The organism is Desulfovibrio biadhensis (genome assembly GCF_055388615.1).
The window spans coordinates 3,043,186-3,273,871 of sequence record NZ_AP042477.1 but is presented as its reverse complement, the minus strand read 5'-3'; the positions used below and the strand labels follow the sequence as shown (position 1 = coordinate 3,273,871).

Here is a 230,686-nt window from a genome sequence, read left to right as displayed (position 1 = left end):
TTCTGCACGTCTATAAGGGTAATGTCCTCTGCGCCGAAGCGATGCGCTTCAGTGGCGACATCACACCCCACGTTACCCGCGCCGATGATCACGACGCGCTTGCCGACCTTGGCCTCTTCCGCCTTGGCCTGCTGCAGAAAAGTAAGCGCGGGGATCAGGCGTTCCTTGCCAGGAATGGGCAGCACGCGCGGCTTGTTCGCACCGGCTGCAATGACCACAAAGTCATAATCGGCCTGCAGCTGCTCGAACTGATCCCTGCTCATCTTCTGCTGCATATGCACCAGAGGCAGTACCTCACGCACGCGTTTGAGTTCGGTATCGAGAACCTCTTTAGGGATACGGCTCTCGGGGATGGCGGTGGACATCTTGCCGCCAAGCTCCGCAACCATGTCGTAAATCACAGCCTCGTGCCCCTTGCGGCGTAATTGCCAGGCCAGGGAGATACCGGCAGGGCCACCGCCGATGACGGCGACGCGCCCTCCAGTAATGGGCGGCAATTCAGGCGCCTTGCTGGAAGTACCGGCCTTGCCTATGCCCTTGATGTCGATGGGCGTCAGGTGAGAAATGGACCGGGTGCACCCCTGCATGCAAAGGTTCGGACACAGGTAGCCGCAAACAGAGGCCGGAAACGGCGTATAGGCCAGGGCCAGATCGACCGCCTCATCAATGAGGCCGGCGCGCACCAGCCGCCAGCGCTCTTGCACGGGCATTCCCGTGGGGCAGCTGGCCTGACAGGGCGCCATGTATTTGCGGTTTTCCCACACAGGCACATAGCGCCGCATCTCGCCGCGCACGATCAGGGGGATGGGGCTACGGTCCAGGTCGGTAAGATCGCCGATCAAACCGCCCCTGCCGAGTTCTGCGTCCCAGACGTCATTGCGGAATTCAGACATCGAGCGCCGGCCCTTGCCCTTACGTTCATAGGGGCTGCGCGCAATGATGAGCTGCCATTGCTCGCGCACCGCCAGGGTATCGAACAGATCATCCTTGCCCAAAGCGGCCAGGAATTCCTTCAGGTGTTCTTCCAGCCAGGCCCATGCTGCGTCGTCAATGGGTTCCTGTTTGGCGTCGGATTGGGAAAAGCCCTGGTGCGGCCCGCGAACGAAGATGCGCCCGCCAACCATACCAACACAGGGGCGATACCCCAGCACATTTTCGGGGTCCTGTGCTTCATGGCCGCAGACGACAGCAGTGCCGCCGGCCATGAATTCGGCAAAATAGTCACCAACGCCGCCCAATATCCAAAGCTCGGGCGGATCAAAACGGGGGTTGGTTTTGGTCATGGTCATGCCACGGGCGCCGATATTACCGCCAATGAAGACCTTGCCCTGCGCCATGGCGTTGCAAGCGCCGTTGGAGGCGTTGCCATGCACCACAATCTCGGCGCCGGCATTGAGCCAGCCCACATCGTCGGAAGCCGGTCCCATGACTTCGATTCTGGTGTTGGGAAAGCCCATGGACCCAATACGCTGTCCCGGAGAGCCGGTCAGCTTGATATTGATGGGCTCATCCTTGGAAATCCAAAGCCTGCCGCCCAGCCCATGCTGGCCGTATGCTTCGATCTCCAGATTCCGTGCGCCTTCGGTCACCGCGTCCTGGATCATCTTTTCCAGAACCCGCGACTCAAGGCGTACATGATTCTCTGAACCGCTTATTTGCGTTATCGTATCCTTCTGCATCGTCTATTGCTCCACACTTCTCTGCGCCTTTGCGCAGGGATTGGCGTCTATGATTCTGCTCCAGCCCTCGGCTACACCACGTATTTGATGCCCAGCCTTTCGGCTGCGTTGTAGTCGCTGATGCCCAGCGCGTCGGACATGCCCACGGGGAGCGAAGTCGAGCGGCCCAGAGGCGCGACTATCTTTTTCAATTCCGTGTCGAAGCTGAGGTAGGCGTCCACAAGACGTTCGGCCACCTTTTCCGGATCAAGCCGGCGGTAAAGCCTGGGGTCCTGGGAGGTGATACCCTTGGGGCAGACGCCGATGTTGCAGACGTTGCAGCGATCTCCTTCTGAGCCGAGACAGCCGGCCGCGGCCTGCATGATGTACTTGCCGCTTTGGACCATGCTGGCGCCCATCATAATCAATGCTGCAGCGTTGGCGGCCAGATTGCCGTTTTTACCAATGCCGCCGCCTGCAATGAGCGGGATTTCGTTCTGCCTGCCGACCTTGACCAGATTCAGGTAGCAGTCGCGCAGATTGCTTGCGATGGGGTGCCCCATGCTGTTCATGGACACGTTGTAGGCAGCGCCCGTACCGCCATCTTCACCGTCGATGGCCAAGCCGGCTGCGTACTTGTTGCGCACCAGGTTGTTGAGCACGGCCAGAGACGTGGAAGTGGCCGAAATCTTGGGGTAGACAGGCACACGGAAGCCCCACGCCATGCTCATGGACTGGATCATTTTGGCCACGGCTTCTTCGATGGAGTATTTAGTCTGGTGCGTCGGGGGGCTAGGCAGGCTGACGCCCGTAGGCACACCGCGGATGGCCGCGATGAGCTTGTTGACCTTGTACCACATGAGCAGGCCGCCATCGCCGGGCTTGGCTCCCTGACCGTACTTGATCTCCACTGCACAGGGGTCTTCCTTCATATCAGGAATGGCGTGGATGATCTCGTCCCAACCAAAGTAACCGCTGGCAATCTGCAGAATGACGTACTTCATGAAGCGAGAGCGCAGCAATCTCGGGGGGCACCCCCCCTCACCGGTGCACATGCGCACAGGCATGTTCAGCTCTTCGTTCAAGTACGCCACACCCATCTGCAAGCCTTCCCACATATTCGGGGAAAGCGCGCCAAAGCTCATGCTGCCGATGACAAGCGGATAAATCTCGCGCAGAGGCGGCATCCATGCGCCTTCAGTCTCGGCCTTCAAGGCGTCTTCAGGCGGCAGAACGCGCCCCAGCAGGGTGCGCAGTTCAAACTCATGACGTCCGGCATCCAATGCCGGGTCGGTGAGCATGGAAATGCGAATGAACTTGATCTGATCCAACAGGCTGCCCGTATCATTGCGACGGCCGCCACGGGTGCGCGCCTGGCCGCCACGGTTGTTATGAAACTTCAGCGTTGTGGACGTATCGTGCTCGCTCTCAGGCCTGATGGCATTGTTGGGGCAAACCATGTTGCACATGCTGCAGCCAATGCAGGAATATGCCGGATCAGTGCGCTGGCGAATGCCGTAATAGATGGAATACTCGTTACGGGCCTTGGTTCTCAAGGCCTGGGGGGTTACGATTTCACGTTTGCGGAATACGCCCATTTCAATGGCGTTCACGGGGCACACGGAGGTGCAACGGCCGCAAAGCGTGCAGGTATTAATATCCCATTTGATCTGCCAAGGCAGATCCTTCACACTCAGTGTAGATGGGGTAATGGTTGATTCTGTCGGCATATAGCGACCTCCTGGCACTCCGGGCCCACCACGGCGGTATCCAGGTGCATGGGTTGAAAATCTTTACTCTTGTCACGGTCGGGGATGGCGGCGTTAAGGCCGCAAATCTCCGAGGAGAACGCGAAGATGCCAGGCTTGCCCCCGACAACGCCGGGTCTGAGCTTCTTGCGGTCCTGAACCATGACCATGCTTTCATCAGGCAGGCAGCCGATGATGCAGTTCGGGCCGTCGATGATCATCTTGCGGCAGGAATTCTTGAGCGTGGTCAGGTAATGTTTATCAGGGTGCGACTCGAGTTCTTCGCTGGTAAGCGGCGTGATGATGTGCTTGTAGGCAGCAAGAGGAAGCCCAAGCTGCTTCAAGGTGTAGTGCATGATATGCGTAAAAACTTCCGAGTCGGACTGGTAGCCCATGTAACCCGGCACATTACGCGAGCTCAAGTACTCGCGGATGGGCACGAAAGCGGTGTTTTCACCGTTGGTCATGGTGCAGATGCCCTGAATGAAGAACGGGTGGCAGGCATACAGATTGATGGCGTAGTTGGTGTTCTGACGCCCCTGAGCAAGTATGCGTCTGGCGGAGAGTTCCTCACGCCCCAGATCGAGGTATTCGGCAATGGTGATGGGGTCGCCCACTTCCTTCAGCATGATGGTATCGGGCCAGAAGCTGAAGACCATCATATCGTTCTGGGCCTGCCCCAGTTCGCGCAATTCAACGCGCATTTTGACCAGCCTGATATCGCGTTCCAACTGGGGCAGATCAGCCCAGTCGGCGGGCATGTCATACGCCCGAGCGAGATACGTGCCCCGCACAGGCGTTCCTGCCGGCGGTTCGGTGGAAGGCGTCATGGCCATAGTGTATTTGGAAACAAACCCAGCTGCAGACATGTAGTCGTCGAGGCGGGTCATGCCTTTCTCGGTGAAAATTCCAGAAAGGATAGGGCGGTCTTTCAGCTCGGCAAAAGGCCCACCCAGGCCGTTGAGGTAAACCCCAACACCCGAGCCGTCATGCCCTTCCTTCATAACATTCAGGGCTTCGACGGCCAGCATGGGCGAAACGGGATCACGGCTGGCGATGGCAAACAAACGACACATGCTTTCTCCCTCTTGCTTTTTGATGTGTATTGCGGCCCTTCTCCATAATGACCAAAGGGGCGATTCGTCAAACAGTTCTCACTTTTCTTTTAATTTTAGAATGTTAAAAACACAGCAATCTTTCGAATCTTTGCTTTCAGACCATGGTGAAGGCACTTTTCACTTGACTAAACACCAATGATTACAAAATATTGACAAAAATGAACCACTCCCTTACCCCATTTTTGTTGAAAACGTGTTTTTTTCGACTAACCGTCAGATTGCAAGCACAAAATTGTCCCTGTGCGACATGTTTTCGTAACACAGTATCCGTATAAACTGGCGCATATATTTCCTTTAGGAGGATGCGCCATGACACAGTTCCATGAAATCAAAGAACATCTTGAAGCTCAGCTGTTCGCCCTGGAAAGCTACCCCTTGGATTTGGACGTCAGCACCTGCGCCGACGCCAACGAATTCGCCTCTCTTGTCAGCGATGCCCACATCAAGGCGTCTATCCACGCCAGAAACAGTGAACTGATTAGGGAAATTCGTGCTGCACTCAAAAAAATGACCTATGAAGGATACGGTTATTGCGAAGAATGTGGCGAGCCCATCGGCTTTGCCCGTCTGAAAGCCAAACCGACGGCCACTCTTTGTGTGGAGTGCCAGAACGCTCTCGAATCCGTACGCTGAGCCTGTTCACTATCTGCATATAGCGCCCCTCCGCGTCTTCACGTCGGGGGGGCCTTTACATACTGCTGGTGCGGTTCCCAGCTTGAATGACGCCGCTGCCTTGTGGCATAGTGGTATTTGGAACATATCGCCCTTGCGTGAATGCACGCAAAAGTATAGCTCCGAATGCCGTCGGGATATTTTTCCCGAATGAACTGCTACTAAAGAGAACCGTACGTGCCACACTCTTTTAAAGAGCCTGTCAGCCTGTTGCTCGTTGAAGACGATCCAGTCACGGTCAGTGACCTGAAGCCCCTTCTGGAGCGCTGCAACATCAGCCTTGCCGGTTGTGTGAGCGATGGAGAGGCCGCACTTGCTGCTGCGGCGACAACTCCGTGCGACATAGTGCTCATGGACCTCATGCCCACCAGTCGGATGGACGGCTTTACGACCTGCCGCCTGCTCGTAGAGCGCCACATGCTGCCTGTGGTGCTGATGACCAGTTCCGGGGCTGAAACTGTCGCCCCCCAGCTTGAAACTTCAGGCGCCGCCGCCTTTATCAACAAGCCCGTGAGGCTTGGGGAGCTGCTGGTCAATCTGCGCTTGGCCCTGCGGCAAAATCGCTACAAACGAGAACTGGAAATGCAGCGCACCCGCTATCGCCACTTCTTTGACAACGCCATGGTGGGGCTCTTCCGAGGTACGGAAGAGAACCGCTTTGCCGTTGTCAACAAGACTCTGGCCACAATGTTGGGGTACGCCTCCCCGGAAGAATTTTCTCTTGTCGTGGCTGAACATCCTGACCTTTTCTACGTCGAAGACGACACCCCCGCCCTGCTCAAGGAGAAGCTGCAACAGCAGGGCGAAGTAAAGGACTTTGAATACCAGGCTTATGGCAAGGACGGCGACATACTATGGCTGCATGAAAGCCTCCGCGTTCTGGATGAAAACGGAGAAGTCATGCTTGCCGGCGCAATCCAGGAAGTGACCGCCCGTATCCATGCAGAACAAGAAGCTGCCACGCGTCTCGATCTTTTGCAAATGACCATCAACGCTGTCAGCGACCTCATTTTTCTCACCGACCTCAATCTGGACGTAATTCTGTGCAACGATGCGTTCTGTGCACAGTTGGGACTGCCCCGGGAACAAATACTGGGGCGCAATTGTCAGGAAATATTTGCAGAATTCAAGGAATTCACTGCAGAACCACCCCGCCTGCCCCCCCCATCATCTGGTGGCAAAAAACGCAACGGCACCCCGCCCGTACATTTCAAACACGAGAACAAACATTTCCACATGTCCATGTCTCCCTTTCACAATCCAGGAGAAGATGCGCACGAAGTCATCGGCGCTGTGTATGTCTGCCGCCCCCTTGCCTGAATAAAGCTCCAACTATCATTGCAATAGAATTATCCTTCGGATATGTACGTATAACATGTCCGACTTTTCTCAACTCTCCAAAGCGCTGGGCAGCGCCCTTTTGAGCGCAGTACGTGATCTTCTGCCCATTGTGGCGGTGATAGCACTGTTCCAGGGTGTAATCCTGCAGCAACCAGTCCCCGAATTGCTGACCACCCTTGCAGGGTTGGGGCTCGTCATTCTTGGTCTTGGTTTTTTCGTAGTTGGCCTGGATACGGGACTCTTTCCCCTTGGCGAAGCGCTTGCTGAAGAGTTTGCGCAAAAAGGCAGCCTGTTCTGGCTGTTGCTGTTTGCCGTAGCCCTCGGCTTTGGCACCACCATAGCAGAACCGTCGCTTATTGCCGTTGCCCGGGAGGGCGCAATAGCTGCCGCCGAAGCAGGGATGATAGGCAACAACGAAGCCGACCTGGCCAGCTATGCGCTCCATATCCGCGTCACTGTAGCCATTTCCGTAGGCGCCGCCATCGTATTGGGCGTCCTGCGCATTCTCAAAGGGTGGCCTTTGCCGCGGCTTATCGTCAGTGGCTACGTGCTGGTAATGCTTTTGACCATCTTCGCACCAGACCAGATAATCGGCCTGGCGTATGATTCCGGTGGCGTCACCACGTCCACGGTCACGGTGCCGCTGGTCACCGCACTGGGCGTTGGGCTGGCGCGGACCATCCGCGGCAGGGACCCGCTCATCGATGGTTTCGGGCTCATTGCCCTTGCCACACTGATGCCCATGATATTTGTCCTCAGCTACGGCATCTTTGCATTTTGAGGAGACAATATGGACCTGCTCTTCAATCCCTTAAAGCTCCTTCTGGCCACTGCACAAGATGTGGTGCCCGTTCTTGCGCTTCTCGTCTTTTTCCAGATGGCAGTGCTCAAACGCCCTCTTCCGCGGCCTGGACGCCTGATTTTCGGCTTTGTTCTGGTCCTCGTAGGCATGACATGCTTTCTGGCTGGCCTGGATCTGGCGCTTTTTCCCTTGGGCCGCAATATGGCGCTGCAACTTGTAAACGCCGCGCAGGCCTCGGGCACCGGCTCCTGGGGGGATTACCTCTGGATTTACTGTTTTGCCTTTTTACTTGGATTTTCCACCACCATTGCAGAGCCTTCACTTATCGCCGTGGCGCACAAGGCCAACGAAGCATCAGGGGGGGCGATTTCCTCCCTGGGACTGCGCATTGCCGTGGCTCTCGGCGTTGCCGTGGGCATTGCATTGGGCACATTCCGCATCGTTTCGGGCACCCCTCTTTACGTCTACATTCTGGCGGGTTACATCGTGGTTTCTGTCCAGACTTTTTTTGCGCCCAAGATGATCGTGCCCCTTGCTTATGACTCCGGCGGGGTCACGACATCAACCGTTACCGTGCCTCTTGTGGCGGCGTTGGGCCTGGGGCTCGCTTCCACATTACCGGGGCGCAGCCCTGTACTGGACGGGTTCGGGCTGATCGCATTCGCCAATATCTTTGCTATCATGGCGGTGCTTACCTATTCCCAGCTGGCCCAATTCGCCACGTACAGGCGAAAAAAGGCCATACAAAGAAAAGAACAGCGTTTATAATGATTGTTCTACTGGACCAGACTGAAGACTACGCACTCTTTTGGGGAGGATTCCTATGGCGTTCAAATGCATAGTGGCGATGGTCAAGCCCAACCTCACCGACAAGGTCGTAGACGCAGCCAAGGACGTCGGTTCTTCAGGCGCAACCATCATTTCGGCGTCGGGCACGGGCAAACGCGAAGCCAAAAGTTTTTTTGGTTTGAGCATTGACGTTCGGACAGACATCATCCTGTTCATCGTACAGGATGAAAAAGTGCAAGAGGTGCTTTCCGCCATTGAAAAAAGCGGACGCTTTTGCGAACCGGGAACGGGTATAGCATTTGTTATGCCCGTGGAACAGGCTGTGGGTATGCAAAGCCAGCTTGCGACACAAGGCAAATAGCCGGAGATACAAACGCGCCACTTGATCATGACTGCACCAGACAGTACAGTATTGTAGCTTTTCCGAAAAAATTACGCTCAATTACTTTTGGAGAACGGAATGCCTTTGTCGACGCTCACCTCTTCTTGCCACCGCGCTGTGCGCCTTTTTCCGCTGCTTGCCCTTGTCCTGTTTCTGCAGGCGTGCGCTGTGGCACCCTATACGGGGCGCAGTCAGATCATGCTCGTTTCGCCTCAAGAGGAAGTCGCGCTCGGCAACCAGGCAGCCCAGGAAGTAATGCAGAAAGAGCGCGTGCTGCAGTCGGGCAGACAGGTGAACATGGTCCGCGACATTGGGCGCCGCATCATTCAGGTATCTGGCAACACCGGCTATCAATGGGAATTTTATGTTGTGGACGACCCGAATACGGTCAATGCCTTTGCCCTTCCTGGCGGCAAGGTATTTGTCTATACCGGTCTGCTCAATGCAGCCCAAAATGTGGATCAGGTGGCGGCAGTGGTCGCCCATGAAATCGGCCACGTCCTTGCGCGTCACGGAGGCGAACGCCTCAGCACCATACTGCTGACTCAGGTGGGGCAACAGGCGGCCCTGGTAGCTCTGGGAGAAATGTCCCCCACCGCCACACAGGCTTTCAACGTTGCATTCGGACTGGGTGCGCAATACGGCGTGGTCCTGCCCTTCAGCAGACAGCAGGAATACGAAGCCGACTACATCGGTCTTATCACCATGGCGAAGGCTGGGTATGACCCCCGTGAAGCCGTGGCGTTCTGGCAAATGATGATGCAACGCAACCGGAATCAGCCCATGGAATATCTTTCCACCCACCCGTCGAATGAAAACCGCATTGCCGCCCTGCAATCCTACATGCAGGAAGCCATGTCCTATTACCCAGGAGGATGAAGCTGACCAGCCTGCCTGGACCGCTTCCGAAACCAACCTGAAGAGGTACGCATATGACACCCCTGATCACCGGACCGACCTTCGCTGAAATGCTCGATCCCTCCCTCATTGAGCCAGAAACCCGAGCCCAGGCGTTGAAAGCGGCAATGGCTGATCCACTGGACCCCTTGAACCTCTTCAACATTTCCTGGAAAGATCATGAAGGGCACATTCGCTTCATGTTGCTGCCCCCTGAACTTACCGGGGTGGAAGCCCCCATCGCAGTGCTCTACGCCAAGGATTTTCCCACCGGCAGCCACAAGGTGGGCGCAACGTATTCCGTGCTCATTGAAAAGGCCATTGTCGGCGAAGTGGACCCGTCTACGCATACCATAGTCTGGCCCTCCACAGGCAACTATGGCATCGGCGGCGCCTGGGTCGGCTGCCGCATGAACTTTGACTCGGTGGTCATCCTGCCAGAGGAAATGAGCGAAGAGCGTTTCAAGATTGTGGAAAGCTATGGCGCGCGTCTGGTCAAAACGCCTGGTTGCGAATCCAATGTCAAAGAAATCTTTGACAAATGCCATGAACTCACCAAAGGCAATCCGGACAACGTACGGATAATGAACCAGTTTTCGGAAATGGCCAACTACCGCTTTCACTACCATGTCACGGGCAACACCATTGTTGAGTTGGCGCGGCTCCTTGGCGAACACGGAGTAGGCAACGGCTCCTGCGCCGCCTTTGTCTCCGCCATGGGTTCAGCCGGCACCATTGCGGCGGGGGACCGCATAAAACAAATCTGGCCCGACCATCGCATCGTGGGTTTGGAGCCTATCCAGTGCCCCACCCTGTATTGCAACGGATATGGCGGTCACGACATTCAGGGAATCGGGGACAAGCACGTCACCTGGATTCACAATGTAAACAACATGGATGCAGTCATGTGCATCGATGACATGGAGTGCAAGCTGGGGCTTCAGGTGCTGGTGGACGAAGTGGGACAGGAGGCCATGCAGGAAATGGGCGTGCCTGCCGATCTTACCAAGCAACTGGCGACCATTTTCGGCATTTCCGGCGTGTGCAACGTGTTGGGCGCCATCAAGACGGCCAAGCTCTACAACATGGGGCCCAGAGACCTGATCGTCACCGTCTGTACAGACGCCATAGACCGCTATCACTCTGTCATGGACAACCTTACGAAATCCCACGGACAGTTGGATCGTTGCCGGGCATTGGCGCGTCTGGACTGCATTTTCCATCGCCAGAAGACCGACTGGATCATGGAAGGCGATCGCCTCAATCGTGCTCGTTGGCACAACCTCAAATACTACACCTGGGTGGAGCAACAAGGCAAAAGCGTTGAGGAACTGGATTCCCAGAAATCCCAGGCATGGTGGGAGGAGGAACAGGCCATGGTCGAAGAGACCGACAGGCGTATCAAGGAATACCGCAAGGAATAAGCTGCACTACCTCGTGCTACAAAGGTATTCCGCCCGCTACTTGTTATGGAAGCGTGGCCCCGCCATGGGTGGAGCCACGCTTTTTTATTGGTAACCTTGAGTGCTGCCCGTAAAAGCGCATTTGCGCCTGGGGGGCTGTGCCCGCCCAGTGCTGCATCTCCCGACTACTGTAAGGACGCGCCCCTAGCTGTAGAGCACGCGGGGGGTTTTCTGCTCCAGCATGTGACGCAAGGCGTGGGCAGGCTGCTCCACACGCGAAAGCAGCATCATGGCAGCGATGACGAAGGGTTTCCAACTCGCTTCCTTGTATGTCTCTATCCGGTACTTCTCGAAAACGTCGGCAGTAACTTCGCCCTGCTTGCAACTCACGCCACTGATGTCTGCGGGCAGGCAGTGCATGTACAGCGCTTCGCCTCCTTTGGTCAGGGCCATACGTTCCTTGTTGCATTCCCAATCGATGTGGCTTGCGTTGTTTTCCAGGCAACGCTTCTCCAAAGCTTTGAGCCCTTCGTCGTCCCTTGCTTCAAGGAGTTTGGTGCGTTCCTGCATGACGGTGAAGGGCGCCCAGCTTTTTGGATAAACAACGTCAGCGTCCTTGAAAGCCTGGTCCATGGAATTGCAGACAGAGAAACTGCCCCCCGTTTCCGCAGCCTGGCGAGAGGCTAGTTCTTCTATTTCCGGCAGTACGTTGTACCCTTCAGGATAGGCCAGGGAAACATCCATCCCAAAGCGGGTGAAAAGCCCCACCACGCCTTGAGCAACGGACAAGGGCTTGCCATAGGACGGCGAATAGGCCCAGGTCATGGCCAGCTTCTTGCCGCGCAGATTTTCCAGCCCGCCAAAATGCTGCACCAGATGCATGGCGTCCGCCATTGTCTGGGTGGGGTGGTCCAGGTCCGACTGCAGGTTCACCACTGTCGGGCGCTGCGGCAGGACACCCTGTGCATAGCTCTCGCTCACGGCTTCGGCCACTTCCTGCATATAGGTGTGCCCTCTGCCTAAAAAGATGTCATCGCGAATACCTATGACCTCCGTCATAAATGAGACCATGCTGGCGGTTTCGCGAACGGTTTCACCATGGGCGATCTGCGACTTTTCCTCGTCCAGATCCACCACCTCGAGTCCGAGGAGATTGCATGCCTTGTTGAAGCTGAAACGCGTACGGGTGGAGTTGTCGCGGAATACGGAAACACCGAGGCCCGAATCATAGATGCGGGTGGAGACATTGCGCTCTCGCAGGCTGCGCAGCGCCATAGCTGTATCAAGGACAGCCGACAATGCAGCCGGATTCTTATCCCAGGTAAGCAGAAAGTCGTTGCCATAAAGACCGGAACCTTCGCGTGATTCCAGTTGGTCCAATACCTTGCTGATGTTTATTCCATCCATTAGCTCGGGCTCCTGTACCGGCCTGGGGCCGAATATGAGGTTCCGCCTCGTCCGTCTCAGTCGGTGGCGTGGGAGTCATGCGCAGGAAGCAGTAGCACGATAGCCCTGCCCTTGGCAAAAGAGTTCATGCAGAAACAGGCGCTGCAAACAAAGAAGGCCGGCACAGAAGTATCCCTGTACCGGCCGTAATAGCTGTAGATGCCAACTGCTAATCGCGCTCGTTGCGCTCCACTTTCATAAGCCTGTTCTGGTCGTTGAAAATAAGGGCCAGTACGTTATACCAGCGTATCTTGCCTTCATCGTACCAGAGGTACATTCTGGAGCCATCCGAGAGATCTTCAAAACCTTCCGGGTCTCCGTAATCATCAATCGCCTGTTCCAGCGTGTAGGTGCCGATACGGGTATCCCAGTCGATATGTTTACCACCACACCCTGCAAGCAGGGTTGCGCACAAAACAAAAGCACACATGCAAAGCACCAGTCGGGAGACCAGTTTTCCGGTGCATCCCGAGCCAACTGCGGTCATTGGCATTTTATAGCCCCTTCTACGCCGTTTCAGGCGAGTCTTTTGGTCATTTACCCACGCTGGCGGCACGCGGGAAATCATTGGTGCCCATTCTGTAACAAAGCCGGCTCACGCAGTCCAGCAGGAAGAAAACATCGTCATTTCCGTATTTATGTATGCTGCTGCCACTACATACTGTCTTTGCCATCTTTTCTGCCCCTGCGGATTGACAACCTGACCGCCCCAGCCTTAGAGAGTGCTTGCGGCGTATGCCCTTCGATATCCAGAACCGGGCTTTTTTCTTTTGCCGCATAGCCATTTCAATCCGCATGCCATGCTCGGCGCCCTTTTTGAGCGCCCTATGTGTGGAGCATGCACTTCCAAAAGAGTGAGAAGATGTTTTTTCGGCGGAAACGATCCAAAAAAGCAACGCGCCCCTATGATAAGGTGCGTTGTTTCAGCGCGGCCTTCGATGCCGCACAAGTACACGTGGCCGAGGGTCCCGCAGTGGTGCACGCCGTTCTGGACCTTGCGCCCGAACCCCTCATCTACGCGTGGTGCGAAGTGGACGACCAGGTCTTCGACTACACCTTGAACAAGACCGCGACACCCAGGGAGTTCTTCTACCAGGCCAACAACGTTGTAGAGACCGGGGTCAAATGCTACACGCTTCAGGAATACCGGGCGCTGCTGCTGAAAAACAGCGGCTTTGGCCCATTTGACCGCCTCTTTTTCCAAAACGTCATCGCAGACCTGAAAGGGGCGCTGTAGCCGCCTTAATGCCCCGTGCATCAGGTGAAGACAGCTTTTCGTCCAGACAAGACTTCAGGAGATCAGACAATGCAGGTAGCCCAAGGTTCCATAGGCCGCGTATTCGTCCTCAGACTTGAAGACGGTGATCGGATTCCCGACTGCATCGAAGCATTTGCGCGGGAACAAAACATGGAAGGCGGACTTTGCGCACTTTTGGGCGGCATTGGCAAGGGCTCCCTGGTTGTGGGGCCGGAAGACGGCGCTGCCGAGAAAATCACCGTCATGACCCAGGCCATTGAAGCCGTGCACGAGGCCGCCGCTGTGGGCACCCTGTTCCCGGATTCAAAAGGGGACATGAAATTGCACATGCACAGCGCCATGGGGCGCGGGGACAGCACCCTAACCGGGTGCGTACGCCTCGGGCTTGACGTCTGGAAGGTGGCCGAGGTTGTCATCATCGAAATCACAGGCACGGGCCTTTCACGCAAGCTCGACCCGAGCATGGGGCTGGAGCTTCTTTCGCGCTGACCCCCGGCTGACTTTTCTCCACCGCACTGCCTTTTTCCTCTCCCCTATGACATCCAACGGGATGCTTTCGCAGCACTTTGCGATTCCCGCAGCGTATTTTCATGCACGTGCGTTAACGCAAAAGGCGCGCCCCTGAGCGGAGCGCGCCTTTTTAGCGGTCAATACTATTTGGAAAAGAATCCGGGGAGCAAACGCCCCGGATCATTATCGGCAAATGCTCTATTACAGCTTCTTGGCGCGCTGCGCCTCCAGAGCCTTCTGTTGTTCTTCAAAGGATGCAAAACCGGCCTGATGCATGGCGTCTTCCACGGTGCCGCTCCAATCCCAGTTGGCGTAGATAACGGGCTTGTGGAACACACGGCGAAAACGCGACATCTCGGCGCGGTAGAAGCTTTCCTTCTCGGCTTCCAGGTTGTCACGCAGTTGCTCATGCAGGCGCGCCAGTTCGCCCTCGTACCATTCCATCAAATCAGATGCGCTTTCGTATTTCTTAAGAATGTGCTCGTAGCTGTGTTCCTTGAGCAGGCCTTTGAGGCGTGTCAGAAACTGCTCGGAGAGCCACTCGCCCAGCTTTAAGATCGGAATGTTATGGCTTTCCACTTCGGCCATATCATGCTTGGTCTGTGCATAGGTATCTGGCACCACCGAAGCGGAAACAATGCCCGCAATGGCCACCAGCCCACGCAAGACAACGCTATTGGACACGCCCTGGCCGCAAAAGCCGACTTTCTTGCCGTACTTCTGCCCCGTAAAGATGGTCACCAGGATGGCCCAGATAACGCCGGGGTCTTCCTCATCATAGATGTGGCTGAGGCGAGAGTTGTCGCGGTCCGTGGCCAGCACCATCTGTGTCATGTCGTTGGAGCCGATGGAGAAGCCATCGAACTCTTCGATGAAGTGCTTGGCCAGAATGGCGTTGTTGGGAATCTCTGACATCAGGATAAGCTTCAGGCCATCCTGCCCGCTCTTCAGCTTGTGCACCTGCTCCAGGTAGCGTTTCATGCTGCGCGCTTCTTCCAAAGTGCGCACAAAGGGCAGCATCATCTGCAGGTTCTTGCCGCCAAAAATGCCGCGGGCCTGCTTGAAGGCTTCCACTTCCCAGTCATGGATATTGCGGGAGACGCCGCGGTATCCCAGCATGGGGTTGTCCTCATGGGCCTCGAACAAAGAGCCGCCCAGGAGATTGCGGTACTCGTTGGATTTGAAGTCGGTGGTACGGTAGATGATGTCCTTGCCGTAAAAGGCCATGGCAAAGAGAGCCAGCCCCTGAGCCAGGGTCTGGGTGTAGTGCTCACGCCCGGTACGATGGCCGCGGGACTTGATAAGCTCGGCGATACGCTCGGGTACTTCCTGCACGCCTTCGATCTCGGCCTTGATGCCCGATGCCTGTGCGGCTTCGTCGCGCATTGCCTTGATCTTGGAAAGGGTTTCCTGGACCACGGCGTTGTCCCGCAGGGATTCGGCCTGCGCCTTGATTTTTTCTTCCAGCTCACGCTTGCGGTTAAGCGTCTCCGGAGCGCTGCCCATAAGGGAATCCAGCTCGTCCTTATAGCCCATAATCACACTGATGTGCTCTTCCAGGCTCAGGGAGGACTTGAGCGTGGCCAGACGCCGGCTGGCGATGTTTACATGTTCATCCAGCTTGTGGTCCATGTCGCGCATTTCGCGATGAATGGCCAGCACTTCGTCAGTGCTCTTGGAGGACTCACGTTCGGCAAGAGTTTCGAGCTTGGGCAGCAGGCCTGTGATTTCACCCACATAGTTACGCAGACGAAAATCAAGGGTAATGGCGCCCGAAGCGAGCTGGTCCGTGACAAGCTTGGTCAGCTTCGCCTCCAGCTCCTCAACCTTGTCATCCACCACCTTTTTCAGATGCCCGTTGTCGTAGGCCTCAAGCGCAAGGGGGTGAACCCCGATGTTGCCCAACATGAATTCGGCGCGCAGCAGCCCCACTTCGAAATCGGCAACTTCGCGAAGCCGGGAAAGAATCATGGCCTGCCCCACATCGGCCAGAATCAGACCGACCTTTGTGCGGGTTTCAGGCAGTTCGGAAACATCTATTTCACCGCCTACTTCCTGCAGGGGCAGCAAGCCTCGGTAGGCGCGGCCACGGGATCCGTCAACCGTGATTTCCTGGCCTTCAAGGGCGCGCAGGACTTCGAGACGCTGGATGCCGATGATGGCCGGAATGCCCAGCTCGCGAGAGGTAATGGCGGCGTGGCTTGTGTCGCCGCCAACATCGGCAAGGATGGCCGACGCGATGCGCATGCCGGGGACCATGTCAGGGTCGGTGCGTTCAGCGGCGAGCACGTCGCCCTTGTTGATTTTGTTCAGCTCCAGGGCCGAGCGCAAAAACTTGACCACACCCTGCCCGGCGCCGCGGGAAGCGCCATTGCCTTCGACAACGATATCCACACCCTGCAGGGCCTTGGGATCCACTTCGAGGCGGCGCATGAAAATGGTATGCGGATGCTTTTCGAATTCCTCGTTCCAGCGGGTTTCAGGGCGGGCCTGAACGAACCAGAGCCGCTCCTCGCTGTCGATGCAAAATTCGGTATCCATGATCATACCGCCGTAGGCAGTACTGATGGCGCGCACACCATGGGCGACTTCTTCGGCCTGGGCCAGGGATAGCGACCACTGATAGGCCTCGTGCTCAGGCACGTCTACCCGCTCAGTGCCGCCATCGCGACGGTAGGCGATCTTCTTGTCCTTGTACCCCATGTTGCGGATAACGACCTCAGTTCCGTCATCGCGCTTGAAAACGTAAAACTTGTCAGGGGTGACCATACCGCCGACAACAGCTTCGCCAAGTCCATAGCTTGCATCGATGGAAACCAGGTCGTTTCGCTTGGTGCCGCGGCACCCTGTGGCAGTGTCTGCGCTGAAAGCGGTGCCCGAAATCACGGGATTGATCATGCGCATCACGCAGACCGACAGCGAGGTATTTTCAATGGACCATTCGACCTTGGCCTTCTGGGCAATGGAATCGTCGCCGGTTGTTTCGGCACGGGAAATGGCGTCCAGAATGGCCTCGCGGCGATACGTCATGGAGCGCAGGTTGTAGGCAGAGGCACAATCCCAATGGTAGGCTTCGGCGCACTGATTTTCACCCACCACGTTCAGGTAGGTGTCCTGCAGGCCTGCAAAAGCCTTTTTGCGGCTGTCCTCGCCCGCTGCAGAAGACCGGACAGCCACGGGGACGTCTTCCACGCCGGCTTCCTTGCAAATGCTGCGGTAGCCGCCACGTACTTCCCTGTCCACATCGGTGGGCAAATCAACGGAAAGAATAGCCACCTGCACCAGCACGGAGCGCTTGCGCAACTGGTCGATACCCTCTGGTGAAGTGGCAAAGCCTTCAACCACGTTGTTGATGAAGGTACGCAGTTTGACCGGGCTGCCAGAAGAACGTTTACCGGTCTCCTCTTTCACCTCCTTGCCCAAACGCCGGACAAACTTCTGGAGGTACTCGGAGTCCTTGTTGATCTCGGCATCGCCCCAGTCGATCTTGTTGTATTCCTTGTCTACTACAGAACGGATCAGAGTGGCGTTCACCTTGCTTTCATCCAGCAGAATATGGAACGCCTTCGAGGAGATCGCCCGAAACTGGGGCGCCCGAATACCTTCCACCTGGCTGATAAGCGCAGTGTTGTAGTTTTTTCCGCCAACCAGCAGCTCAGCTTCTTCGCCTATGGCAACGATGTCTGCGCCATTGAGCACATACTGCTCCTTGATCTTCTTCAATTCGGCGGCCTTAGTTTCGTTTTCCTGTACCGCCTGCTCGGGCGCAGCTTCTTGCTCTTTTTCCACTGGCTTGTCAGCCTCTTTTTTTGCGGACTCGGCCTTGGAATTGCGCGTTTTCGCCATCGTCTCTCCTCCTTGCTCGTTCAGACACGTTCGGACGGACCCTGCCTGGTCCTTGTGCGATCGGCGTATACCGGTGTCAGATGTAGTCTCTACCCATTCCCGTCGAGCATGCACCATACCAGTTAGTCACGCCTGATGCCAATGCGCCTGGCCGTAACTGCCGTGAATGTTTCCACCTCGAAGGGGGCGGGCAGGTATTTTTCTTCCTAGCGTATACCTTGGGGCTCCAAACTTCGTCAATGAAAACCCCGCCAGTGTGTCAAACGGGGAATGAAAGAGCCCCCGGTTTCTTCCCGGGGGCTCTTTTTGGCTCGTTCAAAACATCAGCATCTAGGATGCGCACGTACACTGAACTTCTTTACCACAGAAAGGACAGAAACTGCAGTCATCGATCGTAATCGGTCGGTTGCAGCCAGAGCAAGTATTGGGCACGGGACCCAATTCTACTAGCAGTTCCCCCTCCTTCACCGGCACCATTTTTCGGTCCTCGTTGAAGTTGGCGGTTTTCAATACACGCACAACTATGCCGTCCATTGGCGAGACAACGGCTTTTTCCTGCTTCATGATGGAGATGTTGAACAGCTCCTCACCTTTACTTACCACATCACCAGGGTGCACATACATCACCCACAGATCGCCACTGCTGGGCGAAGCAATATGGTACTGGTTGTTGGGATCGGCCTGTTCCGTCGCGCCAGGACCGCTTGCCTGCGGCAAGGCGACCTGAACATCATGGCGCATGATTTCGGAGTCCAGTGAGTAACGCACCATGGCCTTGCCCCTTCTGTCAGGGCGGGAGATACGCAGAATCTCCATCTGGTGCGGTTTACCCTGGCCATCTACAAAATCAAGCGTCTGCCCGGGCTCTACCCCCTCGAACCAAACATCCAGAGGCAGACGGTTGGGATCACCATACTTTTCAACAAAGTTGATGGTCTTCAGCGCATCTGCAGGGTGGTTCAGATACAGCACAAACTCTTCGTCAGTCGGTTCACGCTTCAGATGCTTGCACAGCGCCTCACGCTCGGCGTCCAGATCGAGGTCGGGCAAAACATCCAGGGGGGAGGTGTCGGCGCGCTCTTCCAAAGCCTCTTTCCAACACGTCCCAAAAGCACTCTGGTAGACCCAATCCGGCGGAAAGCCCAAAGGCAGGCGGCCGAACTTCCCAAGCAGCAGGTCACGGAAGGCGTCGTTGCTGTTTTGGTACAGCATGAGTCGGGCTTCCTTGATCTGCTCTGGCAGATTTTCCTCGGGGTGCTTGTTCACGTTGTCCAACACCTCGAGCATATATTGCACCTCGTTCTCACCACCCCGCTTGTATGCGGAGGTCACGGCCAGAAACGCGGTGTTCCAGGTTATCTGTGAGCCAGGGGTCACATCGTGATACCGTACGATTTTGCGCGTCCCGGAAAGGAACTTGAGCATGTAGGGCAGCAGATGGATATACCCCTGCTTCAATGCGCCCTCCTGCGAGGAAGACGTCGCCCCACCGGGCATGCCGTGTTCCACGACATCGTAATCAATGCCCTGGAAGAAGGGGGCGGTGTAACGATCGTAATAAGGCATGATCTGCTTGAGCACGAAGTTGGTGGTGCGGATCATTTCCCAATCGAGGTTGTGTTGCAGGCCGAGTTCGCCCTTGATGTAGGCGGCCGTGGCCATGACATCGCCCTGTCCGTACCAGCGTACGGAAGAGCCGATGGCGGTATCAACTATATGTGCGCCCGCTTTGGCGGCAGCTCCCACCGAAGGCACGAACAATCCGTCCGTGTAGTGGCGATGGTAGTGCAGCACCAGTTCCGGGTACTTCTTGCGAAGCGCGGCGATCAACTCGCTGATGAAACGCGGCGGACACACACCGCCCATATCCTTCAGGCCAAGAATAATCTTTTTGGCCGCCGTATTGACGCCCGTGCCGTCCACCTTGGCCACCATGGACAGAATGTCCTCGGTCACTCCAAGGTAGTGCTCCACATCAAAGCCTTTGGCCCAGGACAAGGATATGGCCGGCTCGAAGATATTCCGTTCGGAAGCCAGCGCCACCTCAGCAAATGGGCGCATATTTTCGATGTGGTTCAGAAAGTCGAAACAACGGATCACATCATAGTGCTGGCTGATCATCTCACCCGTCAAGCGCATCTGGTTCCGCGGCTGGGGTTTGTAACCCAGCACGTTGGTGGAGCGGATGAGAATCTGCTTACACGTTTTAGGGGCGAACTTGTTCCACTCTTCAGCTTCGGAAAAGGGGTATGTCATGTTCGCCAGCATGGCGACATGAAAATGCGCGCCGCCGCCATTTTCCAAAGAAAAGAAACCGCAGTTATCCAGGTAGGGGCCGATCAGTTCATCCTCGGCCAGGCGGAAGCGGTTGCCACTGTTCGACTGGGTTATGTCGCGGGCTGTCGTGTCAGTAAAATGCACGTAGTCGCTATCTCGCAGCATATCCAGAATGGCCTTGCGGTCACCACGGGGATAAACTGCGCCTTTTGACTTGTCATTGATCTCCGGCAGAATGGGGCGAAACGCCTCGGGCCGCACTTTGGGGGTTTCGCGAGTGCGGTAGTTCCCCAACTGCACGTAAGAGTTGTACCCCTGGGCAGAGATTTCAGCGACGAGCCGTGAAAGACGCACGCTTTCACATTCAGCGTCGTGGTAGTGCATCAACGCCGGAGTCTTGTCGATGAACTTGGTATCGCAATCCCCTGCACGAAAGGCGGGATGCTTCACCACAACCCTGTGGAAAGGCAGCGTGGTCTTCACACCGCCGATGACATATTCGGCCAGGGCGCGGTCCATGATGCTCAGAGTCTTGTCCCAATCATACCCGTAGGCAATGAGCAATGATCCGGCGGAATCATACTGCGAGGGGAAGTCGTAGCCCGCACTGATGCAGGAATCCAACCGCACACCGGGACCGCCCGTGGAAATGTAACGGGTGATGAGTCCGGAGTTTGGCGAAAACTGATCCTGCGGATCCTCGAAGTTGATGCGCACCTGTATGGCGTGGTGCATCGGCTTCATGTTGTACGGAGTAAAGCGCAATTCGCCATCAAAGGCGACGTTCATCTGCTCTTCCACCAGATCGATGCCGTAGCGGCATTCGGTGATGCCGTGCTCCACCTGCAGACGCGTATTGGCCTCGATGAGGTACGGGCGCCCTGCATCGTCAACAAGGAATTCAACTGTGGCCAGTGAGAAATAATCCACCGCGCGTACGAGCTTGCGGGAATACTCCTTGAGCTCTTCGCGAAGCTTCTGGGTCATTCCTTTCCAGGGCGAAGGCGTGATCTCGATGAGCTTTTGGTGATTGCGCTGCACCGAACAGTCGCGTTCGTCAAAGGCGAAAACATTGCCGTGCTTGTCCGCAATGACCTGAATTTCGATGTGGCGCACATTGGTGAGCAGCTTTTCCACATAGAGCCGCGGGTTGCCGAAAGAGGCCTTGGCCATGGTGGAGGCTTTTTCAAAAGCCTTTTCAAGCTGCCCTTCATTGTAAATTTCGTAAATGCCGCGACCGCCACCGCCACCTTCAGCTTTGAGCATGATGGGGAAGCCGATCTCATTGGCCACACGCCTGGCTTCAGGGATGTCCACCGAGCCTTCGGAACCCGGCACAACGGGAACGCCCTCTTTGAGGGCAAGACGCCTGAGTTCAACCTTGTTGCCCATCAAACGCATGGATTCGGCATTGGAGCCAATGAACGTGATGCCGGCAGCTTCGCACTTGGCGGGGAAGCTTTCATCCTCGGAGGCAAACCCCCAGCCAGGGTGGATACCGACAACGCCCCTGCTCTTGGCTTTTTTGATGACCAGATCCACATCCAGATACGAACGTGGGTCGGGGCCAAGCAGCAACAGCTCACGCGCACCGGAAGTGGCGGGAGAAGACTTGTCCACCTCTGTGGCGGTAAGAATGGGAATCCCCTGGAACCGTTCAGCGATGGTCCGTAAAATTCTGCGCGCGGGAATCCCGCGGTTGGCAACGAGAATCGGCTTGCCTTTGATCTCCTGAATAACCTGCTCGAAGGATTTCTTCGTCATAGTTCCTCTTCGCTTTGCACGCTACAGGCGTGCAGGGTGGAAACGTTACGGCGCGTACATGATTCAAACTGTACGGGTGCGCGGCGGTTTGTTACATGACCATCGCCGCAGGCGTCAGCCATGTTTTTCACTCCAGTCGTTGCCCGAGTCGAAGGCCGGGTATCGGCCAGATGCGTGGGTAAAGCCCTTAACAAACGCGTCAATCACAGTTGCGCCAGAACGATGCTGCCGCTGCGCAGGCGAATCTCTTTACCGGAGGATGCGAGACGCAGCGCGCCATCGACAGCGATTCCTACAACCACGCCCCCCGGCTTGTCAAAACCTGATGACGAATTTGTTACGCCCTTTTCGTGCACCAGGACATGCCGACCTTTCCAGGCCAGCACGCTTTCAACCAATTCCACAATAGTGTCAGGAGCTTCGTAAGGCATGCCGGATTCCAGTACTGTGTACATGCCTTTTACAACCGACTCCCAAATTTGCAGCGGGCCCTTTTTTCGAAGAGCCTGGCCAGCCTCCCCGAAATATCCCACTGGCGGTGCGCCAGGCTCTCGCTCCAGACCGGCAATGTCAGGCGGTGCAACAACATTCAGCCCGATACCGGCCACAAGAACGCCCGCGCGTTCTTCAAGCAAAACTCCTCCGACTTTGCGCCCATCCATTAATATGTCATTGGGCCATTTCAGCCGCAAAGAGTCTGCCGCTGCATCGCTGCCCAGTGCGCTCTCCACGCCTCGCAAAAGCGCATATCCAGCGATCAGGGGCGCCAGATCACCGGCGCGCAGAAGAGCTTCCGGCAATCGCAAAGCGGCATGGATATTCCCAAGCGGCGAGCGCCATGGCCGACGTAACTGACCTCTGCCGGAACGCTGCTCAGTGGCGAGTACAGTGGTCCAGGGAGGCAGCCCTCCCTGCTGCTGCAGTTGCCAGGCAATATCCAGGCTTGAAGTGCACGCACCGCATACCAGGACCGCAGCCGCTTCCGGCAGGAAAGGCGCATCTTCGCTCGCCCCTCTCCAACAGGGAAAATACGTCTCGGGGATATCCACGCATGTATCTGCACAAGCGTCTTTCCGTGTGGGGAAAAACGTCCAGGGGGAGTATCGTGCGACGTCTTCCTGCAGCAAGGGGTGCGCCACCGCCAGCAACTCGGGAGAGATGCCTTCACATTCAGGCGGCGAGAAGATCACCATTCCACTCTTCATGTACCCTTATTATCCAATTTTGTTTAAAAGTCCAGAGAAAAGGCCAACTTGTGCATTCTTTCACGCACTGCGACATCCTTGCCACCCTTCCCCTCTTGACGTATTCACCCTGCCTTGCAGTCATTTCCACATTTTTCGCATAAGGCGCCTATGTCAGAGCAAAACAAACCTACCAGCATTCTCCAGCGATTTGCCCACCTGCTCTCCGCGCAATGGCTCAGAGAGTTGCTGAATACTGTCTTCCTCATCGCGCTCGCAAGAACTTCCTCTGAATTTTACGGCCAATACATGGTCGCCTTCGAGTTGGGGTACATCGTTCTTTTCGTGGGGGAATTCGGACTGAACCAGGCGCTTGTCACGGACCTGGGCAAACCTTCCACAAACAAAGGCGACGTACTGGCCCGCTATACCCTCATCAAGGGTCTGCTGGTCTCGCTGGGGTGGAGCGGCGCCGTCGCGTTCAGCTTGTGGCAAGAATACGACGCCGGCCTGTTGCTCATGGTGCTCATCCTAGGGGCAGGCATGGCGGGAGAAGCTCTGGCCAGCAGTTTTTTCGTCTCCTGTCGCGTACGGGGGCGCCAGGACCTCGAAGCACGCACACGCATGGTAGCAGCCGTGGCCGGATACGGTTTCGGCCTTATTACGCTTTTTCTCGGCGCCCCCGCATTTGTGGTGGCGTCATTCAAACTTATTGAAAATACAATAAATCTTATCGGTGGCGTACTGGTCAGCCTCACCCACCGGGAAATGCGAAACCTGCGCCTGCGGCGCAAACCCATGGCCAGAACATGGCGCACAGCCAGAGGGGGCATGGTCTTTGTCGGCCTTTCCCTTTGTGCGATTCTTTACAACAAGGCCAATATCTTTTTTTTGCAGCGCGTTTCCGGACCGGATGCCGTGGCCCAGTACGCCATTGCCTGGGGAGTTGTGGAAAGTTTCGTTGCGCTGGGCGTGAACATCATGCTGCGCAATGTGCTCTACCCCCATTTTGTGGAACTCTGGCACCGCGACAAGGAAGAATACGCCAGGCTGGCCCGCACAGCCGTTCGCTGGCTGACCTGCATCGCCATCCCCGTGGCCCTTTTTCTGGCCTTGGAGGCAGACCGAATCATCCCCATTATCTACGGATCACAGTATGAAGACGCCATCGGTCTGCAGCACTGGCTGGCGCCCCTTGTGCTGGTCGCCTTCCTCCACAACCTGGCTGCCTATTTAATGATGAGCAGGGGAAATCAGCGTGTGCTTCTGGTTATCTACTCGGGCGGCGTCATCCTGAATCTGGCGCTCTGCGCTGGCCTCATACCGGTCATTCCACTTCTCGGTACGGCGCTGGCCATCATTATCACCCGGCTGGCAGTCGGCGCCTGCACAACGTTCTTTTGTCACAAAGAAATGGGGCTTTTCAGCTTCAAAGACTTACGGCCATTCTTTTTGGTGGGGGCATTGGCCCTTGTGCTTTGGGCGCTCATCCGCCCCCTGGGCGTCAGGGAACTGTCTGAACTGGCGCTCATCGCCCCTTTTCTTGTATTGGGGTGGCGCTGGTGGCAGCAGGCGCGGCTGCAAAAACGGTCGCTCCTGGCCTGATCACCCCCCTATGTGGGCTTCCAGAAAACGCCGGACGCCCTGGGTATAGAGCTCGCCGGACTCGAGAAAACCATTGTTGTGGCTGCCGTGAATCTCCAGAAACTCTTTCGGGTCGGCGGCGTTCTCAAAAATTGTGCGCCCCATGGCATAAGGGATGACCTCGTCGTCCGGGCTATGAACAATCAGGACAGGTGACTTTACACCCGCGACAGAGGCTACGGTGTCGTACTTGTAGCGGCAGAGCAGCTTCACGGGGAGGAAGGGGTAGCTCTTCTTGCCCACGTCCGGCACCGAGGTAAAGGCCGACTCCACCACAAGTGCGGCCGGTGCATCTTTCCCTTGCAGTTCGGCGGCCAGCCAAGCCGCCACGGCGCCCCCCAGAGAATGCCCCCAGATGACGATACGCTCCGGCGCAACCCGTTCTTTCAGGTGCTGCCAGACAGCCCTGGCGTCTTCATAGGTGCCCTGCTCGCTCGTCTCTCCCAGGCTTCGCCCGTAGCCGCGGTAATCGTAGATGCAAACACCCATGCCCAGGTCGTGCAGCAAGCGAATGGTATCCATCCGGTGGGAAATGTTACCTGCATTGCCGTGAGAAAAATGCACCCACAAGGGCTCTTGCGCCTGCACCCCGTCAAGGGGAGGTGTTTCCGGCGGCGGTATCAGCCAGCCATGCACGCTGACCCTGCCTTCGAGCTTGAGAAAAAACTCTTCGAACTCCAGACCAAAATCCTTTGGCGTAGCGGTAATCGTCCTGTTGCCGGGCGACCAGACCATCTGCCCCTGGAGGGCATAGATAAGCAGCGCAACGAGCATATAGGCCCCGAACAGGGCCAAAATCCAGGTGACCATTCTCTTTCCTGTTTTTTTCGCTTTTTTTATCGGGAGACATTACTTTTGGCGGCATGTCCTGTCACACATGCTGTTCACAAAATGTCATAAACGTACTACATGTAGCAATACTTTGCTTTTGCGAAGAATATCTGGGCGAAAAAAACACGCCTCGGCGTTATTTTTTCAAGGCGCCCCAGTTTTCAGCATGGTCGCAAGTGTGATACAGATGAGGCTATTAACTGAGCCGCGCACCACTGGCAAGACGCGGCAACGCACCTGCAGGAGGGGGAAAATGAGGTTGTTGACACGGTCCGATTTCGACGGACTGATCTGCGCCGTGCTGCTGCAAGAAGCCGGGGTCATGGAAGACTGGAAATTCGTGCACCCCAAGGATATTCAGGACGGTTCCATCAAGGTGACCGCCAACGACATTCTTGCCAACGTTCCCTATGCTTCCGGTTGCGGTATGTGGTTTGATCACCACTCCAGCGAAACCAAGCGCAAGGCCCACGGCGAGGACTTCAAGGGACTTTCCAAACCCGCGCCCAGCGCAGCCCGCGTCATCTGGGATTATTACGGGGGGCACGATACTTTTCCCGAATCCTTCGATGACATGATGCACTTTGTGGACAAGGTGGACAGCGCGGACCTGACGGAAGAAGAAATCAAAAACCCCACCGGCTGGGTGCTTTTGGGCTTCATCATGGACCCCCGCACCGGACTGGGGCGGTATCGCGACTACTCCATCAGCAACTATCAACTCATGGAAGAGCTCATCGGCTTCTGCCGGACCCTGCCCATCGAGAAAATACTGGAGCTTCCAGATGTGAAAGAGCGTGTGGATCGCTATTTCCAACAGCAGGAGCTCTTTGACCACATGCTCAACAAATGCGCTACCGTGCATGACAATGTGGTTGTCATCGATCTGAGGGATCAGGAAGAAATCTTCACAGGCAACCGCTTTTACATCTACACCCTTTTCCCCCAATGTAACGTAAGCATGCGTATCATCTGGGGGCTGAAAAAGCAGAATACGGTCGTAACCGTGGGGCACAGCATCATCAACAGAACCTGCAAAGCCAATGTAGGCGAACTGATGCTGCGCTACGGAGGCGGGGGGCACGACGCTGTCGGTACATGCCAAATCCCCCATAATAAATCTGAAAAATCCATCAAAGAGATCATCGACGCCCTGCGCGAAAACTGCTGACCCTGCCAAGAACCACTCCCAACCGGGGGCGCGCGGCAATGCCGTGCATCCCCGGTTTGACTTTGCAGCCGATCCTCGACTACACAATCCGGGCAAACGGAACAGCTTCCAAAAACAAATCAATCCGCGGCCTGCTGGCCGTGCATACGGATACTGAAATGCAACTTTACAATACAATGACGCGTAAAAAGGAAACCTTCACCCCCAGGCAAGAAGGCCGCGTCCGCATGTACGCTTGCGGCATCACAGCTTACGATTTCTGCCATATAGGCCACGCCCGCTCCGCTGTTGTTTTCGATGTGCTGGTCCGCCAGCTCCGTAGCAAAGGGTACGATGTCACGTTTGTGCGCAACTTTACCGACGTGGATGACAAGATCATCAAACGCGCAAACGAAGAAGGCATCTCCAGCGATGAAGTTGCCGAAAAAAACATCCAGTACTTTTATGAAGACATGGACCGGTTGGGCGTGCTCCGCGCCAACCTGGAGCCCCGCTGCACCGAGCATATTCCGCAGATGATCGAACTGACGCAGGAGCTAATCGACAAAGGGTTCGCTTACCCCTCACTGAATGGAGACGTTTATTTCCGCGTGCGCAACTTCGATGGGTACGGCAAACTCTCAGGCCGCGACATAGAAGAACTGCGCGCCGGCTCCCGTATTGTTCCTGGCGAAGAAAAGGAAGATCCCCTTGATTTCGCCCTGTGGAAGGCAGCCAAGCCGGACGAACCCTTCTGGCCCAGCCCTTGGGGCAATGGACGTCCTGGCTGGCACCTTGAGTGCTCGGCCATGAGCGAAGAGCACCTCGGCCTGCCCATGGACATTCACGGCGGGGGGCAGGATCTCATATTCCCCCACCACGAAAACGAAATCGCTCAATCAGAGGCCGCCACAGGAAAACCCCTGGCCAATTACTGGGTGCACAACGGGTTCGTGCAGATCGACCAGGAAAAGATGTCCAAATCTTTGGGCAACTTCAAAACCATCCGCGACATATTGGCGGAATACCTGCCCGAGGTGTTGCGGTATTTTCTGCTGACCAAGCACTACCGCAGCCCCATCGACTTCTCCACTGAAGCCATGGAGGAAGCCGAGAAGAACCTGAAGCGCATTTACACGGCAATACAACAGCTCCAGGTGGAACTCGAGCGTTCGAAATGGTCCAAGAGTCCCCTGCCCGAAGAGTATGAAAAAGAACTTGCCGAACACGAGGCTGCCTTTGCCGAAAGCATGGACGACGACTGCAACACTGCAGGAGCCCTGGGGCATGTCTTCGGCGTGATCAGGCTGGTCAACCGCCTGGCGGAGGACAAGACCCTGCGCAAGGCCGAAGCTGCCAAGGCGCTGTTTGAGCGCGTTCTTGCCGACTTCGAAGCCTGGGGGCAGGTGCTTGGCGTTTTCACCCAACCTGCGGAAGAATTCCTGGCCTCCCTCAAGGAAATCAAGCTGCGTCGCGCCGGCGTCGATGTCGCCAAGGTCGAGGAACTGGTTCAGAAACGTCACGATGCCAAAAAGAACAAGGACTTCGCCAGCGCCGACAGCCTGCGGGAAGAATTGACCAACATGGGCGTGGAAGTTCGCGACACTCCGCAAGGCCCTATGTGGGATGCGCTTTAGGCCGTTTTCTGACGCTCCCCTCTTACGGGCCCCTTAAGCCGCGCCGGCAGGAGATGGCTTGCAAAAGAGCCGGAATGATTTATTCTACGTGCAAACCAAACCCGTTTTTGACGGGTTTGGCTTGACGTAAAATGAACCCTGTCCTGTGACTTTTTACGGTGCAACACATCGTATTCCGGGCGCGCCATATTGGTGCGCGCTTCAATGCAATTTCAAGGCTGCGTATCCATTGAAGTTGCGCAGGTCTACGTGACCCTCCTGTGGAGGTGGCTATGCTTCGTCGCAAGCTGTCTGCTAAGACGTACACATATATGCCCTTTCTTCGCCCTTTATTGCTCAAAGGCCTGACCTTGCTGCTCTGCTGCAGTATGGTGTTGACACCTGCCATGGTCAGTGCCGACGGCATCCTGAACTTTGGAAATTTCGATCTGACGGATGAAATCGAACTTGGCCGCAAGTTCAACATCATGGTCCGCTCTCAGTTACCGCTCATTGAGGACCCTGAGATCGTGAACTATGTTCGTGGCTTGGTGAACAACATCACGAAAACCATGCCGCCGCAGTTCTTCGAGATCAAAACCAGTGTGGTCGCCAACCCGGCCATCAACGCCTTTGCGGCGCCAGCTGGTTATGTTTTCGTTTTCTCAGGGCTGATACTCAATTTTGAAAATGAAGCTGAAGTGGCCGGCGTCATCGCCCACGAACTTGCCCACGTTTCCCAGCGCCATATTGCCCACCGCATCGAGCAAATGCAGGTGGTGTCCCTGCTCAGCATGTTGGGTGTGCTTGCGGGCGCCTTTCTTGGCGGTGAACACGCCCAGGCCATCATGACCGGTTCCGCCGCAGCCGGACAGGCCGCCATGCTGAACTACAGCCGAGAAAACGAACGTGAGGCGGACCAGGTGGGCATGAATTTTCTCGTGGCTGCAGGGTATCCCCCAAGTGGTCTGCCTGACGCCTTTGCCCACATCCTGCGCAATCAATGGCTTGGTGGCGGCGGCAGTATTCCCACCTATTTGAGCACGCACCCCGGCATCAAAGAACGCATCGGCTATCTGGAACAGCGTGTTAAGCGACTCCCCGCGGATGTCCGCAACCGCACAATCGATAACTCCCGCTTCCTGCGCGTACGCATGCTGCTCAGAGCGCGCTATACCGATGCAAAAATCGCTCTGCAATACTTCACCAGCAACAAGGATGGCGATCCTTTTCTTCGCGAACTGGGGCTCGGCATAGTCTATGACCGCCTGAACAGGGTTTCGGATGCGGCTGAATCTTTTAAAAAGGCCGAACACATCAACCCCGACGACCCGCTGCTGCTCAGGGAGAAGGGGATCTTTTATTTCCAGCACGGGGATTTCGACGCTGCCGGGCAATACCTGCAACGCGCCCTCTTTGAAGCGCCCAAAGACCTCATGGCCCTCTTTTATTACGCCCGCATGCAGGCGGAAATGGGCAATCCGTCACAAGCAGTCGAGTACTTTGATCGCATTCAAAAACAGGTTCCCGAAGACGCCGAAGTCCACTACTACCAGGGGCGCGCTCTTGGTGAAGACAGGCAATTCTTCAAGGCGCACCTGCACCTGGCATACAGCGCCCTTTATTCGCAAAATTTGAAGCAACTTAGATTCCACATGGATAAAGCCAAAGGGCTTGCATCCTCCACCGAACAGAACAAGGAATTTGAAGAGCTGGAAAAAAAAGTCGAGGAACGCAGGGAATTTTGGTAATTTACACACAACAAGCACGCAGTGGCGCGCCTGGTACAATAACTGTTCGCATGCAGCAGGAATTGCCAATGCCATGTTGCCGCACCAGCCAGACACCCGAACCAGCCCGGGGACGCATATGAACAATGGATTGCATTGGATCATTGCAAAGGGGCGGCTGGAATTGGTTCAGGGGGACCTGACCAAGGCCAATGTCGATGCAATCGTGAATGCCGCCAATTCAAGGTTGGCAGGAGGCGGCGGTGTGGACGGCGCCATCCATCGTGCTGCGGGGCCGGAGTTACTCGAAGCCTGTATGGAAATTGTCGCCCGCCAGGGACATCTCGAACCAGGTGGGGCTGTCATTACCCCCGGCTTCAACCTTCCGGCGCGATTCGTAATCCATACCGTAGGCCCAATCTGGCGGGGCGGGGGCAACAATGAAGAACGCACCCTGCGTAATGCCTACGCCAATTCTCTGGCCCGCGGCGCAGAAGCAGGTGCAGCCAGCATGGCCTTTCCGGCCATCAGTTGCGGCGTTTACGGCTACCCTGTTGAACAGGCCGCGCGCATAGCCCTGACAACATTGCGCAACGGGATAGAGCAAGGCGCCGCAAAAAAAATTGCGATGTATCTTTTTAGTGAAAAAAGTTTCAACATCTGGGCGGCAGCCGCGTCAGAAATACTTGGCCCCCCTGCCTGAAAGCCTTTTTGAACCCATCTGTCACACAATGGACAGTGAAGCACACAGAGAGAATCCAATGGAACTCCGAGGAACCACAATTCTGGCAGTGCTGGACGAAAACGGCGCTGCACTTGCCGGAGACGGACAAGTCACACTGGGACAAAGCGTAGCCATCAAACACGGCGCCCGCAAAGTGCGTCGTATATATAAGGATCGGGTTATTGCTGGATTTGCCGGCGCCACTGCCGACGCCTTTACCCTTTTCGAACGTTTTGAAGGCAAGCTCGAGGAGTACAACGGCAACCTGGTCCGCGCCAGTGTCGAACTGGCCAAGGAATGGCGTAAGGATAAATACCTGCGCCGGCTCGAGGCCATGCTCGTAGTTGCCGACGCCACAAACATTTTAATCATCAGCGGCACGGGCGACGTGATCGAACCGGATGACGGCATGATAGGCATCGGCTCCGGAGGCTCGTATGCGCTTGCCGCTGCACGGGCGTTGCGGCGTCATACAACCCTTTCCGCAGATGAAATCGTCCGGGAGTCCATGCGCATAGCCTCTGAGATTTGTGTCTTCACCAATGATTCCATAATAGTAGAACGCATAGACAAATGAACAGCGAAAGCGCCCCTGCCGTGATCATGCACCCCGGCTGCAAGGTAAACCTTTTCCTGCATATCCTCTCACGCCGGGACGATGGCTACCATGAGCTGGACACACTGTTCCTTTTTTTGCCGGAACCAACAGATGTGCTCTCCATCACCCGTACATCTGGCAACGAGTTGAGTTTCAGTTGCTCTAACCCGGCTCTGGAAGGCGAGGGGAATCTGGTCGTTAAGGCGTGGAAAAGCTTCACAAAAACTTCTGGTTTTACACCGGGATTGAACGTCAGGCTTGAAAAACGCGCCCCTATTGGCGCCGGTATCGGCGGGGGCAGTGCGGACGCAGCAGCCATGCTTCTGGCACTGGAAGAAATGGCGCAGCAGGATGGCAAGGGGTTGGGCATGGAGCGTTTGTCTGCGCTCGCATGCGCCCTTGGCGCCGACGTTCCTTTCTTCTTGCGCAAAAATCCCTGTCTGGCCACTGGTGTAGGGGAAAAACTTCGCGAAGTTCCAGAGCTTCTTGATGCCATGCGCGGTTTGCACCTCGTGCTTTGCACCCCGCCGCTGCATGTTTCCACTTCCTGGGCGTATGGGGCGTGGGATGCGGCGAATGGCTACCTTGGAAACGAGGCTGCAACCGCGCAAAAGACAGAAAGACCAAAAAAAGCTCCTGCAAGAGGACCTGCCCCTGCAAATCCTGGGTTGACAGACCAAAAGAGCGCGGGTATAGGTCCTTTTTGCCTTGAGGGCCTTGAACTTTGCAACAGCTTTGAGGCGGTCGTATTCAAGGCACATGGCTCTTTGCGTTCCCTGTATGAAGAACTCTTGCGCGCAGGCGCTGCAGGCGCTCTTCTTAGTGGCAGCGGATCGAGTCTGTTCGGGATTTTCCGGGATGCGCAAAAGGCCCGAGCAGCAGTTGAGCGTTTACAGACGCTCGGTGCTACGGCCCACATGCACAATTTTTGACGCTGGGGTGTCGCCAAGTTGGTAAGGCAACGGGTTTTGGTCCCGTCATGCGAGGGTTCGAATCCTTCCACCCCAGCCAATCAACTATTCAGCGCCAAAGGCGCGAAGGTCTTCTGCCCGTAGCCGCCTGGCCAAAGGCGGAAGCAGCCTCAACTTCAGCACCGCAGGAACGACCAGTCAAATGCACCGCGACCTTCAGATCGTTACAGGTTCTGCGAATCCTGAGCTCGCCCAGGCTATTTGCGACCATCTCGGCTGCCGTCTCACACCGGCCGTTGTCGAAACGTTTTCAGACGGCGAAATCCGCATCGAAATCGGCGCCAATGTTCGTGGCGATGACGTTTTCGTTGTCCAACCCACCTGCCATCCGGTGAATGAAAACCTGATGCAGCTCGCCCTTATACTGGATGCGCTGAAGCGTGCCAGTGTAGGACGCGTAACCGCTGTAGTGCCCTATTACGGTTATGCGCGGCAGGACAGAAAGGTGGTGCCCCGCGCGCCCATCAGTGCGAAAATGGTGGCGGATTTCCTTACGGTTGCCGGTATGTCGCGCATGATCACCATTGATCTGCACGCCGGGCAAATTCAGGGATTTTTCGATCTCCCTGTGGACAACCTCTATGCCCTGCCAGTTTTCATGGAGTACATGCGGCAGTTCGATGACGACATCGTTGTGGTTTCGCCCGACGCCGGTGGTACAGAGCGCGCCCGCTCTTACGCCAAGCGTTTCGGCGCCAGCCTTGCGATCATCGACAAGCGGCGTGATGAGCCGAACAAGGCCAAGGCCATGAACCTGATAGGTGACGTGAAGAACAAGATCGCCGTGGTTGTCGACGACATGATCGACACAGCCGGTACAATGTGTTCTGCAGCTGAAATCATCCTTGAAAAAGGCGCCAAGGACGTCATGGCTTGCGCCACGCACCCGGTGCTTTCCGGCCCTGCCATCGACCGCTTGTGCGATTCAAAATTTTCAAAGGTGGTGGTGACAAACACCATCCCGCTGGGCGAAAAACACATGAATTGCCCCAAGCTTCATGTGCTGTCCGTGGCCGGTTTGCTGGCCAAGTCCATACACAACATTCACACGGACTCTTCTGTAAGCGTCCTGTTCGTCTGACCACGCGGCGGCGCAAAGCGAATCGTCCCAGCGTGAGCGATATTCCTTAAGGAGAACATCAATGAGCAAGCATCTGAAACTAACCGTCGAGAAGCGCGAACTTTCGGGCAAGGGCCCCAACCGCCGCTTGCGCGATGAAGGTCTCGTTCCCGGCGTTTTCTACAACGGCAAGGGCGAAAACTTCATGGTTCAATGCCAGTACACCCCTTTGGAGAAGGCTTACGAAAAGCTGGGCTCCAACCAGGTCTTTGATCTGGAAGTGAAGGGTGAAAAAGGCGTGATTCCAGCCCTCATCTGGAAAATCGAACGCAACCCTGTCAAGGGCTTCCTGCGCCATGTAGACTTTTACGGCGTTGACATGAGCCACGCCATGCGCTTGTCCGTACCTCTGGAAGTCGTGGGTGAACCCATCGGCGTGAAACAGGAAGGCGGCCTCCTCGAAATCTTCCGTGATTCCATTGAAGTCGAGTGTATGCCGAACGACATCCCTGAAAGCATCACCATTGATGTGAGCGAACTGCATGTAGGCGACAACATTCACGTCGAAGACCTGAAGGTGCCTTCAACCGTAAAACTGGTCTATGAAGAGCACTTCTCCGTTGCCGGCGTTGTTGCCAAAGCAGCTGAAGAAGATCTTGAAGGCGGGGCTCAAGAAGCTGAAGTTGAAGCCGAAGCGCCTGAAGAAGAATAGCACTTTCCCGCAGCTAACGGGCCCTGCCCTATGGTGCAGGGCCCGCGCTGTGTCTATCTTTGGACACAGCATCACTTTTCTCGACACCACACAATGGACCTAAAAGGCTGCATTATCGGTCTGGGTAATCCGGGTGAACGCTATGCCCAGACCCGACACAACTTCGGTTTCTTGCTGGCGGATGCTCTGCTTGAACAGTGCCGCCGGCTCGCCCCCCATAGCTGCTCAAGACTGAACTTGAGCAAAGCAGACGGTGAATTGTATCGTCTTCAGATTCCCGGCTGTTCTGGCGAATGGCTGCTGCTCAAACCCATGACGTTTATGAACGAAAGCGGCAGAAGCGCAGGGGCCGTAGCAAATTTCTATAAGCTTTCCGCTGAACAACTTCTGGTCTTGCATGACGAACTTGATCTGCCTCTGGGCCGCATGAAGTTGAAGCAAGGCGGCGGGGCTGCCGGTCATAATGGCCTGAAGTCTATTGCACAGCATATGGGTGGAAACAATTTTTTCAGATTACGCCTGGGTATCGGCAAACGAATTTCGAACGAAAACAGAAATTTTGTTCTCAGTGTTTTCAGCGCCGATGAACGCCCCTTGCTGGATGATGTTTTACGCCATGCAGTGGAAGGGGTGGAGATGTACGCCCGGGAAGGTTTTGTGCCGGCACAGCAATATATTAATGGCTTTGCCCCGCCTGAACCAGATACGCCGGAATAGCCGCCCGTCCCGGCATGTGCGGAGGTTGCCGTGATTCCCTCCAGCCATCCGGACACGGGCATGGACATGGTTGTCGCTTTCAGGTATCAAGTATTTACTCGTGGCGAATCGGCCACACACTCGCATTTCCCCAAGGAGCCGGTAGTGTTTGCCCCCGATCAACTGGTCGTCTATCCTGCACAGGGCGTGGGAAAAGTCGAACGTATAGAAACACAGGAAATAGGCGGTGCCACCGCTGAATTCTATATCGTGCGTATTCTTTCCAACAACGTAACGTTGATGGTTCCTGTGAAAAATGCACAAAATGTAGGCCTTCGCCCTGTATGTGATGCAGAGGTTGGCAAGAGCATTCTGGATTCGCTCGACGACCGCTCAGATTTTACCGGGTATTCCGGCCAAAACTGGAATCGCCGCTATCGTGAGTATTCAGAAAAACTCAAAAGCGGCGATCTGGCCGATGTTGCCTATGTGCTCAAAGAACTTTTGCTGATTGGCAAGGACAAGGAATTGTCTTTTGGTGAACGTCGCCTGCTGGAGCAGGCCATGAGCTTGATAACCATGGAGTTGTCACACGCCATAGGCGCCGATCAGGACGATATCAAGGAACGCATAGAAACGCTGTTCGCAGATGTATTACAGCAACCCGACGAGGAAAAGTAGCATAAAGACCTTGCAAATGGCTCGGGGATGAGATAAGGCATCACCCTAGCAAATCACTTCTGCAGACACATCCCTATTTTCTATCCATATTGTACTCTTAACCAACCGGGAATGTGTCTCTGGTTTTCGCTTCTTGACCCGTAATGTTTGGTTTTCTAAATGCGCAGCTGCAGCTTGCAACCGCAGCGTTTGAACTTATCTTTTTTGTGCAAGATATTGCAACGCATTATTTGCCTTCTGCACACCAATAGTTCATCACTTGATATTTGAACACGTTATTTTCCAAGATACGGCTTGCAAAGCCTCTTCTTTTCTTTTGTTCATGCTGCACATCGACATAATGCGATGTGACACTTCTTCAATCGCCTGGCGTTCCCTGTAGCGGCAGAGTCAGGCTTGTCTTCAACGCCACGAGGAATTGGATTTATGCGTCAAGGCAAAGGATCGAGACAGAATCAGAATCAGAATCATGGCCAGAATCAGCCTCAGAATCAGGATAACATCATGAACCTATCTGAGCTCAAGACCAAAAGCATGTCAGAGCTCATGGGTCTTGCTAAAGAATACAATATCGACAACCCAAGCGGGTTGCGCAAGCAAGAGCTCATCTTCACCCTTCTGCAAAGTTGCGCGTCCCAAAACGGCGCCATTTTTGGCGAAGGTGTCCTCGAAATCCTGCCTGACGGTTTCGGTTTTCTGCGCTCTCCCATGTACAGCTACATGCCTGGCCCGGATGACATCTACGTATCTCCTTCGCAGATCAGACGTTTTGGACTGCGCAAAGGTGACGTGGTTTCCGGCCAGATACGCCCCCCAAAAGAGGGCGAACGCTATTTTGCGCTCTTGCGTGTCAATGAAATCGGCTTCTTGAGCCCTGAGAACTCCAAGCAACTGGTTCTCTTTGACAACCTGACCCCCATATATCCTGACAAACGCTTTGCCATGGAGAACGGGCCAACCAATTATTCTTCTCGCGTCATCGATCTGTTGTCGCCTATTGGTTGTGGCCAGCGTGGCCTCATCGTCGCCCCGCCGCGTACCGGTAAGACAATGCTGCTCCAGACGATCGCCAACTCCATCAACGCAAACCATCCCGACGTCTACCTTATTGTCCTGCTCATTGATGAGCGCCCTGAAGAAGTCACCGACATGGAGCGTACGGTCAACGCCGAAGTCATCAGCTCCACATTTGATGAGCCGCCACAGCGCCATGTGCAGGTTGTTGAGATGGTGCTCGAAAAGGCCAAACGTCTTGTTGAGCGCAAGCGCGATGTTGTCATCCTGCTGGATAGCATCACGCGCCTTGGCCGCGCCTACAACGCGGTGACGCCTTCTTCCGGTCGTGTGCTTTCCGGTGGTCTGGACGCCAATGCCCTGCAACGTCCCAAACGCTTTTTCGGTGCAGCCCGCAACATCGAAGAAGGCGGCAGCCTGACCATCATCGCCACTGCCCTTATAGATACCGGCTCCCGCATGGATGAAGTCATCTTTGAGGAGTTCAAGGGGACGGGCAACATGGAAATCTACCTGGATCGCCATCTCTCTGAAAAGCGTGTCTTCCCTGCCATTGATATCAACCGTTCCGGTACCCGTAAGGAAGAATTGCTTCTTCCTGAGGATGTGCTGAATAAGGTCTGGATTCTGCGCAAAGTGCTTTCTCCCATGAACTCAATTGATTCCATGGAGTTCCTGCTGGACAAGATGAAGGGTACAAAGGGCAACGAAGAGTTTTTGCTCACCATGAACAAATAAATCTCTAAATTCGCTAGACAAAACTGAAAACGCCGCGGCAATGCCGCGGCGTTTCAGAATGCTGACAAATCCTCGCCAATCGGCGAGGGTTTTCTTATACTATCTTCATGCTAAAGCCGCCCAAAAATCAGCAGGTGAAAATGGAGTTTGTTTCGATCAACGAACTTGTCCCCATGAATCATCTGCTTCGCAAAATTGCCAAGGTTATTGATTTCTCCTTTATTCATGAGCTCACCAAGGATTTGTATTGCGAGGGCAATGGCCGTCCGGCCATTGAACCGGTGGTGCTCTTCAAAATGCTATTCATCGGCTATCTGTTTGGCATCCGCAGCGAGCGTCAGCTTGTCAAGGAAATCCAGGTCAATGTTGCCTATCGCTGGTTCCTTGGCCTGGGATTGCAGGACAAAGTGCCCGATGCCAGCACCATCAGCCAAAACCGGCGGCGCAGATTTAACGACACCAGCGTTGCCCAGGACATTTTTGACGGTATAGTGTTCCAGGCCATGAAAAAGAGGCTTGTCGGCGGACACACGCTTTACACCGATTCCACCCACCTGAAAGCCAACGCCAACAAGCATAAATTTACGGAAAAGCTCGTTGCCCAAAGCACGAAGTCATACTTGGGCGAACTTGAAGACGCCGTGGAGGAAGACAGGCGCAGGCATGGAAAGAAACCGCTGAAGCAGGACAACCGCGAAGCGGGGTCCAAGCGGATCAAGCAGAGCACAACCGATCCGGACAGCGGGTACATGGTACGCGAGGGCAAGCCTAAGGGCTTCTTTTACTTGGATCATCGCACTGTGGACAGCCGACACAACATTATCACCGACAGTTACGTAACTCCGGCCTCGGTGCATGACAGCATGCCCTATCTCGATCGGCTGGACCGACAAATCAACCGCTTCGGCTTTGCTGTGAAGCACGTCGGCCTCGATGCAGGATATTTCACCTCACACATTTGCAAGACGCTGGAAGAAAAGCATATTTATGGTGTCATTGGCTATCGTCGTCCCACTCGTCGCAAAGGGATGCTCCCCAAACGCGCCTTTGAATACCTGCCGGACAAGGACTGCTATCTTTGCCCCGAAGGCCAGGAGCTTCACTACTCCACCACCAACCGCGAAGGATATCGTCTCTATGACTCGTTACCAAAGGTTTGCCGCCGCTGTCCGTTACTGAAAGAGTGCACAACAAACCGGAATTGCAAGAAAACAGTGACACGCCATGTGTGGCGGGAATACGTGGATACGGTGGATGCGCACCGGCTCACGGAATTCGGAAAAAGAATCTATGCTCGCCGGAAAGAGACCGTAGAGCGCAGCTTTGCCGACGCCAAACAACTGCACGGGCATCGCTATGCTCGGTTCTGCGGCCTGGCTAAGGTCCAGGTTCAAAGCCTGCTTTCCGCCACATGTCAAAACATGAAGAAAATGGCCTTGCTGCTGGCCCCTTTGGGGCTGTCATACAAATATTTGCAGCCCAAATGCCTGTACTTTCTTCCTCAGTCTCTCTGTCTCGTTCGATTGGGGCCGATCGAGCCAACATCCCAGCTGGCAGCGGCCTGAAAAGAAATCGGTTCATAAAAACAAACCCCACTTTGCAAAAAGCGGGGTTTGTCAATGAGCTGAAACGCCGCGGCAATGCCGCGGCGTTTTTTTATTATCTACTATTTTAGTCTTCATACATTCAACTTTTAGCAATCGTTATTTTTTCAATATAATAATCTTGACTACATTGCCAAATCACATGTAATAATTTTATTTCAAAATTTATGATGTTTACATGAAAACAATTCTCATTTTTTTCATGTGCACTTGAAAGGTGTTTAAGCCTTTTTATTGACGTTTTGTTGTTTTTGGACGCTTCGTCTTTTTTAAGAACATTTTGAATATAGTTTTTTCACTGATCACTATTCGCAACAACACAAAATGAGGAGCCCGCCATGAATTTCTTGCACAACATAAGTATCAGCAAACGGTTGGCATACGGTTTTTCCATTATGCTGGTCTTTCTTGTGTTGACCGGACTTACAGGCGTGATTGGCTCAAGCCGCATTCAAAACAATCTTGACATTGTCTTCACGCGGGAACTTCCCGCAATCGACTATCTTATCGAGGCTGACCGCGACCTGCAGCAGTTGCTTGTGGCACAGCGCTCCCTGTTCCTTGCCGACCCCAAGGGCGAATGGTTCGGGGAACTCGTCAAAGAGTACGAAACCAATCTTCAGCAAGCTCTTGAGCGGTGGAACAACTTCAAAGCGATTGTGGAAAACCAAGAGCAAACAAAGCTCTTTTCCCGGTTCGATGCCGGCTACAAGGAGTGGCAGGCTGTTTCTCAAAAAATCATGGACGGCCTCAAGTCCGGCACCCCTGAAGCCAAAACGGCAGCACTTGAGCTTGGCAGAAAAGTTGAGCCGCAACTCTTCGAATCTATGCGAGACGTCATTAATGAACTTACCGAATTGAGTCTTGCCCAAGCCAAGGTACATCATGCTCAAGGGAAAAACGCATTCAATACGATTATCGCCATCATTGCGGTCATCACATTGGGATCGCTTATCATCGGCGTTACGCTTGCCACCGCAATTACACGTTCCGTTGTGCGCCCCCTTGGTCAAATAGTAGACGTTTCAGAGTCAATCGCTTCCGGTAACCTGGAAAAGAAAATAACCTACACCGGGCCCAACGAAGTCGGTCAACTTGCCGACAGTCTGCGCTCCATGCTTTCCGGTGTCATCGGTGAAGGACGTTCCATCAAATTTGGCATCAGCGTTCCCATGTTCATTACCAACCAGGATGGAGTGATCACCTATATGAACGACGAGGCCAAACCCACCTGCAGCCACCCTGCAGATCAGATTTTAAACAAACTCCCAGTTGATAAGGCGTTTGTTTCCAAAAACAATGGCCTTGCCGACCAGGTGCGTGAATGCCTGCGTACCGGAAAGCAAACCAGGGGTGAGCAGCAAATGGAGATCGGTGGCGATACTTATCATCTTATCACCACCATTGCTCCTTTGCGTGACCTTGATGGACATGTCACTGGCAGCATGGCTCTTGGTGTAGATATTACGGAATCAAAAAATCAGCTCAAACAAATTGAAATCCAACAGACAAACATGCAGGACGTTGCTGAGCAGGCCGAAACCATTGCAGAGCGCCTTTCTTCTGCAACTGATGAGCTTGCCGCCCAGTCTGAGCTTATCAGCCGTAGTGCCATGACGCAGAGTGATCGCACGGGAGAAACGGCAACCAGCATGGAGCAGATGAACGTAACCGTTCTGGAAGTTGCGCGTAACGCAAGCGACGCTGCAGAAAACGCCGATCTGGCCCGCAAAAAGGCAGACGATGGCGCCCAAATAGTCAAAAACGTCATAGAGGCCATCGACGACGTATCTCAAAAATCCCAACGTATGCGCGCAAGCCTCAACGACCTTGGCGCCAGCGCCGAAAACATCGGCAACATCATGAACGTGATCACCGACATTGCCGACCAGACCAACCTTCTGGCGCTCAATGCTGCCATCGAGGCGGCCCGGGCAGGCGAAGCGGGACGCGGCTTTGCCGTTGTTGCCGACGAGGTCCGCAAACTTGCGGAAAAGACCATGAGCGCGACAAAGGAAGTCGGCGCCGCAGTCAGTTCCATTCAGGATGGAACGAAAATCAATATTCGTGAGATGGAAGAAGCTGGCACTGCAGTCAATCGCAGTACCGAACTTGCGGGCAAGGCAGGCGAAGCGCTTCGGGAAATCGTCGACATTGTCATAACCACCACAGACCGTGTGCGCTCCATTGCAACAGCCTCTGAAGAGCAATCTGCTGCAAGCGAAGAAATCAACCGTGCTCTAGAAGACGTGGCACGTCTGGCCACTGAGACGGCAGATGGTATCGCGGAAACAGACAGAGCCGTGTCCGAGCTTTCGCAGATCGCCAATGAACTGAACCAGACCATCCAGTTTCTGCGCAAAGCATAACCAGTCCCCCGCTTTCACGACACCTAAACGCCCTCTCCGGCAAATATTCAAATTCCGGAGAGGGCGTTTTTTATTGCAGATCGCCGCCCTTTCTCTGACAGTCCTGATTTCCTAGCCTTAAAAATCTTATTTTTTATCTTTTTTTTCCTTGCCAAATTTTCACAACTCCATGCCAACAAAGAAAATCAGAGTGAAACAGGATGAAATACCCTCCTTTTCATATACGGTGGTTACCGGCCTGCGGATTGACTAAGCTTACATTCTGCTCCATATAATTATTCATTGCATCGCTAAAAGGATAAGACCATGCCGGTCACCCCTGGTTTGCATCCAGGCAATCCGGCGCAAGCATACGCTAAGGAGCGTGACATGCTCGAAATCAATGACCTGCACGTGAACATTGGGGAACGCGAGGTGCTCAAGGGCATCGATCTTTCCATAGATGAGGGCGAGACCTTCATTCTTTTTGGCCCCAACGGTTCCGGCAAAACCACCCTGCTGATGACCTTGATGGGCTTTGGCAACTACACCATCACCAAGGGCAGTATAGTCTTCAAAGGGCACGACATTACCAATGCGCCTATTTATGAGCGAGCCCGGCTCGGCATAGGCATGTCTTTCCAACGCCCGCCGACCATACATGGGCTCAAGACACGCCACCTGGTAGAACTTTGCGGTCAAGGCAACAGTGTCGGTGTTGAAGAACTGGCGGACAAGGTAAACATGACAAGCTTCCTGGAGCGCGATATCAACTCCGGTTTTTCCGGGGGCGAAATCAAGCGTTCGGAGCTTTTGCAACTCATGGCGCAAAATCCGAGTCTGGTGCTTTTCGATGAGCCGGAATCCGGCGTTGACCTCGAAAATATGCACCTCATCGGTGAAACGGTGCGCAACCTGCTCTCCAACGGTATCCAGCCGCGCCCTGACAAAAGCATGCTGGAGCAAAAAGAGCAGCGCCGCACTTCCGGCCTGATCATTACCCACACCGGGTACATCCTGGATTACGTCAACGCTGACCGCGGCCAGGTGCTTTATGACGGACACCTCTGCTGTGTGGCCAACGCTCGGGAAATCCTCGACCACATTGGCAAATACGGCTACCAGGAATGCGTCCGCTGCCTGCAGTGACACCCTGAAACTTCGTGGAGGCTCGAATGAGCGACCTCAATCTGAATGATTATACATTTACCGGCGCAGAAAGCGCTGCCATCGAAGACCTGCGGACCCTTTCCGACGAAGACAAGCAACAGCTTCTTATGGCTGGCGTTGACGTGGAAGAACGGAATCGCTCCGCATCCTTCCTGCACATGAACCACGCGGGCGCGCACTGCAAAAACAGCGACCCCGGCGTGGAAGTGATGGACATCAAACAGGCATTGCAATTGTACGACGGCCTGCCCGAATACTGGTGGAAACTCGTTGACCCTGAAAAGGACCAGTACACCAAGGCTGCGCGCGACAACCTGCATGGCGGGTATTTCATTCGCTCCAAAAAAGGGGCGAAAATCGAAGAGCCTGTCCAGTCCTGCCTGTTCATCAAAGGTGACAAGGTCGGACAGAACGTGCACAACGTGGTCGTGGTGGAAGAAAATTCCGAGATGCACATCATCACTGGTTGCGCCGTATCCCACGGCTCCCACGGAGCCGCACACATGGGTATCTCTGAATTCTACATCAAAAAAGGCGGCAAGCTCACCTTCACCATGATTCACAACTGGAGTGAGGATACTGCCGTACGCCCTCGCTCTGCCGGCGTCATCGAAGAAGGCGGCGTGTTTTTGAACAACTACGTGTTGCTCAAACCCGTGAAGGACCTGCAGATGTATCCTTCTCTGACCTTGAATGGAGAAGGCGCGGTTGCACGCTTCAATTCCGTGATCGTTGCGCCTGAGGGCTCCCATGTGGATACAGGCAACAGGATCCTGCTCAATGCGCCCAACACCAAGGGTGAGATCATAGCCCGCACATTGACCACAGGCGGCAAGATCATCAACCGCGGCCATATTGCCGGTAATGCCGTCCCTGCTCGCGGTCACCTGGAATGTAAAGGGCTGATCCTGAACGACGGGATCATCCATGCCATTCCGGAACTCGAGGGAACACTCCCCGGGGTGGAACTCTCCCACGAAGCAGCGGTGGGAAAAATCGCCCAGGAAGAGATCGAATACCTCATGGCGCGCGGTCTGGACGAGGACGAAGCTACCTCCACCATTGTCCGCGGCTTCCTGAATGTCGACATCATGGGTCTGCCCAGAGAGCTGCAGGAAGTAGTGGAAAAGACGATCAAGGACTCTGAAAAGGACATGTTCTAGCACACGCGGCTACAGACACGCCTTGGTCAAGCGAAGAGCAGGACCAATAAAATAACAACGGGAGCGAAAAATTTTTCGCTCCCGTTTTTTTTGGTTTACCGCCCTGCCCTTATGACAGGATTACGCTTATTTCGAGTTGAATTTGGAAATTTTCTCGAAATAACGGAACAACATAACCGAGCCGACAAGAATAAGGCCCGTCACGATGTAAGGGAAGACCATACGTGTCTCCGTTTTTTGCGTTACTGATGTGTGCATTTTCTCCGACGCAGTACACGGATCAATGCGAAAGCCGCAACCAGGTTCACAAGTGAAGGCCAATTATACCCGCCATTGCGGGTTGTCAACACCAAAGTTGCATCTTTTTTCCATTGCACTGGCACAAAAAAAACTGCAACACCGAGCATACTTGTTCAATATGTGTCCGTTTTACATTTTGCATAGCAAGCATGTGAAGAACAAAAAACAAAATTGTCAAAAAACTACATAAAATGCGTGCTCATTCTTGGACTTTCATATCGAGCAACTGCAGGAATGACATTATTGTAGATACATTGACTCAAGAACCAGGAGGGCATGTCTTCTCTGGAAGACCGCGCGCTTTTGAGGTAAAATAATAAAAAGGGAGGACATAATGAGCCAAACAAAAAAGCCCGCGCACTACCAACATCTCCGTGATTTGTATCCCGAAGTCATCAAGCAAGTTGAGGATCTGGGAAAAACACTGCACGAAGCAGGCCCCCTTGATGAAAAAAGCGTACTTCTGGTCCAGCTTGGCGCGGCTGCTGCGTCTTTTTCAGAGGGATCGGCGCGCAGTCATACACGTCGCCTGCTCGCCGCAGGAGTCACACCAGAAGAGATTCGGCATGCGCTGATTTCTCTGACCAGCACGATTGGCTTTCCCACGGTAGCCGCCGCTTTGCTATGGGTTGAGCGCGAGTTCTGACAGCATGTCACTTGTTTGCAGCATAAAACGCGTTCTTCACAGGGCAGCACACCTTCTTCTCATTTTTGGGGCGCTGCTTTTTTGCATCTTTCTGCAGGCGTGCCCGCAAAATGAAAAACAGAAAAAAAACACCCACGACAGCTCGCCCGGCGTTACTGACAAGGAAATCCTCATTGGATCGTCCCTTGCGCTTACAGGCCATGCTGGATACCTGGGCACGCAAACCCTCATGGGAGCGCTTTCCTATATCAACCACATCAATTCTCTGGGGGGCATTCACGGGCGCAAAATCAGAGTCATCACCATGGATGACAGATATGAACCGCCCCTGTGTCTGGCGAATACGCAGCAGCTCATTGTCGAAGAAAAGGTTTTCTGCCTGTTTTGCTATGTGGGAACCCCAACCACTGTAAAAATCATCCCCTTGGTGGAGAAAGCCGACATCCCGCTCATCGGCATGTTCACAGGGGCCAATGCGCTACGTGAACCATTCCACCCTAATATCATCAATGTACGCGCGTCCTACTACCAGGAGACGCGCGCTGCCGTTACGCATTTGGTGGAAGATCTGGGACTGAACAAGATTGCCGTCTTTTACCAGTACGACGCTTACGGCCTCGACGGGCTGCGCGGTTCGGAAATGGCGCTGAAGAAATTCGGTCTGGCTCCTGTAGCGAAAAGCTCGTACATCAGGGGCACCCTTGATGTTGAAGCCGGCCTCGACAAAATCATGCATTCAGAAGCGCAAGCCGTGGTCATGATCGGCACTTACAAGCCCTGCGCAAAGTTCATCAGACTGGCGCAAAAAAGAGGCTCCACCATGCTCTTTTACAACGTTTCCTTTGTAGGTGTGGAAGAGCTGGCAAGACTTTTGGGGCGTAATGGCGAAAATGTCATTGTCAGCCAGGTGGTGCCGCCGCCTGAACTGAAAGAGACGCGCAAGATGCTGCCAAGCGTGGGAGAGTATCTCCAACTGCTGAAAACCTGGTATCCTGAAGCCACACCCAACTCCGTAAGTCTGGAAGGATATTACAACGCCCAGGTACTGGTGGAAGGGCTGCGCAGGGCGGGGAGAGACCTCACCCGCAACGGGCTTGTCGATGCGATTAAAAGCATACATGACATGCCGCTTGGCAAAGATACATCTTTGCATTTCAGTTCCTCGGACCACCAAGGCATGGACCGCGTCTACTTTACCCGCATCCAGGACGGTCATCTCAGTCTCATAACAGACTGGCGTCAGCTGGCAAAACAGTTGGACCTGAAGGTGGCCACCCCCATTATTTCCGGTGGTCCTGCGCCATTGAAGCCTTGAGATAGCCGCCATGTTTTTAGAACGTTATTTCAAACTCAATCTTAAAAACAAAATCCTGTTTTCCTCGCTTGCCGTGGTTTTGCTGGTGAGCATCTTCATTGCCTTGCTGGCGCGCTATATTCTCATCAGCAGTCTGACGCGAGAACTTGAAATCCGCGGTCTGGGGATTGCGCACTCCCTGGCAGACCGCAGCACCGGCCTGATTCTCACTCAGGACAAACCCAACCTCATCAACATGGTCTTTGAGGAAGCGCAGGTCGGTGAACGCCGCACACTGGTCTCCTACATTTTTATTCTGGATACAGACCAGAATGTGCTGGCCAGCACCTTCATCCGCCCTTTTCCAGATAGCTTGCGCTTCGACAATATTTTAACGACCGGACAAAAGAACAGCATCAAGCTCATTGAATATGAAGACTATTCAGCATACGACGTAGCCATGCCAGTAATGGAGGGTATTTACGATGTCGGCAGCGTCCACGTGGGTCTCTCGAAAGAGCACATCGACAGTGTGGTGGGCAAGCTGCGCATGGCGTTTCTCTCTTTCATCGCGTTCATCATTCTGATCATGACCTTCATCACGGACAAGCTGTCCCGCAACATCACCCGCCCCATTTCACAGCTTATCAAGATGTCGGAGGAAATCAGTCGCGATAACCTGAATTTCACAATTGACATCAAGGCGCGACCTGGCGACGAGGTGGTGCAGCTCGCCGATTCGTTCAATCACATGGTCAAACACATCAAAGAATATCGCGACGAGCTGAAGAAATCGCAACAGAAGTACCGCTCTTTGTTCCACAGCGGTCCAGACCCTATTTTTGTTCTGGATATCCACACGCAGCGCATTCTGGATGCCAATCCCATGGCAGCCGAGGTCTATGAATACTCCCGTAACGAGTTGACCGAAATTTGTTTTCAGGATCTAGCAAAAGAGTTTGCCGATGAAGTGCTTGATGCTTTTCAGGATGGCGATGAGGAAAGCCTGGCGCGCTGCGTCTTTTACCCCAGGGCCATCCACTATAAAAAAAGCGGCGAGGCCTTCAACGTCAACGTCCATGCGTGTGGCACCATATATCAGGACCTGCCGGCCATCATCGTTTCCACCAACGATATTACCGACCTGGTAGAAAAGGATGCACAGCTCATCCAGGCCAGCAAAATGAAAACCTTGGGTGAAATGAGCGCAGGCATTGCTCACGAGGTCAATCAGCCGCTCAACGCCATCAAGCTGGGCAGCGAGTATTTGGCCATGCTCATAGAGCGAGGTGAAGACCCGCCCCCTGAACAATTGCTCAAGGTTTCGCGTCAAATCAGCGCCCAGGTCGACCGCGCTTCCGAAATCATCACCACACTGCGAGAATTTGGACGCAAGGCTGACCTGACCAAGGACAAGTTCGACATCAGCCTGCCGCTCAAGGGCGTACTGAGCTTGCTCAATCAACAGTTCAAGTTGGACAACATAGAGCTTTCCTTGGATTTTCAAAAAGGGCTGCCACGTTTATTGGCGCACAAAAACCGGCTTGAGCAGGTGATTTTCAACTTGATGACCAATGCCCGCGACGCCATCCTCAGCCGGGAAGAAACAGAGGGACAAAGTTTCAAGCGTCTGATTTCCATAAAAACATTCACCATTGATGGCCGCCCTGCCATGAGCATCACCGACAGCGGCATAGGCATACCTGAATCCAAGCTGGATAAAATTTTCGAACCATTCTACACAACAAAAGAGATCGGCAAGGGCATGGGACTGGGCTTAGCCATTTCGTATGGCATTATAAAGGAATACCACGGTGATATTACCGTAACCAGCAAACCCGGAAACGGTACTACATTCCAACTCAGCTTCCCTAGCGCCGATTAGAGGACAAGGAGCGCCCCGTATGTCAAAAATCCTGATAATAGACGACGAACGCCCTACCCTGGATATGCTCAGCCTGTTTCTTGGCGCGTATGGGCATGAAGCGCTGACAGCAGAAACCGGCGAAGAGGGCATCGAGGTTTTCAATTCCGAAAACCCGGACATAGTCATGACCGACATCAAGATGCCCGGCATGGACGGCATTGAAGTTCTCAAGAAAATCAAAGCAATCGATCCTTCCACAGAAGTCATTGTGGTTACGGGCCACGGAGACATGGACCTGGCCATCCAGGCCTTGAATCTTTCAGCCACGGACTTCATCAACAAGCCGGTGCAGAAGGAGGCCCTGGAAGCGGCGCTCAAACGCGCAGAAGAGCGCTTGGCAGCCTCCAAAAAGACCGTTTGCAATGAGATATCCATCCGCAACATAGAGAGCGTCTTTGTGTTGGACATCCATGGAAACGTCACCTCCAATTCCGAACCGTTCCTTTTGGATGCCTGCAATCGCCTTGTGGAGCAGGAAGCCAATCAACTGGTGCTGCATTTCGACGAAAACGCCACCATCAATGGCGCCGGCATCACCCTGCTCACACAATTGGTTCTCGAGAGCTCCCAAAAGGGGCGCAAGATCGCCATCACTGGTGTATCCGACAACTTCAAAAAGGTTTTTGACATCGTCGGCATCAGCAAATTCGCCACTCTGGCCGACAATGAAGACGAGGCCGTGGCAATGGTCACGAGCTAAAAGAACACACACTGCTCAAAAGTAAAAAGCCGGCGCTCTTCCCGAACGCCGGCTTTTTTTCGTTGTGTGCAGCAGTCAGTTATTTGTCCAGCATTTCGCGCTTGCCCAGTTCGATGAACAGGGTTTCGCCCGTGCTGTCATCCACACCGTCATTGTCCGTTACACAGAATACGCGACCGTCCTTGGTAACGGCAAAGCCTTCCACCTTGTCCGGCACAAAGCCTTTGTATGCAGCCAGTTCTGGCAGCACGTCCACAACCAGCTTTTTGTGCAGCACCGGCATTGCTTCACCGGCGGGAACTGCTTTCACACCTTCCAGGGAGACCACATACACACGCTTGATGCGTGCATCCTCACCGCCTTTATTGTCACGCTCAACAATGGCAAACCTGTCGCCACCAAGGCTGGTGATCTCGCTCAGGCCGACCCACCCCTTGGCGGGGGACTCGGGAGCATCAAGGGGATAATGCATGAATGCCCAGCTTTTATCCTTGGGGCTGTAAACGCCGATACGCACCATGCCCTGGGGATCGTCGTTCCACTCACGCTGAAAAGCAACATAAACCAACTCGTTGTCGCCCTCTCCTACCGATGTGACACCCTCAAAACCAAAGCGCTTGGCCTGGGCATTCACACTTTCAGGCAGGGTGATTTCTTCCAACACCTTGCCATCAGGTGCAACCTTCAGCAGCAGATTGGTCTTTTCTTTTTTGGGGTTACCTTCGCTGACCAGCCAGAAACCACCGCCAGCAGCCAGGCTGATGCCTTCCAGATCGTAGCTGGCCTGCTTGCCGTCCTTCATCAGCGCAACGGCACCACTGATGATGGCCGGCGAAGTGGAAGCGTCAATAGTAAGAATACGCGAGTCCTTGTAAAAGCTGTCAGGCACCGCGTAAATCAGATTGGGGTCGTCGGCGGATGCGGCCAGGCCGGACAGGGCGCCAAAAGGAATCGGCAGGCCATTTTTTTCGGCAGACTGAATTGTGGGGTATTTGGGAGCACCCTCACCATAGGCGTACAGCATGACAGTGGCGCGAACGTGATCTTCTTCGCTGTCTTCCTCGTTTGCAACCACCAACAGTTTGCGCTCAGGAATGTAGGCTACGCCCTCAGGCTTGACGCCGGTGGACAAAAACTGACGGAATACAGGCTCCTTGCCCGGTCCGGCATCTTCGAAAACAGCCACAAAGTTGGCGCGCTCAGCGCCGATGAAAAACATGGGAGTGCCATCTACCATGGCGGCAGCCGCACCTTCTGGTTCTATGCCTTTTTTGCCGGAACGCTTCTCAGGATACTGCCCCATGGAAACTGCCAGGTGCGCCAGGGATGAATTGCTTTCGTATTCTACCTTGCCATCCTTAGTAAAGATGGTGAAACCGCGGCTCCCGCCCTTGTAATCACCCTCATTGGCAATGACGAAACGGTCATTGTCCAGCCAGGCAACTGCATCAGGCTCGCGGAGGGCGCCCTTGATGCTTTGGGTCTGTGAAATAACCCCGTCCTTTTCGGTATCCACGTTTTCCAGGTCCACTGCACCGGCAGAGAAATGGGAAACCACCTTGCCGGACGCCAAATCCACGACAGCCAGGTGATTGTTTTCCTGCAAGGTAACGACAACCTGATTGGCATCGTTGATGGAAACGAATTCTGGTTCGGGGTCTTCAGGCGCGACTGCAGCAAGACCTGTCAACTCCACAAAACGAGCCTTGTCAGCCGGCATTCCCTTACCATCAAGGTCAAGTATCGCCAGATGACCAGCAGGCATTTGCGGAATAACGCCTTCCTCAAATTCTTCATCGCGCTCGTTTTCTATGGCGATGGCGACATACTTGCCATCCGGGCTCACAGCCACAGAGTCGGGCTGGCCACCCACATCAACTTTTTTGACAATGGACTTGGAGTCGAGGTCCACCACTGCCACATGGCCGGAAGGCTTCTTGTAGCTCTCGGAGGTATTCACCCCCACATATCCATACCCGCCAAGTACTCCGACAGAAGTAGGCTCGCCACCGAGGTCAATACGTCCGCCAGCCTTGGGAGCATCCGGCGCGCTGATGTCCAGAAAACCAAGGGCCTCGCCCGGGCTGTCCGTGTACACGACCATCTGTCCATCCAGGGCGGGGACGATTATTTCAGCAGCCGTTTCAGTTGCCTTGTCCACCCCATCGGGGAGGTTGTTATAGACAAACCAGGTGCTGACGCGATTGAATGATGCGGCACTGGCAGGGGCGGCGCCCAAAACCAAAACCGTGACCAAGGCAAGAAAACATAGTGGAATGCACTGTTTAGTGTGCGATGAGATCATTAGCTCCTCCGTTCAAGTGGGTTAGGTAAGGTCTTTAGAAAATTATCTGACCCTACCTCCCCTGTGTTTCATATACTTTACAAAGAAGCGTCAGTTTGCACCAAACCGTGCAATATAAACAAATAAAACTAGACAGTTATAATATGTCCTTTGAGACAAGTGCATACTGCAACCTGTGTTTCTCCCAATTCTGCAAACAGCCTTCTTCCCAAAAAAGAGACGCAACACCTGAAATATGGTTATCCACTTCAGGGCACACTACGCAGGGGAGTAACATACCACTTGCAGAAAACGGCCGTTGGAAAATCCACACAAATAGTAAAGGGGGTGGCGAACCACCCCCTTATAGGTATTGTAAAAGGCTCTTGCGCCCTCCTGGTGTCATCCAAAAGGATTCACAAAATACACACTGTTCATATTTCTTTAAGCAGCAGATTCTCCCTGCATTTCCTTGATGAGGTCACGCAAGACGCGTGTTTGCTCTTCCAGGCCAGAGAGGGACTGTTCCGTCATGGACAACGACTGGGCCATTTCATCGGAAATACGGTTCACGTCCATCACGTTATGGTTGATTTCTTCAGTCGCGCTGGATTGTTCCTCTGAAGCCGTTGCAATGGAGCGCACCTGGTCAGTGGTTCTATCTACAAGCCCGACTATGGATGTGAGCGCCTCGCCGGATTTGCCTGCCAATGTGGTGGCTTCATCAATGCTTTGTACGGCATGATCAACATTATCCACATTCTTTCGCGTTCCCTGCTGCACTCCGGCAATGGCATCCCCAACTTCTTTGGTGGCGACCATGGTTTTTTCGGCCAGTTTGCGCACTTCATCCGCCACTACAGCAAATCCCCGCCCTGCCTCGCCTGCCCGGGCAGCTTCAATGGCAGCATTCAGGGCCAACAAGTTCGTCTGATCTGCAATGTCGGAAATAACATTCATGATCTGGCCGATCCCTAAAACCTGTTCGCCAAGCTGGGTCATGTCCTCCTTGAGCTGCAAGGCCATTTGTTGTGTCCTGCTTATGCTTTCTACTGCTTTGGACACAATCTCGGAACCATCGTTGGCATTGATGCGGGCGTTGTCTGCCATATCCGCAGCAACAGCCGCGCTTTTGGCCACCTCAATAACGGTTGCATTCATCTCTTCCATTGCGGTCGCCGTCTCTGCCATCCGCTCAGACTGACGCCCCGCGCCCTGGCTCGAGTGTTCTATCTGTCTGGCAATGCTCGCAGCGGCTTCGGCTACAGCGGCGACAACATCCTCCAACCGTCCTGCAGCATGCAACATGCCCTCTTTTCGCGCGCTTTCAGCTTTTTGCCTTGCCAGTCTGGCTTCTTCCATAGCCTCATTGGCTTTTTCGGTTTCCTCTTTGGCCAAGCGCCCCTGCTCTTCGGCTTCGCCAATTTTATCCTTGAGATTCCCCAACATCTCTTGGATGGATGTCTGTAAAAGTCCTATCTCATCCTTGCGGTCCACGCTGACTTCTGTATTCAGATCGCCGTCAGAAATACTCTTTGCAGATTTCACAAGAGAGCCGATCGGGCGCAATACATTGAAAGACAATATTAACCATATCCCTACAATCAAAAGAAGCACCACGCCTGCCGACATTGCTACAATGATCCACCCCAGAGAGCGGGCGTCTGCAAAAGCTGCATCCTTCACTGTAGCCATAACAACAACCCATCCAGTGCTCTGGTTTTTTTCAAAGGTCATCAGTTTTTCACTGCCACGCGACAAATAGTCCAGAGTCCCGCTTGGATTGTTGGCGATTTGAGGCCCATATTCCATCTCAGTAAAAACATTCAGCTTGCCAACAAGGCTTGCATCCGGATGCGCCAGCATCACACCATCCGGGGCAAGAATAAAAGGATACCCTTCTTCACTGGAAAGAGGATCAACAAAAGCTTTTGTAAAACTTTTAATCTTGACTCCTGCTGACAGCACACCAACAGTCTTTCCATCATGCTGAATTGGTGATGCAATCACAAACACATATTCGTCTAGAGCATCTGAAAACACAGGAGATGAGACAAAATCCTGGCCTGACATCCCTTTTTTGAAATATTCCCTAGTGGAGATATCGATCCCAAGCACTTTTTCATTTGTAGAAATTTCTACTACACCAGAGGTATTGCTAATCAGTATACTATCGACGGCGCTATGACGTGAGACACTATCTTGCAAGAATGCAATTGCACTTTCTCTGTCATTATTTTGTGAGTCAGAAATGGAAGCAATTACCTCTTCAGCTTTAGACAGTGTAATAATTTCATTCAGATTTCCATCAACCCAAATGCCAATTGCAGCGTTGAGAGCCCTCACATTCATCTCTGCTTCTTCGACTGCTTTTTTTGACAAGCTCTCTGTACTGCGTTGATAAGTAACCCATGTCATAATCGACATACCCAGCACAACCAACAAAAATGTAGGAATCAAAAATTTTGTTTTTAAAGTCATCTCCAGTGCCCCTCATTTGTTTTGGAAAATTAAAATAAGTAAAAAAATTTAATAGATCAAAATATTCACACAAATCAATAGATATTTTTCTTTTCTTGCACCAAAATATAAACACGAAGTAAAAGACAATGATGTGCATACCCACACAAACTCTTTTTCTACAATGAAACAAATAATATAGGGCATGGTAAAACAATACCGCTGCAATTCACACTTGATAGTGCATTTACAATACGTCTTCTTAGGCACAATTTTAAAGAGAGCAACTGTCTTATAAAAGTCTCAAAAAGTAACAGGCCGAAGCTCTTGCGAGCTCCGGCCTGTCGATGGAGGATACGAAAACGGGATGATCCCGTTACGTGAGGATACGTTTTACGGGTTTGCCGAACTTGGCAAACATCTGCTTACGATTCATCAAAGGCGGCTGCGCGCTAGCCACCGCGTATTCATAATACAGCGCAGGATCATATGGGAAAAGGAAGATGACCCGCACGTCATCCGGATCGCCAAGAATGGCGCCAGGATGCTTTGCCTTAACAGCTTCAAGGCGTTCCTTGGCCATTGCTTTCATATCTTCCAGGTCACCGAAGTTCATGGCGCCAGTGGGGCAACTTTTCACGCAGGCAGGCTGCAACCCATTGGAGATACGGTCGATGCACATGGTGCATTTGGACCAGATGCCACTTTCTTCGTTCTTCCTGGGGATATTATAAGGGCACATTTCAGAACCATCACTGAAGTCAGTAAGCGCCTTGGTCTTATCCGTGAAGATAACCGCCCCAGTTGCTTCGTCCTGGATTATGGCCTCTTCGTCATAGATGTCTGCTGTCATCTTGCATGGAGGCTCGATGCAATGGCGGCACTGTTCGGGGAAGAACAGCCACTTCAGGTCCCCGTCCACCACTTGCTCTTCAAAGTGCACCAGTTTGTAGGTGCTGAAGTTAAGGTCCTTGGGATTTTGATGCGATCCCCAGTTCTCGGTCTCCGTTGCGGGCAGCTTGTTCCACTGCTTGCAGGCGACCTGGCAACCGCGGCATGCGGTACATTTCGTTACGTCGATAAAGAAGCCTTTGGACATGTGGTCGCCCTCCTTTAGGCCTTGGTCACGTTAACCATAAAGGCTTTGGTCTCCGGGATACCCGTGTTCGGGTCGCCAACCGATGGAGTCAGCAGGTTCGCGGAGTCCCCGCCGTTCTTCGGAGTGATCCAGCCGTAGTGCCAGGGAATACCCACCTGGTGGACCGTTTGCCCCATGACATCGAAAGGCTTCAGGCGTTTTGTGACAATGGCTTTGGCCCAGAGCTTGCCGCGGACGCTTTCAACCCAGACCTTGTCGCCGTTGGCAATGCCGCGCAGTTTGGCCAGTTCTTCGCTCATTTCGCAGAACATCTGCGGTTCGGCCTCGATCAGCCACCCCTGGTAGCGGGTCATAAGGCCCGTCTGCCAGTGTTCGGTTACGCGATAGGTGGAGCAGACAAACGGGTATCTCGGATCGCACACAGCTTTCTCTTCTGCAGCGAACTGCAAGGCAGTCGGGTTGTGCAGCTGCTTGGAGAAGGGGTGCGCATCCACAGGGCATTCCAGAGGCTCGTAGTACTCGGGGAAGGGGCCGTCTGCACGGCCAGGGCCGAATACGTGCGAGAATCCGGAAGGCTTCATGATGAAGGCATGCTTGGTGCCGGGGGCCCAGCCGCCATCGGGCACGTCGCCAGCCCACTTTTCACCAGTCCACTCGATAACGGGCTTCTCAGGTGCGTAGGGTACGCCCTTCAAATCAACGGAAGCGCGGTTGTAAATGATCCGGCGGTTGACAGGCCAGCACCAGGACCAGTTCGGGTACAAGCCGATGTTTGCCTGCATGTCGGTCTGCGACTTGTCGCGACGCGCAGACATGTTGCCCTTCTCGGTGTAGGAGTTGCAGTACAGCCAGTTACCCGAGCAGGTGGAGCCGTCTGCTTGCAGGAAAGCAAAGCTGGGAACGAGTTCGCCCTTCTTGTAGTCCTTGCCCTTGATGGTCATGTCCTTCATGAAGTAGCCGTTGATCAGCTTTGCAATCTTGTGCGCGTTGTAGCCGTGGTCGTCTTTCCACATGTCCACGCTCAGGTTCAAGACAGGCTCGGGCAGCTTGCCGGGCTCTTTCTTGTACTTGGCCTGGAGCTTTTCCATCAGCTCAACGATGATATGACCATCGGAGCGGGTCTCGCCCATGGGCTCGGGCCCCTGATAGCGCCACTGCATCCAGCGACCGGAGTTGGTGATGGAGCCTTCCTTCTCGATAAACGCGCAGCAAGGCAGAAAGAAAACTTCCGTCTTGATGGACTTGGGATCCATATCCGGACCGCGCCAGAAGGAACCTGTCTCGTTGTCGAAGAGGTTGACGTTGACCAGCCAGTCCAGCTTGCCAAAGGCTTCGCGGTTCTTGTTGGCGTTGGCGCCACCGCAGGCGGGGTTCTGCCCCCAGGAGAAGAAGCCCTTAAAGGTGCCCTTCGCCATTTCTTCGAACATATACAGCCAGGTATAGTTCTTGCCGTCTTCACCCTTGGGCAGCCAGTTGTAGCTGTCTTTGGGATCAGCGTCAGGCCACATGGCTTTCAGCAGGCTCGCAGAATACTTGGGGAAGTTACTCCACCAGTTGGCGCTCTCGGGGTCGTTTGTGGTGGGGGTCTTCTTCTTGTTGTACTCGTCGAAGGTGGTCAAGGAAGCCGTGGGGGTTCCCAGGTAGCCAGGCAGAATGTGCACCAGCAGGCAATGGTCAGTGGAGCCCTGTACGTTGGATTCACCGCGCAGCGCGTTAACGCCGCCACCGGCTACGCCGATGTTGCCCAAAAGCAGCTGGTTGATGGCCATGGCGCGGATGTTCTGCACGCCCACTGTGTGCTGGGTCCAGCCCATGGCGTACATGATGGTGCCGCTCTTGTCCTTTTTGCCCGTGGCTGCATAGGTCTTGTAGACCTCTTCGATCTTATCCTTGGGCGTACCGCTGATCTCGGCAACCTTGTCCAGGGTATACCGCTCGTAATGCTTCCTGAGTATCTGGTATACGCAACGGGGGTCCGAAAGCGTTTCGTCACGCTTGGGGATGCCGTTTTCGTCCAGAACAAAGCTCCAGGAACTCTTGTCGTACTTGCCCGTTTTGGGATCGTAGCCAGAGAAGAGGCCTTCCTCGAAATTGAATTTCTCATCCAGGATAAAGGCCGCATTGGTGTAATTGACAACGTAATCCTTCTGAATGAGGTCGTTGTCCATGATGTACTTGCCCATGCCTGCCAGAAACGCGATATCCGCGCCGGAGCGGAGTGGTGCGTAAAGGTCTGCCTTGGCGGATGTGCGTGTGAAACGAGGATCCACGTGGATCAGCGTTGCGCCCTTTTCCTGGGCCTTAGTCACCCACTTAAAGGAAATGGGGTGGTTTTCTGCAGCGTTGCTGCCCATTATCAGAATACAGTCACTGTTCTTGATGTCGATCCAGTGATTGGTCATCGCGCCGCGTCCGAACGACTCTGCCAGAGCCGCAACAGTAGCGCTGTGTCAGATACGGGCCTGGTGCTCTATATAGAAGAGGCCCAGGCTGCGGAGCATAGACTGGTAAATCCAGCATTCTTCGTTGTCCATTGCAGCGGAACCGACAGAAGCGATGCCGTCGCAGCGGTTGACCAGCTGTCCCTTTTCGTTCTTCAGGGTCAGGGTCTCTTCCCTGGTTTTGTAGATACGGTCAGCGATCGTATCCAGCATCCAGTCCCAGGATTTTTCTTCCCACTTATCGGAATTCGGGGCGCGGTACAAAGGCTTCAACGTACGGTCGGAGTCTTCTACCAGCTGCCAGGAGGCAGCGCCCTTTGCGCAGAGGGCGCCTTCGTTGACCGGATGGTCAGGATCACCTTCCACGTTGATGGAACGTTTAGTGTTTTTGTCCGTGTGAACAATAAGTCCGCAACCCACTGCACAGTAGCAGCAGACAGAAGTTGTTTCCATTGCCTCTTTGGTTTTCAACGCATACTCAGCCGCTTTTGCCGCGGTAGGCTTCAAATCGAAGCCCAGGCCGCCAAAAGCAGTGGCCGCAGTCGTCACGGCCGTCAGCTTGAGAAAACCTCGCCTGTCCAGTTTCATGCCGTTTCCTCGCTTTGTTTCAAATGTGTGTTCACCCTGCACGAACTTCCCTGCCCAGCATGACGTGCAGAGCATAACCGTACACGGGTACAGCAGACGACTCCCACTCCACCTTCTTCTCAAGAACAAAAACCGGCTCAAGCGTCAGCAACGCAGTGAATTGCAACGCTTCAGCCAGATCGAACCCGAGACCGGCAAAGGGCAGCCCCTGCAGCAAGGCCCCATCCGTCTGGTCATAATGTATTGGTTTGTACATTGCCCCTGCCTGTGATGCTTTCGCCTTGGGTGTATTCCCAGGCTGGCCTATTCATGTCATGCCCTATTCTGTTGGTCAAAACATAATGACCCGTCTTACGCAAGGTCTGGCACAAAGCTACAGAGGTAACGGCAGACGATTTCGAAGATATCATCATTACGATGATTGTAGCGAAACTCCATCTCTTTGAGATACAAGGGAAACCATTGAGACGACAGGCCGCGGCTACGCCGCATGCGTTCCTTGAGAAAGGACCAGAACCCCTGTTTCTGGTCTACGTAAACGCCCCCACTTTTTGACAGCGCCCCCCCGAAAAAAGGCTCCAAAAAGACCGTATCACTTACACAAAATACCAAGGTATCATAGTGGCGATAACGATCTGTATAAATGACGCGCCCTTGCCTGGACATGCGCAGATGAAAACTGTTGCGGAAGTGCGCCACTGCGCCAATATCGATATCCTGCATAATATCCACAAAGGCCCAGTTTCGCCTTTCGAGCAGACCAAACACAGGGGGGTTGTCGGCAGATGCGCCCTTGAGCAGTCCAAGTTCCAACAATTGGGGCGCATCCAGGGCATGATTGGAAATTGCCTGCCGCACAGTGAGCAAGGCCTTGTTCACTGTGTTCCGGCTCAGTCCAAGCTGAATGGCAATTGTTGCAGGAGGTGTCTCAAGCTCGTAGAATTTAACAATCCAAAGCCATTGCAGACATGTCAGTTGCCCTATGTTGATAAAGCGGCGGCTGAAATCATGAAACGTATACCCGCACTTCGCGCAACGACGACGCCCTTCTTTCAGGGCGTACAGTTTGCGGTTCCGGCAACGTGGGCATGATCGTTGATGATTTTTCCAACAAAATCCCAACAAAAATTTCCGCGCCGCAGATTCACTATGAATCAGTTGAGAAAAGGTATTAACATCCATAAGAGGATACTAATTCAGTGCCAGATCGTTGTCGATGTTTTTTGAAACATTTTCTTTTTGATCGACTGTATTATATTTCTCTATGCCGTTCCGTATCCTTGCCTGCCCGCACCCCTTTTGGTACCTGTCAGAATCAAGACTCCCATCAAAGACTGCCGAAAACACTGCCGACTGCGAGAAATCCAACATGCGCCCCCCAACCCTTCTTGGTATTTTGCTGCTGCTCACACTCTTATGGAGTCCCCTTCCAGCAAATGCCCTGCGAGAAGCCGTACCGGAAATAAATGAATACGGCTGGAAATTTCTGAACTGGGGAATGGCCATGGGGGAGGTCCGGGCCCTGCTCCAGGCGAGAGGGTACACACTCGCACCACCCCCCTTTGCACCGCAACACATGCTGGCGGGATTTGATAAAGGGTGGCGCCCCCAAGAACTCGCCGCCTCCGAGTTCAGCACGCAAAAAGGGGGCGATATGCTCGCGACCAATTTCCATGATGCGCTCTTGCTGTTTGAGCAAGGCCGGCTTGTTGGCGTCTATATGGAACGCTCCTCCCCTTTGCACATGCAGGACAGCCTTTTCAACGCCATGCGCCATCGCTATCCCCAAGGGCGCGCCTTGTACCAGGACCAGGGGCGCCATCTTTTCCAACACGAAATAGGCGACAGGCGCATCGTATGGAGCGCCCGCCCCACAGGATTCACCCTGGCCTTTTGGGACCCTGCTCTCCTTCAAAAACATGGTGCCTTGATGCCTGGAAATACGGATGATTTTGCAGATTCCTATGCCATGTCTGCTGCGCCAGGAGCTCTTGTACGAGAAGATGCTCCCGCCTCTGAAGAGACCACTGCTGCCATGCCTCCCCTCGGGACGCGCTGGAGCGAACCCGTTACAGGAATGGAATTCGTCTTTTTACCGGGTGGATGCTTTCAAAGCGAAGCCCCCTCCCTTAAAGAAAGTGGAGGGCGGGTTTGCGTTGCCCCCTTCTGGATAGCCGCCCAGGAAATGACCCGAGCGCAATTCGCAGCTTTGGGGGTGCCATGGGTCGCAAGTAACAGGGGCGCTGCAGCCGCCCCCACTCTGCCAGCCACAGGCATGGCAATGGTGGACGCTCTGGATGCCACAGACAGCCTGCGCCGCGGCAATGCAGCCACTCTAGGCGGTCTGGAATTCAGCATCCCAACCGAGGCGCAATGGGAATACGCGGCGCGGGCGGGCACCCCTTATACCATGCCATGGAAATCGCCTGACGAAGCCTGCGGCATTGCAAATCTGGCGGATCAATCCCTGCTGGCCCAGCCTGTTGAAAACGCCCCTGTAGAAGAATACTTTCCATGTAGTGACACCTACTCCACCAGTGCTCCGGGGGGCAGCTTTCCACCCAATACCTGGGGGTTACTTGATATGCTTGGTAACACCTGGGAATGGTGCCTGAGCGGTCCTCAAACTCCGGTTGCAGATCGAGTCGCAGCCTGCGGGGGCAGTTGGTTAACCGGTCCGGAACAGGCCGGTTACGCTGCCCGCCTCCCCGAAAATCAGGAAACAATGCAAGGCCGCGCCGATATGGGTCTGCGCCCGGTTCTGCGTCATGTACCTGGCCTTTCTGATGCAAACCAGACGCCACCCCCTGCTGCTACGACCTCTCAGGAGAATGGGGCGTCCCAACAGGACGACTCTTCCCCATCCGGCAGAGATGTGCGTCGGCGCGCTGTGGAAGACCTGATGTAACGCCACTTGCTAAGGCACCTGTAAACAAGTAGAGACCTCGGATGCTAGATAAAGCAATTGCAGATTTCTGGTTATATTTTGCGACCATAGACCCTTTTGGCACGCTCATCATGTTCACAGGGCTGACGGCCGGCATGGGTGCTAAGAGCCGTACCAAGACCGCGTTCAAGGCTGTATTCATCGCCACGGTAATCCTGCTAATTTCCCTGGCTCTGGGGCAGATCATGCTGGAGGGACTCAACGTCCGCCTGAGTGCTTTCCAGATTGCTGGCGGTGTTGTGCTGTTCATTTTCGGCCTGCAGATGCTCTTCAAACCAAATGAAGACAATCACGATAAGCAGAGCAAAAGTTCAGGCGCCCGAGACATAGCTGTCTTTCCCTTGGCGTTGCCATCCATCGCCAGCCCGGGGGCCATCCTGGCCGTAATTCTAGCCACGGAAAACAGCAAAAACACAGCATCCATGCAGCTTGCATCGGCGCTATCCATGCTTGTCGTCCTGGGCATGACCCTGCTCCTTATGCTGCTTGCAGACCCCATCAACAAGCTTATCGGCCGTACCGGCGAGCAAGTGCTCATCCGCATAAGTGGCCTCATCCTCGCATCTGTAGCCTGCGAATTCTGCATTGAAGCTTTTGAAACGCTGCTCGGGTGATTGCTTTTTTGCTTTCCCGCTTTTCCTTGCACTGACCTGCATATCACCGTACGCTACTATAATTAGTCCCTTCATTAACCGTATTTAAAGTGGGCCCACCATAACAGGGCGGGCTGGAGACTTCATGAGAAACGTTCGAGTATTCGTTGATTTCTGGAATTTTACCCTTACAATAAACCGCTTGACCGGCATGGGTTTTCAAACAGATTGGCGTGAGCTTCCCCTGGTGCTGACCAGAGGCGCCATGCATATTATTTCACCGGGCGAAGACTGGGTATTCAAGGGGATGAACGTCTATGGTTCTTACGATCCCAATAGCCCGAAGGACCAGGACATGTACCGCTGGGCCACGCAAACCGTGGCGCGGTTTCCAGGAGTACAGACCTATTTCGCCCCAAGACAGGTAATGCGCAGCGGCCCCAGTTGCCCGTCCTGCCACCACAACATAGAGACATGCCCCCAATGCGGTGATTCCATGCTTGGCACAGAGGAAAAAAGCGTGGATGTGCACATGGCCACCGACATGGTCCGGCTGGCCTGGGAAGGCAACTATGAAGTTGCCATTCTGGTGACCTCGGATAACGACTTCCTGCCTGTCGTCGATTTTCTGCAGACCAAAGGCTACACCATAGTGCACGGAGCGTTCCCCCCACAGGGAGCGGAACTTTCCCAGCGTTGCTGGGCCAGTATCGACATTCCCAGGTTCAAGGAAGAATTCAGGCGTTAGATGCTCCCTCCACGACCTTGAAAAGCAACAAAAAACGCGCAGGCGGAATCTTTCCCGCTTGCGCGTTTTCTTATAAAAAAAGTAAAAGCCCAGCGCTCTTTAGGAACGACTATTTGCCTGGCACGACCTTGATCTCTTTATTCACCAGGGGGTGGTAGAGTTCCGGCCGGCGGTCGCGGAAAAGTCCCCAGGAACGTCGCAGTTCATGGACGGCATCCAAATCCAGGTCTGCAAGCAGCAAGGCTTCGCCGCTTTCTGCCGCGTGTTCGATAAAGTCCCCGTCTGGTCCTGCGATGAATGATGCCCCATAAAACGTGATGGCGCAGCTGCCTCCCTGCTCCAGACCAACACGGTTGGCGGCAGCCAGATAAGTAAGGTTCGCCCCTGCATGCCCCTGCATCACGCGCTGCCAATGCGGCCGCGTGTGCAGGTCCGGCTCCTCGGGTTCGGAACCTATCGCAGTGGGATAAAGCAACAGCTCGGCTCCTTGCAAACACATGGAGCGAGCAGCTTCTGGAAACCACTGATCCCAGCAGATACCAACGCCTATGCGCCCCGCCCGTGTCTGCCAGACCTTGAAATCCCCGTCTCCAGGCGTAAAATAGAACTTTTCCCAATAGCCGGGTCCATCCGGAATGTGGGCCTTACGGTACACCCCCAGCAATTCGCCGCCATCGAACATGGCCATGGAATTGAAAAAACGGGGTGTAGCATCAGGGGCGCCTGCAGCAGCTCGTTCAAAGAAACTGACCGGCAAGACAACCCCAAGCTCGGCCGCCAAAGCCCCCATTCGCTGCAAAATCCGGGAATCGCCGGCAGGCTGCGCAAGGGCAAAATGTTGCTGCGATTTATCCTTGCAGAAGTACGGCCCTGCAAAGAGCTCAGGCAGCAACACCAGATCGGCGCCGGCAGCCGCTGCTTTGCGAACCAACCGCTCGGCAGTGTCCAGATTGCCCGCGAGCTCCTGCCCACAAGCCATTTGCACTACGCCCAAACGCATGGCGCGCCCTCCCTGCCGTCTCTATTTTTTGTTGCGGGTCGCCATGGAGTACTTCTTGGCGTCCAGGCCGTATTTCTTCACCTTGTAGTTCACAATGCGGTAACTTACCCGAAGATCGCGCGCGGCTTGCAGCATGTTGCCGCGGGCCTTTTTCAGGGCATCGACCAGGAGCTCCTGTTCGAACTTGGCCACCGCATCGCAAAAGGACAGGTTGGTGTCCGTGGCCGAACTTTCTGCTGTCTGCAAGGAAGGCGGCAGGTGGTACGTGCGGATGACCTCATCATCACAGATGAGCACAGCGCGCTCTATGCAGTTCTTCAGCTCACGCACGTTTCCCGGCCAATGGTACTGGTTCAACAGGTCTATGGCAGGTGTGGAAATGCGTTTGATCTCGCGGTTGTACTCCTCACTGTATTGCTCCAGAAAATGCTCGGCAAGGGGGAGGATATCCTCGCGCCGCTCATGCAGAATCGGGATGAAGATCGGAAATACATTGATGCGGTAGTACAGGTCTTCACGGAACATGCCCCGCTCGACCAGTTCTTCCAGAGGCTGGTGTGTGGCAGCGATAAGCCGCACATCGACAGTCACGGTCTGCTCACTGCCCAGTCGCTGGATTTCCTGCTCCTGAATGGCGCGCAACACCTTGGCCTGGGCATTGAGCGACAACTCGCCGATCTCATCCAGGAACAGCGTTCCGCGGTTTGCCAGCTCAAACAGACCTTTTTTCGCCTGCACCGCACCAGTAAAAGCGCCCTTCTGATGTCCAAAGAGCTCGCTTTCCACCAATTCCGAAGGCAGGGCGGCGCAGTTCAACTTGACCAGGGACATCTCACTGCGCGGTGAAGATGCGTGGATGGCTTCGGCAAAAAGCTCTTTTCCCGTTCCAGATTCGCCACGCAACAGCACCGTAGCCCGGCTGGGGCCAACCTGAGCCACCTGGTTCAGCACAAGGCGCATGCTTTTGGAGGCGGCAACGATATTGCCGGCCCTGAAGCCCACGTCGGTATTGGCGACCAGTCCTTGGGCCATGAGGTGCTTCTGCCGCGCCATTTCTTCCTGAAGATAGGCAGCCTGGTTGGCGATCATGCCGGCAACGATTTCCAGAAAGCGGCACTGCGCCTCAAGGATTTCCGTATTGCCGGAAGGGGCATCCACACTGAGCGTCCCCAGGATCTCATATCCTTCATTTTCAGCCTTTGGAGACAACACAGGCACACAAATGAATCCGAGCTCCTTGAGTTCCACTTCCGTACGGCCAAAAGCCTTGTTCAGAAAATCGGGATGCTCGCTCATGCGCGGCACAATTACGGGTTGGCCAGTGGTGAAAACCTGGCCGGTAATGCCCTGCCCAGGCTCGTAGGTAGCCTGGGCATTCTTTGCAGCGCCATGGGTAAGACTCAACTTGAGCGTCTTGGTTTCGGGATCAAAGATCACGAGATGTGGACGCAAAAAACCGTGGTTTTGCGAAAGCGTGGACAACACGGCTTTGAGTGTCGGTTGAAAGGGACGTTGCGGTCCCATCTCGGTCACTACCTGCCGCAGTGTCCCCAGATATGGTTCCATTTCAGCGGCGAGAGATCCGTTATGCATGTGGCTACCTTTGATTAGGCGATTATACCTAGGCCACGGCTGCGACGCCGAGCTCCAAGGCCTTGAGGTTAACATCCAACAGGGCCGGTTTCATGTTCCGGCGTAGGGTCTGCTCCAGGGCGTCCGGACCAAAGGGAAGCGCACCAAGAGAGCACAGCGCCCCCATAAGGGCGATGTTGCCGCTCTGCACGGCGCCAGCTTGTTGCCCCAGGCTGCGGCAAGGCAGAAAACGGTGCATGCTCGTCCAGTTTTCCACGCGCTCCCGGATCATATCCATAGAGGGGTATTCAGCTTTCCCCATGGCAACCGCCACAGGGGAAATGGCTTCGCTATTGGAGACTGCCACCCCGCTCTTGCGCAGATAATGCAGGCCGCGCAGCGTTTCCAGAGGTTCAAAACCGAGCAGAATATCAGCTTCTCCCGGTCCGATTTTGGGGCTTTTCCAGCCACCGAGCAAGATGGTGGATTCCACGACCCCACCGCGTTGGGCCATGCCGTGAATCTCGCCAGAGGTCACCTCCACGCCCTGCTCCATGGCGGTCTTGGCTAGAAGCGTAGTGGCGGTAAGGGTTCCCTGGCCACCTACGCCGGTGAGGAAGATGCGCACTCTGTCCATCAGGCACTCCTTTTGCGGGCCTTGACGTCCTTGGTCACCTGCAGACAGACCATGCAGCCCGAACACTGGTTTTCGTCGATCGCGACGCCATTTTCATCACGGTAAAAAGCCGGGCAAGCAAGTTGCTCGACACAGGATTCGGCACCTTCACCCTGGGTAGCGACATAGGCGGTCTGCCCAGGCTTCTTGCGAAGGGTCCGGCGTGCAAAAAGTACACAGGCTTCCTCTGCAATGAGGACCCGGACACCTGAAAGTCCTTTGAATTCTTCCAGAGCCTTGAATGTCGCTTTCAGGTTGTAGGGGCTCACGCGCCTTACGTGCTCTACGCCGCAGCCCTTGACAATGGTCTCGATATCCACGCGATTTTCATTCGGCCCCTGTGCAGTATCTTCCACACCAGGGTGAGGTTGGTGGCCGGTCATGGCAGTGGTCTTGTTGTCAAGAACAACCAGCAGCAGTTCGTGGTTGTTGAACACTGCGTTCACCAGGCCGGTAATGCCCGAGTGGAAAAAGGTGGAGTCGCCGATAAAACCGATAACCGTCTTGCCGGATGCGGTTGCAAATCCGCTCCCCGCGGAAACGCTCGACCCCATGCAAAGCAAAAAGTCGGCAGTGCTCAAGGGAGGCAGGATGCCCAGTGTATAGCAACCGATATCCGAAGAGTAGACGGCATTGTCACCAAATGTCTGCCGCACGGCATAGTAGAGGCCGCGGTGTGAACAACCAGCGCACAGGTTCGGGGGGCGAATGGGCAAAGTTTGATCCAGCGGACTGATTTCAGGCTCGATATACACCTCGCCCAAGGCGGCCAAAAGGGCCTTGCGCACACTGGCAACGGAATATTCGCCCTGCTGCGGCAAATGGGCGGCAACGCTCTGAGCCATCACGTCCTTGACCGGCATTTTGCCGAAGATCGTGAGTTCCAGCCCCTGACGCTGCACAAGGGCGCGCATGTCTTCCTCGACGAGGGGTTCCAGCTCTTCCAGAACCAGCACGGCCTGCAACCCGTCGAAGAACTCCAGCATTTTCTTTTCCGGCAAAGGATAGCTCATACCCAGGTCGAAAACCTTTACCCTGTCCTGCAAGCCGTTTTCATACAAAACATCCTGCAGATAGGCGCGGGGAATACCGCAGGCAACCACGCCCAGTGTTCCCTCTCCCGTAACCGTATTCCAGGAGCTTTTTTCCGCCACCGCACGCAGTTGTTCCATTTTTTCGAGCAACGCCGCGCGCAAGGGCCGTGCGTTGGCTGGAACGGAGACAAACCGACGCGGGTTCTTTGCAAAGGGAACGATTTCGGCCATGGGGGCCTTGTCGCCGCACGTCACAGCCCCACGCACGTGGTTGACACGGGTGGTGGTGCGCAGCAGAACAGGATGCTCGTACTCCCGGGACAGGAGCAAGGCGTCCTTGGTCATGTCCTTGCACTCTTGGGCAGTGGCCGGCTCAAACACAGGCATGTTACCCAGCCGGGCGTAGTAGCGGTTGTCCTGCTCGTTCTGACTGGAATGGGAATGGGGGTCGTCTGCAGAAAGCAATACAAACCCACCAGGGGCGCCGATGTAAGTCAAGGTCATCAGCGGGTCGGCAGCCACGTTCACACCAACGTGCTTCATGGTCACCAGGCTCAACGCGCCCCCGAGAGAGGCGCCGCCGGCAACTTCCAGGGCGACTTTCTCGTTAACCGAATATTCGAAGTGGTATGTCGCTTCCGGATCTGCAGAAAGACGAAAAAAGGTATCAGGCACTTCAGACGAAGGCGTGCCGGGGTAACACGTCACGCAACGGACCCCTGCTTCCAGGGCGCCGCGGACAATGGCTTCGTTGCCCAACAGCAACAGCTTGTCGCCTTCTTTGGACTGCAAGAGAGGATTGGTCATTGGCTCGCTCACTTTCCTTTTAATGAAGATATGCCCCCGGCAAGGGTGGTTCCCTTGCCAGGGACGTCATGACAGGAATCAGCTATTGTTCGACTGCTGCTCCAGATTTGAAATCTTGTAACGGTAGAAGGCCTTGATCTGCTCAGGCGCATTTTCAGCTTCAAGCATGCTGCGATAGGCTTCGACGGCAACATCGAATTTACCCAGCTTTTCAGCCAGTTCAGCAATGCGGCGCTGTATTTCACCCTTATAGGCCTCTGGCGCTGCAGGCAAAAAGGCCTGCAGGGCGCTGAGGGCGTCCTCATTCTTACCGCTATCCTCCAGCACATTGGCCATTCCCAACTTGACAGCGGCCTTCATATTGTCTGGCACGTCGCTTTCCAGCTGCCGCCAAACTTTCAAAGCGTCATCGTAACGCTCTTCGGCCTGCAATGCAGCTGCCAACTCAAAGCGGGCAGTGAGTACGAGGGATTCAGGAGCCTGCTGCACAAAAGCCTCAAGCTCGGACACCCTGTCGGCGCCCTGCTTGCTGACCAATATCTGCCCCAGTTCCATGCTGGAAGATTGCGTGTTCTTTTTCTGGACGTATTCAAAAATGCCAAAGCCGCCCACGATCAGCACAATTGCGCCAGCCACGATAGCGATGTACTTGACATTGTCCACGATCTTCTGGAGGGCCGGATGCATGCCATCCCCCAACTCTGCTTGGGGCAGATCGTGTGCTTCTGTTTTTTTCTGCGCCTCTTCCGCGCTCATGCAGACTCCTTTGCTGAATCGGATACGGCAATCGCACCAATGCGACGCCGGATTTGCGTGCCTGCGCCATCAAAACAGCCACTTGCGCCGGCTCTGGTTTCAGGGCAACATATGGGGTTATGTTGCCGCGGCTGAAAGGGCCTTGTATCACAGCTTACAGAAATGTCAAAAGGCTTTCAGCCTTTTTCCCAATTTACCGCTGCCAAAGGAATTCTTCAGCCGCTTCAGCAACTTCCGACATATCGTGGAAAATTATTCCACGACACTTTTGTATTCCTTAAGGAGCGGAAGAGCACCCTTACCGCTCCCGCGCCAAGAGAGCAAGTCATCCAGAATGGCCTAATTTCTTGAACGCGATAATCTGTCCAACAGGAGGAACGATGAGCATCGAGCAACAGGTCCTGGAAATCGGTAAGAACGCCAAACAAGCTGCGCGGGCGCTGGTCAAGGCCACCCCGGCCCAAAAGGAGCAGGCGCTTCTGAAACTTGCAGAGCTGCTCGACTCGCGCAGGAACGACATTGAAGCCGCCAACAAAATAGACTTGGACGCGGCAGAAGCTAATGGGCTGGATGCCCCACGCATGGACCGCCTGCGTCTGACGCCGGCTGTTTTGGATGAGATGGCGCGCGCATGTCGTGAAGTAGCCGCCATGCCAGACCCTGTTGGCGCCATCGAAACCATGTGGCAACGCCCCAACGCATTACAAGTAGGGCGCATGCGGATCCCCCTCGGCGTCATCGCAATGATTTTCGAATCCCGTCCCAATGTGACTGTGGATGCTGCCATTCTTTGCCTGAAAGCCGGCAATGCCGTGGTCTTGAGAGGTGGTTCAGAGGCCATCAACTCCAACCTGGCCCTTGGGAAACTGCTACACGAAGCGCTTGAAGAAGCGGGATTGCCCGCTGCCGGCGTACAGGTGCTGCCCATGACGGACCGCGCCGCCGTGCAAGCCATGCTCAAGCTGGACGAATACATCGACGTGATCATCCCCCGCGGCGGGGAGAACCTGATCCGGGCCGTGGTTGCCGATGCGACCATGCCTGTTCTCAAACATTACAAAGGCGTTTGCCACGCATATATTGATAAGGATGCAGACCTGGACCAGGCATTGGAGATCGTTTTCAACGCCAAGGTGCAACGCCCCGGCGTGTGTAACGCACTGGAAGGCCTTTTGGTGCACGAAAAGGAAGCCGAGGCTTTTCTCCCCAAAGTCGCCGCAAAGCTCGGCGCCGCCGGAGTCAGCTTTCGCGCATGCCCCCGCTCCTTGCCGCTTTTGGGGGATGCCGCCCAGGCAGCCACACAAGAGGACCAGGGCATGGAATTCCATGACCTCATCCTCTACGTCCAGGTTGTCAAGGATCAGGACGAGGCCCAGGACTACATCGCCGCCAACGGCTCCAACCACACGGAACTCATCTGCACCAGGGACCACGACGCCGCCATGCGTTTTCTGCGCGAAGTGGACGCCTCCATGGTGGGCGTGAACACTTCATCCCGCTTCAACGATGGCAGCCAGCTCGGATTGGGGGCGGAAATCGGCATCAGCACCTCAAAGCTGCACTCCTACGGCCCCATGGGCGTTACGGAACTGACGACCACCAAGTTCGTGGTGCTCGGGCAGGGGCAAGTACGGGGCTGAGTGGGGGTAACTGAAAATGCGCGCCATCGGATTGCTCGGGGGCAGTTTCAACCCCTTTCACATAGGGCACCTGCGTCTGGCCATTGAGGTGCTGGAGCGCCTGAAGCTGACGCGGGTGGACATCACCCCCTGCAGTGTGCCGCCTCACAAGGCGACTTCCGATCTATTGCCTTTTGAATTGCGCGCCCAGTGTATTTCCCGCAGCATTGGAAGTGAAGCCGGAGAACACAATGTGCCGGGCCTCGCGCTCAACACCATGGAGCGCGAGCGCCCCGGCCCTTCATATACCTGTGACACCTTGGCGGAATATGCCCAGCGGGAGCCTGACGCCAGAGTCCATTTTGTGCTGGGAGCTGGGGACATATTGACACTGCCTTCCTGGAAACAGGGGCTGCAACTACCTGATCTGGCTTCGCTGGTGATCGTTCCCAGGCAAAAACGCGACCTTGCCGACGTGTCCGGCTTTGTTGAAGAGCACTGGCCCGAAGCCACGCCAGTTACGCCCCCACAAGGCGTAACCGCATGGAATTTTCCACAGGGTACGCAGCTCATATACCTGCCGCTCCCCCGCATAGACATCAGTGGAGAAATGATCCGTGAACGCTGGCGGGAGGGGCGCAGTCTGCCTGGCCTGATCCCCGGCGCCGCCCTTTCCCTGCTGTTGCGTGAAGCAGAAACCGTGGCTCAATTCTGGGGCAAAAACGGCGTGGCCAGCTGAGCCGCCTTGTCCGGTTCGGCTCGTTGCAAAGTAAAAATAAAGGAACTGCCCATACCAACGGTGCTTTCCACCAATATCTCGCCGCCATGCTGCTCCACAATGGAACGACAGATGGTCAGCCCCAGGCCCGTGCCCTTAGGCTTGTCGGTGAGGGTATCCCCCAATTGGCTGAACTGGTTGAAAATATGTTCCTGGTCGTCCGTTGAAATGCCTTTTCCCGTATCGCTGACACCAACCCGGACCGTGTCGCCATCCCGTTCTGCCCACAACCTAACCTGCCCCTCTGTTGGGGTGAACTTCAGTGCATTATCCAACAGTTGCCGCAGCACATCCAGAACCAGCTCCTTGTCGCACATTGCCAACAATCCGCCAGGGGGCTCCTGCAGTGAAAAATTCGTTCCCTGCTTTTCAAAAATCAATGCCATTTCACCATGAGCCTGCCGGAGAATGGGGGCCATGGGTTCGGGCCGCAACTCAATTTGCTTCTGTCCCGATTCCAGCTTTGCCAAGTCAATGACATCATTAATGAGCTTTGATAGCAGTTCCGCGTCTATCATCAACATTTCAAAGCTGTTCCGGACCTGCTCTTTCGTGCGCTGCGCCCGCGCATCTTTCTTTGGCAGATAAGGAAAGATTCCGTTTTCCAGTTTTTTGCGCAGCATCTTGCTGAATCCCAAAACCGAGGTCAGCGGCGTCCGCAACTCGTGGGTGACAGTCGTGATGAAATCGGATTTGAGACGGCTGGCGCTTTCCGCCTCGGCCTTGGCGTGCCGCAACTGTTCTTCAGCCTTCTTGCGCTCCGTAATATCTTCCAGAACGCCATCCAAAAACAACGGTGCGCCATGCTCGTCCCTGGTCAACTGCACATTCATGGAGCCAAAAAACAGCGTGCCGTCGTTTCGCTTGAAAAGAGCTTCATAGGTGGCAACGCCTTGCCTTGATTGCAAATCATCAAGAATTTCCTGCCGTCGATGTGGCGTTGCGTACACGTCGCTATTTAGACTGTTCCCCTTTTCCGCGAATTCCTTGCTCTCGTAGCCGAACATCCTACGCAAGGAAGGGCTCACCATAACGACCTTGCCATCCAGGGTAGTGCGAAAAATACCCAAGACGGCATTCTCAAAAATACTACGGTAGCGCTCCTTGGCCTCGTGCAGTTCATGCTCCATGATCTTGCGTTCTGAAATGTCCATGATGGCACTGACCACACCGGCCGGCTTTCCGGCAACATCATAAAAAGGCGCTTTGGAAATGATGACATCTTTTACCAATCCAGACGCCAAAGTCATCGGGCGTTCATAGGCCACATGCTGCCCATTGGCCAAAATGCGCGCATTCACTTCTTCGCAATGGGTCGCGAAATCTTCGCTATAAAATTTCCGTGCCCGCGCACCAATTATTTCTTCCTTGGAAAGGCCTATCAATTCTTCGAAGGCCTTGTTGCACCCAAGATTGACGCCGGCAACATCGCTGTAATGAATCGGCAAGGGGGTTGTTTCAAGCAAGGACTGCAAAAAGTGAAGCTGCTCCTCATAGGCGACTTCGCTCTTCTTGTAGTCTGTAAAATCTTCAAACAGCTCAATGACAGAGGAAACTTTTCCGTGATTATCATGTAAAGGGCATGAGATGATGCGCATCATCCTGTTCTCGCCCTTCACCTCTAGTTCCACAACGGCCCTGTGCACACGACCCTCTGCAAAGGCGCGACGTGTCGGACAGAACCACGCGACACCATCTTGTTCAGCGTGTTTGAAAACATTGTAGCACAGAGGTTTTACCCCCTCGCCAATGTGTACATCCGGAAACCATTCACGCATTGTCGCATTCATGCTCAACACGCTGTATTTTGCATCCAGATGCAAAAGCCCCAGTGGAATGTTATCCACCACTCCCTGGTATTGCATATTGGATTCCTGCAACTTCTGCTGTAGTTTTCTATGTTTTACAAACAACAGGAAAAAAGCTGCAAGACTAACAAAAAGCAAAGCACCGAGCACGATAAGAGAAATGCCTTCTCCTTCAAGAGGTCTTTTTTCCTGTGCGCCTGCTGGCAAAGCAAACGCGAAAAGCAAAGTAGAGCACATGAGAAATGAGACAGCAGGCAACAAAACGCCAACAGCATGCTTTTTCAACAAAGCGAATGCAGCATATACCTGTTTGCTGCCATGCGTACTATACTTGCTGACCATGCCTTACCCGTTACCCGTACCTGTCTGAATAAAATGCGTCGTTCCAGTTATCACAATTTTTCTACGTAATTCATTAGCATATTGAAGCACATTACAACAAACAACTACCCAACCGCCATCCTTCAAAAACATCTTTTGGAGCCCATGCAGCCGCATTTGCCATGTTTAAAGAACAGAAAGCGGATGTAAAATCGGACGAAGCCGTTCAAGCAACTCTTCCACATCGTTTTTTGTGGTCAAACGCCCCCATGAAAATCGTATAGCCCCTGCTGCATATTCCTCTGGCACGCGCATGGCCTCCAAAACGTGGCTGATGCTCACCGTATCGCCGCCTGAGGCATCCGCATGGCAGGCTGCCCCCGCCGATGCGGCTATGTCTTGTCCCACCATGCCGGACAAAATATCGCCAGCGCGCAAGCCCTTGAAGCCGACGCTCAGCGTATTGGGCAGTCGGGGGGCGTTTCTGCCATGCAGACTCACCTCTATACCAAGTTTGCCCAATCCCTCGTAAAGATAGCCACAAAGCGCTTCCTGCCGTCCCATCTCCTCTTCCAGTCCTTCCAGAGCCAACGCACAGGCCTCACCCAAAGCCACAATGTAAGGCACATTCTCCGTTCCCGGGCGCAGCCCCCCCTCCTGTCCACCGCCGTAGGTGGAAGGCGCAAAAGAGATCACGGGATTCACATACAGGGCCCCTATCCCCTTGGGCGCATACAACTTGTGTCCGGCCACGGTAAGGAAATCCACGCCCAGCTCCTGCACGTTCACCGGAATCTTGCCCACTGCCTGTGCAGCGTCCGTATGCACCAGAAAACCATACTCACGCGCCTTTGCTGCAGCCTCGGCAACCGGTTGCAACACGCCGGTCTCGTTGTTTGCCAACATCAACGACAGCAAGCGAGGGCCGCCATCTAGCGGCGCTTCCGCCAGAGCGTCCTCAAGAAAATTCAAATCCAACACACCGCGGTCATCCACGGGCACCTGCACCACATGCACGCTATGCCGTGCCAACTCCCGTGCCGGCTCCAGTATGGCGGGGTGCTCGATCTGACTGGTGACCAGGCAACCGCCGGTGGCGTTTTCAAAGACACCGTGCAGCACCATGTTATTGCTTTCCGTGGCGCAGGAGGTGAAGACAATAGCTTCCGGGCCGCAGCCCAAAAGTCGGGCGACCTTGTCACGTGCCTCGTCGATTGCCTGCCTGGCGACAACACCAAATTCATGGCCGCACCCGGGATTCCCGAAATGCTCCATAAAATAAGGGCGCATGGCATTGAAAACCCTGGGTAGCACAGGCGTGGTGGCGTTATAATCAAAATAGAGCGGACGCATACGTTTTCTCCTTTCACGTTATGGACGCGGTGGTCCACATCTTTGCACCATGCGCATCACGATAGCGGGCCGGCGGCTTCGATTACTCCCCGCATCACAATATCAGGGGTTATGCCTTCGAGGCATTCATGCTTTTTGTTGCAGGCTTTTTTACCATGCAACGAGCAAGGGCGGCAGCCCAGATCGCGCTCCAGCACTACATGCTTTCCCCGCCTGGTGGCGCCCTGCGGAAAAAAGCCCCAGGCACGCGTTGTCGGACCAAAAAGCGCGACAACCGGCGTTCCCACGGCAGTAGCCAGGTGCATGGGACCGGAATCCCCCGTGATAAGCACATCAGCACAAGCCAGCAATGCAGCGCTTTGCCGGGGCGACGTCTGCCGCGTCAAGTCCGACGTATAGTGTGCCTGCTCTCCTTTGAGGGGCGCAAGCCCTTCATGTGTAGCAGCACTTCCTACAATAAATACACTCCACCCTGCATCTAGCAACATACGCCGCAATTCCCGCCAATGCGTTACAGGCCAGCGTTTGCTTTCATGAGCGGCAAAAGGGTGCAGGGCCGCGACCCGTGTCTGCCCGGCAAAGGGCAAGTGGTCTGCCAACATTTCCCTGGCTGCTGCCAATTCTTCCTGTTGCAACCAGATATGAGGCGCCAGCTCCCTGGAAGGAGGTGCCGCTTCTTCCAGAGCCAGGGCATAGCGTTGGGGAACGGTAAGACGTTCCAGTTTTTCGAGCAACGACGGCCAGCGGGTGAGTCCGGCTGCCCGCCGCAGCATTGCCATTTTAGGGTAGCGCCGCACCTCTCCCTTCCAAAGCAAAGAGACCATCCGCGAACGTGTCGTGCCGTGCAGGTCCAAAAGGCCGTGATCCGACAGGCGCGCAGCAAGTTCACGGGCGGTGGCAATGAAACTTTTTGTCCGGAGCGCCTCGGAATCCAACTCCAGCACATCCTCCACAGCAGGGTGCCCATGCAAGAGCTCCCCCCAGGGGTGTTTGGTCAACACGCTGAAACGCAAGCCCCGCGTTCTGCGCCAGTAGTCCATTACACCTGTGGTCAGAAGCACGTCGCCCATGGCGCCCAACCGCATGACCAACCATTGCGAAGGCTGGCCCGTACTCATACCGCCCCCTTTTGTCGCGGGGCGTATAACCGCTCCTGTACAGCCGGCCAGACGGTATCAACACGGATGTCCGCCAGACAACGGTGGTGTCCTTCCTTGCAACGAACGCTGCCATGTTTTCCGCAAGGGCGGCAATCCAGGTCGGTTTCCAGCACCAATGCACTGCTCCCCCTGGGGTAAAAACCCAGTTCCCTCGTGGTGGGGCCGAAAAGGGCCACCAAAGGCGTCCTTTGCGGCCAAGCCAGGTGCATCGGGCCGGAATCATTACATACGTAGCAATCCACTGCCCCCAAAAAGGCGGACAGAGCGGACAGGTTCAAACGGCCTGAAAGATCGTATAAGCGGTTTTGCCTGTCAGGAGCAGCGGCCTTGGCTGCGCCGAGCAGTTCCTGGGCAAGTTCCTCCTCGCCAGGGCCGGCAAACACCAAGACCTTGGCGCCCTCTTTCGTTGCTAACGCGGCAATCTGGCCAAAACGTTCGGCCGGCCAGCGCTTGGTAGGCCATACAGAACCGGGATGCAGCCCCAGCAGGGGCGCCCCTTCAGGATTGTTCTCCCGTTGCCAGTGAGCGACCTGCTCTTTTGCTTCTGCGGCGAGGGTCAACTCCGGCCAGGAAAAAACCTGGGCAATCCCCAGGGGTCGGAGCAACCCGAGTAAACGCTCTATTTCGTCAAGTTCACGAAACCGGCGCTGTACGCGGTATTTGAAGGCAAAACGGGAAAGTGCCCCATTTTCATACCCTACCCGAACAGGAATACCCGACGCAATGGCAGCCAAGGCACTGCGCTGGCTGGTGTGGGCGCAGACCAGCACGTCATACCGCCCTTGCCGTAATTGTTGGACAAGACGCAAAAGGCCTGCTGGGCCGGCATCGCCCCCGCGCTTTGCAACGGGCACAACACGCGAAAATTCGGGCTGTGCGTGAAAGAGCGACTCCAGACCACCGCGAACCCAAAAATCAAGGGCCGCCTCCGGCCATGCCCTGTGCAGGGCGGCAGCCAGTGGCAAAGTAAGCACGGCATCTCCCAAAAAGGCAGTGTTCCACAGGCATATGCGGTGCGGCGGCTTCTGGATCAAGGGCGTTTCATTCATGGTATGCAGGGGTGAGCATCGGAAAGATGCGTTGTGGCGAAGCATCTATTAATACCAACTGGAAACGGTAAAGGCAATTGTTGGGATTGAAGCGCGGCCTTGCACGCGCCGCTCGTATCGGCGGTGTGGAGCAAGGCCCTTGCCGCGGTCCTGACATCGCGCAGCGAAGCCGGACCGGGGCGCGCCCCGTAGTGGAAACAAAGCAGCCCGCCCCGCAGCAGGGAGGCGAATGCCCCTCATTGGGGATTGCATTTTCCCTTGGAACAACGTATGAGCGGTTTCACGTATGGACCCTGACCCGCAACTTTACCATCACATAATCACCCGCTCTTCTTGCATTGTTGCAGTGGGAAATATTGGCATGCCCGGCCATGTTTGAACTGATCCTGTCAGCCGGCCTGGCCATTTTTATTTCTGCGCTTTGCTCGATTACAGAAGCAGCGCTCTATGCTGTTCCCATCAGCCACATCGAGCATTTGCGTCGCCAGGGAAAAAAATCCGGCCACATTCTTTTCAAGCTGCGCACTAATGTAGAGCGCCCCATCTCTGCTGTGCTCACGTTGAACACCATAGCCAATACAGCGGGCGCTTCCATTGCCGGCGCAGCCGCCATCAAGGTTTTCGGCTCAGAAAGCATGGGCCTTTTTGTGGCGGCCTTTACGGCTGCTATTCTTGTATTTTCCGAAATTCTGCCCAAAACCATCGGCGTTGCATACGCCAAGCAGCTGATGCCTGTTCTGGCCAAGCCGCTTGAAGTACTTGTCCTGATTTTTCTCCCCGTCATCTGGATCACAGGCTATTTGGGACGCAAAGTCCGTCCTACCAGCGAGATAAAAACCACCGAAGATGACATTACCGCGGTGGTCAGCCTGACCCGTAAGAGTGGCGTCATCCAACCTTACGAAGAAATGACCATCCGCAATATTCTTTCGCTGGACAAAAAAACGGTGAGCGACATCATGACGCCCCGCACCGTAGTCTTTTCGCTGCCTGCCCAAATCAGCGTCATCGATGCGCGCAACATCAAAAACTTGTGGCATTACTCGCGTATTCCCGTTTACGAAAACGATGATCCTGAAGAAATCGTAGGGATTGTGCTGCGACGCGCGGTCCTGGAAACCGTTGCAGACGATCGCTACGACACGCGCATCAATGAAATTATGCGGCCTGTCCGCTTTGTGGTCGAGACACTGACCCTTGACCGCCTGCTGGTGAAATTTCTTGAGTCGCGGATGCACCTGTTTGTTGTTCTTGATGAATATGGCGGCGTTGCAGGCGTTGTGAGCCTGGAGGATGTGCTTGAAGAAATCCTGGGCAAGGAAATTGTCGACGAGACGGACCAGGTTGAAGACATGCGTGAGTTGGCCAGACGCCAACGTCAACGGTTGACGAAAACAAAATAATTCATAATTCTTGGTGTACGTACCGCCTGGATGATGCTAATATCCATGCACGGTCAATGGTCAGCACAGTCATGGAGGAGATAAATGGCTAAGAAGTCTAACAAGAACGTGTACATCGCCGCGTTCGCGCTCTTGCTGGGGGCCTTGGGTTTCCTGCTCTTTTCCGGCCTTTCGCAAAACAGCGTCTATTTTGTCGAGGTTTCAGAGGCACTGGCCATGGAACCCGGCAAGTTGGGTTCAGCCCGGCTTTTCGGCACTGTTGACGGCGAGAGCATTCAGACCATGGAGACACGCTCTGGCGTCACCTTCCGCTTGCTGGACAGTCAGGACAAGGGAAAAGCCATTTGGGTCAAATACGCCGGTGTTGTCCCTGACACGTTCAAGGATGGCGCCGAAGTTATAGTGGAAGGCGCCCTGCCGAATGGACATCAGACCTTTGACGCCAATGTGCTGATGACCAAGTGCCCTTCAAAGTATCAAAAGGAAAACCGCGAAGGATAATCCCCCCACGCATATTTCTGTTCCCACGACGGCGCTCCAGACCATGGGGCGCCGTTTTTTTCATAGCGATATGCGCCTGCCCCTGCAGAAAATACTCGCTCCTCTAGAACAAGTTCCCGGCTGTTTTTCCCTGCCTTTCACGCACGGTGCGAAATGACAGCAAACTACGTATCCACTTATCAAAATACGCCAGAACTATAACACAGTCACAAAATAATGCACGTGTCCCATTGCATGCACAACACCGCATGCAATTAAAGCATTGGCAGCACTGTGCGACATTCTTCAATTGCTGCACGCAAGCAAATACACCCTAAACAGGCATTTATTCTTGTAAAATAGATTCTGGAGCGGAAGCGATACTGCGCATGACGAAACGGATACTTTCGTCATATAGGGTAGGAACATCATAGGGAGAAATGAAACGGGTACGTACAGCTCCAACGATATTGGCATATATCGCAAAAGCTATCTCTTTTGGCGGAAGATCTTTGATAGTACCGTCTGCAATCCCCCGTTCCACATGCTGCTGCAATTCTGCTATCAATGCAGTGAAAGAATCCGTGATGCGTTGCCTGTCCAGGTCAAGCCGGACATCACTGAACGGAGAGCAGCGCAACAGAATGGGAAACGTGGAGCGATGCTCCAGAGTGAAATCGAGATAACGTCTGATGAACGCATGGACGGCCTGTACACCTGTAGCAGCATTGGACGCCACATGGCGCACGGCATCAAGCATCCGGAGAACCATATCGTCTCCAGCAGCTATGAACAGTGACTCCTTACTGCCATAATAGTGCGCTACTAGACCAAAAGCGACATCAGCCTTTTCTGCAACCATTTTCACGGTCGTGGCACTATAGCCATGAAGGCCAAACAGCTCCTGTGCAGCTACAAGTATTCGTTCTTTTTTTGTCATGAGAATTGATTGATTCGTCAATCGACGTTCATTGAACCATAGTTGATTGAGAAATCAATGTCAATACTGTTCTGTCTTGTTATGCAACAGATACAAATTGTGTTGTATTGAAAGGTCTTCTCTGAAAAGTACGGTCATTATGCTTCAGATCGTTTGCAATTCAGTATGTTTTTGACTACAAAGAAATGACTACATGGCAGTGCACGTGTGCTAAATAAACATCGTGCGGAGCACCACAGGGTCTGGCAGGACCCAGTATGCGTGCTTCACAGGTGGCAAGGACAGGCAGGGAACCGGTCCTGACAAGCATTGCACAACGCGTTCACGCCATGCCCTCATGAAACGTCCTATCATGAGCGTCGTCTGATGCTTACGGCGCTGCAGTATGAGTGTTTGGAGCCCCTCGGGCTTTGGAGCTCCCCTTTCTGGCAGAAGGGACTGTTGCGTCTGTGGAGGCGTGTACAACAATCATTCATCGCAAGGAGAGAAAAGGCATGCTCAAGAAACAGTTTGTGATGGCCCTGGCTGCAGCAATGATTTTAGTTTTTGCCAGTTCTGCATTTGCTGCCGACCCCATCGTCATCAAATTCTCCCATGTTGTTGCTGAAAACACCCCAAAGGGGCAAATGGCCAACAAATTCCGCGATCTGGTAGCAGAAAAGATGGGGGGCAAGGTTGTTGTTGAAGTATACCCCAGCTCCCAGTTATTTGGCGATGACAAGGTTCTGGAAGCAATGCTTCTAGGCGACGTACAGCTTGGCGCCCCTGCTCTCTCCAAGTTTGAATCCTATACGAAAGTGCTCCAGGTATTCGACCTCCCCTTCCTGTTCAAGGACATGGAAGCTGTTGAAAAATTTCAGAAAAGCGACGTAGGACAAAAGCTGCTGCACTCCATGGAAGACAAGGGCATCCTCGGCCTGGGGTACCTGCACAACGGCTTGAAGCAACTGTCCGCGCATGAGCCTCTGCGCGTCCCCGAAGACGCTCATGGCAAAAAATTCCGCATCATGGCCTCCGACGTTCTGGCCGCCCAGTTCCAGGCTGTTGACGGTGTTCCTCTGAAAAAGCCCTTCTCTGAAGTCTTCACCCTGCTGCAAACCAAGGCCATCGACGGTCAGGAAAACACGTACAGCAATATCTACTCCCAAAAATTCTACGAAGTGCAGCCTTACATCACCGAGTCCAACCATGGCCTTCTCGACTATCTGTTGGTCACTTCCTCCGAATTCTGGAGCAGCATGCCTGACGACATCCGCACTGAAGTCGCCGCCCTGCTCGAAGAAGCCCGCATTTACGGCAACAAGATATCAGAAGAAAAGAACCTGGAAGCCAAGCAGAAGATCGTCGACTCCGGCCGCAGTGAGATCATCATGCTGACCGCTGACGAACGCGCCAAGTGGGTTGAAGCAATGAAGCCCGTATGGGCTGAGTTCGAAGGTCAGATCGGCAAGGACGTCATCGACGCCGCTGCCTCCGCATCCAAATAAGGACTCTGAACCCCAATGATACGATCGTTCATCGACCAGCTGGAGGAAGGAATTATTTCCTTCCTCCTTGCTGCAATGACCCTATTGGTATTTATGGAGGTCGTACTGCGCTTCGGCTTCAACACAGGGCTGATGTGGGCACAGGAGTTGACGCTGCACCTTTCAGCCTGGATGGTTCTTTTCGGCGCTTCCTACGGCTTGAAAGTCGGCTCGCATCTGGGCGTAGACGCCCTGGTGCGTTCCATGAAACCTGGTTTACGGCGGATAGTCACCATCATCGCCGTGTTTGCGAGCCTTGCTTACTGCGGCCTCTTCATCAAGGGGTCGTATGTCTACCTCAGCAAAATGTACATGATCGGCATCCACTTGGAAGATTTACCCGTTCCAAAGTGGGCCGCCCACAGCATCCTGCTGATTGGATTCGTAATGCTGGCATACAGGCTCCTCCAACTCCTCTGGCAGCTCTTCACAGGCAAAGCCGACGGCTTCACCATGGTTGACGAAGCCCAGGAAAGCATGAAATTGGCCGAAGAAGCCAAAAAACTCGCAGAATCAGAGGGTGACGCCACATGACAACCGCCGCCCTGTTTATAATCCTGTTCATTTGCATGTTCTCGGGTATGCCCATCGCCATCGCCCTGGGCCTCTCGAGCATTACCACAATCCTGCTGTTTTCAAACGACTCCCTGGCCTCCATCGCACTCAAGCTATTTGAGGCGGAAAGCGCCCACTATACGCTTTTGGCCATTCCCTTTTTCATTGTCTCCGCCCAATTTCTTTCTACAGGCGGCGTGGCAAACAGGCTCATCCGCTTTGCCATTGATTGCGTCGGCCACATCAGAGGCGGCATGGCCATGGCTTCCGTTCTTGCATGCATGCTCTTTGCTGCCGTTTCCGGCTCTTCTCCGGCAACTGTCGCAGCTATCGGCAGCATCGTCATCGCCGGAATGGTCAGAGCCGGCTACCCGGAATCCCTGGCGGCAGGCGTCATCACCAACGCGGGCACCCTGGGCATCCTCATTCCGCCTTCCATCGTCATGCTGGTATATGCCGCTGCAACCGAAGAATCCGCGGCCAGGCTGTTCATGGCCGGATTCATCCCGGGTGTCATGATGGGCACCATGCTGATGCTGGTCATCTACCTGGTGGCACGTATCAAAAAGCTGCCTGCACAACCATGGCCCGGCTTTTTGCAACTCTTTCGCTCCGCCATTACGGCATCGGGCGGCCTGTTCCTCATCGTCATCGTCCTGGGCTCTATCTATGGCGGTATTGCCAGCCCCACGGAAGCGGCAGCCGTCTCAGCCGTCTACGCATACATCATCGCCGTATTCGTGTATCGAGACATGGGCCCGCTCAAAGGCGTAAAGTGGGTGAAAAGTGGCGAAAACTGGGGTGTGGCTGCAAGCCGCAACATCGCGCTCATGCTTTGGGCTCTGCCACGCTCAATCGTTCACCCCGAAGTGCGCAAGGTTGTACTCGATGCCTCCAAGGTCAGCATCATGTTGCTGTTCATCATCGGCAACGCCATGCTTTTTGCTCACGTGCTGACAACGGAACGCATCCCCCACGACATTGCCGCACTGATCACAGGCTGGGGGCTGCCTGCCTGGGGATTTCTCATCGTGGTCAACATCCTTCTGTTGATGGCAGGCAACTTCATGGAGCCATCGGCCATCCTGTTGATCATGGCACCGATCCTCTTCCCCATCGCAGTACAGTTGGGTATCGACCCCATCCACCTGGGCGTTATCATGGTCGTCAACATGGAAATCGGCATGATTACACCACCAGTGGGGCTCAACCTCTTTGTTACAGCCGGTATTACAGGGCACAGTCTAACCTGGGTTCTGCGGGCAACCATGCCATGGCTGGCCATTCTGTTGGTGTTCCTTATTCTCATCACCTACATCCCGCAGATTTCCTTGTTCTTGCCGGAGTTCATCGACCAACTGAAGGGGTACAATTGATCTCGCTCCTCTAGCTGAAACAAATAAACAGGAACGCCCCCAGGTCATAAAACGCCAGGGGGCGTTTTTCATGAGAGCCGCAACCTCTTGCTCCTTTATCTTTAGGGACGTATTATCTAAAATGTTTTAGATCTTCTGCTCAAACCGATTCCAGCCTGTTCCGGGAATGCGCGGCATGCATACCGGTAAGAAAGGAGGCCCGATCGATGCGCATACTGTGTCTGTATGGCAGCCCGCGCCCTGCAGGAAACAGCGCCGTCCTTGCATACAGCTTCTGTGATGCCGCCGAAGCGCTGGGCGCCCAGGTATCTCGAGTCCAGCTTAACGACCTGGACTACAAAGGCTGCCAGGGGTGTCTTGCCTGCAAGAAAAAAGCGACGTCCTGTGTCTATAAAGACGACCTTCTCCCCGTGCTCGATCTCGCCAGCAAGGCTGACTGCTTGGCCATGGCGACCCCGGTGTATTTCGGTGAAGTGTCCGCGCAGCTGAAAGGGTTTATTGACCGCACGTTCTCTTTCCTCACCCCTGAATACGCCCACAACAAGGAAAAACGATCCCGGCTCAGTCCCGGAAGGCATTTCGTCATGCTCATCGCCCAGGGGCACCCCCTTGAGGATCGTTTCGACGACATCTACCCCCGCTATCACCGTTTCTTTAAATGGCAGGGCTTTGACATACCACATCTGGTGCGCGCTTGCGGGGTCTACCACATTGGAGACATGCAGCAAAAAAGCGAAATGCTCGAAGCAGCACGGACAACCGCCGCAGTGGTCTGCGGCAAGGAGGAGGCATGATTTTTCGTTTTCCTGCGCGTCTTGTGTTGCTCTTGCTGTTGGCGCAATTCCTGCTTCCTTGCGTAGCACAAGCAGTAACCGATCAAGAAGAAAAGAAAAATGATGACGACAAACTTGTTGTAGCCATCCTCGAGTTCGATGCTGTGAACGAAGAGGCCAAACAAGGCAACAAGGGGCGCATTATCTCAGAAATTTTCACCACAGCAGCCGTCAAAAACGGTCTCGAGGTGGTGGAACGCCACATGATCCGTAAGGTCATGGATGAAATGGAATTCGGCGAATCAAGTTTCTCTGGGACCGACGCCATGAAAATCGGTGTCATGCTTGGCGCAAAGGCCGTGCTCACGGGTTCAGTCAGCGAATTTCTCGGAGCCCTGCGCATTGACGCCCGGCTAATCAACGTCACGGACGGCAAGATTCTTCTGGCCGACGGCGCCCAGGCTGAGCTCAATCTGCAAAGCATCACCACGGCAGTGCAGGGACTGATGGCCAAAATGGTGCGCGTTCTCGAACCGGGGCAGGCGCCGCAACAGCCCGTCCAGCAGGCACAGCAGCCTGCGCCTGCCATGTCCCCGCAACCGGCGCCGCAGCCAATCCAGCAGCCAGCCACCACGCCTGCTCCTGCCAGCAACGGCATAGGTGGCGGCGCCATCGCCAACTCCACGGGGCAACCCTCACAGCAACAAACGCCCCCCCAGGCTGGGCAGATATGGACAGAGCCGACTACGGGCCTGGTCTTCGCCTTTCTCCCTGGCGGATGCTACACAATGGGTAGCCCGACCAATGAATCCGGACGCGACAAGGACGAACGCCAACACCAGGTATGCCTCGACCCATTCTGGATGGGACTGCATGAGGTGCCCCGAAAAGCTTTCGCGCATTTTGTCTCCCAGACCGGGTACGTCACGGACGCGGAGCGCGAAGGCTTCTCATGGATATACCTGGGCAAGACCTCACGCGCCAAAGGGCACAACTGGCGCAATGTGCGCTTCCAGCAAAGCGACAGCGATCCGGTGGTCAATGTCTCATGGAACGACGCCCAGGCTTTTGTCCGTTGGCTCAGTTCCACAACAGGGTATCGCTTTCGGCTGCCCTCCGAGGAAGAATGGGAGTACGCCTGCCGCGCCGGTACCAACGGCCGCTGGTACTGGGGGGAGAACAGTCACAACGCCTGCCAGTATGCAAATGTGCACGACGCCACCTCTCGCAGGATGAACGGCTACGACTGGAACGGGTTCGACTGTGACGACGGGTTCGCTCAAACAGCACCGGTCGGCTCTAAAATGCCAAACCCCTTCGGCCTCTTTGATATGCTGGGCAATGTCTGGGAGTGGACACAGAACCCTGACCCAGCCTCCGGCAAATACATAGCTCGTGGCGGCAGCTGGGACGACCATTTCAAGTATGTCCGCTGCGCCAACAGGGACCTGATCCGCCCCCATTATCGTATCTACAGTTTAGGCTTCAGAGTGGTACTGGTACAATGAACAGGAGCATTCTGACACTTCTCGCTCTAGGCGGGCTATTGCTCTGCTGCGCGCATGCCGCATTTGCCCTGGAGATGCAGATGGGGCTCAATGAGAATGCGCCCCCTTCCGTTCTCCCGCAGGACAGCCGCCAACTCATTCTTGTCACCACTGCAGGCTGGGATATCAATCAGGGAACCTTACAACGGTACCAACGGGACGCGGCCGATACGCCGTGGCAGCCAGTTGGCGCCGCACTTCCCATTGGTGTTGGCCACAGCGGCCTTGCCTGGGGGGTGGGGCTGCACCCCAAGGCAACCACAACGACAGACCCCGTAAAATATGAGGGCGACGGACGTGCGCCTGCCGGAATATTCGAGCTGCCTTTCGCTTTTGCCAGGGCTCCGGAGGAAGTACCAGACGCAAAAATGCCCGTTGTGCACACCAACTACGAACTTGTTTGCGTGGATGATGCCGCCTCTGCCAACTACAACCGGGTCATCACCCCGGAGCAGGCTGGCGGCAAGGACTGGAAAAGCGCTGAAAACATGCTGCGCAAAGACGAACTGTATCGGTGGGGCGTGGTTGTGGCCCACAACTACGAAACCCCAGTTCCCAAAAGAGGCTCCTGCATTTTTCTGCATGTGCGTACAAAGCCGCAAGGCGTAACCAATGGCTGCACCGCCATGGCTCCTAAAGACATGGTCGAGCTGCTGACCTGGCTGACCCCACAAGCCCATCCAGTGCTGGTGCAGTTGCCAGCGGCCGAGTACCAGCGCTTGCAAAAGGAATGGGGGCTGCCATGATGGCAAGGGGCGCCCTTGCCCTGCTCTGTTTCTGGCTGATTGCGGCGCCTTGTTGTTTTGCACAGGGCCCGGACCTTGCCGGCCACCCGGTCCGCTCACTTGCCTGGTGGCGCGAACGTCCCATGTCCCGCCCCCTTGAGTCGCGGGTTGCCCCTGCCTCTCATGAGATCATCGATTATCTGCGTCAGGACTATACCCAATGGGGGGCGAACCCTGCAGAAACCACCGCCATTCAGCCCTTTACCACGCCGGAAGTCGAATCCCTTGTCAAAGCATCCCTCACATCCATTGTCGCCGCGCTGCCTCCACACTTGCAAAAAGTGCTGCAGGAGCGCCTGCTGGGCGTGTTCATTGCTCAGGAGTTGGGCTCTTCCGGATATACGGAGAGTGTTTATGCTACAGGTGGCGATGCAGCACACGCCTTCATCGTGCTGGACGGCGCACTGCTCGGACAACGCCGCGCCAATGCATGGGCAAGTTATCGTGAGTCGAGCTTCTTTGCGCCAGAGGAAAACGGCCCCACCATTACCATGCGCATTGCCGCAGATAAACAGGACAACAGCTTCGAAGCCGTCCGCTATATTCTGCTCCATGAGCTGGGGCATTGTCTCGGTATCATGACAGGGGCGCACCCTGACTGGAATGCCCCTCCTGACCAGACCGTCACCTCTTTCCCTTTTGTGGATGCGTCCTGGCTCCTTGATACATCTGGAGATGCCGCGCGGTATGTAAGCCGTTTTGCGAAAAGCTTCCCTTGGCGCTCCAAGCTGCGCATTTATTCTTTTGCAAACGCCCCCCTTGTAATAACCCAGGCTCCAGAAGTGTATTCCGCCCTCATCCGGAGCACCAACTACCCTTCCTTGTATGCGGCGGTGAATCCTTACGAAGACTTTGCTGAAAGCTTTGCCGTATACCAGCACGCCATCCAAGAGGGGCGCCCCTGGCAAGTCATTGTCTCAGGTGCGCCGGGAAATAAATCCCAAAAGCTCACCACCTGCTTTCGCAACAACCTTTGTCCGCAAAAACAACAATTCATGGAGCGCTGGTTTAACAGACCATAGCGATCCACCGTTTTTTCATTCGTATCAACTTCATCAGAAAAATTTAGCAAAATTACATTGAAATCTTTACGCGCATCGTTGTTTTTTCCCACCATAATCATTAGCGTATCCAGTTGTGATACGTTTTATCGAAATCCACCCTGGATCAAATAAAACGCTTTATTGCAAGCACATACACAAAAAGGAGGCTTGGAAGCATGATATCACGCATGGCGTCTCGAATGGCGTCTGAAAAACGATCCATCTTCGTCTTAAGCACACTGGCAATCTTTTTCTGCACAGTATTGGCGCTGGCTGGCAATGGTAATGCCTGCACCCGCATCACCCTGAAAGGCGAAGACGGCACCGTCGTTACCGGTCGCACCATGGAATGGGGCGCTTTCGACATAGAACCGGACTCGGTTGTCATCCCCAGAGGAATCTCTCTTACCGCAACCGAAATGCCTGATGGGAAAAAGGGCGCCACCTGGAAAACGAAATACGGCGTCGTGGCCGTGACCATGTTGCATAAAGACGCCTACGCCGACGCCTTGAACGAAAAGGGGCTTTCGGCTTCCGCGCTGTATATGCCTGGATTTGCAAAATATGAAGACTACGATCCGGCCATGGCAGACAAATCCATCGGCCCCTTGGATGTTGTCGCCTGGATCACCACACAGTTTGATACGATTGATCAGGTGCGCAAAGCCATTGATGCCATCAAGGTGGCGCCGACGGTGGAACAATCTCTGGGGTTCTCCCCACCGATGCATTACATTGTGACTGATTCCACGGGTGCCTCGATCGTCATAGAATACCTTGAAGGCGCGTTGAAAATCTATGACGCCCCCTTGGGCGTGATGACCAACTCCCCCTCCTATGACTGGCACATGACCAACCTGCGCAATTACATGAACCTGCGCGCTGTCGGCTGGCCTGAAGTGTCAAACAGCCAGATTGACCTGACGCCCATTGGTTCAGGGTCCGGCATGCTGGGTTTGCCAGGGGACTTCACCCCCCCATCACGGTTTGTCCGCGCTGTGGCCTTGTCGCAAACAGCCAGGAAGACCACGGGCGGTTTTGATACGGTGCGGGAAGTTTTTCAAATCATGGACAGCTTCAATGTACCGCTGCCGCTGGCTGATAATGAAATAGGCAAGGGCCTGTCCCCTGCCTGCTGCAGCGACACACAGTACACCGTGGTTGCGGATACGAAAAATATGATTCTCTACTACCATACCGACACAGCCAGAATAGTACGCAAAATCGATCTGAAGCAGATTGATTTCAGCGCTGGCGACGGCAAGGTAAAGAAGCAGGCGTTGCGTATAGGTGAAGAAGACGCAATCAAGGACGTTACGCCCAAACTCTAGGTTCAAGCCAGCCTTGCGTTATGGGCGCGATGACAAAAAAACGGCCGCTGTGGGAACACCCCATGGCGGCCGTTCATTGTATCTAGAATGGATCAGCTTGCAGCGCCGGAGGGCAGCTCGCCCTTGGCCATCTGCAGATAACGATAATATTCGTCAAAGGCCTTGAGGGCCATACCAAACAACTCGTGCCCTCTGTCCAGGTCGTGGATATTGAAATACGTGTTGATGGCCCTGCGAAAGGCGATTTGCGGATCCAGACTCTGGGCATTGTCACCAATCAGAATGACATTGATGGTTCTGCGCTTGACGCCGGGCCATGATGCCAGTTCTGCAAGTATGGCCTGATACTTTTTGGAATCTTCCACAAGCAGAACATGGTAATCGTTGAGCCGCAGCTTCATGACAGCTTCACGAACATCTGAAGCGCGGCTTTCATAATAGCCCATTTCCGAAAAGTAGCCCTGAGCCGCCTCAATCCAGCGCTTGGAGTCCAGGGCCATGAAGACGATGCGCGCACCTGGCGGAAAAATTTCCGGCTCCACCTGCATGCTGGACTCACGCGCGGCGTCCTGCTCCTCCGCTTCATGCGTCAAATCCGGCGCCATGGCCATGCCCTGGTTTTCGCCATAGGGAGAATTCTTGTCGAGCACGACACGCTCCTGGCAATGGGGGCACTTTACCTTGAATCGTGGGGTGCTGGGCAGCTTGTTGTCCGGAATGCCGATTTCCTTGTGGCATGAAGAACAGATGAAGCGCATGTTTTTTCCTCGTATGTCCAATGCCCTCCCAAGGGGATGGCGTTCTGGCGTCTATCTCGCTGGTCTCCGGTCGGAAAATTCCAAATCAGCCGCCGTATTCCTCATCAATGGTCAGGCCTTCAATGTCGGTAACCTTTTCACCGCGCGATGCCTTGAGCTTATCAACCATCTGCCCCAGCTTTGATTTATCCGTGGCGGCAAGCATGGCGGTATCTTCGGTGATCAGTCCATCCTCAAAAAGTTTGAAAATGTACTGGTCAAACGTGATCATGCCGTAGGTTTCGCTGGTGGAGATGACGTTGTAGAACGTCTTGTCTTCGCGCTCACCATTGACGATGAGGTCTGTAACGCGCAGATTTTTGCGCATCACTTCAAAAGCGGCCACGCGCCCTCCCCCGACTTTTGCCAGTAGACGTTGCGAAACAACAAATTTGAGGGTTTCCGCCAACCGGATGCGGATAAGGCGCTCCTCAGCCAGCTCGAACATACCGATGATACGGTTGATAGTCTGCCCAGCGTCTGAAGTATGCAGGGTTCCCAGCACAAGATGGCCGGTTTCTGCAGCTGACATGGCGATCTCAATGGTTTCCCTGTCGCGGATTTCACCCACCAGAATGACTTTTGGCGCCTGGCGCAACGCCGCACGCAGCCCACTGGCAAAGGCGTCGAAATCCTGCCCAAGCTCGCGCTGGTTGACGGTCGCCTGTTTATGCGGGTGCACATATTCCACAGGGTCTTCCAGGGTAACGATGTGGACATTGAGCGAAGAATTTATCTTGTCGATGAGTGCGGCCAAGGAGGTGGACTTACCTGAACCTGTGGCGCCCGTCACAAGAATAAGGCCGAATTTTTCATGGGACATGTCATTGAATATTTCAGGCAGGCCCAATTGTTCGATGGTCGGCACCTTGGTGGAAAGCTGGCGCATGACAATGGACAAGGAACCCCGTTGGCTGAAGATATTCACGCGGAACCGCGCACGGCCTGGCAATTGGTAGGCCAGGTCGCAGGAGCCCCGCTCCACAAGATCGCGAAAAGTGCGCACATGTGGCCCCATCAAGGCCATGGCCACCGCCTCTGTCTGAAAAGGCGCCAGCTTGCCCAGGTCCGGCTTCAGGGGCACGGTTATGAGCTTGCCATGGACCTCGGCCTGCAGACTCTTTTCTGCAGTGAACAGAATATCAGAGGTTTGCGGGGCATAGTCCAGAACCTGCCCGATGATATGATCGAGTTGCGAGCGCAGCATGGTCTATTGCTCCGTAAAGTCCTCGGGGGGCTTGGTCAGGTATTGCAGAAAGCGTTTCTTATCCACACACTTGCTATACGCGTCATTGGGGTCGATCATATTCTTTTCCAGGAGCTTGCGGATTTCATCATCCAGCGTTTGCATGCCCTTGTTCTTGCTCGTCTCAATGACGGAATTAAGCTGATATGTCTTGTTGTCACGGATCAGGTTGCGCACCGAAGGAATACCCAGGAGCATCTCCAACGCCGCCACACGTCCGGGCTTGTCTATGCGTCTGAAAAGGGTCTGGGCTATGACCGCGCGTAATGACTCCGCCAAAGCGTTGCGCACCTGTTCCTGCAGGTCGCCTGGAAAGACCTCGATGATACGGTCGATGGTTTTAGGTGCGGATATGGTGTGCAGGGTGGAAAACACCAGGTGACCGGTTTCTGCCGCTTCCAGAGCCAGTTGTATGGTTTCCAGGTCGCGCATTTCACCGACCAGGATGATATCCGGGTCTTCACGCAGGGCGCCGCGCAGGGCGGCCTTGAAGGATTTGGTGTCACGCCCCACTTCACGTTGGTTTATCAAGCAGCTCTGGGGCTGGTGCACAAACTCGATGGGGTCTTCGATTGAAAGGATGTGGTCCTTGCGTGTCTTGTTGGCGTGATCCAGAATAGCTGCCAGGGTAGTGGACTTACCCGAGCCCGTGGGGCCGGTGACCAGCACCAGGCCTTTTGGCAGGGAAGCAAGCTGTTTCAAAAGCGCCGGCAAGCCCAGCTGTTCAATGGTCAGAATCTTTTCCGGAATTTCACGGAAAGCAGCCGCAATACCGCGACTCTGCATGAAATAGTTCACACGGTAACGGGCCAAGTTCGGCACTTCATAGCCAAAGTCCACGTCACCAGTTTCTTCAAACTCCTTGATCTTCTCTTCAGGAGTTATCTCGTAGAGCAATTGTTTAAGTTCATCGTGGGTAAGCATCTTATACTTGACGCGTTGCAGTTCCCCACGGATACGAACCACCGGTTGCGAACCACTGGACAAATGCAAGTCCGAACCGCCGTTTTCATGCAGCATTTTGAAAAAAGCATCTATTTGAGCCATGCGCTGTCGCTCCTGCCAGGTGTCTCGACCAGAACGTCCCTCTATCGTAGTGATCTGGAATGCCTGAAAACAGCCCCCCTGCCTGATCAGGGCGCAGGGCTCTCGGTGTAAACACCGCTATACAGTTACAGCATGTCTCATTCTGTACAAACCTTTCCCAATGCAGTCAATTGAGCTAATCGTCGTGCAAAAACGCAAAAAGGGCCCGCCTTGCAATGAAAAGCAATGCGGGCCCTGAAAAGTAAAACGATAGAACAGGGAATGTTACATCAAGGTGGCTACATCCACACATTCGTAACCAAGACTTTCACCCACTGCTGCACAGGTGACCTTGCCTTCGTAAACGTTGACGCCCTTGGCCAGCGCGGCGTCCTCCATGACGGCTTTTTTCAAACCCTTTTTGGCTATGGCCAGTGCATAGGGCATGGTCACGTTGGTCAAGGCATAGGTAGAGGTGCAGGCAACCTCGCCGGGGATGTTGGCTACGCAGTAGTGCACAACATCATCAACAACATAGACGGGATCCTGGTGCGAAGTGGGGTGACTGGTCTCGAAGCAACCGCCCTGGTCAATGGCGACGTCCACCACAACGGAACCGGGGCGCATGGTCTTGATCATTTCCCGGCTTACCAGCCAGGGAGCGCGAGCGCCGGGGATCAGCACGGAGCCAATGACCAGATCGGAATCGGCCACCAGAGAAGCGATGTTCTCACGGTTGGACATCACAGTGTTGATACTGTTGCCGAAGATGTCATCCAAATAGGCCAGCCGCGCCTGGTTGATATCCAACAGATAAACCTGAGCGCCCAGGCCAACCGCGATTTTGGCGGCATTCACGCCAACAACGCCGCCGCCGATGATGGTGACGACGCCACGACGCACACCGGGCACGCCGCCCAGCAGCACGCCGCGCCCTCCATGGCTTTTGCCAAGGTAGGTGGCGCCCACCTGAGCAGCCATCCGGCCGGCGACTTCACTCATGGGCGTGAGCAGCGGCAATGAGCGGTCAGGAAGTTGAATGGTCTCGTACGCCACACCAATGACTTCACGCTCGAGCAAGGCCTTGGTTTGTTCGGCATCGGGGGCCAGGTGCAGGTAGGTGAACAGAATCTGCCCCTTGTGCATCATGGGGAATTCAGGGGCCAAAGGCTCCTTGACCTTTATAATCATCTCGGCACGTTTCCAGACCTCGGCGGCAGTATCCACAATAGTGGCTCCTGCCTGTACGTAGGCTTCATCGGTCACGCCGGAGCCGAGACCGGCGCCTTTCTCGATAAGCACTTCGTTACCAGCTGCACTGAGAGCCTGCACGCCAGCAGGCACCAGACCCACCCTGTTTTCACTGTTTTTGATTTCCTTTGGCGTACCGATGATCATTGCTCACTCCATTAAGATTGATTTGTGCTGAGAAAACGGGCGCGCAGGCCCTGGGGCAAAAGGGTCCATTTCCGCTTGCCCTTCATGACCACGAACGATTCACTGGAACTGATGCCCCCTATCTGGGGTAAATCCTCGTGTAAAAACCTGTAAAGATCGGCGATGTCGTCTGTCAGCGCCACCTCGACCATGATGTCATAGCGTCCGGTAACCACAGCTGCCCAAGTCACGTTTTCCAGCTCCCCAATCTGCTCGAGCTTTGCGTCGAGCTGGTCGTGGCTCTGTAGCGTCAGGCAGACCATGGCGAGGGTTAGCCCCTTGATACGAAACGGATCAACCAGGGCGCCAAGGCGCATGACTTTATCGCCAATAAGATTGCGCAGTCTGGCGCGCACAGTGGGAGCAGTAACGCCAAGACGCTCTGCGCACTGCGCCACGGAAAGCTGACCGTCTTCGGTGAGGACGGCGGCCAATCTCTTATCCTGTGTGTCCAGCGTGCGTGATTCCTGCATACTCAGAATTTCCTCTTTGAAATGTTCAGAAACTGTTTTTTTCATATTGGTAAATTTTGTCAAGATTAAAATCCTTTTTAGATAAAATCTACAATGATTTTTTACTGAAGCCTTCATCAACACACGGCATGCTCCCTATATATGCAGGTAATTATAATTGCGCATACAAAAATATTTGAGAAACTACACACAATTGCCACTTTGATCATCAGTTTTCGTTCACAAAGCCGCCAATCGGAGGGCGTATGTTCAAAAACGTATCTCTTGCCAAGAAACTGGTTTTCGGTTTCGGCATAATCTTACTCATGCTACTTGCCATGGGAATCATTGGCTTTTTTACCATTTCAACATTGAAGGAAGGGGTCGGGCATTACCGTGGTTTTGCCGTGGACACCAACCTGATGAGCCGTGTGCAGGCCAGTCTTTTGTCTTTACGTGTGAGTGTGAACAAATACCTTCAGACCGGGGAGGAGCAACACCTGGCAAACTTCCTGACCGGGCAGGAACAAACTGAAGGTTTTATGGACGAGGCATTACAGGCGATTCAAAATCCGGAACGCCGCCCCCTGGTGGTAAAGGCGGATGAAGAATTGCGGGCCTATGATACTGCTTTTGATCAGGTCAAAGAATTGATGGATAAACGGGCCCAGTTGTTTTCAGATGTCCTCGATGTCAACGGCCCCAAAATGGAAGTGCTCTTCACCGAAGTCCTTAGAAACACGGAACGACAAGGCGATACCAGTGGGAGTTACAGTGCCTCACTCGGCATGCGCTCCCTGCTTCTTGCCAGGCTATACGTGATGAAGTTCTCATCCACCTTCAATCAGGTCGACGCGGATCGTGTTGAAAAGGAAATGAAAGACTTGGAAGCATATATGGAGGAGCTCGACAGCAATCTTGCCAACCAGGAAAGGCGACAGCGGATTGCTACCCTTCGAGAACTTATGACAGATTACCTTGCCGCCTTCCGAGAGCTGGTGACCACACTGTATGCACGCAATCGCATCATCGATACCCAGCTCGATGTGAAAGGAGTGGAAATTACCGAGGCTCTAGAACAAGCGAAAAATTCTGTACAAGAAGATCAAAATACCTTGGGTCCCAAACTCGAGGCGTCTGCTGCAAGCGGAAATTTGATAATTTCCATTGTCAGCATCGCAGCAATCATCTTTGGCGTCCTTGTAGCCACGGTCATAATCCGCTCCGTGCTCGCGCAACTTGGGGGCGATCCCCGACTGATAGCAGACATTGCAGGCAGCATCGCCAAAGGCAACCTGAACATTTCCTTTTCGAAAAACACCCGTGGCGTATACCAGGATATGGAAAACATGGTCGGACGCCTCAGCCAGGTTGTGCGTGAAGTGCAATCCGCTTCCGACAACGTGGCCTCCGGCAGCGAGCAGCTATCCGCTTCCGGCCAGAGCATGAGTAACGGCGCAACGGAACAGGCCGCCAGTGTCGAGGAAATATCCTCCTCCATGGAAGAAATGAGCTCGGCCATCAAGCTCAATGCGCAAAACGCTGAGCAGACTGACAGCATTGCTCGCAAACTGTCCGAGGACGCACAGGAAAGCGGCAAGGCAATGCTGCAGACTGTCGACGCCATGAAAGATATTGCCGAAAAGATCTCGATAATTGAAGAGATTGCGCGGCAAACAAACCTTCTCGCCCTCAACGCTGCAATCGAAGCCGCACGAGCTGGCGAACACGGAAAAGGATTTGCAGTGGTGGCCGCGGAAGTACGCAAACTGGCGGAACGCTCCGGCGCAGCCGCCAATGAGATCAGCGAACTGTCCACAAAAAGTGTTTCTGTTGCGGAGCGCGCTGGCGAAATGCTGCAAAACATCCTGCCCGAAATTCAAAAAACAGCTGAGCTGGTTCAGGAAATATCAGCTTCCAGCAACGAGCAAAACACAGGCGCGGAGCAGATCAACAAAGCAATCCAGCAGCTGGATCAAATCGTGCAGCAAAACGCCTCGGCCGCCGAGGAGATGGCGTCCACTGCAGAAGAGCTTTCCAGTCAGGCAGAACAGTTACAGAGCTCCATGACCTTCTTCTCATTGTCGGATAATGACACGTATCCTGCCGCGCGGAGCAAACAACGCCCTTTGCCCCAGCTGCAGCAGGGGGAGAAAAGCAAGCCCGCCGTCAAAGGGGTAACGCTGCAGTTATCCGACTCGGATTACAACGACGACGAATTCGAGCGTTTCTAGCCATCGTCGAAAGCAAGAAAAAACTCCCGCTCTCAATCAAAGGGCGGGAGTCTTCATTTCAAGAGAGGCAACCTGTTGCCCCAGGTCAGCCTTTGGCTTGTTTTGCAGCCATATCGCGCTTTTCCTGCTCGCACTCCATCAACTGGCGCTGCAGATTATCCACGGTATTATTGCAGGACTCAAGGCGGCCAAGAAGTTTCTTGTTTTCTTTTTCCTGCAGCCGTAACGCCTTTTCATAATGGCCTATGCGGGAACTGATACCTTCAACGACTCTCTGGTGGAGAAACAACGCGACAATAACCACAGCAAAGAGTGACGCAACAAATAAAAAAATGGCCATGCATCCTTCTCCAATAAATAAATCTCCGCGCTGGTCAGGAAGAGACAACGCGACGGCTTCGGAGGGAGGCATCTTTACCTAAATGGGAAGGAGAATCAAGCTTTTGGCTAAGCGCCTTGAGGTATTCTGACAGTAAAGGTGCTTCCTTTACCAGGGAGGGATTTTACACTGATATCACCCCCGTAGTGGGTAACGATTTGTTTGCAGATGGCAAGGCCAAGCCCTGAACCGCCGGCCCTGGTGCGTACAGTATCGCCTATTCTTGCCTGATGAAACTTATCGAAGATGCTTTGCACCTGGTCAGTGGCGATCCCAGGCCCGCTATCGCTGACGCGGATAAGCACCATGCCTGCGTCTGCCGCGGCTTCAAGCCGTACGTTCCCTTTGTCCGTAAATTTCAAGGCATTGTCCAACAAGTTCAGCAACACCTGAAAAAGTCTGTCTTCATCCACAACCAAAAGGGGTAATCCGGAAGGAACCTTCTGCTCAAGAGAGACTTCCGGCTTGCTCTCCAGCAACGCACTCACGCTCCGGAAGGCCCTGCCGACGATTTCTGAAAGATTGACAGGCTTGTCATCCCATTCCATGCGCCCTGCTTCGATTTTACTCAGGTCCAGAAAATCGCTTACCAGACGCGTCAACCTGCTGCTTTCAAAAAGGATTATGTCAAGATTTTCAGATATTCTACGTGCTTTTTTGGAAAGCAGCGGATCATCCAGAGCATTGACCAGAAAATATTTTACAAAATCCCGGTTTATCAGTTTTGAAAACCCCTGAATGGATGTCAAAGGCGTGCGGATGTCATGGGAAACGGTTGAAAGAAAAGAATCTTTCAACATATCGAGTTCCAAAAGCCGCTTGTTGACCTCTTCCAACTGCTCGGTTTTCTCGCTCAATGCCTGTGTGCGCGCCGCCACCAGCTCTTCCAGGTCGCTATTGAGACGCTCAAGCTCGGTTTCGGCATTTTTCAGAACAGTCACGTCCTGTAAGGCGGCAATCCGATCAGTCGTGCCAGGAATCAGCGAAACCCGCAGACGAATGTTTTTCTTGTTTCCCTCCCTGTCCAAGAAAACAAACCCATATTCCCGCGGGAGGGAGGTATCGCGTTCCAGGCGCAGCGCATGGAACTCACGCATCCGCTCCTGGTCCTCCATGGCTACAAATTCTGTCCAGTGCTTGCGGCCTTCCACGTCCCCCCTCTTGAATCCAGAAAGCAATGTAAACTCGCGATTACAACGAGTTATGATGCCAGATTCTGAGAATATGCAGGTCGCGGTTCCGTTGCTTTCGAACAAACTGCGGTAGTGGCGTTCGCTTTCCTCCAAGCGGTTTTCGGTGGCGCGAATTTCCGTCATATCCAGGGCTATGCCGCGCAACCCCATGGGGACGCCGTGGCGTTTGATGATATGTGTATAGACCCGGATCGGAAAGCTGTCTCCATTACGTTTGCAGGCAATGTAATCCTCTCCCGGCAAGCTCACCCCCGACATGAGGGCGCGAAGATTGGCCATGGCAATTTCCTGATCTTCCTGTGAAATGACATCATTGATCCCCACGGAACCAGCAGCCATTTCTTCTGCGGTATACCCTAACAACTCCACCCCCGCTTTATTGGAGAACAAAAAACGCCCTTTCATATCCATTTCAAAAATCATCTGCGGAAGATTTTCCACAAGATCCCTGTAGCGCTGATCCGATTCAGCCAATTCCATGACCGTGCGCCGGTATTCCGTGGTCACGCGGAAGAAAACGGCAATATTGCCGTCGCAAGGGAAAACGCGGACTTCGTACCAGTTCTCGTAAGGCTCCACCCCAAAGTAAACGGTAAAGTCGATACGTTTCTGCGTTTGTAGTGCAAGGGTGTACTTTTCTTCGAAAATGGAATTTTTTGCTTGAGGAAAGGCCTCGATCAGCGTTTTACCCAGCACGTCGTCGTGCCTTCTGAGAAACCGGGCGGCCGCGCTGTTGAACATGAGAAAGCGCAAGTCCTGGTCAAGGATATAAAAGCCATCGCTGGTATGCTCAAGAAGTTCAAAAGCCTTGAGCCCATCCAGGTTGGCAAGCAGTTTTTTACCAGCATCTGGCATCGATGCAGACGCCTCCAGGAGCGCTTTTTATTCAGCTTTGTTGCAAGCAACTACCGCACCTAGTAATACGTATTTAAAATATAATAACATACCCGTAGTGTAAGGAAAAGGGATCAGAGACTTTTTTTTGAACTACACATACCTGATCTTCAAATCTTGACGCTTGCTTCAAAGCCGCGCAAGGTACCATCGCACAGCACTCCTGGCTCAGGCAGGTAAGAAGCTGACGAAGACCACAACATTTTTTGGCATCAATACTATCCAGGGAGAATCCAGATGGAGCGCCCCACCCCCCCTATTGAACGTCTCATCTTTTTTCGCAACGAATTGAACATCTCTTCTGAAGAACTGGATATTCTGCAACCGTACGCCCGACAAATGGCGGAACGGGGGGCGCAGATGGCCAAGGAACTCTACAAGAGAATGGGGAAAATGGCCCAAACAAAAATCATTCTGGATCATCAGACATCCCCCAAGCGTCTCCAGTCAAACTGGATGGGGTGGTATACCATGCTCTGGGAGCGCCCCTGCGATGATGCCATGCTGGCAACCCTTTGGCACAGCGGATTGCAGCATGTGACCCATGGTGTGGACCATCGCTTCATCACGCTCGCCTATTCCCAGGTGCGCCGGTACAGTCATCAAGCCATTACAGACATAGTAGCGCCAGAGGATAGCGAAACACTGCACATTCTGGCCGACAAACTGTTCGATCTGTGCATCCTCGTCGAATCCGACGCCTACATCACGGCGCAGACCCACTGTAATAACGATGTCATGATGGGGATAGCACACCAGATACGCAACCCGCTGACCATCATAGGCGGTATGGCCTCCAGGCTGTTGCGGCTCGATGAGAAGGGCGGCCCCATGCATACGTCCCTCGAAGCCATGCTTGGCGAGGCAGGCCGCATGGAGCGCATGCTCCAGGATCTTGTCGAATATATCAAAGTGCTGCGCAGCGAGCCATCTTTTGCAACCGTATCGGTAAGCAAGGCAATTGAAGAATCTTTGGAACAGCTCGAAGGCAAGGGGCTGCTCAAGGGAGGCAGGCCAGAGATAAAGCTGGACCCGGCGCATGACATGGTGCAGGCGGATGCCGCAATGATCCGCGATGCGTTTTTTCACCTGCTGGACAACGCCCTGGAAGCCAATAACGAAGGGGGCGACGCCCCCCCTGTTGTTCTGATCAGTCGGCAGGCCTCTCCGTTGCAAGAGCCCGTAGCAACGGGCAAGGACCCTTCCAAGCACTTCATTACGGTGGAGCTTTGCAATGTGGGCGAGCTCCCCGAGACTACCGACCTTGAAGGACTGTTCCAGCCTTTTCACTCTACCAAACCTTACGGCACAGGCTTGGGTTTGAGCATCGCCAGGCTGGCGGTGCAAAAGAACTTCGGGACGGTGCAGCTCACCAGACCTTCAGATGACGAGGGCGCCTCCTCCACGAACAATGAAGACGACAACACGTCTCGCCAGCTTCGCTGTCTTGTGACGTTGGTCAAGCCAGGGCATGTGCATGATTCCGGCCTGTTTTTCTCTGACCCCGAAACCCAGGAGAAGCAGGAGTGACGCTGCTCCCACCGGCAGCCTGAAGCTTTGCCAGTGGCAACAACCTGAAGAGACATGCCCGAAATATTGGCTGTTTTATGCTTTGACAGTGGGCACGAAGGCCATATCCATGCCCTTGATGTGCAGCACCAGCCAATCATAGAGAAAACGTAGCAGGTCCTTGGCGGCCTGGGCGCTGTCGTTTTTGACTTCTTTTTCAATGTCATCAATGCGCTGGACAAACTCCCGATGCGCTTGAGCGTGCTCGTCAACTTTCGGGAATCCGCTTTGTCGCATGAGTTCTTCCTCATCAGTGAAATGAAAAGCAGCATAGGTTTTGAGGCCTTGCAACGCATCATAGGCAGCCTGACGCTCCTCTCCCATGCCTACTTGTTCAACCAATTCCTCAATCATGCCAAAAAGCAGTTCATGCTGTTCATCCACGCTTGAAATTCCGGTTTTCATCGAGGCGTCCAGGACGAATTTCATACGCCCTCCTCTTGCTATTTCTGGCAGCATGCTATTTGTTATTTTTTATACGCACAGCAAAACACTATGCAATCCAGCCCGGCAGAGACCCAAATTCTACGGGCAAATAGAGACTCTTTTTCTCCGCTACGGCTTATGGTAAATGACCAATATGAACGATATACCCTCCCATAGTGCAGCCACGTCCTCATCGCAACCCGGTGATTTTGCAGAGGAGGCAAACAGCTCGCCTTTTATGGCGTACAGCAATTTACCAGTACCGGTCTATATTCTCGACCAATGGCTGCAATGCATTCATGCCAATGAAGCCGCGTGCGATTTTCTGGGCAAACCGGAGGCAAGCCTGACAGGGCAGGGCATCACTGTTCTTTTCCCGTGCAACGACATCAGCCAGATCAAGGCCGACGACATTCAGGCCTTTGAGTCTCCCCCTCCCCAAAAGGGCCCCTCCACGGAAGTCTCGCTGGTCATCCAGGGCAAGCAAAAATTCGTGCGTTTCATCAGGCAAATTGCTGATGACGCAAGCGGGAATCCGTGCCTCATCGTCATTCTTCAGGACGCAAGCAATGAAATCCATGCCACCGCACGTATTCATTCCTTGGAAAACGCCATTTCCGTCAGCAGGGAAGGCATCGCGATTCTCAACCAGCAGTACCGCTTCGAATTCGTCAACCAAGCCTTATGTAAAGCGTATGGCATCGAAAGATCCAAGCTGATCGGCCGCTCGCTTGGCGAAATGGTGGGTACAGACACATTGCAGACGCAGCTCCAGCCAAGGCTCAACCGCTGCCTGGCCGGGGAGCACATTCATTTCAGTATATGGATGCACCTCCTGGACAAAGGCCAGCGGCTCATGGACATCAGCTATACGCCCATGCGTGACCTGGAAACTGGCCAGCGCAAAGTAATCGCGAGCTGTAAGGACATCACCCCACAGGAGAACACTCCGTCCATCGAAGGATTAACGCCCCCTGCGTCCGTGCAGGAGGAAGGCGCTGTCCTGTTCGATTCTCTCCACAAGGCCAGGCTGCGAATAACCCCTGAGGGGCGCGTGAGCTCGTTTACCCAAGAGGCGCTTGCCCTGCTGGGCACGACAGCGGAGAAAATAAAAGAAGCAGACTTCATACACGATTTCAGCCTGCACACAGGAATGTTCAAGGTCTTTCTGCAGCGTTTTCTTGCCACTGGCGAAACCGTTGTAGAAGCTATTCCCCTGCGGCGCGGGGATGGCGAGATAGTGACCTGCCTGTGCTCCTTACGCGCCACAGAAGCGGGCCAATGTGAGCTGTGCATCGAAACGCCCCATATCGCGTTGCCTGAAGGGGGCAATACAGACCACGCCCTCCTCGAACGCAAGGTACTGTTGCGCACAAGCGAACTTACCAGAACCAACAAGCTTCTGCTCAAGAATATCCACGAATTCGAAAGGAGCAAACGCGAGTTGCTCGAATATCGTACCCGCATGCGGCGGCTGGCCCTGGAACTCTCCATGGCGGAACAACGCGAGCGCTGCCGTCTGGCCCTGGAGCTGCACGACGGCATCAGTCAGGACCTGGCCCTGGCCCGTATCAGCCTCTCGTCCCTGCGCCAAAACCTGGCCGAGGCCGGTCAGGCGGATAAATGCGACGAGCTTCTGGAGCTCATCAAAAAAATGATCGGCCAAAGCAGAGGGCTCATCTGGGAAATGGGCGCCCCTGACCTTTATGACACCACATTCGAAGCCGCCTTGGGAGAATTGGCCGAAGAATTTCAGAGCAGATACGGTATCGAGACCAGCTGTGAAACCTTATGCGCATCTCCCCTCGATCTGAACCAGGAACTTCAGATCATGCTTTTTCAGATGGCCAGGGAACTGCTCGTCAATGCCATCAAGCACGCCAATGCAACCTCGGTGGTTATCACCCTGGATCAGGACGAACAAAACATCAGAATCAAGGTTGAAGACAATGGCAAAGGGATGCCGCATTCTTCCCTGCAGCCATCCATCTCCAAAGAATCCGGATTTGGTTTATCCAGTATCAGGGAGCGCCTGGACCTCATTGGCGGGGCCCTGCAAATTCTACCTCCTAAAACATCCGGCGCATGTATAGTTCTTGTCACCCCCAGGCTTTCTTCCATGCAGGCGGAGTCTGCAGAATGATGCCAGGCGAACATGATATTCAATGCACGGTGCTGTTGGCTGACGATCACGCCATTTTGCGGCAGGGACTCACAGCCATGATCGAACAGCAACCAGGCATGCGCGTGGTGGCCGAAGCATCTGACGGAATCGAGGCATAGAGCTTGCCCAGGAGCATTTACCGGATGTGGTTATCATGGACATTCACATGCCCAGATGTTCTGGGGTGGAAGCTGCCAAAAAAATTCGAGAACTTGGCATAGATTCGCATATCATCGCCCTCTCCATGTTCCCCAAAAAGCGTTTTGTGATTGAAATGCTCGAAGCAGGCGCAAAGGGATATATTCTCAAAGACTGCGCATTTGAGGAGCTCGTCAAAGCCATCTGCCAGGTTATGGAAGGAAAACTTTTTTTGAGTCAGGATGTTTCAATGCTGGTGGTTGAGGATTACCTGGAAAAAAAGGAAGCCCCCCTCCAGAAATCCAGACTCGACTCCCTGACCCCCAGAGAGCGCGAAGTACTCAAAAGAATTGCTGAGGGGCAAAGCAGCCGCACCATCGGGCAGGAATTGAACTGCAGCCCGAAAACCGTAGACGTTCACAGATTTCGCATCATGCAAAAGCTTGAACTCGGCAGTGTGGCCGAACTGGTCAAATACGCCCTCAGTAAAGGCCTGACGTCCATTTAATAGGAATAACCCCTTCTTTATTTGAGAGACAGGTGAGCATGCCGCAGCAGCCCTCCAAAAAATCGCCACTACGGATCGCACTCACATATTTTCTCGTGGCATTGCTTTGGATATTTTATTCCGAAGATCTGCTGATTCTGCTGGCGCCCAATGAAATCACCGCCCTGATGTGGCAAGAGCATAAAATCTGGCTCTTTGTCTGCATCTCGGCCGTACTGGTCTACTGGCTCGTTAAGGACACCACCACCCGCTTCCACAAATCTTTGGAGCAGAAGCAGGAAACACTCAGACAGCTCCGCCAGATCATGGAACATTCACAAGCAGCGGGTTTCGTATACACCCCTGATACCCGTGAACTGGAGATATTGCCGCACAACGCTCCATTTGCAGCGTTTCAGGATTCGCAAAGAGCCAGCATAGACAAATGCATCCATCCGCAGGACCTGCCTGTTTTTGAAGAGCAGATAGCACACAGCTTTGAGCGCCCCAACGAGCATTTTTCCTGCGAAATACGCATCGCCCCCCCTGAGCAAAATGATTCTGATGACAAGAACTGGCATTGGGTACTGCTACAGGGCAGTTCTCACCATCCTGTGGAGAATGGCGCTACAGCACGCCCTCGCTGTACAGGGTCCCTGCTCGAAATCGAAGCGCGCCGGAACATCGAAGAAAAACTCCGTACGGCAAACCGGGCCATGCAGCTTATTGCCGCGTGCAACGAATCCCGGAACATGGCGACGACAGAAATTGAGCTTCTGTCCATGGTTTGCAGACACTTGGTTGAGGAGGGTGGCTACAAATTCGCCTGGGTGGGGGCGCCCACCACGGAAACGGCATCTGGCGTTGCAATAGCAACCAGCCATGGTAAACCTGCCGCCTGGGCCCAACAACTCCCTGCGATACTGAAAAGCAATACAAATCATGTCACTCTGGCGACCCTTTCCAGTTTGAATATCTCCGTTGAGCGAGACATGCCGGCCTCGATTCCATCCGGCCCCTTGCGTGATCTTGCCATTGCCAGCGGCTTCCATGCTGCTATCGCCCTCCCTTTGGTAGACAATGGTGAAGCAATCGGCGCACTGACCCTTTATACAGGGCAGAAAACCTCCTTTCCGTCAGAAGAACTGGATACGCTTGCAAAGGTTGCCGACGACCTCACGGACAGCCTGCTGTCACTGCGTCGCAAGGCTGCAGACAGCAAGATGCTTGCCGCGCTTGAAGAAAGCGAAGAGCGCTTTCGTGCAACCTTTGAGCAGGCCGCCGTGGGCATCTGCCACCTTTCGCTGAAGGGCATGTTCGCCAACGTCAATGCAACCATGTGTCGCTTGGCTGGATACAACCGGCAAAGTCTGCGCACCAAAAAGCTGTCCGACCTGTTTTTTCCTGAGGCCCGGCAAGAGCTGGATTCGGGAATGCACTCTCTTCTCAATGGAGCTGCCAAGCAATTCTCCATTGAGCAACGCCTGCAACGCAACGAAGAAGAATACTTCTGGTGTCTGACCACAATTTCTCTTGCCCATAACAAATGGGGCGCTCCAGCATATTTCATCGTTGTGGTCGAAGACATTACCTCCCGTAAACGCATAGAACAAAACATAGAAGCAGGGCGCCGTGAACTCGCCCTGCTCGCAGACGCCATACCTGACTATATCGCCCGTTTCGATAGGGAATTACGACACATCTTTGTCAACCAGGCTTTAAGCCGGGCCATAGGCATCCCCCGTGAAGACTTTTTGGGCAAAACCCTTGCGGAGATGGAACTGGCGCCGGAAACAACCTCCGTATTGAGCAACGCCATACTGGAAGTTTTTCAGACTGGTGAAGAGTGCAATATCCAATTCGGCCTTCATAACAGAGGGACAAGCCTGGTAATGCACTCGCGCCTCGCACCCGATCGTGACGAACAGGGGCGCATACGCAGCGTCATCTGCGTCACCAGGGACATAAGCGAGCTGGAAAACGCACACCTGGCGCTCCAGGCCAGCGAAAAAAGACTCACCGATGCCCAACGCATCGCGCGAATGGCAAGTTATGAACGTGATCTAGTCAGCGGCAGAGGGTACTGGTCCGATGAACTTTACAGGCTGCTGGGGTATGCACCCGGCGAAGTTCCCAACTCCCTTGAACAATTCCTGAGTCACATTCACCAGGACGACAGGGAGCGAATCCGCAACATGTTCGAAGAGGCAAAGCAGAGACGCAACGATTTTGCTGCCGAATTTCGATATGTCCGCACCAACAAACAGATCCGCTACGGCTTTGTTACTGGCAACATAACACGCGATGCTTCAGGCCGCGCAGTACATTACCAGGGTATTTTGCAGGACATTACGGAGCGCAAACGCGCTGCGGAAGAGTATTCGCTGCTGGTAACCGCCATCGAACAAGCCAGTGAAGCCATCTCCATCACCACCCCGGAAGGCGTATACCAATATGTGAACCCGGCCTTCGAAAGCACTACAGGCTACTCCCGTTCAGAAGTGCTCGGCCGGACGCCACGGGTCCTGTCTTCCGGGCATCATGATCAAACCTTTCATGAAGCCCTCTGGAGAACCATCAAAAATGGTCAAGTCTGGCAGGGGCGCTTTATCAACAGACATCGCGATGGAAACCTGTACGAGGCCGAGTCGACCATCTCCCCCGTACGGGACGCCACCGGCGCCATTATCAATTTTGTGGCGTTGATGCGAGACGTGACCGAAAAGAACCGGCTGGAAACACAACTGCGTCAGGCCCAAAAAATGGAAGCCATAGGCACCCTGGCCGGGGGCATTGCCCACGACTTCAACAACATTCTTGCCGCCATCATGGGGTTTGCAGAAATAGCCCTCATGGAAATCCCCGAAGAACAGGTCTCGGTGCGTGACAGTCTGCAGGACATCATCACCGGCAGCCATCGTGGCGCCGAACTTGTGCACAACATCCTCACCTTCAGCCGCCAGACTCCCCAGGATAGAAATCCCATAGAGGTCCAACCCCTGGTCAAGGAATCGCTCAAACTGCTCCGCTCCACCTTACCGTCATACATTGTCATCGAATCCAACCTGAGTATTGACCCGATGTTTGTTGTGGCCGCCCCTTCTGAATTGCAACAACTCGTGCTCAATCTCTGCACCAATGCCGGACAAGCCATGGGGCAAAACGGAGGCGTGCTGCACATTGATCTCACCCGGGATGCGCCCACCGGCGCCGAACGCGCCAAGTACCCTACCCTGGAGAATAAAGAGTATTTACGTCTCAGCGTCAGCGATACGGGCAGCGGTATTCCCCGGGAATACACGGAACGCGTTTTCGAGCCCTTTTTCACCACCAAGGCCCCTGGTGAGGGAACAGGTTTGGGGTTGTCCATTGTTCACGGCGTAGTCCAGGATCTGAAAGGCACAATGGACTTGGAAAGCTCTCCAGGCGAGGGCACTACAGTGACGATATTGCTCCCCCTGGCCAAACAACTTCAGGAGGAAATCCCCGAAGCAGACAGCAAAAAACGGATAATCCCCGGTCAGGGGCGCATTCTTCTTGTCGAAGATGACGATGTGGTTGCCAGAAGCCTGACACGGATGCTCAAGGTCCTTGGCTATGAGAGCACCCACACCACGGACGGCCTGAAGGCGCTGCAACTGTTCGAGACATCCCCGGATGCTTTCGATCTGCTGTTGACCGACCAGATAATGCCGGGTTTGCGTGGCCTGGAACTGGCCAAGGCCCTGCACACGATCCGTCCCGACCTGCCTGTGCTGCTTATCTCCGGGTATGCTGAAAGCCTTGATCAAAAAGAAACAGAGCGTGCCGGTATTCGCGCTATTTTGCCCAAGCCCTTGCAACTGGAGGACTTCTCACGCGAATTGTATGCAGCTCTTGTCCCCCTGGGACAATAATGAGGTACAGCGGATGGCCCATATCCTGATCGTGGACGACGACGCCCTTTTCAATAAGATGCTTAAGACCGCTGTAGCCATGAAAGGCTACAACGTTCTTCAGGCGCATACCCTGACTCAGGGGCTGGAACTGGCCGAGGAACAGGAAATGGATGTCATCTTCCTGGACGTGCGTCTCCCGGATGGTAATGGGCTCAAGGCCATCCCCCAATTCATGGAGAGTCCTGGGCACCCGGAAATCATCATCGTAACCGGCGAGGGAGATGCGGACGGAGCGGAACTGGCAATCAACAGCGGCGCATGGGACTATATCCAGAAGCCCAGCTCCCTGGACAAGATTACCCTGCCGCTGCTGCGGGCTCTGGACTACAGGGAACAGAAAAAGCTTTCCCCCCCTGCCAGAATGCCTGCCGCCAACATCATTGGCAGCAGTGAAGCCTTGCAGCAATGCCTGCGCCGCACCGCCATGGCGGCGGACAGCGACGCCGCTGTGCTCATTGAAGGCGAAACCGGTACAGGCAAGGAACTGATAGCACGGGCCATACATGACGGGAGTTCCCGCGCGAACCAGCCGTTTGTGGTTGTGGATTGCGGCGCCCTGCCTGAAAACCTGCTCGAAGCCGAACTCTTTGGCCACGCCAAGGGCGCCTTTACTGGCGCGAATATGGCGCGTGAGGGCCTTGTATCACTGGCGGACAAGGGCACGCTGTTCCTGGATGAAGTGGGCGAACTGCCCCTTTCGCAACAGCGCTCTTTTTTACGCGTGCTGCAGGAAAAAAGCTTCCGCCCCTTAGGGGGGGGCAAAGAGCAAACCAGCGATTTCAGGCTGCTGGCGGCAACAAACAAAAACCTGGATGCCATGTCCGCAGCAGGCGGATTTCGTGAAGACTTACTTTTCCGTCTCCGCACCATCTCCATCAACCTCCCCCCGTTGCGGGATCGCAAGGAGGACATCGTTGCCCTTGCCACATTCCAAATGGAATGCCTGTGCGCGCGATACTCTCTGCCGTCAAAACAACTGACTGAAGACTTTATAGAGACCCTTGAAGCCTACAACTGGCCGGGCAACGTGCGCGAACTGTTCAGTTCGGTGGAGCGCGCCATGCTTGCCGGCAAGCATGAAGCTTCACTGTATGCCACCCATTTGCCGGCGCACTTGCGTGTTGCCAAGGTGCAGGGGTCCCTCCCAAACACACAAACGCATACCCCGCCCACAAACTCCACGGTCTTATACCATGCACCCCATTTTGCCGCTGACGGCTCACTTCTCCCCTGGCGCGATGTTCGTGAACAGGGTCTGGAGCACTTGGAAAACGTCTACCTCCAGGACCTTATGAAAACCTGCGAGGGCAACGTCACCCGGGCTGCAGGCGTATCGGGCCTTTCGCGGCAACGTCTGCATGAGTTGTTGCGCAAGCACGGCATTGTGCGCAATGATTTCTGACCCAGCAACAAACGAACATCGCCACTTGAAGAGTACGCTTTCTGCCCCATTGCCGCGCCCCCTTTTCATGTCCTGAAGTGTAAGCCAGCCGGCTAATCCCCGCCTTTTTTACCGTGCTTATCCGGTTTTGCAGACAACAGGTGTAATCTCCCAGTTTACACTGTCTGTTTTGGCATGACGCTTTTCACCTCGCATTATCTGCGACATGGCGTGAACACCTTGAAATGATATGCACTCCATTCTCTAGAGTTTTGGCACCAATATTGTAATCAGATTTGTAAGCAAACAAATGGAGGCTGCAATGCGCATTTTGATTGTTGATGACGATCAGAACATCAGGAAGATGCTCGTGCGCGGTCTCGGACTACTGGGTCATGAAACCCACGAGGCCGAAAACGGCAAGCAAGCTCTTGAGGCTATAGAAAATATCCAGGCGGACATCGTTTTGACCGACGTGTTCATGCCTGTCATGGATGGTTTTGAATTCCTGTGCGAACTCAGGCGTCGCGGCAAGGAAATCCCCGCCATAGCTCTTTCCGGAGGGGGGAAGAGCCTGCATGGTGATCTGTTCCTCCGCGTCGCTGAAAAACTGGGGGTCTGCTGCTCTTTGCAAAAGCCCTTTTCCATAACTGAGGTTTGTCTGGCCCTGGATGCTTGTGCATACAAACAACCGAACGGGTTCAACACTGAACAGGCGGAAGCCAACTAGCGACTGTGTTCCTTTCAATCGTTGGCAGGGCAACGTAAAACAACAATTTTTCAACCTTTGTCTTGACGCAACGCGACATACGCCGCCCCTGGTATGCAATAGGATACGGGGGGATGCGGGTCCTCAGGGGCGGCGGCGTTGCATTTGCTACACTGCTCTGTATCCTTGCATAACGCTCTGGAAATCAAGGAAGCAAAACCAAAGTGCGACCAATTGCCTTTGTCATAGACGAAGACGAACTCGTCATGAAGATGCTTTTCAAGGCGTTGTCCCTGTTGGGGTACAGCACCTTTTGTGCGCAAAAGATAAGCAATGCCCCGCAGGACATCACGCCTGACGCAGTTGTCCTGGATCCATTCATTTCCGGGGGGAACTGGCTGGAGCAGGTACCTACCGCAAAGAAACTCTTTCCCCGTGCGTGCATTGTGGTTTTGGCAGGAAGAATCCCTAATGGCGCTGAACCCCTCTCCGATGGACACTTCAAACGACTAGGCGCAGACGTCGTATTGCGCAAACCCGTCCAGATAGAGAAGCTCAAGGAAGCCTTGACGGGCATCTGCACCATAGAAAACAACCATTTTTCGCAAGGTTTTTGAGGAAAGCCCCGATGCTTATTCTTATAGTTGAAGATTGCCCCGTGAATCGTTTTTTCTTGGAAAAAGCGCTGCAAAAGCTTGGGCATGAAATAAGATGCGCCGCAAATGGCGTGGAGGCCTTGGATTATTTGCGGCATGAACTTGCCGACCTGGTGCTCATGGATCTAAAAATGCCTGTCATGGATGGTTTGGAAGCAACCCGCTCCATTCTCCATGATGCATCCAGTCCTTTGTCCGAAGCCCCGATCATCGCAGTGACCGCCTGCGTCACGGATGCAGAGCGCACACTCTGCTATGAAGCGGGCATGGCCGATATTCTCAGCAAACCCATCATCATCGAAGATTTGAAGCACACCATAGAACGCTACGCCGCCAGCCAACCGACCGCATAGATTTATCATTTTTTTCAGAATATTAGACACTGCCCAAAGGAACTATTGTCTTCTTTTGTCTTGTTTACCATGCTCTATTCGGTTTACCTTCGGCCCATACTGCGCTAAGAGATTTATTGACTGCTGTTTTCGGGAGGTGTAGCACGTCACCGCCTGACAGCTGTACGCCTGCGGCCACTGCGTCACGGCCGGGGGCGCTGCTTCGAGCAATATGGGACTGGTTTTTCGTGCTCGCAGCAATTTCGTCCGAGGGTCACGAGCTGGGGATGCTCATGTCAACGACGTCAATACGAGCCGTAACGAGGTGATAATCATGGAGAATTCTCTTACAAAAGGATTCAAGCTCGAACCTAAACTCTGCAAAACCGCTTTTTTGTGGGGTGTAGTGTTGCTTGTCGTCTTCGTACTCCTTCGCGGACAGCCCACCGAAGATATTTACCATCTCTTCGTCAACATTTCTGATTTCGTAACCAGCAGCATCAGTTTCATCGAGGCATCTCTGGATATTGCCGGCTATGTCTTGTTGCTTCTGCTTCTCGCAGCCCTTGCATATGCACTGGGCAGCGTCTATCGCGCCTGGGGGCAACGCCGCCGCCAGCAGCGCAGTTTCTGCTAGCTCCGCCCTTGAGCAGCCAGGCAAACGACCGTTTCCCTGGCTGCTTTTTTTCCAGCCGCGTTCCTGCCCCTTATTTCATACCGGAAATCATGCCGGTCTTTCCCTAGTGCGCCCGTGATGGCGCTCTTTTTTTTATTTTTCCCCTTTGCCTGCGACAACTCAATCTGTTGGATAGCATCAGATCGACACCCGCCATTGAACAAAATGTAACACGGAGAACGTAAAGAGGAGCACCTCATGTCCACTCTAGTGGCGTTCAAAAATATCGAATCGAAGGAGCATCTCAATGTTCAGCCAGTTTTTCGGCAACTACCTGCTCAAGCGAGGTCTGCTCAACGCCTCCCAACTCCGTGAAGTCCTCGCGCTGCAAAATGCTGTGCGCGTTAAATTAGGCATCCTGGCCATCGACGCAGGATTCATGACAGCAGAACAGGTTGAGCGCACAAATGCGCTCCAGGCGCAAGTAGACAAGCGTTTTGGCGAGATCGCCATCGACGAGGGCTACCTCAACGAGGAGCAGCTTACCTCGTTGCTCGGCCAACAGAACAAGCGCCACCTGCTCATCAGCCAGGCCATGGTGGACAAAGAATTCATGTCCTTTGAACAGATCGAGGTCGTGCTGGATGAATACCGCCGGGATTCAGGATTCAGCGACACGGAATTCGAAGCACTCAAGGCCAATGACATAGACACCGTGGCAAAAGCCATCGTGAAACTGCCGGAACTGGGTGACGAGAATGTTTACGGAGACTACTTTTCCCTGTTCGTGCGCAATCTCGTACGTTTCATCGATGACGGCATTTTGCTGCAGCCTGCAGAACTGGTGAAGCAGGAATCGCTGAACGCCCTTGTTCACCAGGAAATGTTCGGTCGCTTCAAGATTTTCACAGGGCTTTCAGGGTCGAAATACGGCATGACGGAATTCGCACGCCGTTTTGCCAAAATGGACATCTCCACATTCGATGAACTTGCCATCGATGCCCTTGGAGAATTCATGAACACCCAGAACGGGCTGTTTCTTTCCAAGCTTTCCAACGACTGGGTGGAGCTTGAGCTGTCGCCTTCTGAAAGCAAGACCGACTGCATACTCAAATCCATTGGTGTCGTTTATAAGGTGCCATTCACCCTTCCCTTCGGCAATTTCGATTTCTTTATCGGGCTCGGATCGCCTGTATTCAAGTAGCGCAAAGCTTCGAGGAGAACGCCATGCCAAACATACTGATCGTCGACGATTCCATTGTCGCACGCAACAACCTCAAGGAAATTCTGCTCAATGCAGGGCACCAGGTCGCCGGTGAGGCCACCAACGGTGAAGAAGGGTTGTCCAAATACGCCGAGCTCAAGCCGGACATGGTCACCATGGACATCACCATGCCCAAGCTCAACGGCCTGGAGTGTCTTAAAAAGATCATCGAACAGGATCCCGAAGCACGGATCATGATGGTCAGCGCCCTTGGCCAGGGAGCAAAAGTTCTGGAAGCCCTCAATGCAGGGGCCAAACACTATGTGACCAAGCCTTTCGAGGCAGATAAGGTGCTCGAGGCCATTCAGGACGTAATGAATTCCTGATCGGCCGTTTTTGGTAGCCGTAAGCGCACGTTTCAAAGGAGGTTTCCGTGGAGACGCCCTCGCACGCAGATGCATCAGCAGAATCGACCATAACCGAGCTTGCGGAGCTGTATAACGCAGCCGACAAGTCCTTAGCGAACGGCTCCAGGGAAGAAGACAACATCCGGAAACTCGTGGAAGCCACCCACACCTTTCTGCCGAATACGCCAGGAGGAGAGCTGCATGACTTCTTCGAGGGGCACCCCACGGCGGAGGGTGTTGTCATCGTGGACGCTGCACAGTCTCCCCTCGGCCTGGTAATGCGCAATGAGTACTACCAAAAGCTTGGAAGCCTCTACGGGCGCGACCTCTTTTTGAAACGGCCGGTAAAGCTGGTCATGAATGCCCACCCCCTTGTTGTGGACGTTTCCGTCGACATTGCGACCATCTCCATGATCGCCATGAATCGTAACCAGAAAGAACTTTACGACATGGTTGTGATTACGGAGGACGAACGCTTCATGGGGGTGGTGAGCATCAAACGCTTCATGATCGAGCTTTCTCGCAACAGGGAAAAAGAGATCGAGCTGCTCAAGCAACAGAAAGAGATTCTGCGCCTTGCCAACGAAACCGAAACCAAACACCGCAAGCAAATCGAAGACAAGAACAATGCTCTGCGGGATAAAAACGACTCCATTAAAAACCTTTTGGACAACGCGGGGCAGGGATTTCTTTCCTTTGGCCCCGATCTCCTGGTTTCGGAGGAATACAGTCTGGAGTGCGTGAACATCTTCCGCGGCCCCATAGGCAAACGCCACTTTGTAGAGCTGATGCAACGCCATGTAAAGGAAGACACCGCCAGCATGTTGCAACAGGTTCTCGCTAATGTTTTCGACGCATCAAAAGAACTGCAGCAAAAAGTCTACCTCTCGCTCTTGCCGAGTGAATTCTCAATATACAACAAATCCGTCCACATCGAGTTCAAGGTCATTACCCACATGGGGGAAAAACGTCTGATGCTGGTGCTCACCGACATAACGGAGAAAAAAGAACTCGAGCAGAAAATGGCGCGGGAGCGCAGCAACCTGCGCATGGTGGTCAAGGCGCTGGCAGAACAATCCGACGTCAACGCAGCCATCGAAAGCTTCAAAGACTTTGTGAATGAAGAGGCAAAAGCCATCATAGAGGGCGCTGCAACACCAGCAATTGCATTGAATGAGCTTTTCCGCATGGTGCACACCTTCAAGGGGGATTTCGCCCAACTCGGCATGCACAACACCGCATCAAGACTGCATGACCTCGAAGACATGCTGGGAGATCTGTGCGCCGATCAAAAGCAGGGCAAAAGCTGCTCCGCAGAACAACTCCTGAACATCAGCCGCGAATGGGACGCAGAGGCCATCATGGCCGAAGACAAGTCCATCATCGTAGAGGCGCTGGGGCGCAGCTTTTTCGAAACCGAGGAGCGTTTTCTCATCAGTCGCGAACAATTGATGGAAGTGGAGCAACGTATCTCCGGCCTGCTCGGGGAACCTGAACGCCAGCAAGTCCTTCCCATGCTCAGGCGCATGCGCAGTCACAACGTCAATGAAATCCTCAAGGGCTATGACGACTACCTTGCAGGGCTGGCCGGGCGCCTGGAAAAGCAAATCGAACCCATCATCGTGTCGGGAGACGACTGCTACGTGGACAAGCAGCGCTACCTGCGTTTCTTCAAGTCCCTGGTCCACATCTTCCGGAACATGATCGACCACGGCATAGAATCTCCAGAGGAGCGGCTCGAGTCCGGCAAGCGGGAATACGGAAAAATTCTATGCAATATCGAAGACAAAGGCGACGGCATCTTCAAAATCAATATTGCGGATGACGGTCGCGGCATAGACATCGAAAAAGTCAAGAAAGCAGCCGTGGCCAAAGGCATTGTCAACGAAGATGAAGCCGCAGCCATGGGGCGCGAACAAGGATTTGCCCTACTCTTTGAGGATTCTTTTTCCACAAGAAGCGAAGTGACCGCACTCTCCGGACGCGGTGTCGGACTTTCAGCCGTGCTTGCCGAAACCCAAGCCCTTGGCGGACGTATCGAGGTGAGTTCCAAACGGGGGCAAGGCAGCACGTTCTCATTCTATCTGCCTTTGGAAACGGCCTGATACCCGGTCGGCGCATCAGCCGTCGCTTTTCACGCCAACCCTGTCCTTGCTGCGACGATTAATCCAAGTGGCAAGGGTTTCCACCCCGTCCTTTGCAACGTCTTGCCACACAAGCCCGCCAGCGGAATCCCTGACGCCTGCCTGCAAGAAATGCATGCCCACATCCACGCGGGAGCGCTCAAGTTCCGTGCGACGGGCTATCCTTGAATAGAGCAGGAATCTATGCCCTTTTTCCCGCGCCAATTCAGGCAGCGCCAGCCAGACCAGGATACGCCGCTCCCCCTGCAGATAACTGGCCGCCTTGCGGTTACGGTCGCCTTTGAAGGAAATGCGCGCCCCGCCTGCTGAAAGGTTGTGCAGCAACACATTGCCCAGACGATCCGGGGCAATCTCCAATACAGGGCTGCCCAATGCGCCAAGGTCGATGCCATCCACACTTGCTTGCGCGTTAAGAAGCCAGACCCGAAGCGAAGGCATGTAGCGTTCCGGCACGCAGATACGCACGTTGTTGCGCTGGCTGACCTCATCCAGGCGTTTCGGCACCTCCAGCACAAGGGTTGGCCTGCGCTCTCCGGCGCGTATGTCCAGCATCTCGGAGTTGAAAACATAGCACTCGCCTTGCGGGCAAGCGCTGGTGCGCAGGATGAAACGCACCCAGACCTGCTTCCCGCACCAGGACGTGGTAATGCGTGACCGGCCGTCGGCAGCGTAATGAAGCTGCCCCGTCACGACGTTTCTCAGGGAAAGTCGCGTTGCAGGGGGGCCTTTTGGCGGCCAATGGATGAACAGGTCAAAATGCGCGCGTTGGTCAGCTGCGATCTGCAATGTCTCGAGAGCAAGCCTGGCCCGGGCACCGTCGTTGCCGAACAGCTTGTAAACAAGAGAAAGTGGCACTCCTCTCCATCCTTACCCCCACTTAATGTCGGAAAGACTCCCATACCAATCCAGGTGGCCCTTGCTGCCTGCCCAGGCAAAGCGGCAGTCACAACAGACCCAGAGCCCTGATAATACCTGTGGATTGTGACGTTTGGAAGAAGTCTTTTGCGCCGTTTTCCATTATATGGAGGCGCCTTTGCGCAGATTGTGCCTGCTGCAAAGCAACTGCACATTGTCCAGGCTCCAGGAGCAGCCACCCTTGCTGAACGGGATAATGTGGTCGAAGTGCAGATCTTCGGTCGCCCCACATATGACACACCGCCCTTGATCCCGTTTCCAGACTGCGCGGCGGACTGCAGGGGGGATGGTGCGGGTTCTTTCCACTTGCGGGGCAGACTCCTGCCGCTCCGGCTCGAGACGAAAGCGAAACACATGGCGTACGCCGTCATGGTCTCGCCAGCCGTCCACCAGCAAATATCTTCCCAGCCAGCACCAGATGCCGCGAGCAAGCTTCTGGTAAACCCGCACCTGCTCAGGCGGCATGAGACCGGCCTTTGTAAGCTCAACCGCCTTGAGGAATGAGCCATTTTGCGTCAGTTGCCCGGAAGCGGTGCATCTTGGCTGGTCTTCGCGTTTTGGATCACGGGTGTAGAAGCTGCGAGGCGCATCGTGCCCCTGATAAATGATGGCGGCCCCCTTTTCCACGTGCCGGTCTTCATAGGGGGCTCCACGTTTCGCACACAGCAGCATCACGCTATGGCTTCCACCAAGGCGATAATGCATGCCTTGCTGCAACCGCGCGCCTTCTCTGGCGCAGAGCTCTTCATAGCCAATCACTTCACGCAGCACGCTTATCCCCTTTATGATGTGTCTACTCGTTTACAGATACACCGCCGTGCAGCGCATCGCAAGCGCCGCATGGAACCAGAAATGCAGACGATACTATTTTTTTAGATTTTTTAACTAAAGTTAAGTCTGCAGTTGGACGATAAGAATGGCGAGTGAGGAGAGGTTTAAGCTTGGCCGGCAGGACCGCGGATCCTCCGGCCTTAGACCCCTCAACGGCAAGGAAGCCACATTCAATTCAAGGAGGAATGGCCATGTCTCTCGTTATCAACCATAACTTGATGGCCTCGAACGCGGCCCGCAATCTGAGAACGTCTTACAACAACCTTGGCACATCAGTATCCCGGCTCTCTTCGGGACTGCGTGTCGTCTCTTCTGCAGACGACGCCGCCGGTCTGGCTGTTCGCGAGCTTATGCGTGCAGACATTTCGTCTCTCAACCAGGGCGTTCGCAACGCGAACGACGCCATCTCGCTGATTCAAACGGCGGACGGCGCCCTGGGCGTTATCGACGAAAAGTTGATCCGTATGAAGGAACTGGCCGAACAGGCTTCAACGGGTACCTACACCTCTGACCAGCGCCTGATCATCGACTCCGAATATCAGGCAATGGCATCGGAAATCACCCGTATCGCCAACGCCACGGACTTCAACGGCATCTACCTGCTCAACGGTAACCTCTCCAACGGCACCCACAACGGTTCAACCCTGAACTCGACTGGTAAGCTGAAGATTCACTTCGGTACCGCCAACGACTCGGCAGAGGACTACTACTACATCCAGATCGACACGGCTACGGCTTCTGCCATGGGGCTGGGACTTGCCGCAGGCAACTCCATCTCCACGCAGCAGCTGGCCCAGGAATCCCTGGATAAGATCCAGAACGCGATCATCTCCAAGGATAAAATCCGCGCCAACCTGGGTTCCATCCAGAACCGTCTGGAAAACACCATCACGAACCTGGAAATCCAGTCCGAGAACCTGCAGGCTGCGGAATCCCGCATCTCCGACGTCGACGTCTCTCTGGAGATGACCGAATTCGTACGTCAGCAGATTCTTACCCAGTCAGCAGTTGCCATGCTTTCCCAGGCGAACAGCCTGCCCCGCATGGCGTTGAACCTGCTCGGCGGCTAGTAACAAAACGTAGCGGCATTCGGGATAGTAGCGCGCCAGCCCCGAATACCGCACACACCCCCTCACTCATAACCGCACAAACGCAAGGCTCCGGGAACAACCCCGGGGCCTTGCGTTTTGTTTAAGAGCAGTAAGGCAGTATACAACTGCCTGCAGATCAATGCGTTTGGGAGGTGACTCTGGCGGCTTCGAGAACTGGCCCCAGGGAGCGCAGCTTTTCGAGCGCCTTGTATAGCGTGGAGGCGTTATTCACCTGCACGGTGAAGTGTATTTCCGTGAGCCCGTCCACTGTGGAGTGGAAGTTGCCCGCGTCGATGTTCACGCCCTCTTCGGCCAGCAACACGGCGATCTCGCCAAGAGCGCCGGGCACATTGCGCGAATTGATACGGATCTTGGCCGGCAAAGGTGTATTTTCCTGCCCTGCCCAGGAGACATCGAGAAAACGTTCCGGCTCCATGGTATGCAGGTTCGGGCAGTCGGTTGTATGCACAGTGACCCCACGACCGTGGCTGATGTACCCCACAATAGGGTCGCCCGGCAGCGGGTTGCAGCATTTGGCAAAGCGAAGCAATACATCGTCCACGCCTTTGATGACGACACTGTCCGGCGATTGGCTGCGGGCGGTTTCTTCGCGTTGATCCCGTTGTTCGCGCTGTTCGTCGCGCTCCTCGCGAATCTCCTCCGGTTTTTCCTCGGGCTTTGGCAGCAACCTGCGCAACACCTTCTGGGGGGTTATGCGCGCATACCCCACTGCAGAAAGCAAATCGTCCACGCTCTTGAAGGAAAATTCCTTGGCCAGGGGCTCGAACTGGTGCGCCTTCATGGCCTTGGCCACGTTGATGCCCATCTTGCGGCCTTCCTTTTCCAGCATTTCCTTGGCCAGGGCAATGCTGCGGGAGCGCTCCTCCGTACGGATGTAATGGTTGACGCGGGTTCTGGCCTTGGCAGTCTTGACGAACTTCAGCCAGTCCCGGCTCGGGTGGCGGTGGCCGTCAGTGATGATTTCCACCGTATCGCCGTTCTTCAGCGCTGTGGAAAGCGGCACCAGCTTACCGTTGACCTTGGCCCCGGCGCAATGATTGCCCACCTCAGTATGGATGAAATACGCAAAGTCCACAGGTGTGGCGCCTTCCGGCAATTCCTTTACCTCACCAGCGGGGGTGAAAACATAGACTTCGTCCTTGAACAGGTCGAACCTGAGGGAGCGCATGAATTCACGGGAATCGCTCTCTTCCTTCTGCCAATCCAGAATTTGCCTGAGCCAGCTGAAGTTGCCGACGTCTCTGCCCTTGAGCTTGCCACCGTCCTTATAGAGCCAGTGCGCGGCAACGCCGTATTCGGCGAAGCGGTGCATTTCTTCGGTACGAATTTGAATCTCTATGCGCTCGCCATCCGGCCCGATGACCGTGGTGTGCAGGCTCTGGTACATGTTGGCCTTGGGCATGGAGATGTAGTCCTTGAAGCGCCCCGGCACGGGTTTCCAGGCTGCATGCACAAGTCCGAGCACGGCGTAACAATCCTTGATGCTGTTGACCATCACCCGAAATGCAATGAGGTCGTAAACCTGGTCCAGGGTCAGATTTTGGACCATCATCTTGTGGTAGATGCTGTGCAGATGCTTCATGCGACCGTTTACGCGGCCCCTGATTCCGTTCTCATTGAGCATCTGCTCGATGATATCCACAACCTTTTCTACGTATTCCTTGCCAACGGTCTGGCGCTTGCGCACCCCCTCGTAAAGCTGACTGTAGACATCGGGCTTTGTATAGCGCAGCCCCAAATCTTCAAGCTCTATCTTCACCCTGTGCAACCCCAGCCTGTTGGCCAGGGGGGCATAGATATCCAGCGTTTCATAGCTGATCAGCTTCTGCTTGTGCTCAGGCATGAACTCCAGGGTGCGCATGTTGTGCAGCCTGTCGGCAAGCTTCACAATGAGCACCCTGATGTCTTCGGCCATGGCCAGAATCATCTTCCGGATATTTTCGGCCTGGGCGTGTTCCTTGCTGTCAAAGGTAATCTGGCTGATCTTGGTAACGCCGTCCACGATGTCAGCGACTTCTTCACCAAAATCAATATCCAGCTCTTCAATGGTGGCCTTGGTGTCCTCCACCGTGTCATGCAGCAGACCGGCGGTAACGACAGCCTCATCCATGCGCATTTCAGCAAGGATATTGGCCACCTCCAACGGATGGGAAAGATACGGCTCCCCCGAACGCCTGGTTTGCCCTTCGTGGGCTTTGGCCGAAAAGATGTATGCTTTCTGGATCAAGGCAATGCCGGCTGCCGGCATATAGTTCTGCACCTTGTCCAGGATTTCATTGATCCGAATCATTGTGTTTTTGAATACCCCTGTTGCGCTTTGGGAACCCACCAATCAGTGAAGTTATAGGTAATGCCGCTGGGTGCCGGCACTATGCCGTGGAAGCGTCCATTGACGATGGGCAGGGAGTAGGCGACGTACAAAAAGCAGTAGGGCTGGTCCTGGTGAAAAATGACCTGCAGCTTGTCGTATATCTCCTTGCGCCGTGTACGATCAATGGTGGTGCGCCCCTGCTCCAGCAGGCGGTCGACTTCCTGGTTTTTGTAGTGGATATGATTGAGGCCGCCATTGCCGGCTTTGCTGGAGTGCCACACGTCATAGATATCTGGATCCTGCAGTATGTTCCATCCTAATATCATTGCATCGAATCGCCCTTTGTCAATGAATTCCTTGACAAAGGCGGCCCACTCCACAGTCCTGATGTCAACTTTGATGCCAATATCGCTCAAACGTTCCTGGATAATGGTGGCCGTCTTGATGCGCAAGTCGTTGCCCTGGTTCGTGAGAATGGTAAAAGCAAAAGGCTCTCCATCCTTGTCCAGGATGCCGTCCCCGTCGGAATCTGTCCAGCCGGCTTCTGCTAGCATGGCCTTGGCTTTGTCGGGGTCATAGCCATAGGGTACGATCTGATCGTTGTACACCCAGGTCCCTGGCTTATAGGGGCCAATGGTGGGTACGCCCTGCCCCAACAATACGCCTTTGACGATTTCTTCCTTGTTGATGGCGTATGTCAACGCCTGGCGCACCTTCACATCCTTGAACATGGGCTTTTCCAGATTGTACCCCAGATAGGTATAGCCGAAAGCCAGGAATTTGAATTTTTGCCATTTTTCCCAGGAAGCGCCCTTGGTCTGGTAAAGGTACTGTTGCGGCGTCAGACTCATGATGTCCAGGTTGCCGGCCTTGAGCTCCAAAAACATGGTCGCCATATCGGGAATGACCCTGTAGATGACCTGATCAATTTTGGGACGCCCTTCAAAGTACTCGTCACGGGACTCCAACACCAGCCGTTGTCCTGGCACCCACTCTGCCAGACGGTAGGGACCGCTGGCCAGGGGCTGCCTGCTAAGCGGCGTATCCAAAAGATTCTGCCCCTCAAGGGCGTGCTTGGGCAAAATGGCGTGCATCCAGGTAATCAGCGAACGGGCAAAAGGCTTATCGTAACGCACTTCAAAGGTATAGCGATCCAGGGCCTTGATCTCGGAAACCTGCCTGTAGTCTTCTGCGTAGGCCGTAGGGGTTTTGGGATCAACCATCAGGTTGTAGGTAAAAAGAACATCGTCGGTTGTCAGCTCCACGCCATCATCCCACTTTATGCCCTTACGCAGGGTGATGCGCAGAAGACGCCCCTCTTCCAAAACCTCATACTGCTCAGCCGCCTCGGTGGTGATATTGAGGTCCTTGTCATATTTGAGGGGTGCGGTATAGATAAGGTCCGCGACTTCGTGGGAGGCGCTATCCGTAGCAAGGGGTGGAATCAGGTTCGACGGCTCACCTATTGTCCCCATTATGATGCGTCCGCCATAGACGGGAGATTCCGGCGCAGCAGCGCTTTCCTTTTTGGTGTCGTTTTGCGGCGCAGCCTGAGTTTGCTCGGCAGCAGGCTTTTCCTCTTCAGTGCTTTGACCGCAACCAGCCAAGAAAAAGCACATCACGGCTGTGCAAAGCAGAACACGTGCAAAAACGCTAAACGGTCTAACCATGAAATAATCCTTTGTCGGTTGCGAATTTTTTCAAATCACGTATCATTCTTTAATAGGTACCAAGAACCATTGTGTCTGGAGTATGAATCAGAGCGGAGAAAAAGCCAAGCCCCTCTTGAAAAGGCTTATCTATTTGCGTATGGTTTCGGACTGCACAGAGGGCGCAAAGGGTCTTATGAGAATAGTGCGCCTGCTGCCGCAGTCCTGGGGGCGACTGCAGCAGTGGCAGGTTTGCGTATTCCGCCTGCTCCGTCGCCAAGAAGTATTCGAATTCCCAGGAGTAAAGCATACATCATGGAAACAAATGAAGAGAGCAGGGTAAAAGCCCGGCTCCAGGAGTTCATCAAAGACTCCATCCCCGAATACATCCTCGAGGGCTCGCAGTATATCGTCACCAATGGAGGCGTGCAAAAGCTCGGCCTCAAAAAAGGCGAGAACATCTGGGAGATCGAGGCCAGTATCCAAGGTGAGGATTTTCAGGTCTATTCACCTGAAATTCTGATAAACCTCAAAGATACCAATGTTTCGTACAATTGCAATTGTGCGGACTATTTCAGTGGTGTTTGCCGCCATGTCGGCGCCGCTGCGCTGAAGCTGCTTTCATCCCTGGAGACGGGCAACAAGGAGGAAGCGCCGGCGCTACCGAAAACGGAATGGCGCCAGACGTTCCGCTCCTTTTTCGCCACCGAGCCGGAACCCGAACCCGGCCGCCACTACCTGGTCTTTCATTTTCACCCCGAGGCCGGGCGCCTACAGGTCTCCTTTTTCCGCGCACGCCAAAATAAATCCGGCCTGTCCACCGTGCAAAATCCGTTGACCCTGGAACAGATTATTCGCAACCCTGATTGGAGCGAACTGTCGCCCTACCTGCCCATGGTTTCAAAACAGGTGGAGCAATATATTGGCTACGAAGGACACCGGGTAGAGATTCCTGACGGACTCATGACCTGGTTCTTCCGCTCCATCGGGAATGAATATTACCTTTTCTGGCGTGATTCCGACTCTCCTGTCCGGATTGAAAACAAGACCATGCGGCTCATGCTCAAACCCAGACTCACGGAAGACGGTCTCGGCTTTGACGTCATGCTTGGCCGCGAAGGAAAGCCCCCCTTCTCCATTCTGGGGCATGAAATTTATTTCTATGGGCACATGCCTCTGTGGGTATGCTGGAACAAAAGCTTCTACCCGGTGCAGACGGGGCTCGCGCCTTCCTTGATTCAGGAACTGGTGGAGCAACAGCCCGTTATTCCGCATGCGGATATAGCCGAGTTCCTTGATCGCGTCTGGACCCGGCTGCCAGCTTCCGACCTGCACGAGCAGGACGAATTCCTCGAGCACATGAAGCCCATCTTCGTGCCGGCGAGTTATAATCCCAAGTTGTTTCTGGATGAAGAAGGCAGCCTGCTGACCCTCCAAATCCAAAACACCTATGACACGGAGTACGGGGAGATACCTCTTCCCGGCCCCAATTCCGACCTGCAGACCGGCAGCTTTCAGTACCAGAGCAAGGGATTTTTGCTCATGCGCGACCAGACTGCAGAAGCCGAACTCACGCAGCAACTGATGGATATGAATTTCCAGGCGCGCAGCAATTCCATCTGGTTTCTGGAGCCTGAAGAAGCCATCACCTTTCTTTTGGACCACTACCCGCAAATGGTGGAGAAGTACCGCATCTACGGCGAAAAGAACCTTACTCGCTACAAGGTCCGCCTGTCGCAGCCCACCATTGTGGCCAAGCTTGAAAGCAAGGAAGAAGACAAGTGGTTCAACCTGGACCTTGCCGTGGAGTACGACGACCAGAAGGTCCCCATCGAGAAGATTTGGAAGGCCTGGACGCAGAAAAAACGCTACGTGCAGCTCAAGGACGGCTCATATACCAGCCTGCCCGAAAGCTGGTTGAAGCAGATCGCGCATAAGCTCAAGGCCTTGGGGTACGATCCCGAAAAGCCGCCGCAAAAGCAGTTCAAACAGTTCGAAGCGCCCGTTCTGGACAAGCTTTTGGAAGACCTGCCCGAGGTCACTACAGATTCCTTCTGGAACAAGCTGCGCACCAACATCCACAACTTTCAAAAAGTTGCGCATGTACCGCAGCCCAAGGGATTGCAGGCCGAACTGCGTCCCTACCAGAATCAGGGGCTGAACTACCTCAACTTCCTCCGCGAGTACGGCTTCGGCGGTATTCTTGCCGACGAAATGGGCCTGGGCAAGACCATCCAGACCCTCTCCTTTATCCAGTACCTGAAGGAAAAAGGCGCAAAAGGCCCCAACCTCATCGTGGTGCCCACTTCCGTGCTGCCCAACTGGGAGCGTGAGGCGGAAAAGTTCGTACCAGAGCTGGGGCGGCTGATCATTTACGGTACCCGCCGCGAAGGGATGTTCGTCAAGATCAAGGACGCAGACCTTGTCATCACCACCTACGCGCTGTTACGCCGCGACCTGGAGGAACTGCAAAAATACGAGTTCAACTCCATCATTCTTGACGAAGCGCAGAACATCAAGAATCCAAACACGATAACCGCGCGCTCCGTACGCAAGCTGGCTTCCAAGCTGCGCATCTGCCTTTCGGGTACGCCCATCGAGAACAACCTCTTTGAGCTCTGGTCCCTGTTTGAATTTCTCATGCCGGGATTCCTTGGCTCGCAGCATTCATTCCAGCGCGGCATCGTCAAACCCATCAAGGATGGCGACGTTGAAACCCTGGATTACCTGCGCACAAGGGTCAAACCCTTTATTCTGCGGCGTACCAAAAATGAAGTGGCCAAAGACCTGCCGCCCAAGGTGGAGAACGTCTACTACTGCGCCCTGGCCGATGAACAGCTCGATCTTTACGCCTCCCTGGCCAAAAAGCTCAAGGAGCAGGTCATGCAGGACGTGGACCAGAAAGGCATTGCAAAAAGTCAGATGTCCATTCTGGACGCCCTGCTCAAGCTGCGCCAAATCTGCTGCCACCCGCGCCTGCTGAAGCTCGACATGCCCGGTGTCTCCACCAACCTGCCTTCAGGCAAGTTCGACGCCTTCAAGGACATGGTCACCGACATCATAGACGAAGGGCACAAGGTCCTGGTTTTCTCCCAGTTCGTGCAAATGCTGCACATCATCCGCTCCTGGCTGGTGATAAACAATACGCCTTTCAGTTATCTGGACGGGTCGAGCAAGGACCGTTTTGATCAGGTGGACGAGTTCAACAACAATCCCGATATCCCCATCTTCCTCATTTCTTTGAAGGCAGGCGGTACAGGGTTGAACCTCACCAGCGCGGACTACGTTATCCACTACGATCCCTGGTGGAACCCGGCCGTGGAAAACCAGGCCACAGACCGAACGCACCGCATTGGTCAGACCCGCCAGGTCTTTGCCTACAAAATGATCTGCCAGAACACGGTGGAAGAAAAAATCCTCAAGCTGCAGGAATCCAAACGCAACGTGGCCGAATCCATCATTCCCGGCCAGGAAGCCTGGAAATCCCTTACCCGCGAAGACCTCGAACAGCTTTTCGAAGTCTGATTCCCAACGCCTCCGGTTTGGATATTAAAAATCCGGCCCGGCATCCGCAAGGAAAGGATGCCGGGCCTTTTTCGTGGCGCCCTTACTTGCAGGGCGGCAGGGGAGTGAGGTCTGATCAGGAATTGTCCGCCTGTTGTACGATGATCCTTGCATCCAGAATCCTAACGCCGTCAGGATAGGCGCGGACCGGGTTGAGATCAATTTCCCGAATGCTGGATTCTCGCGCCATAAGCTGGCTGACATGAGACACCAAAAGGGCCAGGGCTTCGCAGTCGCAAGGCGTTGCTCCGCGAATGCCCGTCAACGTAGGGTACATTTTCAAGGAACGGATCATGAGCATGGCCCGTTCGGGCGTCACTGGAGCCATGGCCAAAGCGACATCCTCCAGGATTTCCACATGAATCCCTCCGAAACCGACCATAATAGTGGGACCGAACTGGGCGTCGCGCAGCCCACCGATGATGAGTTCCGGCCCATGAGGTGCCTGCTCCATCAGCAGCACCCCCTGGATCACGGCGTAAGGCACTGCAGCTTTGGCACCTTCAGTGATGGTTGTATAGGCTTCTCGCGCAGCATCGGCGCTCTGGATGTTCACGCATACACCACCCACATCACTCTTATGCAGTATGTCGGGTGATACGATCTTCATCACAAGCGGAAAGCCCAGACGATCGGCAATGTCTGCAGCCGCATCGGCGTCTACCGCCATCTCGGCCTGAAGAAGGGGGATGCCTGCGTCCTTCAGAATTTGCCGCGCCTGAACTTCAGTCAATGCCCCTTTATCCGCCGCGGCGACTGCAAGCATTTTCTTGCTTGCGACACTAACGGGGGCGCCTTGACCAAAGCCTCCGCATTTGTCCAATTGCTCAAGTATCTTTTTTCTGCGCAATATGTTTACCATTGCCCTGGCGGCCCTGTCGGGCATGTCATAGCAAGGTACACCGCTTTGCTCCAACACGCGCATTGCCTCAGGCACACCATCGCCGCCCATGTAACAAACCGTAACGGGCTTCTCGGTGTTTCGCAAAACATCTGCTGTCTTACGAGCCATTTCCACAGGATCGATGAATGTAGGGGGTACACTGAAATGTACCACTGCGTCCACACCGGAGTCCTTCAGGATGATATCCATTGCGAGGGCATGATGCTCTTCATTGGCGGCTGCGGTCATATCCACGTACCCTGGAATGTGATCCACTATCGCCATATCCGGCAACAGATCCTTCAAAGCCTCAATTGTGGCATTACTAAAGGTTGCTGAAACAGCATCACCGCTGAGTCCCAGTTCGTCCATGCCCACGATGCCGGGACCACCGGCTTCGGTGAGCACTGCAACCCTGTTTCCGGCTGGCAATGGCTGCATGGAAAGCGCTTTGGCGGTATCAAGCATTTCCGTCATAGTCAGCATGCGCTGCACGCCGGACTGGGCAAATGCTCCTTTGTAAATAGCATCGGCACCTGCCAGGGAGCCCGTATGGGAGGCCGCGGCGTTTGCACCAATGGAACTACGCCCCACTTTTAAGACGAGAACGGCTTTCGTTTCCGCCACCTCCCGGGCAACTTCCAAAAATTCCCTTGCGTTTTCAAGGCCTTCCATATACATGGCAATGACTTTGGTCGCATTATCGTCCCTATAGTAACGCAATATTTCCTGGACGGTGACGTCTTTCTGGTTGCCCACGTGCGCCCACTTGGAAAACCCCATGGGCACAGGGCTGCGGGTTGCGAATACCATCATACCTGCACCAAAAGCGCCACTTTGCGAGATGACGCTCATGCCGCCCGGAATTTTGGCAATGCCGCTGGCAAAGGTTGTATCCACACCGGTATTGACGTCAATGACGCCGACGCAATTGGGTCCCATGACCCTGAAACCACCCTCTTCTGCCGTGGCAAGTATTTCCCGCTCTAGGCAAAGTCCAGTTTCTGTTTTGGTTTCGCTGAAACCCGAAGCTACGCACACCACGGCTTTTACAGTGGCTTTTTCCTTGAGTTCCCTGAAAACACCAGGCACTGCCTTTGCCGGTACGGTGACGATGGCCAGCTCGATGTCGTCCTGGATAGCAGTCACGGAGCTATGACAAGGCCTGCCAAGAAGCGTATCCAGTTTAGGATTTACAAGATAAATTCGACCCTTGTATGTGGATTCGAGAAGGTTTTTAGCAATCTGATAGCCAGCCTTTCCCGGATCTGCGGATGCGCCCACCACTACGATGCTTTGAGCGCGGAAGAAGTGATCCAAGCCTGTATTCATTTCTGCAATTCCTGTGTTTGCAACAATACGTTGTAATTATCGTCTATCGAGACGGCCAATTCATGTCTCGTTGCAGCATCAAGGTTCCGAAAGCGCCCCTGACAGTCGAAGTATTCTTCAACAGCCCTGGGCTTCCTGATTTCCTTTGTCAGACGAAGTTTTCCGTTCACAGACTCCAAAAGTGGCCAAACCCTGCTTTCCACTGCAAGCTTGGCGACGTTCACGGATTCCTTGGCAGGAAATCTCCAGCCCGTTGCGCATGGCGTCAACACATGCAAATACGATGGACCGTCGATCTTGGCCGCTTTTGCGACCTTCTTCTCCAAATCCTTGACATGACCAGCTGATGCCGTGGCGAGATAGGGAATACCCTGGGCCAGCAGCATGCCCACGATATTCTTTTTCCCCACAAGGGCACCCGCCGGGGTGGTGGTGGTCCATGCACCAAGAGGCGTTCCTCCTGAGCGCTGAATGCCCGTGTTCATGTAGGCTTCATTGTCATAGCAAATGTATATGAATCGATGCCTGCGCTCGATGGCTGCGGAAAGGGCCTGCAGGCCGATGTCCATGGTTCCGCCATCTCCTGCAAAGGCCAGTATGTGGATGTCGTCCCTGCCCTGGACATGAAACCCTGTCTGGATGCCTGAACAATAAGCCGCAATGTTTTCCAGGTTGGATTGGAATCCGGGCACGCCAAGACCAGTTTCATCGCCATATCCCGTAAGAATGGCGGAACAACTCGGCGGAGTGAGAACCACTGTATTTCTACCCAGAACCCGTAGCGCCGTCCTTGCCACCAGTTCCATCAGGCACCCGGCGCACGTCGTCAGTCCGGAACTCAGAAGTTTGGGTTTCTCCAGGGTTGTCATGCCGTCACCTCCTTGCAGTCCACCCAGATCGACCCTGTCGGTATCTGTTTAATAGCATCAAGTTCACGCGCCTTACGCACTGTTTGCATAAAAGTCCCAGCGTGCAGGTCGCGCCCGCCCAACCCGGCGATGAAACTATAGACAGCAGGGCGCTGCTGCAGAGGATAGAGCGCAGTTTTCACTTCTAGGGAAAGCGGCCCTTCGGACCCCAGCCCCCAGGAGCGGTCAACCACCGCCACACAACCTGTGCCAGCCAATGCATCCCGAACGGCGGCATATGGAAATGGGCGGAAAAGAGTGATCTTTGCAATCCCCACTTTCATCCCTTCTTTGTTCATTGACGCCGCGGCTTCAACCGCGGCCCCAAAACAAGACCCCAGAGTGACGAGAATCATGTCCGCTCCCTCGCAATTCACACATTGCACGGGAGAGTATTTGCGTCCGAATTGACTATCATATTTTGCTCCTACCTCTTGAAAGACACCGAGTGCGTTTTCCAGCGCCTTTTGCTGCCGGTATTTCAATTCTGTGAATGTGGATGCGGAGTTGAGCTGATTGATGGTCATTGGATTGTCTGGATCCAAAACCACCTCTCCAGGTTCAAAAGAAGGCAAAAATGCGTCCACTGCCTCCTGCTCGGGTACATCCACCACGCTGGTGGCATGGGAAACGAAGAAACCGTCCTGACAGATCATCACGGGCAGACGCACCTCTTCCGCAAGTGCATAGCCCAATATGATAAGATCAAGAGACTCCTGTGCGCTGGCTGCGTACAGCTGCAACCAGCCCATATCCCGCTCCGCCATAGAGTCGGAGTGGTCTGCCTGTAGCGACCACGGACTCGGCAGGCTGCGGTTGGATATGCCCATTACGACAGGCAACCTGTTACCCGCCGCAACGCCAACGATCTCATGCATCAGCGCCAGCCCTGCACCGGCAGTAGCTGTGAATACCCGCACGCCCGTAATGGCTGCGCCGACGACGGCGCTCAGGGCCGAATGCTCGGATTCCACCGCAATGTAGCTGGCGTCCAGCCTGCCCGCTGCAATGTCCACCGCCAATTCTTCCACAATGGGTGTCTGCGGCGTTATAGGATAAGCCGCCACCACTTTCGGTCGTGCGAGACGCGCGCCATAGGCGATGGCCTTGTTTCCATCAAGTGCGTATTTCATTCGCGCTCTCCTTGTCCGTCTGCTGCACTTTCCAGAAGCAGAGAAATGGCCTGCTTGGGGCATACTGTCGTACAAATGCCACACCCTTTGCAGTACACATAGTCAATCACAGCCGGGCAATCCTTCTCGCAGACTATAACCCCCAGGGGGCAATAATTTTCGCAGATACCGCATGAAATGCACTGATCTACAGCTACGACAGGTCGCTCAAGACGCCATGCACCTGTATGCGTGTCTGCAATTTTCCTTGCCGTTATGCCGCACAGGGGACAATCCTGATTAGCCATGGAGCACCGTCCTTTCATATGCCAATTGCACACACTTCTGATTCTTTTCGACAAGGCGTTCTGGCAATGCTTCCGCCATTGCTTCAAGCAAGGCATCCAGCCCAACGAGTACGGTTGTACGGACGAATGCGCCAAGCATCGCAGCGTTCGGGGGGACATTCCCTATACATTCTTTGGTTACTGACCAGGCATCCAACACCCCGACACGACCAAAAGCGCGATACACGGCAGCATGACCGGAAGACCAGATATCACCCGAAGCATTCAGCACCAGGACCGCGCCTTGCTTGATGCCCTCCTCAGGCATGATCCCCAGATCCATAAGCGTGCTGTCGAACATGACGACGGTATCCGGCTCGTACACATACGTATGAGGCAGAATGGGAAAGGCATCGATTCTTGCGTACGTAAATACAGGAGCGCCTTTCCGTTCTTGGCCGAAACTGGGTATTGCCTGCGCGTAGAGATTCTCCTTGATCGCAGCGCCAACAAGAATCTTTGCAGCCGTTACAGCGCCCTGTCCGCCGCGGCTCAGGATTCTGATTTCATTCATGAGAGTTTCTCCTGCTTCTTAGGGAAAAAGACATCTACGGCTGCAGCAGACGCAGGGCGCGTCAACAGGCTCAAGGCGACGATGATGACGATAGAAAGCACGAGTCCTGGAAAAATGGGGTGGACAGCCTTGAGCTCGGTGTGCCCCATTTCAATAAGGATGGCCCACAATGCCGTGCCGCAGAAACCGGCAACAGAGGACCACAAAGCAGCTACAGGAGTAGTTCTCTTCCAGGTCAGCCCCAGCAATATGGGCATGGCAAACGCTGCACCGGACAGCGCCACTGCGTAGGAGACAATGGTAAGAATGAGCGTGGGCGTATTCAAAGCGCCCAGCAGGGCAATAATTCCCACTCCCAAGAGGGTAAACTGCGAAGCGCGGAGATAAAACTTCTCCGATTTTTCAATGCCGCGCGGCTCATAATACGTTTTGCGCAGAAAATCATGAGCAATGGCCGCCCCTGAAAGCAACAGCAGCGAAGACACCGTGGACATAGAGGCTGCTGCCACACCTGCCAGGGCGAATGCTTCCCAAAAAGGCGACAGATATGTTGAAATTAGTACAGGCAAAGCCTGGTCCGGGTTACCGAGATTATCCCACACCAGGATGCGGGCGGCGCCCCCCAGAAAAACTATGGAGCTGAAGAAAATGAGCACCAGAACCAGTCCCCAGGCCGTGGCACGTTTTGCGGTGCGCACATCTTTGGCCACATACATCTTGGTCACGAATTCGATACGGGTAAAATAGGCGATAAACCAGACGAGATACCAGGTCAGAATACCTGTCCAGCTCCATGAACCCGTGATTGTTGTCCACTTGGGGTCCAACGTATTGAGGGTGGCGGCCATGCCGCTTATTCCCCCGACCTTGGGCATGACAACCACCAGCAATGCGCCGATACCGACAATCATGAACAGCCATTGAACAATATCCGTCCAAATGGCCGCCATCATGCCGCCGATTGTTGTATAAAACACAAATATACTGGTCGTAATGATGAGCGCCCAAGTGAGGTTCAAGCCCGACAGCTGCATGACGACGACGCCCATGGCCTTTGTCTGGGCAATAAGTGAAACCACGGCTGCCACCAGCACGACAAAGGCGGAAAACTGGCGCATTGCAGATGACTCATAGCGTGCACCCAGAAAATCCGGCAATGTAAACCCGCCGAAATTCCGCAATTTTTCCGCCATAAAAAACAACACGACAACAAAACCCAGTGCAAAGCTCAGATTATTCGTCGTGATAGCGCCCCATGAACCGATGGCTCCGGCGCCGCCTATCAGGGATCCCCCATGCATAATAGAAACAAGGATTGCTATGGCCAGAATGGGCACGCCAAAATTGCGATCAGCAACCCAAAAAGCTGTTGTTGAATGTTGGAGACGTGCCGTCACTAATCCAATTGCAACCATAATTGCGAGGAAAACACAGAAAATTATCATTCCTGTGGTCATTGGCTTGCTCCTTACTTTTTACTCCGTGTGGCAAAAATGAGCCAAAATGCAATTACAAATGGAATTATCCAAAGAAACATAACCGTTTCAATCGGAAAATTCATAATCATAGAACTTCTCCTATTGCTCATCAAAAGAAGACTGATCGCTGCCACGATGAAGAAGCCAAACCAATTTCATCAAAAAAAGTATCATCTCAAATTTAGATTTGACTTGTATCTTTTAATGAGCATGCTTGTATTCACGTTAACAATGCCTCTGATACTGTAGACTTTGTCACGTAAAAACGTTGCCAATTCATCGTTGTTCCGCACATACGCATGGACGTGGAGTGTAGTATTGCCAGTCATCTGATATACAATGCTAACTTCAGGATATTCCGACAATTGCATACCAATTTTATCCAGCATATCCGGCTTTACTTCAATTTCCAGGAACAACGGCGATCCATATCCAAGAGATTTTGCGTTAATAACTGCAGTAAATTCTATGATTTCATCAAACACCATCCTGTTTATTCGTTCATTGACAGCTGTTCGCGATATCCCGACCATTCTTGCAATCTGAGCGACTGGAGTACGACCGTCATGAAGAAGTATTTTGATTATTTCATAATCAAGCCCATCAACATTTGAGCCGTCAGTCATTTCGACGAAGCCGACAATGTGCCCTTTCATTTTGCTCTCCATTTCGCTGTGTTTTTAGTTATATCGAACACTCTTGAGTTAAATACATTACATTCAGCAACATATTCTTCAATTTTAATGACACTTTGGAAACAATGACTAGAGAAAAAATGCATTTTTTCGCAGCATTTATTTTGTACACGGCGCATCTGATACAAAGTAGCGAAGCGCGAATGACAAAAGAAACGAATGATCTCAATCTGACAGACAAGCAGCATAAGTTTTGAAATAAAAACAATAACATTGCTGAAGGGAGGATTTTGTGCCCGGACGAGCAAAAACCGATCCAATATTGTAGGCAAATTGCTGAGTGCTAAAAACACTACAAGAAATGAGAAACAATCAGTTCAGTTGCCCGGTATCCTTGGGGGGATACCGGGCTGCCACTGGGAGACCCAGAACGGGTCATTAGGGGGGAGGGAGATATGATTACGGCGTGGTTAAGCCGACGCCAGTGATCTGCGGAGAATGGCCAGAGTGGCCTGCTGTTGCTTTTTCTGTGCAAAAGGGGAAACCACCAGGGTTCGTGTGGCCCCCATGATGGTGGAAAAGACTGCAAGGTTGAATGTATCGAGGTCTACAGGAACGCCATCGCCATTGACTGAAAGCGGTTGTACGCTGCCGTCTTCTATCCCTTGCTCCAGAGCCTTGCGCAAAAGTCCCATCATTGCGCGCATCTTCCAGACCAACTCTTCACTGGTCAGCTCCGGCCTACTGACAGAAAAAGGTGAAAGTTTGACCAGCACCAGATAGGCGCTGCGCCGTTCCATGGCAAACGCCATGAATGTACGGGCATAAGCGGTGGCTGCATCAATACCAGTATTTTGACCTTGAATGCCCTTTTCCAGTTCTTCTATGAACTCATCCAGGACCTCCAGACCGCATGTTACGAACAACGCGGCTTTGGTCTTGAAATGATGGGTAATCAGGCCAGCAGCATGCCCTGCGGTGGCGCCGATGTCTTTCAAAGAGGTAGCTTCGTAGCCCCGTTCGCCAAAAAGCTCTATGGCTGCACGGAGTATGCGGTCTTGACTCGTCATCCGGGTCTCCTCACCTGGTCATCCAGCCAGACATCCTGCGTTACTTCCCGGCAGGAATGTCTTCTTGCTCTTGGTTGGTCAACCAGCCAATGTATTCAAGTAACTTTACCCTCCCCTGGAGTCACCTGTCAATCGACAAACACATAACTTGCGAGGGGTGATATTTACCCGGCCTTCAACGACTGCACCTTTCTTTTCCTGACTCTCTGGGCTACAAAGCCTTCCTTTGCAGCCTCATTTTAACCAGAGAGATACTTGTTTCCATGCCTACAGTCTCATCCGATGACGCCTCCATCCGTACTGCCGGCCTTATCAGCGGCGCAGCTGCCTATTTCATGTGGGGGGTGCTTCCCGTCTACTGGAAGTCCCTGCTCGCCGTTCCTCCACTGGAACTCATCTGCCACCGGGTTGTCTGGTGCATGGTTTTTCTTGCAATCGGGCTGACTCTGCAACGCCACTGGCGCCTGGTGCTCAACCTTTGGGGGCAATGGCGCACCCTTGGCCTGCTTGTTTGCAGTGCTTCTCTTGTGGCGGTGAACTGGTTCGTCTATGTCTGGGCCGTGAATAACGGGCATGTGGTTGAGGGCAGTCTTGGCTATTACATCAACCCGCTTGTCAATGTTTTGCTTGGCTTCCTCTTTTTTCGGGACAAGCTGAATCGGCTGCAAAACCTTGCCATCTTTCTTGCTGCAGTGGGGGTGGCCATCAGTGTGGCGAGTTACGGCGCCCCTCCGTGGATTGCTCTGACCCTGGCTTTTAGTTTTGGATTCTACGGGCTGGTGCGCAAGGTTGCTCGCGTGGCCCCTATTCCCGGGCTCTTTGTGGAGACATTTCTACTCAGCTTTCTGGCCGGCGCCTACATCATCATGCAAGAGGCTGCCGGCAGCGGAGCCTTCCACATACTGAGCGGTTGGAAGATCCCTCTGCTCATGTGTTCCGGAGCTGTAACGGCATTGCCCCTGCTCTGCTTTGCCTATGCCGTGCGCAGGCTGCGACTGGCGACAATGGGCATCCTGCAATATCTGGCGCCAACCCTGATGCTGCTGCTCGGCACCATCGTCTATGGCGAGCCATTTGGCACGACCCGCATCATAACTTTTTTCTTCATCTGGTGCGCTGTCGCGCTGTATGTTGCGGATGGGCTCATTCTCTACCGAAACGAACACCGCTTGTTGGCCCGGGCCCGCAAGCAATGACCCAATAAAAACCCCCGCTCCGAAAAATACGAAGCGGGGGCGTCTTTATACTGCTCTTCTACAGGGCTGCCTTAAAAAGGTCGCAAAGCACCCAAAGGGTGGGCCCTTTTCAAAGAATACAGGTCTTAGTCGAAGGCCTGCTCCACTTTCCATGCTTCCCAAACCTTACCCACCAGGTCTACGCCCGGCTTGAGGGTGGGCTTGCCCGGCCGCCAGCCGGAAGGAGTGGCTTCGCCGCCCTTGCTGTTGCGCACCACCTGATAGGCCTGAATCTGGCGCAGGGTTTCGTTGACATTGCGCCCCACAGGGGGTGTCAGGACTTCAAAGCCCACGACAACGCCATCAGGGTCGATGAGAAAACGACCGCGAACGTCAACGCCAGCGTCTTCGTCATACACGCCATAAATCTGCCCGACCTTGCCACCGGCGTCGGAGAGCATGGGGAAGGGAATCTTACCGCCACTGACCATCTTGGACAGCTCGTCATCCACCCACATCTTATGCACAAACATGCTGTCCGTGCTCATGGAAAGCACCTGTACGCCCAGCTTTTCGAATTCGGAATTCTTCTCGGCGACCGCCGAGACTTCGGTAGCTCAGACAAAAGTGAAGTCACCGGGGTAGAAGCAGAGCACCACCCATTTTCCCAGGTGATCGGAAAGCTTCACGGAAGTGAAGTTGCCGTTGAAAAATGCCGGCGCCTCGAAATCAGGCGCTTTTTTTCCAATTCTGACCATGGATTGGCCTCCTTTGCTTTGCACAACTTCAGGCTTCTGCTCTGCCGCCTCGGGAGCTTCTGGCTCCCCGACAACACCGCCCGTAGGTCTCGAGCAGCCAACAGGAGTTTCTTCAGCCATATTTTCATACCTCCAGATGTCCTGAATATTTCTATGGCTAACCTCAAACTTAATAGACACTATCTATGATTTTGGACAAAAAAGCATCCCCCCAGACAATAAAAATTAGCCGGGGGGATAAATAAATCTGATAGGTCACGCAAAGCGCAGATAGCGGGTCATGTCCTGCCCCAGCATGCGGCGCAGGTCGGAGAGGTCTTCCTCCTGGGCGGCGGCAATAAGAAAAGCAAAGACACAGTAGCTTTTATAATCCACAGGGCGCAGTTCCAGGGGTTCGTTGAATTGCGCCAGAAAGGCATCATAGTCAACACTTTCGATGGTGCTTCTGTCCAGTTCCGAAGGCAGATCCGCAACAACCAGCGCCCAGACCTTGCCCTTGCGCTGCTCCAGAATTGTACCCCACTGGGGGGCGCGCCCTTCGAGATAATACTGGTAGGGGTCTATGCCATAGGCATGATAGGCAATATCCGTGCAGCACCATCCTGCAAAACGCATGGGGTTGAGTTCAATGGGAATGACGCCCCGCTCCGGATCGACCCGCAACTCTGCGTGCACGGGAAAATTGCGCAACCCTGCGCGCTCTCCAATGGTTTGCAGCAAAGAGGCAAAAGGCTCGCGCCATTTTTCGATGATGCTGGCCGATGTCATATAGACCCTGTCGCTGACGTCCTTTGCCGAGGCAAAGAGATGCCCCAGGATATTCAACACGGTAACATTCCCGTCGGCATCGTAGTATGCGTCCACGGCAAACTCTTCGCCCTGGATACAATCCTCTATGAGAAAATTTCCAAGGTCGAGCACCTGGGCCGGGTACATGGCGCGGGCGTCAGCGGCCTCTTTTGTCACGGACGATACGGCCTCGTTCCAGTCTTCTGCGCGCTCCACCACCCGTACTCCCAGGCTGAAAAACCCTACAGCCGGCTTCAAAACCAGGGGGAAACGCAGTTCAGCTGCATCGATACCAGCCAACGCCTCAAGCTTTGCGCCCCTGAATTGGTAGTTTGGATACCGATCCGCCAGCAATTCGCGCATCCTGAGCTTGTTTTTGAACACATCTATCTTATCCGGCAGGGAGCAGAAGCCAAGGTTGGCGTCAATCCAGTCAATAGCATTTTCCGAGTTTGCGTAAATGCGCGGGATGCTCCCCTGCTCTTTGGCCAAGCGCACGAACTCGCTGTCCGAGACCAATCTGGCTGCACGCCCTGCAAGGGCTTGGCGGGCGGTCTCGTTGTCCAGCACGGGAACCTCTGAATTGACGATGGAGTCTTTCAAAAAATCAGACACATAAGGTTTATCAAGTATGATCATGGAACCGTCCTTGGCTTTATTTCCCTATATTTTTATAGACGAAAGCCAAGGCTTTTACGCCAGATGCATCATAATTCCAACCAGGAATTCATCCCGTTTCCACACATCATAGTAACCAGCTGACATAAAATGCAATTGCATTGCAATGCGAAGCAGCGTACCACGCCTGAACACCCTGACAATCATCATGAATCGAACACGCCCAATGCCTATGCCAGAAAAAGCCATTTCAATAACGCCCCCAAAATCGCAAACATACATTCTGCTTGTATTAAGCATGGCGTTATGGGGGGGCACCTGGGTGGCAGGGCGCATTCTGGCCCAGAGCATGAGCCCCATGAGTGCTGCATTCCTGCGTTTTCTGTTTGCTTCGGGATTTTTGCTGGCCCTGTCCTGGAAACGTACAGGTCAATTGGTGTTGCCCACCTGGCGCCAGATACCTTCGGTTCTATTTCTGGGGGCCACAGGGGTTTTCCTTTACAGCTTCTTTTTCTTCAATGGATTGGAAACGATCACGGCCGGCCGCGCCGCCCTCATCGTGGCCTGTATCCCCGTCTGCATTGCCGCGGTTTCAGCGATCTTTTACAAAGAATCCTTCGGCGCAGTGCGCATCGCAGGCACGTTGCTCTCACTCGCCGGGGTGGCCATGGTCATCTCGGACGGCTCCCCCCTGGAGCTCATAAGAGGTGGGATTCGCAAGGGCGACTTGTACATTCTTGGCTGCGTGGCGTCATGGACGGCTTACTCTCTGGGAGGTAAGGCGACCATGCGCACGCTTTCGCCACTCTATTCAGTAACATGGTCATGTGTGTTTGGGGCGCTGCTTCTGCTCCCCGCTGCCCTGGCGTCTGGTCTGACGCACGAGGCCATGGCGGCCACCCCCCTCGATTGGCTGTGCATCGTCTACCTGGGCGTGCTCGCCACCGGCCTGGCATACTGCTGGTACTATGCTGCAATCCAATCCCTGGGCGCTTCCAGGGCCGGCATTTTCATCAATCTGGTGCCTGTATTCGCAGTTATCCTCGGCTTTCTGCTGCTGGCCGAGCCCATCCACCTGTCACTGCTTGTAGGGGGCATGATGGTAGTCGGGGGCGTCTGGCTGACCAACCGCCCCTGACCATTTATTGCCACATTGCGAGACTACAAGGCATCGCCAAAGCCAGAAGACTGCGGTACGGGCTGCGGTGCAGGGCTCTGCTGCATGCTGCGGGGCTGCTGGTGCGTGTAGTCCCACCCTTGCGGGGGTGTGTTGTGCACCTTATTGTCATTCGGTCTTGATATAACATCCTGATATTCAGTAAGATATGCGCCATACACCCACCCCTGTGTAAAGCCGTCCGCATACTGTTGCGTAGGGGGGCGACGGACCTGCAGCCAGTTGCCCGAGCGCTGCATGACCTGCACGGCCTCGCCACGCTTGAGCACTGCCAGGATGCGATCCTTGGTAGATGGCCCGCTGCGTACGTTCAATCGATAGGCGGTAACGTACTGCTCGGAATACTGGTACTGGGTACTGGGCGCAGGCGCAGGGGCCAACGGCACCGGTCTGGGCCGCTGACAGGCAACGGTCATAAGCAACAGAAAAAGCAGCGCCAGAGGGATGCTTTTTGCCATCAATTTCGTGTTCGTATTCATTTTTTCATACATAATAGTGCCTCGCTTCGTTGCAGCCGATGCACATCAAAACGCCATGCACGGCCGGTATTCTTCCATCTAAAAGAAATAGCACACTTCCAGAGTTTCACTCAAGTCGCCTACATTGGCAGAGGGGCCACGGAAAAATCTTTTTTGCCCCCTCCCGCATGTTGCCGCCACATGGTCTTGAACGCATGCTCCAAGTGGCGCGCAAAGCGCTCTCCGTTGCAGAGCGGCGATGCCAACAACCGTTCGCGCAAGGTGCTGTGCACAACTGAAAGACCTTCAAGGTCACGGGAAACTTCTTGCGCGCGTTTCAGGTATTTTTCGGGCGTATCCACACACCAGTCTGCCAATCCCACCGCCGTAAGGTGGCTTGCAGCGTGCCGGCCGGCGAACGTGCTCCCTGTCATCCCCAGGACGGGCACGCCCATGGCAAGGGATTCAAGTGTTGTAAGGCCGCCGCTGTAGGGAAAGGGATCCAGAGACACGTCCACCTGGTGATACAATTCCAGAAATGCCTTGTTCGGACGCCCTCCTAATAATTCCAAACGCTGCGCCTCTATTACCTGCTCGCGAAAGACCTTGAAAATATTGTCCCGCAAGGCCGCTTCCCCAAGATGACGGTTTGCCAGCAGCAACCTGCTGCCGGGCACGGCGTGCAACACCTCGGCCCAGAGGGCAAGCACCCCCCTGTTCAGCTTGGGCATGCCGTTCAGGCAGCCGAAGGTCACATGCCCGGTCTTGGCGGCCGCCAACTCTCCAACAGGGGGCAGATGCTCAGGAGGAGCATAAGACACATAGCATTCCGGCAGCATGGCCAGGGCCTCGCAGTAGAAGGGACTGCTCTCGGGCGGCGTCTGCACCCTGTCAGTCAGCAGATAATCCATGGTTTCCAGGCCTGTTGTCCCCACATACCCTGCCCATGAAACCTGCACAGGGGCGGCGCGCCCTGCAAAAAGGGCGAAGCGGTTGTCCTTTGTCTGACCAGCCAGATCTAGAAGGATATGCACGCCATCTTTCCGGATGCGTTGGGCGAGGTCCGAGTCATCCATTCCGGCAATTTCACACCAGGCATCGGCGCCTTTGCGCAGGCGGCGGGTCACAGCATCATTGGCCGCCTTTTCCCCGTCAGCGTAGCAAAAAATTTCCAGCCTCTGGGGGTCGTGCGCCTCCACCCAAGGCAACATGAAATACCCGACAGGGTGGCTGCGCAAATCCGGCGAAAGCAAACCGATGCGCAACGTTTCTGGCTCGTTGGCGTATTCAAAGGAAGGGGGGGCATCCTGGGCCTGATTCCAGGGGGCAAGCAGCTCTTGATGGAGCCGCAACAGCTCTTTTTCGTGCTGTCCGGGCAGGTATTGCTGCCCCATAAGTGCTGCGCTGACAATCACGGGATTCTCGGGCGCCAGTTTGCGCGCCTTGCGATACAGCCGTGCAGCCTCCAAGGGGCGCCCTTGCTGTAACAAAGCATTGCCAAGGTCCATACAGGTTTCAGGAGCAGAATCGCCCTGCTCCATGGCGCGAACAAAGGCTTCCTGCGCTGCGACGGGGCGTCCAGCCTCCAATAGCGCCAGCCCCAGATTATATTCACCGTGGGGCAAGGTGGGGTCCAGTTGCAACGCTTCCTGCATGAGTGCTGCTGCAGCTTCGGCGCGCCCAGTCTCCAGGGCCAGAGCGCCAAGCAAGAGCCGGGCGCGAGCATGGTCGGGATGGTGCGTCAGCAGTTCAAGGTAGAGCTTTTCTGCGGAGACAAAATCTCCCTTTTCATGCGCCGCTTCCGCCCTGGCGAGTATTTGCGATACGGCCTCGGCCATGGCGTCAGCGCTCCTCGAGATATTCCAGCTCATTCGCCAACATGCGCGTCATTGGATAATGACGTCGAAAGGCACGGGCGGCTTCCAGACGCAACCTCTCGCGCTCCTCCCTGTTGGCCAGCATATGCCGGCACCCTTCCGCCAGACGTTTATACGGCCATTGGGAAAGAGGAGCTTCAGGATATGGGGAGGCGCCGCATTGCTCGCTGCACACAAACACGGCGTTGTTGAATAGATAGGAAATGCGCACCGACTCCAAAACCTGCATGGAGAACTGGTGGACATTTAAAACAATGGCAGCCCTGCTTATGGCAGTGTCGCGTTCCTTACCGTACACGCCAAACAAGGTCTGCACCCTCAGACCGCTTGCGGCCAGGTCGTTTAGCACCTCTTTTCTGCGCGATGAAAGCGCCCCATAAAAGAGAACGTCGATATCCTTTTTTTCCGGCGGCAGTTGCGGAATGCGCTCCAAAGCCGGATGCCAGCCCAGAGGCAGATGTCTTGCCGCGATGCCTTTGCCATCCAAAAAGGAAACATTTTCTAAAGAATAATCCCACACGGCGTAAGCGCCTTCTAACAGTTCCAGCATTTCTTCGGAAAAAAAGCCCTCATTCTCATGAAGCTGTTCAAGCTGCCATGGAATGTAGCGAATGCCCTGCAGCGGGGAGAAATCCTCCAGGAAAGCGCACCCCAGCAAAATGTTCACCGCTGCAGGTTCGATGCTGTTGCATCCAAAACTGCATGCCACGCCAAGAGAGCGCAGGCTTTGCTCCAAAAGCAACGCAGCTTCGGCAAAGCACATGGCATGGGGCTGATTTTCCGGGGCAAAAAGGCACACATGATAGTGCATGAAATATGGTCTCCCAATCAGGAAGGGATTGCAACGCCACGATGTACGCACCCCGAAATATGTCTTCGGGGTTTCCATAGTCACGGGCTTGGCGTATCATTTGTCCATGCTATCGCCAACTGCACATTCACACGACATTCCCTTGCGACTCCTGTTTTTTGTATTGCTGGCATTCTTTGCCCTGCCGCACTTGGTTTCTGCGCAAGAAGCCACCACCCCGCAGTCACAAACAGCATCGCCCGAACTCCAGGCAAGCATGCTGCGCCAAGGTCTTGCCGCACTCGAAAGGGGCGATTCAAAAGCCGGCTACGAACTGATTGCCCCCTTTGCCCTGCAAGGCGACCCAAGAGCCCAGTATATTATCGGCCTGCTTTACGAACGCGGCCTGTTTTTGCCCCAAAGCGCCGGTTCCGCCCGCCGCTGGTATACCCTGGCAGCAGAACAGGGGCATTCCGGCGCACAGAACAATCTGGGACTGCTGCTCAAGGCGCAGGACACGCCGCGCTCGCGTATCAGCAGCTATGCCTGGCTCTCTCGCGCCTCCAAACAGGGGTATGCAAAGGCGCGCCAGAACCTTGAACTTCTGGCTACGGAACTCCCGGAGGTGGAGCAGGACGCCGCAGAACGTCTCGCCACCGACTGGCAACCCAAGACCTGGGCAGAAATGCTTGAGGAACTGGGCCCTGAAATTCTGCCCTCTTTGCCTGGGCAATCGGCGCTCCCCACAAGTGATTCCACTGGCGCTACCAATGATACAGCCCCCGAAACGTCAGATTCATCCGAGAAGGCGGCGGGACAAGCCACGGCGCCCCCTGCTGTGCAAGCTGCCCCTCTGCATGCTGCAATAGCAATTGCCCCTGAAAGCGCCGACCCTTTGCGCGAAAAAGGGGACCTTGTGCTTGCGCAACATTGTTACGCCCGCCTGGTTGAAAATGCGCCGCGCCCTGCAAATCAGACTGGCAGTGATTGGGGAGGCACACTGCGCCCGGGGCTGGCCCAAAGTTGGACAGCAGAGGAAAATTCCAGGGGGGAAGTCGAGGCCTACGTGTTCACCCTCCGAGAAGGGGCGCACTTCCAAAATGGTTCCCCGGTGACAGCGGACGATGTGGTTTTCAGCTTGCAACGCATGCTGCAACCGAACCTGGAGAACGACAGCTCGGGGTTGATGCTTTTCATACAAGGCGCGCGTGAATATCTGGAGGGCGCCACCGAAAAGGTTTCCGGCCTGGAAATCATAAATGCCAGGACAATACGCATATCACTGCACACGCCTTATGCGGGATTTCTCGCCGCCCTTGCCCACCCACGCGCAGCCATTGTGTGCCGCGCTTTTGTGGAGCAGCAAGGCAAGGAATACGGCGCCACCCCAGAAAAAACATGCGGCAGTGGACTCTACCGTTTGGAGTCATGGGAAAAGGGAGAAAAAATATGGCTTGTGCGCGAAAAAAATGCCGGCAGCAATTCCCTGGCGCCTAATGAGGTAACGCTTCAGATAACGCCAGATGCAGACAAGGGTTTGGAGCTTTTTGTAGAAGGCGAGATTGACTACCTTGATACTGCTGTCTACCCCTCCCTCGCTCAGAAGCTAGCCCCCCTGGCAAAGGCAGATAAGCAACTGCATTTGCTCAACGCCCCCCGTTCGAGCATGTACTTTCTGGCGGTGAACAATGCCGCTGCGCCCTTTGATTCCCTGCTCACACGCAAGGCTCTTCAACTGGCCATAGACCGGCGTGCAATGTTTGATCTGGGCGGCCCCGGAGCAGCCTTGCTCCAAGGGGTGCTGCCACCAGGGGCGCGCTGTTTTTCCCTTTTGCCGGGCAAGCTAGCGCAAAATCAGGAAATTGCAAAAGAATTCCTTGCCCAGGCAGGCCATCCTGATGGCGTTACGCTGCGCCTGGCCGTTGCAGCAGACAGGGGAGAACCCTTCACATCCCTGGAACAACACATCAAGGCATCCGCTGCAAGCGCAGGAATCAATGTGGAGCTGGTCCCCATGTCATTGGCAACGTTCCAAGATCACATGACACGGGGAGAATTGCACGCCTACGTTGGTGCATGGAGCGCTGTCATCAACGATGCCGATGCATTTTTTCACCCGTTCTTCAGCACCCGCGCCACTGTCGCACGCTCCATCCGCTATGGAAATGGCGCCATGCGCACCCGTGTTGCGCGCGCAGCAAAATACGCCGACCAGACCAGACGCTGCGAAATGTATCACGAACTGGGGCGTATCATTACGCAACAGGATGCAGCATGGCTTCCCCTTTTTGCTCCAGGACGCTCAATACTCCTTGGAAAGCGGGTGAACTCCATGAGTCTGCCATGGGATGGCACTGCAAACTTGCCTTTTGAAACGTTCCGCTTTCATTGACAACAGATCGTTTCTTGCAATAAATGTTTAATTACAATTGACAACAGACGTTGTAAAAGCCTGATTGTTCGCCTGCATCTTCAGGCCACAATAAGTGAGACCACATGCCTTCAAAAAAGACGCCCTCGCGTTCCCTGCCCCAGAGCATGGAGGAACGAGCCAAGGAGATGCAGGCGCTTCTGGACAAGATGTCGACCACCATGGCCGAATCCAGAATCAAAATGGGGCGCAATATCCGTATCTCCGACGACGAATACAAGGCGCTGCGGGACTTCATTTACGACCGTAGCGGAATTTCAATTCCTTCCACACGCAAATACCTGCTGGAAAACCGCCTTGGTCCCCGGCTCAAGGACTTGAATCTGGAATCCTTCTCAGATTATTTGAATTACCTGAAAAAGGACCCGCAACGTAACAAGGAAGAGGGGCGGCTATTCGAACTCGTCACCACCAATGAAACGAGTTTCTACCGCAATACCGCTCAATTGGATGCTCTGGAGCAGACCATTCTCCCGGAACTGATTGACAAGAAACGCAAGGCCAAGGACCAGAAGCTGCACATTTGGTCTGCCGGTTGTTCCACGGGGGAGGAACCCTACACCCTGTCCATCATCCTGCACGAACTGCTGCAAAGTGAGTTTCCCCGCTGGCGCATCACCATTGCAGCGCACGATATTTCCGACGCGGTTCTGCAAGCTGCGAAAGAGGGCGTCTATACCGAATACTCCCTACGCACCACACCGGAATCCATCATAAAAAAATATTTCGATAAACGCGATGACCGTTTCATCATCAAACCGGAAGTGCGACGCTGTATCAAATTCGGGAAAATAAACCTCAATGACGATGCGCAACTCCGCCGCACTGAACCAGCAGACATAATTTTTTGCCGCAATGTCATCATATATTTTGACACGGCCATGAAAAAGCGCCTGATCCAATCCTTTTTCGACCGTCTCTTGCCGGAGGGATACCTTTTTATAGGCCACTCCGAATCACTGCATTCCTTATCCGAAGCCTTTACTCCAAGGTACTTTCCAGGCGCTATCGTCTACAAGAAACCTCATGGAGGCAAGTTGTGAAAACCCTGCCGCTGGAAGAACTTGAGACAGGTATGGTCCTGTCCAACGATGTTCAGACACCAGACGGTCGTGTGCTGCTCAAGCGCGGGACGGCGCTGAGCCAGGAAAACATAGAAAGTCTGCAAACCCGCGGCGTCATGACCGTCCAGATAGAGACCCCCAAACCTCTATCGCCCCCCATGAGCACGGAAGAGGAATTGGCGCTTTTGGAAGCCAGCCAGACATACGTGCACCCTCTTTTCCTTTTTGCAGACCATGGCAACCCGATTATTCAGGAGCTTTACAGGCAAACGCTGCTGCGGACGGCAGCCTCCATGCACAAGGGGTTCACCCCTCCTCCCAAACGGCGTGAAGACGCTGACGCTGAAAAAATGCGGGATCTTTTCCAGAAGGATCAGGGGACACCGGAAGATGTGGTGCTCCACGAAGTGCAGCTGGCCTCGTTTCCGGACGTGTATTTTCAAATCGTCACGGTGTTGCGCTCCCCCACATCTTCGGCAAAGGAAATCGCCGAGGTCGTCAGCCGTGACCCCAGCCTTTCGGCAAAGCTTCTGAAGCTCGTGAACTCACCTTTTTACGGTTTTCCTTCGCGTGTGGATTCGCTGCCCCGCGCCGTTGCCCTTGTCGGTGGCAATGAACTCAGCACGCTGGCTCTGGGAATTTCCGCAATAAACGTGTTCAAGGATATTCCCCCGGAGCTCATCGACATGCGTACGTTCTGGGACCATTCCCTGCGTTGCGCCATTTTCGCCAAACTCATTGCCGGGCAATGCGACAAGGCCAACCAGGAGCGCCATTTTGTTGCTGGCCTGCTGCACGATATCGGCAAGCTGCTGTTATACAAAAAGCTGCCCTACGCTTCCGCACAGGCCCTGGTCTATTCCAGAGAAAACGGCGTGCCTGAATTTGAATCTGAAAACACCGTCATTGGCTTTGATCATGCCCGCATCGCCATGTTGCTGGTACGCGAATGGAACTTCCCCACACAGTTGGAAGAAAGCATCGGCCAGCACCACATGCCTGCAGATACTGGAGAAATTGGGGCAAGCATCGTGCATGCCGCAGATATTCTGAGCATTGCATCGGCCATTTCACACGGCAAAGGGCGCGTTCTGCCTTCACTCGAAGCAGCAGCGTGGAACAGGATAGACCTGCAACCTGACCAATTGGGCGAACTTTTCCAAAACAGCGATGTCCTCATGGAGCAGCTTTCAGGCGTTTTCATACGATGAGAACAGCCGGCCTGTCCGGTAAAAATCCAAGGGTCGGGCCATGCCACTTCGTCAAATCGAGATTTTCCTTCCGGCAGAAAAGCTGGAGACGCTGCTTGATGAATTGAAAAGCGATGCAGAAGACCTCCTGCATTGGAGCGCTGTCATAGAAAACGACATCGCAACAGTGCGCATCATCCAGGATACCGAAGATCTCGAGAACATCACGGACAACATTGAGGAACGTTTCAGAAATTGGGAAGAATTGCGCATCCTTATCACTGCTGTAGAAGCCGTCATCCCACGCCTTGTAAAAGAAGAGGAAGAAAAAGACGACAATGGCAATGACGAGGGTGACAAGGAAGCGGAAAAGGAGCAGCAACGGCGCATCCACCGGGAAGAAATCTATTCCGATCTATACGACAGCGCAAAGCCAACCCTCAATTACCTGCTGCTCTCTGTTCTTTCCGCAGTGGTGGCGGCAATCGGCCTGCAGCAAAACAACGAAGTGGTTATCATTGGCGCCATGGTAATCGCGCCCATGCTGGGCCCCTTCATAGCCCTGGCGCTTTCCACCACGCTCAGTGACGGCCCCCTTTTTCGCCATGCATCCCTCTCCGGCCTGGTAGGCATAGCCTGTATCAGCGTTGTCGCTGTGGTCATGGGTCTGCTGCTCAACATTGATCCTGAAACGCCTGCCCTTGCCTCCCGGGCCACAGTCGGCATCCTGGATCTTGTTGTCGCGCTTGCCGCAGGCGCTGCAGGCACGCTCAGCTACACCATGGGGTCTTCCACCGCGGTGGTCGGCGTCATGGTTTCGGTAGCTCTGGCGCCCTCTCTGGTAGCAGCGGGCATGTTCCTTGGAGCCGGGCACATGCATGAGGCCATCGGCGCGGGCTCACTCTTTGCTGCAAACGTGATAAGCCTCAACCTCTGCGCCGTGCTGACGTTTCTCTATAAAGGGGTACGGCCGAATACCTGGTGGGAAGAAAAAAGCGCACGCAAGGCAACCTGGCAGGCCGTTTCCGTATGGGTGCTGCTGCTCACCCTGCTGGCCCTTCTGGTCTGGTATGCTGAAGTGTTCGAGTAGACCCCCTCGCTAGCCTCCGTCAAAAAAAAAGCCCGCCTGAAAACCAGGCGGGCTGTCATAAACATCACGAGGTGGGGAGCCGTCGTAAAGATCAGTCTTCCTCATCCCACTTATGGCTGAAAATCCATTCCGTCGGGCAGTGCAACTGATGCTCGGGAGGTTCAGGCAAAGAATCCCCCTGGCGTTCAAGTATGGCCTGCGCCCTTTCGCCGTCAATAATTCTGGCCCGAGCCCGGCACCCCACGGAATAGGGCGGCATGTACTCCATCAACTTCGGGTGACTGGCAGAAAGTACTATACCATCCATGACCTTGCAGCGGCTGCACGGGGGGGGCGCTTCCTTGCCTTGGACGACCTCCACCCTGAGATAAACCTCACCCGTATCGCTAGAGGGACGCAACAAGCGTCGCATTACGTCCAGGGTTTCCACCCTGCAGGATTCAAGATGGGTAAAAAAGGCGTCAATGTCTTCTGGAGGCACATCACGCTCCTCAAACATGTACCAGACGATCTGACCGGAGAGCTTCTTAAAAAGGGGGTGTTGCTGCAACAACTCCTTGTCCTGCATCATCTGCCGCCTTTTGGAATATGGCCCGGAGAGAATTACCTCTCCAGGCCTTGATTGACGTCAGTAGGTTACCAGCAAAGATTCCAGATCTCGTCGATATGCTCGATGGTGTGCACCTTGATCCGCCGCCGCAGATCAGCAGGGATATCAACGATATCTTTCATGTTCTGCTTGGGTATGACCACCTCGCGCTTGTCATTGGCCATGGCCGCCAGCACCTTTTCCTTGATACCGCCGACAGGAAGCACACGCCCCCTGAGGGTGATCTCGCCAGTCATGGCCAGGTCGGCCTTCACAGGCTTGTTGGTGAGGGCTGACACCAGCGCCGTGACAAGGGTAATGCCTGCAGACGGTCCATCCTTGGGCGTTGCACCGGAGGGCACATGAATGTGGATGTCGCGTTTCTCCAGGAAATCCGGATCGATATCCAAACGCCCAGCACGAGAGCGCGCATAACTCAAGGCAGCCTGAGCGCTTTCCTTCATCACATCGCCCAGTTTCCCTGTCAGGGTCAGCTTGCCCTTGCCGGGCATGATGCTGGCTTCAATATGCAGAATCTCACCGCCATGCGCAGTCCAGGCCAAGCCCACTGCCACACCTGGGGGCAGTTCCTTTTCCCGTTCGTCTTCCAGAAAGTACGGAGGGCCCAGCAGCTTGTTCAAGGACTTTGCAGTCACCTTGAAAGGCCCTTTTTCCCCTTCTGCCTTGCGGCGGGCAAGCTTACGGCAGACCCTGCTTATCTCGCGCTCCAGGTTACGCAATCCGGCTTCGCGGGTGTACTCCCGAATAACCTTGGAAAGAACGGTGTCCGGAATATCCACTTCCTTGGTATCCAGGCCGTTTTCCTTGACCTGGCGAGGAACCAGGTAACGCTTTGCAATTTTGACCTTTTCCTGCTCGGTATACCCCGGGATACGGATGGTCTCCATGCGGTCCAAAAGCGCTGGCGGGATGGTATCCAGAACGTTGGCCGTACAAATGAACATTACCTTGGAAAGGTCATAAGGCACGTTCAGGTAATGGTCGCTGAAGGTGTTGTTCTGCTCGGGGTCGAGAACCTCCAACAATGCAGAGGACGGATCGCCACGAAAATCAGCGCCGACCTTGTCTATTTCATCCAGCATGAACACGGGGTTCCGCGTACCAGCCTGTTTGATGCCCTGGACAATACGGCCGGGCATTGCGCCGATATAGGTCCTGCGGTGGCCGCGTATTTCGGCTTCATCGCGCATGCCGCCAAGGGACATCCTGTGGAATTTGCGCCCCAAAGCACGGGCGATGGAACGCCCAAGAGATGTTTTACCCACACCAGGAGGGCCCACAAAACAAAGGATGGGGCCTTTCATCTTCGGGTTCAGCTTGCGCACGCTCAAATATTCGAGAATACGCTCCTTGACCTTTTCAAGATCGAAATGGTCTTCGTCGAGAATCTCGCGCGCTTTTTTTATGTCCAGACGATCGCGTGAGGTTTTCTTCCAGGGCAATTCAACCAGCCAGTCCAGGTACGTGCGCACAACCGTGGCTTCCGAAGACTCGGGGTGCATGGTCACAAGCCGCTTGAACTGCTTGTCGGCCTCTTTTTTCACTTCCTTGGGCAGACCGGCCTTTTCCATGGCTTCAGCAAGTTCGTCAAACTCTTCATTCTCCTCACCAAACTCGCCCAGTTCCTTGCGGATGGCCTTCATCTGCTCGCGCAGATAAAAATCCTTCTGCGCCTTATCCATGCCCTCTTTGGCCATGTTCTGAATCTTGGCCTGCATGGAAGCAACCTCGACCTCCTTGACCAACTGCTCATTGACCAGAGACAATCGTTCAATGGGGTTCACGCTCTCCAGAATTTTCTGGGCGTCGCCCACCTTGATGCGCAGGTTCGAGGCAATGAGATCGGCCAGACGCCCCATCTCATCCACACCGTTGAGCACCGCCATAATGTCGGGGGAAGACACGCCGCGCAAGGAAAGTATACGCTCGCTCTGCTCGCGGGCAGCGCGCATCATGGCTTCCTGCTCCAGTGTAGGCTCGCCGGTCTGGGGTTCCTCCACTATCTCTATGTTGGCATGCAGATAGGGAGACTCACTGGTAAATTCGTCCACCCGCGCACGGGTAACGCCCTGTACCAGCACCTTCAGCCTGCCATCGGGCATTTTCAGCATACGCATGATCATGCAGACAGTGCCCATGCGGTAAAGGTCGTCCGGGGTCGGATCGTCCACGGTCTCGTCCTTCTGGGTCAGCACCATCAGGTAGCGGCTGCCCTGCAAGGCCGCATTCACGGCCTCAACGGACTTGTCTCGCCCCACAAAGAGGGGCAGAATCATATAATTGAAAACCACGATGTCGCGCACAGGCAGTACAGGAACTTCGCTTGGAATTTCTGTGGCCACCGGACCGCCGTCAGCATCCTGCTGCAACAGTTCGTCCACCTCGGTTGCGTGTTCCTGATTTTCCTGAGGCTCTTGTTCGGGAACTTCCTTTTTTTTCTCATCAGTCATCGATGTATAATCCCTCTGCTGTTACGAACAAATGTTTTGTCGGGGCAACCATCTCATTGAAGTTAGCGCACCGTTCCTGGCAACCGTCAACAGGTGATGCTGAAAGCACCGTAGGTCTTTTCTTCGTCGACCCATGAACACGCCACAGCGTTCACGCGGCTCCAGGGAGAACCTTCCTGTAACAGGCTTTGCATCTTGTTTACCACATTTTCTTCGCCTTGTAACAAGGCTTCAACGCGCCCGTCCGGGAGATTGCGGACCCAACCGGCCACTCCCAGTCTTTCAGCCTGCTCCCTGGTCCAGGCGCGAAAGGCAACGCCCTGCACCCTTCCGTCTACCAGACATCGCAAGCTTTTCGGCATGGCGCCCTCCTCATCTGCTTCTTGTCACAATTGCATGATCCTGTGGGGCCCTGTGCAAATCCGGGCCGCTAAACGTCTGTAACCACGGCAGCTCTTTACCAGTGGTTCATGCCACTACTTTCAGATCATGCCTTGCGACTGAAAACTGTAATAATCACTTTCAGCGATTATCAAATGATCCAGCACCCTGACGCCCAGGTCAGTGGCCGCACGGTGTATGCGCTGCGTCAATTCAATGTCTGCAGAGCTTGGCCGGGGGTCACCACCTGGATGGTTGTGCACCATCACAATGCCACTGGCCTTGCGCTGCAGCGCCAAAGAGAGCACTTCTCGCGGATACACCGGGGCCTGATCGACTGTGCCCTTACTGAGCTGCTCCCAGGCAATGAGCCGGTTACGGTTATCCACAAGGGCTACCCAGAACTCTTCCGAAACCTTGTCTCCCAATCTCGCCCGGGCCACGTCTGCAACAACCTTTGGGCTGGAAAACACGACCCGGGAATGAACGGGAGACTCATCTATCCGGGCCTTAAGTTCATTGACGGCTATCCAAAAACTCTCCAGGGCCGGACCAAATTCTTCCACATCCGCCAGCTCTCCGTGTTCCGCAGCAAAGACGCCACGCAAGCTTTTGAACCGTCCGAGCAATCTTTTGGCCAGCGGTTTGGTGTCCTTGCGGAGCTGTACAAATCCCAGCAATATTTCCAACAATTCGTAATCGGCCAAAGAGCGGGAATCACGCTTCAGACGCTCCCGCAACCGCTGCCGGTGCCCTTGGTAATGCGGACGTTCATCCATAGTAAGAATCACAAAGGGCGCTCGCAAGCCCCTGAAACAGTATTGCGTTGGATTTGTTCAAGCCGCATCCCCGAAACACTATCTTCTCCCTGGCCGCGGCGGAGGGCCGTACCTTCTTGGCTGGCCTTGCCCCGCCACTGGAGCTTCAGGTCTGAAAATGGCAGAAAGCTCCGCTATCAGCAGTTCCATTGCCTGGTCCTCCCCGGCTTCACCGGTTTTAACCCGCAATTCCGCCTCAAGCGCTGCATCCCAGATACGTGCTATACGCCTGCCCCCAAGTTGGCGGGCAAGTTGCTGCCGTTCGTTCTGTTTGAAGAAGGGCAAACCCTTGGCTTCCTCACCGTGGGCAAGCTGCCAGAGAAAACGCGCCTCGCGTACCAGCAGCGAAAGGAACTGAAAAAGAAAGCCCTTCCCGGCCAACTGCTGCCCGAGCACCTTGCTCCAAACCGTACCCGCCCCGCCAGGCTTTTGCAAAGCGTCTATAAACGCGAAAATATCAATATCAGGGGTGAAGCTGATCAAACCGGCAATGTCCGGTGATATTGCAGCGCCCGGCTCCAGGGCAAGCTCAAGTTTTTCCAGTTCGCTCGCCACGGCTGCGGCGTCCGGAGGCATGGAGGCGCACAGGATTTCAAGCGCGCCGCGCTGAAAACTGAAGCCCTTCTCTTTTGCCCAGCTTTGCAGCCACTGCCGCACGCCCTGCTCTCCCAAGCCTTGCGACTCCCATATCCAGCCTTTTTTTTGGGCAAAAGTGTAAAATTTGGTCTTGGATATTTCTGCCGGCACTTTGAATTTTTTGCGTTCGTAGGCAACTTCGAGAAAAAAGAATGGCCACGCCTGCTCGTTGAAGCGCGACAAAGGACCGGAAAGCTGCTGCCATTCTTCTTTTTTCAGGTTCTGCGCGTTGCGCACCACAAGCGCCTTTGGCTTGCCGAAAAGGTCATTGAGGGTCAGCGCCTGCCAAAAAGCGTCCCCCAGTCCTTCGTCACCCCAAAAGACCTTGCGCTCCCAGCTTCCAGTGCTTCCCATACCGCCGGCAGCAGGAGGATGCTCGGCCAGCAGCGATTCAAACCGCCGTTTGGCCAGTTCGGTATCAGGACAGACAAGAAACGTGAAACCAGGGCGGGGCATGTGGGGTATCCAAGGGAATGAATGCGTTCCTCCATGTTTTCCCCAAGACAGCGGCGCAAAACGTAAGGGAAAACCTGGAAAGCCCCCCGCATGTGGGAGGGCTCTCTCAGGAACGCGTTATACGTGAAAACCTAGAACGAATGGCTCATGCGGTCCACGAGCACGCGAACAGCCATGGCCACGACACGATGTTCGGCAGCAGCCTTGTCGTTGTCGTCCAAATAATATTCAACTCGCCGTACCGGACCGGACTGCCAAATCAACGTTCCCTCTTTGCGGTCCTTCAGCACAGCGCTAATTGTGAGGGCAACCTCGAATTTCAGCGTTTTTTCCCTTTTATCCTGCACAGCGGCGGAAATGATGTAGCGATCAATGACGATATCCATAATCATGTCCGCGGAGTCGGTATCGGTCCACACCGCAGAACTCCGACTGGCGAGCTCGTCACGTAAAACATTACGCAACTCGGGCTCCATCCAGGTTTGCAGCGTCGGATTTTCCACCGAGCCTATGGCAATACTCTTGGCCCCCTGCCCTTCCTCCGGTTCAAGCACCGTAGGACCGGAAGGCGTAAAACCATAGCCGCAGCCGCCGAGTAAAATACACAGCAACAGGATGGCGGACAGCCTGAAGGGTAAACGCGGAAACGTCATCATACCGCCACCACATTCACCAGCTTGCCGGGAATGACGACGACCTTTTTCACGGTCTTGCCCTCCAGATGCTTGAGCACGTTTTCATGTGCCAGAGCCGTTTCCTCCACTTCCTTGGCCTGGGCGGACGCGGGTACGCTCAACCGGCCGCGGAGCTTGCCATTGACCTGTATCACAACCTCCACCTCATCCAGAGTGAGGGCGTCCTCACTGTATTCCGGCCAAGGTGTGGCGGCAAGGGACGTCTCATGTCCCATTTGACGCCAGAGTTCTTCACAAATATGCGGCGCTACAGGAGAAAGGGTCACCAGCACGCTGGAAAGAGCAGAGCTCAAAACCCGGCGCCCCGCCTCGCTTCCACGCAGGGCGTCCTTCTCCTGGCTGATGGCGTTGACCAGTTCCATCACCGCGGCAATAGCGGTATTGAACTGGAATTTGCCGTTGATGTCGCTGTCCACCTTTTTGACAGTGGCGTGCTCTTTGTAGCGCAGTCCCTTGGCCTGCTCGTTGCCTTCGACGTCCGCAGCCGTTGCAGAGCAAGGGGTCATGCGCGGCACCTCTTCCAGCAGCTCCTGCACCAACCGCCAGAGGCGGTGCAAAAAGCGCGAGGCGCCCTCTATGCCCTGGTCACTCCAATCAAAATCTCGCTCAGGTGGCGCTGCAAACAGGCAGAAAAGACGTACGCTGTCAGCGCCGTAGCGCTTGATCATCTCGTTGGGGTCCACCACGTTGCCCTTGGACTTGGACATTTTGGTCCCGTCCTTGAGCACCATGCCCTGGGTGAGCAGGTTGTGGAACGGCTCGTCAAATTTCACATAGCCCAGATCGCGCAGCACCTTCACGAAAAAGCGCGAATACAAAAGGTGCAAGATGGCGTGTTCAATGCCACCGATGTACTGGTCCACGGGGAGCCAGTACTCTACGGATTCGGGGTCGAACGGCGCCTGATCGCTGGTGGGGCTGTGTGCGCACGCGTAGCGGATGAAATACCAGCTGGACTCCACAAAAGTGTCCATGGTGTCGGTCTCACGGCGGGCCGGCTTGCCACATTTGGGGCACGGCGCAGCAAGAAAGCTTTCCGCTTCTGGCAATGGCGAACGCCCGTCCTCTCTTGTCTTCACATCCAGCGGCAGTTCCACGGGCAGGTTCTCGCGCTTCTCCGGCACCACGCCGCATTCGTCGCAATACAACACGGGGATCGGGGCGCCCCAATAGCGCTGGCGCGAGATGTTCCAGTCACGCAAGCGGTAGTTCACTGCGCGCTCGCCAAGATTCTGCTCATGCAGATAATCGGCGACCTTTTCCTTACCTTCCGCCACGCTCAATCCGTCAAACTGTCCGGAATTGACCATCACGCCGTCATCGGCATAGGCCTCTTCCATGGTGGCGGGATCAAGCGCCGCATCTTTCGGTGAAATAACGATCTTGATGGGCAGGTCATATTTGCGGGCAAATTCAAAATCGCGCTGATCGTGCGCCGGGACGGCCATGACGGCGCCGGTGCCGTACTCCATGAGTACGAAGTTGCCCACCCATATCGGCATCTTCGCCCCTGTCAGGGGGTTGATGCAGTAGGCGCCGGTGAACACGCCCTCTTTTTCCATGTCTTCTGCCGTCCGGACGCTGCGGTCCATCCCGGCGACCCTGTCCACAAACTCCCTAACAGCAGCTTCTTCCGGCTTGCCGGCTATGAGCTTTTCAACCAAGGGATGCTCTGGAGCCAGGCTCATAAAGGTGGCGCCAAAGACCGTATCCTGGCGGGTGGTGAAGACGGTGATGGCTTCGTCAAAGCCGTCGAGCTGGAAACGGATGTGAGCGCCCACGCTCTTGCCGATCCAGTTGCGCTGCATGGTCAGCACGCGCTCGGGCCAGCCGCCTTCGAGCTTCTCCAGCCATTCAAGCAGTTCGTCGGCGTAATCTGTGATGCGCAGGAACCATTGGGCGAGGTCCTTTTGCACCACCTGGGAATCGCAACGCCAGCATTGACCGTCAATGACCTGTTCGTTGGCCAGGACGGTATGGCATTCCGGACACCAGTTTTGGGGAGCCTGCTTACGGTAGACCAGGCCCTTTTCGAAAAAATCCAGAAAGAACTGCTGCTCCCAGCGGTAGTAGTCCGGGCTGCACGTGGCGACCTCGCGCCTCCAGTCGTAGGAATATCCCAGCCGTTTCAGCTGGGTGCGCATGTAGTCGATATTTTCGTAGGTCCACTTGGCGGGGTGGATGTTATTCTTGATGGCCGCGTTTTCCGCAGGCATGCCAAAGGCGTCCCAGCCCATGGGGTGCAACACATTGGCGCCCTGCATACGTTTGAAGCGGGCAACCACGTCGCCTATGGAGTAGTTACGCACATGCCCCATGTGGATGCGCCCTGACGGGTAGGGGAACATCTCGAGCACATAGTATTTCGGTTTGGAAGAATCAGCCTCGCAGGCAAAGGCGTTTTCCTTTTCCCAAGTCGCCTGCCAAGTGGTTTCAACAATTTCCGGTTCGTAGCGTTGCATGGCTCTAATATGCTCCTGCGCCCGGAGTCTCAGGCTCTGCGGGCGGAAATGAATTTCGGCTTCAAAAACGACTTGAATTTTTCGGTACGGGATTTTACCTGCTGCGCCTGCTCGCGCTCAATGGCGTCGTAGTCGTGGGCGCTGGTAAAATGCACCTGGGAGTATTTTTCATGCCAGGCGGCAATGCTCTGGCTTACAGCCTCGCGCTGCAATCCCACCTGAACAAGGACAATGCTTTCCAGGCTGTAGCTGCCCCAGAAAGCTAGCCCCCAGAGACGCAAGGCTTCCGTAATGTAGCGGTCGATGACCATGGAAAGGGAAAAGGAGTCAATCCACCATTGGGTCCAGCCCATGTTGGATATCACCTTGGCCATGGGTGGCGCCCATTGCTTGATGTTTTCTGCGCCACGGGGCACGTCCACAGCAAGCTCAAAAAGCTGACCGCCCCCTTTCACGGGCCAGGAATGAACCGTCGTCACTACACTGCCATCTTTAGGCAAGGGGCCTTCAGCCGGGCGTACGAATACCCGGTGAAAGTCGGGCGGACTCTGTTCCGCATCCTTAATGAACCCCAATTTCACCATTTTCGATAGCCTTCGCAGCGGCATCCAGAATACCGTTCACAAAGCTGCGTGTGTTTTCGTCGCCGAACTGTTTGGCCAGTTCCACGGCTTCATTGATAGCCACTTTGACAGGAATGTCGGGCCGGTGCAACATTTCGTATAGCGCCAGACGCAAAATTGCCAATTCAGTCTTTGCTATGCGCTCTATACGCCAATTCTGCGAAAAACGCACGATTATCTCATCGAGCTCCTGCTGCTGTTTCCAGACCCCAAAAGTAAGGTCCCAGGCAAAACCTTCAGGCCGGCGCAAGCCCTTGCCCTGAATGGAGTCGACAGGAATATCCTGGTCCGGGCTACGGCTGAATGCCCTTGCCAGTTCCAGTTCGCTGTCTGCAGATTCGAAGTAAAGGCCGTACAGGACCTGAAAAGCGCGCTCGCGAGCGGCCCTGCGGCGTTCAGTCTTAGCCATTTCCAGGAATCAGCTCCAATACTCTGATAGTCTCCAGTGTGGCAGCAGCAGCCTCCACACCCTTGTTGCCAGCCTTGCTGCCTGCACGCTCCACCGCCTGTTCCAGGTTGTCGGTGGTCAGCAAGCCAAAGCCCACGGGAACATCGTGCTCCAAAGAGACACTGGCCAAGCCCTTGGTTGCCTCCGAAGCGACAAAATCAAAATGGGGGGTAGAGCCCCTGATGACAGCGCCCAGGCAAATGATGCCATGATAGCCACCGCTTTTTGCCACCCGTTTGGTGACAAGGGGCATCTCAAAAGCGCCGGGCACGCGAATGATGGTCAGGTCATCCGGGTCCGCACCTGAGCGGGTCAGGTAGTCGACAGCACCACCGATCAGCCGGTCAACGATGAAGTCATTGAAACGGCTGGCGATGATGGCGAAACGCAGGTCGCGGGCGTCCAGACGTCCTTCTATCTTCTTAATGTTGTGCATCTTTTAATCTCCTTGAAAATTCACGCAGAGCTATTCAGCGGACTTATGAAATTCCAGCAGGTGCCCCATTTTTTCTTTCTTGGTATGCAGATAGCAGAGATTTTCCTCACAGGGGTCCATCTCGATGGGCACGCGTTCCACAACTTCAAGTCCATAGCCTTCGAGCCCGACTATTTTTTTCGGGTTATTCGTCATCAGACGCATCTTCTTGATTCCCAGGGAAATGAGAATCTGCGCGCCAATGCCATAATCCCGGAGGTCTGCCTTGAAACCAAGCTTTTCGTTGGCTTCAACCGTGTCCAGCCCTTTTTCCTGCAGGGCGTATGCACGGAGCTTGTTGGCCAGGCCGATACCGCGGCCTTCCTGCCGCATGTACAGCACCACACCGCTGCCTTCACTGCCGATCATGCGCATGGCGGTTTGCAGCTGTCCACCACAGTCGCAGCGCAAGGAGCCGAGCACGTCACCGGTCAGACATTCGCTGTGCACACGCACAAGCACGGGTTCGTCAGGGTTGATTTCCCCTTTGACCAGGGCCAGGTGCGTGGTGTCATCGATCTCGTTCTGAAACGCCACAGCCTGGAATTCACCGCCAAAGCAAGAAGGCACCTTGGCTTCGGCTACGCGCTGTACGGAAATCTGTCCATGCTGCATGCGATAGCGGATCAGGTCGCGGATTGTAGCGATCTTCATATCGTGTTCTTTTGCGAATTCGATCAGGTCAGGCATACGGGCCATGGACCCGTCATCCTTCATGATCTCGCAAATCACGGCGGCGGACTTGAGCCCAGCGAGCTTGGAAAGATCCACACTGCCTTCCGTCTGCCCGGCGCGGACGAGAACGCCCCCTGCCTTGGCGCGCAGGGGGAAAATGTGTCCGGGGGTGACGACGTCTTCGGCCTTCACGTCATCCTTCACCGCGGTGAGGATGGTCGTTGCGCGATCGGCCGCGGAAATACCCGTGGTCACGCCGTTGCGCGCCTCGATGGACACGGTGAAGGCGGTGCCGAACTTGGACTGGTTATTTGTAGACATCATGGGCAGCCTGAGCCGATCCACCCATTCGGGCGACAAGGCTAGACAAATCAGCCCACGGCCATACTTGGCCATGAAATTGATGACTTCAGGTGTAACTTTTTCAGCCGCGATGGTCAGATCACCTTCATTTTCGCGGTCTTCGTCGTCCACGAGGATAATCATCCGTCCCTGACGGATTTCCTCGATGGCCTCTTCGGCCGGGATGATGGGCATTGGATCCTCGCTGGTTGTGATGCGTTATCGGCGCTGCCCCCGTTTTTATACAGAGAGCGGCGCATCTGGCTAGAAGCCGTATTTGCGCAGAAAATCCTCGGTCAGACCAGAGGTGGCGTCGCCCTTTTTTTCCTGATGTGTGGCAAGACTCCAGGCGGCGAGCATGCGCTGAACGTATTTGCCGATAAGGTCAGTCTCCATGTTCACGGCCCGACCGGGTTTCCAGAACTGGATGGTGGTTTCGCGTTGCGTAGCCGGGATGATGTTGACCTCAAGAAATCCCTGTCCGCAATTATTAACAGTCAAGCTGATACCGTCAAGCGCTACGGAGCCCTTTGCAACCACTTGCGGCGCAAAGGATTCTGGAAAATTCAAGCGAAAAACCCTTGATTCCCCGGCAGAAGAAATATTCGCTACACTTGCCAGGCAATCCACATGGCCACTGACCATGTGCCCCCCGAGACGGTCTCCCAGGGCAAGAGCACGTTCCAGATTCACGCTGTCGCCCCGGCGCAGGTCGCCCAGGCTGGTTGCCGCAAGGGTTTCTGCCGAGGCATAGGCATGGAAACGGTTACCTGAGAAGCTCTCCACGGTGAGGCACGCGCCATTGACGGCGATGCTCTCACCAAGCGTGATGTTTTCCATGACAAAGCGCGGTTCGATATCAAGCCGGGACTCGTTGCCCCTGCGTTGCACCTCAAGAACGGCGCCCATTCCCTGGATCAACCCTGTAAACATGAATTAGCGTTCCGTTGTTTTCACGAGGGGGCGCAAGGATACAAGCAAATCCTCGCCCACGCGTTCCGTTGCTGCAATGCGCAGGCCCAACGTGTCTTCCATGGACTGCGTTGCCCGCCCCGTAAAAAGGGGCTTGGCCTGGTTGTCCGCCAGCAGCTTGGGGGCCAGATACAACTGAAATTCGTCAACCAGACCATCTTCAAGCAGGCTGCGTCCAAGGGAGCCGCCCCCTTCGCAAAGGAGATAATAACAGGGAAACTCCTTGTAAAGCCTGCGCAGGCCGGCGCGTAAATCCAGCCGCCCCTCTGTGGTGGTGTCCAAGCCCCACACTTTGCACCCAAGTCCTTCCAACGCGCGTGCAGCAGAAGAGGCAGCTTGTTCGTTGCCGGTCAAAAAAATCACATCTGCAGGGCGCTCTTGTAAGAGGCAAGGCAAAGTACCTTCCACCCCCGGCAACCGGCTGGTAACCACCAACGCAAGAGGACGTCGCAAGGCATTGTGTCCGGAAGGCGGCGTATCACTTTCGCGTGCAGCGTCCGAGGACCCCAGACGGCATGTAAGCTGGGGGTTATCCAAGCGAAAGGTTTCGCCTCCCACCATCACAGCCTGCACATTGCGCCTGAGCTCGTGCACCCGCTGTCGGGACGCCTCCCCACTCACCCAACGGCTGTGTCCCGTGCGGGTGGCGATGCGCCCGTCCAGCGTGCCGGCCAACTTCAAAATTACACAGGGACGCGCTTCCAGCTTCCAGGCCTTGAAATCGGCAATCAGGTCCTGGCATTCCTGTGCAGCGACGCCAGTCTCAACTTCTACGCCATGCTCGCGCAAACGCGCCACACCACCGCCTTGCACATCCGGATTGGGGTCCAGAGCGCCTACAACTACCTTCTTGATGCCAGCGTCCAATATGGCCTGGGTGCAAGGGGGCGTTTTCCCAAAATGATTGCACGGCTCCAGAGTGACCCAAATAGTGCAGCGCTCCAGCTCTACCCCTTTGCTCCGTGCATCGGCCAAGGCATCCACTTCTGCATGGGGCTTGCCATAATAACGGTGCCACCCCCGTGCGACGATTTCACCATCAAGGGTAAGCACAGCGCCGACTGTCGGATTGGGAGCCGTTGCCCATGCCCCTCTGCGGGCCAGGCGCACGGCTTCAAGCATAGGCGAGGGGTCTACATCCAGGCCAGTCCCGGAGCAGGCATCAAAGCTCTGCGTCGACGAGCTCATAGCGAACCCCGGCTTCATGCATCAGGGATTCGGCCAGTTCGTCCGGATAGGACTCGGCGAAATATACGGCCTTCACCCCGGTATTGATAAGCAATTTTGAGCAGATCAGGCATGGTTGCGTGGTGCAGAAAACTTCTGCGCCATAGATGGAAACACCATGCACCGCAGCCTGGACAATGACATTCTGCTCCGCATGCAGGCCACGGCAAATCTCATGACGCTGGCCGGAAGGCACGCCCAGTTGTTCACGCAGGCACCCTGTTTGCTCACAATGGGGGACATTGGAGGGAGCCCCGTTGTAGCCGGTTGCAAGGATGCGTTTGTCCTTCACAGCCACAGCGCCGACCTTGCGGCGCAAGCAGGTTGAGCGCTCTGCCACCAAAAAGGCGATGCGCATGAAGTAGTCAGGCCACGGCATGCGTTGCATATGGGAGTCCCCCATTCGTGCGGCTTCTAAAACCGCGGCTACCAGGTAAAGAGCGGGAACTGCCGCGAAAAGGTCTCGACCTCTTTGCGCACTTCCTCGAGTTTGGACTCGTTGCCCACGCTTTCAAGAACGCGCACGATCCAGGCCGCAACCTGCTTCATTTCACCCTGCTTCATACCACGGGTGGTCAGTGCAGGGGTGCCAAGCCGGATTCCGGACGTCACAAAAGGAGAGCGGGTTTCGAACGGCACCGTGTTCTTGTTCACGGTAATGCCGGCGCGGTCCAGGGCAATCTCGGCGTCCTTTCCTGTGATGTCCTTGTTGGTCAGGTCCAGGAGCATCAGGTGGTTGTCAGTACCGCCGGACACCAGATCATAGCCAGCGTCCACAAGCTCTTTGGCCATGGTAACGGCGTTGTCCAACACCTGCTGCTGGTAGGCCTTGAACTCCGGCCGCAACGCTTCACCAAAAGCAACGGCTTTGGAAGCGATGACATGCATCAAGGGGCCGCCCTGAATGCCGGGAAAAATCTGCGAATTCAAGGTTTTGCCGAAATCCTCACTGGAAAGGATCATGCCGCCGCGCGGCCCGCGCAAGGTCTTGTGCGTGGTGGTTGTGGTGAAGTGCGCATGGCCAATGGGGGAAGGATGCAGCCCCACGGCAATGGGGCCGGCGATGTGGGCCATGTCCACCATCAGCTTGGCGTCCACGCTGTCTGCAATTTCACGGAAAAGCTTAAAGTTGATGGTTCTGGAATAGGCGCTTGCGCCTGCAATAATCATTTTGGGGCGATGCTCTTCGGCCATGGCGCGCACCTGATCGTAATCAATGGTGCCGGTTTCGCGACTTACGCCATAAAAGACAATATTGAAGAGTTTGCCGGAAAAGTTGACAGGTGAACCGTGGGTCAGGTGCCCCCCGTGGGAAAGGTCCATTCCCAGCACGGTATCTCCGGGTTGCAGCGCACCGAAGTAGACGGCCATGTTGGCCTGGGAGCCGGAATGCGGCTGAACGTTGGCGAATTCGGCGCCAAAAATCTTTTTTGCGCGTTCACGGGCCAGATCTTCGGCCATGTCGACGAACTCGCACCCGCCGTAGTAGCGCTTGCCCGGGTAACCTTCCGCATATTTATGGGTCATCACGCTGGCCATGGCTTCGCGCACTGCGGGGGAGGTAAAATTCTCAGAGGCGATAAGCTCCAGTTTGGAGACCTGACGCTCGATTTCCAGACAAATTGCGCGCCCCACTTCGGGGTCTTGAAGAAGCAGTTCCTGCATGACTATCGGCTCCCGTATCTTCGCTTATTGAGTGCAGAGCAAAAAACAAGCAGTTCACTGCTCTGGCGGCTTGCCGCCCGGCCATCCGACGCGTTGTACCGCCGGGGCCGCTCTGCATACGAGCAACAAATTGCTGCTCGTATTGTTTTGGTACTAAAAAAATGACGGGGGCCCGAAGAAACGGCCCCCCGCTTCATGCGTCAAAAATCGATGCTACCCGTCCCAATGCTTGAACAGCATGCAGGCGTTCGTCCCGCCGAAACCAAACGAGTTGCAAAGGGCGTATTGCATCTGCATCTCTTTGGAACCATCGGCCATATAGTTCAGGTCACACCCTTCACCCGGATTTTCCAGGTTGATGGTGCCGGGAACAATGCCCTTATGCAGGGTCATTACGCTGAAAACACCTTCAACGCCGCCAGCGCCGCCCAGAAGGTGACCGATCATGGACTTGTTGGCAGTGATGGTGAGTTTTTTGGCATGGTCGCCAAAGACCTTCTTGATGGCCTTGGTTTCGCAAATATCATTAAGCTGGGTCGAAGTAGCGTGAGCATTGATGTGGTCGATGTCTTCGGGCTGCAAACCGGCTTCTTCCACGGCTGCCTGCATGGCCAGGGCCATACCTTCCCCATCTTCAGGAGGAGCGGTCATGTGGAAGGCATCGGACGAGGAGCCAAAACCGACAACCTCGGCATAGATCTTCGCGCCACGCGCCTGGGCGTGCTCAAGTGACTCAAGAAGCATAAGCCCACATCCCTCGCCAATGACAAAACCATCTCGGTCACGATCAAAGGGACGCGATGCGCGCTCGGGTTCGTCGTTACGCGTAGAAAGCGCCTTGAGTGCGTTGAAGCCTGAAACAGCCAGAGGTGTCAGCACGGATTCAACCCCGCCGGTAATCATCGCATCTGCGCGGCCGAGCTTGATTTCCGAAAAAGCGGTGCCAATGGCGTGCGTTCCGGAAGCACATGCGGATGTCGTGGTGAGGTTGGGGCCTTTGGACTTCGTAGCTATGGAAACCATACCCGGCGCCATGTTGCCAATCAGCGTAGGGATGGTAAACGGCGAAATGCGCTTGGGACCTTGGTTGAGGAGCTTTTCAACGGCATTCTCAATTGTCTGCAGACCACCAAGGCCGCACCCGAGAATGCACCCGACGCGGCGCTCATTTTCCTCAGTCACTTCAAAACTGGCATCCTCGCACACCATTTTGGAGCAAGCCATTGCCCAGGTGCAGAAATTTTCTAATCTTTTGGCCTGCTTCGCATCGAGATAGTCTTCGGCATTGAAGCCTTCGACCTGACCAGCAATGGTTGTGGCGAACCCCGTGGTATCAAAGCGGCTCAAGCGGCCGATGCCAGACTTGCCAGCCAGAAGATTCTGCCAGCTCGTCTCCAGGTCGTTGCCGATTGGAGTCAATGCGGCAAGGCCAGTGACCACTACCCTTTTCCCTATCATGGAATTCCTCTCTCGGCGGCCCTGAAAAGGACCGCTACGGCTTGCGCCCTCAGCCGAGGCGTAGATGCCGCGCACGGGGCTCGTCGGAATAAGACGTTAGCGCCGCGGCCGTGGCAAGGTTCTGCACGGCCGCGGCGTTGTAGTCTCCAGCCGAGAGCAGCCTCTAGCAGACGGCGTTCCCGGCGCAATAGCTCTGAAACCGGGGCGCAGGTTTACTGCTTGGCTTCGATGTAGCTGATAGCGTCCTGCACCTTAACAATCTTTTGGGCATCATCGTCGTCGATTTCAATGCCGAACTCTTCTTCCATGGCCATGATCAGTTCGGTCAGGTCCAGGGAGTCGGCGCCGAGGTCTTCCACGAAGGAAGCTTCTGGCTTTACTTCGTCGGCGGAAACGCCAAGTTGGTCCACGATGATTTTTTTAACCTTTTCGGCTACGGACATGTTCGCCCTCCACAGCTGGTGTATTTTTTTGGGTTGCGTAAACGAGCAAAAAAAAGTGCTCGGAGCCTGCAGCGAGTAAACGGCTTGCTACATGTACAAACCGCCATTTACAGCAATAATCTGGCCGGTAATGTAAGATGCGGCTGGTGAAGCGAGAAACGTTACGGCGTTTGCAACATCCTGAACACTGCCCAAACGTTTGAGCGGAATATGTTCAAGAAACGCTTCCACAGCTTTTTCCGGCAGTTGGGCCGTCATGTCGGTTTCAATGAAACCTGGCGCAACGGCATTAACAAGTATATTCCGAGGAGCAAGCTCCTGAGCTGCGCTCTTGGTAAGACCGATGAGCCCTGCCTTGGCGGCAACATAGTTTGCCTGACCGGCATTCCCCATCTGCCCTACAACGGATGAAATATTGATGATCCGCCCTTTGCGTTGGCGTCCCATAATCTTTGATGCTTCACGCAGGCAGGAAAATGCGCCTTTCAGGTTGATGTCGAGAACAGCGTTGAAATCCTCATCCTTCATGCGCATGATCAGGCCATCGCGGGTAATGCCGGCGTTGTTCACCAGCACGTCGAGCATGACCTTGCCCTTTATGTTCTCCGCAAAAAAGGCGGCCACCGCTTCAGGGTCGCCCACGTTCAGGGCGAAAGCCTGAGCTTTTCCGCCAGCCTGTTCAATCTGCTCGCAAACCTTGGCGGCTTCTTCGGGTTTGCTGACATAGGTAAGGTATACCTGGAATCCGGCTGCTGCCAGATCCAGGGCGACGGCTTTTCCTATGCCGCGTGAGCCTCCAGTAACGAGGGCCGTGGATACGAGTTCGCTCATTGCGTAATACTCTCGGGTGCAGGTATTTTCATGTTCGCGGGGAAGCCCTTCCTAACGCAATTGTTCGAAGACTGCAACGCAAGGAGGGCTGAGCACTAAAATTCGAGAATAGCACTGCCCCAGGTAAAACCTGCGCCAAAGGTGCAGGCGAGAACCCGTGAACCGGGCTTGATCCGCCCCATTTCCCTGGCTTCGGCAAGGGCGATGGGAATGGAGGCCGCCGAGGTATTGCCGTAGCGGTCCACATTGACAAAAATCTTGTCCCCGGGGACATCAAGTTTCTTACCCAACGCATCGATGATGCGCAAATTCGCCTGATGGGGCAGGAAAAGATCTACATCATCCTTCCCCAGACCGTTGCGCTCGAGAATGTCCATGCTGATGGTGTACATATTCCGCACGGCATGCTTGAAGACTTCGCGGCCGTTCATCTTGATGAAATATTCCTCGCCAACGGCCTCGCCCTCTTTATACGGGTGCTGTGAACCGCCGCCAATTATATTAAGCAGGTCGGCCTGGGCGCCATCGGTGGAAACTTTCACATCGCGCACCAGGGCAAGCGCTTCGCTGCCGTCGTCCCGGGTCAGGACGGCCGCGCCGCAGCCATCGCCAAACAGCACACACGTCCCGCGGTCCTGGTAGTTGGTGCGCGAGGAGAGAACATCGCTGGCAGCAATGAGAATAGCAGGATCCTCATCAACCTGCGCCAGTCCACGGGCAAGCTGCAGCGAAAAAACAAAGCCGGAACAGGCGGCGCTGCAATCCATGGCCATACGGCCCTTGAGGCCCAGGCGTTCAGCAAGGATGTTCGCCGTGCTCGGGCAAGGCATATCGGGGGTAATGGTCGGCACCAGAATATGCGAGAGCCTGGAAGCAGGCATATTCGCATCGGCCAGAGCTTTTTTGGAAGCTTCCAGGGCCAGATCGGAATTTTTCATGCCGGGCTCTACAATCCGGCGTTCCTTGATTCCGGTGCGGGTGGTGATCCACTCATCCGTGGTGTCCACCATTTTTTCAAAATCTGCGTTGGTCAGAACCCGGTCTGGCACATGGTAACCCAGGCCGCGTATAACGACATCATAGCTCATGAGGAATATCCGCTTGGTTGTGCGACGAATGCATTGCGAAGTTTAACTGAAGCCGAGGTTGCCAGATCAATATTTGACGGCTTTACCGAAGCGGGTCAGTTCGTCGTTTGCCGAAAGTTCCTCCACAAGGTGTTCGTTCGCCTGCGTCTTTACAAACTTGGCGGCCAGGCCCACGGCATTGGTTATCGCCTTGCTGTTCGAGGAACCATGGCAGACGATTACGATGCCTTGCAGCCCAAGAAGCGGCGCGCCACCGTATTCGGCATAATCCACAAGATCCGCGAAGCGGGTGAACGTTCCTTGGAGAAGCTTAGCCAGAACGCGCGAAGGGAGCGTGCGGGTCAACTCTGCCTTGAGCAATTTGGTCAACGCGGTGCCAAGGCCTTCTGAGAGCTTTAACGCCACGTTCCCCACGAATCCGTCACAAACGACCACGTCGACATCTCCTGTAAAGATATCGCGACCTTCAACGTTGCCGACAAAATTCATGGAGGCCAGCTTGAAGAGATCAAAGGCTTCCTTGACAAGAAGGTTGCCCTTTCCCTCTTCCTCACCGATGCTCAACAGACCGACTCTCGGGCGATCAACACCCATGACGTCTCTGGCAAAGACATCGGCCATGAGGCCGAACTGGAAGAGATGATACGGTTTGCAGTCTACGTTGGCGCCAACATCGATGAGCACCATGGGTTTTTTCTCAGTAAAGAGCACGCCGGCAAGGGCCGGTCGCTCCACACCTGGAATGCGCCCCATGGAAAACATGCCGCAGGCGAGAGTCGCTCCCGAGTTACCGGCAGAGACAACGCCATGCGCCTCACCGTCCTTGACAAGCTGGCAGGCCGCCATGATCGAGGAGTCCTTCTTGCGCCGCAACACCTCAGAGGGCTTTTCATGCATCTCTGCAACCTGTGAAGCATGCAGAGTACGCACTTCCAGCCCAGAGGTATCGCACCGGGAAAGCTCCGCAGCGATACGACTCTTGTCGCCAACCAGTGCCAGCCCCACGCCAAAGCGACGTGCGCCTTCGATGGCGCCGGGAACAACCACGGAGGGACCGTTGTCCCCACCCATGGCGTCCACAGCAATGACCGTATTCGTACTAGTCATCTTCCTTACGCAGATACTGGCGCCCCTTGTAGGTGCCGCAGCTGGGGCAGATGCGGTGAGGCATGGAAGGCTCGCCACACTCGCAGTAGATCACATTGGGGATTTCCACGTGCTGGTGCGCGCGGCGCATGCCCTTTTTGGACTTGGAAGTTTTCTTTCTGGGAAGTGCCATGATCGTATCCTTATAATAGTCTGAAGCTAAAGGGTCGCTGACACAGGTCTGACATTGCCAGACCCGGACACCGTTCACGAAATTTTAAGATTACGCAAGGGCGCCATTCTCGGATCGCCCTCTTCCTCCGGGCAGTCACACTGCCCCTCATTGAGATTCTTACCACAGGTGCGGCAAAGGCCTTTGCATGCGTCGTCGCAAAGCGGCTTTACGGGCAGCGAAAGCAAAAACTGCTCCCAGAGCAGACTGGACACGTCCAGCTCGAGCCCGGATTTGCCTTTTTGAATCAGCGGCGGACCTTCCAGCTCTTCATCGTCCGCAGCTTCGGGTTCCTTGCCACGGCGCTTTTTACCAGTGTGCTCTTTCTCCACAGGAAAAGGTTCGTATTCGTCAAATACGTGGCCCACGTCAACCCTTGCTTCTTCGCTGCAGCGATCACACGGCACACCAACGGCGCCACGAATCTTGCCGCGTAGAAGCAGTCCTTCTTCCTGGGGGAGCACTTCGAGGGTCGCCTCCAGAGGGTCAAGCACAGTATATCCGAGCTTGAACTCCTCCCAAGGGGCGGTCCAAATCTCCTGATCAGTAAAGACAAATTCCTGGCCTTCGGCCGGGATCGATTCAATTTTCAGCACGACTGGTTGCATAACAGCTCCGTAAACGCTGCTGATTAGCCCCTTCAAGTACCCTTGTCAAGAAAAAACCCCTTGCACTACGGTTCCTAAACGGGTAAGGTTCGCCTCTTGCCAGCGCAAGCCCCCTTATGTTAATGACTCGCGCTCGCAGCCGGACTGAACCGCACGCGGCACATACCGGCCGCAACGCGGCGCACACGGCACATTGCCAGCGCCGAGATCCAGGAGGAATACTATCATGAGCAAAGAATGCCATTACTGCGGCAAAAAGCCCCAGGTTGGAAACAACGTCAGCCACGCACACAACAAATCCAAACGCCGCTTTTCGCCCAACCTGCAGCAGGTTCGCGCCGTGCTGTCCAACGGCGAAGTGCGTAAAGTTTCTGTTTGCACGCGCTGCCTGCGTTCCGGCGTCGTCACCAAGCCTGCCATTCAGTAGCCTGCTGCTCCGCAAAGCAGCGGCTTTTCGGAGACTTGGAGACTGAACAGGCATCAGCATCAAAGGCTTTCTGCCGTCACAAGGCCGGGTGACGTATGCCGGGCCACACAGATGTTTTTCCGGCCGTCGCGTACCCACACGCGGCGGCCGGCACGCTTTTTTACAACCTCCTTCCCAGGCGGTTCTCATGTTTCTTCGCTTGCTCATAGCCTTCACATGCATTCCCATCGCGGAACTCTGGCTGCTCATTAAAATCGGCTCACACATTGGTGCCTTGTCCACCATCGCACTTGTCCTGCTGACTGGTATTGCAGGCGCGTATCTTGCGCGTATGGAAGGACTGGCAACCATGATACGCGTACAACAAAGTTTGCAGCAAGGACTTGTGCCCGCAGAAGAACTCATGGACGCTTTTATCATTCTCGCGGCAGGGCTCATGCTGCTGACACCCGGCCTTATCACCGACACTGCCGGATTGTTGCTGCTTGTCCCCTTCACCCGCAACGCCTTCAAACGCTGGCTGCGCCGCAAGTTTGACGAATGGACCCGCAACGGTACCATCACCATTCGCCGCATGTAACCTGGCTTTTTGCTGCCAAGTGTTACCATGACTGACGACGACCGCCCCCCCGGCTCCCGGCCCACGCGACGTCCTTCGCAACGTTCTTCTGATGCGGGCGGTTCCCGACGCCCCACGTCTCCATTTCATCTTGCGGGCCCCAAGAAAAACAGGGGCTCCGCCCCCATTTCTGAAAAGAACAGCGCCGATGCCCTTATGGAAGACAGCGGCGAGTGGTCTGTGCTGAATAACGCCCTGCTCCAGGTAACCGGCTACAAGCACCTGACACGTCGTCTCGCCTGGGAGTGGAGTCTCGTTTTCGAAGCCAGAGGGCTGCCTTATCACCTTGATCATGTTTTTTCCGGGTATCGTTTTATCGCCCCCGCCGACCAGGCACAGCGCATGGTTGAAGAAATAGCGGCCTACGAGCAAGAAAACGTCGAGATACCGCGCCCTGCACCACCTATGGAAGAAAATACGGCGCTTACCATAGGCATCCTTCTTATAATCGCACTTTTCCATGGCATCAGCCGCAACAATTGGCGTCTTTTTGGTTTCGATGCTGCGCAGACACCCATTCCATGGGTACCCAAAGGGGTATGCGACTGCTTCGATGTCACCATCAGCCACGAGTGGTGGCGCAACATCACCGCCCTGACGCTGCATGCCGATATAGCCCACCTGCTGGGGAACCTGGGATTCGGAGGCATAGTCATGGTGCTGTTATGCCGGGAACTCGGCAGCGGGGGCGGATGGCTGGCAGCTTTGCTGGCAGGATGGGCAGGCAATGCGTTCAACTGTTCCTTGCAGGGGGCAGCGCACGCCAGCCTTGGCGCTTCAACATCAGTGTTTGGCGCCATTTCAGTCCTTTGCACATTACGCGCAGTGCGTGACCACTCCCTGGACAAACGCAGCCTCATGGCCCCCCTCGGCGCAGGCATCATGCTGCTTGGCTTCCTTGGAATGGGGGGCGACGACCCTTTCCAACGTGCGCCTACGGATGTGGGGGCGCATGTTTTCGGTTTCATGGCCGGCATCCCCATTGGAGCGCTGGCCGGGTGGCTGGTGCGCCGGCATGGCCCCCCGCATGGTCGTTACTCACTCCTTTTTGGGGCGTTAGCCGCCGGCATCATGGTTCTTGCCTGGAGACTGGCTCTTGCACAGCCCTGACCAGCCCTCCTAAAAGCAAAATCGACACAGAGATTTTTCCTCCTCTCCCTTTGCAATATCCTAACGTCATGGTATGGAGGACAGTGATATGGAAGACTTGTTTCCCTCCTCTCTTTCCGTTTTTTCTCAACCGTAGAACAAAGGACGGCAGACCATGACTGACATCGTAAAGCTTCTGGGCGACGAGGCGAACCTGCTTGAGCACAAATGCCAGACGGTACCCAAGGAGCACCTGCACCTCCCGGGGCCGGACTTCGTTGATCGCGTCTATTCACAGACGGACCGCAAGCCCACTGTGCTGCGAAATCTGCAACAACTTTTCGATCACGGACGCCTCGCCGGCACTGGCTATGTCTCGATCCTTCCTGTTGACCAGGGCATCGAGCATACGGCCGGGGCTTCCTTTGCGCCCAATCCCCTCTACTTTGACCCCGAAAACATTATTCGCCTGGCCATAGAAGGCGGCTGCAACGGCGTGGCCTCCACGCTGGGCGTTTTGGGATCTGTAGCGCGCAAATATGCGCACAAAATCCCTTTCATTCTGAAAATCAACCACAACGAGTTGATGACATACCCCAACAAGTGGGACCAGATTCTGTTCGCATCCGTCGAACAGGCCTTTGACATGGGGTGTGTGGCTGTGGGCGCAACCATTTATTTTGGTTCGGAGACCAGCAACAGGCAGATTCAGGAAATCACCACCGTTTTCCAACACGCGCATGAACTGGGACTGGGTACCATTTTGTGGGCCTACACCCGGAACCCGGCCTTTAAGAAAGACGGTACCGACTATCATGTCAGCGCCGACCTCACCGGTCAGGCCAACCACCTGGCTGCCACCATCGAAGCTGATATCGTGAAGCAGAAGCAGGCAGAAAACAATGGCGGCTTCAAGGCTGTTGGTTTTGCCAAAACCGATGAGCGTGTCTACAGCGAGCTGACCACGGAAAACCCCATCGACCTGACCCGCTACCAGGTACTGAATTGTTACAACGGCCGCGCCGGGCTCATCAATTCCGGCGGCGGATCCGGCAAAAACGACCTGGCGCAGGCCGTGCGCACAGCCGTTATCAACAAGCGCGCAGGGGGGACGGGGCTCATCTCCGGACGCAAGGCGTTCCAGCGCCCCATGCAGGATGGTGTACAGCTTTTGAACGCGATCCAGGATGTCTACCTTTCCAAGGATGTAACCATCGCATAGTAAGGCACGTATCTTGCTTGTTTTTTCCCAAGCGGCAGGAGGTGCCTCGGCAGGGCGACGCCCTGTGGCCCCTCCTGCTGTCTTGACCGGACAAGGTACAGGGATTACGCTTGTATTTCCTGGCGGCACAAATGGGCGATAGCATGGCCATCGCCGCCTAACAGCGTACACGTATCACATCCTGCGCCTCGAGGAGACGCATACATGAGCAAGATACTTGCACAGGACGAAGTCGACGCGTTGTTGCGCGGTTTATCCGGGGGTGAAATCGAAACCGATGGGGATATCCCCGAGGACGATTCCGGTATTGTCTCCTTTGACCTCGCAAACCAGGACCGCATCATCCGCGGGCGTATGCCGGTTCTGGAAATCGTCAACGATCGCTTTGCCAGACTGTGCACCAACGCACTTTCCAACTCGGTGCGCAAGCGCGTGGAGATTAACCCCATCTCCATCGACATGACAAAATTCGGCGATTTCATGCGCTCTTTGCCCGTACCGACAAGCATCAACATATTCAAAATGGAGCCTTTACGCGGCAACGCCATTGTGGTTGTCGATTCCCGGCTCGTGTTTGCACTTGTAGAAAATTTTTTCGGTGGTTCCGGCTCACAGCCCAAAATCGAGGGACGCGAGTTCACCCGCATCGAGCAGGCCATTGTGGACAGGGTGATAAAAATCGCCCTCGATAATATGGAAGAATCCTGGCGTCCGGTACATGATGTAAACCTCGAGCTGGTGCGCTCTGAAATCAACCCCCAGTTTGCGGCCATCGTGCCCCCCAGTGATGTGGTGGTGGTCATCACCTTTGAAGTGGAACTGGAAAACGCCATCGGCTCCCTGGTTGTGTGTCTGCCCTACGCCACCATCGAACCCATCCGGTCCAAGCTGCACGCCAGCTTCCAGACCGAACGTCTGGAAATCGACCATGCCTGGGTCTCTCGTCTCAAGGAACGGCTGATGGAAACCCCTGTGGAACTGCTGGTACGCTTCGGACGGACGAAAATTACCGGCCGGCAATTGCTGCACTTGCAAATCGGCGATGTATTACTGCTGGATACGGATACCGACGACCTCATGGAAGCGGAAATCGAGGGTGTACGTAAATTCAAGGGTATTTGCGGCACGGTAAAGGGGAACCAGGCTTTTCAGATCATCGAGGAAGAAGAACCCCGCTACGCCTGATTTTTCAAACCACTTCACCACTGCGCCACCCCATGCCCTGTTTTTTTTGTAATCTTAGGGGCGAGCCATTCCGAATACCTCATCAGTAACATGTCGTTTTTTTAATGCCTCCAGTAATACTTGGCGATTTTGTTAAAAGTTTGCTATGCGATGTTACCAGTGTTCGTTTTACACTAAAAACCATACAGATTCACGAGGATAATCATGTCTGAACGCGTCAAGCTTTTTGCCCTCTCCACTTGCGTCCACTGCAAAAATGCGAAAAAATTTCTGGATGAAAACAATATTCCCTACCAGTGCATCTACGTGGATACCCTTACCGGAGACGAACGCAAAGAGACCATCGCCGAAGTGAAGAAGCATAATCCTTCTGCTTCATTTCCCACCATCATCATTGATGGAGATCGCGTTATCGTAGGATTCCGCAAAGATGAAATTAAGGAGGTCCTTGGTATATGAGTCAAATGACCGCCGAAAAGCTGTACGAATCACTGAAGAAAATTCAGGAACCCAAAGGCTATTACTTCAATGAAGACATGGATATGACCATGCCTCTTCTGGAAAACCTGCTCGTTAACAAAGAACGTTACGGACACATGGCTTGCCCATGCCGGCTGGCCAGCGGCAACTTTGAAGAAGACAGGGACATTGTCTGCCCCTGCGTTTACCGCGAAGAAGACGTCAAGGAATATGGCGCCTGCTTTTGTGGTCTGTATGTTTCCAAGGAGTGGAACGAAGGCTCCATCGAGCATAAAACCGTTCCTGAACGTCGCCCCCCTGAAAAGGTTACCCTGATTTAGCAAGCCGGCTGCCAAAGCGCCCTAAAAATGCTCAGAGACGACCTGACCTCACTTGCTCCCTACGCCCACGCCATGGACGAGGGCGCTTTGCGCGACCGCTACAACCTTACGCGGGTCGTAAAACTCGGCAGCAATGAAAGCCCCCTGGGCCCATCTCCCCTGGCTGTGAAGGCCATGCAGCAGGCAGCCATGGATGCAGGACGCTATCCCCAGGCCGACAATTCCAGGCTGCTCCAGGCCATAGCGAGTCATGCCGGCATTCCAGCCGACCATCTCTGTGCGGGAAACGGGGGGGATGAATGTATTGACCTGCTCATCCGCGTCCTGGCCAAAACCGGCAAGGACAGTATCCTGACCTGCCGCCCCTGTTTTGATGTCTACCGTACTCAAGCTGTTGTTTGCGGTGTCCGGCACCTACAAGTACCGCTGCGTGCAGATTTTTCCCTACCGCTGCAGGAGCTGGCCGCAACAGCGGACGAGCATACCGCTCTCGTGATTGTGACCTCGCCGGACAATCCCTCCGGCCTTGTCACCCCCCGCGAAAAGATACTTGAGCTGGCCCGCGCCCTGCCTAAACGGACATTACTGCTTGTAGACGAAGCCTATGTGGATTTTTGTGACGCCCCAGACGAGACAACCTGCCTGCCTTTGGTAGAAGGGGCGGAGAACCTGGCCGTATTGCGCACCTTTTCCAAGGCATGGGGGCTTGCCGGAGCCCGGTTAGGATACGTGGCGGCGCCGCTTGCCGTGGCTGACATGCTGCGTCGCGCCCAGATTCCCTTCAGCGTGAACCGTTTTGCGCAGCAAGGGGGCATGGCAGCTCTGCAAGATAGGGAACATTACGCAGCAACAGTGGCCTGCATACGCGAGGGGCGCGCTTTCATGGCGGCCAGGCTCGCCGAACTTGGGTGCAAGGTCCTGAACAGCCAATCCAACTTTTTGATGTTCAGCCCCCCTGCGGATGCGGCGGAAGTGTTTCAGGGCCTGCTGGAACAGGGTATTTTAATACGCGCCCTGAAGCCCACAGGCCTGCCCGACTGGTTACGCGTAACGGTTGGCGTTCGCGAAGAATGCGAACTTTTTCTCCATGCTCTGGAACGCTTGCTCAATAAGTAGAAGCTACCCCGCTGCTCCAGCCTGTTGCAAACCGGCTACAAAAGCATCTATCGCCTGCCCATTCGTCTTCAGCAGACGCTCGGCATCCTTTTTGAGATTCGCGATGTTGCCCCTGGTGGCGTTGTCCATGTCATCCGAACCATAGGTGAGCTTGGTCTGCAAACGCACGTGCTTATCGCCAAGAAGTTGCTGCAGCTGATAATCCACGGCGTCGCTGGAACCATCGAACATGCAGCTCAGCAAGGGCGCCAACCAGCCCGCCTTCCCCCAGTCCTTTGCATCATTATAGCTTATGGGGCGCACCAGCTCCCCCGTCCCAAGCGACAGAATCCGAAACTCATTTTCCTCAGGAAAAATGCGTTTGGCTTCCACATAGGCGGACATGGCAGGATTGTTGATAAAAACGCCACCATCAACCAGAGTGTGCATACTGGCGCCTACGGAAACCAATGCCGGCTCAAAATATGTCGGCGCGGCCGAAGTGGCGCGCGCAATGCGCCTGACTTCCACACTTTTCCACTCTTTGCGCCAGCTTTTGAAAAAATAGGGAGTACGGGCGGCTATCTCGTAGCTGGTGATCAGGACATTGCTCAAGGCAGCGCCAAATGAGGCTTGGCCAAAGTAATCCTCCAGCACTTTCTCCAGCCCCTTGTGCGAATACTTTTCATCTGCAAGCCCGCCCACGGAACTGACGCCTTTCCACAGGGACCGTTCGAAAATCTGCCCCCCTTGTTCTTCGTAGAGCTTGACCAGATCCTCGGCTTTGAATTTCGGACGTTTTTCCCCGTTATCAAGCGTGAGTCCGAGCGCCAGAATCCCCCCCGTCGAGGTACCGGCAACAAGGTCAAACAACTCGCTGACCGGTTTTCCAAGACGTTTTTCGATTTCAGCCAGCACAATAGCTGGAATAATGCCCCTGATGCCTCCTCCGTCAATGGAAAGAACGAATTTCATGCGGCAACCCCCGTTTTGCTATCCGATTTCTCAAAAGGAAAAATCGATTACCAGGGGTATACCGCATCTGTGATCATTGTTGAACAGGTACAGACAAACATGGATAAATTGCAACAAACAAACTACAATTTATATTTCATGCTTTATATTTGATTCTGTGGCTGCAACGGCCAACTCTATCAAGTTTCCATCAGGATCGCGAAAATAAAACGAAATGAGTGGTCCCTGCGCACCAGTACGTTGTACCGGCCCCTCAAGGATGTCCACACCATTCGCTTGCACATGCGCCATGGCGTCTTCAAGAGGCGGCTCTATTAACAGACAAATATCAGCACTGCCCCGCGTAGGCGCGCTGGCATGGGGCACTATTTTCCTATCACACTGGTGTAAATTTATTTTCTGCGCTCCAAATACAAGGGCAGAGCGTGTATTGCCAGGACCAAAACATTCATGCCGCATACCCAGCACGCGGGTGTAAAAGTCGCAGGTCAACGCAACATCCGCCACCGTCAGCACCAAATGATCCAGGGATAAAACAGTTGGTGTTTTCATGCATTTTGCTTTGGCAGAAGCCTCTCTTGCTGGTCAAGCGATTCCTTTGGAGCCATGCTACAATTTTGCAGCAAATAACCACAAAATTGTATCTCCTTACAGTATCGCAACCAGTCTTTTTTTTACTAACACACTAATTTTCTGAAACAAACCCAGATGGCACGCAACATGCTCAAGAAGTGACATGGAAACGATGCAAACGCCATACGGTGAGCTTCGTGTGCTCGAGGTGACTGACCGCCATCCCAATGGGAAAATCAAAGCCTGCATTCCCAAGGGCGCCAATGCGTTAGCTACGCCCTTCGGCCTTCTAACCCCGCAGCACAGTACTGACGATCTTCGCAAGAAAACCGTCCAGCCTGTGACCTTTCATGCAGAAGGAGGCATCGCCTCCCTGCCCCTCGAAACGCAGACCCTCGTGCAGACGCCAGCCGGTCCCATCCCGGCGGAACTGCTCTCCTTTCACCCCAACGGAGCGCTACGGCGCGTGTTTCCACTCAATGGCCGGCTTTCCGGCTACTGGACCCAGGAAGATGAAAGCGCTTTGGCGGAATCCGTAACACTTAAAACCCCTCAAGGCGATTGGAAGCACAAACTTGTTGGCGCGTGCTTTACACCAGAGGGCGCTTTGCACAGCATCACCTTCTGGCCTGGAGAGACCCAAAACGTGTCCACCCCCGCCGGCGCCATTGAGGTGCGTATCGGCGTCAGCTTTTATCCTGATGGCAGTGTCCGCTGTATTGAGCCGGCAGGCCCCCACCCTGTGCAAACCCTGGTGGGTGAAGTTCTGGCTTTTGACCCTGACGCGGTTGGCATATCCGGCGATGCCAACTCCCTGGCATTCGGCCCCAATGGGCTGGTAACCCGGGTCGCCACTGTCCAAACCCACGTCCATCTGCATCCGCTGGCAAAAGAAGCCCCCGGCGAAGAATCATCCATCACGCTTTCACCAGGACAACGCGAGAGCCTGTGCGGCTTTACCGAAACGGAACCAGTGCCCCTACACCTGGAACTCAAAAATGGGGATTTGTTCGCCCGCTTGGGTGCAGTCGGCGAAACCAGACGCTTTGCCGTGGACAACTGGGAAATCACCACCAAACACCAGCGTCCCGAACTGGGGCGTATGGAGCTGACACCCCGCATGAGTTGCGAAATGTAGCTTGATCCCATCAAAAAAACACAACGCCGGGGCGGTCATGCCACCCCGGCGTTTTTATTTGGGTTTCAGGTCCTTTTCCCTGGGCAATCATCTCCCAAACTCAATCATTCAGGGGGCAGGACGCCGTCTCGCTCATCTTGTCGAACTCGCTGTGCACCAGCGTGCTCATGGTAATGTCGCGCCAGATGTCCTTGATGGTACGGTGAATCTGCTGCCGCCTGCGGATGTAGTGGGTGTGCAGGTATTGGTGGGAGAGCGCGCCCAACGGCTCGCCGAGGTAATCCTCGTAGAGTTTTTTAACCAGCGGGTTGTTATGCGACTGACGGACCTGCTTCTTGCGGTCGATATCGTAAATGGCTTCTCTGCGTTTGAGCGCGTGGGGAAGGTACGCCTTTTTTGAACGCAGATGACCGCCCCCGTCCACACAACCACCAGGGCAAGCCATGATCTCGATGAAGTCGAAGTCAGCGCGGCCTGCGAGCACGTCCTCCACCATGGCGCGCGTGCCCTTGAGGCCATGGCACATGGCCAGTTTGACCTCGCCGACATCGCCCCCCAAATTTGCGGTGGCGGTGCGCACGTTTTCGAACCCGCGCAGGGCCGTGACCTCTATCCCGTCCAGTTCATGACCATTCAGCACATAGTACATCGTGCGCACAGCCGCTTCCATGACGCCGCCAGTGGTGCCGAAAATAGCCCCGGCGCCCGAGTAGTCGCCCATATAGGGATTATCAAAGGTCGACGGTTCCAGCTTTTTCAGGTCGATGTTCTCCCGTTTGAGCAGACGGGCGAATTCGCGAATGGTCAGCACCACGTCCACATCCCGCACGCCGTCGCGCTGAAACATGAGACGGGCGGCCTCATCCTTTTTGGCCGTGCACGGCATGATGGAAACCACCCGGACCTTTGCAGGGTCAAGGTGCATCTTCTCGGGCAGGTAGGTTTTGGCAATGGCGCCAAAACACTGTTGCGGCGAACTGGTGGAGGAAAGATAGGGGAAAATGTCCGGATAATGCTTTTCTGCAAAATTTATCCATGCAGGACAACACGAGGTAAACGTCGGCCGCTTGCCTTCGCGCAATCTTCCCAGCAGCTCCGTGCCCTCTTCCATGATGACCAGGTCGGCCGCAAAATTGGTGTCCAGCACTATGTCGGCGCCGATCGCACGCAAGGCCGCAATGATCTGCCCTTCCACATTGCTTCCCGCAGGCAGTCCTAATTCTTCGCCAAATCCAACCCGGATGGCTGGAGCGAATTGAAACACCGTGATAATTTCCGGGTCATACAGGAAATCTATCACCGATTCGGTCTCGTCACGCTCTGCCAGAGCCCCTGTGGGGCACACCAGCACGCACTGACCACAGGTCACGCAGTCGGAAGCGCCCTGGCTCAACCCGTTGCGCGTGCCCACCGCGGCCTGCATGCCGCTCCCGGTCATGACCAGAGCGTCCACGCCCTGCCCGTCGCGGCAAATCTTCACACACCGAAAGCAGCGGATACACTTGGTCAGATCGCGGGTCAGCGCCGGTGAGCTGGCATCTCTGGGGCGGCTTTTGGCCACCTCGGGCATTTGAAAACGAGAGCGCTGCAAGCCCACAAACTGCGCCACGTCTTGCAATTCGCAATCGCCGTGGCGTATGCATGCCGCGCAATCCTGGTCGTGATCAGCAAGCAGCAGTTCCACCTGCAAGCGCTGCATTTCACGTACGCGGGGCGTTCTTGTCAGCACCCGCATACCTGGCTTGAACGGTGTATTGCAGGCAGTTACAATATGGGATTCTTCGCTTCCATAGGTTGTTATCTCCACCAGACAGACACGGCATGTGCCAGGTGTGTGGTCGATGTCGGCAAGTTCGCACAACGTAGGAATATAGTGCCCGCTGCGCCGCGCCGCCTCAAGAATCGTCTCACCCTGCACCACTTCCAGACTGTGGCCATTGATATATGATTGCATATTCCGCCTCGTTTGTTTGGCTCTGCAAGGGCAATGAAAAGACCTACACCCCCCGGGGGGCAGGCCTTACCCTCTCGCTTCGCTGCCGCCTAGTCACACCCTTCGGGAATGGGGGATTCGGTAATGACCGAATAGACCCTGTAGCAGCGCAGACACCTGCTGGCCTCATGATAGGCTTCTTCCGCCGTTATGTTCTTTTCCACTTCCTCGAACTTTTCGCGCCGCACCTCGGGGTCCAGCTCCGGAATCTCCACGCGATATTTGTGCTCAACGGGAGTATCCAACCATTCCTTATTCATGGCCTTGAAGTCATTGATAATTTGACGCATCCGGCTACGCGGAAAAAACCGCACCCGACCGTAATGCAGATAATCATCTATACTGCGCGCTGCCTTCAGGCCATTGGCCATGGCATGGATGAGAGTGGACGGCCCGGATCGACAGTCGCCACCGGCAAAAACGCCAGGACGCGAGGTTGCCAGGGTGGCGCCGTTGGCATCCACACAGCCCCATTTGTTCATACTCACGCCATCGCTTTCCGTAAGCGAATCCGTGGCGACCTGCTGCCCAATGGCGGCAATGAGTATGGAGCATTTCTCCACACGTTCGGACCCGGGGACAGCAGTAACCTTGCGCCGCCCTCTGCCATCGGGCTCGCCCTGCTGCATGTCCACCAGTTCCACGCCAACCACCTTGCCGTCTTCGGCAACCACGCGAGTGGGGTTGGTCAGATAGGAAAACTGTATGCCCTCTTCTTCTGCAGCCTCAATCTCTTCCTGGTCTGCGGGCATGTCAGCCTTTGTGCGGCGGTACACCAAACGCACCGAATCCGCCCCAAGACGCAGAGCTGAACGGACGCAATCCATGGCGACATTGCCGCCCCCCACAACGATAACATCCCCCTCCACCTTCAGGGGTTCACCCTTTTCCACATGCCGGTGGACCTTCAAAAGAAAATCGATGCCGGATTCATATCCTTGGAGGCTGTTATCTTCGCCTGCTATGCCAAGGTGCCGCCCCTCTGAACAGCCGAGGGCAAGAAATACCGCCTTATAGCCCCGGGCGGAAAGCCCATCCAGGGAGTAGTCGCGCCCCAGCGCTTGGTTGTAGAGGATGCGCCCCCCAAGCAATTCTATGATGTCAGTCTCGGCTTTGAGCACATCCTTTGGCAGGCGATAGCTGGGTATGCCGGATGCCGCCATGCCGCCTGCTTCGCCCTGCGCCTCCAGAACATCCACGGGATACCCCTTGAGCAGCAAATGGTACGCACAGGATATTCCGGCCGGTCCGGCGCCCACCACCGCGACCTTCAGTTCTTCCGGCTGCGGTGTGGTTATCAACTCAGGTGAAAAGAGTTCCTGCTGCACCCCGTGCTCCAGGTCGGCCACATAACGCTTCAGCACCTTGATGCCCACAGGCTCGTCCACAGAGGAGCGCTCGCAGGCCATCTCGCAAAAGCGCACGCAAACGCGCCCGCAAGTGGCCGCCATGGGGTACTTCTGCAGGATCACGCCCAGAGAATGGGACGGCTTGCCATCTTTTATATAGTCAATATAGCGGGGAACGTTGACCTTGGCCGGGCACGCTTCAATGCAGGGCGCGGTGACATAGGTCATACCGTTTTGACGCGGGCTGGCATGGCCGGAGCCCCGGCGCAACTCATCGCCAAAATGCTCCAGCGCCTCGAGCAGGGCCACGGTGCTCGTCATCCCCAGACCACAGAGCGCTGTTTCGTTTATGTGAGCAGCAAAGTTCTCAATGCGCGCCCAGGTTTCTTCCTGCTCTTCCGGACTCGCCACCCCCTTGTGCACTTCACCGAGCCAGTCGCGGATGAGGCTGGTGCCCACCCTGCACGGCGTACATTTGCCGCAGGATTCCTCGGCCGCCTTTTTCATGTATTGCCAAAACGTATCCAGCAGGCTCACACCAGGGGCGAACACGAAAAAGCCCTTGTCGCCCACAAACGCCTGCACCTGATTGCCTTGGTTAAATTCCTCAAAAGGCGCGAGTTCAGGCGCCTCGGGAATCTCGAACAGATTTTTTTCCCTGTTGTCGTGGATTACGCCGTCCCAGACACCGTAGATGACACGCGTCATACTACCCCCATGGCTTTACGCCCTGCTTTCGGAAACCAGCCAGACAGCCGGCTCCGGCCTGGATATCAGTTTTATCGACCCAATAGTCATTGTGCTTGCCGTATAAAGCCGCCACCACTCCTGCGAAAGGAGCGCAGCCAGTCCCAGGCCAACGCGGCGGCATCGAAGGCCTTTCCATTTGCAAGGGGCAGATGCGCCGTCTTGTCGCCTCCTGCCCACCCGTGGCGCATGTCCCTGACCGAATAAAAGCGGACGCCTGCGCCTGTTGCACAACGCTCCCATTCTTGCTCCTGCACGTACCCTGCAAACAGGGAGCGCGCCACAGTTTCTCCCTGGCACCCATCACTTGCAGCCCACCAGGCTGCAGTTTCCTTTTGTGCAAGAAAAACAGGGCCATTCTCGCCATTGCGAAAGCGCCCCCCTTTGTATGGCAGGCTCTCGTCAGCCAGACCATGTATGATGCAAACGGGGAGCGCATATTCCCTTTGCGGCTCGATATGCGACGCACCGTCCATGGCCCCGGCAATCACGGCGATACCCGCCAGTTTTCTGCGACCGTGCAAGGCATAGTGATAGGCCAGCATGCCGCCATTGGAAATGCCCAGCATATACAGCCGCTCTTTATCCAGAGGCAATCTGCTCCCTGCATCCGCCAGGCAGATGTCCAAAAACCCCAGATCGTCAACACCCGCCTCTTGAGCCTTTGCACAGCAGAATCCAGCGTTCCAGTGCTGCAGGTAGCCCATAATGCCGACACCTTGCGGATATATCACGGCAAAGCCTTGCGTATCGGCAAGTGTAGAAAGGCCTGTCTGCGCTTCCATCTCACCACCGGTCATGAAGGCACCATGCAGCGCCACCACTACGGGCATGGAGCTTTTTCCGTCCCAATCCGCGGGGACATGCAACAAGTAGCTACGTTCGAATCCCAAATCCTTGCGGCGCGTCGCGATGTCATAGGTGCGCCCCTTTTGCAGACCGCCAGCCTGCGGCGGCGTATGCGCCCTGTTCGTACAGCCGCTCAGTCCTTCCAAAAAAAACAGGGAAATCAAGAAAATAGGCATAAAAAATACAGGGCGCCACATAGCTGGTTTCATGTCCTCGGGTTACTGTAAATCCTTTTATATTACAAAAACACGTCAAAATAATACTGTTTTTTTCACATTGCGCTCTGTTTTCTGTAACCATTATAATGATACGGGTGTAACGCCCGTTTCCAATTTATTGAGTCCTGCTGTAATTATCTTAGGCAAAGTTCATTTCATACTTGCCCAGGAAGAATATACCAGAGCGCTACGTACACCAATTGGTCTCCCCCTAGTAAACCTTACCCCCGATGCAGGGAGGCAGCCGCATGTTCAGAGTCTTTAAATCCAAACTTGCTGCAGAGCGACGAAGCGGCGACGTTGAAAGCGAAGCCCTTAGCGTCTCGCCTTCGACACCGCGCCATACACAGACCCCCATGTTCACTCCTGTTATTTCCCTGCGCCAATGTGTTGCAGGGGGTGACGACGCCATCGACGTTTCACTTGAGGCATAGCAGCGTATTGCTACAGACAAAGAGCACTGTCGCTGGATAAAGGTCAACGGCACCCATGACGCCGGGTTCATCCAGCAGGTGGCGCACACCCTTTCACTGCATCCGCTGATTATGGAAGACATTCTGGAGCAGGGCACACGCCCCAAAATGGAAATTTTCGGCAATCAACTTTTCATCGTGCTGCACCTTCTCTCCTACGATGCAACCAATGCGCGGATAAGCGCAGAACAGGTTTCCATTGTCATGGATGATGCCATCATCTTTACTTTTCAGGAGACACAGCACAATGCCTGGGATGACTTGCAGACACGCAAGCAACTCACCAACGATGGCGCTCAAGGAAATGCCTCTGAAAGACTGATGTTCGCCCTGCTGGACGTGATCGTGGATGAATATTTTTTAGTGGTCGGACGACTTGCCGAAGACATCGAGGAACTGGAAAGCGACGTGCTGGCTGACAATGCACAACCGGTGCTCAACCGCATTTATACGTACAAACGGGATGTGCTTTTCATGCACCGCACGTTATGGCCCCTGCGAGAAGCTCTGGGGCGCCTTACACGAAATTACGCCGCCGGCAGTAGTGACGCCTCACGATATTTGGCCGCAAACCTGCAGCATGACGTGTTGCAAGTCGTAGAAGCTGTGGATTCATTACGCGAGATGCTCACCGGAATGCTGGACCTGTATATGAGCCGCCGCGACCTGCGACTGAACGAAGTTGGGCAGGTGTTGAGCGTCGTCGCCACCATCTTCATTCCACTCACGTTCATCACGGGTTTTTACGGCATGAACTTCGACAACATGCCCCTTACTCACTGGCGCTATGGGTATCCCTTGGTCGTTGTGCTGATGTTGGCCGTGGCTTTCTGGCTCTACTTCATCTTCAAGCGAAAACGCTGGTTCTCTCTTAAAAATCAAGAAGGTGAAGACATCGACAAGGAAATCGCCTCCCGTGAAGACGCCACTATCAAACGAGATCAGCAGCGCCCCCGTAAGTAAAGGCTATTTGACGGAGCCGATACTGCCCCTCTCTCCCTCCATTTCCCAGGGCAACTCCGGCCAGTCCTCCATCACGCCTATCTTCATTGGCGGATCGGGGGGCAACCACATTATGCGGCTGGGCAAATCAAGGGCGCTGTGTTCATGGGGCAAAAAGGTAATTGATCCTTCTACCGGCTCAGCGGCGTCAAACTCTGGCCCGTATGTATAGATGAACTTACCTTTCTTGCGTAACACGCGGCGCATCCCTGTCTTGGAATCGCTGAAGACCAGACGCCCGTCTTCCAGTTGCTCTACCTTAATAAAACGGTCTTCAGTGCCCACCTTATAGCTGCCCAAAAAATCCTTCACGCCAAATTCCATGGCGCGTATGCCCCGTAGTCCCAAACGTACTTCATTGCCCTGCTTGAGCATGTTGCTGCCGAAAAAAACACTGTCTTTGATGAGCATTACATCTTCCTTGCTCACGTCCACCTTGTGCGGTGATATGAGTTTGACCGCGTGCATGAATTCATGGGGAAGTGTTGCCTGGGCAAGGACATCGTGAATTTTTCTGCGCCGTTGCTCTTTTGCAGAAAGCGGGACATCCGGAGCTTCCTGAGATTGCGGCATTTTTTTTGGTTCAGGAGACTCAAGCTTCAAATCAACCTGCATGACAGGATACGGATTAGGCGCAGGGGCGAGCTCGAAGACCCAGGCCCCTGATAATATAAGGGTCAGATGCAATATAGCGGAAAACAGTACAGCCAATGGTTTCATATCTCTATTCTGCCAAAAGCGTATAATTGCAGCAACAAACTAAAAACCCGTGCAAATAGTATCACTTTTAATAAGACTTGCCCATGGCTGACAAAGGGCGATTTTACACAACGTTGTAAAGTGATGTTTAAGAGAGCACAAAAAACCCAACGGTTTTGTAAAATGCCACAGGGAACTGACATACTTTTCTTTGGTTTGTGACACGCTAAGAATAACAACTAACGACCTGCATCACACTGAAATTATTCCATTCCACGCATTGACTTATGAACGGATTACAGTATAGTCGTTCCCAAAATCTCGGGAAAATATTCACTTAGTAGTGTGCCATGCCGAAACGAGACGCAAAGAGTCCTGGCTGTGCAGGTGCCAAAAGATCTGAAGGCAGATTCAGAACTTTAGGTAATGGACTCGTTTATCCAGTGGATCAGGGCTGCTGTTCTGGCGGCTCCGCAACATACGTCGTTACGTTTCATCATACCCTTAATTGAGGATGGAGGTTTTTATGAGGATTTCCGTAGGTCTCGGAAGAGAAGGCGCAGAGAAACGACTGGAGGAACGTGGGGTAAGCCGGCGTGACTTCATGAAGTTCTGCACTGCTGTTGCCGCTGCCATGGGCATGGGTCCAGCTTTCGCGCCGAAGGTGGCTCACGCACTGACTGCAGAGAAGCGTCCTTCCGTCGTCTACCTGCACTTCGCCGAGTGCACGGGATGCTCGGAAGCGGTGCTGCGCACGGTTGATCCCTATGTGGACACCCTGCTCCTGGACACCATTTCAATGGACTACCATGAAACACTGATGGCTGGTGCCGGCCATGCAGTTGAAGAAGCACTGCACGAAGCCATCAAGGGCGATTTCGTGTGTGTCATCGAAGGCGGCATCCCGACGATCGACGAAGGCAAGTGGGGCCAGGTTGCTGGCAAGCCCATGTTCGACATCGCCAAGGAAGTCGTTCCCAAGGCCAAGGCTTTGATCAACATCGGCACCTGCGCCTCCTTCGGTGGCGTACAGAAGGCCGCGCCCAACCCCTCCAAGGCCATGGGCGTAAACGAGGCTCTGGGTGTTTCCGGCATCAACCTGCCTGGCTGCCCCCCGAACCCCATCAACTTCGTCGGCGCAGTTGTTCACTTCCTGACCAAGGGCGCCCCTGAGCTTGATGAATACAACCGCCCAGTACTGTTCTATGGCGAGACTGTGCATGACAACTGCCCGCGCCTGAAGCACTTTGAAAATGGCGAGTACGCTCCCTCCTTCGGCAGCGAAGAAGCCAAGAAAGGCTACTGCCTCTACGAACTGGGTTGCAAGGGTCCCATGACCTTCAACAACTGCCCCAAAGTCCTGTTCAACCAGACTTCCTGGCCTGTACAGGCCGGCCACCCCTGCATTGGTTGCAGCGAGCCGGATTTCTGGGACAGCATGAGCCCGTTCTACGAGTTCTAGGCAGTTACGAGACGCACTGACAACAGAAGTATTATCTAAGTCAACAGCTTCGCCAAGGAGGATCCCTATATGGCAGCCCCGAAAAGCGACTACAACGGGAAAGTCGTAGTCGATCCCGTTACCAGAATCGAAGGCCACCTTCGCATTGAAGTGGAAGTCGAAAACGGTATCATCAAAAATGCATGGAGCAGCTCGCAGCTGTTCCGCGGTTTGGAAATCATTCTCAAGGGCCGCGACCCCCGCGACGCCCAGCACTTCACCCAGCGCGCCTGTGGCGTGTGCACCTATGTGCATGCCCTGGCCTCCACCCGTTGTGTGGACAACGCCGTGAACGTGAAGATTCCCAAGAACGCAACCCTGATCCGCAATCTGGTGCTTGCTTCCCAGTACATGCATGACCATGTTGTGCATTTCTATCACCTGCACGCCCTGGACTGGGTGGACGTCACCAGCGCCCTGGCAGCCGATCCGCAAAAGGCCGCCAAGATCGCCAACGACATCTCCCCCCGCAAGACCAAGGTTGAAGACCTCAAGGCCGTTCAAGAACGCCTGAAAAAATTCGTCGACAGCGGCCAGCTCGGCATCTTCACCAACGCCTACTTCCTGGGCGGCCACCCGGCTTACGTGCTGCCCCCCGAAGTCAACCTGATCGCCACCGCGCACTACCTCGAAGCCCTGCACCTGCAGGTCAAGGCTGCTCGCGCCATGGCTATCCTGGGCGGCAAAAACCCCCACACCCAGTTCACCGTTGTGGGCGGCGTCACCAACTACGACTGCATGGATCCCAAGCGCCTCAACGAGTACATCGCGCTGTTCAAGGAAACCAAGCAGTTCATCGACGAAGTATACATTCCCGACCTGCTGGCAGTGGCTGGCTTTTACAAAGACTGGGCCGGCATCGGTGGCACCACGAACTTCCTCACCTTTGGCGAGTTCCCCACCGACGAATACGACCTCAACAGCCGCTACTATCCCCCGGGATTCATCGAAGCCCGCGACATCGGCACGGTTCAGGAATTCGATCCTACTCAGATCACCGAAGCCATCAAGCACTCCTGGTACGAAGGCGACAAGACGCTGCATCCGTATGACGGCGTTACCGAGCCCAAGTACACCAGCCTGGAAGACAAGGATCGCTACTCCTGGATGAAGGCTCCCCGCTACAAAGGCTTCTCCACTGAAGTCGGCCCCCTGGCGCAGACTCTGGTTGCCTACTCCAAGGGACAGCCCGAAACCAAGAAGCTCGTGGACACCGTGCTCGGCAAGCTGAGCGTCGGCCCTGAAGCCCTGTTCTCCACCCTGGGCCGCACTGCTGCCCGCGGTATTGAGTGCGCCGTCATCGCCGCCAAGGGCGAAGACTGGATCAACGAGCTCTCCGAGAACGTGAAGAGCGGCGACACCAAGGTCTACGAAGAGTGGGAAATGCCCGCAGAAGCCCAGGGCGTCGGTTTCGTTACCGCTCCCCGCGGCGGCCTGTCCCACTGGATCAACATCAAAGACGGCAAGATCGAGAACTTCCAGCTCGTGGTACCCTCCACCTGGAACCTCGGCCCCCGCTGCAACAATGACAAGATGAGCCCCGTCGAGGAAGCTTTGGTCGGCACCCCCATCGCCGATCCCAAGCGTCCCGTCGAGATTCTGCGCACCGTGCACTCCTATGACCCCTGCATCGCCTGCGGCGTGCACGTCATCGATCCCGAGAGCAACGAAGTGCACAAGTTCAAGGTTTGCTAATTCCTTGAATTGACTCGACCCTTATACGGGAACCCGGCCCTTGCGCCGGGTTCCCGTTTTCTTCTATAGTGGGGGGGCGCATTTAGCAGCCGGCCTGCATCGCCTTACCGCAGCCCCCTGATGGCGCCGGGTTCCAGCCTTTCCCCAACAAACGTGTTGGACAGGAAAACAGCGTACCTGTTTGCATGGTGCAACCTGACGCTCGCTGCTTTCGCCAGGCGGGGAATGCAGCACGTTGGCTTGAATATAAATCGTTTGCGACAAGGAAATAAAATGGACAAAACCCCTTCTGGCATCCTCGTCCTCGGCGTAGGAAACATCCTCTATACCGATGAAGGTGTCGGCGTCCGTGTGGTCGAAAACCTGCTCGAAAACTACGATTTTTCTGAGAACACCACGCTGATGGATGGTGGAACCCTGGGCACCAAGCTCATGGATTATATCATGGCTTGCGAAAAGCTCATCGTAGTCGATGCCGTCCTTGGCGGGGATGTGCCCGGATCGGTATATCGCCTTACGGGGGAAGACCTGCGCAAGAGCTTGGCCTTCAAGAATTCCATGCACCAGACTGACCTGGTGGATACGCTCATTTTTTGTGAACTGGCGGGACACAGGCCTGAAGCCGTCGTCATCGGTATCGAGCCCCACGATTACGAAACCCTTGCCGTGGAACTGTCCGAGCCTGTAAAAGAACGCATCGACAAGATGGCCGAAGTCGTTCTGCAAGAAGTAAAAGAGGCCGGGGGCACTTACACCCCCAAGCAGTAACCCCAACCCAGGGAGCACGACATGTGCCTTGCCATACCTGCATGCATCACTGAAATTAAAGACGACTTCGCTACCTGCCGCGTGGGCGAAAGCGATACCTTCATAACCGTGTCATTGATGCTTATGGAAGATGAAGCGCAGCCCGGCGATTATCTCATTGTCCACGCCGGCTTCGCCCTGCGCAAACTGAGCAAGGAAGACGCGGAGGAATCTCTCAAGGTGCTTCGCGACATGGTTGCTGCGCAAGGCGAACAAGCTCTCTTTTAACATTATTTCAGGCACTGACGTCTAAAACGTCAGCCGCGCAGCCGAATCGGAGATCGATCGCCATGCCGCATCGTTTTGCCACCCGCATACGCAAGGCGCACAAGTCCTTTATCAGAGAGATTCTCAAAGTCACGCAATCTCCTGAAATCATTTCTTTTGCCGGTGGGCTCCCCCTCCCTGATCTGTTTCCCAACCGCGAAATGGAGCGCGCCGCCGTCACAGTGCTCTCCTCCCATGGGGCCGAAGCCTTGCAGTATTCCACCACTGAAGGCTACCCCCCCCTGCGGGAATGGATCGCCAAGCGCTACAAGGAGCGCAACGGACTGGATGTCGACCCGGAAAACATCACGATAACAACGGGTTCACAACAGGCCCTTGATATGGCGGCTAAGGTCTTCATCGACCCTGGCGACACTGTGTTGATAGAGCGCCCCGGCTATTTGGGAGCCATTCAGGCTTTTTCCTTGTTTGAGCCGGTTTTCGAGGGCGTGGATTTGCAGCACGACGGGCCCGACCTCAATGCCCTGGCCGAAATACTCGGCAGCGGCGATGTAAAACTCTACTATGCCGTCCCCACGTTTCAGAACCCATCGGGACTTAGTTACAGCAAGGAAAAACGCGAAGCCGTGGCCAGTCTGCTGGCGGAACGTGATACGGTTCTGCTCGAAGATAACCCCTATGGAGAATTGCGTTTTGCCGGTGATGAGCTTCCCCCTTTGGGAGCCTCTCTGCTGGACTCCAACGCCTTGCTCATGGGCTCGTTTTCAAAGGTGGTTGCGCCCGGTCTCAGGTTGGGGTGGGTCGTCTCGCCCCCTGCAATGCGGGACAAACTTGTTCTGGCAAAGCAGGCTGCGGACCTGCACACGTCCACCTTGCTCCAGCGGATTTTGCACCGCTACCTGATCGATAATGACCTTGATGCGCACCTGACCCGCATCAAGGAGCGGTACGGAGAGCATTGCCAACTGATGCTTGCGGCCATTGATACGCACTTTCCAAAAGAAGTCCGCTGTACCCGACCAGAAGGCGGCATGTTCCTTTGGGGCTCTCTCCCCGACGGATACGACGCCATGGAACTGTTCAACCTCGCCATCGACAACAAGGTGGCCTTTGTGCCAGGGCGCCCCTTTTATACGGACGGGCGCGGCGAGAACACCTTCCGACTCAACTTTTCCAACGCTGACCCGACGCATATAGAAGAAGGAATTGCCCGACTTGGCCAATGTATTTCGCAATTACTGGACAACAGGGGCGCAAACAGGTCATAACATCTGAGGCAAACATATCTTTTCCCCTGAGGCTGACTGGAGTTCGTCCATGCGTCGAGTGCTGTGTACCATCGTCCTGTTTTTTTTCGTAATAATGCTCCCCCTTCCTGGACTCGTTCAGGCGGCGGGCGATGAGTTTGCCGTTCAGTTCATCGTTCCCTCCGACAAGGACGACGTTTGGAAGTTCGTGGAAATGATATCTGATCTCGGGTACCCAGCCTACATGTTCACCCAGGACATGGGTAGCGGAGTTGTCAATTATTACGCCCAAATGGGAACTTACGCCAACTATGCTGTTGCCAAAGACGCAGCAGAAAAACTGCGCAAGAAGGTGCGCGTGGACTATGAAATAGTCCATGCCAACACCAACAAGGCGGTTTCCGAAAAAGAACTGGCCATGATGGAGCAAGAAGGTGCAACAACTGCCGGTGGTCCGGAAGCGCCCCCAGCCGATACGCCTGACCGTCCTGCTGAAGTGATGGACCAGGCGCCAGCCCCTGCACCAGCACCTGCGCCACAAAAAAAGGAAGCCGCACCATCTCCTGCGCCTGCACCACAACCTGCCCCGCAACCAGATGACGTTGCTTCCTTTGACGCGCCCACGGCAACGGAAATGGCGCCGGCAAAACCCGCGCCTAAACCCGCCGCAAAACCGGCGCCAAAGCCCGAGCCTGAGCAGCCCACAGCAGAAGCGGCGCCCAGCGCGTCTGCAGAAAGCGCAGCTCCCCAGGTGCCTGAAGTACAGGCCGCGGCTCCTGCGCCTACAGCTCCCGAAGCGCCCGCAGCTCCTGCTACATCCATTTTACCGCCCAATACAACGCCACAAGGGCAAAGCATGTACCTTGCCCAGATGCATTCTTTCAGCATCAAGGATAACGCGTTGAAAGCCGCCCGCGAATATTCCGCCAGGGGGTACGATCCTGTCATCATTTTGTTGTATGACAGCAACCATACACCATGGTATGTACTTTCCATGGGATACTGGGGCGATATGCGTTCCGCACGAGAAGCGTCTCAAAGGCTCAGAATCCGGGAAGGTCGTGCAGCCACCATAAATCAGGTGGATGCTTCCTTTCTAAAAACACGGGTTGTCCCTTTCTAGGTCGCCAAGGCCTGGCAAGGTAACACAATAGGGAGACGACAATGCCTACGGAATGGACCCGGCACGACGACTCCACATATTTCGTCGTTCTCGGCGGCGTACTGACGGTTGCAATCACCTACGAGCAGATAGGTGAACCTGGCTGGAAAATCCAGGTTGGAAAACGCGCTATGCGTGACAAAATATCCAAGCAGGAAGACGCACAAAAAGTTGCGCTGGCCTTTGCCCATCGTATTTTGACACAATGCGGCAAAGACTTGGAATCTCTGGTTACGTCACTCCGACAAGAACAGGGGGACGCAGACTGATTTCCGCCACATCGCCATACCGCCTTTATTCTCATGCCGCTTGCATTCTTGTGGCGGCAATGCTTTTCTTCGTCCTTTTTCCTCCCTTATTGCAATCTCAAGAAGTCGCCTCGCCTGATATCACGCCCGATACCGCACCTGATACCGCGCCGCAATCCACCCAGCCTCAGGACACCAAAGAGGACGTTACCGCCCCCCAATCCGTGGAATCTGAGAAAAACCAACCGCAGGACGCTTCTGCACCGCAACAAGAAGAAACTCCCAAAGCCACAGTAAGCGACGACACGTCTCAGGAAACGCCGCCTGAAAAAAGCGAAGCAGAGCCGACCGCTGAAGAAATGGAAAGGCAGGAAGCCGCTGCCAAGATTGAGAAGATCAACGCGCTTTCGCAGACCCTGCAAAACGGCGGGTGGGTGGAGCGCAAAGAAGCCATCGCGTCCCTGGGTGATTTTGGTCCGGATGCGGCCGTGGCAGTACCTTTGCTACGAGAAGCCCTGGATGACGACGATGCCTTGATTCGTGCGGAAAGCGCCCGTACCCTTGGCAAAATTGGTCCCAATGCTGCTGCCGCCGTGCCAGGGCTCATTGATTTGCTGTACGATGACGATGACGAGGTCCGCACAGCAGCGGCCGATGCCCTCGGCAATTTAGGGCCAGAGGCTGCAGAAGCAGCCAGGGCGCTTGTGCGCGTTTTGGGTGATGAAAATCCACAGGCCCGCACCAACGCTGCACAGGCACTGGGGCGTATCGATGCACCGGCGGACATTGCTCTGCCAGCGCTTGTGCGCAGTATGGAAGATTACCAATCCAAGGTGCGACGCAGCGCTGCAGCTTCCATAGGAAACTTTGGCGATGCAGCGGCAAGCGCCGTGCCTGCGCTGATAAAACGACTGCATGATCCCGACGAGTTTGTCCGGCTGAGCGCTGCCTTTGCTTTGGGGCAAATCGGCAGGCCAGCCATCCAAGCGCTCATTGCCATGCTGGAGACGTCTGAAAGTTCCGCAGGCCAGGAAGAACACGACTCCGAGGTGGCAGCCTGGGCGTTGCGACGTATTGGCGCCCCTGCTGTTGCATTGCTGGCCGAACGGGTTCGCAGCGCGGAAGGCCAGGAACGCATCGAAGCCATTTACGCGCTGGGGCACCTGGGGCTTCAGGCCGACGTCACCGTGCCCCTGCTCATCGAGCTGCTTGAAAATCCTGACAATGAAATAGCCAATGCGGCAACCGTTGCGCTGGGCATGATCGGCGCGCCAGCCGTCAGTTATCTGGTGGACGTGCTGGACAACCCTGACCGCAGTGTGCGTCTTTTTGCTACCTACGCCCTTGGCGCCATTGGAGAACCTGCGGTGCCGGCCCTGGTGCTGGCTCTGGACGACCGCTTCGCCACAGTACGCGAGCAGGCGGCCATAGCCCTGGGCAAGATAGGTGAACAGGCGGCCCAGGCCGTGCCACGGCTGATATTTGCGTTGCAAGACCCTTCCGCCTCCGTGCGCATGAACGCGGCAGACACCCTGGGCGAGATAGGTGCTGGAGCCGAAACGGCCGTGCCTGCCCTTTCTGCTGCCCTGCGTGACAAGGACGACTTTGTTCGTACCATGGCGGCCTATGCGCTAGGCAAAATAGGCGCAAAGGGAGCCTCTGCGCTCATCTCCACCTTAGAGGATCCTGATCCCGGTATGCGCGAGATAGCGGCCGTTGCCCTGGGCATGGTCGGCCCCCGTATTGGTGAGCACGCTGCCAAGGCGGTGCCCGCCCTGGTCAAAGCGCTGGACGACCCAGATCCGGGGGTGCGGCGCAGCGCCGCCAGCGCACTCAGCTACCTTGGGCCTGCTGCGGCAGATGCCGTGCCAGACCTCACCGCCCTTTTGTATAGCACTAATGACGAAGATCTGCGCATTCTTGCCGCCTATGCCCTGGCAAAGGCCGGCACTCTGGGCGTAAACCAGATTCTTACGACCATGCGCCATAGCAATCCGGAAATGCGCTCCATCGCGGTCAGCGCCCTGGGTATGAGCCAGGCACAGGCCGATCTGGCAGTGCCTGCCCTTGTCAAGGCGCTCAAGGATGAAGACCAACAAGTCCGGATCAAGGCTGCAACGGCCTTGGGCATGCTTGGGGCAAAAGCTTCAGGCGCCGGCCCCGCGCTCATCGAATTGATGGACAAGGGCGGTCCTGAAGGTGACGCCGCCATCAAAGCACTGCAACGGATAACGCCTGAAGGCGAAGTCCCGACGCGAGAAGATGCAACGCCTGCTGCAGCCACACAATCCCCTTCCGGGGAATAATCTCCTTTTTTCCTGCTTTTCCCTGCCTGAAAATGTCATCACCGTGACAATTTCCTCGTATTGGTAATCCAGTTTCCTTTCTCCCGCAGTTTATTTGTAACATCCTTTCTATATATTACTAAAACTCAAATAGTTACTATCTATAACAAACATCCTCGGGAGAGCACTGCCCTCATGAAAAACAGCTTTTCCATTTCACAAATCATCCTCAGCGTTCTGATCATAGGTCTTACCGGCGCATTAGGCTTCATGGGCGCGCTGAACTACCTCGATACCCGGTCCACATGGGAAGCGGAACTGACGCAGCTTGGGCATCAAGTAGCAGGGCGCCTGTCACTATCCCTTGCCGCTCCTATGTGGAATTTCCAAACCAGCCAGGCTGAAAAAATCATCCGGTCGGAAATGCAAGCCCGCAACGTAGCAGCGATTGTGGTGCACGAATCCGAAGACAAGATTTTTACGGCTGGTGTTTGGGACGAGAACTGGGCGGTGGCCATAGCAGCCGAAACCCCTCAGGATATGGATGGAGCCATCATTGCGCAGGCCCCGGTGCAACAGGACGATAAGGAAATCGGGACAGCCACAGTCTATGTGACAACCCGTTTTCTCGATGAAAAGCTGGACAACCTGCTCCAAAAGACAATCCTGTTTGTGCTTGTTTCCGACGGGATTCTTCTCGTCCTCCTCTACCTTATACTGCGCTATGTGCTGCTTGTGCCCCTGAAACAGTTGCAGGTGTACACACGCAAGGTAGGTGGAGGAGATTTGGAGGTAGAGGCGCCCAGCCTGTGCCGCTTTTCCGGAGAGATGTGCCAGCTGGCCAGCTTTGTTGCCGGCATGGTGGAAAGCCTGAAGCAATCCATTCGCACTGCCCAGGGCAAGGAGCAGGAGGCCAGAGACCTGGCCGCCGCAGCTGAGCAGGCCCGTACAGAGGCCGAAGAAGCCCGCGATCAGGCGGTAACGGCCCGCAATGAAGGTATGCGCGAGGCTGGCGAACGGCTGGAGGACATCTCTCGCCACCTGGCAGAAGCTACTGAGGAACTCCTGAACCAAACAAACGAAGTTACCCGTGGTTCAGGCATCCAGACCGACAGAATCGCCGGTGTGGCAACAGCCATCGAAGAAATGAACGCAACCATCCAGGAAATCGCGCACAGGGCCTCGGATACTGCAGATCAGGGGCGTGAAACGGTTTCCGAGGCGTCAAATGGCGAGCATGTGGTGACCGAAAGCACCAACGTCATCAAGGAAGTGGATAAAAAAGCCCACAACCTTCGTGAATACATGCAGAGCCTTGCCGCAAAGTCCGAGGATGTAGGCCGGATCATCACCGTCATCGAAGATATTGCCGACCAGACCAACCTTCTGGCCCTTAACGCTGCCATAGAAGCGGCGCGCGCCGGGGAAGCAGGCCGCGGTTTCGCCGTGGTGGCGGATGAAGTGCGCAAGCTCGCAGAAAAAACCATGGGAGCTACAAAGGAAGTGACAACCTCCATACGCGCCATCCAGGATGAGACAGAAAACAGCAGGCGCGTGGCGGAAGAAGTCGCCAAGACGGTCGAAAACGCCACCAATCAGTCATCCAAGGCAAAGGTTGCGCTCGAACGCATCATGCAGCTTGCAGGGCAAACTTCTGACAGTATTTCGCAAATAGCCACGGCTACTGAAGAACAAAGCGCGTCCATGGAAGCGATCAACCAATCCGTTTCCGACGTGGATTCAGTGGCACAAGAAATTACCACAGCCATGAAAACAGCCAGCACAGCCGTCAGTGAACTGGGGGAGCAGACGGGCGCCCTGAACCAGATCATTGCCGAGTTACTGGCTGCAAAATAGCAGATGAGCACGCCCCTTGCCAATAAACACAACCGTTCAACCCTTAACAAGGATAAAGAACAGTGAAAGCACGCATCTACACATCCAAAGTCCTTGCCATTTGCATCATCCTGGCCTTATTGAGCATAACCACTAGCGCCGCTGCGGAGAAAATGTCCCTGACCAGTCTGGAATGGCCGCCCTATACCAGTGACGCCATGGACGCCAAAGGAGCATCCGCAAAAGTCGTTGCCGATGCCCTGGCAGAAGTCGGCATGGAACTCGACATCCAATTCTATCCCTGGCAACGCGCAGTAAATATGGCCAAGAGCGACGCTGCATTCATCGGCTACTTTCCTGAATACCACTCCACTGCCATTGAAGAGGAATTCATCTTTTCCGAGCCTATTGGCTCCTCCCCCCTCGGTTTCATCGAGCGCAAAGACGAATCCATAGCCTGGAAAACCCTGAACGATCTCAAGGCCTACACCATCGGCGTAGTCTCGGGATATGTGAATACCACCGATTTCGACGCCATGATGGCCTCGGGCGATATCAAGACAGAAGCCGTTTCCGACGACGCCACCAACATCAAAAAAGTTGCTGGGGGGCGCATCCACATGGCTGTCATCGATAAAAACGTATTCAACTACCTGCTCAAAACCGATCCCGCCCTTGCCGGCATGGGTGACAAACTCCAGTTCAACGCAAATGTCCTGGAAGACAAAAAACTCTATGTCTGTGTCCGTAAAAGCCCGGAAGGCGAGGCAGCCATTGCCAAACTCAACGAAGGAATAGCCAAGATAGACCCCGAAGCCATCCAGGGCGCCTATATTTCAAAGGCGCTGGGCAACTAGGGCACGTACTTTGCCGTAACGCCTCTGGCAATCAGTAGTACCTTTAAACTGTTTCATTCCCAGGCAGTTGCCTGAAACAAATTGCCTTACCTCCATTCCTCCATGCCCCTTGCATGTATGCGAGGGGCTTTTTCATCATATAATCTCCATATCCTTTTTGACATTTTGTCCGAAATACCGGATGCTCTCTATATTATGCATGTATCCGACAAGCCTTTGGTGCTGACTCTCGGCGATCCCAATGGTCTAGGCCCGGAACTGGCATGCCGGTTACTGGGCAAAAAAGAGGGCGTCGCCCCCGGCTTTACACCCCAGAGTCCCCTGCTCATGCTAGGGGCAGGCAGCGCCCTGCGCCCGCACCTGGAGCGTTTGGGAATGCGCCCCTTTTGGGAGCCTATAGCTGATCCGTCCAACATAACCAGCAAAAAGCCAGGGGTTTATTTCCATGAACCCAAGGGGTTGGAAAAATACACCCCCAAGCTAGGCATAGCTGACGAAAAAGGCGGTCTGGCCGCAGGCGTGACCCTGGAACTGGCCATACACCTCTGCCTGGAAGGCGCTGCAAGCGGTATCGTCACCCTGCCCTTGCACAAAGGTATGCTCCAGGCGGCTGGCTTTCCTTTTTCAGGACATACTGAATTTCTTGCACGCCGCAGCAACCTGCGCGATGAAGACGTGTGCATGCACCTTTGCGGGGACGCCCTCCGCGTAAGCCTTGTTACCACGCACCCGCCGTTGCGCAGCGTCCCCGAACTCGTAACCAAAGAACGAGTCCTGCGCTGCTTGCGCCTCACCAGCGAATTCCTGGATTATATCCTGCCGGAAGGACGCCGCCGCATTGCCGTATGCGGCCTGAATCCCCATGCTGGAGAAAACGGCGCCATAGGGTCAGAAGAAATTGACGTGATAATCCCGGCGCTGCAGCAAGCAAAAGCCGAGGGAATCGACGCCATGGGGCCGTTTGCCGCGGATACGACGTTCCATCGTGCAGTGACAGGCGAGTTCGACGCCGTACTTGCCATGTATCACGACCAGGGCCTGGGCCCCTTGAAGCTGCTGCACTTCCACAAGGCGGTAAACGTGACCTTAGGGTTGCCCTTTGTACGCACTTCGGTGGATCACGGTACCGGCTTCGACCTTGTCGGCAAGGACACGGCCGATACAGGCAGTTTGCTTGCCGCGCTGCACATGGCACGGCTCATGGTCAATGCAGTGGCGTAACAACTACCCCAACAGACTGTAACAAAGAGGAATGACCCATGTATTTAGGGATCGACGTCGGCGGCACCCATACGGACGCTGTCGTCATGTTCCGTGGCAAGCTGGTCGCATCCTGCAAAGTGCGCACAGACCACGAGAACCTCCTGGCCTCCGTGCGCAACGCCCTTGAACAGGTTCTGACGGACCTCGACGGGGAGCGTATCTCCCGCTTGAATCTTTCCACCACCCTGACCACGAACGCCATTGTCCAGGGCAAGACAGAAGAAGTGGGCGTGCTGGTGTCTGCCGGACCAGGCATTGATCCGGAAAATCACCGCATAGGGCGCAGTTACCACGTTATTCCCGGCGCACTGGACCATCGCGGCTTTGAAATCAAGGCGCTGGACACCGCTTCACTAGGCGAAGGGCGCCAAATTTGCGACCAGTTGGGCGTGCGTGTTTTTGCAGTTGTAGGAAAATTCTCCACCCGCAACCCGGCGCATGAACTGGCCATGAAAGAATCTGTGTCCGGATGCGCTGATTTCGTCACCATGGGGCACCGTCTTTCCGGTCTGCTGAACTTTCCGCGCCGCATCAGCACCGCCTACTACAACGCAGCCGTCTGGCGACTCTTCAATACCTTTGCCGACGCCATTGAAGGCAGTATCCGCGACTTCAAGCTGGACGCCCCCGTCAATGTGCTCAAGGCGGACGGCGGCACAATGCCGCTCAGTGTCTGCCGCGAGCGCCCCGTGGAATCCATCCTTTCCGGCCCTGCAGCCAGCGTCATGGGCATCATCGCCCTTTGCGACATACGCGAGGACTGCGCTATTCTGGACATCGGCGGCACCACCACGGATATCGCCATCTTTGCAGGGGCAAGCCCGGTCATCGAGAAACACGGCATCGAGCTTGGCTCCTACCCCACCCTTGTACGCGCCCTGAAAACCCACTCCATAGGCATAGGGGGCGATTCTGTTCTCAGACTGCGCCAGAAAATGGGCAGCACATCCGTTTTCGTGGGCCCGGAACGACTTGGCCCGCCCATGGCCATGGGCGGCGACCGGCCGACGCTGATGGACGCGTTCAACTATGCGCGCATTACGGACTTTGGTGACCGTGAAGCCTCTGTGAATGGCATTGAATCCCTTGCAGGCCTCTGGGACGCATCGGCCCGCAAAATCGTTGACATGGCCATCGCACGCGCCGTGGAAGCCATCAAGGAAGCGGTCGATGACCTGGTATGGCAAATAAACCAGCGCCCTGTGTACACAATCAACGAATTGCTCACGGGCAAGGACATCCGCCCCTCCAAGTTGTATATCATGGGTGGTCCGGCCAAGGCATTTCAAAAGCTTCTTGCAGAAGCCATGGACCTGGAGGTGGAAGTTCCGGAAGACTACCAGGTGGCCAACGCAGTTGGCGCTGCGCTCACACGCACCACCTGCGAACTGGAGCTTTTTGCAGACACACAGAAAAAGCAGTTGTTCATCCCCACCACCGGTGAAGAACGCACCATAGGGGCGAACTACTCCTTGCAGGATGCAGAAAAGGACGCCTGGGACAGTCTTGGCAAACGATTGGCGGATATCGCTCCAAAAGAGGCGGAGCGTCTCGGCGCAGCCATGGAAATCACAGAGGCCAGCTCCTTCAACATGGTGGATTACCATGGTTCGGGCGGCCGCAATATCCGAGTAAAATGTCAAATCAAACCAGGCATCTCGCGTGACTGAGCGCAACCAACAAGGATATGACAATGCAGGAAGCAAAAAATCGCCTGGGACTCGTCTTTTTTCCCGCTTACGACTGGGCCATCAGCCCCACGCATCCGGAGCGTGAGGAGCGACTGCTCTACACTCAGGACCAACTCAAGGAAGAAGGCCTTTTCGATATCCCCGGCATCACGGAATACAAGCCGGAAATCGCTACACTGGAAGACGTGGAGCGCACCCACTTCTGCATCCCTTCTTCCGAAGCCGTGACAACGAAGTCTCACCTCATCTCCGCTGGCGGCGCCATCAAGGCTGCCCAACTCGTCATGGAGCGTGAAGAGGAAAAAGCCTTTGCCCTGGTGCGCCCTCCTGGACACCATGCCATGAAGGTGGTGCACGGCAACCGAGGCTTTTGCAATGTGAACATCGAAGCCATGATGGTCGAGTGGATTCGTGAAAAATACGGCCGCAAACGTGTTGCCATTGTGGATACCGATTGCCACCACGGCGACGGCACCCAGGACCTCTACTGGAACGATCGCGACACCTTGTTCATCTCCCTGCATCAGGACGGGCGCACCCTGTACCCGGGAACGGGATTCCCCGACGAACTTGGCGGCCCCAATGCCCTGGGCAAGACGATCAATGTGCCGCTGCCGCCAAACACTGGCGACGAAGGCTACCTCTACGTTATCGACAATCTTGTGCTGCCGCTGCTCGAAGATTTCAAACCCGATCTGATCATCAACTCCGCAGGGCAGGACAACCACTTTTCCGACCCCATCACGAACATGAACCTCTCGGCCCAGGGGTACGCACTGCTGAACCAGAAGCTGAACCCCGATCTTGCCGTATTGGAGGGTGGCTACGCCATCCAGGGCGCGCTGCCCTACGTCAACCTTGGCATTGCGCTGGCCATGGCCGGACTGGATTATTCCGGGGTTCGCGAGCCTGATTACGATCCAAAACGCTTTGGCCACGATCACCGCACTGACGAGTACCTGAAAAAATTGTGCGATCTCATGCGCGCGGCCTACTTCTCCCCCCCAGAGAAACCGAGCAAGGGAGAAATCGTGGGTAATGAATATTCCCGCTCAAAGGATATCTTCTACGATACGGACGGTATCAGCGAAAGCCAGGTGGAAAGCGTACTGCTGTGTGAGAACTGCTCGGGTGTGGTGAAAATCGAGACGTGGTCCACCGTCAACCCCCTGTCCTGCTGCATTGAAATTCCCATGGACGCCTGCGGCCGCTGCCACGACGCGGGCCTGCGCATGCTTGACGAAGCCAAGGTCAAAGGCAACTACCGCATCATCCAGGGCATAAACCGCAAGGACAAGCAATACACGCAGTTTGGATTTTGAACGGGCCCCCACTCTGGTGAATAACCGGAACAAAACGGGGGCGAGACACACCAACATTTGATCCGCCTATAAAAAAACCCGCCCTGATCGGCTCACACTTACGCTGCGCCGATCAGGGCGGGTTGGCTGCACGGCAACATGGCCTTGCCTAAAACGACTTGTTGATAACGTCCATGGCAGGCGTGCCGTCGGCAGCCTTCACGCCTTTCAGCCAGGCAGCCACAGCGTCCTTGTTGTTCGCTATCCATGTGGCGGCAACCTCTTTAGACGGAATTTCCTTCTGCCCGTATTCCAAAATCCACTTACTCTGGGTGGCGCTGGGAACCTTGAGCTGCTTCAGAAAACGATACACTTCGGGAGCTTCCTCAGCCAGACCCTTGCGCGCAACGGTGACCACCTTGGATTTGCTTGCAAACTTTTCCGTTCCTGGAACGGCTTCCAGGTAAGCCATGTCAAGCTGCAGGTTCATCCAGTGGGGTTTCCAGCAGGCAAACGTCACCCACTCGCCATTATTCACCCTGCTCTGTACCTCTTTGAGCATGATCGGCGTGGTCACGTTGGTCTGCTCCCAGTCACCGAGTCCTGCAACATCCTTTTCTATGATTTCGCCCATGGCGACGGCCATGGGAGAGCCGCTTTCAATATTGAAAAGGTGATGCTTGAACTTGTCGGCGTGCTTATCCAGATCGGCAAAGCTCTTCACACCCTGATCTGCCACATCCTTTGTCACGCAAAGGCTGATGACGGCTGAATCCAGGTTGGTCTGCACAACCTCCACAGCCTTCTTTTCCAGCAGTGGGTCAAGCAGAGGATTTTGTTGGGGAAGCCAGCCGGCCAGAAAAATGTCCACTTCGCCATTGGCCATGCCATTGTAGGCAATTGGAGGGCCAACAGACAGCTTTTCGGCAGGATACCCCAAAGCATCGAGAAGTTGGATGGCGATTTCACTTTTTACTTCCACACCGGGCCAGGGCGGTACTGCGAGCTTAAGCGATTCTGCAGCACGGCACGGTACAGCCAACATAAGCACCAACAGCAGCATCGGCAGCAATGCGTGAAACTTCTTCATGAATCCTCCTTGGTTACAGTTACTTCAAAGTACTCATCCCGGATGACAATGCAGCCCGGCTGCAATGCCATTGGCCATTCCCTTGAACCGGGAGAGCGTGGCGTCGAAAAAGAGACGCCACCCTTCACAGAGCCAGTTCGCTGCGCCGCCTTGTTGCCCGTTCACATGCACTGTCTGATAGCGGGGGCAATCCCCCATGCACAGCGAAAGATATTCGCAGTCATGGCAAAGCGGCGGCAGCACTTCCTTGGCCGCAGCAAATTTCTTGTAGGCAAACGACTGCCGTATTTCCTGAAACCCAGTGGTGTGCACGTTACCCAGCAAATGCTCCTGCGAGACAAAAAAATCACAGGGATACACATCGCCATTATGCTCAACCACTAGGTACTGATCACATCGCGAATGCAACCTGCACTCCGTGGCGACACCATAAGTCAATCTGGCCAGCAGGCTTTCAAAATTGCGAACGCAGGTTCCCCAGTCAGCACGAGAATACCACTCCTCAAATACGTCCAACAGAAAACGCCCCCATTGTTCGCCGGTAATCGCGTAGGGTTGCAGGTTTCCCTTTGCATCAAACTCCACACAGGGAATGAATTGCACATGCTGCATGCCCAGCGCCATGAGATGGCGGTACACTTCCAAGGGGCGCTGCACATTCGCCGCAGAAACCAGTGTCACGGCATTTACAGGCACGCCATGCCGCTGCAGCGTTTCAATGCCACGGACAACTCTGGCGTGGCTGGGCCGCCCGTCTTTTGTTCTGCGGCTGGCATCGTGCACAGATGGGGGGCCATCTATGCTGCACCCAGCCAAAAAACGGTAATGCCCCATACATGCTGCCAACTTTGCATCTATGCATGTCGCGTTTGTCTGCAAACTGTTTGCGATCTGTGCCCCTTTTGGAGCGCAGCGCTTTTGCAGCTCCACCACACGCCTGAAAAATGGCGCCCCCATCAGGGTGGGCTCGCCGCCCTGCCATACAAATGAATACACCGGCTGGCGCGTGGCCATGTAGTTTTCCAGCATGGCCTGCAATGTGGCATCCGTCATGCGGTGCGGGCGCTTCTGCGGATACAGGGCTCCTTTTTGCAAATAAAAACAGTAGGAGCAGCGAAGATTGCAATCCGCGCCAGCTGGTTTCACAAGCAGGGAAAAAGGTTGCATTGCTTAATTGGCTTCAGACGCTTTGGGGTGCAACCGCGCTTTGGCTTCAACATCATTGAGGTCAAGATGGTTGCGCATATACTGATTGGCCGCATGACACGGGGGGTGGTAATCCCACGGCGTATGCTGGCCAGTCATGTGGGCAGAGAACACCAGGCGTCTGCGTCGCTGGCTGGCCCGGACCCGTGAATCGAGGGCGTCCAAGTCCACATGCTCCTGCACCCTGGCCGCAAATGCCTCCACCATGGCGGCATAGTCAGATTCCTCGGCCAGATTGTGCAACTCCCGCGGGTCCGTCTCCAAATCATACAGCAACGGAGGATCCAGGGGGCAATGAATGTATTTGTATTTTCCCTCGCGCAGCATCATCATGGGAGCCGCCGCCCCTTCTCCCATATACTCGGTGATAACCGCCGTGCGTGTGGGGTCTGCCTCCCCCCGGGCCAGAGGCATGAGACTGTGGCCATCCATGAAGCTGGCAGGAGCTTCAAGTTCAGGCGCTTTTGCCAGTTCCAGCAACGTGGGCAGAAGATCCACCAGAGAGACCGGCGTATTCACACGCCGCGATGACAGTCCTTTGCCACTTATGACAAGGGGCACGCGGGCCGCCCCTTCCAGTAGAGACATCTTGTACCAAAGACCGCGCTCTCCAAGCATGTCGCCATGGTCTGCAGTGAGAATGACAACCGTGTTCTCACGCATGCCCGTTTCTTCCAAGGCAGTCAGCAAACGGCCGATCTTGTCATCCAGATAGCTTATCTGACCATAATATGCGTGGCGTGCATTGCGTATATCCGCCGGCGCCATTTCCCCCTCCCCCATGCCATAGGCCTGGCGCAAACGCTTGCTGTGAGGGTCGCACTGCTCGTAGGGAATGTGCTCCACTGCCGGCATGTCGATGGCGTCATGGTCATAGCGTTCCCAGTGCTCACGCGGGCAAATGTAGGGGTCATGCGGGTCCGTAAAAGACACGGCCAGACAAAAGGGGCGCCCGTCTTCGCTGCGGGCGAGGTCATAGATATGGCGCTCCGCCCGAAAACCGACCTCGTCGTCAAAATCGATCTGGTTGGCGCGTTCGTTATGGCCGGCCAGGGTCACACTATCCATGTTGTGATACCACCAGTCGAACCGCTCCTGCGGGTGCTCCCAGTCAGGTGTCCAGCCATGGTCCGCGGGGTAGACGTCCGTGGTAAGGCGCTCTTCAAACCCATGCAGTTGGTCCGCGCCCACAAAATGCATCTTGCCGCTCAGGGCCGTGCGGTAGCCATTCACTCGAAGATAATGGGCAAAAGTAGGTATATCAGCAGGAAATTCCGCGCCGTTGTCGTAGGCTTCAATCCTGGAGCAATATTGTCCGGACATCATGGAAAAACGTGATGGAGCGCAAAGAGGACTGTTGCAATAAGCGCTGGTAAAAACAACACCATCCTCTGCAATGGAATCCATGTTAGGCGTCTTGGCAACTTGATTTCCATAACAGGGCAATGCCGATGCGGCGAGCTGATCGCATTGGATGAGCAGCACGTTCGGCCGTTGTTGCGACATGAAGAATTCTCCTTTCCTAATCTCTTAATGTGCAGTGCTATGCGTACCAACAGCAATTCACTGCAATTGCATTTCTTCCTCAATCTGCGCTTTTGCCTCACGCAGGTAGGCCTTAATATCTTCTACCAGGCTGCCCTCACCGACCCTGGCCATAAGCACGCCAACGCCCAACACGAGCGCCACCCGCCCATCGTCCTTCAGGGGAACAGCCAGTCTGCAGATTCCCGGATAGAACACCCCGGGGTCGAACTGCATTTCATCCCGCCACGCGTCGCGTATAATCTCGGCCACGGTCTCAGGATCAAGGTTGGGGCTGTGCGCCGCACAGGCATCGCGTAGAAATTCCTGCTCCAGCAGCTTTTCCCTGGGGTAAAAGAAAATGGAACCGATGACCGGCAACTGCAAAGGCAACCCTTTTCCTGCTGGAAACAGCGATGGCGACTGGTGCGACATGATGCTTTCCATGCAGAACATATATTCTTCGAAACAGCTAAAAAGATTCACAGAAGCCAAAAATGTCTCGTGAATGTAGCGCATGTGCCTGCGCACCCCTTTCATGGGGCCACGCTGGGCCACAGCGTTCTTCCCCCAGAAATAGGTTTTCATCCCCAAGACATAGCGCCCATCTCCATTTTTATGCAGCACTTCCGCCTGTCCCAACTCCTTGAGAATCTTGCTCACGGTAGAGGGACTAGGGTTGCCAAGCAGCGTCTGCACTTCTGAAAAGCGAAGCCCCTTTGGGCTCTTACTAATCTCGTCCAGCACACGTAGTGATCTTGTCAGCAGTGAATCAGCCATATTACTATATATATGTGTAGCAAGGTTTCTATTTTTGTAGTACTATCCGGTTTTGGCAAAGTTGTCAAATCAGCTACCCAATGGCGTCCAGGAAAGCACCTGCATGCACATCCGGCACAGTTTCAAAAAAGCCAGATTCTGGGACATTACGAGCAAAACAGGCCGGAATTGCTGCCCGCCTGTCCACCAGCCACATGGCGACAACTGACAGTTTGCATCGCGTTTTTCGCCTGCCCCTGTCGCAAAGCATTGCAGCTTCAGGCAACTTTTCCGTTGCAGCGTGCTCTCTCTTGACTTCCGGCTGCTCTTGAACCATTGTCAATTCTTTTGTTGCTTCCTGTATCTTTTGCCATCAGCACTTTTTTCGGAGGTCCAGTCGTATCATGAGCGACTACAAGAAGACGCTGCATCTGCCCAAAACAAGTTTCCCCATGAAGGCCAACCTGACCCAGAACGAGCCAAAGACCCTCGAATTCTGGAACAAGGCCGACGCATACAATGCCATGACCGGCGTAAACAACGACAAGGGTGTCTTCGTGCTGCACGATGGCCCTCCCTACGCCAACGGTCACATTCACCTGGGCACGGCCCTGAACAAGGTGCTCAAGGATATTATCGTCAAGTCCAAGAACCTCATCGGTTACAAGGCCGAATATGTTCCGGGCTGGGACTGTCATGGTCTGCCCATTGAGCACAAGGTCGAGACCGAGTTGAAGCAGAAGAAAAAGGAAGTGCCCCCGAACGTGGTGCGCAAGATATGCCGGGAGTACGCCACCAAGTGGCTGGGAACGCAGCGCGAGGAATTCAAGCGCCTGGGCGTTTTCGGCGTGTGGGACGATCCCTACATGACCATGAAGCCCGCCTACGAGGCCGCCACGGCCCGCGAACTGACCAACTTCATGGCCAACGGCTCGGTGATGCGCAGCAAGAAGCCTATTTACTGGTGTCTCTCCTGCCAGACCGCCCTTGCCGAGGCCGAGGTGGAATACCACGACCATGTGTCCCCTTCCATTTTCGTGCGCTTCCCCATGCCGGACCAGACGCTGGCCGAGCGCATCCCCCAGGCCGACCCGTCCCGCGCCGCCATCATCATCTGGACCACCACGCCCTGGACAATCCCGGACAACATGGCTGTGGCCGTGCACCCCGAGTTTGTTTACGCGCTGGTAGAACACGACGGACAGCAATACATCCTGGCCAAGGAGCTTCTGGAATCCTGCGCCGAAAAATTCGGCTGGGGCGACGGCTACACGGAACTCGCCACTGTGGATGGAAGCGCCCTGGAAGGTTTGAAGGCCCGCCACCCCTTTTATGATCGCGAATCTCCGGTTGTGCTGGCCGACTATGTAACGCTGGACACAGGCACCGGATGCGTACACACGGCCCCTGGCCATGGACGCGAAGACTATGAAACCGGTCTGCGCAACGGGCTTGAGATTCTCTCCCCCCTGGACGATCAGGGGCGCTTCATGGATGTCGTCGAGCACTTTGCCGGCATGACGGTTTTCGAGGCCAACCCCAAGGTCATCGAGGTCATTGAAGCCAATGGCAACCTCATGGCCCAGGGCAAGCTGAAGCACTCCTACCCCCATTGCTGGCGCTGCAAGGAGCCGGTCATTTTCCGCGCCACAACGCAGTGGTTCATTTCCATGGAAAAGAACGACCTGCGCAAGAAGGCACTTTCCGCCATTGAGAACGACGTGCGCTGGATTCCCGCATGGGGCCGCGAACGCATCTACAACATGATCGAAAACCGTCCGGACTGGTGCATCTCGCGGCAACGTCTGTGGGGAGTTCCCATCATCGCGCTGCTCTGCGAAGGGTGCGGTGAAGCGTGGCACGAACCCGACTGGACCTACTCCATCGTGGAGAAATTCGCCCAATACCCCACTGGTTGCGACTACTGGTTCGATACGGCCATCGAGGACATCGTCCCCGAGGGGCTGGAGTGCCCCCACTGTAAAAGCACATCGTGGCGCAAGGAAACCGACATTCTCGACGTGTGGTTTGACTCGGGCACCAGCTTTGCCGCCGTTGTCGAACAGCGCAAGGAATGCCGCTACCCCGCGGACATGTACCTTGAAGGTTCCGACCAGCACAGAGGGTGGTTCCACAGTTCCCTGCTCGCATCCCTGGGAACAAGGGGGCAGGCGCCCTACAAGTCCGTGCTGACCCACGGCTACGTTGTGGATGGCGAAGGCAAGAAAATGTCCAAGTCGGTGGGCAATGTCGTGGCTCCCAAGGAGATCATTGACAAGTACGGCGCTGAGATCCTGCGCATGTGGGTTGCCAGTGTCGACTACACCGAGGATATCCGCATCTCCGACGAAATCTTGAGCAGGCTTGTGGATGCCTACCGCCGCATCCGCAACACCTGCCGCTACCTCCTGGGCAACCTGAATGATTTCACCCCTGCCGACGCTGTGGCCGACGAGGAAATCACCGGGTTGGATCTCTATGCCCTGGATAAGGCCATGGTGGCCCACGACCGCATCCTGAAGGCCTATGACGCCTACGAATTCCATAAGGTGTTCCACACCTTGCACCAGCTCTGCGTCACCGACCTTTCCGCCTTTTATTTTGATATCCTCAAGGACAGGCTTTACGTTTCCGGCAAGGACAGCAAGGAGCGCCGCATGGCCCAGACAGTGCTGTGGAAGATTCTGCAGCTTTTGGTGCAGGACATGGCGCCCGTCCTGAGCTTCACTGCCGAGGAAGTCTTCCGCCATCTGCCGGAGGCCTTGCGCCCAGAAGCAGGAACCGTGTTCGGCCTTGCGGCCACACACGGGGGGCGGGTGATGGCGTCTGAAGACCGCCGCGTGTGGGAGCTGGTGGAGCAGGTGCGCTCCGAAGTGACCAAGGCCATCGAGCCCAAGCGCAAAGCCGGCGAAGTCGGGCACCCTCTGGACACCCTGATCACGCTGTACGCCGACGAAGCGACCATGGCCCAGCTGACGGCCTCCGGCGCGGACCTTCGGGAAGTATTCATCGTTTCCCAGGCCAGGCTGGAACCGTTTGACAAGGCTGCCGACGACAGCGTGCAGTGCGAGGAGCTACCCGGCCTGCGCATTTCCGTAACCCGCGCGCCGGGTGACAAATGCGCCCGCTGCTGGACCTTTAGCGAAACCCTGGGGGAATCCCCGGAACATCCGGACATCTGCCCGCGCTGCACCGCAGTGCTGCAGGGATAGGGTAAAAGCGTGCGCAAGGCATACGCCAGACTATTCGGTGCCGCGATCATCGTGGCTATACTGGATCAGCTCAGTAAGTACGTTGTGGTTCAGAACATAAAACTGGGCAGCGGCATCGAAGTCATTCCCGGCTTTTTCAACCTTGTGCACGTTTTGAACCGTGGCGCGGCCTTTGGTGTTTTGAACCGGGGGGACATCTCCTGGCAGCGATGGTTCTTTGTGGGCATCAGTCTGTTGGCATTGGTCGTGATCTTTTTCATGACGCGCCTCAGCCGTCCGGAAGAGCGCATCCAGCACATCGGCCTGGGGCTCATCTTTGGCGGGGCTTTGGGCAACCTTGTTGACCGGCTGCATTTGGGCATGGTCATCGACTTTTTGGATCTGTACCTGGGCGCATACCACTGGCCTGCATTCAATGTGGCGGACAGCGCCATTACCATCGGCGCCATACTACTTATAGCATCCTATTACCTTAAAGGGCGCACGCCCCGATAACAGGGGCGTAATAAGTCCCGGGAGCTTGATCGATGTACGACTGGAGTTCTTTTTTTTCGCAGCCGACCGGCCAGGTTATCCTGGGGGTGCTGTTGCTGGGCCTGCCCATCATCCCGAATCTGTGGGGCATCTATCACGCGTTCTATCGCGTATTCCCCACCGACTCGGAAAAAATGATCTGGGTCTGCCTTTGCATCTTCTTGCCCGTACTGGGCGGGGTCATCTACTTTTTTGTTGGCCGGAAAAGAGGGCGCAAGCCTGACTATTCCACCCCAAATGAAGAATAACCCCCTGTAGTCATAAAACAAGACGACCACAACAACCAAAAAGACACTGTTACGGCCGAACGTGTGGAACCATTGACATCCTGGTGCTGGAAGCATCCAAAACCTTAGCAGGATGTTTGCTCCTTGTTCACCAATTTGATACATCACACCGCACCTGCAACGCGGTAACCGCAGATAAGCGTGACTTTGGGCGGGTATGCCCTTGTCCTTTGCGGTGCCGCCTTCCGGATATGAAAGGCAGACCACCCCTGGCGACTACGCCGCAGGACGCGCAGATTGGAGTGTTTATATGAAATACCGTTTTCTTCTGATTCTGTTGACCCTGGCCCTTGGCGCGTGCGCCACGGCTGGCGACGTGGAACAGCAACAAGCCCGCCTGAGCGAACAACAGCGCAAGATCGACAGCTTTGAGCAAATCAGGCCTGCAGTTGCGCAAAACAACAACGACCTGGAAGCGCTGAAAAAACGCGTTGCGGCTCTGGAAGGCCGCATAAACGAATTGCAACGCAGGTTGGAAGTACCGGCGGTTCGCCAGTTCCCTGATGGTCCCGTGGACCCATTTGCCGAGCGTGAAGCCGCCCAACCCGGCGCTGCAGAACAGCCTGCTGCGCAGGAACCATCGCAGACCCAGGTGCCCCAGCCTGCTGAGCAGGCGCAACAGCCTGCTGATACGGCACAGGGGCTCTATGACACGGCCCTCAATCAGTTCAACGAACGCAAATTCCAGGCCGCTCAGTCCTCCTGGAAACAATTCACCGAGCAGTACAAGGATAATCCCTTGGTGCCCAATGCCCTGTTCTGGCAAGGTGAAAGCTATTACCAGATGCGCGACTACCCCAAGGCAATCCTCGCCTACCAGGAAGTCATCGGCAAGTATCCGAACAGCACCAAATATCCGGCAGCGCTTCTGAAGCAGGGAATTTCCTTCATCATCATCGGCAAGAAGGAAGCCGGACGTCTCGTACTGAACGACGTTATTAAAAAATATCCAGGATCCCCTGAGGCCAAACGCGCCGAGGAATTCCTGAGCAACGCAAACTGACGCGCCTGAGCGCCCTCCCTGCTGTTCGCAGCCTGGGCGCAGGGAGGCGCTTTTTATGGAGACCGCATGAGCGAGCTCATCAAGGCTTATCGCAAAATCATCATTCTTTCTTTCCCCCCCGATGTGGTGGACAAGCCCATGGTCTGCAACCTGACCCGGCTTTTCGACATCACCTACAACATCGTCCAGGCGAGCATTACCCCCCGCAAGGAAGGGTTCATGACCCTGGAATTGATCGGCACTGAAGAAAATTGCAAAAAAGGGCTCAGCTACCTCAAAGAGCACGGCATAAAGCTCTCTGAAGTGGCTCAGCGCATTTCGCGGGATGAAGAATCCTGTATTCAGTGTGGCGTCTGCACGGCAATGTGCCCTGTCAACGCCCTGTACCTGAACAAACCCGACCGTCGCATACTTTTCGACATGGACCGCTGCACCGCCTGCGGCTTGTGCATCCGGGTATGCCCGGTGCGCGCCATGGTCATGGAAGTTGAAAACGGCCATTGATCCGCCCTCTCGAGAGGGCTGCCAAAGCCACTACATCAGGAGTTGCCTACTATGAGTGAGGAAAAACGCCATTACTCCAGGGTGCAAACCAACCTGCATGCCTGGATGCGGCCTTTGCCCTCTCCTCAGGCGCCTCCTATTTTTAATGATTCCAGCAACCTGCTTGCCGGCTCCAGCGAGAATCTGCTCCATGAAAGTCGCCTGCCCGAAAGTCTGATGAACTTTCTGATGGACATGGACCGCAAGCTTCAGGCCATCCTGGGCATGCTTGGCCGCGACCAACTCCTTGCCGACTTTCCGCTGCAGATCATCGTCACTGAGATCAGCGGTGCGGGTATTCGCTTCATCAGCGATACTGCTTTGAAAATTGGCGAGCCCATGGAAGTCGTTGTCGCCCTCAGCCAGATTCCTCTGCGGCTTGCCGGCGCCATCGGCAAACCCACCCGTATAGAAGAATCCCCGTCAGACCAGCAGCATGCCTACGCCTTTGAATTCACTCGCATCAGGGAAGCCCAGCTCGACCAAGTTATCGGATTCGTGCTGCAGGAAGAGCGCCGCGCCATCCGCGAGCGCAAATGGGAATAGTCCCGGCACCCTACGAACCTTATAAAGGATCCGAAATGCTTAATCAAAAGCAGATGCTTGAAGAGGTAATGGAAAAGGTCGTTTCCCAGGTTGTGGAGGGAATGAAGGAATCCATCACCCAGACAGTGGAGCGGGAGCTTTCTTCCGGACTCTCTCAAGCTCTGGTGGAGAGCGAATTTTACAGGCGCATCAGTGACGAAATGCGCCAAGGGCTGCAGAACATCTACAAGCAGATCGCACAGGCCACCAAGCCCGCAGGCGGGGGAGACGCCAACCTTACTGAAGATGCCCCCGTTGCAGCAGACAAGCTTTTCAGTGAAGCGTCCGAGCAATTGGACGAGATTCTGACCACCACGGAAAAAGCGACCTTTGAGATCATGGAAGTGGTGGAAAAGCACATGGAATTGCAAAACCGCTCCCAGGAATTGCTGGCGTCCTTGCGCAAGACCCGTAAATCCAACCCCGCCATCCAACAGCTCATCTCCATCAATGAAGATTTGGGCGAAAATCTCATGCGCATTATGACCAGCCTGAGCTTTCAGGATCTCACAGGGCAGCGCATCAAAAAGATCATCCAAGCCCTCAAAACCATTGAAGGCATTGTATTCGAGCTCTATATGTCCACCGGACTGTCCATCAAGGCCAAGGAAACCTCGGCCGATCTGGATGTGGACAAGATTCGTGAAGAATCCCAGAAGCGGGTTTCCAAACTCAAGGACAAACCCGTTGTGGATTCTGAATTGAAGGGCCCCCAAAACAATGTGTCTCAAGACGACATCGACGATCTTCTTTCCCAATTGTCGATGTAGACTCCCCTCTACGGGGCACCAGATTCTGTAGCAGCCCAAGCTGCACCGCACTGCCGCAAAAAAGCCATTTATCATGGCCTTTGTTGCGTATTTGCTGTATGCTCATTTGGTCCATGTATTCTGGAATAATCCTTTACTGGAGCAACCATGAGCGCACCCTGCGATATATTTCTTCCAAAAGACGGCCCTACAGACGATAGCAGCCGGCAAACCATTCGCCTTGGCGTTGCCCGCTGCCTTCTTGGCGAAAACGTACGCTACAACGGCGGGCATAAGCTGGATCCGTATATTGCCTCCACCCTCGGCAGGTTCGTGGAATTCGTCCCGGTCTGTCCGGAAGTTGAATGCGGCATGAGCGTGCCGCGAGAAGCGCTGCGCCTGGTGGGGGACCCTGCAGCGCCCCGCCTGCTGACGCAGAAAACAAAAAAAGACTATACCGAGCAGATGCAGGAATGGGGGCGCAAACGACTTGAACTGCTCGATTCACAAGGGATTTGCGGCTATATATTCAAGAGCAAATCACCCAGCAGCGGCATGGGGCGGGTCAAAGTATACTCAGAAGACGGAAAAAGCATAAAGCCAAGCGGCTCCGGCATCTGGGCCAATATGGTCATGCAACGCTACCCCGGCATGCCATTTGAGGATGACGGCCGCTTGCATGACGCTGCCCTGCGCGAAAACTTCATCGAGCGTGTTTTTGTGTACAAGCGGCTGCGCGAAATGCTGCAAACGTGTGAAGCCACCGGCAAGGCGGTGGGAGAACTGGTGCGTTTCCATACCAGGCACAAGCTGCTGGTCATGGCCCACAGCCCCAAACACTACACCCAAATGGGGCGCCTGGTAGCTCAGGCCAAAGGCATGGATCAAAACGAACTGTTTTGCGAATACGTATCCTTGCTTATGCGCGCCCTGGAGCTGCGCGCAACCGTAAAGAAAAATGTCAACGTACTGCAGCACCTGGCGGGATACTTCAAAAAACAGCTTTCCGCCGATGAAAAGCAGGAACTACATGAACACATCAGCCATTATGCAGACGGTCTCGTGCCTATTGTCGTACCGCTCACACTCATTAATCATTACGTGCGCAAGTACGACGAAACATACCTGGCGGAACAATATTACCTGGCGCCACACCCTGTGGAACTGATGCTACGCAACCATGTCTGAGAGCACTATCATACAAAAAAAGGCACACACCCCCCGCGTGCTGGTGGTGGGCGCCACGGGATACATCGGGGGGCGGCTTGTGCCCATGCTCCTGGAACAGGGGTACTCCGTTCGCGCTGCAGCACGGAGCGCAAAAAAAATCGCCTGCCGCTCCTATGGCAATCACCCCAATCTAGATATCGCTGCTGCAGATGTCCTGGACGAGGCATCCCTGGAACACGCCTGTAAGGACGTGGAAACCGTGTTTTATCTGGTCCACTCCATGAACCCCAAGGCATCAAAAACAGGGGGTTTTGCGGATACTGACCGCATAGCTGCCCAGAATATGCTGCAGGCGGCAGAGGCCTGCGGGGTCAAACGCATCATATATCTGGGGGGGCTGGGGGATGAAACTGATGATCTGAGCCACCATTTGCGCTCGCGCATGGAAGTGGGGCGCATTCTCGGATCCGGCGCCCCCCAACTTACATGGCTGCGCGCCGCCATGATTCTTGGATCCGGCAGCGCTTCCTTTGAAATTTTACGCTATCTTGTGGAGCGATTACCCATAATGCTCACCCCCCGATGGGTTCGCAACAAGTGCCAGCCCATCGCCGTCAGCGACGTGCTGGGCTATCTCACAGGTTGTCTGGAAAATGCTGAAACAGCGGGCCAGACTTTTGATATCGGCGGGCCCGACATCCTCACCTACCAGGAAATATTCAAGATATACGCAGAAGAAGCCAGGCTGCCACAGCGGATCATCATTCCGGTGCCCGTTCTCTCGCCCAGACTCAGCTCCTACTGGATACATCTGGTCACCCCCGTTCCTGCCTCCATAGGGCGCCCTTTGGCTGAAGGACTGCGTAATCCCGTCACCTGCAAAGATGACCGCATAAAAACCATGGTGCCGCGGCAACTTCTCTCCGTACGAGAAGCAATAAGCCGCGCTCTGGACATGACCATCCACCACGAGGTGCGCACCTGCTGGCACGACGCAGGCACCCTGCAACCTCCGGAATGGCTTGCATGTGGCGACGCCTTCTATGCAGGGGGCACAGTGCTGGAAAGCAACTACGCCACAGTGCTGGCCTGCACGCCGGAACGCGTATGGAGCGTGCTGCGCACCATAGGCGGTGACAAAGGGTGGTTTTTTGCCAATTTTCTCTGGGCGATTCGTGGCATCATGGACAGACTTGTCGGCGGTGTAGGGTTACGCAGGGGGCGCCGCCACCCCACGGAATTGCAAATCGGCGACGCCTTGGACTTCTGGCGCGTACTTGATGTGGAAGAAAACCACAGGCTCCTTTTGCTGGCGGAAATGAAGGTTCCAGGAGATGCAGTTCTCCATTTTTCCATTGAGCCACTTCCGGCCACAGATGAAGCGCCCCATCGCGTGGAGCTGCGACAGGTATCACGCTTTCTCCCCCGCGGACTTTTTGGCCTGCTGTACTGGTATGCGCTTGCACCATCCCACGCCATGATTTTCAAGGGTATGCTCAACGCCATAGCCCGGGAAACAGGGTGCCGGGTCATTTCTCCCCCTGCCCCGTTCACCCACGGTGGCGAATACTGTAAGCTATCAGAATAAAATAAGTTCAATCATTTGCGGCAACACTGGGAGGAGTCGTGTCATTGCATATGCGTGCGTTCTTCATCGTCATCCTCTTGCTGCTCCCTTGCCAGGTCATAGCGGCCTGGACCACTTCGCCGGACTTTTCTTCCCTGGATACCTACGTGCCCGACGCCATGCAGAAATGGCGCGTTCCGGGTCTGGCTCTTGGCATTGTTCATAAAGACCGCACAATGTACCTCAAGGGATTTGGCGTGCGCGACATGGACGCACCTGCAACTGCGCCGGAAAATCTTGTGGATGCGCACACAGTATTTGCCGCCGGCTCCACCACAAAAGCCTTCACTGCCCTTGCCGTGGCCATGCTTGCCCATGAAGGGCGCCTGGACCTGAACGCCCCTGTACAGGATGTGCTCCCCGAATTCGGTGTAGCCGAGCCCTGGGTCGCCACACACATCACCCCCATTGATATGTTGTCCCACCGTATCGGCGTGCTCGAACACGATATGCTCTGGCTTTGGAATGAGGGGGTTCCGGACAAGGATGGCATTCTTGAGCGGCTGCGCCATTTTCCCGTGGAAGACAGTTTCCGCTCCAGCTTCAACTACAACAACTACTTTTACCTGGCAGCGGGCAAACTTATCGAACACAGCAGCGGGCAGACATGGAGCGAATATGTCCGCGACCACTTCCTGACGCCCCTGGATATGCAGGACGCCTCCCTCAGTGTGGCGGCGCTTGCAGAAGTGGAGAATCTGGCCAAGCCGCACTACCTGGAATATGACGGGGCGCTGCGCCACATCCCCTTTCGCCACATGGAGAACATTGCCCCAGCCGGGGCGTTGAACGTTTCAGCCGCCGATATGGTCAAGTGGATTCGCTTTCAATTGGGGTGCGTGGACGCACCGCAGGTGGCGCCACAAGAAGTTGTGCTGCAAACGCGCCTGCCGCAGGTGGGCATGCCGGTGCCGGAAGCTCCCCTGCGGCGCTCCTTTCCTGGTGCGCATTTCCTCTCATACGGGATGGGGTGGTTTCTGCACGACTACCACGGGGTACAGCTTGTGGAGCACGGGGGCAATATAGACGGTTTCACCGCCCTGGTTGCGCTTGCGCCGGAGTTGGAGCTTGGAATGGTGGTGCTTTGCAACCTGGACGCCACAAATATCCGTGAAGCACTCATGTATCATGTGCTGGATATGGTGCTTGGAATCGAGCAGCAAGACTGGGATGCGCATTTCCTGAAAAATTGGCGGGAACAGCGGGACATTCTTCAAGAGGAAATCCGCAAACGCACGGCAGACCGCGTCCCGGATACCAAACCTTCATTAGCTCTGGATGCTTATACCGGGCGCTACGAAAACGACATTTTCGGCGAGTTGATTGTGCGCAGGGCTAACGACGGTCTGGAATTCGAAGTTCTTGGCAAATCCGCCCCCCTCACCCACTGGCATTATGATGTTTTCCAGCGCCCTTTTTATACTCTGGATTCTCCAGGCATCGAACTGATGGCCTTCTCCATGGATTCCGATGGCAAGATCGTGGGCCTGCGGGATGATGTCATGGGAGAATTCCTGCTTATCGACTAGCTCCTGGTTGCTTTCCCCACAGGTTGCGCGCATCAGGGCGTGACGGGAGTAAATTCCCATGAAAAACCATCGCCAACAAGATCCAGCGGCGCGCTTTCGCAAGCCGGACAATCCAGCCAGGGATATTGCAGCACAAACAAGGGGCGCTCACCGCTCATATAATCATCCCTGGGCGCAGGCACCGGGTCAATGTCCACGTTGCGCTGGATAACCAGGCGGTATGGATCCAGATTCCCAAAATAATACTCCTTGAACTGCGTGCGTTGCTCCTCCGTTACCGCAGCTGTCCAATCCACCGCATCCGCCACAGTGGGGTCCACCGGCACCCAGCCGTAGCCTTCCAGATAAAATTCCGCCCAAAAATGCGTGCCCGCGAACTTGGGAAACAATTGATACCCTCCACTTGCACGGGCGGGAATGCCTAAGGAACGGCACATGGCGGCAAAGTACATGCTCTGGGCGCCGCAATCTCCATGCCGGCGCTCATGCACCCAGACAGACTCCGGAATGCCCAGCAGGTTCACCGTGGCATGGGGCACCAGACTATAGCGAATGTTTTCAAGAATATAGTTATAAATATTGCGCGCAGCCAGATAGGGATTGGTCTCCCCTTTGGCGGCTTCACGCGCAGTGGCGGCTATCTCCGGCGTCACGGTGATATTGTCTGTGGAGCGTATCCATTCCTGATAGGCAGCGCGCTCTTTGTCATAAGGCAGCACATCATCCGCCTTGACCACAAAACGCTGGCGATAACTTCTGAACAGCACCCTGGCTTTGATCTTCAGATCATCCTTGCGGCCATCCAGGGGTATTTCAAAATGCGCATAGCCGATGTCCGCATCTTTTCTGGGGCGGGCCTTCAAGTATTTTTCCGGCGTAATGGAAATGATGCGCACGTCCTGTTGGCTGGCCGTCTCGATGGGCAGTGGCAACCACACGCCTACGCCGCCCTTGGCTGGCAACTTGTCGCGAGGGATGTCCAGAGTAAGGTCCAGCATATAATCCATGGGCGCCACGTAAGGCTGCCAGTCTTTTGCCTGGTAGCCGGCCTTGGCGGAACGGAATACGAATTGTTCAACCTGGTCATAAAAAGGGCTGCCAATATCCTTTTTTGCCAGGATCTTCTGTAAAAATTCCGGGTTACGATACCCAAAATTGTGCGTTACGCCTTCAAACCAACGCTTCTCTCCCTTGATGGAAACACATGCCGCGGTACCGTCCGTCAACCACTCCCTGACTTCCTTTTCCGTGGCATCAGGGTACTCCTTTTGGAGTACCTCCACTGCCTGCGCTTCATTCAGCGGGAATTCTTCTTCAATCAATTCCTGCTGCCAAGGGCGCATTCTGGAAGCTTCGTCGCTCCCCCATCCACTGTAAAAAGGGGAAACATCCAGGCAGGGAAGCCCCTGGGCCAGTACTGAAGAAAAAATGCAAAGCACCGTTGCCAGACAAAAAAAGAGAATATGTTTGCGCATGGTTGACTCCTGACGACTCTCTGAATGCGACAAACGCGCTTGAATCGCGCGTATTGTTGGCGCTGTGAGAAAACTGTTTTGGCCTATTGGACCTAGTTGGCGAACAGCAGGTCGTACCCCGGCAAAAGCAGGCCCATTATTATCATGGCGAAAAGCACACCAAGAAATAGCAGCATCACGGGCTCCAGACTCTTATGCAGCACATCCCCCAGTCCGGAAAGCCGCTCTCCATACACACGGGCGATCTGTCCGGTTTGCGCATCCGCCCTCCTTGCCTGATCCCCGACATCAAGCAACCGCACGGCAAAGCAATGCAAGACATCACCCTGCTCCAATGCATCTGCAAGAGAACTCCCGTTGCGCACATTCTCCTTCACCTGGAGAAGGCGCTTTTGATAAACGGAATTATCCAGGGTGGCGCCTATGATGTCCAGCGTCCGCAAGACTCCGGTATCCGTGGCCAGAAGCGTAGCCAGACATTCGCTGACCTGCGCCTTCAGCGACGTGTTCATGGCCACCCTGACCACTGGAAGGCTGAGTAGCAAAGGATCGGTAATCTTCCGTGCGGGGGGCACATATCTGCGCAAGAAACAGAATAATGCGGCGGCAATGATCGCAGCCGCCAATATGACAGGGAGCCATATCCGGAGAAAACCGGAAATGACAAACAGCCCCCGCGTAATCAGAGGAAGTGAGACATGTACGTCATTGAACAGCCCGTCAAGATGCGGCATGACCACAACAAACCAGAAACACGTGGCAGCCAGCACAGAAAACACCAACATGGCAGGGGAAATCAATGCACGTCTTGTGAAGCGGTCCAGTGCATCCATGTTTTGCAAATGCTCGGATGCCTGCCGCAAAGCACCCGCAAGCCGGTCCTTTTCTTCACCTGTACGGCACAAGGACACGACCACGGGCGAAAAGACCTCCGGATGCCGCGACATGGCCAGACTCAAGGTCTGCCCGCCCTCAATATCCGAACGCAGACAACGCACCACCTGAAGAAGCAGCGAGTGCGTCACATGCGGCATCAATGTATCCAGCGCACACAGCGTAACGCACCCCCCTTGCTGCACTGTAGCAAGGTTCGCCAATAAGGATGCTACGTCGCTACGTTTAATGGGATTGAGCTTTGCCCGTAATCCGGCAAAGGCGGATGTGACCCGGCTCAGGGAGTGAATGGAGAGCACTACGCCGCCCTGGCGTTCAAGATACCTTACTGCGGGGGCGACTTCATCAAAAGGCAACACGGCCTGCCCCGTTGTTATGCGGCCGCTGTCCTCAAGAAGCTTGTAGTAAAATAGTGCCATGGCCGACATACCTTCTTTGCGTCTGGGCAACATGAGCCGGAAAGTCCCTGCAACAGACCGGTCGGAGCGCCATCTCACAATTAATGCGAGTTGGAGTGTTAATTGCAACAGCAGGCAACTATTTCAGGTAGTTACATTTCAAAAGGCACAGTCTACACTATTCCTGTATATTCTTTAGACTAATTCTAGCCAATCTGCAACCCATGGGAAAATAAAAATTACTTTTCTCGGGCCTTTTTTTGGGGAGATATACGTGGGATGGGACCGTTGCCGTCCCAGAATGAGGTCACTCAGAGAGGAGAGTAGTGAACGATGTTACTGAACGCCGAAACGGACGCTTCCATCCGCCAGGGATTGTGGAGAGTCGTCTGGGGTAATCGCTTCCTGCGACGCGGTGTTTTCCTGCGGCGTCCTTACGGATATGGGAGCACGCCTGTTTGTGGTAAACAACAAGAATACAGTGGCGGGGTCAGGCGTTCCCGTCACTGGCAATCCGTGGTCATCCTGGAATTCTTCTACGGCCTTCCATGTCCCGGGGCCAACCTTGCCGTCGATGCCCAGGCGATAGTAGCCCAGAAGATCGAGGCGTTCCTGCAGACGGATAACACTTTTGGAACGGTACTCCATGGCATAATCATCCAAAAAAACAGGTGAACGCCAGAGCACTACCCATACCGGGCCAAATTCACTGAATTGCTGCCAGTGAAAGCGTGTTGCCTTGAAATCACCCCCGGACGCCACTTCCGGGACTTCTTGCAACTCCACAAGCGTCAGCCCCTTCTTTTTGGAAGCCCCCGCCTCTTTGAGCTTTCGACGGAAATAATCCGGGTCGTTTGCTTCCACAGCCTGATAAAAATCATGCTGCAAGGCGTCTTCAATTCCCCAGGGTTCTAAAAATGCTGCGGTGGCGTGGGCCAGTTCACTTTTCGGGGGTACACGCTGCAGAGCCCCCCGAGAGGGCCCCGCCGCTTCTGCGTCAGGATTGCCTACAGTGTCCGCCGTGGCCACTTCTGCGGGGCTATCTCCCTCCGGAGTGGCGGTAGCCACAGCAGATTCTTGTGCTTCAGCCTCACGTGCACTTTCGGCAGAAGCATCCGGTTCAGATTGAACAGCCCCTTCCTCTTTTTCCTGTGCAGACGCAGAACTCAGCTGCTCAGCGCTTTGCGCCGCCGCATCTGGCTCTGAGTTTTCCGTGGCGGAAGGGTTTGCAGCCTGCTGCTTGCCTGGATCATCGTGCACGGGTTCAGAGGTTTCGGACCCGGTTTCCATGGTGACCGAGGATTGCTGCCCGCTCTCGCGCCATGGCTGCCAGAAAAGCAATAACACCCCAATGGCCAGGCCCAACGCCAACACGCCCCCTGTATAGGAAATGGAGCGCCGTATGCGCATGAACCGCAAGGTCCTGGCAACAGAACTGTCCCATGCCGCCACTTCCTTCACGGCATCCAGCACAGTGCCGCGAGTGATACGGCTTTCTCCACGGGCGAGCATGGCGTAGAGGGTCTTTTCCATGAGCATGTTGGTCATCAGGGGATTCCCCTGCGAGGCAAGCCACAACAGTCCCAAAGAAGCGCCTTCAAGCTTGAGGTCCGAGCCGACTGTCGAAAGCTTGTATCTCACGTAGTCGCCGGTTTCCTCCTGATTCAGAGGGGGCAGTTCATGAAAAAGGTTGATGCGGTTGCGTAACTGGAGCAATTCAGGCTGGCTCAGGCGGTGGTGCAACTCGGGCTGTCCCACAAGAAGAATCTGCACGAGTTTTTCGCCCCCCAATTCCAGGTTGGAGAGCATGCGCAAAATTTCCAGGGCCTGGAAGTCCAACTTCTGCGCCTCGTCGATGATGATGGCGCAATTTTTACCCTGACTGTTGGCATCCAGAAAAAAGGCGTGCAACGTATCCAACAGTTCTGCCAGATGGGGGGCTTCCGGCACCTTGAGCCCGAACCCCTTGACTATGGAGGTGAGCAGCTCACGCTTGTCCAGGACATTATTAAAAATCAAGGAGGCATGGGTCTTCTGCTGCTCCAGTATGGGGAGCAATTGCAGCAGTAAGGAGGTCTTGCCGAGTCCGACCTCTCCCACCAGCACCATGAACCCCTTGTGCGCAGAGATGCCCTGTAGCAGCTCGTCCGTAATGCGCTTGGAAGCCGCGGTCTGGTAGTAGAAATCCTTGCACGCGCCAGGGGAGAAAGGGGTGCCTTGCATCCCCAGCGTGGCGTATATCTCAGAAGCCATATCCTCTCCTGCCCGATGCACTCGACTGGTTCGAGGCTAACGCATTCTGGCCTTGGCCCAAAAAACAATACTGAAGCAGTATCTCACCGCTTCAGTCACGTGCACGAAGTGCTCGTATCTATTTCAAATTCAAGATGCGCTAAAACAGCTGCTTGAGCAATGATTCTTCCTGCTCGGTCGCCGGCCCCCCGCCCTGCTCGGGAGTTTGCGAATTCCCGTAGTAGTTGCCGTCCAGAGCATAATTATGCATGTCCGTCCCAAATTCAAACTGCTCGGTGATAATGGGGCCATCCAAGGAACTGGCAATGAACGGCAGGTAATAGGACTTGCCTTCGCCGCCTTCTGCATCGGCATAATACCCGTCAGAATAGACGTTTTGAAAGATGATTCCGTCAGGTGCTTGAAAGTCCTGCTCATGATAGTCCGGCTCCACCTGTTCACGGTACTCTATCCACACCGGCAAGGCAGCGCGGGAGCCTGTTTCCAGCCGCCCCATGGGGGTAACCTGGTCGAAGCCCACGTACACGCCTGTCAGCAGGTACGGAGAAAAGCCAATGAACCAGGCGTCCTGTTCATCGTTGGTGGTGCCGGTCTTGCCAGCCAGAGGTCTTCCGAGCCTCGCCGCTCTGCCCGCAGTACCGCGACGCACAACTTCCTTGAGCATGCTGGCCATGACATAGGCGTTCTGCGGGCTTATGGCCTCGTGAGAAACGGTTTCAGAGGTGTAAAGATCACGCCCCTGGTTGTTTTTCACAGAGAGCACCATTCTGGGCTCTACATAGGAGCCATCCCGCGCAAACGCCGTGTAGGCCTGGCAAAGATTGATGGGCGTGATCGCCACAGACCCGAGGCTGATGGGGAGAAAAGGCTGAAAATCCCCCTGCAGCCCCATTGCTTTGGCGCGGGCGATGACGCGTTGAATCCCCATCATGTCCGCCACACGGATGGTCACCAGATTGCGGGATTTCGCCAGGGCCGTCACCAACAGCGTGGGGCCATAATATTCGCCGGAGTAGTTCTTGGGCTGCCACAGCTCCATGGTGTAGGGGTCCAGGTAGACAAAGGGCTCGTCCATGACCACTGAAGCCGGGGTAAAACCGGCGTCCAAAGCAGCGGAGTAGACTATAGGTTTGAAGGCTGAGCCAGGCTGGCGCACAGCCTGGGTGGCGCGGTTGAACTGGCTGGTGCTGAAATCATAGCCGCCCACAAGGGCCACCACGTCGCCATTGTGGGGCTCTATCGAAACAAGAGCGCCCTGCACATTTGGACGCTGTTCCAGCCCCAGTTCAAGAGGCTTGTCCCCAGACACCTCTCCGGCAAGGGAAACCCAGACAACATCCCCGGGCTCCAGCACCTTGCGTGCATCGGTAACCCTGCCGGCGCCTTCCGGCGAAATGCGGGGATTCGGCTTGCGGCACCAGGACATCTTCTTGACCCCGATGTGCCCATCGCGATCGCCTATGCGTACGTCTGCGCCAGATTTATCCACCTTCATGACCAGCGCCTTGCCCCAGACATCACTGTCTTCGCTGAAGAAATCCTCAGGGAGGGGGTTGCGCTCCAAAAAGGCTTCAAATTCTCCGGCCTGGAGTTTTTCCAATGGCCCTTGCCAGCCACGACGTTTGGTGGAGGCTTCAAGCCCGTGCTTCAGGGATTTTTCTGCAAGGCGCTGATGCCGCAGGTCCACGGCGGTATAAACGCTGAGCCCTGCTTCATACACGATATCTTCCCCGGTCCGCCCCCATGTGAGGTCCGGGTCGTTCTTAACCTTTTCCGGAAGCGTATCGACAAGCCAGCGCCGCACCTCTTCCAAATAATAGGCGCCGAGCTGCCAGGAGGGGTCGGGCATGCTCTTGTAGACCAGTTCCTCGTTAATGGCCTGGTCGTAGGCAGCCTGGTCTATCCACCCCATATCCAACATGCGCCCCAAAACGTAGCGCTGCCTGACTTTGGCTGCTTCTGGCCAGCGAAAGGGGTTGTAGCGTGTGGGCGCCTTGGGCAGGCCCGCGAGAATCGCGGATTCCGCCAGGGTCAATTCACTTGCGTGTTTGGCAAAGTATGTTCTGGCTGCGGCTTCCACGCCGTAGGCATTGGAACCGAAAAAAATCTCGTTCAGGTAGATCGTCAGGATGTCGTCCTTGCTCATCTGCTTTTCCAGCCGATAAGCCAGGATGGCCTCTTTTATTTTACGGGCGTAGCTCTTTTCCGAGGTCAGCAGCAGCCGCTTGACCACCTGCTGGGTAATGGTGCTCGCGCCCTGCACAATGTCTCCGGCGGTCAGGTTTTTACCCAAAGCACGGAAGATAGCCGCAAGGTCCACCCCCTCGTGCTCGTAAAAAGAGCTGTCTTCCGCAGCGAGAAAGGCATTGATCAGGTTCTTGGGCAACTCATCCAGGGAAACGAGGAAACGTTTCTCGTGATAAAGATAGCCCAGTACCTCGTTATTCCTGGAATAGACCGTCGTCACCAGCGAGGGGCGGTATTCCCATATTTTGTCGAATTCCGAACTTTCCCCGCCAGAACGTTTGTGCAGCCACAGGGAGCTGGCGCCCTGCACGGGGGCAGGCGCCAACATCATGAGACAGGCGAGCAGACAGAACAGGGGAGCCGCGGCGTGCAGCATTTTTGTGTGCAAAATTGCCCGGCTCATCCCGTTGCCTCCACCTTGATATTAAACAATTTGACTATTTCGCTGATCTTCTTGGAGATCATTATTTGTTCCATGGCCGTGCGGTCTCCCAGGGTCACATCCACCGTGAGCCCAACAGGCGCCTCTATGAATGAAATCACCTCTGTCATGGTCTCCACGGCCTCGGTCTGCTGCCGTTCACGCGCACGCTCGATGTCTTCCTGCAATCCGGCCACCAGAAAGTCGATGATTTCTTTTTCATCCACTGCGGTCACCTGCACCATCTTGCGCAAAAAGGACTGGTCCACATAATTGAAGTGCATTTCTTCTATGACCAGGTCTTCAAGCTCGAGCTTTTTGACCTTGACCAGATCCACATGGCTCAACCCCAGTGCCAGCTGTATCTTGGCCAGACCGGGGATATCCACGTCGCACTCGCGCAGCAGAACGTTGCCGGTTTCCGGCGCCCAGGAATAATCGAGCAGCACGTCGCCTTCCAGAGTATCGTACCCCATATCACGGATGGCCTGGTACTCGCGTCCGAAATTTTCCTTGTTCACGTCCACGTGCAGATTTTTCAGCTCCACTCTGGCATGGTGCGGCGGCTTGTTTTTCACGTCCATGTCATGGACCACAACCTCGCCAATGGTCATTTTCTGCCCGGTGGGAAGCTTCACATCCACATCATGAACCACAAGGTTCAGGCCAAACACCTCGACATCAACATCCTTATAGGCGATATCCGCCTTGTCCTTGATGCGTGCAGCAGCCTGGTGCAGTTTGCCTTCAACCATGTGTGTGGCAAACATTTTGACCCCGAATACGATACCCACCATAAGCAGCAGGCCCGTGCCCAGGAGCATGAGTTTTTTCATTTTTTACATCCTGCAGGCGCTCCGCCATTGAGAACGGAGCTTTGATTTTCGATACCGCAAGCGCGTATTTTGCCCATGAGGCACTCACTCTGTCAATCGTGTGCTCTGGGAAATTGCCCTACTGTCACTCAGAGTTCCACTTCTTTTTTGACTTTGTCACGCTATCAGGTAGAAACAATTCGATGAACCCTTGCAAAGCACTCCTCCACAAGCAGCTATTTACTGTTACCCTTGGCGCAGCCTTTCTACTGCTGGTTCATTCCCTTGTTCTGCAGAACACAGCATGGGCACAAGCGCCCACTGCCTGGCAGCCGCTTGTGGAGCGTCTGGCGGCGGACGGTTTTGACAGCAAGAAACTTGAAGCCATGTTCTCCAGACCTGAATTCACCTACACGTCCAAACCATTGCGTAATAAATTGCGAGGCCTTTATCGCAGCAATTTCGGCCATCGCCGGGTCAAGCACATACAGCAGGCGCTGAACGGCCTGGGGTACGCAGCAGGAAAGGCCGACGGGGCATTCGGCCCCAAGACCGCTTCCGCCATTGAGGCCTATCAGAAGGCAACGGGCCTGGAAGTTGACGGCCTGCCCTCCAAAGAGCTGGAAGAAGCCCTGGAAGGCACAACAGGCAAGGCCATTGGCAGTTCCGGCTGGACAACGGCCACCTATCAGGGCGCACGCCACCCGCTATGGCTGGCCGAGGCAATGGAATTCGCCATCATGCACCGCCCCTTTTTTGTGAGTATGCAAGAACTCTACCAGGTTCCCGCATCCATAGCCGGGGGCATTATCACTGTGGAAACCCGGCAAGGAACATTTCTCGGCGGCAGGCCCGCCGTCATTTCTCTGGCAAGCATGGCCAGGGGCACCGACTTTGCGGTTGTCGAACCCATGTTCAAGGGCATTTCCCTGGACGAATACCAAAAAGCATGGCTGCGGCAAACAGCGGAAAAACGCGCTGACTGGGCTTATAACGAGCTTGTGGCGCTCTTGCGCCTGGCAGATGACCTGGGGCGCGACCCTTTTACGGTCACCGGCTCCCCCCTGGGCGCCATAGGCATTGCCCAGTTCATGCCCAGCAACGTTTCCAAGCACGGGGCGGACGGAGATAACGACGGGCACATTGACCTGTTCACCCCTGCCGATGCCATCCACAGTGCGGGGCGCTATCTGCATGATTATGGTTGGACGCCAGAAACCATCACCCTGGAGCAGAAACGCAAGGTCCTTTGGGGGTACAACCACAGCCAGCGGTATGTAAACTCTGTGCTGGCCGTGGCCTCCCACCTGAAGAGCAATATTGACCAGGGAATTACCCTGGCGGCAGCCAGACGGCCAAAAAACACCGCGCCCCCAATCCGGGTGGCAAACAGTGTGGAACTGGTCCGCGCCCTGCGCCCTGGAGCGCATATCCTACTCACTGCAGGAGACTACTACTTCGAGGAGCAGGCGTTGCCGCAGAGCGCTCATATGCGTTGGATCAACGGAGCGCCCGTCATTTTCGGGCTGGAAGGCCTGCGCATTCAGGCAGAGGGACGGGCCAGGTTCATATCCCCGGTGACCAAAGGCGCCGCCTTCAGTTTCTTCCAATGTCCGGACTTGTGGCTGGAAAATATTGAATTCCGCGCACCGCCCCCTAAAAAAGACGCACTGGCGCGTAACGAGAAGCTTACCCTTGTGGAGCTGCTGCAGTGCCCGCGCACAACACTGCTTTTCTGCCTGCTTACGGGGACTGCCGGCAAGGGGCTGAACGCACTGGACGCCCCTGAAATGCACCTGCACCTGAGCCTGATACAGCACTGTACGGCCGGGGCCATCAGCCTGAAAAACTGCGAAGCGACCCAGCTTTATGGTACAATTATCAAGCGTTGCGAAGGCGGGCCGTTATTACAGGCGGAAAACAGCTCTGGCCTGCTCTGGCAAAGGGCATTTCTGCACCACAACGCTGCGCTGGATGCCCCCCTGCTGCTGCTGACAAAAAGCGATATGCAGATGGAAACCGCGGTGTTGGAACGTAACAGCTTCGGCGGGTTGGCCATTCCGGAAAAAGCCTTGCAAATGAGCGAAGCCTATTCCTCCGGCAACAAGCTCAAGAAGTAGCCCTGTCTGGCGGCGCCTGCCCGGCATTTGCTGCCAGGGGCACCAGCCCCAACAGAATGTGGAAGAATATATTCACCTGTGCGTACAGCAAACCATCGAAAAGCATGGAGTGCCCCATCGCCGCCAACACCGAAAGAAGGAGCGGCAAAGCAGGAATACCTTGCAGGTTGCTGTGCCTGCGCGCATCCCGCATGAGCCGGAAAACCAGCCACCCCACCCCACCGCAATACAGCAGCAAAAACGGAAATCCTACGCCGCACATCAGGCTCAAAAAAGCGTTTTCCGCATTGTTGATGCGCTTGAGGCTCCAGTCAAAACCTTCAGATGCTCTGACATTTGTATATTTTATGGAGTACCCCTCAAGATACGGCGTGCGGTCGGCGCCAAGGCCAATGCCCAGCCAGGGGTGTTCTGCGGCCACGTGCCAGGAAAAGGGGTAATTTTCCACCCTGTAATAAACGGGCTCCGTATCCAGAACCAGGCGTTTTTCCGGATAGAGTTTGAAATAGCTAAAAAGCAGCACCGCAAAAACAGCCAGACTCAAGAAAAACCAGCGCTTCTTCATAGCTCCAAAAGCCACGACAAGACCAATAAGCACGACGGGCATGAATACGGCGGTGCGCAACCCGCTGAGATACAGCACCACGCCGACCACAAGAAGAAGGACCAGGGCGCCCCAGCGTATTGAGGTCTTCCCGCGCAGCAGCAGAGAAACAGGCGCGAACAGCAACAGAAACGCCATGCTCACCTGTGCGTGGCGCGTTTCATCAAACAGGGCGTGAACCGACCCATAAACAAAATACCCATAAAGCTGCCCCACCATCAAAACGATGAGCAACAGCGTGCAGAAAATGACGAAGAGTCTGCGCGTGCTCTCCCGCTGCAGTAAAATGCTTGCGCTGAAATAGCCGCCTGCCGCGGTGCCCCAAAACACAAAGCTGCGGGACAAGGCTGTCACAGGGGAATCACTATGCAAGGCGCTGGCAGCCAGCAAAATAAGCAAGACCAGGGCGAGCCAGAATGGGACACTGCGGACGAGCCTCGCCATCCTGCCCTTGAAATCAGGGGGAATACATACTGCGTTGATAATCCCAAGACAGCCGATAACACCTCCAAACAGATTCGCGGAGGTTGCCCGGCTCAAGACTAAATAGGGCTGTTGCAACAGCATGTACAAACAGCCGATTGCAAAAAGAAAAAGCGCGATCACATCCCGTTGCAGCAGTTGGGTTAAAAGCGGAGAATGTCCTGCAGGATTCTTTTTCATTGAAGACCTGGAAAAAACTGCACGTGCTAGGGCCCTGTGCCGTAGAGCGTCATCAGTTCAAGCATATTGTCTCGAAGCAGCGTTACTTCCTGGGTCTCGAGGTCGCGCGCACAAGCCGTCTGCTGTGCTGCCGCTGCTGAGCCGGTGACACAGAGTAAAAACAAAAAACGCTGCGGAGGCCACCCCAGGTCCTGCAAGACTGCCTGTGTTTTTACCGCACAGGTATCAGACATCAAATCGGCAGGGGCGGGAAACACCAGAAAGGCGAGGCCTTGTGCATTAGCCCAACGTAAAAAACGCGGCGCATCTTTCATGAAACTGCGGAGCTCGTCTGGTGTAATCGGCGCGTCCGATGATTCAGGAAGCGTTATCGCGCAAGGTTGCGAGGTCACGCCGCCGTTCAGTGTATCGCCTTGTCCAGACGCAGGGGCAAGCAAGACGACCACGAGCAGCACAAAAAGAGAAGAAAGGACAGAAAATCGCGACATGGTTTGGCTCCTACAAGCTCGCCCCCGTAATTAATAACTCCGCTGTGTCCGAGACGAGGCAACCTATCGTCTGTCGTCTCCCTTGGCAAGAAAGCGCCGTCAGTAAAGCCTGGCATGGCGCCTTGCCCTTAGCTACTGCCCCCTTTCCGCCCAGGACGCGCCGGTCTGCCGGGGCGTTTCTTTTTTGGGCCAGAGGGACGTTTTTTGGAGACGGGACGTTTGCGACCACCTTTGCCTGGAGCAGCATCATCCTGTTTTCTCGAGGTGCGTGTTTTCCCTGAACCACCCGGCCGACGGCCGGCGGGCCTGCCTTGCGTTCCTGCATATTCTTTTACCGGCGCTGGTTTGCGCCCACGAGTTTTCTTGGAATCGCCCCCTTCCAGTATTTCCAGGGTAATTTCCAGACGGGCAAGATTCACCTCGGCAAGCCGCACACGCACGGTTTGCCCCATGCGGAACCGGCGTCCAGTCCGCTCGCCAAGCAGTTCCTGACGTTCCGGGATGTAGCCGTAGTAGTCATCGTGCATTGTGGAGAGGCGGACCATGCCCTCTGCCATGACTTCCTTGAGCTCCACCCAGAAGCCGAAATCGGCTATGGAATTGATGACGCCTGTAAAATCTTCGCCCACGCGGTCCCGCAGGAAAAGTACAGTAATGCGCTTGAGGGTCTCGCGCTCGGCGTCCATGGCCTTGCGCTCCATCTCGCTCAAATGCGCGCCCACCTTTTTTAGCCCGCGCTCACGGGGCGGCGCAGGCTGCCCGGGGTGCAAGCCCTCGTCAGCCAGCATGCGCTTAACCGAGCGATGCACCACAAGGTCTGCGTAACGCCGGATGGGTGATGTAAAATGACAATAGCATTCGGACGCCAAGCCATAGTGGCCTGTATTCACAGGTGAATACTTGGCTTGCATCATGGAGCGCAGCGTCAGCCGCCCCACGACGTATTCCATGTCGGAGTCCTCCGCCACTGCCAGCAATTGCTGCAAATCCAACGGGGACGGCGCCTTAGCAGGGCGCTGCACCTTTTCCGCCAGCTCGCTGCGAATGACCACGTCGTATAGCGCCTGCAGCTTGTCGGGATCAGGCTCCTCATGCACGCGATAAAGGCACGGCAAAGCGCGGTCGCGCAGGCGACGGGCAACCGCCTCGTTGGCCGCGATCATGAACTCCTCGATGATCTGGTGGCCGAAATGGCGCACTTTGGGGCGTATGTCCACGGTCTCGCCCTGCAAATTGAAAAGCAATTCGGGCTCGGGCAGGTCAAAGTCCAGACTGCCGCGCTCCTCCCTGCGCATTCGCAACTGTCTTGCCAGGACTTCGGCCGTCTCCAGCATGGGCAGCACAGCAGCCACCTCATCGCGGGCGTCCTCTTCCTTGTCCAGAATGGCGCGCTTTACCAGCGAATAGGTCAACCGCGCCTTGGAAAGGATAACAGCCGGATAAAAAGCCGTATCAGCATCCACGGGCACACCGCTGGATGAAAGCTTGAGCTCGGCCACCATGGCCAGGCGCTCCACATGGGGATTCAAACTGCAAAGCCCGTTGGAAAGGGCTTCCGGGAACATGGGCTCGACGGATTGGGGGAAGTAATAGGAATTACCCCTTGCAAAGGCTTCCTTGTCGAGTGCAGTGCCCTCGGGCACGTAGTGGGCAACGTCTGCTATGGCGACCCAGAGCCGGTACCCTCCCTGCTCCTTCTTGACGCAGATGGCATCGTCAAAGTCCTTGGCCTTTACGCCGTCTATGGTCACCAGGTCCAGGTCGCGCAGATCTTTGCGCCCCTGAAAATCGGCCTCGTCCGGTTTCTCCGGCAGGGCTGCGGCCTCCTGCAGTACATTGTTCGGAAACGCGGTGGGCACGTCGTGGTTGGCCTTCACCAAAGCCTCCTGGACCAGCACATCGTCTTCACGCCCCAAAAATTCCAGAATGGTGGCGCTCCAGAGTTCACGATCCAGGTGTTCCTTAGGCTCCACAAGAAGCACGTCGCCTTCCTGCACGTCTTGCCCCAGGGCGGATGTCTCTATCATGAACTGCAGGTTTTGTTTGCTGTCCGTTGCGTGACACAGAATCTGCCCGCCGAACTTGCGGCTGACCCGTGCGCTCAATCTGGTTGTCCTTCGTTCCAGCACGCGGGCAATGCGCCCTTCCTCTCTTCTGCCGGAGCGATCCGGAAAAATTGCCACAGCCACCCGGTCGCCATTCCAAGCCCCCCCCATGTTGGCGGGGTTCACAAAAATATCCTGCCGCTTTTTTTCGTCCGGAATGACAAAGCCCACGCCGGAGCGTTGCACTTCCAGGGTGCCGGTGACCAGTTTGAGATTTTCCACCAGGCCATAAGCACCGCGGCGCAGACGCAGAACCTTGCCTTCGCGCTCAAGCTGCATAAGCAGCCCTTCCATGGCCTCGCTTTCCCGTTTGGGAAGCTTCAGCGCGCGCAACAATTCAGGCGGCGTCAGCGGCTTTTTGCTCTGCTTGAAAATTTGCAGCAACGTTGCCTTGTCGAGTTGCCTGCCCTTGCGTTTTTGCCCATCTTGATTCTCCGCGTGCTATGTCTGACTGTAATTTTCGTATTACAGGCGCTTTCAAATAATTCCGCTAGGTGCCGGCGCCATGCCGTTGCCACCAGTTTTCCCACCATTGTGGGAAGATGACGTCACAATACAGTGTCCTTTGAAAACTGGCCCCAACAGAGAGGGCGTACAGCCGCTCATGCAAAGGGGAGGCCTCGATGCCGGCCAACTTCACGGCGTCTTTCTGGGTGCAGATCACAAATTCCGCGCCAAGCCTGTTACGTTCAGATTCCATGCACTCGCAATCCGCCACAGTATAAGCATGGTGATCGTCAAAAAACAGCGTACCAGCCGGCGGGTTCTTCATATACCTCGCCGCAGTGGCTGCAGCCTGCTCATTGCCGGCAATGCCGCTGACAAAAAGGTAGGATCGCCCCACTAAAGATGCAAGACTGCCGGAATCCGCCACCCGTTGCAGGCCCTGGGCTTCCAAGCTGAACTGGAAAACGGGGCGCTCAAACCTGCCTACCCGTTTGTGCAACAGGTCAGTCACAGCCGCGAAAGCCTCGGGAGAAGCCTTGACCAGGAAGGCGTCAGCCGCGGCCAGGGCAGATGCCGGCTCGCGCCATTGGCCGCTGGGAATGACACGCCCCCAGCCTTCTTCCAGGTCTTCCAGCCGCAGCAGCACCAGATTGCAGTGGCGCCCCAGCCTGAGATGCTGCATGCCGTCATCCATGATGCACAGTTCCGGACGCGCCACGGCCAGGGCATGCCGCACCCCACGCCTGCGGTCGGGGTCGACAACCACCTTGGATTCAGGGGCTTGCCGGGCCAACAGCAATGGCTCATCCCCTGCTTCACGCCAGTCGCGAATGCGCTCCGGTTCGACCACAAAAGGCAACGTGGGGGGGTTTGCACCGTACCCGCGCGTCAGAAGACAAGCCTGCAGCTTCTGCGCGGCGGCCCACTGCAGCAGCCAGAGCGCCACAGGTGTCTTGCCCCCGCCCCCGGAAGCGATATTACCAACGGAAACACAGGGCACAGGGGGTGTCCACGAAGGAAGCACCCCTGTCTGGTACGCCTTGCGGCGTAAGACAAGAATGCGCCCCCAGCCTGCGGCTGCCAGGCGTAAAAGCGGGGCCATCCCCCATTTGTGGAGACGCTGTTGCCAAAGCAATAGGGAGTGCATGGCTGCTGTCTCGCATGAAAAGCGAGTGCGCGGCAAGTATCTACGGAAAAAGAAAAACCGCGGTCCACGCTCTGGCGCAGGCCGCGGTCGTAAAATCAATCTCTACAAGCGTTATTCGGCAGCTTTGTCGCCCAGAAGCCGGCGTGCGATTTCCTTTGCTGCGCGCCGTCCAGCGCCCATGGCGGAGATGACTGTGGCCGCGCCGGTGACGATATCGCCCCCTGCAAAAACATTGGGCACGGAAGTCTCTCCGGTTTCCTCATCCACCGAAATATAGCCCCGCTTGGTCAGGTCCAGCTCAGGTGTGGCTTCGAGCATGACCTTGTTCGGTCCTGTGCCTACAGCGATGATGGCCAGGTCGCAGG

Annotated in this window: 195 protein-coding genes and 1 tRNA gene (2 of these 196 running past the window's edge); 102 read left to right on the top strand and 94 right to left on the bottom strand. The window is 55.0% G+C overall.

The window, feature by feature from the left end; genetic code table 11:
- From ACZ5EH_RS14095 to ACZ5EH_RS14085, 3 genes are all read right to left on the bottom strand, one after another.
- Positions 1 to 1,679 carry the 5' portion of an FAD-dependent oxidoreductase gene (locus tag ACZ5EH_RS14095; protein ID WP_464274517.1) on the bottom strand. 652 nt of this gene lie to the left of the window's left edge, so only the first 1,679 of its 2,331 coding nucleotides appear in the window; the start codon lies at positions 1,677 to 1,679; its stop codon lies beyond the left edge, outside the window.
- Between the two features lie 71 nt (positions 1,680 to 1,750).
- Entirely contained in the window at positions 1,751 to 3,388 is a 1,638-nt protein-coding gene (locus tag ACZ5EH_RS14090) for a glutamate synthase-related protein (RefSeq protein WP_464274516.1), read from the bottom strand.
- Positions 3,352 to 4,482 (bottom strand): class II glutamine amidotransferase domain-containing protein, encoded by a 1,131-nt coding sequence (locus ACZ5EH_RS14085; RefSeq protein ID WP_464274515.1) that lies wholly within the window; start codon positions 4,480 to 4,482, stop codon positions 3,352 to 3,354. Before ACZ5EH_RS14085 ends, ACZ5EH_RS14090 begins: the two co-directional genes overlap by 37 nt.
- Before the next feature lie 351 nt (positions 4,483 to 4,833).
- Between ACZ5EH_RS14085 and ACZ5EH_RS14080 the strand changes: the two genes are divergently transcribed.
- The 7 genes from ACZ5EH_RS14080 to ACZ5EH_RS14050 all read left to right on the top strand — a co-directional run bounded on the left by ACZ5EH_RS14080 (position 4,834) and on the right by ACZ5EH_RS14050 (position 10,831).
- Positions 4,834 to 5,157 (top strand): TraR/DksA family transcriptional regulator, encoded by a 324-nt coding sequence (locus ACZ5EH_RS14080; protein ID WP_464274514.1) that lies wholly within the window; start codon positions 4,834 to 4,836, stop codon positions 5,155 to 5,157.
- 216 nt (positions 5,158 to 5,373) lie between these two features.
- Positions 5,374 to 6,516: a response regulator gene (locus ACZ5EH_RS14075; protein ID WP_464274513.1), complete on the top strand. Its 1,143-nt coding sequence runs from the start codon at positions 5,374 to 5,376 to the stop codon at positions 6,514 to 6,516.
- 55 nt (positions 6,517 to 6,571) lie between these two features.
- Positions 6,572 to 7,318: a DUF1538 family protein gene (locus ACZ5EH_RS14070; RefSeq protein WP_464274512.1), complete on the top strand. Its 747-nt coding sequence runs from the start codon at positions 6,572 to 6,574 to the stop codon at positions 7,316 to 7,318.
- Between the two features lie 9 nt (positions 7,319 to 7,327).
- Positions 7,328 to 8,107 carry a DUF1538 domain-containing protein gene (locus tag ACZ5EH_RS14065; RefSeq protein ID WP_464274511.1) on the top strand — a complete coding sequence of 260 codons (780 nt, stop codon included), beginning with the start codon at positions 7,328 to 7,330 and terminating at the stop codon, positions 8,105 to 8,107.
- 55 nt (positions 8,108 to 8,162) lie between these two features.
- Positions 8,163 to 8,489, top strand: coding sequence for a P-II family nitrogen regulator (locus tag ACZ5EH_RS14060; protein ID WP_464274510.1), 327 nt, complete (start codon positions 8,163 to 8,165; stop codon positions 8,487 to 8,489).
- A 99-nt stretch (positions 8,490 to 8,588) separates the two neighbouring features.
- Complete coding sequence (locus tag ACZ5EH_RS14055) at positions 8,589 to 9,389, top strand: M48 family metallopeptidase (RefSeq protein ID WP_464274509.1); 801 nt, start codon at positions 8,589 to 8,591, stop codon at positions 9,387 to 9,389.
- A 53-nt stretch (positions 9,390 to 9,442) separates the two neighbouring features.
- Entirely contained in the window at positions 9,443 to 10,831 is a 1,389-nt protein-coding gene (locus tag ACZ5EH_RS14050; protein WP_464274508.1) for a PLP-dependent cysteine synthase family protein, read from the top strand.
- Between the two features lie 183 nt (positions 10,832 to 11,014).
- On the opposite strand, the gene ygeW is transcribed toward ACZ5EH_RS14050, so the two are convergent.
- Both ygeW and ACZ5EH_RS14040 read right to left on the bottom strand, forming a co-directional pair.
- Positions 11,015 to 12,217, bottom strand: a complete 1,203-nt coding sequence (gene ygeW, locus ACZ5EH_RS14045) for a knotted carbamoyltransferase YgeW (RefSeq protein ID WP_464274507.1) — start codon at positions 12,215 to 12,217, stop codon at positions 11,015 to 11,017.
- Positions 12,218 to 12,425: 208 nt separating this feature from the next.
- On the bottom strand, positions 12,426 to 12,749 hold the full coding sequence (locus tag ACZ5EH_RS14040; protein WP_464274506.1) for a hypothetical protein: 324 nt from the start codon (positions 12,747 to 12,749) through the stop codon (positions 12,426 to 12,428).
- Between the two features lie 369 nt (positions 12,750 to 13,118).
- On the opposite strand from ACZ5EH_RS14040, the gene ACZ5EH_RS14035 reads away from it, so the two are divergent.
- Positions 13,119 to 13,493 carry a hypothetical protein gene (locus ACZ5EH_RS14035; RefSeq protein WP_464274505.1) on the top strand — a complete coding sequence of 125 codons (375 nt, stop codon included), beginning with the start codon at positions 13,119 to 13,121 and terminating at the stop codon, positions 13,491 to 13,493.
- A 69-nt stretch (positions 13,494 to 13,562) separates the two neighbouring features.
- Complete coding sequence (locus ACZ5EH_RS14030) at positions 13,563 to 14,003, top strand: PPC domain-containing DNA-binding protein (RefSeq protein ID WP_464274504.1); 441 nt, start codon at positions 13,563 to 13,565, stop codon at positions 14,001 to 14,003.
- A gap of 222 nt (positions 14,004 to 14,225) precedes the next feature.
- Here the strand turns inward: ACZ5EH_RS14030 and ACZ5EH_RS14025 are convergent, their stop codons facing one another.
- The 4 genes from ACZ5EH_RS14025 to ACZ5EH_RS14010 all read right to left on the bottom strand — a co-directional run bounded on the left by ACZ5EH_RS14025 (position 14,226) and on the right by ACZ5EH_RS14010 (position 23,104).
- On the bottom strand, positions 14,226 to 17,870 hold the full coding sequence (locus ACZ5EH_RS14025; RefSeq protein WP_464274503.1) for a PEP/pyruvate-binding domain-containing protein: 3,645 nt from the start codon (positions 17,868 to 17,870) through the stop codon (positions 14,226 to 14,228).
- Positions 17,871 to 18,200: 330 nt separating this feature from the next.
- The gene (locus ACZ5EH_RS14020) at positions 18,201 to 21,911 is read right to left on the bottom strand and encodes a pyruvate carboxylase (RefSeq protein ID WP_464274502.1); all 3,711 of its coding nucleotides are present in this window, start codon (positions 21,909 to 21,911) and stop codon (positions 18,201 to 18,203) included.
- Positions 21,908 to 22,033 (bottom strand): hypothetical protein, encoded by a 126-nt coding sequence (locus tag ACZ5EH_RS14015; protein ID WP_464274501.1) that lies wholly within the window; start codon positions 22,031 to 22,033, stop codon positions 21,908 to 21,910. Before ACZ5EH_RS14015 ends, ACZ5EH_RS14020 begins: the two co-directional genes overlap by 4 nt.
- A gap of 81 nt (positions 22,034 to 22,114) precedes the next feature.
- Complete coding sequence (locus tag ACZ5EH_RS14010; RefSeq protein ID WP_464274500.1) at positions 22,115 to 23,104, bottom strand: biotin--[acetyl-CoA-carboxylase] ligase; 990 nt, start codon at positions 23,102 to 23,104, stop codon at positions 22,115 to 22,117.
- A gap of 162 nt (positions 23,105 to 23,266) precedes the next feature.
- Here ACZ5EH_RS14010 and ACZ5EH_RS14005 point away from each other — a divergent pair, with 162 nt between their 5' ends.
- Positions 23,267 to 24,700: an oligosaccharide flippase family protein gene (locus ACZ5EH_RS14005; protein ID WP_464274499.1), complete on the top strand. Its 1,434-nt coding sequence runs from the start codon at positions 23,267 to 23,269 to the stop codon at positions 24,698 to 24,700.
- Here ACZ5EH_RS14005 and ACZ5EH_RS14000 read toward each other — a convergent pair whose 3' ends face one another.
- Entirely contained in the window at positions 24,701 to 25,549 is an 849-nt protein-coding gene (locus tag ACZ5EH_RS14000) for an alpha/beta hydrolase (RefSeq protein ID WP_464274498.1), read from the bottom strand.
- A gap of 274 nt (positions 25,550 to 25,823) precedes the next feature.
- On the opposite strand from ACZ5EH_RS14000, the gene ACZ5EH_RS13995 reads away from it, so the two are divergent.
- The 20 genes from ACZ5EH_RS13995 (at position 25,824) to ACZ5EH_RS13900 (ending at position 48,412) form a co-directional block, all read left to right on the top strand.
- The gene (locus ACZ5EH_RS13995) at positions 25,824 to 26,741 is read left to right on the top strand and encodes an exopolyphosphatase (RefSeq protein WP_464274497.1); all 918 of its coding nucleotides are present in this window, start codon (positions 25,824 to 25,826) and stop codon (positions 26,739 to 26,741) included.
- Positions 26,742 to 26,899: 158 nt separating this feature from the next.
- Positions 26,900 to 28,357, top strand: a complete 1,458-nt coding sequence (cysS, locus tag ACZ5EH_RS13990; protein ID WP_464278304.1) for a cysteine--tRNA ligase — start codon at positions 26,900 to 26,902, stop codon at positions 28,355 to 28,357.
- Positions 28,358 to 28,629: 272 nt separating this feature from the next.
- Positions 28,630 to 30,087 (top strand): M48 family metalloprotease, encoded by a 1,458-nt coding sequence (locus tag ACZ5EH_RS13985; protein WP_464274496.1) that lies wholly within the window; start codon positions 28,630 to 28,632, stop codon positions 30,085 to 30,087.
- Between the two features lie 118 nt (positions 30,088 to 30,205).
- Entirely contained in the window at positions 30,206 to 30,769 is a 564-nt protein-coding gene (locus tag ACZ5EH_RS13980; RefSeq protein WP_464274495.1) for an O-acetyl-ADP-ribose deacetylase, read from the top strand.
- Positions 30,770 to 30,827: 58 nt separating this feature from the next.
- Complete coding sequence (gene hslV, locus ACZ5EH_RS13975) at positions 30,828 to 31,367, top strand: ATP-dependent protease subunit HslV (protein WP_464274494.1); 540 nt, start codon at positions 30,828 to 30,830, stop codon at positions 31,365 to 31,367.
- Complete coding sequence (gene ispE / locus ACZ5EH_RS13970; RefSeq protein ID WP_464274493.1) at positions 31,364 to 32,320, top strand: 4-(cytidine 5'-diphospho)-2-C-methyl-D-erythritol kinase; 957 nt, start codon at positions 31,364 to 31,366, stop codon at positions 32,318 to 32,320. The genes hslV and ispE overlap by 4 nt, the downstream gene beginning before the upstream one ends.
- A 3-nt stretch (positions 32,321 to 32,323) precedes the next feature.
- Positions 32,324 to 32,399, top strand: a tRNA-Gln gene (locus tag ACZ5EH_RS13965).
- A gap of 102 nt (positions 32,400 to 32,501) precedes the next feature.
- Positions 32,502 to 33,440, top strand: a complete 939-nt coding sequence (locus ACZ5EH_RS13960; protein WP_464274492.1) for a ribose-phosphate diphosphokinase — start codon at positions 32,502 to 32,504, stop codon at positions 33,438 to 33,440.
- A gap of 61 nt (positions 33,441 to 33,501) precedes the next feature.
- Positions 33,502 to 34,131, top strand: a complete 630-nt coding sequence (locus ACZ5EH_RS13955; RefSeq protein ID WP_464274491.1) for a 50S ribosomal protein L25 — start codon at positions 33,502 to 33,504, stop codon at positions 34,129 to 34,131.
- A gap of 93 nt (positions 34,132 to 34,224) precedes the next feature.
- Positions 34,225 to 34,848, top strand: coding sequence for an aminoacyl-tRNA hydrolase (gene pth, locus ACZ5EH_RS13950; protein ID WP_464274490.1), 624 nt, complete (start codon positions 34,225 to 34,227; stop codon positions 34,846 to 34,848).
- Between the two features lie 144 nt (positions 34,849 to 34,992).
- Complete coding sequence (locus tag ACZ5EH_RS13945) at positions 34,993 to 35,508, top strand: CarD family transcriptional regulator (RefSeq protein ID WP_464278303.1); 516 nt, start codon at positions 34,993 to 34,995, stop codon at positions 35,506 to 35,508.
- 504 nt (positions 35,509 to 36,012) lie between these two features.
- Entirely contained in the window at positions 36,013 to 37,260 is a 1,248-nt protein-coding gene (rho, locus tag ACZ5EH_RS13940) for a transcription termination factor Rho (protein WP_464274489.1), read from the top strand.
- A gap of 107 nt (positions 37,261 to 37,367) precedes the next feature.
- Positions 37,368 to 38,825, top strand: coding sequence for an IS1182 family transposase (locus ACZ5EH_RS13935; RefSeq protein WP_464274022.1), 1,458 nt, complete (start codon positions 37,368 to 37,370; stop codon positions 38,823 to 38,825).
- Positions 38,826 to 39,202: 377 nt separating this feature from the next.
- Positions 39,203 to 41,233: a methyl-accepting chemotaxis protein gene (locus tag ACZ5EH_RS13930; RefSeq protein WP_464274488.1), complete on the top strand. Its 2,031-nt coding sequence runs from the start codon at positions 39,203 to 39,205 to the stop codon at positions 41,231 to 41,233.
- A 369-nt stretch (positions 41,234 to 41,602) separates the two neighbouring features.
- A complete protein-coding gene (locus ACZ5EH_RS13925; protein WP_464274487.1) occupies positions 41,603 to 42,361 on the top strand; it encodes an ABC transporter ATP-binding protein in 759 nt (252 codons plus the stop codon).
- 26 nt (positions 42,362 to 42,387) lie between these two features.
- Complete coding sequence (locus ACZ5EH_RS13920) at positions 42,388 to 43,545, top strand: SufB/SufD family protein (protein WP_464274486.1); 1,158 nt, start codon at positions 42,388 to 42,390, stop codon at positions 43,543 to 43,545.
- 634 nt (positions 43,546 to 44,179) lie between these two features.
- A complete protein-coding gene (locus ACZ5EH_RS13915) occupies positions 44,180 to 44,491 on the top strand; it encodes a carboxymuconolactone decarboxylase family protein (RefSeq protein ID WP_464274485.1) in 312 nt (103 codons plus the stop codon).
- A 4-nt stretch (positions 44,492 to 44,495) separates the two neighbouring features.
- Positions 44,496 to 45,806, top strand: coding sequence for an ABC transporter substrate-binding protein (locus ACZ5EH_RS13910; protein ID WP_464274484.1), 1,311 nt, complete (start codon positions 44,496 to 44,498; stop codon positions 45,804 to 45,806).
- Between the two features lie 10 nt (positions 45,807 to 45,816).
- Positions 45,817 to 47,670, top strand: a complete 1,854-nt coding sequence (locus tag ACZ5EH_RS13905; protein WP_464274483.1) for an ATP-binding protein — start codon at positions 45,817 to 45,819, stop codon at positions 47,668 to 47,670.
- 19 nt (positions 47,671 to 47,689) lie between these two features.
- Positions 47,690 to 48,412 (top strand): STAS domain-containing protein, encoded by a 723-nt coding sequence (locus ACZ5EH_RS13900; protein ID WP_464274482.1) that lies wholly within the window; start codon positions 47,690 to 47,692, stop codon positions 48,410 to 48,412.
- 79 nt (positions 48,413 to 48,491) lie between these two features.
- Here the strand turns inward: ACZ5EH_RS13900 and ACZ5EH_RS13895 are convergent, their stop codons facing one another.
- The 6 genes from ACZ5EH_RS13895 to ACZ5EH_RS13870 all read right to left on the bottom strand — a co-directional run bounded on the left by ACZ5EH_RS13895 (position 48,492) and on the right by ACZ5EH_RS13870 (position 58,466).
- Positions 48,492 to 50,717 carry an esterase-like activity of phytase family protein gene (locus tag ACZ5EH_RS13895; RefSeq protein WP_464274481.1) on the bottom strand — a complete coding sequence of 742 codons (2,226 nt, stop codon included), beginning with the start codon at positions 50,715 to 50,717 and terminating at the stop codon, positions 48,492 to 48,494.
- Between the two features lie 423 nt (positions 50,718 to 51,140).
- Positions 51,141 to 53,177, bottom strand: a complete 2,037-nt coding sequence (locus ACZ5EH_RS13890) for a methyl-accepting chemotaxis protein (RefSeq protein ID WP_464274480.1) — start codon at positions 53,175 to 53,177, stop codon at positions 51,141 to 51,143.
- 355 nt (positions 53,178 to 53,532) lie between these two features.
- Complete coding sequence (locus tag ACZ5EH_RS13885; protein WP_464274479.1) at positions 53,533 to 54,255, bottom strand: 4Fe-4S dicluster domain-containing protein; 723 nt, start codon at positions 54,253 to 54,255, stop codon at positions 53,533 to 53,535.
- A 14-nt stretch (positions 54,256 to 54,269) separates the two neighbouring features.
- Positions 54,270 to 57,284, bottom strand: coding sequence for a formate dehydrogenase-N subunit alpha (gene fdnG / locus ACZ5EH_RS13880; RefSeq protein ID WP_464274478.1), 3,015 nt, complete (start codon positions 57,282 to 57,284; stop codon positions 54,270 to 54,272).
- A gap of 31 nt (positions 57,285 to 57,315) precedes the next feature.
- Positions 57,316 to 57,540, bottom strand: coding sequence for a hypothetical protein (locus tag ACZ5EH_RS13875; protein WP_464274477.1), 225 nt, complete (start codon positions 57,538 to 57,540; stop codon positions 57,316 to 57,318).
- 95 nt (positions 57,541 to 57,635) lie between these two features.
- Positions 57,636 to 58,466 (bottom strand): transposase, encoded by an 831-nt coding sequence (locus ACZ5EH_RS13870; protein WP_464274476.1) that lies wholly within the window; start codon positions 58,464 to 58,466, stop codon positions 57,636 to 57,638.
- Between the two features lie 187 nt (positions 58,467 to 58,653).
- Between ACZ5EH_RS13870 and ACZ5EH_RS13865 the strand changes: the two genes are divergently transcribed.
- The 3 genes from ACZ5EH_RS13865 (at position 58,654) to ACZ5EH_RS13855 (ending at position 61,572) form a co-directional block, all read left to right on the top strand.
- Positions 58,654 to 60,192, top strand: a complete 1,539-nt coding sequence (locus tag ACZ5EH_RS13865; RefSeq protein WP_464274475.1) for a formylglycine-generating enzyme family protein — start codon at positions 58,654 to 58,656, stop codon at positions 60,190 to 60,192.
- Between the two features lie 41 nt (positions 60,193 to 60,233).
- Positions 60,234 to 60,845, top strand: a complete 612-nt coding sequence (locus tag ACZ5EH_RS13860; RefSeq protein WP_464274474.1) for a MarC family protein — start codon at positions 60,234 to 60,236, stop codon at positions 60,843 to 60,845.
- A gap of 124 nt (positions 60,846 to 60,969) precedes the next feature.
- Positions 60,970 to 61,572 carry an NYN domain-containing protein gene (locus tag ACZ5EH_RS13855; RefSeq protein ID WP_464274473.1) on the top strand — a complete coding sequence of 201 codons (603 nt, stop codon included), beginning with the start codon at positions 60,970 to 60,972 and terminating at the stop codon, positions 61,570 to 61,572.
- 109 nt (positions 61,573 to 61,681) lie between these two features.
- Here the strand turns inward: ACZ5EH_RS13855 and ACZ5EH_RS13850 are convergent, their stop codons facing one another.
- From ACZ5EH_RS13850 to ACZ5EH_RS13830, 5 genes are all read right to left on the bottom strand, one after another.
- Positions 61,682 to 62,572, bottom strand: a complete 891-nt coding sequence (locus ACZ5EH_RS13850; protein ID WP_464274472.1) for a nitrilase-related carbon-nitrogen hydrolase — start codon at positions 62,570 to 62,572, stop codon at positions 61,682 to 61,684.
- Between the two features lie 21 nt (positions 62,573 to 62,593).
- On the bottom strand, positions 62,594 to 64,165 hold the full coding sequence (locus ACZ5EH_RS13845) for a sigma-54-dependent Fis family transcriptional regulator (protein ID WP_464274471.1): 1,572 nt from the start codon (positions 64,163 to 64,165) through the stop codon (positions 62,594 to 62,596).
- Positions 64,166 to 64,193: 28 nt separating this feature from the next.
- Entirely contained in the window at positions 64,194 to 64,781 is a 588-nt protein-coding gene (locus ACZ5EH_RS13840) for an indolepyruvate oxidoreductase subunit beta (RefSeq protein WP_464274470.1), read from the bottom strand.
- A complete protein-coding gene (iorA, locus tag ACZ5EH_RS13835; protein WP_464274469.1) occupies positions 64,781 to 66,661 on the bottom strand; it encodes an indolepyruvate ferredoxin oxidoreductase subunit alpha in 1,881 nt (626 codons plus the stop codon). Before iorA ends, ACZ5EH_RS13840 begins: the two co-directional genes overlap by 1 nt.
- Positions 66,662 to 66,739: 78 nt before the next feature.
- A complete protein-coding gene (locus tag ACZ5EH_RS13830; protein WP_464274468.1) occupies positions 66,740 to 67,417 on the bottom strand; it encodes a tetratricopeptide repeat protein in 678 nt (225 codons plus the stop codon).
- A 380-nt stretch (positions 67,418 to 67,797) separates the two neighbouring features.
- Here ACZ5EH_RS13830 and ACZ5EH_RS13825 point away from each other — a divergent pair, with 380 nt between their 5' ends.
- Entirely contained in the window at positions 67,798 to 69,057 is a 1,260-nt protein-coding gene (locus ACZ5EH_RS13825) for a glutamate-5-semialdehyde dehydrogenase (protein WP_464274467.1), read from the top strand.
- Between the two features lie 16 nt (positions 69,058 to 69,073).
- Positions 69,074 to 69,775: a nicotinate-nicotinamide nucleotide adenylyltransferase gene (locus tag ACZ5EH_RS13820; RefSeq protein WP_464274466.1), complete on the top strand. Its 702-nt coding sequence runs from the start codon at positions 69,074 to 69,076 to the stop codon at positions 69,773 to 69,775.
- Here the strand turns inward: ACZ5EH_RS13820 and ACZ5EH_RS13815 are convergent.
- From ACZ5EH_RS13815 to ACZ5EH_RS13800, 4 genes are all read right to left on the bottom strand, one after another.
- Positions 69,742 to 71,679, bottom strand: coding sequence for a sensor histidine kinase (locus ACZ5EH_RS13815; RefSeq protein ID WP_464274465.1), 1,938 nt, complete (start codon positions 71,677 to 71,679; stop codon positions 69,742 to 69,744). The two genes, ACZ5EH_RS13820 and ACZ5EH_RS13815, sit on opposite strands and share 34 nt — an antisense overlap.
- A 450-nt stretch (positions 71,680 to 72,129) precedes the next feature.
- Positions 72,130 to 73,296 carry a cysteine desulfurase family protein gene (locus ACZ5EH_RS13810; RefSeq protein ID WP_464274464.1) on the bottom strand — a complete coding sequence of 389 codons (1,167 nt, stop codon included), beginning with the start codon at positions 73,294 to 73,296 and terminating at the stop codon, positions 72,130 to 72,132.
- A gap of 56 nt (positions 73,297 to 73,352) precedes the next feature.
- Positions 73,353 to 74,414 carry a glycosyltransferase family 9 protein gene (locus ACZ5EH_RS13805; protein ID WP_464274463.1) on the bottom strand — a complete coding sequence of 354 codons (1,062 nt, stop codon included), beginning with the start codon at positions 74,412 to 74,414 and terminating at the stop codon, positions 73,353 to 73,355.
- The gene (locus ACZ5EH_RS13800) at positions 74,411 to 75,430 is read right to left on the bottom strand and encodes a glycosyltransferase family 9 protein (protein WP_464274462.1); all 1,020 of its coding nucleotides are present in this window, start codon (positions 75,428 to 75,430) and stop codon (positions 74,411 to 74,413) included. The genes ACZ5EH_RS13805 and ACZ5EH_RS13800 overlap by 4 nt, the downstream gene beginning before the upstream one ends.
- Before the next feature lie 446 nt (positions 75,431 to 75,876).
- Between ACZ5EH_RS13800 and ACZ5EH_RS13795 the strand changes: the two genes are divergently transcribed.
- Complete coding sequence (locus tag ACZ5EH_RS13795; protein WP_464274461.1) at positions 75,877 to 76,908, top strand: hemolysin family protein; 1,032 nt, start codon at positions 75,877 to 75,879, stop codon at positions 76,906 to 76,908.
- 84 nt (positions 76,909 to 76,992) lie between these two features.
- Positions 76,993 to 77,409, top strand: a complete 417-nt coding sequence (locus ACZ5EH_RS13790; protein WP_464274460.1) for a cytochrome c maturation protein CcmE — start codon at positions 76,993 to 76,995, stop codon at positions 77,407 to 77,409.
- A 325-nt stretch (positions 77,410 to 77,734) separates the two neighbouring features.
- Here the strand turns inward: ACZ5EH_RS13790 and ACZ5EH_RS13785 are convergent, their stop codons facing one another.
- Entirely contained in the window at positions 77,735 to 78,328 is a 594-nt protein-coding gene (locus ACZ5EH_RS13785; protein ID WP_464274459.1) for a TetR/AcrR family transcriptional regulator, read from the bottom strand.
- A gap of 494 nt (positions 78,329 to 78,822) precedes the next feature.
- Here ACZ5EH_RS13785 and ACZ5EH_RS13780 point away from each other — a divergent pair, with 494 nt between their 5' ends.
- From ACZ5EH_RS13780 to ACZ5EH_RS13745, 8 genes are all read left to right on the top strand, one after another.
- Complete coding sequence (locus ACZ5EH_RS13780; protein ID WP_464274458.1) at positions 78,823 to 79,815, top strand: TRAP transporter substrate-binding protein; 993 nt, start codon at positions 78,823 to 78,825, stop codon at positions 79,813 to 79,815.
- Between the two features lie 15 nt (positions 79,816 to 79,830).
- On the top strand, positions 79,831 to 80,388 hold the full coding sequence (locus tag ACZ5EH_RS13775) for a TRAP transporter small permease (protein WP_464274457.1): 558 nt from the start codon (positions 79,831 to 79,833) through the stop codon (positions 80,386 to 80,388).
- Entirely contained in the window at positions 80,385 to 81,785 is a 1,401-nt protein-coding gene (locus ACZ5EH_RS13770; protein ID WP_464274456.1) for a TRAP transporter large permease, read from the top strand. The genes ACZ5EH_RS13775 and ACZ5EH_RS13770 overlap by 4 nt, the downstream gene beginning before the upstream one ends.
- Before the next feature lie 206 nt (positions 81,786 to 81,991).
- Positions 81,992 to 82,579 carry a flavodoxin family protein gene (locus tag ACZ5EH_RS13765; protein WP_464274455.1) on the top strand — a complete coding sequence of 196 codons (588 nt, stop codon included), beginning with the start codon at positions 81,992 to 81,994 and terminating at the stop codon, positions 82,577 to 82,579.
- Positions 82,576 to 84,066, top strand: a complete 1,491-nt coding sequence (locus ACZ5EH_RS13760; protein ID WP_464274454.1) for a FlgO family outer membrane protein — start codon at positions 82,576 to 82,578, stop codon at positions 84,064 to 84,066. The genes ACZ5EH_RS13765 and ACZ5EH_RS13760 overlap by 4 nt, the downstream gene beginning before the upstream one ends.
- Positions 84,063 to 84,851: a L,D-transpeptidase family protein gene (locus ACZ5EH_RS13755; RefSeq protein WP_464274453.1), complete on the top strand. Its 789-nt coding sequence runs from the start codon at positions 84,063 to 84,065 to the stop codon at positions 84,849 to 84,851. The genes ACZ5EH_RS13760 and ACZ5EH_RS13755 overlap by 4 nt, the downstream gene beginning before the upstream one ends.
- Positions 84,848 to 85,912: a hypothetical protein gene (locus tag ACZ5EH_RS13750; protein WP_464274452.1), complete on the top strand. Its 1,065-nt coding sequence runs from the start codon at positions 84,848 to 84,850 to the stop codon at positions 85,910 to 85,912. The genes ACZ5EH_RS13755 and ACZ5EH_RS13750 overlap by 4 nt, the downstream gene beginning before the upstream one ends.
- Positions 85,913 to 86,109: 197 nt before the next feature.
- Positions 86,110 to 87,264 carry a linear amide C-N hydrolase gene (locus ACZ5EH_RS13745; RefSeq protein ID WP_464274451.1) on the top strand — a complete coding sequence of 385 codons (1,155 nt, stop codon included), beginning with the start codon at positions 86,110 to 86,112 and terminating at the stop codon, positions 87,262 to 87,264.
- A gap of 92 nt (positions 87,265 to 87,356) precedes the next feature.
- On the opposite strand, the gene ACZ5EH_RS13740 is transcribed toward ACZ5EH_RS13745, so the two are convergent.
- From ACZ5EH_RS13740 to ACZ5EH_RS13720, 5 genes are all read right to left on the bottom strand, one after another.
- On the bottom strand, positions 87,357 to 88,022 hold the full coding sequence (locus ACZ5EH_RS13740; protein ID WP_464274450.1) for a zinc-ribbon domain-containing protein: 666 nt from the start codon (positions 88,020 to 88,022) through the stop codon (positions 87,357 to 87,359).
- Positions 88,023 to 88,107: 85 nt separating this feature from the next.
- Complete coding sequence (locus ACZ5EH_RS13735) at positions 88,108 to 89,268, bottom strand: type IV pilus twitching motility protein PilT (RefSeq protein ID WP_464274449.1); 1,161 nt, start codon at positions 89,266 to 89,268, stop codon at positions 88,108 to 88,110.
- Between the two features lie 3 nt (positions 89,269 to 89,271).
- The gene (locus tag ACZ5EH_RS13730; protein WP_464274448.1) at positions 89,272 to 90,354 is read right to left on the bottom strand and encodes a type IV pilus twitching motility protein PilT; all 1,083 of its coding nucleotides are present in this window, start codon (positions 90,352 to 90,354) and stop codon (positions 89,272 to 89,274) included.
- A gap of 264 nt (positions 90,355 to 90,618) precedes the next feature.
- Entirely contained in the window at positions 90,619 to 91,731 is a 1,113-nt protein-coding gene (gene ald / locus ACZ5EH_RS13725) for an alanine dehydrogenase (protein ID WP_464274447.1), read from the bottom strand.
- A gap of 11 nt (positions 91,732 to 91,742) precedes the next feature.
- Positions 91,743 to 92,243, bottom strand: a complete 501-nt coding sequence (locus ACZ5EH_RS13720; RefSeq protein ID WP_464274446.1) for an Lrp/AsnC family transcriptional regulator — start codon at positions 92,241 to 92,243, stop codon at positions 91,743 to 91,745.
- 245 nt (positions 92,244 to 92,488) lie between these two features.
- Between ACZ5EH_RS13720 and ACZ5EH_RS13715 the strand changes: the two genes are divergently transcribed.
- Positions 92,489 to 94,456: a HAMP domain-containing methyl-accepting chemotaxis protein gene (locus ACZ5EH_RS13715; RefSeq protein ID WP_464274445.1), complete on the top strand. Its 1,968-nt coding sequence runs from the start codon at positions 92,489 to 92,491 to the stop codon at positions 94,454 to 94,456.
- 85 nt (positions 94,457 to 94,541) lie between these two features.
- Here ACZ5EH_RS13715 and ACZ5EH_RS13710 read toward each other — a convergent pair whose 3' ends face one another.
- Together ACZ5EH_RS13710 and ACZ5EH_RS13705 are read right to left on the bottom strand one after the other, a co-directional pair.
- Positions 94,542 to 94,796: a hypothetical protein gene (locus ACZ5EH_RS13710; RefSeq protein ID WP_464274444.1), complete on the bottom strand. Its 255-nt coding sequence runs from the start codon at positions 94,794 to 94,796 to the stop codon at positions 94,542 to 94,544.
- 107 nt (positions 94,797 to 94,903) lie between these two features.
- The gene (locus tag ACZ5EH_RS13705; RefSeq protein WP_464274443.1) at positions 94,904 to 96,883 is read right to left on the bottom strand and encodes a sensor histidine kinase; all 1,980 of its coding nucleotides are present in this window, start codon (positions 96,881 to 96,883) and stop codon (positions 94,904 to 94,906) included.
- Positions 96,884 to 97,159: 276 nt separating this feature from the next.
- On the opposite strand from ACZ5EH_RS13705, the gene ACZ5EH_RS13700 reads away from it, so the two are divergent.
- On the top strand, positions 97,160 to 98,452 hold the full coding sequence (locus tag ACZ5EH_RS13700; RefSeq protein WP_464274442.1) for a histidine kinase dimerization/phospho-acceptor domain-containing protein: 1,293 nt from the start codon (positions 97,160 to 97,162) through the stop codon (positions 98,450 to 98,452).
- Positions 98,453 to 98,527: 75 nt separating this feature from the next.
- Here ACZ5EH_RS13700 and ACZ5EH_RS13695 read toward each other — a convergent pair whose 3' ends face one another.
- Entirely contained in the window at positions 98,528 to 98,920 is a 393-nt protein-coding gene (locus ACZ5EH_RS13695) for a bacteriohemerythrin (protein WP_464274441.1), read from the bottom strand.
- Between the two features lie 151 nt (positions 98,921 to 99,071).
- On the opposite strand from ACZ5EH_RS13695, the gene ACZ5EH_RS13690 reads away from it, so the two are divergent.
- The 12 genes from ACZ5EH_RS13690 (at position 99,072) to ACZ5EH_RS13635 (ending at position 113,054) form a co-directional block, all read left to right on the top strand.
- Positions 99,072 to 101,060, top strand: a complete 1,989-nt coding sequence (locus tag ACZ5EH_RS13690; protein ID WP_464274440.1) for a PAS domain-containing sensor histidine kinase — start codon at positions 99,072 to 99,074, stop codon at positions 101,058 to 101,060.
- Complete coding sequence (locus ACZ5EH_RS13685) at positions 101,057 to 101,200, top strand: hypothetical protein (RefSeq protein ID WP_464274439.1); 144 nt, start codon at positions 101,057 to 101,059, stop codon at positions 101,198 to 101,200. Before ACZ5EH_RS13690 ends, ACZ5EH_RS13685 begins: the two co-directional genes overlap by 4 nt.
- A gap of 47 nt (positions 101,201 to 101,247) precedes the next feature.
- Complete coding sequence (locus ACZ5EH_RS13680) at positions 101,248 to 101,727, top strand: response regulator transcription factor (RefSeq protein ID WP_464274438.1); 480 nt, start codon at positions 101,248 to 101,250, stop codon at positions 101,725 to 101,727.
- Between the two features lie 38 nt (positions 101,728 to 101,765).
- Positions 101,766 to 105,602, top strand: coding sequence for a PAS domain S-box protein (locus ACZ5EH_RS13675; RefSeq protein ID WP_464274437.1), 3,837 nt, complete (start codon positions 101,766 to 101,768; stop codon positions 105,600 to 105,602).
- Between the two features lie 13 nt (positions 105,603 to 105,615).
- Entirely contained in the window at positions 105,616 to 107,046 is a 1,431-nt protein-coding gene (locus ACZ5EH_RS13670; protein ID WP_464274436.1) for a sigma-54-dependent transcriptional regulator, read from the top strand.
- 301 nt (positions 107,047 to 107,347) lie between these two features.
- The gene (locus ACZ5EH_RS13665) at positions 107,348 to 107,755 is read left to right on the top strand and encodes a response regulator transcription factor (protein ID WP_464274435.1); all 408 of its coding nucleotides are present in this window, start codon (positions 107,348 to 107,350) and stop codon (positions 107,753 to 107,755) included.
- Between the two features lie 203 nt (positions 107,756 to 107,958).
- Positions 107,959 to 108,351, top strand: coding sequence for a hypothetical protein (locus ACZ5EH_RS13660; RefSeq protein ID WP_464274434.1), 393 nt, complete (start codon positions 107,959 to 107,961; stop codon positions 108,349 to 108,351).
- Between the two features lie 11 nt (positions 108,352 to 108,362).
- Positions 108,363 to 108,743: a response regulator gene (locus ACZ5EH_RS13655; protein WP_464274433.1), complete on the top strand. Its 381-nt coding sequence runs from the start codon at positions 108,363 to 108,365 to the stop codon at positions 108,741 to 108,743.
- 313 nt (positions 108,744 to 109,056) lie between these two features.
- Positions 109,057 to 109,359, top strand: a complete 303-nt coding sequence (locus ACZ5EH_RS13650; protein ID WP_464274432.1) for a hypothetical protein — start codon at positions 109,057 to 109,059, stop codon at positions 109,357 to 109,359.
- A 286-nt stretch (positions 109,360 to 109,645) separates the two neighbouring features.
- Positions 109,646 to 110,542: a hypothetical protein gene (locus tag ACZ5EH_RS13645; protein WP_464274431.1), complete on the top strand. Its 897-nt coding sequence runs from the start codon at positions 109,646 to 109,648 to the stop codon at positions 110,540 to 110,542.
- Positions 110,543 to 110,565: 23 nt separating this feature from the next.
- Entirely contained in the window at positions 110,566 to 110,928 is a 363-nt protein-coding gene (locus ACZ5EH_RS13640; RefSeq protein WP_464274430.1) for a response regulator, read from the top strand.
- Positions 110,929 to 110,975: 47 nt separating this feature from the next.
- Positions 110,976 to 113,054 (top strand): ATP-binding protein, encoded by a 2,079-nt coding sequence (locus ACZ5EH_RS13635; RefSeq protein ID WP_464274429.1) that lies wholly within the window; start codon positions 110,976 to 110,978, stop codon positions 113,052 to 113,054.
- 15 nt (positions 113,055 to 113,069) lie between these two features.
- Here ACZ5EH_RS13635 and ACZ5EH_RS13630 read toward each other — a convergent pair whose 3' ends face one another.
- Positions 113,070 to 113,948: a PilZ domain-containing protein gene (locus ACZ5EH_RS13630; protein ID WP_464274428.1), complete on the bottom strand. Its 879-nt coding sequence runs from the start codon at positions 113,946 to 113,948 to the stop codon at positions 113,070 to 113,072.
- A 162-nt stretch (positions 113,949 to 114,110) separates the two neighbouring features.
- Positions 114,111 to 114,779 carry an HNH endonuclease gene (locus ACZ5EH_RS13625; protein WP_464274427.1) on the bottom strand — a complete coding sequence of 223 codons (669 nt, stop codon included), beginning with the start codon at positions 114,777 to 114,779 and terminating at the stop codon, positions 114,111 to 114,113.
- A 251-nt stretch (positions 114,780 to 115,030) separates the two neighbouring features.
- On the opposite strand from ACZ5EH_RS13625, the gene ACZ5EH_RS13620 reads away from it, so the two are divergent.
- A complete protein-coding gene (locus tag ACZ5EH_RS13620) occupies positions 115,031 to 115,909 on the top strand; it encodes a flagellin N-terminal helical domain-containing protein (RefSeq protein ID WP_464274426.1) in 879 nt (292 codons plus the stop codon).
- 157 nt (positions 115,910 to 116,066) lie between these two features.
- On the opposite strand, the gene ACZ5EH_RS13615 is transcribed toward ACZ5EH_RS13620, so the two are convergent.
- Together ACZ5EH_RS13615 and ACZ5EH_RS13610 are read right to left on the bottom strand one after the other, a co-directional pair.
- Positions 116,067 to 118,241 carry a RelA/SpoT family protein gene (locus ACZ5EH_RS13615; RefSeq protein WP_464274425.1) on the bottom strand — a complete coding sequence of 725 codons (2,175 nt, stop codon included), beginning with the start codon at positions 118,239 to 118,241 and terminating at the stop codon, positions 116,067 to 116,069.
- Positions 118,238 to 119,932, bottom strand: a complete 1,695-nt coding sequence (locus tag ACZ5EH_RS13610) for a peptide-binding protein (RefSeq protein ID WP_464274424.1) — start codon at positions 119,930 to 119,932, stop codon at positions 118,238 to 118,240. The genes ACZ5EH_RS13615 and ACZ5EH_RS13610 overlap by 4 nt, the downstream gene beginning before the upstream one ends.
- A gap of 294 nt (positions 119,933 to 120,226) precedes the next feature.
- Between ACZ5EH_RS13610 and ACZ5EH_RS13605 the strand changes: the two genes are divergently transcribed.
- Positions 120,227 to 123,436: a DEAD/DEAH box helicase gene (locus ACZ5EH_RS13605; RefSeq protein WP_464274423.1), complete on the top strand. Its 3,210-nt coding sequence runs from the start codon at positions 120,227 to 120,229 to the stop codon at positions 123,434 to 123,436.
- A 115-nt stretch (positions 123,437 to 123,551) separates the two neighbouring features.
- On the opposite strand, the gene ACZ5EH_RS13600 is transcribed toward ACZ5EH_RS13605, so the two are convergent.
- The 8 genes from ACZ5EH_RS13600 to ACZ5EH_RS13565 all read right to left on the bottom strand — a co-directional run bounded on the left by ACZ5EH_RS13600 (position 123,552) and on the right by ACZ5EH_RS13565 (position 131,754).
- On the bottom strand, positions 123,552 to 125,690 hold the full coding sequence (locus ACZ5EH_RS13600) for an acetate--CoA ligase family protein (protein WP_464274422.1): 2,139 nt from the start codon (positions 125,688 to 125,690) through the stop codon (positions 123,552 to 123,554).
- Entirely contained in the window at positions 125,687 to 126,559 is an 873-nt protein-coding gene (locus ACZ5EH_RS13595) for a thiamine pyrophosphate-dependent enzyme (RefSeq protein WP_464274421.1), read from the bottom strand. Before ACZ5EH_RS13595 ends, ACZ5EH_RS13600 begins: the two co-directional genes overlap by 4 nt.
- Positions 126,556 to 127,731 carry a transketolase C-terminal domain-containing protein gene (locus ACZ5EH_RS13590; RefSeq protein ID WP_464274420.1) on the bottom strand — a complete coding sequence of 392 codons (1,176 nt, stop codon included), beginning with the start codon at positions 127,729 to 127,731 and terminating at the stop codon, positions 126,556 to 126,558. The genes ACZ5EH_RS13595 and ACZ5EH_RS13590 overlap by 4 nt, the downstream gene beginning before the upstream one ends.
- Positions 127,728 to 128,018, bottom strand: coding sequence for a 4Fe-4S binding protein (locus ACZ5EH_RS13585; protein WP_464274419.1), 291 nt, complete (start codon positions 128,016 to 128,018; stop codon positions 127,728 to 127,730). The genes ACZ5EH_RS13590 and ACZ5EH_RS13585 overlap by 4 nt, the downstream gene beginning before the upstream one ends.
- Entirely contained in the window at positions 128,011 to 128,571 is a 561-nt protein-coding gene (locus tag ACZ5EH_RS13580) for a 2-oxoacid:acceptor oxidoreductase family protein (protein WP_464274418.1), read from the bottom strand. Before ACZ5EH_RS13580 ends, ACZ5EH_RS13585 begins: the two co-directional genes overlap by 8 nt.
- Entirely contained in the window at positions 128,568 to 130,028 is a 1,461-nt protein-coding gene (locus ACZ5EH_RS13575; protein ID WP_464274417.1) for a sodium:solute symporter family protein, read from the bottom strand. Before ACZ5EH_RS13575 ends, ACZ5EH_RS13580 begins: the two co-directional genes overlap by 4 nt.
- Positions 130,029 to 130,219: 191 nt before the next feature.
- Positions 130,220 to 130,705, bottom strand: coding sequence for an Lrp/AsnC family transcriptional regulator (locus tag ACZ5EH_RS13570; RefSeq protein WP_464274416.1), 486 nt, complete (start codon positions 130,703 to 130,705; stop codon positions 130,220 to 130,222).
- A gap of 449 nt (positions 130,706 to 131,154) precedes the next feature.
- Entirely contained in the window at positions 131,155 to 131,754 is a 600-nt protein-coding gene (locus tag ACZ5EH_RS13565) for a TetR/AcrR family transcriptional regulator (RefSeq protein WP_464274415.1), read from the bottom strand.
- Between the two features lie 263 nt (positions 131,755 to 132,017).
- On the opposite strand from ACZ5EH_RS13565, the gene rarD reads away from it, so the two are divergent.
- Positions 132,018 to 132,950, top strand: a complete 933-nt coding sequence (gene rarD, locus ACZ5EH_RS13560; RefSeq protein ID WP_464274414.1) for an EamA family transporter RarD — start codon at positions 132,018 to 132,020, stop codon at positions 132,948 to 132,950.
- 125 nt (positions 132,951 to 133,075) lie between these two features.
- Here the strand turns inward: rarD and prxU are convergent, their stop codons facing one another.
- Together prxU and ACZ5EH_RS13550 are read right to left on the bottom strand one after the other, a co-directional pair.
- The gene (prxU, locus tag ACZ5EH_RS13555; protein ID WP_464274413.1) at positions 133,076 to 133,807 is read right to left on the bottom strand and encodes a thioredoxin-dependent peroxiredoxin; all 732 of its coding nucleotides are present in this window, start codon (positions 133,805 to 133,807) and stop codon (positions 133,076 to 133,078) included.
- Positions 133,808 to 133,942: 135 nt separating this feature from the next.
- On the bottom strand, positions 133,943 to 135,115 hold the full coding sequence (locus ACZ5EH_RS13550) for an ATP-grasp domain-containing protein (protein ID WP_464274412.1): 1,173 nt from the start codon (positions 135,113 to 135,115) through the stop codon (positions 133,943 to 133,945).
- Between the two features lie 205 nt (positions 135,116 to 135,320).
- On the opposite strand from ACZ5EH_RS13550, the gene ACZ5EH_RS13545 reads away from it, so the two are divergent.
- Positions 135,321 to 136,232, top strand: coding sequence for a DMT family transporter (locus ACZ5EH_RS13545; RefSeq protein WP_464274411.1), 912 nt, complete (start codon positions 135,321 to 135,323; stop codon positions 136,230 to 136,232).
- Between the two features lie 23 nt (positions 136,233 to 136,255).
- Here ACZ5EH_RS13545 and ACZ5EH_RS13540 read toward each other — a convergent pair whose 3' ends face one another.
- The 3 genes from ACZ5EH_RS13540 to ACZ5EH_RS13530 all read right to left on the bottom strand — a co-directional run bounded on the left by ACZ5EH_RS13540 (position 136,256) and on the right by ACZ5EH_RS13530 (position 139,417).
- A complete protein-coding gene (locus ACZ5EH_RS13540) occupies positions 136,256 to 136,750 on the bottom strand; it encodes an SH3 domain-containing protein (protein ID WP_464274410.1) in 495 nt (164 codons plus the stop codon).
- A 119-nt stretch (positions 136,751 to 136,869) separates the two neighbouring features.
- Positions 136,870 to 138,567: an O-linked N-acetylglucosamine transferase, SPINDLY family protein gene (locus tag ACZ5EH_RS13535; protein WP_464274409.1), complete on the bottom strand. Its 1,698-nt coding sequence runs from the start codon at positions 138,565 to 138,567 to the stop codon at positions 136,870 to 136,872.
- 4 nt (positions 138,568 to 138,571) lie between these two features.
- Positions 138,572 to 139,417, bottom strand: coding sequence for a hypothetical protein (locus tag ACZ5EH_RS13530; RefSeq protein ID WP_464274408.1), 846 nt, complete (start codon positions 139,415 to 139,417; stop codon positions 138,572 to 138,574).
- On the opposite strand from ACZ5EH_RS13530, the gene ACZ5EH_RS13525 reads away from it, so the two are divergent.
- From ACZ5EH_RS13525 to ACZ5EH_RS13510, 4 genes are all read left to right on the top strand, one after another.
- Entirely contained in the window at positions 139,416 to 141,788 is a 2,373-nt protein-coding gene (locus tag ACZ5EH_RS13525) for an ABC transporter substrate-binding protein (protein WP_464274407.1), read from the top strand. The two genes, ACZ5EH_RS13530 and ACZ5EH_RS13525, sit on opposite strands and share 2 nt — an antisense overlap.
- Positions 141,789 to 141,976: 188 nt before the next feature.
- The gene (locus ACZ5EH_RS13520; protein WP_464278302.1) at positions 141,977 to 142,870 is read left to right on the top strand and encodes a CheR family methyltransferase; all 894 of its coding nucleotides are present in this window, start codon (positions 141,977 to 141,979) and stop codon (positions 142,868 to 142,870) included.
- On the top strand, positions 142,867 to 144,102 hold the full coding sequence (locus tag ACZ5EH_RS13515) for an HDOD domain-containing protein (RefSeq protein ID WP_464274406.1): 1,236 nt from the start codon (positions 142,867 to 142,869) through the stop codon (positions 144,100 to 144,102). The genes ACZ5EH_RS13520 and ACZ5EH_RS13515 overlap by 4 nt, the downstream gene beginning before the upstream one ends.
- A 40-nt stretch (positions 144,103 to 144,142) precedes the next feature.
- A complete protein-coding gene (locus ACZ5EH_RS13510; RefSeq protein ID WP_464274405.1) occupies positions 144,143 to 145,171 on the top strand; it encodes a TIGR00341 family protein in 1,029 nt (342 codons plus the stop codon).
- A 91-nt stretch (positions 145,172 to 145,262) separates the two neighbouring features.
- Here the strand turns inward: ACZ5EH_RS13510 and ACZ5EH_RS13505 are convergent, their stop codons facing one another.
- From ACZ5EH_RS13505 to ACZ5EH_RS13400, 22 genes are all read right to left on the bottom strand, one after another.
- Complete coding sequence (locus ACZ5EH_RS13505) at positions 145,263 to 145,742, bottom strand: hypothetical protein (protein ID WP_464274404.1); 480 nt, start codon at positions 145,740 to 145,742, stop codon at positions 145,263 to 145,265.
- Between the two features lie 65 nt (positions 145,743 to 145,807).
- Positions 145,808 to 148,231: an endopeptidase La gene (gene lon, locus ACZ5EH_RS13500; protein WP_464274403.1), complete on the bottom strand. Its 2,424-nt coding sequence runs from the start codon at positions 148,229 to 148,231 to the stop codon at positions 145,808 to 145,810.
- A gap of 86 nt (positions 148,232 to 148,317) precedes the next feature.
- Positions 148,318 to 148,593, bottom strand: coding sequence for an acylphosphatase (locus ACZ5EH_RS13495; protein ID WP_464274402.1), 276 nt, complete (start codon positions 148,591 to 148,593; stop codon positions 148,318 to 148,320).
- Positions 148,594 to 148,713: 120 nt separating this feature from the next.
- Positions 148,714 to 149,391: a RadC family protein gene (gene radC / locus ACZ5EH_RS13490; protein WP_464274401.1), complete on the bottom strand. Its 678-nt coding sequence runs from the start codon at positions 149,389 to 149,391 to the stop codon at positions 148,714 to 148,716.
- A 78-nt stretch (positions 149,392 to 149,469) separates the two neighbouring features.
- Positions 149,470 to 150,522 (bottom strand): DNA polymerase III subunit delta, encoded by a 1,053-nt coding sequence (gene holA, locus ACZ5EH_RS13485; RefSeq protein WP_464274400.1) that lies wholly within the window; start codon positions 150,520 to 150,522, stop codon positions 149,470 to 149,472.
- Positions 150,523 to 150,653: 131 nt separating this feature from the next.
- On the bottom strand, positions 150,654 to 151,178 hold the full coding sequence (gene lptE / locus ACZ5EH_RS13480) for an LPS assembly lipoprotein LptE (protein ID WP_464274399.1): 525 nt from the start codon (positions 151,176 to 151,178) through the stop codon (positions 150,654 to 150,656).
- Positions 151,175 to 153,679 (bottom strand): leucine--tRNA ligase, encoded by a 2,505-nt coding sequence (leuS, locus tag ACZ5EH_RS13475; RefSeq protein ID WP_464274398.1) that lies wholly within the window; start codon positions 153,677 to 153,679, stop codon positions 151,175 to 151,177. Before leuS ends, lptE begins: the two co-directional genes overlap by 4 nt.
- Positions 153,680 to 153,708: 29 nt before the next feature.
- Positions 153,709 to 154,263 (bottom strand): hypothetical protein, encoded by a 555-nt coding sequence (locus ACZ5EH_RS13470; protein ID WP_464274397.1) that lies wholly within the window; start codon positions 154,261 to 154,263, stop codon positions 153,709 to 153,711.
- The gene (nusB, locus tag ACZ5EH_RS13465) at positions 154,241 to 154,711 is read right to left on the bottom strand and encodes a transcription antitermination factor NusB (protein ID WP_464274396.1); all 471 of its coding nucleotides are present in this window, start codon (positions 154,709 to 154,711) and stop codon (positions 154,241 to 154,243) included. The genes ACZ5EH_RS13470 and nusB overlap by 23 nt, the downstream gene beginning before the upstream one ends.
- Positions 154,704 to 155,186, bottom strand: coding sequence for a 6,7-dimethyl-8-ribityllumazine synthase (gene ribH / locus ACZ5EH_RS13460; protein WP_464274395.1), 483 nt, complete (start codon positions 155,184 to 155,186; stop codon positions 154,704 to 154,706). The genes nusB and ribH overlap by 8 nt, the downstream gene beginning before the upstream one ends.
- A 30-nt stretch (positions 155,187 to 155,216) precedes the next feature.
- Positions 155,217 to 156,437 (bottom strand): bifunctional 3,4-dihydroxy-2-butanone-4-phosphate synthase/GTP cyclohydrolase II, encoded by a 1,221-nt coding sequence (locus ACZ5EH_RS13455; RefSeq protein WP_464274394.1) that lies wholly within the window; start codon positions 156,435 to 156,437, stop codon positions 155,217 to 155,219.
- 69 nt (positions 156,438 to 156,506) lie between these two features.
- On the bottom strand, positions 156,507 to 157,175 hold the full coding sequence (locus ACZ5EH_RS13450; protein ID WP_464274393.1) for a riboflavin synthase: 669 nt from the start codon (positions 157,173 to 157,175) through the stop codon (positions 156,507 to 156,509).
- Between the two features lie 3 nt (positions 157,176 to 157,178).
- Positions 157,179 to 158,336, bottom strand: a complete 1,158-nt coding sequence (ribD, locus tag ACZ5EH_RS13445; RefSeq protein ID WP_464278301.1) for a bifunctional diaminohydroxyphosphoribosylaminopyrimidine deaminase/5-amino-6-(5-phosphoribosylamino)uracil reductase RibD — start codon at positions 158,334 to 158,336, stop codon at positions 157,179 to 157,181.
- Between the two features lie 40 nt (positions 158,337 to 158,376).
- The gene (locus tag ACZ5EH_RS13440) at positions 158,377 to 158,829 is read right to left on the bottom strand and encodes a deoxycytidylate deaminase (protein WP_464274392.1); all 453 of its coding nucleotides are present in this window, start codon (positions 158,827 to 158,829) and stop codon (positions 158,377 to 158,379) included.
- A gap of 38 nt (positions 158,830 to 158,867) precedes the next feature.
- Positions 158,868 to 160,106, bottom strand: a complete 1,239-nt coding sequence (gene glyA, locus ACZ5EH_RS13435) for a serine hydroxymethyltransferase (protein ID WP_464274391.1) — start codon at positions 160,104 to 160,106, stop codon at positions 158,868 to 158,870.
- Positions 160,107 to 160,319: 213 nt separating this feature from the next.
- Positions 160,320 to 161,564 (bottom strand): beta-ketoacyl-ACP synthase II, encoded by a 1,245-nt coding sequence (gene fabF / locus ACZ5EH_RS13430; RefSeq protein ID WP_464274390.1) that lies wholly within the window; start codon positions 161,562 to 161,564, stop codon positions 160,320 to 160,322.
- A gap of 212 nt (positions 161,565 to 161,776) precedes the next feature.
- On the bottom strand, positions 161,777 to 162,007 hold the full coding sequence (gene acpP, locus ACZ5EH_RS13425) for an acyl carrier protein (RefSeq protein ID WP_464274389.1): 231 nt from the start codon (positions 162,005 to 162,007) through the stop codon (positions 161,777 to 161,779).
- 87 nt (positions 162,008 to 162,094) lie between these two features.
- Positions 162,095 to 162,838 carry a 3-oxoacyl-[acyl-carrier-protein] reductase gene (fabG, locus tag ACZ5EH_RS13420; protein ID WP_464274388.1) on the bottom strand — a complete coding sequence of 248 codons (744 nt, stop codon included), beginning with the start codon at positions 162,836 to 162,838 and terminating at the stop codon, positions 162,095 to 162,097.
- 95 nt (positions 162,839 to 162,933) lie between these two features.
- Complete coding sequence (locus tag ACZ5EH_RS13415; RefSeq protein WP_464274387.1) at positions 162,934 to 163,926, bottom strand: beta-ketoacyl-ACP synthase III; 993 nt, start codon at positions 163,924 to 163,926, stop codon at positions 162,934 to 162,936.
- Between the two features lie 66 nt (positions 163,927 to 163,992).
- Positions 163,993 to 165,033 (bottom strand): phosphate acyltransferase PlsX, encoded by a 1,041-nt coding sequence (plsX, locus tag ACZ5EH_RS13410; RefSeq protein ID WP_464274386.1) that lies wholly within the window; start codon positions 165,031 to 165,033, stop codon positions 163,993 to 163,995.
- Positions 165,026 to 165,205: a 50S ribosomal protein L32 gene (gene rpmF, locus ACZ5EH_RS13405; protein WP_464274385.1), complete on the bottom strand. Its 180-nt coding sequence runs from the start codon at positions 165,203 to 165,205 to the stop codon at positions 165,026 to 165,028. The genes plsX and rpmF overlap by 8 nt, the downstream gene beginning before the upstream one ends.
- Positions 165,206 to 165,279: 74 nt before the next feature.
- On the bottom strand, positions 165,280 to 165,852 hold the full coding sequence (locus ACZ5EH_RS13400) for a YceD family protein (RefSeq protein WP_464274384.1): 573 nt from the start codon (positions 165,850 to 165,852) through the stop codon (positions 165,280 to 165,282).
- A 226-nt stretch (positions 165,853 to 166,078) separates the two neighbouring features.
- Here ACZ5EH_RS13400 and rpmB point away from each other — a divergent pair, with 226 nt between their 5' ends.
- The 8 genes from rpmB to hisC all read left to right on the top strand — a co-directional run bounded on the left by rpmB (position 166,079) and on the right by hisC (position 172,310).
- Complete coding sequence (rpmB, locus tag ACZ5EH_RS13395; protein WP_464274383.1) at positions 166,079 to 166,279, top strand: 50S ribosomal protein L28; 201 nt, start codon at positions 166,079 to 166,081, stop codon at positions 166,277 to 166,279.
- Positions 166,280 to 166,466: 187 nt separating this feature from the next.
- On the top strand, positions 166,467 to 166,859 hold the full coding sequence (locus tag ACZ5EH_RS13390) for an FxsA family protein (RefSeq protein WP_464274382.1): 393 nt from the start codon (positions 166,467 to 166,469) through the stop codon (positions 166,857 to 166,859).
- A gap of 27 nt (positions 166,860 to 166,886) precedes the next feature.
- Complete coding sequence (locus ACZ5EH_RS13385) at positions 166,887 to 168,008, top strand: rhomboid family intramembrane serine protease (RefSeq protein WP_464274381.1); 1,122 nt, start codon at positions 166,887 to 166,889, stop codon at positions 168,006 to 168,008.
- A gap of 154 nt (positions 168,009 to 168,162) precedes the next feature.
- Positions 168,163 to 169,209, top strand: a complete 1,047-nt coding sequence (locus tag ACZ5EH_RS13380) for a class I fructose-bisphosphate aldolase (protein ID WP_464274380.1) — start codon at positions 168,163 to 168,165, stop codon at positions 169,207 to 169,209.
- A gap of 204 nt (positions 169,210 to 169,413) precedes the next feature.
- Positions 169,414 to 170,394 (top strand): flagellar motor switch protein FliM, encoded by a 981-nt coding sequence (gene fliM / locus ACZ5EH_RS13375; RefSeq protein ID WP_464274379.1) that lies wholly within the window; start codon positions 169,414 to 169,416, stop codon positions 170,392 to 170,394.
- Between the two features lie 204 nt (positions 170,395 to 170,598).
- Positions 170,599 to 170,853, top strand: a complete 255-nt coding sequence (locus tag ACZ5EH_RS13370) for a glutaredoxin family protein (protein WP_464274378.1) — start codon at positions 170,599 to 170,601, stop codon at positions 170,851 to 170,853.
- Positions 170,854 to 170,858: 5 nt separating this feature from the next.
- Positions 170,859 to 171,194, top strand: a complete 336-nt coding sequence (locus ACZ5EH_RS13365; RefSeq protein ID WP_464278300.1) for a ferredoxin-thioredoxin reductase catalytic domain-containing protein — start codon at positions 170,859 to 170,861, stop codon at positions 171,192 to 171,194.
- 27 nt (positions 171,195 to 171,221) lie between these two features.
- Positions 171,222 to 172,310 (top strand): histidinol-phosphate transaminase, encoded by a 1,089-nt coding sequence (hisC, locus tag ACZ5EH_RS13360; protein WP_464274377.1) that lies wholly within the window; start codon positions 171,222 to 171,224, stop codon positions 172,308 to 172,310.
- A gap of 3 nt (positions 172,311 to 172,313) precedes the next feature.
- Here hisC and ACZ5EH_RS13355 read toward each other — a convergent pair whose 3' ends face one another.
- Positions 172,314 to 173,264: a CBASS cGAMP-activated phospholipase gene (locus ACZ5EH_RS13355; RefSeq protein WP_464274376.1), complete on the bottom strand. Its 951-nt coding sequence runs from the start codon at positions 173,262 to 173,264 to the stop codon at positions 172,314 to 172,316.
- A gap of 129 nt (positions 173,265 to 173,393) precedes the next feature.
- Entirely contained in the window at positions 173,394 to 173,816 is a 423-nt protein-coding gene (locus ACZ5EH_RS13350) for a VOC family protein (RefSeq protein WP_464274375.1), read from the bottom strand.
- Positions 173,817 to 174,000: 184 nt separating this feature from the next.
- Between ACZ5EH_RS13350 and ACZ5EH_RS13345 the strand changes: the two genes are divergently transcribed.
- Entirely contained in the window at positions 174,001 to 174,975 is a 975-nt protein-coding gene (locus ACZ5EH_RS13345) for a hypothetical protein (protein WP_464274374.1), read from the top strand.
- 100 nt (positions 174,976 to 175,075) lie between these two features.
- On the opposite strand, the gene ACZ5EH_RS13340 is transcribed toward ACZ5EH_RS13345, so the two are convergent.
- From ACZ5EH_RS13340 to ACZ5EH_RS13330, 3 genes are all read right to left on the bottom strand, one after another.
- Positions 175,076 to 176,929: a [FeFe] hydrogenase, group A gene (locus tag ACZ5EH_RS13340; protein WP_464274373.1), complete on the bottom strand. Its 1,854-nt coding sequence runs from the start codon at positions 176,927 to 176,929 to the stop codon at positions 175,076 to 175,078.
- A gap of 89 nt (positions 176,930 to 177,018) precedes the next feature.
- Entirely contained in the window at positions 177,019 to 179,025 is a 2,007-nt protein-coding gene (locus ACZ5EH_RS13335; protein WP_464274372.1) for an FAD-dependent oxidoreductase, read from the bottom strand.
- Between the two features lie 86 nt (positions 179,026 to 179,111).
- The gene (locus ACZ5EH_RS13330) at positions 179,112 to 180,089 is read right to left on the bottom strand and encodes a CE1 family esterase (protein WP_464274371.1); all 978 of its coding nucleotides are present in this window, start codon (positions 180,087 to 180,089) and stop codon (positions 179,112 to 179,114) included.
- Positions 180,090 to 180,379: 290 nt separating this feature from the next.
- Here ACZ5EH_RS13330 and ACZ5EH_RS13325 point away from each other — a divergent pair, with 290 nt between their 5' ends.
- On the top strand, positions 180,380 to 180,565 hold the full coding sequence (locus ACZ5EH_RS13325) for a hypothetical protein (RefSeq protein ID WP_464274370.1): 186 nt from the start codon (positions 180,380 to 180,382) through the stop codon (positions 180,563 to 180,565).
- 6 nt (positions 180,566 to 180,571) lie between these two features.
- Complete coding sequence (corA, locus tag ACZ5EH_RS13320) at positions 180,572 to 181,567, top strand: magnesium/cobalt transporter CorA (protein ID WP_464278299.1); 996 nt, start codon at positions 180,572 to 180,574, stop codon at positions 181,565 to 181,567.
- 3 nt (positions 181,568 to 181,570) lie between these two features.
- Here corA and ACZ5EH_RS13315 read toward each other — a convergent pair whose 3' ends face one another.
- The gene (locus tag ACZ5EH_RS13315; protein WP_464274369.1) at positions 181,571 to 182,326 is read right to left on the bottom strand and encodes a hypothetical protein; all 756 of its coding nucleotides are present in this window, start codon (positions 182,324 to 182,326) and stop codon (positions 181,571 to 181,573) included.
- 505 nt (positions 182,327 to 182,831) lie between these two features.
- Here ACZ5EH_RS13315 and ACZ5EH_RS13310 point away from each other — a divergent pair.
- From ACZ5EH_RS13310 to ACZ5EH_RS13250, 13 genes are all read left to right on the top strand, one after another.
- Positions 182,832 to 183,767 (top strand): hydrogenase small subunit, encoded by a 936-nt coding sequence (locus ACZ5EH_RS13310; RefSeq protein WP_464274368.1) that lies wholly within the window; start codon positions 182,832 to 182,834, stop codon positions 183,765 to 183,767.
- A 69-nt stretch (positions 183,768 to 183,836) separates the two neighbouring features.
- The gene (locus tag ACZ5EH_RS13305) at positions 183,837 to 185,501 is read left to right on the top strand and encodes a nickel-dependent hydrogenase large subunit (RefSeq protein WP_464274367.1); all 1,665 of its coding nucleotides are present in this window, start codon (positions 183,837 to 183,839) and stop codon (positions 185,499 to 185,501) included.
- A 273-nt stretch (positions 185,502 to 185,774) separates the two neighbouring features.
- Positions 185,775 to 186,269 carry a HyaD/HybD family hydrogenase maturation endopeptidase gene (locus ACZ5EH_RS13300; RefSeq protein WP_464274366.1) on the top strand — a complete coding sequence of 165 codons (495 nt, stop codon included), beginning with the start codon at positions 185,775 to 185,777 and terminating at the stop codon, positions 186,267 to 186,269.
- 21 nt (positions 186,270 to 186,290) lie between these two features.
- The gene (locus ACZ5EH_RS13295; RefSeq protein WP_464274365.1) at positions 186,291 to 186,536 is read left to right on the top strand and encodes a HypC/HybG/HupF family hydrogenase formation chaperone; all 246 of its coding nucleotides are present in this window, start codon (positions 186,291 to 186,293) and stop codon (positions 186,534 to 186,536) included.
- Between the two features lie 62 nt (positions 186,537 to 186,598).
- On the top strand, positions 186,599 to 187,804 hold the full coding sequence (locus ACZ5EH_RS13290; protein ID WP_464274364.1) for an aminotransferase-like domain-containing protein: 1,206 nt from the start codon (positions 186,599 to 186,601) through the stop codon (positions 187,802 to 187,804).
- Positions 187,805 to 187,853: 49 nt separating this feature from the next.
- Positions 187,854 to 188,906, top strand: coding sequence for an SPOR domain-containing protein (locus tag ACZ5EH_RS13285; protein WP_464274363.1), 1,053 nt, complete (start codon positions 187,854 to 187,856; stop codon positions 188,904 to 188,906).
- A 41-nt stretch (positions 188,907 to 188,947) separates the two neighbouring features.
- Positions 188,948 to 189,214, top strand: a complete 267-nt coding sequence (locus tag ACZ5EH_RS13280) for a hypothetical protein (RefSeq protein ID WP_464274362.1) — start codon at positions 188,948 to 188,950, stop codon at positions 189,212 to 189,214.
- Between the two features lie 59 nt (positions 189,215 to 189,273).
- Positions 189,274 to 191,499, top strand: coding sequence for a HEAT repeat domain-containing protein (locus tag ACZ5EH_RS13275; protein WP_464274361.1), 2,226 nt, complete (start codon positions 189,274 to 189,276; stop codon positions 191,497 to 191,499).
- Positions 191,500 to 191,673: 174 nt separating this feature from the next.
- Positions 191,674 to 193,335, top strand: a complete 1,662-nt coding sequence (locus ACZ5EH_RS13270) for a methyl-accepting chemotaxis protein (RefSeq protein ID WP_464274360.1) — start codon at positions 191,674 to 191,676, stop codon at positions 193,333 to 193,335.
- Between the two features lie 62 nt (positions 193,336 to 193,397).
- Positions 193,398 to 194,171 carry a substrate-binding periplasmic protein gene (locus ACZ5EH_RS13265; protein ID WP_464274359.1) on the top strand — a complete coding sequence of 258 codons (774 nt, stop codon included), beginning with the start codon at positions 193,398 to 193,400 and terminating at the stop codon, positions 194,169 to 194,171.
- A 195-nt stretch (positions 194,172 to 194,366) separates the two neighbouring features.
- Positions 194,367 to 195,392, top strand: a complete 1,026-nt coding sequence (pdxA, locus tag ACZ5EH_RS13260; protein WP_464274358.1) for a 4-hydroxythreonine-4-phosphate dehydrogenase PdxA — start codon at positions 194,367 to 194,369, stop codon at positions 195,390 to 195,392.
- A gap of 38 nt (positions 195,393 to 195,430) precedes the next feature.
- Complete coding sequence (locus ACZ5EH_RS13255; RefSeq protein ID WP_464274357.1) at positions 195,431 to 197,104, top strand: hydantoinase/oxoprolinase family protein; 1,674 nt, start codon at positions 195,431 to 195,433, stop codon at positions 197,102 to 197,104.
- 23 nt (positions 197,105 to 197,127) lie between these two features.
- On the top strand, positions 197,128 to 198,447 hold the full coding sequence (locus ACZ5EH_RS13250) for a histone deacetylase family protein (protein WP_464274356.1): 1,320 nt from the start codon (positions 197,128 to 197,130) through the stop codon (positions 198,445 to 198,447).
- A 148-nt stretch (positions 198,448 to 198,595) separates the two neighbouring features.
- Here ACZ5EH_RS13250 and ACZ5EH_RS13245 read toward each other — a convergent pair whose 3' ends face one another.
- The 5 genes from ACZ5EH_RS13245 to ACZ5EH_RS13225 all read right to left on the bottom strand — a co-directional run bounded on the left by ACZ5EH_RS13245 (position 198,596) and on the right by ACZ5EH_RS13225 (position 203,342).
- Entirely contained in the window at positions 198,596 to 199,516 is a 921-nt protein-coding gene (locus ACZ5EH_RS13245) for a glycine betaine ABC transporter substrate-binding protein (RefSeq protein WP_464274355.1), read from the bottom strand.
- A gap of 33 nt (positions 199,517 to 199,549) precedes the next feature.
- Positions 199,550 to 200,683 (bottom strand): anaerobic sulfatase maturase, encoded by a 1,134-nt coding sequence (locus tag ACZ5EH_RS13240; protein ID WP_464274354.1) that lies wholly within the window; start codon positions 200,681 to 200,683, stop codon positions 199,550 to 199,552.
- A 3-nt stretch (positions 200,684 to 200,686) separates the two neighbouring features.
- Positions 200,687 to 202,228 (bottom strand): choline-sulfatase, encoded by a 1,542-nt coding sequence (gene betC / locus ACZ5EH_RS13235; protein ID WP_464274353.1) that lies wholly within the window; start codon positions 202,226 to 202,228, stop codon positions 200,687 to 200,689.
- 57 nt (positions 202,229 to 202,285) lie between these two features.
- Positions 202,286 to 203,026: an IclR family transcriptional regulator gene (locus tag ACZ5EH_RS13230; protein ID WP_464274352.1), complete on the bottom strand. Its 741-nt coding sequence runs from the start codon at positions 203,024 to 203,026 to the stop codon at positions 202,286 to 202,288.
- Positions 203,027 to 203,099: 73 nt separating this feature from the next.
- Positions 203,100 to 203,342: a hypothetical protein gene (locus ACZ5EH_RS13225; protein WP_464274351.1), complete on the bottom strand. Its 243-nt coding sequence runs from the start codon at positions 203,340 to 203,342 to the stop codon at positions 203,100 to 203,102.
- Between the two features lie 67 nt (positions 203,343 to 203,409).
- On the opposite strand from ACZ5EH_RS13225, the gene ileS reads away from it, so the two are divergent.
- The 10 genes from ileS (at position 203,410) to ACZ5EH_RS13175 (ending at position 214,244) form a co-directional block, all read left to right on the top strand.
- On the top strand, positions 203,410 to 206,217 hold the full coding sequence (gene ileS / locus ACZ5EH_RS13220; protein WP_464274350.1) for an isoleucine--tRNA ligase: 2,808 nt from the start codon (positions 203,410 to 203,412) through the stop codon (positions 206,215 to 206,217).
- Positions 206,218 to 206,226: 9 nt separating this feature from the next.
- Complete coding sequence (gene lspA, locus ACZ5EH_RS13215) at positions 206,227 to 206,712, top strand: signal peptidase II (protein ID WP_464274349.1); 486 nt, start codon at positions 206,227 to 206,229, stop codon at positions 206,710 to 206,712.
- A gap of 32 nt (positions 206,713 to 206,744) precedes the next feature.
- Positions 206,745 to 206,999 (top strand): PLD nuclease N-terminal domain-containing protein, encoded by a 255-nt coding sequence (locus tag ACZ5EH_RS13210; protein WP_464274348.1) that lies wholly within the window; start codon positions 206,745 to 206,747, stop codon positions 206,997 to 206,999.
- 289 nt (positions 207,000 to 207,288) lie between these two features.
- Positions 207,289 to 208,041, top strand: a complete 753-nt coding sequence (ybgF, locus tag ACZ5EH_RS13205) for a tol-pal system protein YbgF (RefSeq protein WP_464274347.1) — start codon at positions 207,289 to 207,291, stop codon at positions 208,039 to 208,041.
- Positions 208,042 to 208,107: 66 nt separating this feature from the next.
- Entirely contained in the window at positions 208,108 to 208,545 is a 438-nt protein-coding gene (locus tag ACZ5EH_RS13200; RefSeq protein WP_464274346.1) for an NIL domain-containing protein, read from the top strand.
- A gap of 51 nt (positions 208,546 to 208,596) precedes the next feature.
- Positions 208,597 to 209,130, top strand: coding sequence for a PilZ domain-containing protein (locus ACZ5EH_RS13195; protein ID WP_464274345.1), 534 nt, complete (start codon positions 208,597 to 208,599; stop codon positions 209,128 to 209,130).
- Positions 209,131 to 209,165: 35 nt separating this feature from the next.
- Positions 209,166 to 209,939, top strand: a complete 774-nt coding sequence (locus tag ACZ5EH_RS13190; protein WP_464274344.1) for a protein phosphatase CheZ — start codon at positions 209,166 to 209,168, stop codon at positions 209,937 to 209,939.
- A gap of 147 nt (positions 209,940 to 210,086) precedes the next feature.
- Positions 210,087 to 211,106: a YbgA family protein gene (locus ACZ5EH_RS13185; RefSeq protein ID WP_464274343.1), complete on the top strand. Its 1,020-nt coding sequence runs from the start codon at positions 210,087 to 210,089 to the stop codon at positions 211,104 to 211,106.
- Complete coding sequence (locus ACZ5EH_RS13180; RefSeq protein ID WP_464274342.1) at positions 211,099 to 212,676, top strand: SDR family oxidoreductase; 1,578 nt, start codon at positions 211,099 to 211,101, stop codon at positions 212,674 to 212,676. The genes ACZ5EH_RS13185 and ACZ5EH_RS13180 overlap by 8 nt, the downstream gene beginning before the upstream one ends.
- A 38-nt stretch (positions 212,677 to 212,714) precedes the next feature.
- The gene (locus tag ACZ5EH_RS13175) at positions 212,715 to 214,244 is read left to right on the top strand and encodes a serine hydrolase (protein WP_464274341.1); all 1,530 of its coding nucleotides are present in this window, start codon (positions 212,715 to 212,717) and stop codon (positions 214,242 to 214,244) included.
- A 32-nt stretch (positions 214,245 to 214,276) separates the two neighbouring features.
- On the opposite strand, the gene ACZ5EH_RS13170 is transcribed toward ACZ5EH_RS13175, so the two are convergent.
- The 5 genes from ACZ5EH_RS13170 to ACZ5EH_RS13150 form a co-directional block, all read right to left on the bottom strand.
- Complete coding sequence (locus ACZ5EH_RS13170) at positions 214,277 to 215,719, bottom strand: transglutaminase-like domain-containing protein (RefSeq protein ID WP_464274340.1); 1,443 nt, start codon at positions 215,717 to 215,719, stop codon at positions 214,277 to 214,279.
- A 92-nt stretch (positions 215,720 to 215,811) separates the two neighbouring features.
- Positions 215,812 to 217,032 carry a type II secretion system F family protein gene (locus tag ACZ5EH_RS13165; protein ID WP_464274339.1) on the bottom strand — a complete coding sequence of 407 codons (1,221 nt, stop codon included), beginning with the start codon at positions 217,030 to 217,032 and terminating at the stop codon, positions 215,812 to 215,814.
- A 315-nt stretch (positions 217,033 to 217,347) separates the two neighbouring features.
- Positions 217,348 to 219,264, bottom strand: a complete 1,917-nt coding sequence (locus ACZ5EH_RS13160; protein WP_464274338.1) for an AAA family ATPase — start codon at positions 219,262 to 219,264, stop codon at positions 217,348 to 217,350.
- Between the two features lie 139 nt (positions 219,265 to 219,403).
- Entirely contained in the window at positions 219,404 to 221,914 is a 2,511-nt protein-coding gene (locus ACZ5EH_RS13155) for a penicillin-binding protein 1A (RefSeq protein WP_464274337.1), read from the bottom strand.
- Positions 221,911 to 222,768 (bottom strand): hypothetical protein, encoded by an 858-nt coding sequence (locus ACZ5EH_RS13150; protein WP_464274336.1) that lies wholly within the window; start codon positions 222,766 to 222,768, stop codon positions 221,911 to 221,913. Before ACZ5EH_RS13150 ends, ACZ5EH_RS13155 begins: the two co-directional genes overlap by 4 nt.
- A gap of 182 nt (positions 222,769 to 222,950) precedes the next feature.
- On the opposite strand from ACZ5EH_RS13150, the gene ACZ5EH_RS13145 reads away from it, so the two are divergent.
- Positions 222,951 to 224,867: a lytic murein transglycosylase gene (locus tag ACZ5EH_RS13145; RefSeq protein WP_464274335.1), complete on the top strand. Its 1,917-nt coding sequence runs from the start codon at positions 222,951 to 222,953 to the stop codon at positions 224,865 to 224,867.
- On the opposite strand, the gene ACZ5EH_RS13140 is transcribed toward ACZ5EH_RS13145, so the two are convergent.
- The 5 genes from ACZ5EH_RS13140 to gltA all read right to left on the bottom strand — a co-directional run.
- Entirely contained in the window at positions 224,857 to 225,915 is a 1,059-nt protein-coding gene (locus tag ACZ5EH_RS13140; RefSeq protein WP_464274334.1) for an O-antigen ligase family protein, read from the bottom strand. The genes ACZ5EH_RS13145 and ACZ5EH_RS13140 overlap by 11 nt on opposite strands.
- 245 nt (positions 225,916 to 226,160) lie before the next feature.
- Entirely contained in the window at positions 226,161 to 226,622 is a 462-nt protein-coding gene (locus tag ACZ5EH_RS13135) for a hypothetical protein (RefSeq protein WP_464274333.1), read from the bottom strand.
- Between the two features lie 128 nt (positions 226,623 to 226,750).
- Positions 226,751 to 229,111: a ribonuclease R gene (gene rnr, locus ACZ5EH_RS13130; protein WP_464274332.1), complete on the bottom strand. Its 2,361-nt coding sequence runs from the start codon at positions 229,109 to 229,111 to the stop codon at positions 226,751 to 226,753.
- Between the two features lie 106 nt (positions 229,112 to 229,217).
- Positions 229,218 to 230,321, bottom strand: coding sequence for a tetraacyldisaccharide 4'-kinase (lpxK, locus tag ACZ5EH_RS13125; RefSeq protein ID WP_464274331.1), 1,104 nt, complete (start codon positions 230,319 to 230,321; stop codon positions 229,218 to 229,220).
- 111 nt (positions 230,322 to 230,432) lie between these two features.
- Positions 230,433 to 230,686 carry the final stretch of an NADPH-dependent glutamate synthase gene (gltA, locus tag ACZ5EH_RS13120; RefSeq protein ID WP_464274330.1) on the bottom strand. 1,195 nt of this gene lie beyond the right edge of the window, so 254 of the gene's 1,449 nt are visible here — the last part of the coding sequence; the start codon falls outside the window, past its right edge; its stop codon occupies positions 230,433 to 230,435.

Coding starts and splice junctions, on each gene's coding strand:
- ACZ5EH_RS13270 (WP_464274360.1), top strand. CDS start 191,674: ATGAAAAACAGCTTTTCCATTTCACAAATCATCCTCAGCGTTCTGATC.
- ACZ5EH_RS13440 (WP_464274392.1), bottom strand. CDS start 158,829: ATGCAACGCATGCCGTGGCCTGACTACTTCATGCGCATCGCCTTTTTG.
- ACZ5EH_RS13450 (WP_464274393.1), bottom strand. CDS start 157,175: ATGTTTACAGGGTTGATCCAGGGAATGGGCGCCGTTCTTGAGGTGCAA.
- ACZ5EH_RS14040 (WP_464274506.1), bottom strand. CDS start 12,749: ATGCCAATGACCGCAGTTGGCTCGGGATGCACCGGAAAACTGGTCTCC.
- ACZ5EH_RS13275 (WP_464274361.1), top strand. CDS start 189,274: ATGCTTTTCTTCGTCCTTTTTCCTCCCTTATTGCAATCTCAAGAAGTC.
- rpmB (WP_464274383.1), top strand. CDS start 166,079: ATGAGCAAAGAATGCCATTACTGCGGCAAAAAGCCCCAGGTTGGAAAC.
- ACZ5EH_RS13930 (WP_464274488.1), top strand. CDS start 39,203: ATGAATTTCTTGCACAACATAAGTATCAGCAAACGGTTGGCATACGGT.
- ACZ5EH_RS13915 (WP_464274485.1), top strand. CDS start 44,180: ATGAGCCAAACAAAAAAGCCCGCGCACTACCAACATCTCCGTGATTTG.
- lon (WP_464274403.1), bottom strand. CDS start 148,231: ATGACTGATGAGAAAAAAAAGGAAGTTCCCGAACAAGAGCCTCAGGAA.
- ACZ5EH_RS13310 (WP_464274368.1), top strand. CDS start 182,832: ATGAGGATTTCCGTAGGTCTCGGAAGAGAAGGCGCAGAGAAACGACTG.
- ACZ5EH_RS13170 (WP_464274340.1), bottom strand. CDS start 215,719: ATGCGCAAACATATTCTCTTTTTTTGTCTGGCAACGGTGCTTTGCATT.
- ACZ5EH_RS13745 (WP_464274451.1), top strand. CDS start 86,110: ATGATATCACGCATGGCGTCTCGAATGGCGTCTGAAAAACGATCCATC.
- ACZ5EH_RS13165 (WP_464274339.1), bottom strand. CDS start 217,032: ATGGCACTATTTTACTACAAGCTTCTTGAGGACAGCGGCCGCATAACA.
- lptE (WP_464274399.1), bottom strand. CDS start 151,178: ATGATGACGTTTCCGCGTTTACCCTTCAGGCTGTCCGCCATCCTGTTG.
- ACZ5EH_RS14015 (WP_464274501.1), bottom strand. CDS start 22,033: ATGGCTGACGCCTGCGGCGATGGTCATGTAACAAACCGCCGCGCACCC.
- leuS (WP_464274398.1), bottom strand. CDS start 153,679: ATGCAACGCTACGAACCGGAAATTGTTGAAACCACTTGGCAGGCGACT.
- ACZ5EH_RS13710 (WP_464274444.1), bottom strand. CDS start 94,796: ATGGCCATTTTTTTATTTGTTGCGTCACTCTTTGCTGTGGTTATTGTC.
- ACZ5EH_RS13325 (WP_464274370.1), top strand. CDS start 180,380: ATGTTCAGAGTCTTTAAATCCAAACTTGCTGCAGAGCGACGAAGCGGC.
- lpxK (WP_464274331.1), bottom strand. CDS start 230,321: ATGCACTCCCTATTGCTTTGGCAACAGCGTCTCCACAAATGGGGGATG.
- ACZ5EH_RS14030 (WP_464274504.1), top strand. CDS start 13,563: ATGCAGGTAGCCCAAGGTTCCATAGGCCGCGTATTCGTCCTCAGACTT.
- ACZ5EH_RS13385 (WP_464274381.1), top strand. CDS start 166,887: ATGACTGACGACGACCGCCCCCCCGGCTCCCGGCCCACGCGACGTCCT.
- pth (WP_464274490.1), top strand. CDS start 34,225: ATGGACCTAAAAGGCTGCATTATCGGTCTGGGTAATCCGGGTGAACGC.
- ACZ5EH_RS13980 (WP_464274495.1), top strand. CDS start 30,206: ATGAACAATGGATTGCATTGGATCATTGCAAAGGGGCGGCTGGAATTG.
- ACZ5EH_RS14055 (WP_464274509.1), top strand. CDS start 8,589: ATGCCTTTGTCGACGCTCACCTCTTCTTGCCACCGCGCTGTGCGCCTT.
- ACZ5EH_RS13720 (WP_464274446.1), bottom strand. CDS start 92,243: ATGCAGGAATCACGCACGCTGGACACACAGGATAAGAGATTGGCCGCC.
- ACZ5EH_RS13140 (WP_464274334.1), bottom strand. CDS start 225,915: ATGGCGAGGCTCGTCCGCAGTGTCCCATTCTGGCTCGCCCTGGTCTTG.
- ACZ5EH_RS14005 (WP_464274499.1), top strand. CDS start 23,267: ATGTCAGAGCAAAACAAACCTACCAGCATTCTCCAGCGATTTGCCCAC.
- ACZ5EH_RS13830 (WP_464274468.1), bottom strand. CDS start 67,417: ATGAGCGCGGAAGAGGCGCAGAAAAAAACAGAAGCACACGATCTGCCC.
- ACZ5EH_RS13960 (WP_464274492.1), top strand. CDS start 32,502: ATGCACCGCGACCTTCAGATCGTTACAGGTTCTGCGAATCCTGAGCTC.
- fliM (WP_464274379.1), top strand. CDS start 169,414: ATGAGCAAGATACTTGCACAGGACGAAGTCGACGCGTTGTTGCGCGGT.
- ACZ5EH_RS13185 (WP_464274343.1), top strand. CDS start 210,087: ATGAGCGCACCCTGCGATATATTTCTTCCAAAAGACGGCCCTACAGAC.
- ACZ5EH_RS13290 (WP_464274364.1), top strand. CDS start 186,599: ATGCCGCATCGTTTTGCCACCCGCATACGCAAGGCGCACAAGTCCTTT.
- ribD (WP_464278301.1), bottom strand. CDS start 158,336: ATGCTTGAAGCCGTGCGCCTGGCCCGCAGAGGGGCATGGGCAACGGCT.
- ACZ5EH_RS13285 (WP_464274363.1), top strand. CDS start 187,854: ATGCGTCGAGTGCTGTGTACCATCGTCCTGTTTTTTTTCGTAATAATG.
- ACZ5EH_RS13505 (WP_464274404.1), bottom strand. CDS start 145,742: ATGATGCAGGACAAGGAGTTGTTGCAGCAACACCCCCTTTTTAAGAAG.
- ACZ5EH_RS13580 (WP_464274418.1), bottom strand. CDS start 128,571: ATGAATGAAATCAGAATCCTGAGCCGCGGCGGACAGGGCGCTGTAACG.
- ACZ5EH_RS13845 (WP_464274471.1), bottom strand. CDS start 64,165: ATGCATAACGGATCTCTCGCCGCTGAAATGGAACCATATCTGGGGACA.
- ACZ5EH_RS13600 (WP_464274422.1), bottom strand. CDS start 125,690: ATGAATACAGGCTTGGATCACTTCTTCCGCGCTCAAAGCATCGTAGTG.
- ACZ5EH_RS13590 (WP_464274420.1), bottom strand. CDS start 127,731: ATGAAATACGCACTTGATGGAAACAAGGCCATCGCCTATGGCGCGCGT.
- ribH (WP_464274395.1), bottom strand. CDS start 155,186: ATGCACAACATTAAGAAGATAGAAGGACGTCTGGACGCCCGCGACCTG.
- ACZ5EH_RS13160 (WP_464274338.1), bottom strand. CDS start 219,264: ATGGCTTCTGAGATATACGCCACGCTGGGGATGCAAGGCACCCCTTTC.
- ACZ5EH_RS13690 (WP_464274440.1), top strand. CDS start 99,072: ATGAACGATATACCCTCCCATAGTGCAGCCACGTCCTCATCGCAACCC.
- ACZ5EH_RS14090 (WP_464274516.1), bottom strand. CDS start 3,388: ATGCCGACAGAATCAACCATTACCCCATCTACACTGAGTGTGAAGGAT.
- ACZ5EH_RS13905 (WP_464274483.1), top strand. CDS start 45,817: ATGTTTTTAGAACGTTATTTCAAACTCAATCTTAAAAACAAAATCCTG.
- ACZ5EH_RS13805 (WP_464274463.1), bottom strand. CDS start 74,414: ATGAGTACGGGCCAGCCTTCGCAATGGTTGGTCATGCGGTTGGGCGCC.
- ACZ5EH_RS13495 (WP_464274402.1), bottom strand. CDS start 148,593: ATGCCGAAAAGCTTGCGATGTCTGGTAGACGGAAGGGTGCAGGGCGTT.
- cysS (WP_464278304.1), top strand. CDS start 26,900: ATGCAACTTTACAATACAATGACGCGTAAAAAGGAAACCTTCACCCCC.
- ACZ5EH_RS13840 (WP_464274470.1), bottom strand. CDS start 64,781: ATGGACAGAGTGCGCATCTTCCTCACCGGCGTAGGTGGCCAGGGAACC.
- ACZ5EH_RS13380 (WP_464274380.1), top strand. CDS start 168,163: ATGACTGACATCGTAAAGCTTCTGGGCGACGAGGCGAACCTGCTTGAG.
- ACZ5EH_RS13775 (WP_464274457.1), top strand. CDS start 79,831: ATGATACGATCGTTCATCGACCAGCTGGAGGAAGGAATTATTTCCTTC.
- plsX (WP_464274386.1), bottom strand. CDS start 165,033: ATGACTAGTACGAATACGGTCATTGCTGTGGACGCCATGGGTGGGGAC.
- ACZ5EH_RS13860 (WP_464274474.1), top strand. CDS start 60,234: ATGCTAGATAAAGCAATTGCAGATTTCTGGTTATATTTTGCGACCATA.
- ACZ5EH_RS14060 (WP_464274510.1), top strand. CDS start 8,163: ATGGCGTTCAAATGCATAGTGGCGATGGTCAAGCCCAACCTCACCGAC.
- ACZ5EH_RS13925 (WP_464274487.1), top strand. CDS start 41,603: ATGCTCGAAATCAATGACCTGCACGTGAACATTGGGGAACGCGAGGTG.
- ACZ5EH_RS13605 (WP_464274423.1), top strand. CDS start 120,227: ATGGAAACAAATGAAGAGAGCAGGGTAAAAGCCCGGCTCCAGGAGTTC.
- ACZ5EH_RS13815 (WP_464274465.1), bottom strand. CDS start 71,679: ATGCAATACCAGGGAGTGGTGGATAACATTCCACTGGGGCTTTTGCAT.
- nusB (WP_464274396.1), bottom strand. CDS start 154,711: ATGGCTAAGACTGAACGCCGCAGGGCCGCTCGCGAGCGCGCTTTTCAG.
- ACZ5EH_RS13340 (WP_464274373.1), bottom strand. CDS start 176,929: ATGCAATCATATATCAATGGCCACAGTCTGGAAGTGGTGCAGGGTGAG.
- ACZ5EH_RS13530 (WP_464274408.1), bottom strand. CDS start 139,417: ATGCACTATCATGTGTGCCTTTTTGCCCCGGAAAATCAGCCCCATGCC.
- ACZ5EH_RS13895 (WP_464274481.1), bottom strand. CDS start 50,717: ATGATCTCATCGCACACTAAACAGTGCATTCCACTATGTTTTCTTGCC.
- ACZ5EH_RS13195 (WP_464274345.1), top strand. CDS start 208,597: ATGAGTGAGGAAAAACGCCATTACTCCAGGGTGCAAACCAACCTGCAT.
- ACZ5EH_RS13740 (WP_464274450.1), bottom strand. CDS start 88,022: ATGCGCTTCATCTGTTCTTCATGCCACAAGGAAATCGGCATTCCGGAC.
- hisC (WP_464274377.1), top strand. CDS start 171,222: ATGCTCAGAGACGACCTGACCTCACTTGCTCCCTACGCCCACGCCATG.
- ACZ5EH_RS13355 (WP_464274376.1), bottom strand. CDS start 173,264: ATGAAATTCGTTCTTTCCATTGACGGAGGAGGCATCAGGGGCATTATT.
- fabG (WP_464274388.1), bottom strand. CDS start 162,838: ATGAGCGAACTCGTATCCACGGCCCTCGTTACTGGAGGCTCACGCGGC.
- ACZ5EH_RS13855 (WP_464274473.1), top strand. CDS start 60,970: ATGAGAAACGTTCGAGTATTCGTTGATTTCTGGAATTTTACCCTTACA.
- ACZ5EH_RS13670 (WP_464274436.1), top strand. CDS start 105,616: ATGGCCCATATCCTGATCGTGGACGACGACGCCCTTTTCAATAAGATG.
- ACZ5EH_RS13330 (WP_464274371.1), bottom strand. CDS start 180,089: ATGCCTATTTTCTTGATTTCCCTGTTTTTTTTGGAAGGACTGAGCGGC.
- ACZ5EH_RS13415 (WP_464274387.1), bottom strand. CDS start 163,926: ATGAGCTATGATGTCGTTATACGCGGCCTGGGTTACCATGTGCCAGAC.
- ACZ5EH_RS13250 (WP_464274356.1), top strand. CDS start 197,128: ATGCAGGAAGCAAAAAATCGCCTGGGACTCGTCTTTTTTCCCGCTTAC.
- rho (WP_464274489.1), top strand. CDS start 36,013: ATGAACCTATCTGAGCTCAAGACCAAAAGCATGTCAGAGCTCATGGGT.
- ACZ5EH_RS13540 (WP_464274410.1), bottom strand. CDS start 136,750: ATGAATACGAACACGAAATTGATGGCAAAAAGCATCCCTCTGGCGCTG.
- ACZ5EH_RS13145 (WP_464274335.1), top strand. CDS start 222,951: ATGAACCCTTGCAAAGCACTCCTCCACAAGCAGCTATTTACTGTTACC.
- ACZ5EH_RS13645 (WP_464274431.1), top strand. CDS start 109,646: ATGTTCAGCCAGTTTTTCGGCAACTACCTGCTCAAGCGAGGTCTGCTC.
- ACZ5EH_RS13535 (WP_464274409.1), bottom strand. CDS start 138,567: ATGGCCGAGGCCGTATCGCAAATACTCGCCAGGGCGGAAGCGGCGCAT.
- ACZ5EH_RS13665 (WP_464274435.1), top strand. CDS start 107,348: ATGCGCATTTTGATTGTTGATGACGATCAGAACATCAGGAAGATGCTC.
- ACZ5EH_RS13545 (WP_464274411.1), top strand. CDS start 135,321: ATGCCTATGCCAGAAAAAGCCATTTCAATAACGCCCCCAAAATCGCAA.
- ACZ5EH_RS13190 (WP_464274344.1), top strand. CDS start 209,166: ATGCTTAATCAAAAGCAGATGCTTGAAGAGGTAATGGAAAAGGTCGTT.
- rarD (WP_464274414.1), top strand. CDS start 132,018: ATGCCTACAGTCTCATCCGATGACGCCTCCATCCGTACTGCCGGCCTT.
- ACZ5EH_RS13890 (WP_464274480.1), bottom strand. CDS start 53,177: ATGACTTTAAAAACAAAATTTTTGATTCCTACATTTTTGTTGGTTGTG.
- ACZ5EH_RS13735 (WP_464274449.1), bottom strand. CDS start 89,268: ATGCTGCGCTCGCAACTCGATCATATCATCGGGCAGGTTCTGGACTAT.
- ACZ5EH_RS13995 (WP_464274497.1), top strand. CDS start 25,824: ATGAGGTTGTTGACACGGTCCGATTTCGACGGACTGATCTGCGCCGTG.
- ACZ5EH_RS13240 (WP_464274354.1), bottom strand. CDS start 200,683: ATGCAACCTTTTTCCCTGCTTGTGAAACCAGCTGGCGCGGATTGCAAT.
- betC (WP_464274353.1), bottom strand. CDS start 202,228: ATGTCGCAACAACGGCCGAACGTGCTGCTCATCCAATGCGATCAGCTC.
- ACZ5EH_RS13920 (WP_464274486.1), top strand. CDS start 42,388: ATGAGCGACCTCAATCTGAATGATTATACATTTACCGGCGCAGAAAGC.
- ACZ5EH_RS13200 (WP_464274346.1), top strand. CDS start 208,108: ATGAGCGAGCTCATCAAGGCTTATCGCAAAATCATCATTCTTTCTTTC.
- ACZ5EH_RS13615 (WP_464274425.1), bottom strand. CDS start 118,241: ATGATTCGGATCAATGAAATCCTGGACAAGGTGCAGAACTATATGCCG.
- fabF (WP_464274390.1), bottom strand. CDS start 161,564: ATGATAGGGAAAAGGGTAGTGGTCACTGGCCTTGCCGCATTGACTCCA.
- ACZ5EH_RS13790 (WP_464274460.1), top strand. CDS start 76,993: ATGGCTAAGAAGTCTAACAAGAACGTGTACATCGCCGCGTTCGCGCTC.
- ACZ5EH_RS13300 (WP_464274366.1), top strand. CDS start 185,775: ATGGACAAAACCCCTTCTGGCATCCTCGTCCTCGGCGTAGGAAACATC.
- acpP (WP_464274389.1), bottom strand. CDS start 162,007: ATGTCCGTAGCCGAAAAGGTTAAAAAAATCATCGTGGACCAACTTGGC.
- ACZ5EH_RS13520 (WP_464278302.1), top strand. CDS start 141,977: ATGTCGACCACCATGGCCGAATCCAGAATCAAAATGGGGCGCAATATC.
- ACZ5EH_RS13910 (WP_464274484.1), top strand. CDS start 44,496: ATGTCACTTGTTTGCAGCATAAAACGCGTTCTTCACAGGGCAGCACAC.
- rpmF (WP_464274385.1), bottom strand. CDS start 165,205: ATGGCACTTCCCAGAAAGAAAACTTCCAAGTCCAAAAAGGGCATGCGC.
- ACZ5EH_RS13550 (WP_464274412.1), bottom strand. CDS start 135,115: ATGATCATACTTGATAAACCTTATGTGTCTGATTTTTTGAAAGACTCC.
- ispE (WP_464274493.1), top strand. CDS start 31,364: ATGAACAGCGAAAGCGCCCCTGCCGTGATCATGCACCCCGGCTGCAAG.
- ald (WP_464274447.1), bottom strand. CDS start 91,731: ATGATCATCGGTACGCCAAAGGAAATCAAAAACAGTGAAAACAGGGTG.
- ACZ5EH_RS13655 (WP_464274433.1), top strand. CDS start 108,363: ATGCTTATTCTTATAGTTGAAGATTGCCCCGTGAATCGTTTTTTCTTG.
- ACZ5EH_RS13150 (WP_464274336.1), bottom strand. CDS start 222,768: ATGAAAAAACTCATGCTCCTGGGCACGGGCCTGCTGCTTATGGTGGGT.
- ACZ5EH_RS13335 (WP_464274372.1), bottom strand. CDS start 179,025: ATGACGCGTGTCATCTACGGTGTCTGGGACGGCGTAATCCACGACAAC.
- ACZ5EH_RS13180 (WP_464274342.1), top strand. CDS start 211,099: ATGTCTGAGAGCACTATCATACAAAAAAAGGCACACACCCCCCGCGTG.
- ACZ5EH_RS13850 (WP_464274472.1), bottom strand. CDS start 62,572: ATGCGTTTGGGCGTAGTGCAAATGGCTTGTGGGCAGGAGCTCGCGGGC.
- ACZ5EH_RS13795 (WP_464274461.1), top strand. CDS start 75,877: ATGTTTGAACTGATCCTGTCAGCCGGCCTGGCCATTTTTATTTCTGCG.
- ACZ5EH_RS13680 (WP_464274438.1), top strand. CDS start 101,248: ATGCCCAGATGTTCTGGGGTGGAAGCTGCCAAAAAAATTCGAGAACTT.
- ACZ5EH_RS13730 (WP_464274448.1), bottom strand. CDS start 90,354: ATGGCTCAAATAGATGCTTTTTTCAAAATGCTGCATGAAAACGGCGGT.
- ACZ5EH_RS13525 (WP_464274407.1), top strand. CDS start 139,416: ATGAAATATGGTCTCCCAATCAGGAAGGGATTGCAACGCCACGATGTA.
- ACZ5EH_RS13985 (WP_464274496.1), top strand. CDS start 28,630: ATGCTTCGTCGCAAGCTGTCTGCTAAGACGTACACATATATGCCCTTT.
- ACZ5EH_RS14035 (WP_464274505.1), top strand. CDS start 13,119: ATGTTTTTTCGGCGGAAACGATCCAAAAAAGCAACGCGCCCCTATGAT.
- pdxA (WP_464274358.1), top strand. CDS start 194,367: ATGCATGTATCCGACAAGCCTTTGGTGCTGACTCTCGGCGATCCCAAT.
- ACZ5EH_RS14020 (WP_464274502.1), bottom strand. CDS start 21,911: ATGACGAAGAAATCCTTCGAGCAGGTTATTCAGGAGATCAAAGGCAAG.
- glyA (WP_464274391.1), bottom strand. CDS start 160,106: ATGCAGGAACTGCTTCTTCAAGACCCCGAAGTGGGGCGCGCAATTTGT.
- ACZ5EH_RS13765 (WP_464274455.1), top strand. CDS start 81,992: ATGCGCATACTGTGTCTGTATGGCAGCCCGCGCCCTGCAGGAAACAGC.
- ACZ5EH_RS13345 (WP_464274374.1), top strand. CDS start 174,001: ATGGAAACGATGCAAACGCCATACGGTGAGCTTCGTGTGCTCGAGGTG.
- ACZ5EH_RS13900 (WP_464274482.1), top strand. CDS start 47,690: ATGTCAAAAATCCTGATAATAGACGACGAACGCCCTACCCTGGATATG.
- hslV (WP_464274494.1), top strand. CDS start 30,828: ATGGAACTCCGAGGAACCACAATTCTGGCAGTGCTGGACGAAAACGGC.
- ACZ5EH_RS13785 (WP_464274459.1), bottom strand. CDS start 78,328: ATGACAAAAAAAGAACGAATACTTGTAGCTGCACAGGAGCTGTTTGGC.
- ACZ5EH_RS13470 (WP_464274397.1), bottom strand. CDS start 154,263: ATGGTGAAATTGGGGTTCATTAAGGATGCGGAACAGAGTCCGCCCGAC.
- ACZ5EH_RS13885 (WP_464274479.1), bottom strand. CDS start 54,255: ATGTCCAAAGGCTTCTTTATCGACGTAACGAAATGTACCGCATGCCGC.
- ACZ5EH_RS13455 (WP_464274394.1), bottom strand. CDS start 156,437: ATGCCCATCATCCCGGCCGAAGAGGCCATCGAGGAAATCCGTCAGGGA.
- ACZ5EH_RS13255 (WP_464274357.1), top strand. CDS start 195,431: ATGTATTTAGGGATCGACGTCGGCGGCACCCATACGGACGCTGTCGTC.
- ACZ5EH_RS13230 (WP_464274352.1), bottom strand. CDS start 203,026: ATGGCTGATTCACTGCTGACAAGATCACTACGTGTGCTGGACGAGATT.
- ACZ5EH_RS13955 (WP_464274491.1), top strand. CDS start 33,502: ATGAGCAAGCATCTGAAACTAACCGTCGAGAAGCGCGAACTTTCGGGC.
- holA (WP_464274400.1), bottom strand. CDS start 150,522: ATGCCCCGCCCTGGTTTCACGTTTCTTGTCTGTCCTGATACCGAACTG.
- ACZ5EH_RS13305 (WP_464274367.1), top strand. CDS start 183,837: ATGGCAGCCCCGAAAAGCGACTACAACGGGAAAGTCGTAGTCGATCCC.
- ACZ5EH_RS14025 (WP_464274503.1), bottom strand. CDS start 17,870: ATGGCGAAAACGCGCAATTCCAAGGCCGAGTCCGCAAAAAAAGAGGCT.
- ACZ5EH_RS13810 (WP_464274464.1), bottom strand. CDS start 73,296: ATGCGTCCGCTCTATTTTGATTATAACGCCACCACGCCTGTGCTACCC.
- ACZ5EH_RS13595 (WP_464274421.1), bottom strand. CDS start 126,559: ATGACAACCCTGGAGAAACCCAAACTTCTGAGTTCCGGACTGACGACG.
- ybgF (WP_464274347.1), top strand. CDS start 207,289: ATGAAATACCGTTTTCTTCTGATTCTGTTGACCCTGGCCCTTGGCGCG.
- ACZ5EH_RS13610 (WP_464274424.1), bottom strand. CDS start 119,932: ATGGTTAGACCGTTTAGCGTTTTTGCACGTGTTCTGCTTTGCACAGCC.
- ACZ5EH_RS13510 (WP_464274405.1), top strand. CDS start 144,143: ATGCCACTTCGTCAAATCGAGATTTTCCTTCCGGCAGAAAAGCTGGAG.
- ACZ5EH_RS13870 (WP_464274476.1), bottom strand. CDS start 58,466: ATGGATGTTAATACCTTTTCTCAACTGATTCATAGTGAATCTGCGGCG.
- ACZ5EH_RS13575 (WP_464274417.1), bottom strand. CDS start 130,028: ATGACCACAGGAATGATAATTTTCTGTGTTTTCCTCGCAATTATGGTT.
- ACZ5EH_RS13780 (WP_464274458.1), top strand. CDS start 78,823: ATGCTCAAGAAACAGTTTGTGATGGCCCTGGCTGCAGCAATGATTTTA.
- ACZ5EH_RS13685 (WP_464274439.1), top strand. CDS start 101,057: ATGATGCCAGGCGAACATGATATTCAATGCACGGTGCTGTTGGCTGAC.
- ACZ5EH_RS13865 (WP_464274475.1), top strand. CDS start 58,654: ATGCGCCCCCCAACCCTTCTTGGTATTTTGCTGCTGCTCACACTCTTA.
- ACZ5EH_RS13585 (WP_464274419.1), bottom strand. CDS start 128,018: ATGGCTAATCAGGATTGTCCCCTGTGCGGCATAACGGCAAGGAAAATT.
- ACZ5EH_RS14010 (WP_464274500.1), bottom strand. CDS start 23,104: ATGGTGATCTTCTCGCCGCCTGAATGTGAAGGCATCTCTCCCGAGTTG.
- ACZ5EH_RS13225 (WP_464274351.1), bottom strand. CDS start 203,342: ATGGTTCAAGAGCAGCCGGAAGTCAAGAGAGAGCACGCTGCAACGGAA.
- ACZ5EH_RS13155 (WP_464274337.1), bottom strand. CDS start 221,914: ATGAGCCGGGCAATTTTGCACACAAAAATGCTGCACGCCGCGGCTCCC.
- ACZ5EH_RS13620 (WP_464274426.1), top strand. CDS start 115,031: ATGTCTCTCGTTATCAACCATAACTTGATGGCCTCGAACGCGGCCCGC.
- ACZ5EH_RS13705 (WP_464274443.1), bottom strand. CDS start 96,883: ATGCCAGATGCTGGTAAAAAACTGCTTGCCAACCTGGATGGGCTCAAG.
- ACZ5EH_RS13245 (WP_464274355.1), bottom strand. CDS start 199,516: ATGAAGAAGTTTCACGCATTGCTGCCGATGCTGCTGTTGGTGCTTATG.
- ACZ5EH_RS14080 (WP_464274514.1), top strand. CDS start 4,834: ATGACACAGTTCCATGAAATCAAAGAACATCTTGAAGCTCAGCTGTTC.
- iorA (WP_464274469.1), bottom strand. CDS start 66,661: ATGACCAATCCTCTCTTGCAGTCCAAAGAAGGCGACAAGCTGTTGCTG.
- ACZ5EH_RS13210 (WP_464274348.1), top strand. CDS start 206,745: ATGTACGACTGGAGTTCTTTTTTTTCGCAGCCGACCGGCCAGGTTATC.
- ACZ5EH_RS13760 (WP_464274454.1), top strand. CDS start 82,576: ATGATTTTTCGTTTTCCTGCGCGTCTTGTGTTGCTCTTGCTGTTGGCG.
- ACZ5EH_RS13365 (WP_464278300.1), top strand. CDS start 170,859: ATGACCGCCGAAAAGCTGTACGAATCACTGAAGAAAATTCAGGAACCC.
- ACZ5EH_RS13280 (WP_464274362.1), top strand. CDS start 188,948: ATGCCTACGGAATGGACCCGGCACGACGACTCCACATATTTCGTCGTT.
- ACZ5EH_RS14000 (WP_464274498.1), bottom strand. CDS start 25,549: ATGGTCACCTGGATTTTGGCCCTGTTCGGGGCCTATATGCTCGTTGCG.
- ACZ5EH_RS14065 (WP_464274511.1), top strand. CDS start 7,328: ATGGACCTGCTCTTCAATCCCTTAAAGCTCCTTCTGGCCACTGCACAA.
- ACZ5EH_RS14085 (WP_464274515.1), bottom strand. CDS start 4,482: ATGTGTCGTTTGTTTGCCATCGCCAGCCGTGATCCCGTTTCGCCCATG.
- ygeW (WP_464274507.1), bottom strand. CDS start 12,217: ATGGATGGAATAAACATCAGCAAGGTATTGGACCAACTGGAATCACGC.
- ACZ5EH_RS13350 (WP_464274375.1), bottom strand. CDS start 173,816: ATGAAAACACCAACTGTTTTATCCCTGGATCATTTGGTGCTGACGGTG.
- ACZ5EH_RS13650 (WP_464274432.1), top strand. CDS start 109,057: ATGGAGAATTCTCTTACAAAAGGATTCAAGCTCGAACCTAAACTCTGC.
- ACZ5EH_RS13640 (WP_464274430.1), top strand. CDS start 110,566: ATGCCAAACATACTGATCGTCGACGATTCCATTGTCGCACGCAACAAC.
- ACZ5EH_RS13390 (WP_464274382.1), top strand. CDS start 166,467: ATGTTTCTTCGCTTGCTCATAGCCTTCACATGCATTCCCATCGCGGAA.
- ACZ5EH_RS13295 (WP_464274365.1), top strand. CDS start 186,291: ATGTGCCTTGCCATACCTGCATGCATCACTGAAATTAAAGACGACTTC.
- ACZ5EH_RS13675 (WP_464274437.1), top strand. CDS start 101,766: ATGCCGCAGCAGCCCTCCAAAAAATCGCCACTACGGATCGCACTCACA.
- ACZ5EH_RS14070 (WP_464274512.1), top strand. CDS start 6,572: ATGTCCGACTTTTCTCAACTCTCCAAAGCGCTGGGCAGCGCCCTTTTG.
- ACZ5EH_RS13695 (WP_464274441.1), bottom strand. CDS start 98,920: ATGAAATTCGTCCTGGACGCCTCGATGAAAACCGGAATTTCAAGCGTG.
- ACZ5EH_RS13315 (WP_464274369.1), bottom strand. CDS start 182,326: ATGAAACCATTGGCTGTACTGTTTTCCGCTATATTGCATCTGACCCTT.
- ACZ5EH_RS13750 (WP_464274452.1), top strand. CDS start 84,848: ATGATGGCAAGGGGCGCCCTTGCCCTGCTCTGTTTCTGGCTGATTGCG.
- ACZ5EH_RS13570 (WP_464274416.1), bottom strand. CDS start 130,705: ATGAAAGGGCACATTGTCGGCTTCGTCGAAATGACTGACGGCTCAAAT.
- ACZ5EH_RS13400 (WP_464274384.1), bottom strand. CDS start 165,852: ATGCAACCAGTCGTGCTGAAAATTGAATCGATCCCGGCCGAAGGCCAG.
- ACZ5EH_RS13875 (WP_464274477.1), bottom strand. CDS start 57,540: ATGTACAAACCAATACATTATGACCAGACGGATGGGGCCTTGCTGCAG.
- ACZ5EH_RS13370 (WP_464274378.1), top strand. CDS start 170,599: ATGTCTGAACGCGTCAAGCTTTTTGCCCTCTCCACTTGCGTCCACTGC.
- ACZ5EH_RS13935 (WP_464274022.1), top strand. CDS start 37,368: ATGCTAAAGCCGCCCAAAAATCAGCAGGTGAAAATGGAGTTTGTTTCG.
- ACZ5EH_RS14050 (WP_464274508.1), top strand. CDS start 9,443: ATGACACCCCTGATCACCGGACCGACCTTCGCTGAAATGCTCGATCCC.
- ileS (WP_464274350.1), top strand. CDS start 203,410: ATGAGCGACTACAAGAAGACGCTGCATCTGCCCAAAACAAGTTTCCCC.
- ACZ5EH_RS13755 (WP_464274453.1), top strand. CDS start 84,063: ATGAACAGGAGCATTCTGACACTTCTCGCTCTAGGCGGGCTATTGCTC.
- ACZ5EH_RS13715 (WP_464274445.1), top strand. CDS start 92,489: ATGTTCAAAAACGTATCTCTTGCCAAGAAACTGGTTTTCGGTTTCGGC.
- ACZ5EH_RS13825 (WP_464274467.1), top strand. CDS start 67,798: ATGAGCATCGAGCAACAGGTCCTGGAAATCGGTAAGAACGCCAAACAA.
- ACZ5EH_RS13565 (WP_464274415.1), bottom strand. CDS start 131,754: ATGACGAGTCAAGACCGCATACTCCGTGCAGCCATAGAGCTTTTTGGC.
- ACZ5EH_RS13135 (WP_464274333.1), bottom strand. CDS start 226,622: ATGTCGCGATTTTCTGTCCTTTCTTCTCTTTTTGTGCTGCTCGTGGTC.
- ACZ5EH_RS13700 (WP_464274442.1), top strand. CDS start 97,160: ATGGAGCGCCCCACCCCCCCTATTGAACGTCTCATCTTTTTTCGCAAC.
- ACZ5EH_RS13820 (WP_464274466.1), top strand. CDS start 69,074: ATGCGCGCCATCGGATTGCTCGGGGGCAGTTTCAACCCCTTTCACATA.
- ACZ5EH_RS13770 (WP_464274456.1), top strand. CDS start 80,385: ATGACAACCGCCGCCCTGTTTATAATCCTGTTCATTTGCATGTTCTCG.
- radC (WP_464274401.1), bottom strand. CDS start 149,391: ATGGATGAACGTCCGCATTACCAAGGGCACCGGCAGCGGTTGCGGGAG.